This is a genomic window from Acidobacteriota bacterium (assembly GCA_040754075.1).
Taxonomy (GTDB): Bacteria; Acidobacteriota; Blastocatellia; order UBA7656; family UBA7656; genus JBFMDH01.
Window position 1 is genome coordinate 1 of sequence record JBFMDH010000007.1, and the last position, 196,100, is coordinate 196,100.

General features: G+C 48.4%; 141 protein-coding genes, 1 tRNA gene and 1 pseudogene. 47 read left to right on the forward strand and 96 right to left on the reverse strand.

The genetic code is table 11. From position 1 onward, the window contains the following. From AB1757_09535 to AB1757_09550, 4 genes are all read right to left on the reverse strand, one after another. The coding region (locus AB1757_09535; GenBank protein MEW6127269.1) for a PKD domain-containing protein at positions 1–13,561 on the reverse strand (13,561 nt) is incomplete at its 3' end. A 905-nt stretch (positions 13,562–14,466) separates the two neighbouring features. Continuing rightward, positions 14,467–16,263 (reverse strand): serine/threonine-protein kinase, encoded by a 1,797-nt coding sequence (locus AB1757_09540; protein MEW6127270.1) that lies wholly within the window; start codon positions 16,261–16,263, stop codon positions 14,467–14,469. 133 nt (positions 16,264–16,396) lie between these two features. Then, positions 16,397–17,542, reverse strand: coding sequence for a hypothetical protein (locus AB1757_09545; GenBank protein MEW6127271.1), 1,146 nt, complete (start codon positions 17,540–17,542; stop codon positions 16,397–16,399). 31 nt (positions 17,543–17,573) lie between these two features. Beyond that, on the reverse strand, positions 17,574–19,064 hold the full coding sequence (locus AB1757_09550) for a serine/threonine-protein kinase (GenBank protein MEW6127272.1): 1,491 nt from the start codon (positions 19,062–19,064) through the stop codon (positions 17,574–17,576). Positions 19,065–19,382: 318 nt separating this feature from the next. Between AB1757_09550 and AB1757_09555 the strand changes: the two genes are divergently transcribed. The 3 genes from AB1757_09555 (at position 19,383) to AB1757_09565 (ending at position 23,558) form a co-directional block, all read left to right on the forward strand. Then, positions 19,383–22,400 (forward strand): two-component regulator propeller domain-containing protein, encoded by a 3,018-nt coding sequence (locus AB1757_09555; protein MEW6127273.1) that lies wholly within the window; start codon positions 19,383–19,385, stop codon positions 22,398–22,400. After that, complete coding sequence (locus AB1757_09560; protein MEW6127274.1) at positions 22,397–23,056, forward strand: response regulator transcription factor; 660 nt, start codon at positions 22,397–22,399, stop codon at positions 23,054–23,056. Before AB1757_09555 ends, AB1757_09560 begins: the two co-directional genes overlap by 4 nt. Before the next feature lie 136 nt (positions 23,057–23,192). Then, complete coding sequence (locus AB1757_09565) at positions 23,193–23,558, forward strand: response regulator transcription factor (protein ID MEW6127275.1); 366 nt, start codon at positions 23,193–23,195, stop codon at positions 23,556–23,558. Between the two features lie 605 nt (positions 23,559–24,163). Here the strand turns inward: AB1757_09565 and AB1757_09570 are convergent. The 5 genes from AB1757_09570 to AB1757_09590 all read right to left on the reverse strand — a co-directional run bounded on the left by AB1757_09570 (position 24,164) and on the right by AB1757_09590 (position 31,674). Next, positions 24,164–25,591 (reverse strand): sigma-54 dependent transcriptional regulator, encoded by a 1,428-nt coding sequence (locus AB1757_09570; protein MEW6127276.1) that lies wholly within the window; start codon positions 25,589–25,591, stop codon positions 24,164–24,166. Positions 25,592–25,803: 212 nt separating this feature from the next. Next, on the reverse strand, positions 25,804–27,498 hold the full coding sequence (locus tag AB1757_09575) for an ATP-binding protein (protein MEW6127277.1): 1,695 nt from the start codon (positions 27,496–27,498) through the stop codon (positions 25,804–25,806). A gap of 373 nt (positions 27,499–27,871) precedes the next feature. Then, a complete protein-coding gene (locus AB1757_09580) occupies positions 27,872–29,401 on the reverse strand; it encodes a sigma-54 dependent transcriptional regulator (GenBank protein ID MEW6127278.1) in 1,530 nt (509 codons plus the stop codon). 51 nt (positions 29,402–29,452) lie between these two features. Beyond that, positions 29,453–29,896 (reverse strand): response regulator, encoded by a 444-nt coding sequence (locus AB1757_09585; protein MEW6127279.1) that lies wholly within the window; start codon positions 29,894–29,896, stop codon positions 29,453–29,455. After that, the gene (locus AB1757_09590) at positions 29,887–31,674 is read right to left on the reverse strand and encodes a HAMP domain-containing sensor histidine kinase (protein MEW6127280.1); all 1,788 of its coding nucleotides are present in this window, start codon (positions 31,672–31,674) and stop codon (positions 29,887–29,889) included. Before AB1757_09590 ends, AB1757_09585 begins: the two co-directional genes overlap by 10 nt. Before the next feature lie 601 nt (positions 31,675–32,275). Here AB1757_09590 and AB1757_09595 point away from each other — a divergent pair. The 3 genes from AB1757_09595 to AB1757_09605 all read left to right on the forward strand — a co-directional run bounded on the left by AB1757_09595 (position 32,276) and on the right by AB1757_09605 (position 33,385). Beyond that, positions 32,276–32,425 carry a lmo0937 family membrane protein gene (locus AB1757_09595; protein MEW6127281.1) on the forward strand — a complete coding sequence of 50 codons (150 nt, stop codon included), beginning with the start codon at positions 32,276–32,278 and terminating at the stop codon, positions 32,423–32,425. A gap of 129 nt (positions 32,426–32,554) precedes the next feature. Beyond that, positions 32,555–32,833, forward strand: coding sequence for a GlsB/YeaQ/YmgE family stress response membrane protein (locus tag AB1757_09600; GenBank protein MEW6127282.1), 279 nt, complete (start codon positions 32,555–32,557; stop codon positions 32,831–32,833). A gap of 30 nt (positions 32,834–32,863) precedes the next feature. Then, positions 32,864–33,385: a YggT family protein gene (locus AB1757_09605; GenBank protein MEW6127283.1), complete on the forward strand. Its 522-nt coding sequence runs from the start codon at positions 32,864–32,866 to the stop codon at positions 33,383–33,385. Between the two features lie 72 nt (positions 33,386–33,457). Here the strand turns inward: AB1757_09605 and AB1757_09610 are convergent, their stop codons facing one another. The 3 genes from AB1757_09610 to AB1757_09620 all read right to left on the reverse strand — a co-directional run bounded on the left by AB1757_09610 (position 33,458) and on the right by AB1757_09620 (position 34,922). Continuing rightward, on the reverse strand, positions 33,458–34,096 hold the full coding sequence (locus AB1757_09610) for a Fe-Mn family superoxide dismutase (GenBank protein MEW6127284.1): 639 nt from the start codon (positions 34,094–34,096) through the stop codon (positions 33,458–33,460). 145 nt (positions 34,097–34,241) lie between these two features. Next, on the reverse strand, positions 34,242–34,436 hold the full coding sequence (locus tag AB1757_09615; GenBank protein ID MEW6127285.1) for a hypothetical protein: 195 nt from the start codon (positions 34,434–34,436) through the stop codon (positions 34,242–34,244). Positions 34,437–34,733: 297 nt separating this feature from the next. Further along, positions 34,734–34,922, reverse strand: a complete 189-nt coding sequence (locus tag AB1757_09620; GenBank protein MEW6127286.1) for a hypothetical protein — start codon at positions 34,920–34,922, stop codon at positions 34,734–34,736. 697 nt (positions 34,923–35,619) lie between these two features. Here AB1757_09620 and AB1757_09625 point away from each other — a divergent pair. The 4 genes from AB1757_09625 (at position 35,620) to AB1757_09640 (ending at position 40,442) form a co-directional block, all read left to right on the forward strand. Further along, entirely contained in the window at positions 35,620–37,170 is a 1,551-nt protein-coding gene (locus AB1757_09625) for a hypothetical protein (protein ID MEW6127287.1), read from the forward strand. A gap of 217 nt (positions 37,171–37,387) precedes the next feature. Beyond that, on the forward strand, positions 37,388–38,809 hold the full coding sequence (locus AB1757_09630; GenBank protein MEW6127288.1) for a CHASE3 domain-containing protein: 1,422 nt from the start codon (positions 37,388–37,390) through the stop codon (positions 38,807–38,809). Positions 38,810–38,823: 14 nt separating this feature from the next. After that, positions 38,824–39,291, forward strand: coding sequence for a response regulator (locus tag AB1757_09635; protein ID MEW6127289.1), 468 nt, complete (start codon positions 38,824–38,826; stop codon positions 39,289–39,291). Positions 39,292–39,305: 14 nt separating this feature from the next. Beyond that, positions 39,306–40,442: a hybrid sensor histidine kinase/response regulator gene (locus AB1757_09640; GenBank protein ID MEW6127290.1), complete on the forward strand. Its 1,137-nt coding sequence runs from the start codon at positions 39,306–39,308 to the stop codon at positions 40,440–40,442. Positions 40,443–40,444: 2 nt separating this feature from the next. Here AB1757_09640 and AB1757_09645 read toward each other — a convergent pair whose 3' ends face one another. From AB1757_09645 to pilB, 4 genes are all read right to left on the reverse strand, one after another. After that, positions 40,445–40,894, reverse strand: a complete 450-nt coding sequence (locus tag AB1757_09645; protein ID MEW6127291.1) for a hypothetical protein — start codon at positions 40,892–40,894, stop codon at positions 40,445–40,447. A gap of 329 nt (positions 40,895–41,223) precedes the next feature. Further along, on the reverse strand, positions 41,224–42,447 hold the full coding sequence (locus AB1757_09650) for a type II secretion system F family protein (GenBank protein ID MEW6127292.1): 1,224 nt from the start codon (positions 42,445–42,447) through the stop codon (positions 41,224–41,226). A gap of 83 nt (positions 42,448–42,530) precedes the next feature. Beyond that, positions 42,531–43,712, reverse strand: a complete 1,182-nt coding sequence (locus AB1757_09655) for a type IV pilus twitching motility protein PilT (protein MEW6127293.1) — start codon at positions 43,710–43,712, stop codon at positions 42,531–42,533. Positions 43,713–43,825: 113 nt separating this feature from the next. Beyond that, positions 43,826–45,577, reverse strand: coding sequence for a type IV-A pilus assembly ATPase PilB (gene pilB, locus AB1757_09660; GenBank protein MEW6127294.1), 1,752 nt, complete (start codon positions 45,575–45,577; stop codon positions 43,826–43,828). Between the two features lie 806 nt (positions 45,578–46,383). Here pilB and AB1757_09665 point away from each other — a divergent pair. Beyond that, positions 46,384–48,438, forward strand: a complete 2,055-nt coding sequence (locus AB1757_09665; GenBank protein ID MEW6127295.1) for a hypothetical protein — start codon at positions 46,384–46,386, stop codon at positions 48,436–48,438. Positions 48,439–48,522: 84 nt separating this feature from the next. After that, complete coding sequence (locus AB1757_09670) at positions 48,523–48,657, forward strand: hypothetical protein (protein ID MEW6127296.1); 135 nt, start codon at positions 48,523–48,525, stop codon at positions 48,655–48,657. Positions 48,658–48,663: 6 nt separating this feature from the next. On the opposite strand, the gene AB1757_09675 is transcribed toward AB1757_09670, so the two are convergent. Beyond that, positions 48,664–52,101 carry a CHAT domain-containing protein gene (locus AB1757_09675; GenBank protein ID MEW6127297.1) on the reverse strand — a complete coding sequence of 1,146 codons (3,438 nt, stop codon included), beginning with the start codon at positions 52,099–52,101 and terminating at the stop codon, positions 48,664–48,666. Positions 52,102–52,345: 244 nt separating this feature from the next. Between AB1757_09675 and AB1757_09680 the strand changes: the two genes are divergently transcribed. The 6 genes from AB1757_09680 to AB1757_09705 are packed head-to-tail and all read left to right on the forward strand — an operon-like array spanning position 52,346 to position 57,720. Next, positions 52,346–52,876 (forward strand): (2Fe-2S)-binding protein, encoded by a 531-nt coding sequence (locus AB1757_09680; GenBank protein MEW6127298.1) that lies wholly within the window; start codon positions 52,346–52,348, stop codon positions 52,874–52,876. Between the two features lie 9 nt (positions 52,877–52,885). After that, a complete protein-coding gene (locus AB1757_09685; protein ID MEW6127299.1) occupies positions 52,886–53,212 on the forward strand; it encodes a hypothetical protein in 327 nt (108 codons plus the stop codon). A 54-nt stretch (positions 53,213–53,266) separates the two neighbouring features. After that, positions 53,267–55,699, forward strand: a complete 2,433-nt coding sequence (locus tag AB1757_09690) for a molybdopterin cofactor-binding domain-containing protein (protein MEW6127300.1) — start codon at positions 53,267–53,269, stop codon at positions 55,697–55,699. Between the two features lie 5 nt (positions 55,700–55,704). Further along, the gene (locus AB1757_09695; GenBank protein ID MEW6127301.1) at positions 55,705–56,091 is read left to right on the forward strand and encodes a hypothetical protein; all 387 of its coding nucleotides are present in this window, start codon (positions 55,705–55,707) and stop codon (positions 56,089–56,091) included. A 10-nt stretch (positions 56,092–56,101) separates the two neighbouring features. Then, positions 56,102–56,680 carry a Uma2 family endonuclease gene (locus AB1757_09700; GenBank protein ID MEW6127302.1) on the forward strand — a complete coding sequence of 193 codons (579 nt, stop codon included), beginning with the start codon at positions 56,102–56,104 and terminating at the stop codon, positions 56,678–56,680. A 50-nt stretch (positions 56,681–56,730) separates the two neighbouring features. Then, the gene (locus AB1757_09705; GenBank protein MEW6127303.1) at positions 56,731–57,720 is read left to right on the forward strand and encodes an FAD binding domain-containing protein; all 990 of its coding nucleotides are present in this window, start codon (positions 56,731–56,733) and stop codon (positions 57,718–57,720) included. Between the two features lie 207 nt (positions 57,721–57,927). On the opposite strand, the gene AB1757_09710 is transcribed toward AB1757_09705, so the two are convergent. After that, positions 57,928–60,591 (reverse strand): SBBP repeat-containing protein, encoded by a 2,664-nt coding sequence (locus AB1757_09710; protein ID MEW6127304.1) that lies wholly within the window; start codon positions 60,589–60,591, stop codon positions 57,928–57,930. Positions 60,592–60,604: 13 nt separating this feature from the next. Further along, positions 60,605–60,934 (reverse strand): hypothetical protein, encoded by a 330-nt coding sequence (locus AB1757_09715; GenBank protein MEW6127305.1) that lies wholly within the window; start codon positions 60,932–60,934, stop codon positions 60,605–60,607. Positions 60,935–61,137: 203 nt separating this feature from the next. Between AB1757_09715 and AB1757_09720 the strand changes: the two genes are divergently transcribed. Further along, a complete protein-coding gene (locus AB1757_09720) occupies positions 61,138–63,102 on the forward strand; it encodes a winged helix-turn-helix domain-containing protein (GenBank protein ID MEW6127306.1) in 1,965 nt (654 codons plus the stop codon). Positions 63,103–63,224: 122 nt separating this feature from the next. Here the strand turns inward: AB1757_09720 and AB1757_09725 are convergent, their stop codons facing one another. The 3 genes from AB1757_09725 to AB1757_09735 all read right to left on the reverse strand — a co-directional run bounded on the left by AB1757_09725 (position 63,225) and on the right by AB1757_09735 (position 66,901). Next, the gene (locus AB1757_09725; GenBank protein MEW6127307.1) at positions 63,225–64,478 is read right to left on the reverse strand and encodes an ABC transporter permease; all 1,254 of its coding nucleotides are present in this window, start codon (positions 64,476–64,478) and stop codon (positions 63,225–63,227) included. A 156-nt stretch (positions 64,479–64,634) separates the two neighbouring features. Continuing rightward, positions 64,635–65,861: an ABC transporter permease gene (locus AB1757_09730; GenBank protein MEW6127308.1), complete on the reverse strand. Its 1,227-nt coding sequence runs from the start codon at positions 65,859–65,861 to the stop codon at positions 64,635–64,637. 251 nt (positions 65,862–66,112) lie between these two features. After that, positions 66,113–66,901: a hypothetical protein gene (locus AB1757_09735; GenBank protein MEW6127309.1), complete on the reverse strand. Its 789-nt coding sequence runs from the start codon at positions 66,899–66,901 to the stop codon at positions 66,113–66,115. Positions 66,902–67,183: 282 nt separating this feature from the next. On the opposite strand from AB1757_09735, the gene AB1757_09740 reads away from it, so the two are divergent. The 7 genes from AB1757_09740 (at position 67,184) to AB1757_09770 (ending at position 76,587) form a co-directional block, all read left to right on the forward strand. Continuing rightward, positions 67,184–68,611 (forward strand): low temperature requirement protein A, encoded by a 1,428-nt coding sequence (locus tag AB1757_09740; protein MEW6127310.1) that lies wholly within the window; start codon positions 67,184–67,186, stop codon positions 68,609–68,611. 375 nt (positions 68,612–68,986) lie between these two features. Continuing rightward, positions 68,987–69,406, forward strand: coding sequence for a hypothetical protein (locus tag AB1757_09745; protein ID MEW6127311.1), 420 nt, complete (start codon positions 68,987–68,989; stop codon positions 69,404–69,406). Positions 69,407–69,507: 101 nt separating this feature from the next. Continuing rightward, entirely contained in the window at positions 69,508–69,942 is a 435-nt protein-coding gene (locus AB1757_09750) for a hypothetical protein (GenBank protein ID MEW6127312.1), read from the forward strand. A 170-nt stretch (positions 69,943–70,112) separates the two neighbouring features. Further along, complete coding sequence (locus AB1757_09755; GenBank protein MEW6127313.1) at positions 70,113–70,757, forward strand: hypothetical protein; 645 nt, start codon at positions 70,113–70,115, stop codon at positions 70,755–70,757. 33 nt (positions 70,758–70,790) lie between these two features. Next, entirely contained in the window at positions 70,791–73,157 is a 2,367-nt protein-coding gene (locus tag AB1757_09760; protein MEW6127314.1) for a hypothetical protein, read from the forward strand. 91 nt (positions 73,158–73,248) lie between these two features. After that, positions 73,249–74,508, forward strand: coding sequence for a hypothetical protein (locus tag AB1757_09765; GenBank protein MEW6127315.1), 1,260 nt, complete (start codon positions 73,249–73,251; stop codon positions 74,506–74,508). A 213-nt stretch (positions 74,509–74,721) separates the two neighbouring features. Next, complete coding sequence (locus AB1757_09770) at positions 74,722–76,587, forward strand: c-type cytochrome (GenBank protein ID MEW6127316.1); 1,866 nt, start codon at positions 74,722–74,724, stop codon at positions 76,585–76,587. Between the two features lie 270 nt (positions 76,588–76,857). Here the strand turns inward: AB1757_09770 and AB1757_09775 are convergent, their stop codons facing one another. The 12 genes from AB1757_09775 to AB1757_09830 form a co-directional block, all read right to left on the reverse strand. Further along, positions 76,858–77,142 (reverse strand): cytochrome C oxidase subunit IV family protein, encoded by a 285-nt coding sequence (locus tag AB1757_09775; protein MEW6127317.1) that lies wholly within the window; start codon positions 77,140–77,142, stop codon positions 76,858–76,860. Continuing rightward, positions 77,142–77,834 carry a cytochrome c oxidase subunit 3 gene (locus AB1757_09780; protein ID MEW6127318.1) on the reverse strand — a complete coding sequence of 231 codons (693 nt, stop codon included), beginning with the start codon at positions 77,832–77,834 and terminating at the stop codon, positions 77,142–77,144. The genes AB1757_09775 and AB1757_09780 overlap by 1 nt, the downstream gene beginning before the upstream one ends. 144 nt (positions 77,835–77,978) lie before the next feature. After that, a complete protein-coding gene (ctaD, locus tag AB1757_09785) occupies positions 77,979–79,631 on the reverse strand; it encodes a cytochrome c oxidase subunit I (protein MEW6127319.1) in 1,653 nt (550 codons plus the stop codon). Between the two features lie 107 nt (positions 79,632–79,738). Then, positions 79,739–80,809 carry a cytochrome c oxidase subunit II gene (gene coxB, locus AB1757_09790; GenBank protein MEW6127320.1) on the reverse strand — a complete coding sequence of 357 codons (1,071 nt, stop codon included), beginning with the start codon at positions 80,807–80,809 and terminating at the stop codon, positions 79,739–79,741. Between the two features lie 96 nt (positions 80,810–80,905). Continuing rightward, positions 80,906–81,754, reverse strand: coding sequence for an SCO family protein (locus AB1757_09795; GenBank protein ID MEW6127321.1), 849 nt, complete (start codon positions 81,752–81,754; stop codon positions 80,906–80,908). Positions 81,755–81,850: 96 nt separating this feature from the next. Beyond that, on the reverse strand, positions 81,851–82,297 hold the full coding sequence (locus AB1757_09800) for a hypothetical protein (GenBank protein MEW6127322.1): 447 nt from the start codon (positions 82,295–82,297) through the stop codon (positions 81,851–81,853). Further along, positions 82,297–83,505 (reverse strand): hypothetical protein, encoded by a 1,209-nt coding sequence (locus AB1757_09805; protein MEW6127323.1) that lies wholly within the window; start codon positions 83,503–83,505, stop codon positions 82,297–82,299. The genes AB1757_09800 and AB1757_09805 overlap by 1 nt, the downstream gene beginning before the upstream one ends. Then, positions 83,502–84,098, reverse strand: a complete 597-nt coding sequence (locus AB1757_09810) for a cytochrome c (protein ID MEW6127324.1) — start codon at positions 84,096–84,098, stop codon at positions 83,502–83,504. The genes AB1757_09805 and AB1757_09810 overlap by 4 nt, the downstream gene beginning before the upstream one ends. A 143-nt stretch (positions 84,099–84,241) precedes the next feature. Continuing rightward, the gene (locus AB1757_09815) at positions 84,242–84,793 is read right to left on the reverse strand and encodes a DUF3341 domain-containing protein (protein ID MEW6127325.1); all 552 of its coding nucleotides are present in this window, start codon (positions 84,791–84,793) and stop codon (positions 84,242–84,244) included. Further along, the gene (gene nrfD, locus AB1757_09820; protein ID MEW6127326.1) at positions 84,793–86,181 is read right to left on the reverse strand and encodes an NrfD/PsrC family molybdoenzyme membrane anchor subunit; all 1,389 of its coding nucleotides are present in this window, start codon (positions 86,179–86,181) and stop codon (positions 84,793–84,795) included. Before nrfD ends, AB1757_09815 begins: the two co-directional genes overlap by 1 nt. A gap of 27 nt (positions 86,182–86,208) precedes the next feature. After that, a complete protein-coding gene (locus tag AB1757_09825) occupies positions 86,209–89,553 on the reverse strand; it encodes a TAT-variant-translocated molybdopterin oxidoreductase (protein ID MEW6127327.1) in 3,345 nt (1,114 codons plus the stop codon). Between the two features lie 55 nt (positions 89,554–89,608). Continuing rightward, positions 89,609–90,358, reverse strand: coding sequence for a cytochrome c3 family protein (locus tag AB1757_09830; GenBank protein MEW6127328.1), 750 nt, complete (start codon positions 90,356–90,358; stop codon positions 89,609–89,611). A 742-nt stretch (positions 90,359–91,100) separates the two neighbouring features. Between AB1757_09830 and AB1757_09835 the strand changes: the two genes are divergently transcribed. After that, positions 91,101–93,599, forward strand: coding sequence for a sodium-translocating pyrophosphatase (locus AB1757_09835; GenBank protein MEW6127329.1), 2,499 nt, complete (start codon positions 91,101–91,103; stop codon positions 93,597–93,599). Between the two features lie 99 nt (positions 93,600–93,698). Then, a complete protein-coding gene (locus AB1757_09840) occupies positions 93,699–94,649 on the forward strand; it encodes a DUF1186 domain-containing protein (GenBank protein ID MEW6127330.1) in 951 nt (316 codons plus the stop codon). A 125-nt stretch (positions 94,650–94,774) separates the two neighbouring features. On the opposite strand, the gene AB1757_09845 is transcribed toward AB1757_09840, so the two are convergent. The 5 genes from AB1757_09845 to AB1757_09865 all read right to left on the reverse strand — a co-directional run bounded on the left by AB1757_09845 (position 94,775) and on the right by AB1757_09865 (position 99,033). Beyond that, positions 94,775–95,647, reverse strand: a complete 873-nt coding sequence (locus AB1757_09845) for a hypothetical protein (protein MEW6127331.1) — start codon at positions 95,645–95,647, stop codon at positions 94,775–94,777. After that, complete coding sequence (locus tag AB1757_09850) at positions 95,644–95,889, reverse strand: hypothetical protein (protein ID MEW6127332.1); 246 nt, start codon at positions 95,887–95,889, stop codon at positions 95,644–95,646. Before AB1757_09850 ends, AB1757_09845 begins: the two co-directional genes overlap by 4 nt. Positions 95,890–96,300: 411 nt before the next feature. Further along, entirely contained in the window at positions 96,301–97,086 is a 786-nt protein-coding gene (locus tag AB1757_09855) for a DUF1295 domain-containing protein (GenBank protein ID MEW6127333.1), read from the reverse strand. A gap of 12 nt (positions 97,087–97,098) precedes the next feature. Next, positions 97,099–98,142: a 1-acyl-sn-glycerol-3-phosphate acyltransferase gene (locus tag AB1757_09860; GenBank protein MEW6127334.1), complete on the reverse strand. Its 1,044-nt coding sequence runs from the start codon at positions 98,140–98,142 to the stop codon at positions 97,099–97,101. A 120-nt stretch (positions 98,143–98,262) separates the two neighbouring features. After that, positions 98,263–99,033, reverse strand: a complete 771-nt coding sequence (locus AB1757_09865) for a sulfite exporter TauE/SafE family protein (protein MEW6127335.1) — start codon at positions 99,031–99,033, stop codon at positions 98,263–98,265. Positions 99,034–99,130: 97 nt separating this feature from the next. On the opposite strand from AB1757_09865, the gene AB1757_09870 reads away from it, so the two are divergent. Both AB1757_09870 and rnhA read left to right on the forward strand, forming a co-directional pair. Continuing rightward, a complete protein-coding gene (locus tag AB1757_09870; protein MEW6127336.1) occupies positions 99,131–100,306 on the forward strand; it encodes a peptidylprolyl isomerase in 1,176 nt (391 codons plus the stop codon). Between the two features lie 138 nt (positions 100,307–100,444). Further along, positions 100,445–100,912 (forward strand): ribonuclease HI, encoded by a 468-nt coding sequence (rnhA, locus tag AB1757_09875; GenBank protein MEW6127337.1) that lies wholly within the window; start codon positions 100,445–100,447, stop codon positions 100,910–100,912. A 72-nt stretch (positions 100,913–100,984) separates the two neighbouring features. Here rnhA and AB1757_09880 read toward each other — a convergent pair whose 3' ends face one another. From AB1757_09880 to rpiB, 23 genes and pseudogenes are all read right to left on the reverse strand, one after another. Continuing rightward, entirely contained in the window at positions 100,985–102,700 is a 1,716-nt protein-coding gene (locus tag AB1757_09880; GenBank protein ID MEW6127338.1) for a S8 family serine peptidase, read from the reverse strand. A 711-nt stretch (positions 102,701–103,411) separates the two neighbouring features. Next, positions 103,412–104,812, reverse strand: a complete 1,401-nt coding sequence (locus AB1757_09885; GenBank protein MEW6127339.1) for an amidohydrolase — start codon at positions 104,810–104,812, stop codon at positions 103,412–103,414. A 19-nt stretch (positions 104,813–104,831) separates the two neighbouring features. Beyond that, a pseudogene (locus tag AB1757_09890) lies at positions 104,832–105,083 on the reverse strand (hypothetical protein). Between the two features lie 11 nt (positions 105,084–105,094). Beyond that, on the reverse strand, positions 105,095–105,172 hold the full coding sequence (locus AB1757_09895) for a DUF433 domain-containing protein (protein MEW6127340.1): 78 nt from the start codon (positions 105,170–105,172) through the stop codon (positions 105,095–105,097). An 11-nt stretch (positions 105,173–105,183) separates the two neighbouring features. Continuing rightward, entirely contained in the window at positions 105,184–105,588 is a 405-nt protein-coding gene (locus AB1757_09900; protein ID MEW6127341.1) for a cytidine deaminase, read from the reverse strand. 89 nt (positions 105,589–105,677) lie between these two features. After that, on the reverse strand, positions 105,678–106,292 hold the full coding sequence (udk, locus tag AB1757_09905) for a uridine kinase (GenBank protein ID MEW6127342.1): 615 nt from the start codon (positions 106,290–106,292) through the stop codon (positions 105,678–105,680). Positions 106,293–106,382: 90 nt separating this feature from the next. Next, positions 106,383–107,210: a purine-nucleoside phosphorylase gene (locus AB1757_09910; protein ID MEW6127343.1), complete on the reverse strand. Its 828-nt coding sequence runs from the start codon at positions 107,208–107,210 to the stop codon at positions 106,383–106,385. Positions 107,211–107,252: 42 nt separating this feature from the next. Next, positions 107,253–108,194: an ABC transporter permease gene (locus tag AB1757_09915; GenBank protein ID MEW6127344.1), complete on the reverse strand. Its 942-nt coding sequence runs from the start codon at positions 108,192–108,194 to the stop codon at positions 107,253–107,255. Between the two features lie 162 nt (positions 108,195–108,356). Further along, positions 108,357–109,469 (reverse strand): serine hydrolase domain-containing protein, encoded by a 1,113-nt coding sequence (locus AB1757_09920; protein ID MEW6127345.1) that lies wholly within the window; start codon positions 109,467–109,469, stop codon positions 108,357–108,359. Further along, the gene (locus AB1757_09925) at positions 109,462–109,680 is read right to left on the reverse strand and encodes a type II toxin-antitoxin system HicB family antitoxin (GenBank protein MEW6127346.1); all 219 of its coding nucleotides are present in this window, start codon (positions 109,678–109,680) and stop codon (positions 109,462–109,464) included. Before AB1757_09925 ends, AB1757_09920 begins: the two co-directional genes overlap by 8 nt. Before the next feature lie 4 nt (positions 109,681–109,684). Further along, positions 109,685–109,933: a type II toxin-antitoxin system HicA family toxin gene (locus tag AB1757_09930; GenBank protein MEW6127347.1), complete on the reverse strand. Its 249-nt coding sequence runs from the start codon at positions 109,931–109,933 to the stop codon at positions 109,685–109,687. 18 nt (positions 109,934–109,951) lie between these two features. Beyond that, positions 109,952–111,343, reverse strand: coding sequence for a DUF262 domain-containing protein (locus AB1757_09935; protein ID MEW6127348.1), 1,392 nt, complete (start codon positions 111,341–111,343; stop codon positions 109,952–109,954). A 202-nt stretch (positions 111,344–111,545) separates the two neighbouring features. Further along, entirely contained in the window at positions 111,546–111,809 is a 264-nt protein-coding gene (locus AB1757_09940; GenBank protein ID MEW6127349.1) for a hypothetical protein, read from the reverse strand. An 80-nt stretch (positions 111,810–111,889) separates the two neighbouring features. Then, the gene (locus AB1757_09945) at positions 111,890–112,213 is read right to left on the reverse strand and encodes a DUF5678 domain-containing protein (protein ID MEW6127350.1); all 324 of its coding nucleotides are present in this window, start codon (positions 112,211–112,213) and stop codon (positions 111,890–111,892) included. Between the two features lie 45 nt (positions 112,214–112,258). Beyond that, positions 112,259–113,371 (reverse strand): ABC transporter permease, encoded by a 1,113-nt coding sequence (locus AB1757_09950; GenBank protein MEW6127351.1) that lies wholly within the window; start codon positions 113,369–113,371, stop codon positions 112,259–112,261. Further along, positions 113,368–113,772, reverse strand: a complete 405-nt coding sequence (locus AB1757_09955; protein ID MEW6127352.1) for a four helix bundle protein — start codon at positions 113,770–113,772, stop codon at positions 113,368–113,370. Before AB1757_09955 ends, AB1757_09950 begins: the two co-directional genes overlap by 4 nt. 98 nt (positions 113,773–113,870) lie before the next feature. After that, complete coding sequence (locus tag AB1757_09960) at positions 113,871–114,377, reverse strand: DinB family protein (GenBank protein MEW6127353.1); 507 nt, start codon at positions 114,375–114,377, stop codon at positions 113,871–113,873. 122 nt (positions 114,378–114,499) lie between these two features. After that, a complete protein-coding gene (locus AB1757_09965) occupies positions 114,500–116,062 on the reverse strand; it encodes an ABC transporter ATP-binding protein (protein MEW6127354.1) in 1,563 nt (520 codons plus the stop codon). Positions 116,063–116,207: 145 nt separating this feature from the next. Further along, the gene (locus AB1757_09970) at positions 116,208–117,452 is read right to left on the reverse strand and encodes a TlpA disulfide reductase family protein (GenBank protein ID MEW6127355.1); all 1,245 of its coding nucleotides are present in this window, start codon (positions 117,450–117,452) and stop codon (positions 116,208–116,210) included. Positions 117,453–117,542: 90 nt separating this feature from the next. Further along, complete coding sequence (locus AB1757_09975) at positions 117,543–118,628, reverse strand: hypothetical protein (GenBank protein MEW6127356.1); 1,086 nt, start codon at positions 118,626–118,628, stop codon at positions 117,543–117,545. A gap of 10 nt (positions 118,629–118,638) precedes the next feature. Next, entirely contained in the window at positions 118,639–119,397 is a 759-nt protein-coding gene (locus AB1757_09980; GenBank protein ID MEW6127357.1) for a zf-HC2 domain-containing protein, read from the reverse strand. A 45-nt stretch (positions 119,398–119,442) separates the two neighbouring features. Continuing rightward, positions 119,443–120,120: a sigma-70 family RNA polymerase sigma factor gene (locus AB1757_09985; GenBank protein ID MEW6127358.1), complete on the reverse strand. Its 678-nt coding sequence runs from the start codon at positions 120,118–120,120 to the stop codon at positions 119,443–119,445. Between the two features lie 394 nt (positions 120,121–120,514). Further along, a complete protein-coding gene (gene rpiB / locus AB1757_09990; GenBank protein ID MEW6127359.1) occupies positions 120,515–121,138 on the reverse strand; it encodes a ribose 5-phosphate isomerase B in 624 nt (207 codons plus the stop codon). A 280-nt stretch (positions 121,139–121,418) separates the two neighbouring features. Here rpiB and hpt point away from each other — a divergent pair, with 280 nt between their 5' ends. Continuing rightward, complete coding sequence (hpt, locus tag AB1757_09995) at positions 121,419–121,991, forward strand: hypoxanthine phosphoribosyltransferase (protein MEW6127360.1); 573 nt, start codon at positions 121,419–121,421, stop codon at positions 121,989–121,991. 2 nt (positions 121,992–121,993) lie between these two features. Here hpt and AB1757_10000 read toward each other — a convergent pair whose 3' ends face one another. Together AB1757_10000 and AB1757_10005 are read right to left on the reverse strand one after the other, a co-directional pair. Next, positions 121,994–124,768: a tetratricopeptide repeat protein gene (locus AB1757_10000; protein ID MEW6127361.1), complete on the reverse strand. Its 2,775-nt coding sequence runs from the start codon at positions 124,766–124,768 to the stop codon at positions 121,994–121,996. Positions 124,769–124,977: 209 nt separating this feature from the next. Beyond that, positions 124,978–126,504: a DUF3142 domain-containing protein gene (locus AB1757_10005; GenBank protein MEW6127362.1), complete on the reverse strand. Its 1,527-nt coding sequence runs from the start codon at positions 126,502–126,504 to the stop codon at positions 124,978–124,980. Between the two features lie 185 nt (positions 126,505–126,689). On the opposite strand from AB1757_10005, the gene AB1757_10010 reads away from it, so the two are divergent. From AB1757_10010 to AB1757_10035, 6 genes are all read left to right on the forward strand, one after another. Next, the gene (locus AB1757_10010) at positions 126,690–127,724 is read left to right on the forward strand and encodes a hypothetical protein (protein ID MEW6127363.1); all 1,035 of its coding nucleotides are present in this window, start codon (positions 126,690–126,692) and stop codon (positions 127,722–127,724) included. A gap of 66 nt (positions 127,725–127,790) precedes the next feature. Then, positions 127,791–128,555, forward strand: a complete 765-nt coding sequence (locus tag AB1757_10015) for a response regulator transcription factor (protein MEW6127364.1) — start codon at positions 127,791–127,793, stop codon at positions 128,553–128,555. Positions 128,556–128,597: 42 nt separating this feature from the next. After that, entirely contained in the window at positions 128,598–131,687 is a 3,090-nt protein-coding gene (locus AB1757_10020; protein MEW6127365.1) for a two-component regulator propeller domain-containing protein, read from the forward strand. Between the two features lie 80 nt (positions 131,688–131,767). Next, positions 131,768–132,265, forward strand: a complete 498-nt coding sequence (gene purE / locus AB1757_10025; protein MEW6127366.1) for a 5-(carboxyamino)imidazole ribonucleotide mutase — start codon at positions 131,768–131,770, stop codon at positions 132,263–132,265. Positions 132,266–132,378: 113 nt separating this feature from the next. Beyond that, on the forward strand, positions 132,379–133,701 hold the full coding sequence (locus AB1757_10030) for a glycosyltransferase family 39 protein (protein ID MEW6127367.1): 1,323 nt from the start codon (positions 132,379–132,381) through the stop codon (positions 133,699–133,701). Positions 133,702–133,748: 47 nt separating this feature from the next. Further along, positions 133,749–133,821 (forward strand) — tRNA-Glu (locus AB1757_10035). 123 nt (positions 133,822–133,944) lie between these two features. Here AB1757_10035 and AB1757_10040 read toward each other — a convergent pair. Further along, positions 133,945–134,898, reverse strand: coding sequence for a M48 family metallopeptidase (locus AB1757_10040; protein ID MEW6127368.1), 954 nt, complete (start codon positions 134,896–134,898; stop codon positions 133,945–133,947). 315 nt (positions 134,899–135,213) lie between these two features. Between AB1757_10040 and AB1757_10045 the strand changes: the two genes are divergently transcribed. Next, complete coding sequence (locus AB1757_10045) at positions 135,214–136,989, forward strand: tetratricopeptide repeat protein (GenBank protein ID MEW6127369.1); 1,776 nt, start codon at positions 135,214–135,216, stop codon at positions 136,987–136,989. 38 nt (positions 136,990–137,027) lie between these two features. Here the strand turns inward: AB1757_10045 and AB1757_10050 are convergent, their stop codons facing one another. Then, the gene (locus tag AB1757_10050) at positions 137,028–139,367 is read right to left on the reverse strand and encodes a winged helix-turn-helix domain-containing protein (GenBank protein MEW6127370.1); all 2,340 of its coding nucleotides are present in this window, start codon (positions 139,365–139,367) and stop codon (positions 137,028–137,030) included. A 373-nt stretch (positions 139,368–139,740) separates the two neighbouring features. Here AB1757_10050 and AB1757_10055 point away from each other — a divergent pair, with 373 nt between their 5' ends. The 4 genes from AB1757_10055 to AB1757_10070 all read left to right on the forward strand — a co-directional run bounded on the left by AB1757_10055 (position 139,741) and on the right by AB1757_10070 (position 148,672). Next, positions 139,741–143,352, forward strand: coding sequence for a carboxypeptidase regulatory-like domain-containing protein (locus AB1757_10055; GenBank protein MEW6127371.1), 3,612 nt, complete (start codon positions 139,741–139,743; stop codon positions 143,350–143,352). Between the two features lie 407 nt (positions 143,353–143,759). Further along, a complete protein-coding gene (locus tag AB1757_10060; GenBank protein MEW6127372.1) occupies positions 143,760–143,918 on the forward strand; it encodes a hypothetical protein in 159 nt (52 codons plus the stop codon). A 125-nt stretch (positions 143,919–144,043) separates the two neighbouring features. Continuing rightward, positions 144,044–145,096 (forward strand): class I fructose-bisphosphate aldolase, encoded by a 1,053-nt coding sequence (locus tag AB1757_10065; protein ID MEW6127373.1) that lies wholly within the window; start codon positions 144,044–144,046, stop codon positions 145,094–145,096. A gap of 231 nt (positions 145,097–145,327) precedes the next feature. After that, positions 145,328–148,672: a S8 family serine peptidase gene (locus AB1757_10070; GenBank protein MEW6127374.1), complete on the forward strand. Its 3,345-nt coding sequence runs from the start codon at positions 145,328–145,330 to the stop codon at positions 148,670–148,672. A 161-nt stretch (positions 148,673–148,833) separates the two neighbouring features. Here the strand turns inward: AB1757_10070 and AB1757_10075 are convergent, their stop codons facing one another. From AB1757_10075 to AB1757_10105, 7 genes are all read right to left on the reverse strand, one after another. Then, positions 148,834–149,697, reverse strand: a complete 864-nt coding sequence (locus AB1757_10075) for a hypothetical protein (protein ID MEW6127375.1) — start codon at positions 149,695–149,697, stop codon at positions 148,834–148,836. Between the two features lie 45 nt (positions 149,698–149,742). Continuing rightward, positions 149,743–150,906 carry a hypothetical protein gene (locus AB1757_10080; protein MEW6127376.1) on the reverse strand — a complete coding sequence of 388 codons (1,164 nt, stop codon included), beginning with the start codon at positions 150,904–150,906 and terminating at the stop codon, positions 149,743–149,745. A 390-nt stretch (positions 150,907–151,296) separates the two neighbouring features. Beyond that, positions 151,297–151,962 (reverse strand): hypothetical protein, encoded by a 666-nt coding sequence (locus tag AB1757_10085; protein MEW6127377.1) that lies wholly within the window; start codon positions 151,960–151,962, stop codon positions 151,297–151,299. Between the two features lie 151 nt (positions 151,963–152,113). Beyond that, complete coding sequence (locus tag AB1757_10090; protein MEW6127378.1) at positions 152,114–154,885, reverse strand: choice-of-anchor D domain-containing protein; 2,772 nt, start codon at positions 154,883–154,885, stop codon at positions 152,114–152,116. Positions 154,886–155,071: 186 nt separating this feature from the next. Continuing rightward, positions 155,072–156,115, reverse strand: a complete 1,044-nt coding sequence (locus tag AB1757_10095; GenBank protein MEW6127379.1) for a polysaccharide deacetylase family protein — start codon at positions 156,113–156,115, stop codon at positions 155,072–155,074. Between the two features lie 195 nt (positions 156,116–156,310). Further along, positions 156,311–157,873 (reverse strand): DolP-mannose mannosyltransferase, encoded by a 1,563-nt coding sequence (locus AB1757_10100; protein MEW6127380.1) that lies wholly within the window; start codon positions 157,871–157,873, stop codon positions 156,311–156,313. Positions 157,874–157,997: 124 nt separating this feature from the next. Continuing rightward, the gene (locus AB1757_10105) at positions 157,998–159,560 is read right to left on the reverse strand and encodes a hypothetical protein (GenBank protein ID MEW6127381.1); all 1,563 of its coding nucleotides are present in this window, start codon (positions 159,558–159,560) and stop codon (positions 157,998–158,000) included. Positions 159,561–159,970: 410 nt separating this feature from the next. Here AB1757_10105 and AB1757_10110 point away from each other — a divergent pair, with 410 nt between their 5' ends. Continuing rightward, positions 159,971–162,274 carry a sulfatase-like hydrolase/transferase gene (locus AB1757_10110; protein ID MEW6127382.1) on the forward strand — a complete coding sequence of 768 codons (2,304 nt, stop codon included), beginning with the start codon at positions 159,971–159,973 and terminating at the stop codon, positions 162,272–162,274. A 121-nt stretch (positions 162,275–162,395) separates the two neighbouring features. Here AB1757_10110 and AB1757_10115 read toward each other — a convergent pair whose 3' ends face one another. The 4 genes from AB1757_10115 to AB1757_10130 all read right to left on the reverse strand — a co-directional run bounded on the left by AB1757_10115 (position 162,396) and on the right by AB1757_10130 (position 166,974). Beyond that, positions 162,396–163,133: a class I SAM-dependent methyltransferase gene (locus tag AB1757_10115; GenBank protein MEW6127383.1), complete on the reverse strand. Its 738-nt coding sequence runs from the start codon at positions 163,131–163,133 to the stop codon at positions 162,396–162,398. A gap of 74 nt (positions 163,134–163,207) precedes the next feature. Then, complete coding sequence (locus AB1757_10120) at positions 163,208–164,017, reverse strand: glycosyltransferase family 2 protein (protein MEW6127384.1); 810 nt, start codon at positions 164,015–164,017, stop codon at positions 163,208–163,210. Between the two features lie 58 nt (positions 164,018–164,075). Then, positions 164,076–165,272 carry a lipopolysaccharide heptosyltransferase II gene (waaF, locus tag AB1757_10125; protein MEW6127385.1) on the reverse strand — a complete coding sequence of 399 codons (1,197 nt, stop codon included), beginning with the start codon at positions 165,270–165,272 and terminating at the stop codon, positions 164,076–164,078. 34 nt (positions 165,273–165,306) lie between these two features. Then, positions 165,307–166,974, reverse strand: coding sequence for an alkaline phosphatase family protein (locus tag AB1757_10130; protein ID MEW6127386.1), 1,668 nt, complete (start codon positions 166,972–166,974; stop codon positions 165,307–165,309). A 329-nt stretch (positions 166,975–167,303) separates the two neighbouring features. Between AB1757_10130 and AB1757_10135 the strand changes: the two genes are divergently transcribed. Continuing rightward, complete coding sequence (locus AB1757_10135; protein MEW6127387.1) at positions 167,304–169,346, forward strand: patatin-like phospholipase family protein; 2,043 nt, start codon at positions 167,304–167,306, stop codon at positions 169,344–169,346. A gap of 19 nt (positions 169,347–169,365) precedes the next feature. Here the strand turns inward: AB1757_10135 and AB1757_10140 are convergent, their stop codons facing one another. The 19 genes from AB1757_10140 to cysC form a co-directional block, all read right to left on the reverse strand. Beyond that, the gene (locus AB1757_10140) at positions 169,366–170,691 is read right to left on the reverse strand and encodes a WD40 repeat domain-containing protein (protein ID MEW6127388.1); all 1,326 of its coding nucleotides are present in this window, start codon (positions 170,689–170,691) and stop codon (positions 169,366–169,368) included. A gap of 83 nt (positions 170,692–170,774) precedes the next feature. Continuing rightward, a complete protein-coding gene (locus tag AB1757_10145; GenBank protein ID MEW6127389.1) occupies positions 170,775–172,265 on the reverse strand; it encodes an oligosaccharide flippase family protein in 1,491 nt (496 codons plus the stop codon). Next, the gene (locus tag AB1757_10150; protein ID MEW6127390.1) at positions 172,219–173,490 is read right to left on the reverse strand and encodes a glycosyltransferase family 4 protein; all 1,272 of its coding nucleotides are present in this window, start codon (positions 173,488–173,490) and stop codon (positions 172,219–172,221) included. Before AB1757_10150 ends, AB1757_10145 begins: the two co-directional genes overlap by 47 nt. Beyond that, the gene (locus tag AB1757_10155; GenBank protein MEW6127391.1) at positions 173,483–174,265 is read right to left on the reverse strand and encodes a glycosyltransferase family 2 protein; all 783 of its coding nucleotides are present in this window, start codon (positions 174,263–174,265) and stop codon (positions 173,483–173,485) included. The genes AB1757_10150 and AB1757_10155 overlap by 8 nt, the downstream gene beginning before the upstream one ends. 60 nt (positions 174,266–174,325) lie before the next feature. Next, positions 174,326–176,116 carry a glycosyltransferase family 39 protein gene (locus tag AB1757_10160; GenBank protein MEW6127392.1) on the reverse strand — a complete coding sequence of 597 codons (1,791 nt, stop codon included), beginning with the start codon at positions 176,114–176,116 and terminating at the stop codon, positions 174,326–174,328. Next, positions 176,116–177,765, reverse strand: a complete 1,650-nt coding sequence (locus tag AB1757_10165; protein MEW6127393.1) for a hypothetical protein — start codon at positions 177,763–177,765, stop codon at positions 176,116–176,118. Before AB1757_10165 ends, AB1757_10160 begins: the two co-directional genes overlap by 1 nt. A 25-nt stretch (positions 177,766–177,790) precedes the next feature. Then, complete coding sequence (locus AB1757_10170) at positions 177,791–178,846, reverse strand: lysylphosphatidylglycerol synthase transmembrane domain-containing protein (GenBank protein ID MEW6127394.1); 1,056 nt, start codon at positions 178,844–178,846, stop codon at positions 177,791–177,793. A gap of 41 nt (positions 178,847–178,887) precedes the next feature. Next, a complete protein-coding gene (locus tag AB1757_10175) occupies positions 178,888–179,655 on the reverse strand; it encodes a glycosyltransferase family 2 protein (GenBank protein MEW6127395.1) in 768 nt (255 codons plus the stop codon). A 26-nt stretch (positions 179,656–179,681) separates the two neighbouring features. Further along, complete coding sequence (locus AB1757_10180) at positions 179,682–180,788, reverse strand: hypothetical protein (GenBank protein ID MEW6127396.1); 1,107 nt, start codon at positions 180,786–180,788, stop codon at positions 179,682–179,684. Positions 180,789–180,840: 52 nt separating this feature from the next. After that, positions 180,841–181,323, reverse strand: coding sequence for a DUF4365 domain-containing protein (locus AB1757_10185; GenBank protein MEW6127397.1), 483 nt, complete (start codon positions 181,321–181,323; stop codon positions 180,841–180,843). 4 nt (positions 181,324–181,327) lie between these two features. Beyond that, a complete protein-coding gene (locus AB1757_10190) occupies positions 181,328–181,813 on the reverse strand; it encodes a DUF4365 domain-containing protein (protein ID MEW6127398.1) in 486 nt (161 codons plus the stop codon). 173 nt (positions 181,814–181,986) lie between these two features. After that, positions 181,987–182,334, reverse strand: coding sequence for a DUF5615 family PIN-like protein (locus AB1757_10195; protein MEW6127399.1), 348 nt, complete (start codon positions 182,332–182,334; stop codon positions 181,987–181,989). Positions 182,335–182,384: 50 nt separating this feature from the next. Continuing rightward, positions 182,385–182,660 carry a DUF433 domain-containing protein gene (locus AB1757_10200; protein MEW6127400.1) on the reverse strand — a complete coding sequence of 92 codons (276 nt, stop codon included), beginning with the start codon at positions 182,658–182,660 and terminating at the stop codon, positions 182,385–182,387. A gap of 26 nt (positions 182,661–182,686) precedes the next feature. Next, on the reverse strand, positions 182,687–184,366 hold the full coding sequence (locus AB1757_10205) for an alkaline phosphatase family protein (protein ID MEW6127401.1): 1,680 nt from the start codon (positions 184,364–184,366) through the stop codon (positions 182,687–182,689). Positions 184,367–184,400: 34 nt separating this feature from the next. Next, positions 184,401–186,011, reverse strand: coding sequence for an oligosaccharide flippase family protein (locus AB1757_10210; protein ID MEW6127402.1), 1,611 nt, complete (start codon positions 186,009–186,011; stop codon positions 184,401–184,403). Next, positions 185,980–188,601, reverse strand: coding sequence for a YfhO family protein (locus AB1757_10215; GenBank protein MEW6127403.1), 2,622 nt, complete (start codon positions 188,599–188,601; stop codon positions 185,980–185,982). Before AB1757_10215 ends, AB1757_10210 begins: the two co-directional genes overlap by 32 nt. A 106-nt stretch (positions 188,602–188,707) precedes the next feature. Further along, positions 188,708–190,336: an alkaline phosphatase family protein gene (locus AB1757_10220; protein ID MEW6127404.1), complete on the reverse strand. Its 1,629-nt coding sequence runs from the start codon at positions 190,334–190,336 to the stop codon at positions 188,708–188,710. Positions 190,337–190,421: 85 nt separating this feature from the next. Then, positions 190,422–192,026, reverse strand: coding sequence for an alkaline phosphatase family protein (locus AB1757_10225; protein ID MEW6127405.1), 1,605 nt, complete (start codon positions 192,024–192,026; stop codon positions 190,422–190,424). A 95-nt stretch (positions 192,027–192,121) separates the two neighbouring features. After that, positions 192,122–192,685 carry an adenylyl-sulfate kinase gene (gene cysC, locus AB1757_10230; protein MEW6127406.1) on the reverse strand — a complete coding sequence of 188 codons (564 nt, stop codon included), beginning with the start codon at positions 192,683–192,685 and terminating at the stop codon, positions 192,122–192,124. Positions 192,686–193,424: 739 nt separating this feature from the next. Between cysC and AB1757_10235 the strand changes: the two genes are divergently transcribed. The 3 genes from AB1757_10235 to AB1757_10245 form a co-directional block, all read left to right on the forward strand. Then, positions 193,425–193,895, forward strand: a complete 471-nt coding sequence (locus AB1757_10235) for a chemotaxis protein CheW (GenBank protein MEW6127407.1) — start codon at positions 193,425–193,427, stop codon at positions 193,893–193,895. 20 nt (positions 193,896–193,915) lie between these two features. Then, positions 193,916–195,466, forward strand: coding sequence for a CheR family methyltransferase (locus tag AB1757_10240; GenBank protein MEW6127408.1), 1,551 nt, complete (start codon positions 193,916–193,918; stop codon positions 195,464–195,466). Position 195,467: 1 nt separating this feature from the next. Next, positions 195,468–196,100: CHASE3 domain-containing protein (locus tag AB1757_10245; protein MEW6127409.1), on the forward strand; the 633-nt coding region annotated here is incomplete at its 3' end.

Genomic DNA, 196,100 nt, shown 5'->3' on the forward strand with positions numbered 1-196,100 from the left:
GCCCGTTCTGCTCACTGACGCTCAAGCGATTGCCCGCCGCGCCAAGCGTGTAGGCATACGAAGCCAATGTCGTCGTGGCTTTCGTCACCCTCACATCGGTCAAGCGATTCAAGCTGTTGTAGGTGTAGCTGTGCGTGACTTGATTGGGCGTGGTGAATGAAGCGAGGTTGCCCACCGCGTCATAGGACAGGCTACTGGAGCCGGTTGCAGGGCGTGTGCCTTTGGCATTGTCGGTGACGCCGCTCAAGCGATTCAAGGCATCATACGAGTAATTGACGCTCGCCCCGTTCCCGTTCAACGAGCGCATGGTCAACAGATTCGAGGCGTTGTCGTAGGTGTAAGTCAGCGTCCCCTGCGGCGTCTGCTTGCCGATTAAGCGATGCCGCGTGTCGTAGCCATAGGTGGTCGTGCCACTCGCATCCGTCATCGTCAACCGCTGCCCCAAAGCGTTGTAGGTGAAGGTGACTTGCGGCTCGCTCAAACTCGCGTCGGGGGTCTTCGTGAGCAAGCGGTTCATCGTGTCATAGGCATAAGTCGTCGTCTTACCTTTGAAGTCCGTCCGACTCGTGAGATTGCCGACGCTGTTGTAGCTGTAGCTCTCCACTTGTCCCAGCGGCAGTGTCCTCTTGAGGCGGCGACCGAGTTTGTCGTACTCGAATCGCGTCACGCGACTCAAGGCGTCGGTCTGCGACACCTGATTGCCAAGCTCGTCATAAGCGTAACGGGTCACTTGATTCAACGCATCGGTCACGCTCACAAGTCTCCCCAAAGCATCGTAAGCGAACTGCGTCGTCTTCCCTGCCTGATCGGTCTTGCTGATGTTTCTGCCGAGCGCATCATAAGCCACCTGGTCGAAGGTCGAGTCGGCATAAATCGTTTTCACCCGCCGATTCAAAGCATCGTACTCAAACGTCGTCACCTGATTGCGGGCATCGGTCATCGTCGCTTGATTGCCCACCGCATCGTAAGTGAACTGCGTCATGTTGCCCAAGGCGTCGGTGATCTTCGCTCGTCTCCCCGAACAACCACAGTTCGGGTCGTACTCATAGGTCGTCGCGTGATTCAAGGCGTCGGTGTTTGAAACGACTCGCCCAATCGCATCATACGCGGTCTGCGTAAACGAGCCATCCGCGTAGGTCGTCTTGGTCAGTCTCCCCAACGCATCATAAGTGAAAGCCGTGATGCTGCCGAGCCGGTCTTTGCTGGTCAACCTTCTGCCTTCCGCATCATAAGTCGCTTCGTCAAACGTGCCATCGGCATAGGTCGTCTTCACCAGCCTGCCCATCGCGTCATACTCATAACTCGTCTGCCGGTTCAACGGGTCAAAGGTCGCCGCCTGTTGCCCTATCGAGTTGTAACTCACCCGCGTCGAAGTGCCATCCGCATAGGTCGTCTTGGTCAAGCGACTGAGTTTGTCATACTCATAGCTCGTCGTCAGCGTCTCACTCGTCCCACTTGCCAGCGTCCGCGTCGTCGTCTGGGTCAGGCGGTTGTGGTTGGCGTCATAGGTAAACGTCGTGACATGGTTGTGTGCGTCGGTCTCTTGCAAAAGATTGCCGTCGCTGCTGTAGAAATAATTCGTGACTTGCCCCGCCGCATCGGTCATCGTCTGTGGCAAGCCTTGCGCGTTATACGCATAACTGGTCGTGTGCGTGAGGGCATCCGTGGTTGACGTCAGATTGCCCTGCCCATTGTAAACATTGCTCGTGGTGTTGCCGCGCGCGTCTCTCACCGTGAGCACTTGATTGCGCGTGTTGTAGGTGTAAGTCGTGACGTTGTTCAACGGGTCGGTCACCGTCAACACATTGTCGTTGCCGTCATAGGTGTAACTCGTGGTCTTGCCGATGGCGTTGGTCTCGCTGAGTTTCCGGTCTCTCGCGTCATAAGTGTACGACGTCGCGTTGCCCAACGCATCGGTCATCCGCGTGACGTTGCCGCTCAGGTCATATTCATAAAGCGTCTGATTGCCCAGGCGGTCGCTGATCGTTTCGTGCTGCGTGGCGAGGTCGTGGCTGTAGAGTATCTCTTTGCCGAACGCATCGGTGTGTTTGATGAGCCGCCCATTGGCATCATAATCGTTGCGAATCGGTTGAATGCCACGTGGGTCAGCAATCGCGAGCAACCCGTGCGTCGCGTTGTAGGTAAACGTCGTGGTGTTATTCTCGCGGTCTGTAAACGACAGCAAATCGCCATTGGCATCATACCCATAGGTCATCGCATTGCCCAGCGGGTCAGTAATCTGCGTGATGCGTCCCTCAGCGTCTCGCGTAAAACTAATGCTCTTGCCCGATGAATGAATGATGCCGTTTGCATTAATCGTCAGCGTGTTGCCGTTGAGGTCGCTCATCGACCGCAACCCCACGCCTTGTTCGATGACCAGTTTCATCCCTTCGGCTAAGGTCAATTCAAAGACTCGCGGATTATAAAGTCCGTTCGTCGTCACCAGATTGACGCTGCCTTCCGAGGGACCGTCAACCAACACATCGCCGCCGCCGACCGCTGTGAGCGTCGCCCCGGCTGTGCCTGCCGTTCCCGGCACCGCTTGATAAGTTATCGTCGAAGCCGTGAGCGGCGCGACATTCTGGCATTGCGGCGCGGGGACAGCCGCGAATTTATACACCCGCCCGTCGCCGAAAGTGATGGTGATGAGGTGTTGCCGCGATGGCTCCAGGCAGTATTTCGGTATCAAACCCGGCGTCAACGTCTGCTGCCAGAATCGCCCGATGGGCGCGCTCTTTTCCAGGCGCACATTTTTGATGCCGAGTTGCCAACCCACCCCGAAATCGCCCGTGCGTTTATCTCTTGAGTCATACGAACGAATGATTTCCATCGGCAGTCCGGCGACCGGCACATTCAAATCCGAGAATGCCAGGGTGAAATTGCCGACCTTCATCTGCCCGCTGACAATCACGGCGATGGTCTGCGAAGCCGTCAGTCCGCTGCCATTCGTCGATGACAATCGCAAAGCGTAAATGCCATTCAACAGCAACGTCGTATCCAGTTGGGCAAGCGCGGCATTGGTAACCGCCCCGCTGCCACTCGCCAGCGTCGTCCAGCTTTGCGTCAAGGTGTCATCGCCGCCCAGCGCATATTCCAACTTCCAGTTGCCATCCGACACCGTGCAATTGATTGCCGTCGGCGCTTTGATTTCCGCGCCATCCGCAGGCGAATTGATAGCGACGGTCGGCGGCGGAATGGTTGGGTCAACGACCGTGACTTGCACATCATCGCTAGCTGACAACACGCCATCGCTTGCCGTCAGCCTCAGCACATAAACCCCTGCCGCCGTGAAACTGGCTATGGTCGCCGCTTCTGTGGCATTCGTGAATGTCACCGTGCCCGCGCCTGACACTTGACTCCATTGCACAGACACACTGCTCCCCACTGGTAAACCGTCGTCGCTCGTCGTGCCCTGTAGATTTACCGAATTGGTTGGCAAGTTGATCGTCTGGTCTTGTCCGGCATTCACCTGCGGCGCTTGATTTGCGCCTGTCACCGTAATCACCACTTCATCAAACGCTGACAATGCGCTATCCGTCGCCGTGAGCCGCAAGACATAGACACCGGCTTGCGAAAAACTCGCCGTCGTGGTCAGGCTGCCGGCGCTGCTGAATGTGACGGTGCCGATGCCGCTGGTTTTCGTCCAATTCACGGACACACTGCTGCCCGCTGGCAATCCGTCATCGGTTGCCGTTCCCGCCAGTGTCACCGTATCGGTCGGTAAACTGATCGTTTGGTCTGCGCCTGCGTTCACTTCCGGCGCTTGGTTTGCAGCGATGACCGTGACCTGTACATCATCGCTAGCTGACAACACGCCATCGCTTGCCGTCAGCCTCAGCACATAAACCCCTGCCGCCGTGAAACTGGCTATGGTCGCCGCTTCTGTGGCATTCGTGAATGTCACCGTGCCCGCGCCTGACACTTGACTCCATTGCACGGACACACTGCTCCCCACTGGTAAACCGTCATCCGTGACCGTCCCTTGCAAGGTCGCTGCATTCGGCAGATTGACCGATATATCCGCGCCCGCGTTCACTTGCGGCGCTTGATTTGGATTATTGACGGTGATTTGAATATCGTCGCTCGCTTCCAAATCGCCATCCGTTGCTGTAAGCCTCAATACGTAAATGCCTGCCGCGCTGAACGTCGCAGTCGTGTTCGCTTGCGTAGCGTCTGTGAATGTCACATCGCCCGCGCCTGATACTTTGCGCCAGCGCACAGACACACTGCTCCCCACAGGCAAGCCGTCATCCGTTGCCGCGCCCGTCAAAGTCGCTGTGTTAGTCGGCAGTTGAACCGTTTGGTCTGCGCCCGCGTTCACAATTGGCGCAACATTGGCGGCGGTCACCGTGATGCTGACCTCGCTTGTGGATGATAATTGCGAATCCGTCGCCGTGAGTCTGAGCACATAACTGCCTGCCGCGCTGAACACCGCAGTCGTCTGCGCTGCGTTCACGTTGGCAAACGTCACCGTGCCCGCGCCGCTCACCAAACTCCAGGTTGTCATAAGTCCGCCGCCCGTTGGCAATCCATCATCCGCCGCCGCGCCGTTCAAGGTCGCCGCCGCGTTGGTTACGGCTCTGAGCGATAGCCCGTCAAAATAAGCGTCGTTGGTCGCGCCGCTCTGCCGCGTGGCAATCAGGCGCACGCGAATCCAACCTGTGCCAACCGGCGCAACTCTGCGGTCTGTCACCTCTCCCCAATCGTTGGCAATCGGTTGCGGGTTGATGGTCGCTGTGAATAGCGTCGTCGTGTTGGTTGCATCACGATATTCGATAATCACGCGAGGCTCATCCGTAGGATTCTCATCGGCGTTACGCGCGAAGCCTTTGAACTCGAACTCCTGCGCGCCTGCCGCTATGCTTGCCGCAAATGGCGAGACGTTGACATCTTGTATCAGTTCTGCCGAAACCGCATTGCCCGCGTAAAAATAGGTCAAGCCATGTTGTGCTTCGGGCAAACCGTTGGTTCCGGCAGTCGCTTGCGTCCAACTGCCCGAAATCGCGTTCCAATTCGGGATTTCATTATTTACCAAAGGCGCTTCGCCGCTGGCGTTTTGCAATAGATTCACCGCAAGCGAAAGCGTTTGCGCAGCTCCCGAATCAACCGTGGGCGGTTGATTGACCGGCGCGGGGTTGACAGTGATCTCGACATCATCGCTGGTTGATAATTGCGTGTCGCTCGCCGTAAGCCTCAGCACATAAACGCCCGCCGCCGTGAAACTGGCTGTGGTAGCCGCTTGCATGGCATTGGCGAAATTGACATCGCCCGCGCCCGTGACGACGCTCCACTGATAAATCAAACTGCTGCCGATTGGCAAACCATCGTCGGTCGCAGTTCCCTGCAAATCTGCTGTCGCAGGCAAGGTAATGGTCTGGTCTTGCCCTGCCGAAACCTGTGGCGCTTGATTGGGCGGTAACCAGGTGCGACTGGCAGTTGCCGAATAGTTCTGCACCGCCGCAGTAATGAGGTCAGAGCCAGCCGTTGTTCCCGTATAACAGAACTGCGCCTGCCCTTGCGCATTGGTGGTGGCGCTGGCGCTCAGCGAATTGACGCCGCTCACCGTAAAATTAACCGTTACCCTTGAGACCGGGTTATTGCTGGCATCGCGCACCGTCGCTATCACACAGGTTTGCGTATTGACCGCTAAACTTTCGCTCGCCGGTTGCAATTCAACCGTTACCGTCGAAATCACTGAGGCGACACACATTCCCGCCGGATGTGAATAGGCATCGGTTTGCGCAAAACCATAAACTGTTGCGCCGAATTCAACCGGCGCGACAAGGCTGTGCGCCGGTTGCGACACCGTAATCGTCGCTCCTGAATAACCCGTGTTGCCGATGGCTGTGAAATTGGCTGAGGCAATCGGCGAACCATCCAGAATGATTTGCCCGACAGCCGAAGTCGGCACCACCAGGTTCACATAATTGGTTGTCGTATTGCTGCCGAGTTGTTGCCCCTTGAAGGTATAACGCTTCAACCAATGGGTCGCCGGGATCAACAGCGTCATACTCGGATCGCTGTTGATCACCAAATCAAAGGTATAACTGTTTGAATATTGCGCAACCAGTATGGGCTTGTCTGCGAAGATGCGCGCCGCGCCGTTAATTATCTGTTCATGCAATTGTCCGCTATTGAGGGTCGTCGCATAGTTGCCATTGATATAAACCCGCGTGTTGTTTTCGGCGGCAAGGAAACGGAAAGTGTCGCCGCCGGTGCGCGTAGCGAGCGGTTGCGAGAAAAATTCATTTCCCCACGCAGCCAAAGGCGGCATCTGCTCAACAATATGATTGGCAAACTGAATATTGGTCGGGATGTTCGCGCCTGTATGCCCCGAAAAAACCGCGATGGGTTGCGTAGCCGTGATGCGCGTGCCGCTCAGATCGCCGGTTGACAATGCGCTAAGCTTCAACTGATAGGTCTGCCCTTGATTGAGGGTGATGGTGTAAGGCGTGCCCACCGCGTGTGTGCCGACGGTTGCCGCAGGCGTGATGGTGACTTGCGTTTGATTGACCGTAGCCGCAATAGCAAAGAGCGAGCCGTTGAGCCCCCCGACGTTTTTATAACCCAGCGTCAAATAATTTGTCCCCAACGTCGCTGTCGGCAATGCCAGATAGCCATCGGTCGTGAATTGAGCGGGGCTGAAAGCATAAACTGAGACCGGCGCTTGCGTCGTGATATGTATCGCTTTGTTTTCGATTTGCTCGGACACATAAAGCGGCGCGGTGTTGGGCAAGGTAATTTGTGTGACGCCATTGGCAGCTACCGTGAAGTTTTGCGAAAAGCCTATCTCGGAAAGTGTAAGGGTGCCTGAGGTGGCGTTCTCTGCTGCAATGAAAATTTGTGGCGAAACTGCACCCACCGCATTTTCCGGGATAGCAATCCAGAAATCCGTGCCGCGACTATCGCCCGTACAACGTCGCGCGCCGGGTTGCGGCGGAATGACAGTGATGCCGCCGCCGCCTGCCAGGTAAAGGTCGTCGCCGCCAAAATCTACTGAGGCGACGCTGACATCAATGCCCGGCGCATATGGCAAAATTGCTTGTGCATAACCGTCTGCCGTGGATGTTGCAGTTGCGCTACTTCCACCCATGCCAAATGTAACCGATTTGCCAGCGAGCGGTTGTCCGGCAAAATCATCTGTCAATTTCGCTCGCAACACGATGCTCGTCTCATTGGTTTGGGAGGTAAAATCAACAAAGCGAGTTGGGCGTTTATTCACAATGAAATTGATGCTGGCGTTTGCCGCGCCGCCGTCTTTGTCGGTCACGGTGAGCGTCGCTGTATAAGCGCCCGGAAGCGCATAGGCGTGCGAGGCAATGCCGTTCGAGTTGGTGCAATTGCTGATTTGGGTGGTTTGTCCGTCACCGAAATCCCAACCGCAAACGAGCGATGTTCTATCCACCGGACTGGGGTCTGAAATACTCGGCGTCCGTGTCCACGCTTGTCCCCACACCAAAGTCGTGGCTCCCGTGCTCAAACTCACTGACGGGTTGAGATTGACTGCCTGAATAGGTTTAGTTGCGGTGAAATTGATATTGATCGGGTCGCCGAAGGTAAGCCTTACGGTGTATAGCCCGTTGTCATGATAGTTGTGGATGGTTTGAATGAAACTGCCGGTTTGATTGTCGCCGAAATCCCAATTGCGTAACACCTTCGTTCCCATGCGATAGGAGGAAATGTCTTGGAAATTGGCAAACATAATCTCTTCCCAGGGCTTGAGCGGCGAGATTGTAAAGTCTGCCTGCAAGGTATTGAAGGCGTAATAAGGGATTTGTGTAGAATGCGTCAGACCATTGTTATCTGTGACCGTAAGCCTCACGGTGTATGCGCCCGGCGTTGCAAACGTGTGAACCGGGTCGCGCTCGGCGCTGGTTTGCCCGTCGCCGAAATCCCAGTTGTAGGCAACAATCTGTCCGTCTGCGTCGGTTGATTGGTCGATGAAACGGGCAATCGTGCCACCGGTATTGACCGCATAAACCTGAAAATTCCTAAGCCCCATCTGCGATAAGTTGCCGTAATTGTTTTTCAACAGCAATCGAACAAACCGGGCTTGCGTTGGCGCGAAGGTGAAAAATTGCAACTCGTTGCGGTTTTGCAGGACGCCGGAAAAGATGGTGGTAAACGAGGCGTCTGCCGCATCGGTCGTTGATACCTGTATCTCGAAATCTTTCGGCGAGGTCAACAGATTCGGGTCTGCGGCGGATGAAAATCCCGGTTGCAAAGCGATTTGATTGATCGTCCACAAATCGGCGTTCGGCAAGATGAGTTTCAACCATTGATTGGTTATTTGTCCGGTCGGGGTTTCCCATGCCGTGCCGGACGTGTCTATGTCAAGCGGGTTGTCCGCTCCGAATTGGGTTGACGATTGGCTGGAAAACCCGTAAAGCCCTGCGCCTTCCAAGGGCGCTGCCAATACTTCTAAATTTTTAGTGATGATGAATGAAGGGTGATAACCGTTGCGCCAGAAAAACTGCACATATTTGGCATCAAGAAGACCAGAGAACAAAAATTCCTGGGTAACCCCGGCGCTGGTCGCTGTCCCCGTATAGACGGTGGTAAATGCCGCATCATCATCGGTCGTCGTTGAAACCCGTATCTCAAAATCTTTGACCCCGGCTCCGGTATTCGGAAGGATGCGGACGCCGTAAATTTTTCGCGCCGATTCGCTCTCCAATCGTATTTTGATCCATTGATTAGTCACTTGATTCGTGGCGGTTGTCCACTGACTATTCACTTCCGAATCAATCGCCAGTTCGGGAATATTGACTATCGAATTGAAACTCGATGCGCCAACCACTGCGGCATGGTTTCCCGTAGCGCCATCGTTTTCCGTAATCACATCGAAAAGGTCTGTGCCGATGACCGCATTTCCGCCGTGATTGTTGAGCGCGATATATTTGACATACTTTGCCTGAATCGTCCCACCGGGAAAGAGAAAGGTTTGCGGATTGGTATCGGTCGTCACACTCGCAGTCAAAACTCTGTTGAAAGCCAGTGTATCTGTCGTGGTATTGGATACCCAAACTTCAAAATCCCTCACCGCCCAGGAGGTGTTGCCATCAACCCAGGGAGCAATCTTAACGCCCTTGAGCGCGTAACTCATTGCGCCTGCCAGTTGAATGGTGACGAATTGATTGCTATTTCCGCCGCTGATCCAACCGCCATAGTTATAATCAAGCATTTGATTAACCGTGTTACTGTTGCCGTCTCTCTGGCTGCTGAAATCAAGGACGACAGCGCCGTTAGCGATTAAAGCCGGTGAGCCGTTACGCGCTGCATTCGGTTGTCCGGGTAACGAGATGATGCTATCGGCGCTTCCCAGGCTGATCATTTGGAATCTGGCAAGCTGAACGTTCGATGTCGAACCGTAGTTGTTTTTCGCAACCAACTTCACATAACGCGCCCGCACAGCCCCGCCCGGAAATACGAATTGTTGCAGGGTGACGTTGAGTTGCATTGTGCCGCTTAACACGGTTGTGAAAGCTGCGGCGTCTGTTGTGGTGGTTGAAATTTGTATATCAAAATCTTTGAGCGATAGGGTGCTGCCACCTGAACTCGAAGATTGCAGGCGCACGCGATCAATGAAATATTCACTTACTCCGGTTAGCTCGAAAAGAATGAACTGGTTGGTCACCTGTTGATTGGCAGAGCGCCAGATCGTCGTCTGTTGCTCGTCCAATAAATTTTCCGGGCGGAAACTCTCATCGGCATAGCTCGAATAGCCCACAACTGTGGCTGACAACGGCTTCCACGCGCTCGGGACCGAGAAACTCGCCGTCGGAGGAAGATTTGCGGGATTGACCGTAACCACCACATCATCACTTGCCGATAATTGTGAATCGCTTGCTGTCAGCCGCAAAACATAAATGCCGGATTGACTGAAACCGGCGGTTGTCACTAATGCGCCAGAGTTGGTAAAGGTGACCTCGCCTGCGCCCGATACTTTACTCCACTCATAAGTCAACGAACTGCCCGACGGCAAGCCATCATCGGTTGCCGTGCCATTCAAGCTCACATTACCCGGAAGCGTAATCGTCTGGTCAGCGCCGGCGCTGACCTGTGGCGGCTGGTTTGCGGGAATCACCGTGATGGTCACATCATCACTCGCTGAAAGTTCCGAATCCGTTGCCGTCAGTCTCAATACATAAACCCCTGCCGCCGTGAAACTGGCTATGGTCGCCGCTTCTGTGGCATTCGTAAAAGTGACATCGCCCGCGCCCGTGACGACGCTCCATTGCATGGACACACTGCTCCCCGCAGGCAAGCCGTCATCAGTTGCTGAACCATTTAATAAAGCGGCATTGGGCAAGGTGACGGTTTGATCCGCGCCTGCCGAAACTTGTGGCGGTTGATTCTGCGGATTGACCGTAACCGTCAGTTCATCAGTACCGACCAAATCGCCATCGCTAACGGTAAGTCTCAGCGTATAAGTTCCGGCTGCGCTGAAAGTCGCGGAGGTTGACAAGGCATTGGCGTCGGCAAAACTTACGTCGCCCGCGCCACTCACTTTGCTCCACAGGGTTGTCAAGGCGCTGCCCGGTGGCAATCCCTCATCAGAAGCTATGCCGCTGAGGTTTACGCTGGCTGTCGGCAAGGTAATCGTCTGGTCTGCGCCTGCATTCACCGTCGGCGGTTGATTGAGCGCCTGAACGATGACCGTCACCTCATCATTGGCGGTTAATTGCGAATCCGTTGCCGTCAGTCGCAAAACATAAGTACCCGCGTCCGTAAACGTCGCTTGCGTTATCGCGGCGTTCTGCGCTGTGAAGGTAACGGTGCCGGGACCACTCACCTGGCTCCACGATAAAGTCAATGAACTTCCAAATGGCAAGCCATCATCGGTGGCTGCGCCGATGAGTTTAACTACCGCCGTATTCGGAATCGCCTGCAAGGATAAACCGTCAAAGAAAGCGTCATTGCTCGTTCCGGTGTTGCGCGTTGCAATTAACCGAACCCTGATCCAACTTGTGCCTGCCGGTACAGTTTGAAGATTTGAGACCAATGCCCATTCCGTTGATGAAGTGAATTGTCCCGAATCGAATGTGGCAAGCGTTTGCTCGTTTGCGCCATCGCGATATTCGACAACGATCCGCGCGCTGTCAGGCGATGCCTCATCAAGTGAACGTACATATCCCTTGAAACTGAATTGCTGATTGCCCGATGCGATGGTTGCGGCGAAGGCGGAAATATCTACATCCTGGCGCAACTCGGCTTCCGCATCGTCACCAGCATAAAAATAGGTTGCGCCTTGAAATTGCTGAGGAAAGCCGTTGGTTCCGGCTGTCGCCTGCGTCCAGTTATTGCCAAGGGCTTTTGTCCAACCTTCAACCTCACCGTTTATTAGGGGCTTTTCATTGCCGGGGTTTTGCAACAGATTGAGGCTGATTACCTGATCTGCGCCGGCAGAGACCTGCGGTGGTTGATTCTGCGGAATGACCGTAATGGTTATTTCATCGGAACTGGTCAGTTCAGTATCGCTCACGCTCAGTCGTACTACATAAACCCCCGCCACACTGAATGACACAGTTGTTACAAGCGCATTAGGATTGGCGAAAGTGACATCTCCTGCGCCTGAGACTTTGCTCCAGGTTGTCGTCAATGTACTGCCTGATGGCAAACCGTCATCGGTTGCCGTACCGTTAAGCGTGGCTGAGTTTGGCAAGGTGATGGTTTGTGCTTGCCCGGCAGAGACTTGAGGCGCTTGGTTCTGCGGAATGACATTGATCGTTACTTCATCGCTGGTGGTTAATTCACTATCGCTTGCCGTAAGCCGTAAGACATATGTACCGGCTGCGTTGAAACTCGCAGCGGTTACCAGAGCATTGGCATTGGCGAATGTGACATCGCCAGCACCACTAACCTTGCTCCAAACTGTATTCAGGGAACTGCCTGTTGGTAAGCCATCGTCCGTCGCAATGCCGTTTAAAGTCACGCCGCTTGGCAGGGTGATGGTCTGGTCGGTTCCGGCATTGACGACCGGCGGTTGATTCTGGGGATGGACAGTGATTTGCACATCGTCACTGGTAGAGAGCGCGCCATCCGTTGCAGTGAGTCTCAAGACATAGACCCCGGCAGTCGTGAAACTGGCTGTGGTAGCCAGTTGCGTGGCATTGGCAAAGCTCACCTCACCGCTGCCGGTTAATTTGCTCCATTGGTAGGTCAACGGGCTTCCCGTTGGCAATCCGTCATCACTGGCGCTGCCGGTTAAAGAAGCTGCATTGGGCAAGGTGATAATTAAATCCGCGCCGGCATTCACCTCAGGTGCCTGATTTTGGGGAATGACGGTTACGGTTATCTCATCGTAGCTGGTCGACACCGTATCACTTGCCGTCAGCCGTAACACATATGTCCCTGCAATGCTAAAGGTCGCCGTGGTGGTTAATGCACTCGCATCGGCGAAAGTCACCTCTCCTGGACCACTCACTTTGCTCCAGGAATAGGTGAGTTGACTATTGGGCAAGCCATCATCGGTAACTGCGCCGCTGAGGTTTGCTGTGCCTCCAAATCCGATGCTCTGGTCGCTGCCCGCATCAACCGCAGGCGACTGATTCCCGACCCTCACTTTCAAGGTTCCGTTCAGGGTTAAACGATCACAGTAAAGCGCGCCGTCAAGCGTGCTGCCGCCATCGATTTTCACCAACGTCGTGGGAGCGAGAACCAATCCATGCAGTGTCGCGTTGCCGCTCAGTTTCAATCCCGGTGTGGTGCTGTTGAGTGGGGTTTGCACCGCAAGTTTTAGTAACAACCAGTCCGCATGCGTGCCTTCACCAACCAGTGATAAACCGGATAGGTTTACCCCATTTGCCACCGTCAGGATGACCGGGCCCGCAAGCCGCAAGGTGCTTGAGCCGCTGAGCGTCAGTTCCTGCAGGTTATAAACGCTCGTGGAATTGGCTACCCCTAAAACGAAACTGGTCTGTCCGCTGCCGGTAAAATTGCCATAGGTTCCCGGCGGTACGCTCACCGAACCTGCCTGTCCCGACAACGTCAAATTGCGCAAGGTTGAAAAATCTCCGACGCTTTGTCCCTGCTGGGTTAAGGAAACATCTCGCGTGCCCGCAGGCGCAGGCGGCAAGGCAATCGGTTGAAGCTCGAAAGGATTCGTCCGGGTAATCAGATTGCGCAGACTGGCATTGCCTTTGATCGTTACCGTGTAGTTGTTGGGTTGCTGATCGCCGCTGCCTTCCAGCACCCCTGCGAATGTTGGTTGCCCATTGATCTGCACATTGGGGCTGCCGGGAACCAGCAGGTCTTGGGTAATCACCGAAGAACCATCCAGAGTAACATTTTCACCTGAAAGCTGTTGGGCTGAACCTTCGATTCTTCCGCTGTTAAGATTCAACACCCGTTTGATAACTGCCGTAGGCGTATTCAACACAAAAGGAGTAAAGGCTAATCTCGGAAGCAGGGATGGCGTAGAAGCCGACTTCATCGGCAACTGGTTTGCAGTCGTAGCGTTGGTGGCGACAGTCGAACGCTTCGAGGGTAATTTAACGGCACTAACCGGAGCAGCAAAAAATACCGGAGGCGTGGCGGACAGCAATATGGTCGGTAGCAATATAATGGCAACCAATCTTTTTAACTTAGAGCTGATAGCGTAAGGATTGCTGGAAAAAAGTGTGCAGATTAGCGTCTCATATTTATGGATTGTCATTTTCAAATTTTCATCCCCATTCCCTGATGAAATGATCACGGAAGCGTTATCAATATCTTGATGGTTGCCTTCTGAAAATAGGCATTAAAAGTTATATGTGCTGTAGAATCGTGGGCGGTCTTGCAGGAAGTCCCGATTTGATTACAGGGCACACTTCACCTAAAACCAGATATTCAGAAAGCCCTACCCCCCTGATGACTAGATAAAGGTGTACCGATGACGCCTGAAACGTGTTGCTCATCGGTTTGAGTTTTTGGAACGCAGACTCAATAAAAGTTTCTTTATTTCACACACGCTATCTCAGCACGGTCGTCACTATAAACGGATAGCGGTAAATCGTGTTTTTCGGTTAAGAGAAATTTTGATTTTGATCTTTTAAGAATCAGGTATCGAAATCCCATTCAGTTTTTCTTGCAACCTATTTATTCAGTTTTTGAAACTTGATTAAGCGGACGCAGTTATAACGCTTTCATTCAACGAGTGTCAAGAAGTTTAATCCGTAATTAATGAGTAATCGCAAACAAACACCAAAAAAGACGGGGAAAATGCCCGGTTTTGAATCTGAAACCAAGCGATAGCTCAGCTAAATTTTATTTAGGTTCAACAACCTTGAAATCAAAGTGGGATTATTTTCAAGAAGCTCACTATTCGGTTAATGACACGCCTTACCGAATCAGCTTTGAAGCAAATGACCCGGTAAGGCGGCTACTCAACTTTGTTCAGGCAAAATATCCCCCGGCTCGTCCTGGGGTGAGTCTGCTATTTTCTTTTCACATCAATTAATTTCAGGCAAAAAAATGTGTGCCGGGTTAATTTTGCGGAGGCTTCTTTTCTTCTTTCTTTTTATCGCCGCCGCCGAATATTTTCTTGAAGAATCCGCCGATGCCGCCTTTCTTCTTCTCTTCCTTTTTCTCTTCTTTCTTTTCAGGCTCTTTGGCTACTGTGGTCGTGGGTTCCTGTTTGGGCTGTTGAGTTGTAGTTGCAGGCTGTTGCTGTGGTTGCGTCGTGGGCTGCGCCGGTTCCTCTGTTTTGGCTTCATCAGTTCCTTCGGCAGGCTGCTCGGTCTTATCGGCTTTTTTCTGTTTAGCCTGTTTGCTTGAATTGCTGTTGGCGTTTTCTTCGCCTTCTAATGTGCCATCGGAGTTTGTCGGCGTTTGATTTTCAACCTCAGTGTTGGTCGGGGGTTGTTCCGAATTTGCAGGTTCGCCCACGGTTTCGGTCGGCGCTTGTTCAACCGCTGGCGATTGCGGCGTTGCATTATTTCTCTTGAGAAAAAATGCTGCGGAGGCGCCAACCAGCGCCAATATAATAACGCCGACTCCGGCAAACATTTTCCAGTTCGATTTACTTCCGGTTGCCGCCGTCACATTCGCAGCGACGGCTTGCGGCTCGACCGCTTGAAATTTTTGTACCGCTTGATTCTCAAGCGGTTTTGCGGGCGGGTTAAAACTGACAACCTGAGTCGCAGGAGGCGCAAGGTTTGCCTCAACCTTTCCTCCGAAAACCTGCGTGGCAGGCAACGCCTCTTTTTCACCGGGGGCGTTGGCAACGCCGAGCACTCGCGTCGTCTCAACCTCACCGGTTGGCGGCTGGATTGCGGGGGTTTGTAACGCCCGGTCAACCCGCGTTTCCATCGAAGGGGTTCGCGAATCCGCAACTTTTTCTCCGGTGTTGGGAGGAATCGCAGCGGCGCGGTCGGCGGAAAGTTTTGCTGCCCGTTCATCAGTGGTGACGATTCTGGTTGCCGGCGCTGCGTAATTTCCGGTTGATGCGGTGCCGAACTGGCTGGTGCTGGCGACTAAAGTTCTTAATAAAACGGCGCGGAATTCGCCTGCGGTCTGATAGCGGGCATCACGCTTTTTCGCCAGCGCCCGCATAATCGCCTGTTCGATTTGCGGTGGAATATTTGCCGAATGGGTGGTCGGCGGCGGCGGCGCTTCTTCAACTTGAAAGCGCATCAGTTCATATTCGCTGGTGCTTTCAAACGGCAACCGTCCGGTGAGCATTTCATAGAGCAACATGCCCAGACTGTAAATATCGGAACGCGCATCGGTCTCCTCGCCTTTAATCTGTTCGGGCGACATATACTCGATGGTGCCAACGACATTGCCCTGCCGGGTGAGACGCGCCGAACCAAGCATTCGCGCAATCCCGAAATCCATCACCTTTACCGAACCGGTTTCCAAAACCATGACGTTTGCGGGTTTGATGTCGCGATGAACGATGCCCTGTTTATGGGCGTGGTCGATGCCTTCGAGCGCCTGACAAAAAAGCGGAATGGCGCGTTCATACGAAATCGCTCCGAAATTTCGGATGATGGCTTCAAGGGTGTTGCCGCGCACATATTCCATCACCATAAAATAATCGTCGCCGTGACGCAGAAAACTATAAAGGGTCGCAATGTTCGGATGGTTGAGTTTGGCAAGGGTAACGGCTTCCGAGCGGAAACGTTCGACAACATCGGGTTGGCGAGCCAGTTCCGGGCGCAACATTTTTATCGCGACTTCGCGTTCCAGCATTTCATCCAGCCCACGAAAAACCGCCCCCATTCCACCTTCCCCGATTTTGTCGGTAATTTTGTAATTTCCAAGAACTGTGCCAATCATTTCATTGCCTCCGAACTGAATAAAAAAATGCGCCGGTCAAATTTATTAAGCGCAAACCAATGGGTGAATCGCTCATTGAGGATTATATAACGCTCAGGCTAAACAGATAGAATCGTCTGAATAATCATACGACTCAGTAGCTTTTTATCAAATTGACAACCAACTTTGATTCATCTTTTTTGGTTGTAGCAGGTGCAAAATTGAAGGTCTTGGTCTTCTTCTTCTTATCGTCTTCAAAAACCTTGATGTGAAATGCGCCATATTCGGAGCCGACAAAATCATTCAATTCCGACTCTTTAATCACGGTGTCAAAGGCTTCAAAGGTGTGCTTGCCGTCGTCAGCTTTAAAGGTCACGCCGGCTTTGGATACAAAGAAAGTTCCCTGACAATAGGTTTTAAAAAATCCGTCGTGGTCGTGATAAACCCGAAAGGTTGCCGCGCCGCCGCGTTCCATCGCGGCGCGCATGGATTGCTCTGCCGAAGCGATGTTCTGATAGCCATAGAGCTGGGCAAATCCTAACAACTGGTAAGCGGTGGGGTTTGCCGGTTCCAGACCCACGGCTTTTTCCAGCAAGCGAATAGCTGATGCGGCGCGCTTGCTCTGCATTTCGGATATTGCCTGGTCAGTCAAATCATCATAATCCGGCTCGGTGGTTTTCGGCGTCACCCGGCTGTTATTGTTGGCAACCGGGTCGGTATTTTTAACATTTTTCGCATTGACACTGATTGCCCCAATCAGCGAACGGCTGCCCCCGGCGGCAATAATCTCTCTGGAGATTTCCGGCGTGATGGCGAAATTCACGCCTCGCGCCTCGACATATTGCTCCATGCGTTCGGATGAGGTTCCGCCATTGAGTTGCGATAATATTTCATTTTTTGAAAGCGGCGGACCGGCAGGCACCGACGAATTATTTCGATTGGCTTTGTTGGTCGGCGTCGCGCTGTTTGTCGGATTCGTGGTCGCAACCGGTTTTGCGCCGCGATAATTATTGCGCATGGTTTCAATCAATTCGGGGCGCGCGCCAGCGTCGGTAAACTCGGCTTCGATTGCCGGCGTCATTTGAAAATCCACGCCGCGTTTTTCTATCGCTTGAACAACCTCCTGGGTGGACAGCGCATTGAGTTTTACAACTTTCAACAACCGTTCTTTATCATAAGGAGTTTTGCTCTGCATCTCGGCAGAGCCGATAAATAAAAACGTTAAACTCATCGCGGCGAAAATAATTTTAATCAGGCGATTGAATTTCAAGATTCCAATAGACCTGTTTTCTCTTTTCATTTTTCAGTCCCTCTGAAAATAAATCGAATGGTTATTGATCTAATAACTTTCTGGCTTCCTTGGCTTTTCGCGCTTTTTCCCGCGCCGCTGCTGCGGCGCGCGCAGCGGCAGCATCTTTTTCAGGTTTGGTCGGTTTCTCATCTTTCGCGGTGGATTTCTCATCCGTAGAATCCGTCGTTGTTTTTTTATCGGTTCCGTCTATGGTGCCTTTTTTATCGGCATCAACCGTAGATGAAGTATTACTGTTGGGGTTGGAAGTATTGACCGGCTCATTGGTTTTTGTCGGTTTAGGTTCATCAACCTTGGGGTCGGTCTTTGGCTCTGTCGTCAGATTATTCGGTTGGGTGACGGTCGAATTTTTTAATTCGTTTTTATTGGCATTCAATAAATAAAGCGGCGCGCCAACCAGTACGGCTAATAAAAGCGCCGCCGTCAAATAATGCGGAAATTTCAAACGGCTAAAGAAGGAAGTCGTTTGCGGCGCAGTCGAATAACCCGATTGCTGACCGGTTGAATAAAAAGCGCCTGCTGAGGGAGAGACCAATTGCGTGCTGCCTGATTGACCCTGACGCGGACCGGTGGTTGGATTTACCACCATTGTGTTTCCCATTTGCGAATGAACATCAATGGGTCGCGTGGCAACGCCGTCCTGACTGACAGCCAACTGATTTAATGGAACCGATGAAGCCGTTTTTTGCGCGAGGGGATTGGTAACTGAACTGCCCTGCAAGGCGAGCCGGAACTCTCCCACACTTTGAAATCGCGCTTCCGGTCTTTTGGCAAGGGCGCGCATGATTGCCTGTTCAATATGCAGCGGGATATGCGGCGCAAGGGTTCTCGGCGGCGGCGGCGAATCATTAATCTGCATCATCATCAAGCCGTATTCCGAATCATTTTTAAACGGCACACGACCGGTGAGCATTTCATAAAGTAAAATGCCCAAACTATAAATATCGGTTCGCGCATCGGAATCTTTGCCTTGAATCTGTTCCGGCGCCATGTACTCGACCGTACCGATAATGGTTCCCTGTCTGGTCATGCGGGTTGAACCGAGCATCCGCGCGATGCCGAAATCCATGACCTTGACCGAGCCTTTTTCATTGACCATGAGGTTTGCCGGTTTGATGTCGCGATGAATAATGCCCATCGTGTGCGCGTGACCGATGCCTTCAAGCGCAAGCCCGAAAAGTTGTACGGCGCGCTCAACCGGAAAGGGACCGCTGCGTCTGATGATGCTATCGAGGGTTTCACCTCGAACGTATTCCATCACCATGAAAAAATCGTCGCCCTGCCGGAAAAAACTATGTAAGGTTGCGATGTTCGGATGATTGAGTTTGGCAAGGGTGATGGCTTCCGAGCGGAAGCGTTCGACAATTTCAGATTCGCGCGTCAGGTCTGGCCTGAGCATCTTGATGGCAACATCGCGTTCGAGCATTTCATCCAGTCCTCGGAATACTGCTCCCATCCCCCCTTCACCGATTTTGGCGGTGATTTTATAATTCCCGACGATGCTGCCTATCATCTACGCTTCCTCCAAAAACAACATTATGCCGTATGGTCTATGCTAAATGCCAACTCCCGCAAATGCAATCTTATAGTTATTTTTCGGTTCAACCGGCGAAGCCCATGAAACTGACTTTTCTAAAATTATTTACCGTCAGTTGATGCTTGAACGCTTGCCAACGCGCAAGTTAAAACCTGGAGACGATGGGGACATCTTCATATTGCGTAAACCTTCAGTCATTATTAATATTCAATCCCCAACAAAAATAGGATTATGCGCTATAAAAAACACGGTTCGAGATAACCAAAAACCGTGTCGTTTCGATTGCTTCATTCAATGAAATTTAGGTTTTTCCAACTGGCTTCCTATCGGGCGCTTTTATTTCTGCCGATTGTGCTTTTCAATTATTCCATTGCATCGGCGGAACAATATCGCTTCGATAAATGGACGACAGATAACGGACTCCCACAAAACTCGGTTCATTCAATCATCCAAAGTCGGGACGGCTATATCTGGTTTACGACTTTTGAAGGACTGGTGCGGTTTGATGGTGTGCGGTTTACGGTTTTCGATAGCACCAACAATCAGGGAATCACCAATACGCGGTTTTTCGCCGTCTATGAAGATACCAACGGCACCATCTGGGCGGGTACGGATGAAGGGGATTTATTACGTTACCGGGATGGCAGATTTACCGCCCTGACCGCGGAAGAGGGCTGGATATTCGACACCGTATTAAGTATTCAAGGCAATCAGGACGGCGAGGTTTTAGTGCATACCGAAAAGGGTTATTACCTCTGGCGCGACGGGAAATTTTCTCCTTACGATACCCCATCAACCTTACTCAACCGGGTGGTTTATCTCAGTCGGAACAATGCCATCTGGACACTTGATGAACGGGGGCTTCAGGAAAAGAAAAACGAAGAAACCAAAATTTATCCGATTCGCTTGCCACCAGTTCCTCAATATGGCTATCGGTTTGACAGAGTCATCTACGAAGACCCGAAAGGGAGTTTGTGGATTTGTTCTATTCAAAATGGAATTTACCGATTAACCAATGGCGTAGTCGAACATTTTCGCGTTCCGCTTGCGCAATTCACCGATGGGGACAGGTTCAAAATTAAAACCGCGAGCCATTATGTAACCTCCGCCTGTATGGATGATGAGGGCTATCTCTGGTTAGGCACGACCAACGGTTTAGCTCGGTTCAAGGATGGGGAGTTTCGATGGTTCACCACTAAAGACGGACTTTCCGACCAGGAAATCGCTCAGGTTTTTAAAGATTTTGAAAATAATATCTGGATAGCCACCGTTCGTGGCGGTTTGAATCGTTTACAAAAACAATTCATTACCACCTATTCGGTCTCCCACGGACTCGCTTCCAAAGAGATTTATCCGATTCTCCAAGACCGTAAAGGGGAAATCTGGATTGGCTCCACCCTTTTGAATAAATTTACCGACGGCAAGTTTTCTCTTTTCGATACCCATCAACCACCGCTCTATAGTGACCCGCAATCTCTGTTTGAAGACCGCAAGGGAACCCTCTGGATTGGTCAATATCACGGGCTGCATAAATTCAAAGATGGGCAAAGTGAATTCCTCCCGTTAGACGGAAGTTCCGTTTGGGCGATTCACGAAGACCGCAAGCAGGCGCTCTGGTTTGCTACCAACAACGGACTTTATCATTTAATCAATGGACATCTGCGGCTTTTTACGGTTGCGCATGGGTTGCCTGACAATAATGTAAGAACGATTCTGGAAACCCAGACAGGAGTCTTGTGGGTAGGGACGAATAACGGCATCGCCTACTTTGCAGATGAGCGCTTCATCTCCGAAAACCCGGAGCAACAAAGGGGTATCCGCAGTGTCAGAACGATTATTGAAGATAGCCAAGGAACTTTTTGGATAGGCACTTATGCCGATGGCATCTTCCGCTTTAAAGATGGTCAGTTCAAACGGATTACGGTTGCCAACGGTCTCTTTAATAATGGCGCATTCAGCATCCTCGAAGACTCGCAGAACAATTTTTGGATAACCTGCAATCGCGGTATTTACCGGGTCAGTAAACAACAATTGAATGATTTTGCGGATGGTAGAATTGCTTCGGTTACCTGTCGCGCATATGGCAAAGCTGAAGGCATGCTGAATGCGGAATGTAACGGCGGTCGTCAGCCTTCGGGAATTAAAACTCAAAATGGTTTGTTCTGGTTTCCGACGCAAGACGGAGTAGCCGTTCTTAACCCCGCGGAGGCGCCCTATAATCCCAAACCGCCACGCGTGTTGATTGAATCAATCAGTATTGATTCGCAATCGCTCGACAATCGTTCGGACATTCACATCAAAGCCGGCGATCATCGATTGGAAATTCTTTATACCGGTTTAAGTTTCATTCAACCCGAACAGCTCAAATTCAAATTCAAAATGATCGGCTACGATGACGAATGGGTCAATGCAGGTACGCACCGCGCGGCTTATTACACCTCCTTACCCGACGGCAATTATACCTTTCAGGTAATTGCGGCAAACAGTGACGGGGTCTGGAATGAAACCGGCGCAACGATTAACATTCGGGTTTATCCGCCTTTCTGGCGCACCTGGTGGTTTTTGTCGCTCGGCATGCTAACGGTTCTGATCATCGGTATCGCGATTTATAAAAATCAGATTAAGCGATTGCAGAAAGCTAAAAAACAACAGGAACGGTTTACTGCCCAATTGATTGAACGACAGGAAAGCGAGCGCAAGCGGTTTGCCGCAGAGATGCATGACAGCATCGGGCAAAATCTTTTAATCATTAAGAATCGCGCTTTGCTGGCGCTGACTGCGCCCGACGATGACCAGGTTGTTCAGGAACAGTTAAATTTGATTTCCGATATTTCTTCGCAATCTATCGATGAAGTGAAAGCCATCGCTTATAATCTGCGACCCTATCAAATTGACCGGCTGGGTTTAAAAAAAGCGATTGAGACGATGGTTCGCGGAATCGCGGAATCGTCCGGCATTCAATTCACGGTTCGGATTGATGATTTGCAGGGCTTCTTTTCCAAAGAGTCGGAAATCAATTTTTATCGCATTGTCCAGGAAGCCGTTAATAACATCGTCAAGCATGCCCGGGCTTCAAATTCCACAATCACCATCAATCAACAACATCATAGTTTGTATTTGACCATTGAAGATGACGGTTGCGGCTTCAACTTGAACCCCTCGGCTCCCTATCAAAGCAATGGCAAAGGGTTGGGGTTGGTTGGCATTGGCGAACGTGTGCGAATTTTAAAAGGCACCTATCAAATTCAATCTGTTGAAGGGCGTGGCACCAAAATCCAGGTCGTTATTCATTCGCAAGAGGAAAGAAAATGACTAGCCCACTGCGAATTATCATTGTCGATGACCATCCGATTTTTCGACAAGGGTTAAGACAAGTTATTGAAAAACACCCTGAATTTTCGATTATCGGTGAAGCCAATGACGGCGAGTCGGCAATTGCATTGATTGCTGAAACGCAACCGGATGTGGTTATTCTCGATATTGATATGCCTAAAATGGATGGCTTCGAGGTCGTCAAACAGCTAAAAGAAAAAGCTCTCAGCACCCACATTATTTTTCTAACCATGCATAAGTCCGAAGAGATGTTTAATGAGGCTTTGAATTTGGGAGTCAAAGGATATGTGGTAAAAGAAAGCGCGGTCATCGATATTTTGCAGGGCATTAAAACGGTTTATGCAGGAGAATTTTATTTCAGTCCGCAACTGATGGCTCATCTAATCAATCGTAAAAAGCAAATCACTGCGCTTTATAAACAAAAACCCAGCCTGAGCACCTTGACCGCCACCGAAAGAAAAATTTTACTAATGATTTCCGAACAAAAAACCAGCCGCCAAATCGCCGATGAGTTGTATATCAGTATTCGCACAGTCGAAAATCACCGCAATAACATCTGCCATAAATTGCATCTCAAGGGGACTCACTCATTGGTAAAATTTGCCCTCGATAATAAATCGGAGTTACACGATTAAGCTCCCTTTCCCCCGCGAATTGCGCACTTGCGATAGCCAGATAAGTAGAACTACTCAGTTAAAAATAAGCGGATTTCTCTATTCCATTCCGTTTTTCTCTGATTTATATTGTCTCAAGAAACCAGTGAGGGGAATCGTGAAGGCATTAATCGTAGATGACAATGTAACGATGAGAAAATTGATTCGTAGCGTCACCCAACGATATTTCAGCGAATTTCGCGAGTGCAGTGACGGTTCGGAGGTGCTGCAAATCTACAGAGAATTTTGCCCTGATTGGGTATTGATGGATGTTCAAATGCAAATGCAGGATGGAATCGCCGCCACGAAACAAATTCTCGCGGCATTCCCGGATGCTAAAATCGTCATTGTTACGGCATATGATGATGCCGATTTACGTGAGTCCGCGCGACTCGCAGGCGCTCACAGTTTTTTATTAAAAGAAAAACTCTTGGATATTAAAAACATCATCAGGCGTGATGTTGAGGCGAGCAGTCGATTTTAAACTCGGTACTCCCCGTTTAGCGTATGCTGAATTTTAAGGTCTCCTTCTGCTTGTAAGCATTCTTCTAAAAGAATTGACCAATACCTTGTCCAAGCCGAAAGATTACAGTAATGGGCAAAGGGTAGCTTTGGGAATTACAGCGGATTGCAAAACATTTGATTGAGTTGAACAAGCGGTCATAGCCCTCTCTCTCAATAGTCGATGAGTAAATTCAAGGGCAAACCGCTCTGGTTGAGTGATTGATTCAAAAAGCCACTGAATCAGTTCTTTGAATAATATCGCGGTAGGGTTTCTGTGGTCATTCCAGTTGTAACCAATAGGGGTGCAGGCAAATGGGGTTGATTCTAGCTAAGGGGCTTGCAAGCAGAGTGGAGTTTTTCAGCTTTGATTCTGTGTTGATTACAACTATCCTGGAGGAAGGGGATGACCTCCGGGGGAATGACCACAGAGATTCTTTTACCATACATTATTGAACGGCATTCGCTCTTCAAACTTAATAAAAAAAGCTACGGTTGAAACGTAGCTTTTTTTATTTCAGGCTGCGGCATTTTCCGCCAGTCGTGACCGAGCAATCATGAACAGGAGGTTCGCGTTCCGCAGTGCAATCATCTGTAAAAAGCCAGGTCACCGCCACCGCTGGCTTCGCGAAGTAAACTCGCAGTTTGTCGGATTTTGTGTTTATCCAGTAAATGCCGCAAACTTCGCACTGACATATTCAAAAGTTCCGCCGCGCGTGTTTGATTGCCACCGGTTCGTTGCAGGGCTTTGATGATGTAATCCTTTTCTAATTGCGCCAGATAAGCCTCCAGATCAAACCCTTGTTCGGGAATATCAACGTCAGTAATGGTGCGCGGTTTATATTTCAAAATGCGCTCCGGCAAGCGTTCCGGCTCGATATTACTTCCACGTTCCAGAGCAACCGCGCGTTCAATGGTGTTTTCAAGCTCGCGGACATTCCCGGGCCAATCATAGGCTTCCAGATAGTGAACCGTCTCTTCGGAAATTTCCAATTTCGCTCGCCCCGCCTGTGAACTATATTTTTCCAGAAAATGATGCACCAGGTCAGGTATATCTGCGCCGCGCGCGCGTAACGGCGGCAATTCAATCGGAATCACGCTGATACGGTAATAGAGGTCATTACGAAAGGTTCCTTCTTCGACCATGCGTCCGAGGTCGCGGTTGGTCGCCGCCACGACGCGACAGTCCACAGGGATTTCTTCGACGCCACCCACGCGACGAATGCAACGTTCCTGCAAGACGCGCAACAGTTTCACCTGCATGGCTGGCGTGGTTTCGCCGATTTCATCCAGAAAAATCGTTCCCCCCTCGGCGGCTTCAAACAACCCCTTGCGATTGGCGACCGCGCCGGTAAACGAGCCTTTCATATAACCGAATAATTCGGATTCCAACAGGGTTTCGGTAAATGCGCCGCAGTTGATGGAAACGAAGGGAGCCGATGAGCGCGGCGAGAGATTGTGAATGGCGCGGGCGGCGAGTTCTTTTCCGGTTCCCGATTCGCCGGTAATCAACACTGTCGAGGTGGTTGCCGCAACCGTTTGAATCATCTGGTAAACCGCCTGCATCAAGGGCGAGCGCCCGATGATGTTATCCAGAGAATTGCGCTGCCGCATTTCCCGTTTGAGCAACTCATTTTCCTGACGCAGGTGTTTTTTCTCCAACACCTTGCCAACCAGTATGGTCAATTCTTCAACATCAAAACCGGCATCTTTAATCAGCAAATCTTCAGCGCCGAGTTTCCAGGCGCGACGCGCCGTATCAACGGTGGCAAAAGCGGTAATCATAATGACCAGAGTTTCCGGGGAAATATCTTTGACTCGTTGCAGTAAATCAATGCCGTTGATATCGGGCATTTTGACATCCGAAATCATCAAGTCATAAACATTCTGGCGCACCAGGTCGAGCGCCCGCGTGCCGTTTTCAGCGGTGTGAACCGCATAGCCGTTACGTTTCAAGACCAGTTCCAACAACTCACGCATGCTTCGTTCATCATCAACAACTAATATCTTTTCCATCTATCCTCTCACTAATTAAAGACCTGATTTATGCTGGTTATGTTGTAAGGGCGCGAATGATGCTTAATCTCTTCTAATCTATTACTTTTTCGTGAATTTGGAAGTTAAATCTTAACTTTCAAAAATTTAATCGACCTAAACCGGTAAGCTGGTTCGCCATTAGAGTCTCATCATAATCCCAAGCTAAGCTTTGTGCAAACCACACGAAAAAGTTAATTCACCGACCCGACAGCAATCAAATTATCGCTTGCCGATTGATAGGGGGTATTTGATTCTTCCCGGATTACCAGGGCGTTGGCGGGAAGGATAATTGCTATTTTGGTTCCCTTCCCGACTTCACTTTCAACCGTAATTTTGCCATTGTGGTCGCGCACCAACTGATAAACGATTGCCATTCCCAACCCGGTCCCGCCGCTTGATGAATTGAAGGGTTCAAACAATCGGTCAATCTGCTCCCCCGTCATCCCCTGCCCGCTGTCAATGAAAGAGATGACGACGCCTTCATCTTTCATCTGTTCCAGTACAACTTTCAATTGTCCGCCTGTAGGCATGGCTTGCAGGGCATTGCGCGAAAGATTCCAGAATATCTGTTTCATTTGATTCTGGTCGCCGCAATAGAGCACCGCCTCATCCGGGTAGTCTTCAATAATCGAATGGTCATCGTGCAATTCAGGATTGTTCCTTAACAAAGCAACGGTTTCCGAAAGAATACTTGCAAGATTCATAACCGCGGGTTCGGTTTTAGGGGGTCGCGCATAGGTTAAGAAATCCGAGACAATCCGGTTCAAGCGTTCGGATTCGCGCAGGACAATATTCATGAGTTGCAATTGTTCGGGCGACAAATCCAAATCACCGGCAAGCACCTGAACCGACCCGCGCATTGATGCCAGCGGATTGCGGATTTCGTGAGCCAACCCGGCAGCCATTTTTCCTAAAGCCGCCAGCCGTTCCTGGCGTCGCACTTCGCGTTCGAGTTCCATCACTTCAGTCAAATCCTGAAAGGTCAGCACGTAACCTCTGGCGTTTTCCGATTCATCAATCAACGGAGCGACCGAAAAACCCAGATGAATCTCTTTTCCATTGGCAGTCTTGCACCCCATTTCAAACCGCGGAACCCGGGTGCGGGTGCGGATTGCCTGCAATCCCATCTCCATCTGTTTTTCAATGTCGCCGAATATCTTATAAATATTAGCGCCGCGAACTTCGTTGGATTTGTATTTGGTTATCTCTTCGGCAGCACGATTAAAAGTGGTGATGTTGCCGCGCAAATCCGTGGTAATCAATCCGCTGCGCACACTTTCAATAATGCGGTCATTGAATAACCGGTACTCCGCTAAATCTTTGGTCGCAGTCGCCAGTTCGCTCTCGTTTTTTCGCGCCCGTTCTGCCAGATGCCCGGATAAAAAAGTGACGGCGAAAATTGCCAGGAGATTGAGCGAGAACATGAATTTCGCTGACGCCAGAGAACCCGATTGATAATTTGACCAACCGGCAGCGCGTTCAAAAAGGCTATTAATCACGCCCATTCCGACCAGTCCGTAAAGGATGCCTCCTGAAATGCCAATTGCTCCCACTTCGCTTCTACCGAAAAGCGTGCTGGCGGCAAAAACAATTACCAGATAGAGCGCCAGAAACGGGGATTCAATATCGCCTGTCGAATAGACCAGCCAGGTGATGATGCCCAAATCGACCGAAAGTTGAATATAGGCGTGAATTTTATGAGGCAGCGAAGTCTTCAAGGCAATCGCATAAAAAATCGAGAGCAATAAAGTGGTGAGCGCCACGGGCACTAACACCGGGGCGAACGGTTTGGAGATTCCGCTTCGTTCAATTAAGGCAACGGCAACCAGTAACACCACCGCAATTAAAAGGCGTGAAATAAGCAGCCATTGAATCTTTTTTAACATAACCTCAATATTCGCTTTTTAATTTATGGGAAGCTGACTTTCTTCTGCTCAAGAAAGTTTTAAATATGAATGCTAATGATATTTTCCTGTGAGAAATCCGTCCAGTTCCTGGGGGGAGTTGAGAAGGTCGAGCGAATTTATGCAGGGTAAATTTTCCTCAGCAGGAGAAAAATCAGTTTTTCAAACTTACGAGCAACGCATTTTCTTAACTGAGATTTTGATTGCCTAAAGGAGCCGAATCAAACCTTTCTGCTCACGCTCAACTTACCATACGAATGACCGTTTGCCAATATATTTGCCAGCCGCCTAAAAAATTAAGGCATCAATTTTTGTCGATTGATGCCTTTCAATCGGTTGTCGAGAGGGCGACGATTTACACCTCGATTTTATGTTTTTTAATCATCCCATAGAGCCTTGGTCGATAAACTCCCAGCAAGTTGGCAGCTGCCTGTTTATTGCCTTTCGTCCGTTTGAGCGCGGCGCTGACGACGACTTTTTCAAGGTTATCGAAAATATCCTGCCTGCCCTGTCCATTGGATTTGGTAAAATCGGTGGCATTATTCAAAATCAAGGTTCCCAAATCTTCAAAACTGACCTCAGCTTCGGCAATCGGTTTCGCCGGAGCAGGGGTGTAGCTTGGCGGAATTTCAGTCTGCGCAGGCGGCATATTGTAATCATCGGTTTGCATGGCTTCAGGATAGATATTATTCGGCATGGCAACACGCGCGGCTTCTCCCTGCCCGATGGGTAACATCGACGCCTCAATCACTTCACCTTTTGCCAGGAGCACGGCGCGTTCAATCATGTTTCGCAATTCGCGAACGTTACCGGGCCACGGCGCTTCATTCATCAATTCCTGAGCTTCGGGTGAAATGGCATAAACCGGTCGATTATATTTTTCGGCAAATTCCTGCAAGAAATGGATCGCCAGATTTTGAATATCATCACCGCGCTCGCGCAATGGGGGCAGAAAAATTTCAATGGTGTTGATGCGATAATATAAATCATCGCGCAATTTCCCATCATTGATGGCATCCATCGGATTGCGATTGGTCGCGGAAATTAACCGGAAGTTTGCTTCCTGAGCCTTTTCACTTCCCAGCCTGAAATAGACCCGCTCCTGCAATACGCGCAAAAGTTTCGGCTGCAATTCGGTTGGCATCTCGCCGATTTCATCTAAAAACAGGGTGCCGCCGTTAGCCTGCCCGATCAATCCGGTTTTCTCCGTCCCGGCTCCGGTAAACGCCCCTTTGGTATGTCCGAACAACTCCGATTCGATCAACTCTTTCGGCAATGATGAACAATTGATTTTGATAAGCGGTTTTTTGGCGCGCAAACTTCTGAAATGGATGGCATTGGCAACCAGTTCTTTGCCGGTGCCGGATTCTCCGAGCAATAAAATATTGGCATCCGATTCTGCGACATTATCAATGAGGTCATAGATTTCCTGCATCTGTTTGCAACTGCCGATCAGGTTGTAATAGGAACTGCGGTTGGTCAGCCGTTTTTTGAGTTGTTGAATTTCCTGCGCCTGTTGTCGGCGTTCAAAAGCCTTTTCCAGCAAAACCGACAACTCGTCAAACTCAATGGGTTTTTCAATAAAATAGAAGGCTCCGGCTTTTGTCGCCTCAACCGCTTTTGAAACGGAACCATAGCCGGAAATCATGATAATTTCCGTTTCAGGAGAAATTTCTTTAACCTGTTTTACCAACTCGATGCCGTTGACATCAGGCAGTTGTAAATCAGTTAATATGACGGCGAATTTATCTTGATGAATATGGTCTAATGCTTGTTGACCGGTTGCCGCTGTGACAGGCTCGCAATTTAACGATTGTAAATAAGCCCTCATCATTTCCAGCGTATCAATGGCATCATCAACGACTAAAACTTTTTGGTTATTCATAAAAACTCTCCTTAAATCGCTTACATCCTATTCGGATAATGCGTCAACCGCCTAAATACGTTTTCCGGTTAGATTGGTTACTTTACAGATCAATGAAACCAATTTATCGGGTTCGACAGGCTTGGCTAGATGCGCCTGAAACCCCGATGTGAGGGTTCGCAATTTGTCAGTCGTGCTACAAAAACCTGTAAGGGCAATAGCCGGGATATTGCCGCCCTGCTCTTCATTCAATTTTCTCAACTCTTCAATAAAGTAATACCCGTCCATGTCCGGCATCCCGATATCCGAGACAATAATGTCGGGCAGGATCAACCAGTGCTGTTCCTTAAATTTTCGTAAAGCTTCTTCTGCCGATGCAGCGGTCTCGACCATTGCCCCATAGTGAGAAAGCATAATCACCATCAAATCCCTGGCATCATTTTCATCATCAACAACCAGGATGCATAGATGCTTGAGATTCCCATCATGCCCATTATGTACTTCGCCTACATCCATACGTAACGTTTCCCTCTTTGCTGAATTCCCACCGCTTCTTCCGGCAGCTGTTTCGGTAACTCGACATAAAAGGTTGCCCCTTTCCCTTCGCCGGCGCTTTCAACCTTGATTGTCCCGGCGTGGAGTTCAACCAGATGATGAACAATCGCCAACCCCAAACCCAAGCCGCCGAATTTTCGCGTATGGGAACTATCCGCCTGACGAAAGCGATCAAAAACAAACGGCAAAAAACTTTCCTGAATGCCGATTCCCGAATCAGCAACCACAATCATAATTTGGTCTCTGCTATCCAATAGTTTTATCTCAATGTGCCCGGATGCCTGTGTAAATTTAATCGCATTGGACAATAAATTGCGGACGACTTGTTGCAAACGTTCCGCATCTCCCATGATTTTTGCAGGGTTTTCCATCATCGAAATTTGTAAATCCAGTTTCTTTTCTTCAATCATCGGTCGTAAACTTTCAACGGCTTCGGTCACAATGGATTTGAGGTCAATCGCAACCGACTCCAATCGCATCTTCCCCGAAATAATTAATGAAACATCCAGCAAATCATTAATCAGTAAGCTTTGAGAGCGCGCGCTACGTTCAATAATTTCAACCGCTCGGGTTGCCGATGCCGTATCCAGTTTTCCACCTCTCAACAAGGTTGCCCAGCCCAGAATGGAATTCAAGGGCGAACGCAACTCATGAGAAATAATCGCAAGAAACTCATCTTTCAGGCGATTCACCTTTTCCTTTTGAATATTTAAATCGGCTTGCGCTTGTTGTCTTGCAGAAGTTTCTTCGGTTAACTCCTTGGTTTTTACTTCGATTTCGGCAGTCTGGCGTTTGACCCGCACAGCCAATTTTTCATAAGCCTGGTTTAATTCCTCTCTGGCTTGATTTCTCTCGGTGTCCAGTTTGTGTATCAGAATAGAGTTTCGCCAGAAAATCATTTGAAAAATAACGATCTGGGTGACCGCCAATAATGCCAGTCCTAAAATCGCATCAAAATAACCGGCTTGGATGCCAAGAAAAATCAATCCGCCAAGCAATGAAGGAATAATAATCGCCGATGGAAACAGGTGTCGCGCCATTACCCCGCCGATACTTTCACTTCTCATAATTGCCAGTATGCCTTTATTCGGACGAAGGCAAAACACCGCAATTGATAAAGCTAAAAGCGAAAAAGCGATAAACGTGATGCTGATCGTATAGGCGGCAGAATTGCCCAAAAACGTAAATTCATACCACCCACCCAGCAGAGCAAAAAATGAGAGAACCAGTACCACAAACGCCAGATATTGCGCCGGTCGTTGTCCTTCTCCCACCTCAACATCAATCGTCAATAAGGAGACCCCTAAAATGAAAAAACTCAAGGTTAGATTAATCGGTAACTTGATGCTTAAAGAGGACTCCAAACTGGTTGAAGGATTCCCCATTACTTTTACATTTCCCTGATAGCCACCCAGAAATACCAATCCGGCGGCAACCAGAGTAATTAAAGTCGCTAACCCCCTTTGAAAGGTGAACTGGAGATGCTCTGCAAGTTGACTGGACGCCAAAAACTGATTGAGCAATAAAAAGCTGCCGGACAAGAATAAACAGGTTATGGTAAAAACATCCAAATGCGCAAAGAAACCGGCAATCGGGCTAAAAAGATTGGTTCTGGCTTGAAAAATGATCTGGAGGAACCAGCCTTGAAATGCAATCAACGACAATATCATCACTAACAGTCCGATAGTAATCGAGATTGCCTTTAACCGTGTATCAATCCCTGGATTCGCGATACTCATCACAATAACTTTCAATCGCATAACGCTTGATTGGTTAAAGGAAGCTGTCGCACTAAAGCTTGATTTTTTAAAAGCTAATCTTTCCCCTTAACCAATCAAAGACTTTTCATTCTCTAATCCCTCGTGATTAGGTAACGATATTTTTTTACTTTAATCATCTAAACCATTACCTTTTTGCTATCTCGATTCAGTCGCTTTTGAAATTTTAAAAATCCAAGTTGAAAATATCTTGACCAATCAACTCAATGCTTATTTTCCTAATCACTATTTATAGAATTTTAATCAGGGTCATGCGGTTAGGGGGCTGCGCTTCCCTGAAGCCTTCATTCGCATGTTTTTCTCCAATAATCCAAAATTGAATTTCTGCAAAAGTCATTCCACTTATTTTGCTTTCTAACTTCAAGAAATACTCGCATTTTCCCTTCAAGAGTAGTTACCTGAACCGATTGCTGAACTTATTAAGTACAATTCGTACATTTTCAAGACACGCTTAATCCCAGTTGCAGTTAAGAATTAGCTTAGGCAAAGACATTCAATCGCCTAAACAACTGGCACAACGATTGCCGAGATGAAAATTGAATATTGTTAAGGAGTACAAAATATGTTGTGGACGATATTAATGGTGATTTTAATTCTCTGGCTTTTAGGGTTCATCGGCAATGTTGGTGGAAGTTTGATTCACCTGTTGCTGGTTGTAGCCTTAATTGTTTTCTTAATTCAAATTTTTTCAGGAAGAAGAACCGTGGTTTAACTTCTTTGAATAACTGCGGTCAGTCGATTAAAACGTAACCGGAATAGTGGATAAAACCAAAGGGCTTTATCCCCCGAACGATTTTACGAAAGACCGCACTCTTATTTTCAGGCTATGAAAGGAGAAGAGATGACGGTGCTTTCTTTTTTACTTCTACTATTAGTTGCCGCCATTTGCGGGGCAATTGGACAGGCAATCGTTGGGTTTAGTCGAGGTGGTCTTTTAACAACCATTGCCATCGGCTTTATTGGGGCTTTATTTGGAATGTGGTTAGGTGGGCTATTGGGACTGAAAGAACTTTTTGCTGTGAATATCGGCGGATACACCTTCCCCATTGTCTGGTCGATTGTCGGCGCTGCCCTGTTTGTTGCGATTATCAGTTTCTTCACTCGCCGACGGTACATTTAGCTGGCTTTTAACCAATAAGGAGCAACGATTATGGATAAGCTGGGCGAAAAAGTGACTGTTGATGAGAACCAGCGGTTGTTGCAACACGAAGCTGTTAAAGCCGATGTAAGAAACGAAATTAATTCTGAAATTTCACGTCATGCCGAACAGCTTTCATCAACCGATGAGGCGCGTGCCGCTCAGGTTGGCGAACAATTACGGGGCAAAGCCATGCGCGAAGTTGAATCGACAGAATCAGAAATTGAAAAAGCTCGCAGAGCCGCCAGATTTTCACAAGTTGTTGATTATGTTTTTTATTTAATATACGGATTGATCACTTTAGAAATTTTTCTCGATTTGCTGGGCGCTCGCCAGGGAAATTCATTTAGGGAATTTATTGATACGCTAAGCGCCCCGGTTCTTGCGCCATTTAAACGCTTAATTGCAGACCCCGCGAGCGGACGCTTTCAATTAAGACTTTCATTTATTTTTGCGTTGATTTTTTATATTTTACTGCACCTCGCGATTAACGGGCTTTTGCGATTGCTGGCGCATCGAAAAACTTCTGTTTAAATAACACCCAAAAACGAATAAACCAGGAAAGGGAAACTGCTGGCAGCTTCCCTTTCTTTTACCGATTTTATCTTATTGGGCGCTTTTACCTCTAATCATCACCGGCTCACCGATGCGGTCGTTGACCATTTGCCAGTTTATATTGGAAAAAAAGGCTTCAATATATTTGGGTCTTTCGGCGGGTTTGTAATCAAGTAGAAAAGCGTGTTCCCAAACATCCATGACCAGAATCGGGCGATTGCCAGCCAGGTTGCCAATTTCGTGTAAGGTAATCCACTCATTCACCAGGCTGCCATTGAGCGGGTCCTGAAAACAGATTGCCCAACCAATGCCTCGCATTTTTCCTACACGAGTGAAATCCCCTTTCCAGGCTTCAAAACTTCCGAAGGTATCAACCGCCGAATGATAGAAGCGCGAGTTTTTCTCAGGCTCTCCGGTGCCGTTTTTCATTAGATTATCAAAATAGTATTCATGCAAAACCATTCCATTAAACTCAAATCCCAACCGACGACGCACTTCAGAATAAATCACATTTTGTTCATCAGTTTTGGATTCAACCCGGTTTAACTCATCAGTAATTTCCAATAGCCGATTGGTCTCTTTTACATAACCTTCATAAAGTTTGAAATGCATTTCAAGAGTTGCATCGGAAATTCCTTTCAGTCCACTAAGATTAAATTGTTTGGCTTGGTAAAGCCGCTGCGTATTCATTACTACCTCCTTATAAATGGGAATAATTGAAAGGATAAAACAAAACGCGTGTAAGACCAAATAAACCAGTTCATTTGAGATTAAAGCGAATCGGTCAATTCTAAGGCGGAGACCGGGGAAAGCTGACAGGTTAATAATTTTGATTTCATCGCCTCAGGAAAGAAAAACGGGTTTCCCCCATCAAGAGAATCGTTCCTGATTTTGGTGTTTCAACATTGATATCAATCTCTTTTTTACGATTAAAAAGGCCACTGAAATAAAGTACAGCGACAATCAATAAAACTAAAATTACCGTAACCAGTGCCCACATTGCGCCACTTGCTGCATTACTGTCCGCCATGATTCTCCACCTCTTCAATCTAAGGGAAGGGAGGAAGATGAAATGGCTCCCCCTAATCGAAGCATCCATCCTCTTCTTCCCTGTCATTTTAAAGGCAATGATTGTGCCATTAAATAGACCTGCTTTTTCAGTTAAATATTTCCGACAATTTAGACATTAGTCCGCTTCAAATTAATTTGACCTGGAATTTTTTTTATTATGGTGTACTTAAAAAGAACTATACGACTCTGATTATCAAACACTGCTGTATTGAAAAGAACCAATCCTCAAGTTTTTCGGCGACCTCGTTTGATAAATTTAACCCGAAAACAAGGCGCTAAATTGTTTTCGCGGACTCTTGGCTTGGGTCGAACGATTTTTTTCCACCCACTCTCGAACCGTATTCATCATTAAATTAATTTTAGAATGGTCTGGTTTTCCCACCTCTTCAACGACAGGCTTCTCTTCCGGGCGTTCATCTCGTTTGATTAATCTCACTTGTTTCATAGCTCTTCCTCTTCAACACTTTTAATTTCCCTTCCTATGAGGCAAGCAAAGTGCCAGGCAAATTGTCCCCTTTTTAGCCATTCCGCTGGCATTGATGGGAGGCTTTTTAAACCCGTTAAAAAGTTGCATACAGCTTGTATTAAACCATTGCAAAGCTGTTGCATTGAATTCTGGCAGCAAATAATTTTCAACTCATTCAACTCTCTCTCATAACTGATTAAGGGTTGGGTTCACAACAGATATTAAAGCCTTTCGAGCAAGGGCACGGGGCTTGCCTTTTTCAAGTATGGTTTTGATTTCAATGAAATATATTTTGTTTGAACGAACAATTGAACCAATTCAGGTGAAGGTTAAATAAGAGGTTTGTATGTTTAAAAAAAGAGCACAACCGCCCGATTATAATGCGGCATCCACTTGACTGATTTTTCAAAATCTCGAAATTGCCCATATTTTAATGAAAGGGGATTCCGAGGTGCTGATTTATGTTGATAAATCAGGACATTTATATTTTGGGATTTTTGAAAAAAACTTGGAAGGCGTTAATGCCAAATAGGGAATGTCATTATTGAATATCATTAATTTTCAGTAGCTTGATTTGAAATGATCTTGATTCTAGCCCCGTCCATTTCATCAAGCTACTGATGGTTTTATTTATCGCCTCAGAATGATTCTATCGATACGGAAAGGAGAATCAATAATGAATAATCGTAAAAACATTTATATTTTGATGGCATTTCTTTTAATTTTAACGAGTTTTAATCATTCGTTATTCGCCCAACGCGCTTATCGTGTCAGCGATAGAGAAATGCAAAATCTTTTAAATCGAATCGAAACACGAGCGACGCAATTTCGCAGTTCACTTGATCAAGCGATTGATCGAAGCAGTTTGAACGGTACTCAACGCGAGGATGAAATCAATCAGTATGTAAGAGATTTTGATGTAGCAATCGCCAGACTGGCGGAGCGATTCAGAGATCGTCGTGATGTGGCAGCAGATGTTGAAGAGGTAATCAATCGAGGATGGTCGATTGATTACTTTATGAGGAATAATTATTTGTCAGGAGCACAAAGCGATTGGAACTTGCTGCGCATTGATTTGCGCCGGTTAGCCGGTAATTACAACGTCGCCTGGGTTTGGGATAGTCGCAATTCCCTCCCGCCTTATTATCAGGCAAATATCAATAATCGCAATCAGCGATTTATGGGAACCTACACCTTGGACACTTCGCGAAGCGATAATGTCGCTTATTTAGCCGAACAAGCTGCCAGACAATCGACGATTTCCGATACTGCGCGGATACGCAGAGTTCTCGAACGACGGTTGTCGCCGCCGGATTCGATTGCGCTTGAACAAACCGGCAGACAGTTTGTGATGGCGTCGACGACTTCCCCGCAAGTTGATTTCATTGCCGATGGAATTGCTAAAACCGAAACCCGACCTAATGGAAGAACCGTTCGCACAACTGCAACCCTAAGAGGTAATCAATTGGTGATTGCTTCGACAGGTGATCGAGGAAGCGATTTCACAGTGACTTTTGAAAGAATTGAAAACGGCAATGCTTTGCGAGTCACTCGTGAAATTTATCTCGAAAGATTGAATCGACCGGTCATCTCCAGAAGTATTTATCGGAAAACCTCCGAGATTGCGCAGCTTAACCTTTTTGACGGTAACCGCAATCGCCCCGGGATAAATGATGACAATCGCTTTGTATTTCCACGCGGAACCGTTTTCTCGGCGATTCTCAATGATGAGATAACCACCAGACAAGCACGAGTAGGAGATCGATTTACCATGCGCATCTCTTCACCTAGCCAATTTGCCGGAGCTGAAATTGAAGGACATGTGGCAAAGGTTGATCGCGCCAGCCGTCTAACCGGACGTTCGGAATTGGCGCTTGAGTTTGACCGGATTCGTTTGCAGAACGGAAGAAGCTACAACTTCGACGGTTACATCGAAGAGATTAGAACAACCAATGGTGATCGAGTGAGTTTTGATAATGAAGGAATCGTTAGAGAAGATGATTCACAAACCGGTAGAACCGTGAGAAACACCGGCATCGGAGCGGCGATTGGCGCGATCCTCGGCGGTCTCCTTGGCGGCGGTGAAGGTGCCGTTGTTGGTGCTGTGGTTGGCGGTGGCGCAGGTGTTGGCTCGGTAATTTTACAGGGACGCGATGATTTAAATTTAACCAGTGGTACGGAATTTAGAATCAGTTCGGCGATACGAACAACGGTTTCTTCGCGTTAAATCAAAGAGCCATTTCATCCAAAAGCTATGCTTCAATTGAAGCATAGCTTTTGGTGTCTTTAAAATTAAGCTGACCCATTTTAAAGTTATTTCGTAAAGCGGGTGAAATGAATGATTTTTACAGATTCATTTATACCCATCATTAATTATCAGTCGGAGTCATAGCGAAATGTATTTTTGCCTGGTTCAATCCCAACGATAAAGGCAGATTTGAACAATGCTGAAAGATCAAAAATTGATAGTGGTTATTGTGCTGGCGCTCGTTGTCCTGGGACTCAACGCCTACGTTTCCTATTATGCAACGAAAAATATTGTTGATAATGAACGAAGGGTTTCTCTTACCCTGGAAGTAATGAATTATCTGGAATCCTTACGGGCGTTATCCATTGCCAACGAGAGTAGTATGCGCGGATTTGTTTTAACCGGAGATAATTTTTTCATCAATGATTACGAGCAGGATAAAGCGCAGACCTTTGAACTCATTCAAAATATTCGCAACCGAACCTCCGATAACCCGCTTCAACAGCAGCAAATCAACAAACTCGAAACTTATATTCAGGAGAAATTTCTTTATTCCGATGAAGCCGTCAAACGGCGGTGGGAAAGCGGGTATGAAACGGCTAAAGAATTTGTCGCATCCGGTAAAGGTAAAGGCTTGATGAAGGAAATCAATAGTACCGCTGAAACGATGATCAAAGAGGAGACCAATCTATTAAATATCCGTCAGGAACAATCTGCCGATAGTATCCGCACTGCCAATTTCAGTTTTGCGGTTACGACCATTTTAGCCTCTTTGTTACTCTTCGGGGTTTACTATTTCTTCAGTCAAATTCTTAAAGAGCGACGAAACTCCGAAGATGCGTTAAGAATTGCCAATGAAAAGCTGGAAAGCACGGTTGCCGAACGAACTCTTGAACTGGAACGCAGCAACCGTGAATTGCAGGATTTCGCCTTTGTGGCTTCTCATGATTTGCAAGAACCTTTAAGAAAGATTCAAGCATTTGGAGATCGCTTAAAGCTCAAATACCGCCCGGAACTTGGTGCTCAGGGGACGGATTACTTAAATCGCATGCAGAACGCCGCTGAACGAATGAGCCGATTGATTACCGATTTATTAACCTTTTCAAGGGTTTCAACCCATACCCAGCCGTTTCAACCCATCAATCTCAATCAAACCGTTGATGAGGTGTTATCGGATTTAGAGGTGCGTATCCAACAAACGGCTGGCAAAGTTGAAGTCGGTGAGTTGCCGGAAATTGCCGCCGACCCTTTGCAGATGCGTCAACTCTTTCAAAATCTGATTGGTAATGCCCTGAAATTTCATCGCCCCGAAGAGCCGCCAATCATCCACATTATAGGTGAAATATTGAATGGCAACGCCAATGACTCGGAAGACCTTACGGCGACAGTTCCCCAATGCCAAATCATCGTTTCAGATAATGGCATTGGATTTGACGAATCTTATGTAGAGAGAATTTTCACCCCTTTTCAACGACTGCATAATAAAAATGAATATGAAGGAACCGGAATGGGGTTGGCAGTTTGCCGGAAAATCGTCGAACGTCACAACGGAACGATAATTGCCAAGAGTACCCCAGGCCAAGGCAGTCAATTTATTATTAACCTCCCGATAAATTAAAGGAGTTTGGTTTAATGGATAGTAACGCAAAACCGATTGTCATCCTGATTGCCGAAGATGACCCGGATGATCGGGTTTTAGCCAAGGATGCCTTTGAGGAGAGCCGTTTGCTCAATGACGTCCGATTTGTCGAAGACGGTGTAGAACTGATGAATTACCTTGAGAATAAAGGAAAATACAGTGATGGCAATGAGTCGCCGCGACCCAGCATTATTTTGCTCGACCTCAATATGCCCAAAAAAGATGGGCGCGAGGCACTTAAAGAAATTAAAAATAATCCCGCTCTACGCCGCATTCCCGTCGTGGTGATGACCACCTCGAAAGCCGAAGAAGATATTTTTCGCAGTTATGATTTAGGCGCCAGTTCATATATCACCAAGCCTGTGACCTTTGAAGGTCTGGTTGATGTAATTAAAACCCTGGGTAAATACTGGGTTGAAGTTGTTGAATTACCCACTCAGAGTGATACCGCGACTTCATGATAAGTCTTACAACAATGGAAAACGTAAAAGCTCTGCTTGTCGAAGACGACGAGGATGATTATTTAATTACCGATGCCCTCTTTTCCGATATTTATGAGGGCGCGTATACCTTGGATTGGGTAAGGGATTATGATGAAGCCCTGAGAAAGCTCGAAAGTAATGCCTATGATATTTGCCTGCTCGATTATCGTCTGGGCATTCACAACGGATTGGAACTGCTGCGCCAGACGACCGAAAGAAACTGCAAAATACCCATCATTTTTTTAACCGGTCAAGGTGACCGCTCGCTCGATGTTGAGGCGATGAATGCCGGAGCAGCCGATTATCTGGTCAAAGGGCAACTCAATGCGGCTCAACTGGAACGCTCGATTCGTTATGCGATTCAACAACGGCGATTTGAAGAGGAACGGATTCGTCGCTTGCTTGAAGGCGCGGCGCGCGCGCAGGCGGAAATCGCCAATCGGCAAAAGGATGAATTCTTAGCAATGGTTTCCCATGAATTACGTGGCCCGTTAAATTCCATGCTCGGGTGGATTCAGTTGCTGAAAAGCGGCAAGTTGAGACCCGAAGACATTGCCAAAGCCATTGAGACTATCGAACGCAATAGTCGTTTACAGGTTCGCATTATCGAAGATTTACTCGACACCACGCGCATCCTTAATGGCAATCTCTGTTTACAGATTGTCGATGTGAAGTTCATCGAGGTGATTGAAGAAGCCTTTAAAGCCGCTTTCCCTTCCGCACAAGCAAAATTGATTATGATGACCAAATCTTATGACCCGTCGGTGGGAACGGTTCAAGGAGATTTTGAGCGGTTGCAACAGGTGGTTTCCAATCTGCTTTCAAACGCCATTAAATTTACGCCGGAAGGCGGTCGCATCGAATTGAAACTGGAAAATCGCCAGAGCTTTGCGCATTTGATTGTTAAGGATTCGGGAATCGGCATTGATCAGGAATTTCTTCCCTATGTTTTTGAAAAATATAAACAGGCAAAAACCGAAACCGGCAAAAAAAATCATGGACTTGGTTTAGGCTTGGCTATCGTCAGGCATATCGTTGAAGCTCACAACGGAATGGTCGAAGTCGAAAGTCAGGGCGAGGGTCGCGGTTCAACTTTTAAAGTCTCCATTCCCTTACCGGGTTCTGGTTAATCTTACCCTTTCAAAAAATTTTTCGTCGCCAGATAGGCATCGAGCGGCGATAACAAAATGATCAATAAGCAGACGGGAATAAAGGTTAAAAAGGCGAGTGCCGCCTTTTCAAAACCACTTTGAAATTGCAATGAAGTAGTCTTCAAACTTTCTACGAATGAATGAATTAAATATCCCGACACGCGCAAATTTATAGCTTCTTTATTTAAGCTTACAGACGCCAGATTTGCGGGTTGATTAAGGGGCGTGGTGGTGTAAACCTCCGCCGGTTTAAATGACTCGTCGGAATCAAGTGGCGATGATACGGGCACAGATGAATCCGAAGCATTGATTTGTTCTCCACACCAGCGACAAAAAAAACTTTCCAGGGCATTCAATCCGTCACAATGACGACAAGTGAGAAACGGCATTTCGCGACTGTCATATTTTAATTTTTCCAATTGAGTTGCCACGCTTTTCACTCCTTTTTACATAATGGAAAAGGGCAATCATCGTGCCAGATTTTTTTCAACCGGGATTAATTATTTTTCTCCAATATTTCAAGATTTAAGCGATTGGTTTATTAATTTCGAGACTCGTAAGTAATATCGATACAAGAATGCCTTGCGCCAAGTATTGATTTCTTCCATAAATGTGTTCGACAGTAAAACAGCAGCGCAAACACAACAAAAAAACCGGTGCGATGATCAAACACCACACCGGCTTTTTATTTTTGAGAAGAACCAACTGCCAGCCCGTTAAGCGGCGATTGGATGCGGAAGGTTCTTCGATTTATTGCTGCCTATTTTCCGCCCGCGAGTTTGCCAATCAACGTGAAGAGCGGCAAATACATCGCGATAACGATTGTACCGATGGTCACACCCAAAAACAGAATCATTGCCGGTTCCATCATACTGAGTAAGTTGGCAATCGCCGCATCGACTTCCTGTTCATAAAAGTCGGCAATCTTCGATAACATCGCATCCATCGCGCCGGTCTGTTCACCGACGCCAATCATTTGCGAAACCATTACCGGGAAAATCTGTGTCGCTTTCAACGGTTCGACAAAAGTCTGCCCCTGTTCAATGGCGGCGCGAACTTTCAAAATCGCTTCCGAGACGATGACATTGCCCGCCGTTCGCGCGGTAATATCGAGCGATTCGAGAATCGGGACGCCGGAACTCATCAAGGTGGACAGGGTGCGGCTGAATCGCGCAATCGCAATCTTTTTCAAAATGACGCCCAGAATCGGCAACTTCAAAATCACATTGTCAATGACGTGACGACCACTGTCGGTGTTATACCAGGCTTTGCCGGCAAATACCGTGGCACCGATGACGATACCGATCAACCACCAGTAACTCGCCATAAAACTCGAAATGCTAACCACCAATTCCGTCAGCCAGGGGAGTTTTTCGCCAGGTCCAAGCAACCCTTCAAAAATGTTTTTAAATGCCGGAATAACCACAATCATAATGACTGAGATGACCACAATGGCAATGAAAATAACCGCGATGGGGTAAATCAATGCGCTTTTGACGTCGCTCTTTAACTTGACCATCTTTTCAAGGTAAGTTGATAGTCGTTGCAAAATAATATCGAGAATACCGCCGGTTTCGCCCGCTGCAACCATATTGCAATAGAGATGGTCGAAAACTCTCGGATGTCTGCCCATCGCGTCAGCCAGCGTGCTGCCGGATTCGACATCGGAACGGGTTTGAAAAATTACCTTCTGAAAAAATTTGTTATCCTGCTGCTGCCCTAAAATTTCCAGACATTGAACCAGTGGCAGTCCGGCATCGAGCATTACTGAAAATTGGCGTGTAAACAACGCTAAATCTTTCGCTTTAACCTTCTCACGACCGACTTTCGGCAAACTGATGTCGCGCCCTTTTTCTCTGGCGCTGGTCAGAATAATTTGTTCACGCCTGAGCAAACCTTCAAGCGCGCCTCGGTCTGTTGCTACACGCTCACCGACCACGACTTCATTAAATCGGTTGCGACCTTTAAATACATACGTTGGCATTTTACACCTTCACCTCTTCTGAGTTTTTGGTTTTTTTAGGAGCAACACATCACGTGGTTTTCGATAATCAAATCAGAAACCGTTTATTTACCGACACGACCAAGCGGGCTTAAGGGTCTGCCGGTTGGGCCATTCATGTTCGAGGCGTTCGGACGCACCTGTTGCTGATGTTGCGCAGGGTTTTGCAAAGTCTGTACGCCCCGATTGATCAAGTCTTGTAATTCATCGGGATTTGATGAACGCGCCAGCCCCAATTCCAGGGTGATCTGTTTTTTGAAATACAGACTCGCCAGCGATTGATTAAAAGTCTGCATGCCGAATTTATCCTGACCGGTTTGCATCATCGAATAAATCTGGTGAATTTTATCTTCGCGAATCAGGTTGCGAATAGCCGCATTGGGAACCAGAATTTCCATCGCCAGACAACGCCCCTGCCCATTGGCTCTCGGCAACAACGATTGGGTGACGATGCCTTCGAGAACCATTGAAAGCTGAGTGCGGATTTGCGCCTGCTGGTGCGCCGGGAAAATATCGATGATACGGTTAATTGACGATGACGCGGAATTGGTGTGCAAGGTCGCAAATGTCAGGTGACCGGTTTCAGCAATTCGCAGCGCGGTTTCAGTGGTTTCGAGGTCGCGCATTTCACCGATGAGCACGACATCCGGGTCTTGACGCAAAGCCGCGCGCAACGCATTTGAAAATGAATGAGTATCGGATTGCACTTCCCTTTGATTCACTAAACAATTTTTATGGGTGTGCAAAAATTCAATCGGGTCTTCAACCGTAATGATATGCTCGTGTCGCATACGATTGACTTTATCGAGCATAGAAGCGAGCGTCGTCGATTTACCGGAACCGGTTGGCCCGGTCACGAGAATGAGTCCGCGAGGTTTCTCGCAGAGTTTTTCGATGACCGGCGGCAAGCCCAATTCTTCAAAGGTTTTTATTTCATAGGGAATGGCGCGAAAGACTGCGCCAACCGCGCCGCGCTGGTTGAACAGGTTGGCGCGGAAACGCGAAAGCCCTTTAATACCGAATGAAAAATCGAGTTCGAGATTTTCTTCAAAGCGGTGCTTTTGCGCATCCGTCAAAACCGAATAAGCCACTTGTTTGGTTTCAGCCGGTGTGAGTTCGGGATAATCGAGCGGTCGTAGATGCCCGTGAACTCGAACCATGGGCGGCGAACTGGTGGTGATGTGCAGGTCTGAGCCGCCCATTTCAATCATTTTTCTGAGTAATTCGCTTAATATGATTTCAGCCATTTTTTTATAGGATTCAGGATTCAGGATTCAGGACTGAGGATTCGATTTGGTTATGCTTTTTGATAAACCAATTCGCAATCCGCAATCCGCAATCCGCAATCCGCCTCCGCCTCCTATTTCACGGTTTCTCTGACAACCTCTTCAACGGTCGTCGCGCCCATACGAATTTTTTCGATTCCGCTCATTCTAAGCGTCAACATTCCTTCATCAATCGCTTTACGACGCAATTCCAAACCCGAGGCGCCGACCAGCACCAACTCACGTAAATCTTCGGTCACTTCCATCACTTCATATAAACCGACGCGCCCTTTGTACCCGGTGCCATTGCAGGTCTGACAGCCCGCGCCTTTATAGGTTTTGATGTCGCCCGCTTCACTTGCCGGGAAACCGACATCGATCATCGCTTCAACCGGCGTATGGATTTCCATCTTGCAATCCTTGCAGATTTTTCTAACCAGGCGTTGCGCTTGAATGAGGTTCACCGAAGTCGCAACCAGAAAAGGTTCGATACCCATATTCATTAAACGACTCACCGTTGATGGCGCGTCGTTGGTGTGCAAAGTGGAAAGCACCAGGTGACCGGTGAGCGCCGCTTTAACCGCGATTTCAGCGGTTTCAAAGTCGCGGATTTCACCGACGAGAATAATGTTCGGGTCCTGGCGCAAGAATGAACGCAAAGCGGCTGCGAAATTCAAGCCGATTGACTCTTTCATCTGCACCTGATTGATGCCTTGGAGGTTGAATTCCACAGGGTCTTCGGCGGTCATAATGTTGGTTTCGGGTGTGTTTAGACTTTGCAGCGCCGAATAGAGCGTCGAGGTTTTACCCGAACCCGTGGGTCCCGTAACCAGAACCATGCCGTAAGGTTTATTAATATTGCGTTTAAATTTTTCCAGACTCTGCGGTTCAAAACCGAGTTGCGTCATATCCAGTCTGAGGTTTTCTTTATCGAGCAAACGCAGCACGAGTTTTTCCCCGAACATCGTCGGCAATGTCGAAACCCGGAAATCGAGTTCACGCGAACGGCCCTCCAATTTCACGCGGATTTTGATGCGCCCATCCTGCGGCAAACGCTTTTCGGCAATATCGAGCCGCGACATAATTTTCAATCTCGATGTCAAGGCATCGCGCATCTTCATCGGCGGATTCATAATGTTGTAAAGGATGCCGTCTATACGAAAACGCACGCGCAACTCTTTTTCATAAGGTTCAATGTGAATATCGGATGCGCCGCGACGCAGCGAATCAACCAGAATGACGTTCACCAGTTTGACCACCGGCGCGTCATCTGCCATCTTCTCTAAATTTTCAAGGTCGATTTCATCCTGGGCATCTTCGACTTCTTCAAGGGTGTCGGCAAAATCACCATACTCATCCTGCGTCATGGTGCTTTCGGCTACCAGGTCTTCCATGACACGCGCAAGTTCGAGTTCTTTTGAGGTGCCGTAATATTTGGCAATCGCCAGTTGCAGAGTGGTTTCGCTGACCACGACCGGTTCAACCGATAGCCCGGTCATAAATTTAATATCATCGATGGCGAAAACATTGGTCGGGTCGACCATCGCCAGAGTCAATGTCGAGCCAACTCTTGAAAGCGGTAAAACCATATAACGCTCGGCAGTCTCTTGTGGCACAAGATTCACGGCTGCCGGGTCGACTTCAAATAAATCGAGATTAACCGATGAGACCCCGTAATGACGGCTGAGTACGGCAGTGACTTCTTCGTCCGACAACATTCCCAATCGCACGAGGGTTGAGGCAAGGCGGCCTCCATGTACTCTTTGATAGTCGAGCGCCTCTTTCAATTGTTGAGGCGTTATGAGGTTTTCATTTAGAAGTGCTTCACCGAGTTTAGCCGACATAATTTTGAATTCAATCCCAGTTCCTGCTCCAACCGGAGCGAGTGAAATTCAACCTAACGAGGACAAGAGCTTATTCATCAAACAGCCCGGAGATTCCGTAGTGAGGAATGAATCATCTCAAGGCTGCGCGCTCTCGGAATGTATTGGGGGTGATTTCTAGCAGAATGCGACAGGTTCGGGTTTCGGTTGCAGGGGCAGCAGTTTATATCCAAGCTCTATGCGATATTGTTTGGCATCAAACAATTTTAAGGGAGATAAATAAACCGCACCTACCTTTTAACATCCGACCTATACCATGTCAATAATAAATTCCGCCGAAGTTTTGTCGGTCTAAATTGAACCGTCGCTATGCTTAAAGGCGGTAAAAAAGCCAATAAAATTCGTGGATTTCCTCAACCAAAGCGCAGCGCCTACTGTAAAAAAACAGCGAACACCGAGACCGTTCATCAGGGAGGTATAAAACCGCGTTCCCCTTTTTTCCTGCATCAACAAGAATTTTGAGAACCGCCAAACGGTTAAACATTTTTCCGAAAATGCCACGCTGGAACGCGCGGCATTCCACTATAATGCGAGCGTGATAAAAGGGGAATTATTCTGATAGGAGTGGTAAAGCCTGCCCTTGTTCTTTAACCTTATATTGCCTTCGGTGGTGCTGCTTAACGGGTGGAACTGCCATTAATTGCCTTCGGTTAAGCGGACGAGGGCACACTTTACCATTCAACCGTTTTTTTAAGCAGATGGTCTGGAGTCATTACTTTCACAGTCAAAGTAATTCAACCTTGTAGGCTGGAGAAAAAGACTAGAGCGGTATGGAAAAAACAGACCTGTTGGATGTCACCATTAACCAGGCGCTTAGTCTGGCATATTTCATTCATGGCGACAAAACCTTGGCTTTGCAAATTGTCACCAGTGCGTTGAACAAATTGGAAGTCGCGGTTCAGGCGCAAGACAAGCGATTGTATTATGAACCCCAGGGTCGAACCACCGCGCGCAAAGCCAGAAACCGAATTAATTATAATGAGAAACATCTCTTACAACGATTGATTTACCTGGAATCGGAACCTTATGAAAAGGAGAAAGAGCGCGAGGGCAAGCTCGATGAACGCCGCATGATTACGCATTTCATCAAACATCTGGTGAAAATAACCCTCAAACGCAATTCTTTCTATGTCGCGCTCGGTATCAGTCGTTTGCTGCACAACTATACAACCGCTGAAGCCATGGAAATTTATAATTTAGTGGTGCAAGACCCGGAGCGCGCCCGCGATGATTATTACTATCGCTCACGCAAGGGTCGATTGATGCAGGAGATGAAAGAGCGTTTCGGCGACCTGCTCAATCTCATCAAAGTCAATCGCGGCGAAGAACGGTTTGAACCCCGCCCTTCATCCAAACAGTTCAACGGGTTTGTTTTCGATTGCCTGGATAATTTTACGCCCTGGGCAACGGCTTGTGTTATCCCGTCAAGCTATAACCCATTTGCCACTTCCCTAAAAGAGTTGGAATTTGATAGTCAAGACCCGGATGCCGAACATCATATCGAAATCAATCGCACCCACACGATTCTGCATCCAGATTGTTTTACAAGGTTGGTAAAAGCATTGAAACTGAATCCTCCCAATGATCGCCTCGAAATCCCGAACTTTAATTTATCCACAAGCGCAACCGACAATCATCGCAACGACCCACCGACATTCGGTCGCGATGAGTTGGAAGCGATTAAATCATCGCTTGACGAACAAGCTCATCGCCGCAAGCGATTTTCAGCAGGTCTGCTTAAAGTGGTAGTTGATGGCGCATTGATGGGCGAAATTGATTTGCAACGGGTTTGCAATCTCCAGGTCGAAATCGCAGAGGGCGCGGAACTGATTGAAATTATCGGCAACTCCAAAAATGAGGAGGTGCGGCTTGCCTCTTGTTTTATTCAGGCGCACCAGCCGACAAGCAAAAATACCATCACCCTTGAAGGCGGTCAGGAAATCACCTTTTCCCAAGCCCACAAAATCGACCAATATGGAGAAGTTGAAACCTCAACTCTCAACATCGATTATCGTGAGACGCGCGCCTTCAAAGCCGCTGCACTTGCAATTAATCACCGCATCAATCGTTTGGGTGATGCCTTGCGAATCAATAATCTGGCAGGCGTAATCAAACCGGCGCTCGCCTTTATGCTGGTGGCGCTGCTTGGATTGGGCGTGTGGTTCTTTGCGATCAAAGGCGACCCAAGACCGTTGGAACAGGCAGATCACAATCAATCTTCTCCGCAACCGGAAAACCCTGAAGTTACGCCCAATCAATCACCGGATAGCAAACAGGCAGATAATCGAGATGAGCCAAATTCAGGGAAGATTCAAAATCAGGATAAACAAGAAAAGCCGCAGAAGCCTCGCAAATCCGATAATGACCGTTTAATAGCCTCTGACCGCAAACCAACTAACCCGGAAGATGCGGATGCAGTAAAGCCGGGAACCCGTTCAACGCAACCGGCGGTGAGTGGTCTGGCATTAAGCGAAATCAAACTGATTGGCATTCAAATCTCCTGCGACGATGCGCACTGTCAGGAATTGCGCACCCGTTTGATTGAAGGGTTATCTGCAAGCAATCGCTTTGCTTTTACGAACGATTTGAACAAAGCCGATGCCCTTTTAAAAATTTCTGATATTCGTGAAACTCCAAATGATTCGCAAGCTTCGGTGATTGCGCGCCTGGCAAATGCCAAAGGCTTTGTGCTCTTCCCTGCCAATCGCGGCGGTTCAGGTAATCGCTATAGAGGTCAGCCCGCAGAGGTTGCGCAAAAAATTATTAACGACCTGTTGGAAGAATCTCTAAAAGCCGCTAAACATCCAGCGGGGAATAAGCAGTAGGACTGTAGAGGTTACACGCCCATATTGGTATGGGGTTTAATTTTCCTACTGCCTATTGCCCGCTGAGCCTCGCCTTTTATTTCAATGCTCAAAATCCTGACTACAGCAATGGGCTTGATGATTATGATGATTACCCAACAGCGAAATGATTGCTTGAATTTACCCGATGTTGGTTGGGGCGCGGTCAATGACCGCTTTCTCAACCTCAATCGTTTTTAATCTTCACTATTTCGGTTCGCCCTGCAAAACAAAAGCTGCCCAGTAATAGGGTGATGACCAGCGTTTATCTTTTGCCATCGAGGCTCTCACCGCTTTCAACGCCGCTGCCGCGCTCATCCCCTCTTTGAGCATCGCTCGATAAAACCGTCCCATAAATTCTGCGGTCGCCTCATCGCTTACATCCCATAAACTCACCAGCACCCGCGCCGCGCCCGCATACATAAACCCGCGCGTCAGTCCCACCAATCCCTCGCCGCGTATTTCTTTGCCCAGTCCCGTTCGACATCCTGAGAGCACCACCAATTCCGCAGGCAATTTCAAATTGTAAATCTCATGCGCCCGCAAAAAGCCGTTTACCTCATTGCCGCCCTCATCGACCATCGACAACACAATGCCTGAGAGTTCCGGGTGCGCGGTGTTTAAAAAACCGTGAGTGGCAAAGTGAATGATGCGGTAATCGCTCAACTCGCGGCTGGTTGCCGTCTCACGATTCGCCGCGAAATCAATCGCCGCTTTCCGTTGGGTTGAGGCAACCAGAGATGCGACAACCATCGCCTCTTTGCGTGTAAAAGGAATGCGCGGCAATGACAAACCTTCATTGCTCATCTCAACATCAGCCATCGCGCGGGTCATTTCGTTATCGAGGACTGCCGGTTTATGGCTTTTTTCTTTTAGCGAATTTTCCTCTGCTAGAGTAATGCCGCGAGATTGCGCAACCATGTTTGATAACCCTTTGCGATTCGCCTGGGCTGATTTCAATCGCTCATCAGCTTTATCGAAAACCGGGTCGGCAAATATGGCGATAGTCTTTGCCGCAGGTTTTCGGTCTTTCAATTCTCGCCGCATCACTGCAAGCGTAGAAATCGACGGGAGGCTCACGATTTCATTGGTGATGCCTAAATACCCAACCGTTGGTTTATGGTTGGGATTTCTGCTTTCCGGTTTCGCTACGGGTAACGCGGCAAACGGAATATATTGCAACGCGCCATCGCCAACGACCAGCAGCTTTTTGTTTTGAATTTGTGAGGCGACGGGCGCAAGGATCATCCGGGAAAGCCCATTCGCAGCCTGTGCATATTCGGATTCGGCTTTGGCGATTCGCGCTTTACGTTCATCAACGGTTTCAAATTTCACTACTTTGTTTCGCGCCGCGAGCAAATCATAAACCTGCTTGGCTGCCGAATCGATTTCGGAACGCTTTGGCAAGTTAAAGACTTTGAGCACATTTGACGAAACCGCGAACAGATAACTGCGGTCTTTGCCAAGCGAATATTCCAGCAACAAGGTATCATCATCAATCAATTGTTGTCGGATTTCATCAAGTGTCAGTGGTTGAGTCTTGGTTATCGCCGCATAACGCGGGCTGAGGCTTTGCAACTTCGCCTGAAATTCATCGGTTTGAATTTTTGCCAATTCATAATCTTTTCGCGCTTTTTCCAACTGTTCACCGGTGTGTTTGGCGTTCAGCACTTTTTGCAGTTGTTGACTCGCCTGATATAAACGCGATTGTAAATCCTTATCTTTTTCGAGCATTCCGGCATCCAAACCGGCTCGTAAATCGATTCGCGAACGCGCCAACGTATCGAGCAAGGTTCGGGCGCGTCCCCTTTCAACAAATTGAAACGCCAATGCGTCATAACCTTTGGTCGCATCCCGTTGATGCAATTGCATGAGTAAATCAACTTTTAAATCATAAAAATCTTTCAAGGATGCAAGAAATAATGTTCGTGCCGAATCAATCTCAATCTTGCTTCTAATGGATTCGATTCGCGCGATGGCTTTATCTACATTGGTCTGCGCCGCCTCAATATTTCCCGATTCGTTTTGAATACGGGCAATAGCAAACAGTCCAATCGCTTCATCCAGTGGATTGGCGGTTGCCATAACGATGGGCAAGGCTTGGTTGTAAAACTCAAGCGCCTTCGCCGTATTGCCCGCTGCATAATTGATGGTTCCAAGATAACGCAGGATTCGCCCTTCCCCGACCCGATCACCTAAAGACCGTTTGATGGTAAGCGCCTGCTCACATTGCTCTATGGCTTTTTGCCGGTCGCCGAGCATGTGATAAGTGAGTCCGATCATTCCTTGTGTAGTGCTGGCATACCAGGGGTTTTTATTTTGTTGATATAAATCGTAAGCCTGTTGAAAAAAGTCCAGCGCCTTTTCATATTCGCCAAGTTGATAATGCGAAACCCCGATGCTGTTAAACACAGTGGATAGCTGACGAGTGTCCTTTTCCTCTTTTAAAATTGTCAGGGCTTGATGGTGAAAGACCAACGCCTTATCAAAATCCCGCATATTTTCATAGGTTCCGCCAATATTATTGAGCGCGAAGGCTTCCGATAATCGACTTTTTCTGAGGCGAAAGATTTCCAGGGTTTCATTGAATCCTTCGAGCGCCTTAAACGGTTCGCCGACGCTTTTATAGATTGCCGAAAGGTTATTGATGGTCTGCACAACCCCCGCATCATTTATTTCACGCCGTATTTTCAAAGCCTGCTGGCAATAGTCGATGGCATTGTCCTGGTCGCCTAATAGATTGTAATTGGCGCAGAGGTTATTGAGCGCCACGCCTTCATTTTGTCGGCTGCCGAGTTGTCTCGAAAACTCCAGGTATTTAAAGTTGTATTCCAGCGCTTTTCGATGGTCGCCGGTGATAAAGAAATGCTCTTGCAAACGGTAATTGGCTTGCGATTCGAGTCTGCGGTCGCCGGATTTTTGACTGAGTTCAAGCGCCTTTTGATAATAGACGAGGGCTTTTTCGGTTTCTAAAATCGCCCGGTGCAATGTTCCCAAATCAAGGTTGGCAATGGTTTCACCATACAGATCACCGACCGTCTGGAATAAGCCGATAGCTTCTTCATATTTGGGGATGCCTTTTTTCCTGACCTCATTATTATTGGTCTGTAATAAATTAATGGCTTCACCCATGACAATGCCGGCTTTGACTCTCGTCTTATCCTGCTCAGTTGCGGCGCGTAAATCCTGAACCGCCAGTTTATATTTTCCTGATTTATTCTCCTGTCGCCATGATCTCACTTCGACGAAATATTCGCCCGATTGCGGAGCAAGCAGAAAGCCTTCATCGGTTGCCAGGTTGGGCGCATAGCCTCGACTGTAACCAATCTCTTTATTATCGCCAGTAAAAAATGTCATCTTTAAGTTGAGTTGGTTTTCATAAAGAAAAACCCGCAAGAATTGCCCTGCCGCAAGGGTTACCGAATAGCGATGGATTTCACTATCTTTTTTGTCGCGCTCTACGGGTTGGGTGAGCGAAAGCGGTTGCACATCAATCGCTTCAGCTTTTTTCTGTGCCTGAGTTTGCGCCGGTAAACTGGATTGCCCCGACCACAGAAGCCAGACAACGCTTAAAAACAAACCGATTGTTTTTCGCTTATTGACGGTGAAGGGGCGAAGAAAAATTTCAACAGCTAAATTTGCCACTGATGCGACCTCCGACGAAAATTATTGCCGGTTGCAGATAACGTTGGGTTGGATTAAGTGCCTAAGAATAATTGCCCAAGTGGGAGTAATACTATCACCATTTTTTTTTGCCGCTCAAGTCAATAGCATCGGGTTGGGATTTATTTATTTTTTGGTGTAATCTTTCAATTTAGATGGCACACGATGTGTAAAAACCACCGCAATCAATTATCTCTAAACAGCAAAAGGATTGTTATCCGAACCTATGTCTGAATTGAAAAAACAGAAAGCGCATTTGCAATTCCACTTGAACGGCGAACCGGTGGAGGTCGCTTTTGCTCCCCATAAAACGTTGCTCGAAGTCTTGCGCGAAGATTTAAATCTGACCGGCACCAAACATGGTTGCGAACTCGGCGAATGCGGCGCTTGCACCGTGTTAATCGACGGGCGGGCGGTGCTCTCTTGTCTGGTACTGGGTCTGGATTGTGAAGACAAAGAAATCCTCACCATCGAAGGCATGAGCGCCAACAATCAACTTCATCCGTTGCAGGAGATGTTTGCCGATTTAGGCGCAGCGCAATGCGGCTATTGCTCTCCCGGTTTTTTACTCGTTGCCAAAGAACTTCTCGAAAAAAATCTTCACCCGACGCGGGATGAAATCAAAGATGCTTTATCGGGCAATATCTGTCGTTGCACCGGGTACATTAAAATTTACGAAGCCGTTGAACTTGCCGCCGCCCGCATGCGCGGCGAAGCGGTCACGATTCCACAAGAGGTTGTTTACGGACTGGAATAAACGAGGTGGATGATGAGTGTACGCCTGCCTGTCTATCAATCGGCAATTACCTACCCTGAAAGCGACGGCAAACCGACGGCAGAAACCGATTACCTGAGTGAGCCATTGATTGCCTATCGGCTTGAAGATGGAAAATTTGTTGAGGTCGAAATCATCAATGGTCGCTTAAGAAGCAATGCACCAGGCTTGGATATTGTTGACACTGGAAAAACTTTGCGCTTGGTCAACCCCAAGACGAAAAAGTTTTTACTGACCCCTGATGAAGCGATGGAAGCCGTTCAATCTCAACAAGCCAAATCGACAGGAAAAAAATCAACGAAATCGCCAAAGAAATAACTTGAATCATTCTGATATAGTCGGAAGGAAAACCAACCGACCGAAAAAACAATTATGAAGAACGGAAGAAACGGAAATCTAAAAGTTGTCGGCAAACCCTATCGCAAAGTGGATGCGCGAATGAAATGCACAGGGCAAACCAAATTCGCGGATGACGTCGCGTTGCCGCGCATGCTTTACGCGAAACTTTTGCGCAGTCACATTCCCCACGCGCTCATCAAACATATAGATGTTTCTAAAGCTCTTGCGCTTCCGGGGGTTGTGGCAATCCTAACCGGCAAAGATTTGCCTATTCCTTACGGCATTCTGCCCGTCAGTCAGGATGAACACACGCTTTGCATAAACAAAGTCCGTTTCATCGGCGACCCGGTTGCCGCGATTGCCGCGATTGACGAGGACACGGCGTTTGAGGCGATGGATTTAATCGAAGTTGAATATGAACGTTTGCAACCCATCGCCTCCATCGAAGACGCGCTCAACATCAATGAGCCGCGCATTCACGAATACGGCGACCACGGTAATACTCATAAAAAAGTGTCGCTTGAATTCGGCAACCTGGATGAAGGTTTTGCCGAAGCCGACCACATACGCGAAGACATTTTCTTTTACGAAGGCAACACCCATCTGCCGATTGAACAACACGCCTCGCTTGCCAATTTTGACCCGGACGGGAAACTGACGCTCTGGAGTTCAACGCAAACGCCGCATTATGTCCACCGCGCGCTCGCCAAAGTTTTAGAGATGCCCGCCGCGCACATTCGCGTCATTGCCACACCGAACGGCGGCGGCTTCGGCGGCAAAAGCGACCCGTTCAATCACGAAGTCGCGGTGTGCAAACTTTCGATGATAACCGGTCGTCCTGTGAAAATTACTCTCACCCGCGAAGAGGTTTTCTATTGTCATCGCGGGCGTCATCCGGTTTTGATGTGGGCGAAGACCGGCGTCAAAAAAGACGGATCGATTACCGCCATGCACTTTCGCAATTTCCTGGATGGCGGCGCGTATGGCAGTTATGGTGTAGCTTCAACCTTTTATACCGGCGCATTGCAAACCGTGACCTACGAAGTACCGCGTTATAAATTTGAAGGCACCAGAGTTTTCACCAACAAACCGCCTTGCGGTCCGAAACGTGGACACGGCACGCCGCAACCGCGATTTGCGCTTGAAGTTCAACTCGATAAAATCGCGAGTGACCTGGGACTCGACCCGGCAGAGATGCGCCGCCAGCATCTCGCCCCGGCAAACTCGATTACCGCAAACTGGCTGCGCATCGGTTCGATGGGGCTTGGCGCGTGCATTGATAAAATCGTTGATGCGAGTGATTGGAAAAACAAGTTCCGCAAACTTCCTTACGGTAAAGGCATCGGTATCGCTTGCAGTTCGTACCTGTGCGGCGCGGGCTTGCCGATTTACTGGAACAACCTGCCGCATTCGGGTGTGCAACTTCGCCTGGACAGACAAGGCGGCGTTTGTGTGATGTGCGGGTCAACCGACATCGGGCAAGGTTCGGATTCGGTTCTCGCTTACATAGTCGCAGAAGTCTTAGGCATTGAACCGTTCGACATTCGCATCGTGACCGCCGACACCGATTTAACCCCGGTTGATTTGGGCAGCTATTCAAGCCGCGTGACCTTGATGACCGGCAACGCCGCTGTGCAAGCCGCCGAACGCGCCCGTGAAATTTTAGCTAAAGCGGTTGCCGAAAAACTCGATGTGCCGGTTGAAGATTTATCATTTGCAGAACATCGGGTTTTCGATGTGCGAAACCCTGAACACGGCGTGAGTTTTGCTGAAGCCGTGGTTTTAGCAGAATCAAAATTCGGCACCGTGGGAACCGTCGGTTCATACACGCCGCCGCGTTCGCCCGGCAAGTTCAAAGGCGCGGGAGTGGGACCTTCGCCGGCATACAGCTATTCAGCAGCGATTGCCGAAGTTGAGGTTGATGCCGAGACTGGTATCACAACGGTTGAACGCATTTGGATTGGTCATGACATCGGGCGTTCGCTCAATCCTGCGCTGGTGATGGGGCAGGTTGAAGGCGGCGTTTACATGGGACTCGGTGAAGTCTTGATGGAAGAGATGGTCTATCGCGCGAGTCGCAACATCGTGCATAAATTCCCGTCGATGCTCGAATACAAAAGTCCGACGACGATGGAGATGTGCGAGGTCAAAACGTTTTTAATTGAAGACCCAGACCCCAACGGGCCATTTGGCGCAAAAGAGGTCGGGCAAGGACCGCTGCTGCCGGTGATGCCTGCGGTGGTGAATGCAATTTATGATGCAGTGGGCGTTTATGTTGATGAAATCCCCGCGACCCCTGAAAAAGTGTTGGCGGCGCTCAAGGCAAAAGCCCAAGGCAAGGAAGGGCGCTTTGGACCCAAAGCGGTTCCGACAGTTGACTGGGGCAATCCCTTAAAAGTTTTAACTCCGCTTGAGGGCGGCGACGGCAAAGAAATGCCCAACGCCGCAGTGCATTTGAGAGAGTGAACGCTATGGGAAAGTCGAGAAAGATCGTTGTTGATGGCATGACTTATATGTGGCGATTTGCGCCAGGCTATGAAAAGACGGGTGAGGCTGCCAATCGCTATCGCTGTCACGACATCTTCACAGCCTATATACACGAATACCGGCACAGCCCCCTGCAAGCGCATTTCATCACCTGGGAAGACCCAGTGATCGGCGGACCTCTGCATATGGGAGCGCCGATTAATCTTTATGATTCAACTTCGCCGCGCATCAACCTGCATGAGCCGAAAAACGCGGCGAAGATGATTCGACTGGCATTACAACTTGGCTGGCAACCGGCAAACGGTAAGAAACCTTTTGTGATCGAAAACGGGCAAGACATCTTAGCGGAATTGTGGAATAAGGCGGAATAGAGGAAAAGTCATGGCATCGAATCCCAAAAAACTATTTACTCCTGAAGAATATTTAGAGTCGGAACGTCAATCCGAATATAAGAGCGAATATTTAGATGGTGAGATATTCGCCATGGCAGGAGCCAGTGAGGCGCATATTCTGATTGAAGCAAATGTGATTGCTGAGTTTAACGTCCAATTCCAAAAGAAACCCTGCCAGGTTTATACGGGCAATATGAAAATAGACCTCAGCAAGCACGGTATGTATGCTTACCCTGATGCCGTTGTGGTGTGTGGCGATCCCATTTATAGCGATAAGTACAAAGATAATTTGCTCAACCCATTGCTTATCGTGGAAATTCTTTCACCTTCAACTGAAGCCTATGATCGAGGGGAAAAGTTTTTCCGTTATCGAAAGCTGGAAACTTTCAAAGAGTATTTATTGATTTCACAACATACTCCGCATATTGATCACTATTTTAAACAGGAAACTAACAAATGGATATTATCCGAAAGCGACGGGTTGCAAGACACTCTTAAGTTACCCACACTTGAAATCACACTCAGTCTTTCTCGAATATACGAAAAGGTAAAATTCGATCAGGCTTGAAAAATAGAGAATGGAAAAGGTAGTAACCCAATCAAGAGAAATAAATCCTTATGATGAGACTTCCGAAATTTGACTACCGCGTCCCCAAAACCATTGAAGACGCGGTAAAAATAAAAGCCGCTTGCGGTAGTGATGCGATGTTCGTTGCAGGCGGCACTGACCTTTACCCGAACATGAAGCGGCGACAACAAACGCCCAAGACGGTAATTTCCGTGATGCGCCTCGCTGAATTGCATTCCATCAAAGGCGACGGCGAATCGGGCTTAACCATTGGCGCGGGCATTTTGCTCAGTGAGATTTGTGCAAGTTCACTAATCAATCAGTCACACAAAGTGGTTGCCGATGCGGCGCGCACCATTTCAACGCCGTTGCTTCGCAATATGGGAACGATTGGCGGCAATCTGCTTTTAGATACGCGCTGCAATTATTACGACCAGAATTATGAATGGCGTAAAGGCATCAACTTCTGTATGAAAAAAGACGGCGATACCTGTTGGGTCGCGCCCGGCAGTTCGACGTGCTGGGCGGTGCAATCTTCGGACTTAGTCCCGGTGATGGTGGCGCTCGGCGCGCGTTTGAAATTCGTTTCAAGCGCAGGCGAAAGAGTGGTTGAAGCCCGTGAACTTTATAACAATGACGGCATCAATTACCTGCACAAACAAGCGAATGAATTGCTTACGGAAATTTATATTCCGCCGATGAAAAATAAACATGCAGTTTATAAAAAACTCAGACGACGCGGGGCATTCGATTTTCCGGTGTTAGGAGTTGCCGCCGCCGTCGAAGTCGCGAGTGATGCCACGATTGCAGCGGCGCATATCGTTTTGGGCGGTGTCGCTCCTGCACCGGTTGAAGTCAAAGATGCTGAAGCCGTTTTAATCGGACAGGCATTTACTGAAGAAACTATCGAAGCCGCAGCCGAGGCTTGTTATCTGAAAGCCCGACCTCTGGATAACACGGATTTTGTGATGGGCTGGCGTAAACAGATGGCGCGACCGTTTGCGCGACGCGCGCTGGTTGAATTGCAATCGGCGTTATAAACATTCGGTTCGCGGCATTCAACTGCGAAAGGATTATTGTGGTCGTTTTATTTTTACTATTTATCGCCGTAGTTTTCGGATTAGCCATCGCCGGGTTTGTGACCTGGGCAATTCTCAGCGAGCGAAAGAAGAATTGAGCAGCAGCGCAAATCTTTGTGCTACTGCTCACCATCAATTATAAATTTCACGCCTGTGTGATTTCCTCAACTATTGAACAATCAGAGTCAGAGTAGCGGTTCGCGTCCTACCGGAATCGTCTCTGGCTTGAAAGGTTAATAGGTGTTGGCCAAGCGCCGCGCTGCCTTTCACCTTTAATTTGAAATTTACCCGGCTTTCCGTTGTCGAAACCGAATCACCAACTAAAACGATACCTCTGGGCAGAGGGGTCGCGGCAGTGATGGTGACGTTGCCAGTGAAACCGCCCGTGCGGTTGATGTCGGCAGCGATTTTGACCTTGCCGAATGAAGTGGTGACGGTCGGCTGGCTAAACGACAGCGAGAAATCCGGTCCTGTGGGAATGGTAACGGGCGAATACTTGACCAGAAAGGCATCGTTGCTCCCTTTGAGTTCGCGTTGAAACGCGCCTGTGGTTGTCGGGAAGGTCGAACCATCAGTGACGATACCAGAGACGAAGATGTTGCCTTGCGGGTCAACGGCGATGCCTTGCGGGAGGGTAACGCCGTCGCCGCCTAGATAAGTCGCAAACAGCACATCGTAAGTATCGGGGGCAAAGACGACGACAAAGCCGTTTTCGTTTACACCGCCAGGCGTGGACTGGGTCGGGCTGACGGTCGGCAGGTCGGTTGAGTTAGTATCGCCTGTGATATAAATAGCCCCGCGTGAATCTTTTGCCGAGGCGGATGTAAATTCGTCACGGCTGCCACCAAATATGCCTTTCGCGCTACCATTGCCGTTTTGATCAACGGGCGCAACGACAACGTCGTATCCGCCGCCGGTGGCTTGAGGCGCTACAGAAGAAGGGCTAACCAGACCGCTACCACCGGGAGGATATACGGCACTGCCCGTAAGTTGACCCATAAGTGGATCAGGGGGGGAGATTCTGTCGTATAATTCCTCTAGTATTTCTACACAGGTCGGCTCTCGCCCCAATCTGTCACGTAGTTTGTTTTGAATAGCTGCGATAGCTAAAGTCGGGTGTACGCGAACATCGGTGTAGCCGGAATCTCCAATAGAATAGGCTTGTAGTATGTTTTCCAGTTCGTCACAGCTTGGATCAGTTGCCTGCAGAGCAATGCCGCCTGTGGTTAGGTTTGTCGAGTCGCTTGCGCCGACAATCACTATCTGGTTTCCGTCGGATGAGACCGAAACCGAACTCGCTTCCTCGTCGCCATTCCCGCCAGAAAAAGTAGAGAACAACAGGCTCGTTCCGGTTGCCGAAACAACCGACAAAAACATATCGCGGTCGCCGCCGCCATAGTTTGCCTGCGTCGGATTGACCGTCGGAAAGGTCACGCTCGTGGCTCCACGCCCATCAATTGTGCCGATAAGGTAAGCATTATTCTGAGCGTCGAGCTTGAGGTCTTTGGCTTCATCAATTTGGTTACCGCCGAGAAAGCTCGAATAAATTATTCCTGTCCCGTCGCTAGTGAGTTTGGCAACGAAAGCATCAAGGCTGCCTCCCTGGGTTGATTGAAAAGCATTCCTGATAGGGAAATCGGAAGCGGCGGTTGCGCCCGCGATATAGATAGCGCCTGTCGCATCAAGGGCTATCGCATTGCCGCGACTGCCGCTGTCGTTGCCGCCGAAAAAGGTTGAGAAAATCAGCGAACCATCCGGCGCAAACTTGCTGATGAACGCTTTGTTGCTGGAGTTATTGGCTTTCGTTCCGTCAATCGGATTGCGCGTCGGAAAATCGCTCGATTGAGTTGTGCCAATAATGTAAGCGTTGCCCTCAGCGTCAACCGCCACATCGTATGCGCCATCGAAGTTGCCTGCCGCGCCGCCCAGCAATGTTGAATACACAACCACCGGATCAATCACCAGAGGCTTGCTTTCATCGTATTCGCCGAGTTCAAAAGCAACCAGAGGATTTTGGATTTTGGATTTTGGATTTTGGATTGTTGAAGGCGGAGCTACAAGTTTGTACTGTCCGGCGATTTCCTGACGCTTGCCGTTGATCTCTTGATAGATGCGCGGCGCGTGTTGTCGCAACCGACCGACGGCTGTATTTAATATTAAACCACCCGATGCATGATCTAATTCGACCCTATCGGCTCCTTCAACAGACATGGCGATCAGGCCAGGATTGGCTCCCACAGCCACTTTGAAGTCATATTCCAGTTCGCCTGCTTCGTTGCAGTAATAGATCAAATCAATGCCGGGATAGAGATTTTCATATTTGACCTTGGCGTACGCTTCGACATTCGCGCGCCATTTTCGCGGGTCGTTGCCGATGAAATAATTGGACACGCCCGGCAATTTATCAATTCCGATAATACGCGGCTCGCGGTTGCTGTTGATGGGACGCAACCCAATCACGGCGCTTTCAACCGGATGGATGATCTCCTCAGGCATCGCTTTACGCCTTGCATCTTTTGTTTCCGGGGTTTCCCTTAACTTTGGCAGACGCAGCACGGCTTCGCTTGCCGTCAGAAAGAGCGTGCTGTCTGAGGTTTTGGCGATGAAGCGCACCTCGGCGTCGGTCTGCCCGCGATTCGCCTCAAACCGCAACGGCATCTTCTTGAAAGCGATTCCTTGCGCTGTTGCGTCAACCGCCAGGCTCGGCATCGGCGAATCTGCGAAGGCAATCATTTGCGGAACCTTTTCAAGGTTGGCAGGTAGGATGACGAAAATACTCAAGATGGACAATATCAACATCAAGCTAATCGGGCGACGTAGAGATTTTTTCAAGGGTCTGCTCCTTTCAACTTATCGAATAAATGTTTGGCGTCAGGTCATTTTTTTCTTCTGTCCGATGGAGGAAATCTTGATCGGCAGTTACCTCTGCATGAAGCGTACGAAATAGGGAGTGGCGACAAATACGTTGCCCGCCACCGGCAGTCTTTACCCCGTGCGCCTTGCCCGAAGCGAGCCAGCGATAAATACTTTTGGGCGTTACCTGCGTAAGGGCGCTGGCTTGCCGAGTGGTGAGAAATTCACTGCTCAGGCGACAGATCGGGCAGAGCATCTGCGCCGGTTTTTTGATGATTCGCTCGCGCTCGAAGGCAATAATTTCAACTCGTCTCTTAATCATTAGTGGTTTGCCTCAACCCCATGAATTGGTATAATCGGCCCATCTTTATTTGGCAGCACAGACTCCAGTTCGTTTAACTTTCTGAAATCTGCAAACTGAAGCCTGCGCCCCTTTAGACAATCCCGATTCTATGAAATCAAGAAGCGCGAATCTGGAAAAGAATCGGAAAATAAACGGAAAAAATAGGATTGCCGGAGGTTATTATGGTTGTTCAGATAAATAAGGTTTATCTTCTGGACAAATACCGCCTTGAACCTGGCAAACGCCTGCTCTATTTGGACGATGCGCCGGTTCATCTGACCCCGCGCCCCTTTCAAGTCCTGGTTTACCTCATCGAAAACCGCGACCGCGTAGTGACCCGGCAAGAACTCTTTGATGAGTTCTGGGAGGGGCACGACGTTTACGATGACACCTTGAGAAAATGCGTCGGCGCGATTCGCAAAGCCTTGAAGGACAACGCCAATCAAGCGCGATTTATTGAGACGCATTATGCCGGCGGCTATCGTTACATTGGCGCGGTCGAAGAGGTCATCGAAGAAAGCTCGTCCGTCGTTGAAGTCGAAAAAATGCATGGCGTGCGCCTGGTCATCGAAGAAGAGATTCACGATTCATTACCGCCGGAAGTCAATCAACAAACCGTGACGACATCGGCGACGCCCGTAAAGGAGCCAAGACTTTCACATCGCGCCGTCGCCTTCGTGAGTTTGATTGCGGTTATTGGTTTGCTGGCGCTGGCATTTTTGCGCTTCCGCAATTCTGGCAATGCCGAACCCGATACCCAGTCAACAGCGATTCGTTCCATAGCCGTTTTGCCATTGAAGAATCTCTCGAATGATGAAGCGCAGGAGTTTTTCAGCGATGGACTCACCGAAACCTTTATCACAGAGTTGTCGAAGATTGACGGTTTGAAAGTTATCTCGCGCAATTCCGTATTCACCTTAAAAGGCAAGGATATTGACCCGCGAGAGGTTGGCAAACGACTGGATGTCGCAGCGATTTTGGAAGGCAGCGTTCGCAAAAATGGCGATACGGTTCGCGTTGATGTGCGTCTGGTGAATACACGGGATGGCAGCGTCATCTGGTCGGGCAACAACTATGACCGCGCGTTGAACGATATACTCGCGGTTCAAGACGAAATCGCCTGTAGCGTGGTTGCCGGATTGCGCGTCAAATTTTGCAAAGATGCCGAGCCGTCGAAACACTACACCAGCAATGTTGATGCTTATCAAGCCTATTTGAAAGGGCGTTTTTATTGGAACAAGCGAACCTCTGAAGGCATACGGCGAAGCGTCGACTATTACGAGCAGGCAATTGCCCTTGATCCGAATTATGCTTTGGCTTATGCGGGACTGGCGGATAGTTATATTCAAGGCATTTGGCACGTACCTTTTGATCCCACAGAGGTGCTGCCGAAAGCGAAAACGGCTGCCTTGCGGGCAATCGAGATAGATGACCAGTTGGCGGAAATTCATACGGCTCTCGCCAACGTTTATCAAATGGAATGGCAGTGGGCGGATGCGGAACGAGAGATAAACCGGGCGATTGCCCTCAATCCGGGACTTGCCAGAGCCTACCACGTTCAAGCCTTCCAGATGGATATGACCGGGCGACATGAAGAAGCCGTAGCGTCAATCAAACAGGCGCAAATACTTGACCCGTTGAATCTGGTTATCAATGCCGATATGTCGTTTATTCTTTGGAACGCAAGATATGCGGATGAAGCTTTGACGCAAGCCCTGAAAGTTGTAGAGATGGATCCGAACTTTGCTTTCGGGCATGAAAGGCTCTACGAACTTTACCTGTTTCAAGGCAAAGAAGAAGCGGCTGCCGAAGAATATTTCAAAACCCTGATGCTTGGCGGCAGGAGCGATGCGCAGGTCTTGGCTTACCGAAAAGCCTTTGAGAAAAGCGGCTGGAAGGGCATTGCTCAAAAGAGGTTGGATGAACGACTGCAAGATCAAAGGCAGGGCAAGTATAGTTCGCTAATTTTCATCGCGGGGTCCTATGCCGAGCTTGGTCAGCCGGAACTTGCATTCAACTATTTGGAGAAGGCTTACAATCAACGCAGCGCCGAAATGGGCATCGTCAAAAACTCGCCGTATTTCGCTCCCCTGCATTCCGATCCGCGCTATCAATCCCTGTTGCGGCGCATCGGATTTTCTGAATGAGACAGGCAGCGCAGGATTTTCAACGCATAAAAGAAAAGGAAGTAATAGGAATTTGCAAAAAAGAGAAGGTGAAGATTCTTTCAATACTGCAATCTTCACCTTCTCTTTTTTCAGCAGAACAGCTATTCGTACCGGAGCGATTCAATAGGGTCGAGGCGCGCGGCTTTTCTGGCGGGCCATAAACCGAAAACCAAGCCGATGCCGCACGAAACCGTGATTCCGGCAATCGGCGCCCACATCGGCACATAAACCGGCAAGATTAAATTCACCAGCATCGCCAGCAACCAACCGATGGCAATACCCAATAATCCACCAGAGCCGGTAAGCGTCATGGCTTCGATTAAAAATTGCCGCATAATATCAATCTGTCGCGCGCCAATGGCTTTGCGAACCCCAATCTCTTTGGTGCGTTCGGTGACGCTCACCAGCATGATGTTCATCACCCCGATACCACCAATGAGCAAGCCGACGCTGGAAATCGCAAACATCAAAATCGCAATGCCGCCGGTGATTTGATGGAATTTTTCAGTGATCGCGTCCGGCGTGGTGATGGCAAAATTATCGTCTTTGTTATAAGCGACATTGCGACGGCGGCGCAGCAATTCGCGAATCTCATCAATGGCGGTCAACAACTTCCCGTCTTCGGATTGCGCCATCACGAAATGGTCGTCTTCCTGCGGGTACATTTTCTTCATGGTTTGATACGGCACATAGACCGCGCGGTTTTGATTGCCACCATCGTTTTCGCTCATAAAGAAAGAGTCCTGCTTTTGTAACACGCCGATAATCGTCAGCGGCTTATCATCGACATTGATTTGTTTACCCAACGCCGGTTGTCCGGGAAAAAATTTATCGGCAATGTCTGCGCCAATCACACACACCTCAACCTTGTGCTGATTTTCAATTTCGCTAAAAAATCGTCCTTCGGCAACATGAACCGAAGCGATGCGCTCATATTCCGGTAAGGTTCCCTGCACCTGATTTACAAACAACTCTTCATTTTGATAACGCACTTTCGGGGGCATATCGGGACCGAGAAAGGGGGCTACGTATTTCACTGACGGACAGAGTTCTTTAATGGCGATGGCGTCTTCATAGGAAATCGGTTTGCGCATGCGCTCTTCGGAAGAAAGGCGACCGGTGTGAAAGCTCGGATCGAATTTATAAATAAACATTGTGTTGGTGCCGAACACTTCGATGTCTTTCTGAAATTGCTTATCGAGTCCGGCAATGAACGCAGCAATCACCATCACCGTCAAAGTGCCAATCACCACGCCGAGCACAGTTAAAATCGAGCGAAATTTATGCGCTTTTAAAGTTCCAAGCGCCATCGCGATGCTTTCACGAAAATCCTGTCGTTTAATGATTCTGTCCATAACTTCCTTATAAGGATTCAGGATTCAGGATTCAGAGCAGAAGAAACGATGAAGGCGGAAGGCTGAACGGTGAACAGAATGCGTTATGTAGTTGTTCATCGTTCATCGTTCATACTTCATACTTTCTTTCCCTGAATCCTGTATCCCGTATCCTCATCAATCTGCTCTCAACGCTTCAATGGGGTCGAGACGCGCGGCTTTCATTGCCGGATAAATACCGAAGAATAATCCGATGCTGGCAGATACGGTGAGCGCTATCATTGTCCAGAAAATCGGCAACGTAGTCGGGAAGGACAACGCATAGGTTACGATTTTAGAAACTCCGTAAGCCAGGGCAACACCTGCCGCGCCGCCAACCAATGAAAGCGTCGTAGACTCGGCTAAAAATTGTTTGAGGATGTCGCCGCGTTTGGCACCGAGGGATTTACGTATACCGATTTCCCGGGTTCGTTCGGTTACGCTGACCAGCATCATATTCATAATGACGATGCCGCCGACTACCAAAGCAATCGAGGTCACGCCGACGGCGACAATGCCGATGGTTCCAAAAATTCTATCGCGAATGCCGTTCAAGGCTTCCGATGAGACGATGCCGAAATTGTCCGGGTCTTCGTATTTTAAATGGCGTTTGGCGCGCAAGATCACCCGCACTTCATCCTGCGCCCGTTCAAGCGTCTCTTTGCTGGTCGAAGCCACACGCAAAGCGATGGTGCCGCGTGAACCATAGATATTTTGATAAGTCGAAATCGGTATGATTAAGAAATTATCCTGGGGATTGCCGAATACCGAGCCTTTTTCCTGGGCTACGCCGATAATGCGAAACGGACGACCATCGACTTTGATCTCTCTGCCGATGGGATCAACCGAAAGGAAATACTGTTTGACGATTTCATAACCGACAAAACAGACTTCATCGGCATGGTCTTCTTCGGTCTGGGTAAAAAATCTTCCCTGCTCGACTTTGGTGGAATCAATATCCAGCAGGTTCGAGGTCGCGCCTTGAATCAAAACATCCTGCAATAATTTTGAATCATATTTAATGTTGCCACGACGACGGGTTTGTCCAGCAGCATCTTTAACCACTGCCGGGTTGGTCTTTTCTTTGATGGCTTTCAAATCATCGAGGCGGATATCTTTGTTTTTACGGCTCTTTTCCATCCATTCCTGCATACTGGTGATGATGCCCATCTTATCGACGATGAAGGCATTTGAGCCGAGGTCGGAGATTTTCTCTTCAAAATAATTATTAAACCCCTCGACCATCGAGACCACGACGATGACCACTGCAACGCCGAAAATAATGCCAAGCAGTGTCAGAAATGACCGCAACTTGTGAGCCTTGATAGCTGAAAGCGCCAGACCGATTGCTTCGAGAAACTTCATCTTAACGATAATTCCAATTCTATTCGCTATTATTTCAACTTTTAATTGAGAAAGCTGAGTTCCGAATCTTAAAACGAACCGCTTTTTGGTTTAGTTCACACAAAATTTTTAGACGTTTAAATCGACACGCCGAGTGGCTTGATGGTTGGAAAAATGTTGAAAAAGATCAGCAGATTGAAAAAAGTTTTTCTCAAATACAAAAGGGCGACCGTTAGGGTCGCCCGCATCAGACAATAAACATCATCACGAATTTAATTGAGTTTTACCCCGACAGCACGCGCCTGTTCGCGAAGTTCTTCGAGTTTGCGATTGAGGTCGGCGGTTCGCAAACGGACATTTTCCAATTCATCGGTTGAAGCATATTTGTCATCGCGCAAACTGTTATTGTAAAACTCATCCCCGGTGCCCGAATTAATCAGGATGCGGCGCGAAATATCATTGACCCTGAGTTGCAACACCGCTTCGCGAGCGCGTAAATCGGAAAGTTCCTGATTCAATTCGTTATATCTGTCCTGGTAATAATCGGTGTTCGGTCTGCCGGTGCGCGTAACCGGTGACAGTTTTAAAACCCGGAAGCCTCTTGCCGCACCTTCATCGAGAACGGCGTTCACCTGCGCTTCGGCGCGCACCGCTTCGGCGCGTAGCGCCCTTAAATCTACAGTCAGTTCGCTGATGCGATTGATGGTGGTTTTATGCTCGGAACTGGAACGCGGTTCGGCGCTATAGAGGAAATTTTTCAGATTGTTGATTTGCAGTTCCGCTTCATCGGCTCGACGATTCAACTCGCGCAAACGTTCCTGCGCCGCTTTCAATCGTTCATTCCAGTTGCGCTCTTCGGCATTGGCATCCCGCTGAGTTGGCTGAGCGGGTGCAGCAGGGCTGCGTTCAGGCGCGCGCTCGATAACCAGTCTTTTGGATTTGGTCTCTTTTAAAATGTAATCATCAGTGATGACTTTAGGCGGTTCCTGAGCGTAACCAATCAGGGGTATGCCGATAAGAAATGCGAAAAATAACAGACAAAATCGGGTTGAATGTTTCATGGGTGTCCCTCCAAACTTTGAGAAACCGAAAGTATTTTTATTCTTGCCCCGTTTTCAAGCGATTCACCTTTGAATCACTTTCACACCTCCAATCATAAATGAAACGGCACAATCGTTGAAGACAGAATTTGCATTCAAAGCGAGGTTTGTCATACTTAAACCATAATTTTATCGGTAGAGTGTTGATGGAAAACGCCAATTATTAATTTCGGACATCAGGAATAAGCCGATGGGATTTGTTCATTTTGCTTTTGAATAACTTTTGAAAGAAGACAAAGCCGAATGCAAGTCAGTAATTTGATCAAACGACCGAAACTCAGAAGCATTGAAAATACCCAGATCGAGCGCCATGCCAGTTGGCTCGAATTATTTTTCGATTTGATTTTCGTGCTGGCGGTCGCGCAGGTCGCCCAATCGCTCAATCAGGATTTTACGCTTACCGGTGTATTGCGTTATCTGGCGCTGTTTGCGCCGGTCTGGTGGGCATGGATTGGTTACAGTTTTTATGCAGACCGCTTTGAAAGTGATGAAGTCATTTTCAGAGTTTTGATGTTTGCCGGAATGATGGCAATGGCTGCGGTTGCCATCAATGTTCGCGGCGCATTTAACGGTCATGATGTTTCATTCGCAATTGCTTACGTTGTAGTTCGCCTGATTTTAATTGGTCTGTATGTCCGTGCCGCTTATCACGTCCCGCTGGCGCGTCAACTCTGTATTCGCTACATCATCGGCTTCGGCTTGGGAAATCTGCTTTGGATGATTTCAATTTTTGTTCCTTCACCGGCGCATTACTGGTTCTGGGGAATGGGCTTTGTCGCCGAAGTCGCCACCGCCTTTGTCAATCTGGCAGTCGCCAAACGCACCCCTTACGATGCTTCTCACATTCCCGAACGCTTCGGCTTGTTTAATCTGATTGTTATTGGTGAAGCGATTTTAACCGGCGTCACCGGAATTCATGGAACCGATTGGCATTTGCTGTCGGCGCTGATTGCCACAGGCAGCTTTGCCATCGCTGCGGCGGTCTGGTGGTTGTATTACGATTTTGTCGAAACCTATGGCATCAGAAAAGGCTGGGTACTCGCCGGACAAGTTTATATGTATGCCCATTTCACAATTTCCGCAGGCATCGCGGCAATAGGGGTGAGCACCCAACACGCCATTAATGAAGCGCACCTGTCGTTTTTATCTACGGTCACCCGCTGGGTTTTATGTGGCAGCGTAGCCCTCTTTCTTCTCTCCATTACCGCCATCCGAATTTCGGTTCACAGTCATCACCTGCTCTGGGCGAGACTTTCAGCAATCGTTATGGCTTTATCTCTGGCAGGCTTCGGTGAATGGCTTCCGCCGTTGCTGTTAATCGCCGTACTTTTAAGCACACTGATTGGCTTAATCGTTATTGAATCAGTTAAACAAGAAGCCGCTATGGAAGTTTGCGAACTCGAACACGGCTCCCCCGATGGCAAATGCTCACATATCGGGCTAGCGCAAAATCCGACGCCGAAATCCATCGGTTGTGAAGAGTGTATCGCGGGTCATTACCAATGGGTGCATTTGCGAATGTGCCTGATTTGCGGGCACGTCGGGTGTTGCGATTCTTCAAAATTCCGCCATGCGACCAAACATTTTGAAGAGACCGGACACCCCATCATGAAATCCATTGAACCGGATGAAAACTGGTCGTGGTGTTACATCGACGAAACCTATATTTAATGGAAAAAACTCCGGCACAATCCTTCAACGCAATTTGCTATTCACCTTTCGCAATATTTTTCCGAAAAAAAAATAACCGGCAATCTATTCAATAACGCCGCTACAATCCGATAGCTCAAATTAGTAAAGGTCAAATGAATTTCTGAATCTCCAATCAATCAATTCAAAGGACTGGCAATCTACGCAGGATTGATGACTATTCATCGCATCAATCGCATCATTCCCTTGTCACAGTTAAACCCCATCTTCACCTGCTGCGTGGCATTTTCGGAATTCTGAAAATGCCACGCTCAAGTAAATCAAAAATTTGTATAGTCCCACTCGTCACCAAGGATGAGACATAAAAGCAGTATAAATTTTGAAAGGGAGGCAGCAATGAAACCAGTGTGGCGCAGTCGGACGATTCAATTATTCATTGCCTCTTTGGTACTGTTTATAATGACCACCACCCCTGCCGGTTCAATCACATTCGCACCTGGCATAGAAATCATCGAGGTTAAAAATGCCGGGGTCTCGGCCTCCGATGATGCGAAATCCATCATTCAGGTGAACTGGCGGGCAGCAACCCAGCCCGGCATCACGATTAAATCCTTCGAGGTAAATGTCGAAGTCACCTATGCCGACGGAGCAGTTGAAAAAACCAGAACTACGGTAAACGGTTCGGCGCGCAGCGCCCGCTTTGAAATCCCCACTGTTCATTTTGCAGCCGGAAAGCCGGCGGCAGAGTTGCGCGGATTTAAAGCCAGCATCGCCGCCAGTATTACAGAAACCGCCACCAAACAAGGGGTTTTCTAAATCTATCATTTGCTCTGTTCCGATGAGCAGAGTGTAAATCTTATTCGGGAAGTTCAGAAATGACTTTCCCCTCAACCCAAATATTGAAAAGGAGAATCACGATGAATCGTAAAATCATGTACGCAACTTTATTACTCGTTTTAACCGCAGCCATCGCTTTGGGCAGTCTTCACAAAACCGAAGTAAAAGCCAACAGCGAAGTAACCGCCGCTGCGCCCGCTCCGGTCTTTGGCGCATGCGATTTCTCTTATGTCAAAAACGTCAAGGTCAGAGATTTGGGGAGAAGCGATTTTGAAGTCACCTGGGAATTCGCTTCACCGGAAACCTGCCTGCAACCGCAAGCTTTCGTCGTTGAAGTCCGCGCCAAACGCAATGTTGGCGGCAATCTGCTCGGCAAAGAAATCATCAATGTCGGCGGCGGCGTACGTCGCGCCATTGCCAAATTCCGCAGCCTTGCCGGATTCGATAAGGTCGAGGCGACCGTGACCGCAACCATCTCGCTCAAACCCTTCGGTCAAGCTTTCGTTAATCTATAATCGAAACCTAAATCCACCACTCCAAACTCACAGGCATCGCGCTTAGATTCCGGGTAAGTAAGCTAGCGCATTATTGCGACAGTTATGCGATGCGTCTGCCTGTGAGTTTGAGACAAATTTTGAATCTCAAACTGAATTCAGAAAAACCATAAAACTTTAAGGAATACACCATGAGAACCAGCAAAACTAACGCTTCCAATTCAACGTCAATCGCTCTTGCAATCTGCCTGATGATGGCAATGTTCACGTTGATTTCAGCCAATGCGCTGTTTGCCAAACGCGAATTTCGCGGGCGCGCGGAAATTCAATTCTGTAAAAAAACCGCCAACGGGCAATGGGAAGTTGCCGACCGATTCATCATTCCCAATTTGCAATTTACCTTGAGCGTCGCCGATGTTGCCTTCGGTAAAGAGTTCAAAACCGAAAGCATCTGGGAAGGCACTTCCGAAAAAGGGCGTCGCATTCGCGTCAGTCTCAATGGATTGGGTAAAGCCAAAGTCAATCGTTCGGGCAACACTGCCGATTTGGAAGTTGATGTGCCATTCAACGTTACCGTTGACGGTCACACCTTTAATCAAACCTTCCATGCGACAACCGGTTCGGCACAAGGTCCATCCGGCATCCTTAACGGAAAACGCGCAGAGATTAATCCGTCCGCCAATAGCATTATTGCCATATTGATTGGCGTCAGAGAGGTGCAAGTCCCCGTTGAGTTAATTTCGGATGGCACTTCAAATACCAAAAAACCCGGCAAGCCCACGGAAACGATACTGGTGGTCGGAACCCTGACGGCAAGATTAACCACCGTCAACTGAGTTTTTCAAAACCACATTTATTGGTGAATAGCTATGAGAAGGCGAACGCAGAAAACTATTCGTGTGCTCAGGCGACCGATTGCTTTGATTGCTCTCAGTCTTGCGGCACTGCTTACCTTTTTGCCATCAGCGGAGTTTCTTGCCGCATTCGCTGAAAGCCAGCAAACGAACACTGATGAATTGAACATCACCAGCAATTTAACCGACCAGCCGATCTTGCCCGATGACAAAATCGAATTGCGTTTGAGCCGTGAGCCGCAAGCAAGCGAAGGACGTCTGGCAGTTCTCATCAATCAAATCGATTTCACCAATCTGTTTACGGTTACCGAGAAAACCCGTACCTATAATCGCAAAATTTTGCCCTTGCCTTTGGGCGAATCTCAGCTCACCATTTATCTGATTTCACCGGCAGATGAGTGGCGCGAGATTGCCCGTTTTACCTTGCAGGTCACCAATCAAAAAAAGGTTGAACCGAAATCTGCCGCATCTCAACCACTGACTTCAACCGAACCGGTTACAACCCCAATTGAAAACAAAGGCAGTGCGAGCGCCACCACCACTCAACCCGAAGCCAATTCATCGGCTAATGCAACTTCATCAACTCCCGAGGCAACCGGCGCATCCACAACCAACGACGCATCCACACCGCAAACCGATGTGCCGGACAAAAAAAGCCGATTTGAAAAACTTGATTTTCTTCCGTCAATCACCATCGGCTTTAAATCGCAATCTGCCGAATCGCATTTTCCAGACTCAACACGTCCTCAGCGTCCGACCTTTGCCGATTTAACCTTGCAGGGTTCATTTAAAACCGAAATGGCGCGCGGCATTTTTAACTCGCAAACTCAATTCGATATTGCCGGTTCAAGTTTTAAACAAGAGGCATTAAGGTTTGGCACGCTGGGCAACGATGCGCCGAATATCGATTTGTCGAGTTACCTGATGCAGTTTCAAATCAGCAAAGCCAAATTTTTTGTCGGGCATACGGGATACGGCAGCAATCGCCATCTGATTAATAATTTCTCAAGTCGCGGCATCACCTTAACGATTCCCTTCACCACGCGCTTTGATTTTTCCTTTGCGGCACTAAACGGCACCAGCATCGTCGGATTCGATAATTTCATCGGTCTCGATAAACGCAAACATCAGATGGTCAGCGGCACATTGGGTACAGAGTTTTTAGCCAAACGACCGGGCGGCGCGCGTTTGGAAATCAGTTTACTGAGCGGTTATCTGTTGCCTGTCAACAATGTCAATCAGGGAAACGTTAATGATGCAGAGCGCAGTCAGGGGTTGGGTTTTCGCTTCGTTGGCAGCGATCCCAATCAACGATTCCGATTTGATGCAGGGTTTACGCGGAGCCGGTTTTTCAATCCTGCGGATGCTCTGCTTAATCAAGGCAACGAGGTCGTGCAAACGCCTAATCTGACACGCAACGCCGAGTACCTCGAAACCGGAATTGATTTGCTCAAGGATGTCGCCATAACCAAAGATAAAAAGCTGACGTTGACTTTCAACTTCCGACACGAACGGGTTGACCCGCTCTTTCGTTCGCTCGCCGCTTCGACACAATCTGACAAAATTCAAAATCAATACGAAGCCATCGCCAACCTTGGCGACATCAATATCACGGTTTCCAATTTATTGTTTAACGACAACCTGAATGACATCCCTTCGATATTGAAATCGCTGACGCGCGCCCAACGCTACGCCGTCGGAATGCCGCTGCTCTCTCTGTTTGGCGACCCGGCGAAACCCAACCCCTGGCTACCGCGCATCGCTTATTCATTTGACCGCCTGCATCAATTCGGCGATGCGATTCCTGTCAACGGCGGCTTTGAAATCGCCGTCGATTCGATTCCCAATCAATTTGCCGATGTCCATTCGTTTACTGCGGATTGGCAGTTTCAAAAATTCCGCGCGGGCTATCGCTTCAATCGTTCATTGCAAAACAACCAGCAAACGGGGCGCGAACTCGCGGATTTACTCAACACCACGAACGCTTTTTCAATCGGCGTGAGTCCCGCCACTGTGCTCGATTTAAATTTTGAATTCAGCCGCGACAGTGCCAATAACTTTGAACAAAAGCGCATTGATAATGTTTACCGACTGGCTTCAATTATCAACTGGCGCATCGGCGGGCGTGCGGCGCTTGCCACCAATTTTTCAACCACGCTCAACGGCGACGTAGCCGAAACCACGCGCAATCGCAACATTGATTTCGATATGCAGTTTTCTTATCAACTGACGGCGGGCAAAGAGAAATTCAAAAAGTTTTCCAGCAATGCATTTATTCGCTACGTAAATCGCTATGCCCGTTCGCGTGATTTTATTTTTCAGGTCAACAATCTGACCAAAGCGCAAACCTTGAACATCGGTTTGAGTTTTACTTTCTTTTAGGATTCAGGATTCAGTTAATCGGAAAAGCTCGTTCAGATTAACGATAAAAATTCTGAATCCTCAATGCTGAATCCACATTCAGGAGTTATTAATGAAAAGCGTATTTTTACTTTTTATTTTTTTCGGTTGTCTGGTTATCTCCGCATCGGCTCAACAAATCCAGGTCAGCCCTTCAAATGTGAACGCTTATTCGCAAGGCGCGACTTCAGTATTTTTGACCTTCAGCAATGTTGGCAACAAACAACCCGTCGAAGGTTGCTGGGCGGGCGAAGTGATTCCCGCAACTCCCGATTTGGGATTTAAAGCCAATCCTGCGACGCTATTTGGTTGTCTGCCCGCGCGCTACAATCAATCAACGCCAAGCGCCAATTCTTCTTATACGGATGTCATGTCGATTCCGCCATCGGTTGCCCGACGCGCTTATCTGGATGCCGCAAATGGCACAGCGGCGACCTTCTTTTATGTGCGACGCTTCGTCAATCCTGCGGGCGGTCCCGATGAATATGTGCCTGTGACCATTCGTTTGTCGGGTAATGGCGCGGCAGTGCCTTTTTCATTGACCAATGTCAAACTTTCGTTTGCGGTTGATAAACCGGTGTTATTTTTGAAAGCCGGTGAAAAAATCCCGAAAATAAAGGCGGAAATTATTTACACGGGAACCGGGCGTTTGCAAGGTCGTTGGGAAATCGTCAAACCCGGTGAAGCGTTACCAACTGAGCGCGATTTATTAGCCGAAGCCACCTTGCCAATTCAGGAGCGCCACACGCAGAGGCGATTCACCGAACTCAGTCGCTTTAATGTCTATTTGCCGCCAACCGGAAAATTTATTTTGCCGGGACCGGAAAGTTGGAAAATGCAAAACCCCGCCGAAGGCATGTATTTAATTCTGCTGCGCATTGAAGCGAGCGACGACAAAACCGGGGATTCCGATTTGAGCGCGATTGGCGCAGGCTCGGGCATCGTGCATAGCGGCGCGGTCGCAGGTTTTCCGCTGCCGGTTTTGCGTTATTACATCGGCAGCGGCGGCGATGCCGATAAAGTGCAGGCGCAACAAAGTGGACTTGCATTGATTGCGCCGGTTGAGAACGCGGTTTTGAAAAATGCCAAAGATGCGCTATTCAGTTGGACAGAGACGAACGGCGCGGCTTTTTATCGCCTCGAAATCGAAAATGAAAAAGGTGAAAACGTTTGGTCGGCATTGTTGTTGCCGGGCGTTGGCGCTTATCGCGCGCCGTCATTTTTGCAAGAGAAAACTCAAAGCGAACTCTTGCGTTGGCGAGTGGTGGCTTTAGATCAAAGTGGCAATGTGATAATCGAAACGGCGAAGCGCGTTGTAAAAATCAGCAATTAACCGCTCCGTTTGCCTTTGCGGATGGTCGCTTGTTTGAGAGCCATACATTGCGTATCAATTTTTCTTTCAAGCTTTCTTCCTGATGCCATTCCAAGCTTTAAATGGCTTAAAACACTCAACCTTTATCAAGGCATGTCAATTGCTCCTCTTTTAACTTTTGAAGAATTTTTGTATTGCTTCAATTCAAAATCTTTAAACAACGAGGGGCAAACAATGAACTGGGAAAAGGGATATTTTGATAGGCTCTGGGAATTGCTCAAACTCTCAATCGCTATCATTTTTTTTAGTGTTCTCGTATTTTCATATTCAACTACACGCGCCGATTCAAACTTGGAATCGCAAGACACCAAGTCGACAAACCTAAAAAATGTGGCGCTCGGTTTAAATCATTTCGATGCGCATTGCGCCAGTTGTCACGGCAAAGATGGCAAAGCGCAAACCGAAAAAGGCAGGTCGGTGAAGGCTGCCGATTTAACTTCACATCATGTTCAATCCGAATCCGATGCTGAGTTATTCCGCGTGATTCATGATGGTGTAAAGGGCACGGCGATGCCGGCTTTCGGAAAAACCCATAGTGCCACGGAAATCAACCATATCATTCTGTTCTTGAGAAAACTGCCAACCCTGACGAGTGAGGAGCGCAAGCAATTGGAGGCTGCTATTCCACCAGATGCCCGCCATCATCACCCGCCAGCTTCTGACCACGATACGCAGACGCAAACTCAGAAAAATCACCGTGACCATCAATCAACACCAGCGCCGGGTCAGGACACCCGGAATTCCGACAACCATTCTGCCGACCACAATGAAATGAACCACGATATGAATGCGATGATGACAACGCCGACAGGTGGGCCATTCAAATCGATGACGGCAATCGGTTCGGGCACGAGTTTATTACCGGCAAGCGCACCGGGATACATGTGGCATTGGATGGCAGGTGATTGGATGTTGATGGCGCATGGCGATTTGAAGATTGGGTTCAATCATCAAGGCGGGCGACGCGGGGTCAACAAAGCCGAATCGCAAAATTGGTTTATGTTGATGGCGGAACGTCAGGCAGGCAAAGGGCAGTTGATGTTGCGAGGGATGTTTTCCGCTGAAACCTGGACTGCGCCGCGTCGCGGTTTCCCGGAACTTTTTCAAACCGGTGAAACTTTCGACGGCAGACCGCTCATTGATGCACAACACCCGCACGACCTGTTTATGGAGCTTGCAGCGCAATACACTTTGCCATTGACCGAAAAGGTTTCTCTCAACATTTATGGCGGGCCAGTTGGTGAACCGGCGCTTGGGCCGGTTGCCTTTATGCACAGGGGTTCAGCTTCGGAAATGCCGAGCGCGCCGCTTGGTCATCACTGGCAAGATTCGACACATATCACGCATGGTGTGGTAACGCTTGGACTGACGCTCTGGCGTTTCAAAGTCGAAGGATCAGTGTTTCGCGGCAAAGAGCCTGATGAAAACCGCAAAGATATTGAATTGGGCAAACTCGATTCGTGGAGCGGACGAGTGTGGTTTACACCTACGCAAAACTGGACGATGCAGTTTTCACATGGACGATTGCACAATCCTGAAGCATTAGAGCCGGGCGATCTCAAACGCACCACGGCATCCATCAGTTATAATCGCCCCTGGTCAGACGGACATTGGGCATCGAGTTTGATCTGGGGTAGAAATGCCGAAGTGCATGGCGACTCGAATACTTACTTGGTTGAATCAACCGTCAATTTTCTTGATAAGAATTATCTCTTTACCCGGTTGGAACTCGCGGACAAAAACGGATTATTGCAGGACAACATTTTCGGGCGACCGGGATTGGTTTCAGCAAAAAACCTTGATGATATTGAACAAGGTCACTTGGATCCGCTGGATGAATTGCGCGAGCGATGGTTTCGCGTTGGCGCATTTACTTTCGGCGGCGTGCGCGATGTTTTCGCTTCATCGAAACTGCGCGTTGGTATTGGCGCAAACCTGACGCTGTATCATGTGCCGGACGGCTTGAAACCGATTTATGGTTCAAGCCCGAAAAGCTATCAGATATTTGTGCGCTTCCGACCCGGTAAGATGAGTCATTAAGATTTGGTTGGTGCAATGCTTGAGGGTTGAATTAATTTTTTCCTCTGGAGCCGTTTGCAATTGAGGGTATTCGGTCGCAGTTGAGAGAGCGTTTGACCGCGATTATTCAACGAAGCAGTCAAAGACTGCTTGTTCAACTTGAGTAAATTGTTTTGCAGATTGCTTTAAACATTGGGCTGCCGATTCTTAATCTGTAAAATTAAAAGCCGCGCGAAATATAATTCGCGCGGCACTCACATAACCAACTACTCAAATTTTACCCAACGGTTTTCATCGCATCTCGCGTGTACTGTAATCGAAAAGCGTCAGGGCAATCATAATCACTATCCAGAACAAACCGCTGGCGACCACAAGTTGCGTCAGTCGTTTACTGTATTTGATGTGCATAAACCAGAGCGCCACAAGCAAGGCTTTGGTAAAGGCGATGATGAGCGCCACGATGGTGTTGTATTTACCGAGGTCAAGGCTTGCGGCATAAACGGTAAGCCCGGTAAAGACCAGCAATAATCCGAAGATGGTAAAATAGACTCGTCTTGGAACGATTTTTTCAGACATCAGTGAGCACCTCCGTGCAGATGAAAGCCCAGCAAATAAAGCAATGGAAAAAGGAAAATCCAGACAATGTCAACAAAGTGCCAGTAGAGTCCAAACAACTCGACGGGCGCGTGCCATTCGGGTGAAAAGCGTTTCTTTGCCGCCATCCGAATAATCACCAGTAAAATTACAATACCAATAATCATGTGCAGCGCGTGCAGTCCGGTCAGCGCAAAATAGATGGTAAAAAATATCTGGGTTTTACTCTCTAAGACTCCGGCAGCGGGAAAACTATAGGTCTTGCCCGGTATATGATGATGGGTGAACTTATCGGCATACTCGAAACCTTTAATCACTAAAAAGGTCAAACCGAGGATAACCGTCAAAATCATAAAGGTGATTTGCAGGCGTTTGGAATCGGTTTCGGTTTGCGCATAGTAAACCGCCAGCGCCATCGTCAAGCTGCTGCAAATCAGCACCGCCGTATTGATTAAACCAAGCCACACATCCAGCGTATTACTTGCCAGAACAAACGCTTCGGATACTTCGGGCGTGTTGCGATACACGATGTATGCCGTGAACGCGCCGCCGAAGAACATGATTTCCGTGAGCAGGAATATCCACATTCCGAGCGAACCCGCTTCACGCTGTTGCTCCATGTTGTCGAAATGATGCGCCAGGGCGCTATGTGTTGCTACGTGACTATCAGCCAATTTCTTTTCCTCTATTTTTTATTCAAACGGTCGGAGACCATTGTCTCAACGGAATTCAAAATCGTATTCTTTAAATAACTTGATAGACTTTTTCAGTCACCATCGCGGTCAGAGACCGCTGCTCAACGAATATAATTTATTTGCTCAACTTCCCTGTTTGACCACATCGTAACGGCGCGAATTGTCTTTGGTAAATTCGTAGGCGTCCCAGGTGACGGTCGGGGTTTCTTCAAAATTTTCGGTTGGCGGCGGCGAACTGGTCTGCCATTCAAGACCGCTGCCGGGCCACGGATTGGCTTTGGCAATCGGGCCATATCGCATAGACCAGATGAAATAAATCATCGGCAACACATAGCCGACGCCGAGAATCGAAGCGCCTGCGGTTGACATGACATTGAGCACTTGAAAATGGTCGGCATATTCGTGATAACGTCGCGGCATTCCCTGATAACCCAACAGAAATTGCGGAAAGAAAGTCAGGTTGAAACCGATAAAGACCAGCAAGGCGCTCAATTTCGCCCAGCCTTCCGGGTACATTCTGCCGGTAATTTTCGGCCACCAGTAATGCATCCCACCAAGATATGCCATGACTGCGCCGCCAACCATGATGTAGTGGAAATGCGCCACTACAAAATAGGTGTCGTGGACATGAACATCCAGCCCAAGCGCCGCCAGATATAAGCCGGTCATTCCTCCGATAATAAATAAGCCGATAAACCCGAAGGCATAGAGCATCGGCGTATCCCATGAAATCGACCCTTTAAAAAGTGTCGCCGTCCAGTTAAACACTTTGACGGCTGAAGGAATGGCTACGAAATAGCTGAGGAATGAAAAGACCATCCCCGCAAAAACCGATTGGCTGGAAACGAACATATGATGTCCCCAGACCAGAAAACCATAAACCGCAATCGCCAAACTGGAAAAGGCGACAAATGAGTAGCCAAAAATTTTCTTCCTTGAAAAGGCGGCAATAAGTTCGCTGATGACGCCCATCGCCGGCAAAATCATGATGTAAACCGCCGGGTGTGAGTAAAACCAGAACAGATGTTGAAAGAGCACAGGGTCGCCGCCAAGCGAAGCATTAAAAATTCCGACGCCGAATATTCTTTCAATTCCCAGCAACACGATGGTCACGGCAAGCACAGGGGTTCCGAGAATCTGAATCAAGCTCGTCGCATAATGCGCCCACACAAAAAGCGGCAAGCGAAACCAGGTGAGTCCCGGCGCGCGCATCGTGTGAATGGTGACGATAAAATTCAACCCCGTCAGGATGGATGAAAATCCGTTGATGAAAATCCCAACCGCCATCGGCGTCACCTGACTGGTTGAATTCACACTGAGCGGTGTGTAAAACGTCCAGCCGGTATCCACCCCACCGGCAATGATGGCGTAAAGCGTAAAGATTGCGCCGAGATTATAGACGTACCAACTCAAGAGATTGATTTTCGGAAACGCCAAATCTTTAGCGCCGAGCATCAAGGGCAGTAAAAAGTTCCCCAGCACCGCCGGAATTGCCGGAATCAGGAAGAAGAAAATCATCACGATACCGTGCATGGTGAACATCTTGTTATAGGCATCCGGCGTCATGATGTCGCCTTTGGGCGTCAATAGTTCCAGACGAATCATCAAGGCAAAAGCCCCGCCCAGGAAGAAAAAGACGGTGATTGATGCCAGATACAGCAAAGCGATGCGCTTGTGATCGATGGTCAATAACCAGGATTTGATACCGTAATTCGCATTCAAATAATGGGTGCGGGGTTCAACCTGTTTCAGTTTGGCTTCTGTTGCTTCTATCATTGCTTTCGTTCCCTCAACCTTTAAAGGGCAGTTCCACATCCTGCGGATTGCCGGATGTTGTAAATAACTTTACTTCGCGTGAATGAATAACCAATAAAAATACTCATCTACTTTTTGTTCGGGACTGCCGGAGTCGGTGTACTCGGCTTTGGCTGCTCCGGTGCAGGTTTCGCGGCGCTCGGTTGTGCGGTGGTTGGCGTCGCTGTACCGCCCGGCAGTTCGCCGGGTTTCTTATCGCCAAGTGATTTGATATAAGCGATGAGTTGCAATAATTGTTCTTCGCTCACCAAACCTTGAAAAGTCGGCATCACCGGGTCATATCCCGCGACGATTTTAGCGCGTGGATTGACAATCGATTCGCGAACATAATTTTCATCAATCGTCACCGTGCCACCGGCTTGTAAGGCTTCCGATTTTCCGAATCGCCCTTCAAGCGCCGGGCCGCGTCCCGATTGATCGGTTTTATGGCAGGAATTGCAAGCCAGTTGCGAAAATAATTTTTCACCATTTGAAGCAAGCGACCCGCCACCTGCGCCACCGCTGAGCCAGGCTTGATATTCAGCCGGTTCCTGGACAATCACATAACCGATCATTCCGGAATGTTTGGTGCCGCAATATTCGGCGCAATAGAGTTCATACTTTCCGGTTTTAATCGGCTCCCACCAGATGCTGGTCAATTTTCCGGGAACCACGTCGGCTTTAACGCGAAACGCCGGAACGAAGAGGCTGTGAATCACATCTTCGGTGCCCATCGTCAATTTAATGCGGCGACCGAGCGGCACGTGAAGTTCATTGATTTCGCGCTGCCCGTCCGGGTGCTGAAATTTCCACATCCATTGTTTGCCGACGACATAAATATCGAGCGGGTCTGTCGGTTGACGAAACACCGTGAAATAGACGCTTGCGCCCCACCAGAAAATCACCATCACGATGGCGAACGGAATGCCTATCCACAGAGCTTCGAGTTTATGCGAACCTTCGATTGAATCCGGGTATTCGTCATCCGAACGCCGACGATAGCGCATCGCAAAATAGAAGATGGTTAAACTGATGGCAACGCCGAAAAAAATTGTCAGCGAAACCAAAAAGACATATAACCAATCCACCGTTTCGGCTACCGAAGAGCCTTGCTCCGGCGCGAAGGGAATCCAATTTTCCAGCAATAAAAATAAAAACATAGTCTTGAGCGTTACTGCATACCTTTGAGGTTTACCTATACTCTGTGATTACCCGCAGCAGCAATTCACCCGAAATTCGCCAGCGGATAAAATCATTTAAACGATTGCCAGGTGCCTGCGACGTCGCATAAAGAAAATCAAAACGGCAACGCCGACGAAGGTCACTCCGCCAAGCAGCCTGATGATATTCATAATCACCACGCCATATTTGCCGGTTGCCGGGTCATAGTGAAAACAGAATAGATAAAATTGATCGACCGCCGTACCGATTTTTCCTTCTGAGGCTTCGACGAGTCCCAATTTCAAATCTCTCGGTGAATATTCAATGCCGTAAAAATATTTCGACAACTTGCCCTGCGGCGTCAGCACCATAATGGCGCTCGCATGGATGTATTGTTGCGACGCTTCGTCCCAGCGATAGTTGAAACCGACGGTATCTGCCAGGGCTTTCACCGACGCTTCTTCACCGGTCAAAAAATGCCAGCCATTTTCCGTGCCTTTACGGTTATAACGTTCCAGATACGCCTGTTTTTTGGCATTGGCGGTTTCCGGTAAATCTCTGGGGTCAAAGCTCACGGCGACGACCTCGAATTCTTTCCCGGCATCAAACGACAGAGTTTTCAAACTTCCGGCAACGCCATTGAGTATCTGATTGCAAAGCATCGGACAGGTGTAATAGACCAGCGCCAGCACCACCGGACGCTTGCCGAAATAATCGCCAAGACGCACGGCTTTACCCTGTTCATCACGCAACGGCAAATCGAGCGGCACCTGGGTATCCAGCCGCTGCTCGATAGTGATGTCCTGCAACTGACCGGGCACCTGCCCATCGCGCATCGGTTGGGTTTCCGGCGGCGAAAATGGCGACCGTTGGGCAAAAGACCAAACCGGAAAGGCAAAAAGCAAAAAGCAAAAGGCAAAAGGCAAAAGGGATTTATGAATCATTTTTCCCCCTTTTGAACTGCTTAATTTGCTTGTGCCGATGAAATGCTCCTGTCTACTTCTCATATCAAATAACAACCTTCAAATAATTGTGCCCGTCTACTTTTTACCTTCTTCCCGGTGCGGGATACCTTTTTCGAGCAGCTTTTTCTGAGCTTCTTCAATGGGAATGCTCACAATGCCCTGCTCTTTGTTGACCCAATTGTAGCCTTCGAGTCTTTGGCTTTCTTTTTCACGGAAGTCCGTTAAATCAGGAACCGGGGTGGTCTGAAGTCGCGGTTCGGGAAACATCTGTTCCGGCTTCGTCTTTTCGGCGCGACCGCGATCAAGCAGCGTTGAAGGCAACTCGCGTCGTTCAATGCGCACTTCACGCCCGGTGAAATATTTAAACATGCCAAAGACGATGGCAGCCGATATGATCACCAGGGCAATCAGGTGCAGAACAAATTTCCCAATCCCCGACAAACTCAAATCCGACTCTTCGTGTGAGACCCCGACATTATGAATATAAGAAACGTCCGGGGTTTCATCGTGTTCGTGTGTCATCAATGACCTCCTTCCCCTTCACCAATCGCGCCATCAAGTTCCGGGTCATTAATCGGAAGCAACGGGCGCTTTTTCAATTCATTAATAAAATACCAGAGCCAGATGCCACCGACGCCTATGGGTAAAACGATATCCATCCAACTGAAACTGAAACTCGCGTTATGCCCGCCTTCGCCGTGGGTGACGTGCGGCCCAATGAGCCAGTACAAATCAACATAGCGCATCACAACCACCAGCAAGGCGACCGAAACCAGTATGCGCGGATTGCGATTGGCTTTTCTCGGCAGCAACAGAAAAAACGGCAGAGCGAAATGAAAGAGAATGATGGCACCCGCCAACATTTTCCAGAGACCATGCAGACGATTGATATACCAGGGGATTTCTTCGGGTAAATTGCCCGACCAGATAATCAGAAACTGAGAGAATGAAAAGTACGCCCACAACAAAACGAAGGCAAGCATCAATTTGCCGAGGTCGTTTAAATGTCTTCCGGCAATCACTTCATTCATCGGTTTGAAATTCGCCAGGAAAACAATCATGGTGATGATGAACGCCATCGCCGAAAGCGCCTGCCCGCCCATAAACAGAATACCGAAGATGGTTGAAACCCAGTGCGGGTCTAGCGACATCAACCAATCAATCGACGCGAAGGTCATGGTTGCGCCAAGCAACACCAGGCTTGGACCACTGAGGTCTTGCATCTTGCTCTTTTCGGCTTTCGGGTCGGTGGATTCGTCCTGCTGTTTCGACCATTTATTCAACAGGTACGAAATTACAAACCACACCAAAAAGTAGATGGCGGCGCGAGCTAAGAAAAACGGAATATTCAGGTAGCCTTTTTTAGCTGATAATACCGCATCGGCATTGACCACCTCGGTATGTGTCCAGGTAAACAATGAATGCAATCCGAAAATTATCGGGATGAATAAAATCAAGGTGAGCGGGAAAGTCCGGGTTGCCGATTCCAGAATGCGGCGAATGACGATGCCCCACGCGCCGCCCGATAAATGTTGAATCATTAAAATGGCGAAACAACCAAGCGAGATTCCCAGCCAGTATATGTATCCTAAAAGATAGGAGCGAAAGAACTGATCTTTATTGATAAAAAAACCGACAGCAGCCAAAGCCAGTCCGATGACGCCAACGATGAGGGCGCGTTGTTTTAAACGGTCGAGTTCAGGCGGCGCTGTATAGGCAGCATCCATCATTGATGAGAATCTCCTTTTCCTTCTTTTTGTCCGGCGGCTTCATTGCTTGGCAATTTGGTTTTCTGCTCTCCGGTGAGTTCATCCTGTTTGGTATTCTGGCTGAGTTGCAAAGCGCGAATGTAAGCCACAATCAGCCAGCGGTCACGTGGTTGAACCTGTGCCGCATAATCGGGCATCGCGCCAAACCCTTTGGTAATCACGTCGAAGATGTAACCGGCAGGCGCATTGCGCAATCGGTCGGAATGAAAAGTCGGCGGTTGTTTATAACCGCGTTTGACGACCATCCCCTGCCCTGAGCCGGTGCGGTCGTGACATACCGAACAATAAATATTGAATCGTTCTTCGCCGCGTTTTAAATCCTCTGCCTTGACCTCGAAAGGAAAGGTGTTGGAAAACCCTGTAAATTCGGCTGCGCCCTGAGGCGGGCTGGGGTTGCCGGGTTCATCGGATTTGCCTGTATAAAAAAGCCTGTCATCTTTCAAATGACCGCGCGCGACGGTGTTTGCCGGAATCGGTCGCGATGCCGACTGGTCGAATTTGAACCCGTCGAGATTGCTCTTCTCATAAATCTCGTATTTCGGCTGGTCGTGCATATCCTGCCGACAAGCCGCTGAGAAAAAGGCAAGAGGCAAAAGGCAAAAGGCAAAAGGCAAAAATCTTTTTTTAGTTAATAATATTTTCATCACCTTAATTCGTTTGTTGCGAAGCCCCGCAACCGACTGCCGGTTATTGATGCCTACCAATCGACAACCGAAACTTCCAGAGCCTTGAAACCATTTAGAAATTTCAACACTTCGTCTTTATTAAATTTCTGGTCGTAACATTCGACCAACAGAAAGAAATGATTGCGGCTGGCGCGTTCAAACCCCGGCGCATTAAAAATCGGATGATGCGGGCGCGGCAGTCCGTTTAAACCGAGCATACCGAAAACCGCCGCCAGCGAGGCTCCGAGAATCGTTGTTTCAAAAGTCACCGGCACAAACGAAGGCCAACTGTGAAAAGGACGCCCGCCAATGTTCAGCGAATAATCAATCACCTGGGTGTAGTATTGCAGCGCATAACCCGCAAGCCCGCCGATGATGCCGCCAAGCAGGACGATGAGCGGCAAGCGTCCGCGATGCGGGCTGACCGCTTCGCTGACTTCTTCAATCGGATAAGGCGTATAGGCTTCGATGCGGCGATACCCCGCTTCATAAGTGGCTTTGGTTGCCGCTAACAAATCCTGCGGATTATCGAACTCGGCAATTACCCCGTAAACTTCGGGCTTTTTTCTAGCAAAGAGCGCCATTAAGCGTGCTCCTCCTTAACCTTGGATTCCGGCAACAGGGTTCGCATTTCAAAAATGGAAATCACCGGCACAAATCGCACAAACAGGAACATCAAGGCAGCAAACAGACCGATTGTTCCGATGAACATTGAAAAATCGACATGCGTCGGTTTATAAATCGCCCACGAAGACGGCAGAAAATCTCTGTGCAAACTGGTTACGATGATGACAAAACGTTCGAGCCACATACCGGCACTGACGACCAGCGAAACCACAAACAAGATCGGCACGCTGTGACGCGCCTTGCGGAACCATAGCACCTGCGGCACCAGCGCATTGCATAAAATCAACAACCAGTATGACCAGCCATAGGGTCCCGTCATGCGATTTAAAATCATAAACCGCTCATATTCGTTGCCGCTGTAATAAGCCATAAAGGCTTCCATCATGTAGCCGTAACAAACAATCAATCCCGTAGCCAGCATGATTTTCGCCATGTTTCTCAAGTGACGCATGGTGATGAAATCTTCGAGTCCGTAATATTTTCTGAGCGGAATCGAAATCGTCAGCACCATCGCAAAGCCTGCGTAAATTGCTCCCGCAACGAAATAGGGTGGAAACACCGTCGCGTGCCAACCGGGTATGATGCCAACCGCGAAGTCGAAACTGACGATAGTGTGAACCGAAAGCACCAATGGCGTCGAAAGTCCCGCAAGCAACAGATAAGCGGTTTCATAACGATGCCAGTGACGCGCGCTGCCGCGCCATCCCATCGCCAGCGTTCCGTAAATCACCCTTGCGGTTTTGCTTTTCGCGCGATCCCGCAGAGTTGCCAGGTCAGGAATCAACCCGACAAACCAGAACAACGCAGACACCGTCGCATAAGTGGAAACCGCGAACACGTCCCAGAGCAAGGGGCTGCGGAAGTTGGGCCACATCCCCATAGTGTTCGGATAAGGAAAAAGCCAATAATCCAACCACGGGCGACCGGTGTGCAGCGCCGGATAAAGACCTGCACAGGCTACTGCAAACAGCGTCATCGCTTCCGCAAAACGGTTAATCGAAGTGCGCCACTTCTGGCGAAACAGCAGAAGGATTGCGGAAATCAACGTGCCGGCGTGACCGATACCAATCCACCAGACAAAGTTGATAATGTCGAATGCCCAACCCACAGGGTTATTGTTTCCCCAGACGCCTGTGCCTTTTAAGAAAAGTACCGCCAGCGCATAAAGCAACAACATCACCAGCGCAAAAGAAATGCCAAAACCGATGAACCAACCGATTGGCGTTTTGCGGGTCAAAGCAAGATGACTGATTTTGTCGGTGATTGACCCGAAGGTATATCCCGGTTGCAACACCGGATTCTGGGTTAGCTCTTGCGGCTTCTCTTGTTCAATGTTTGTACTCATCAACTATTCAACCTTCAATCTATGTGTTTAACCGTGTTGCTCCGTGCCCGACCCGGCTTTCTTCAATTCAGGATTCGGGTTTCGCACTTCCGCTAAGTAAGTGGTGCGCGGTCTTGTATTCAATTCGCCAAGCAGTGAAAAGTTTCTCGGTTCGGCTTGCAATTTTGCGACGCGACTCGCCGGGTCGTTCAAATCGCCAAAGATAATCGCGTCCGCCGGGCAGGTCTGCTGACAAGCGGTTTTGATTTCTCCATCAACAATCGGACGGTCGCCTTTTCCGGCTTCAATTTTCACTTCCTGAATGCGCTGAACACAGTAGCTGCATTTTTCCATCACCCCGCGCGAGCGCACGCTGACATTAGGGTTGCGTTGCATCTTTAAACTCTCGGTGACGAAATCCTGATAGAGAAAGAAATTGAAGCGCCGCACTTTGTATGGGCAGTTGTTGGCGCAATAGCGGGTTCCGACGCAGCGGTTATAAACCATGTCGTTGAGACCTTCGGCACTGTGCGTTGTCGCAGCAACCGGACAAACGACTTCACAAGGCGCTGTTTCGCAATGCTGACACGGCAATGGTTGGAAATAAAATTCCGGGTCGTTGACAAAATCTCTATCGCTTTCCTGATGCCCTTTGAAATAGCGGTCAACCCTGAGCCAGTGCATTTCGCGACCAACCAAGACCTGCTCTTTACCAACCACCGGAATATTATTTTCCGACTGACAGGCGACCACACAGGCATTGCAACCGACACAATTATTCAGGTCAATCGCCATGCCCCATTTGTGCCCGGGGTATTCGTAATTCGGATAAAGCGTCATATCCGCCGGAGGATTTTCGACGCGCTCTTTGGCATATTCGGGATGTTTGAGGTATTCATCAAGCGTCGCATCGCGCACCAACTCGCGACCTTCCATCGCCCAGTGGTCTTGGGTGGTCGCCATTTTTTCGCTGCGTCCGGTCACCTGGTATTCGACCCCGACGGCGAACCACTGCGCGTTGCTTGAACGAATTATATATGCATTGAAGCCGACGCCTTCGCCTACTTTACCAATGCGCGTGCGTCCATAACCGAGATGCACGGTGATGGAATTGTGCGCGTGCCCCGGCATAATCCACACCGGCGCATCAACCGTTCGCCCATCCAATTTCAAGGTGATGATTTCGCCGTTTGCCAAGCCTCGATTCTTAGCGGTTTCAGGACTGAGGTGCGCGGCATTGCCCCAGGTCAATTTGGTTAAAGGTTTGGGAAGTTCCTGCAACCAGCCGTTGTTTGCGAAACGCCCGTCATAAACGCTGGCATCCGGGCGGAAGACAATTTCCAAAGCGTCTTTCGGCGGCAGCGGTTGCGGATTGAGCGACACCCATCCGGTTTTTGCGGTAACGGTCTTTGCGGTTGCCGCGCTACCGGCAATGAAGCCATCGTGCAACGCTTTGCGCCAGGCTTGTTCGGCGGCTTGCGAAGGGGTAGCGTCGGCGGTTGTCGAAGGCTGACCGACAGTTGAACCGGTCGCCGGTTGCGCAGCGGTTGCCGGTTGAGGCGCAGGTGGCGGCGGCGGCGTTTGAGAGGTATTCGCCGTAGCAGGTTTAGTTGATGCTGCCGCTGCCACTGCGGTTTTTTGAGTGGTCTGCGCGGCAGCGGATTTCGCTGTTGCAGTTTGCCCAGCGACGGGCGCGGCTTGTCCCTTGCTTAAACCTGCGATGCGCGAAAGCCAGTATTCACGGACGATTTCATAACTCGACCGTTCCGGTCTATCGGTGAATGCGGCGAGCATTTCATGAAATGATTTGCTTTTATAAAGCGGTTCAATCAACGGCTGAACGATGCTCGCCGTTCCATCAACGGTGCGCGCATCGCTCCACGCTTCCAGATAATGCGATTCGGAAATATGCCAGCGCGAATAGCCCGAGGTTTCGTTGTCATCAAGGTTGATATGGGCGGTGAAATTTACTTTTTTGAGCAACTCAACGAAATTCAAATCCGCCGGCGCATCATAAGCGGGATTGCCGCCAAGCATAATGAGCGCATCAACTTTTCCGCCATTCACATCATTAGCAAGGTCTCTGATGGATTCAATGTGATCAAGGGTATTGAATTCGATGGGTTCAACAAATGTCAGAGTCGTCCCGATATTGCCAAGCAAGTTATTGATGGCGTAAGCCAGGGCGTGAACCATCGGCGGCTGTTCTTTTCCGGCAATCACCAGACTCTTGCCGTGCCGCTCTTTCAAATCCTTGACCATCGCGTTGATGAATTCACCGTGTCCGCTATCGCTTCCCCCTGTCACCCCTTCAACACCCAGTTTAGTTGCGACTTCGCGTGTGAAGGCTTCCATTTCGCAGGCTCTTACCGCCAAACGATGATCGGCTTTTGCGCCGGTATTGGTCGGACAGGTTTCAACCGCATAAAATCGGCTCATCGCTTTTTTGCCGTTTTGCAAGCGGCGGGTGTTGATGTAATCGCGAATGGATTTGAGGTTTGCCGGATGGCTAAAGAGAAAATCAGCGTCAAGCGATACCACCACTTCGGCTTTATCGAAATGGTAAACCGGATCGACGGCTTCGCCGAAAACCATTTTCGCTCCGTTAATCGCATTGCTGTTATTGACCGGTTCCCAGGTATGAACCTTCATTTTCGGGAAAGCGATTTGCAAATCTTTCAATTGCTGGGCAAGCGTTGGCGAGGCAATCTGTCCGGTGAGGATTCTCAGTCCTTCGCCCTGTTTGGCTTTTTGCGCTTCAACGATGGGTCTTAACGCGCCAAGGTAAGCCGACCAGGTTAAAATTTCTCCGACATTGGAAACAATCTGTGAGCGATCCGGGTCATAGAGATTTAAGACCGATGCCTGTTCAAAAATGCCCGCTGAACCCATATTGTGCGGGTGAATATCGTTGCCTTCGATTTTGGTCGGACGACCTTCGTGAGATTCGACGAGCAGACCACTGCCAACGCCTGAAAGCGACATGGCGGTGGCAAAGAATAGCGGTTTACCGGGAATCAAATCTTCCGGCAGGCTGATATAAGGAACAATTTTTTCCGTCGGTTGAACCGTACAGGCGGCAGATAGCCCTGCAAGAGCGAGCGATGCGCCCATCAATTTCATAAATTTTCGCCGACCGACGGGGTCGTGCCATTCGGAAGCATTCTCAGGAAATTCGCGATGGAGATATTGTTGGAATTCGGGAGTTTCGGCGAGTTCTTCCAGACTGCGCCAGTATTCTTTTCCTGTTTTTAAAGCTTGTGCGTTGCGAACTGAGGTGATTGCAGTGACACCTTCACCGCTGCGGTTCGTCAGTTTGATTTCATTTTCCGGTGAAGAGTTTTCGGGGTTCGGGTTAGTTGTAATGTTCAGAACTTTCAGCTCTCGCTTCATGGTCATTCCTAAAATAGCTCCTTAACTTTTACCTCAACTCTCAAATCTTGTTGAATTATCTATGGCAGGTCGAACAACTGGTAAGCGTTCGGGAATCGAGAATTTTATATTCCTGAACCAGCCGTTTGCCATCCTTATCCTGTTGCCAACCATCGCCATCTATATCCCAATCCTTTTTGGGCTTCGCTTCGTTTGCGGCAGGTGCGGCACCGGTTTCATTATGCGATTTGGGCGCTTCCAGCGGCGGCCATTCCATCGTGTAAATTTCGCTCTTAGGTCGAATGAATTTTTCAGGATTGCGATGACATTCCAAACACCACTCCATTTGCAAAGAAGCGGCCTGGTACATCAACGGCATCTGGTCAACCCGACCGTGACAGGTCGAACAACCGACGCCTTTGTTGACGTGTATGCTGTGATTGAAGTAGGCAAAATCGGGGAGATCATGAATGCGCGTCCATTGAAAAGGCTTTTGGGTTCGCCAACTCTCACGCACCGGCTCAAGGTATGGGCTACCCAGCCAGATTTGCGAATGGCAATTCATGCAGGTTTTAACCGGGGGAATGCCTGCGGTTGCCGAAGTTTCAACGGAAGTGTGGCAATAGCGACAATCGATGCCGATACCGCCGACGTGATGTTGATGAGAGAACTGCACGGGCTGTTCTTTGGCATTGAAGGCTTGTGTGACATAGGGGGAACGTTGAATACCCGCCATCACAAAAAGCAATCCGACAACGGCAAACGCCCCACCAAAAATACTCAATTTAGCAAATGTATTCGTGCTCGGATGAAAAATTTGCGCCATTGTTTCCTCAAATAAATTTGCGCTTCTTTTGTGAAAACGCCCCGACGATTTAAATGCACAACCGGACGATTAAATTTGGGATATACAAATCCCTGGCATTTATCGTTGAGTTTCCTATGATTACTGCGAATATGATTGCAAGCTTTTATAGACTTTGCAGGAACAAGGTGTCTTTTAAATATTAAGCTAGCCTTTTTCTCAACTTATGTTTTAACCGCTGACGTAGGGTCATGCAAATTTTCAACTTCAATACCCGCATTGAAGAGTGAACCTATAATTACCATCCCAACTCAAAAAGGGCAACGTGAAATTGACATTCTTGAGGCTGAAAAAACTTTTTTTATGAGGAGTGGCGATAATGAATCAAACCATTGATTAGGAAATTTCCAGGAAACTTGCTCATTATCCAGGCAATATGCTATAAGCCTTGCTTTGCTGTGAATTTGTATTAGCTCTCAGTGTCAGCACCAACAAGAATTAATTGCTGACCCCACCACAGCTAAAATACCCAAAGGGCAATCATAGATTTTACGGGTGAATGCAAAATTCAATGAATGCTTGTGTGTGGGATACAGCTAACACAATGGCGAATGAACAAGAAAATAATAATGAGGCTTGGCTGAAAGACGGCGCTTTCAAATACAGTGGTTAAACAATAATTGAAAGTCGCTGATCAAGCGTCTGATTCACGGACACCGATTGCCAGGCTTTTGAATATCAAGGAGCAATAAACAAAACCGCTATGAGAGATTGTCATCAAAAATATTATTTAGAGAAAGCCCGACGCTTTCTTTCAACCATTTTCTCACTCATTGCTTTGCTCGCCTTCGGTTCAACCGCTGTATTGGCGCAAGCCCACCCGGACAGCGCCCCTCACCAACCGGGCGGTGAAGCAAATTTAAAATTACCTGACCTCTCGCAAGTCAAATTTTTCGGCGGACTCGACGGTCATACGCTGTTGCTTATCGGCATCGTGGTTTCCGTCCTCGGTCTCTTATTCGGCTTGGCGATTTATGCCAATCTGAAAAAGATGCCGGTTCATCAGGTGATGCGCGAGGTTTCCGAGTTGATTTACGAAACCTGCAAAACCTATCTCATCACCCAAGGCAAGTTTATTTTAATTCTCGAAATCTTCATCGCCGTCATCATCATTTTGTATTTCGGCGTCTTGCTGAAATTTGAATTCGCGCGGGTTGCCATCATTCTGTTATTCAGCTTAGTCGGTATTGCCGGAAGCTATGGGGTCGCGTGGTTCGGCATCCGCGTCAACACCTTCGCCAATTCCCGCACCGCTTTCGCCTCGCTCGAAGGTCGCCCCTATCCGATTTATGCGATTCCGCTGAAAGCCGGTATGAGCATCGGCATGATGCTCATCTCGGTTGAGCTTTTAATCATGCTCTGCATTCTGCTCTTTATTCCCGGCTCCTACGCCGGACCCTGTTTCATCGGCTTTGCCATCGGCGAATCGCTGGGCGCGGCGGCGCTGAGAATCGCCGGGGGTATCTTCACCAAAATCGCCGACATCGGTTCCGACCTCATGAAAATCGTCTTCAAGATTAAAGAGGACGATGCGCGAAACCCCGGCGTGATTGCCGATTGTACGGGTGATAACGCGGGCGATTCGGTTGGCCCATCAGCAGACGGTTTTGAAACTTACGGGGTAACCGGTGTGGCGCTCATTTCATTTATTCTGCTGGCGGTCAATGGCAAAACCGCTGGGGCAAATTTTGAAACCATTCAGGTGCAATTACTGGTCTGGATTTTCGTCATGCGCGTGATGATGGTTATTGCCTCGGCAGGTTCTTACTTCATCAACGAAGCGATTACCAAAAGTAAATATAGCAACGCTGAGAAGATGAATTTTGAAAGACCGCTTACCAACCTGGTCATCATCACTTCGGTGGTTTCAATCGTTTTAACTTTTGGGGTTTCGTATTTGATGATTCCGACGCTCGGCAGTGATAGTTCCCTGTGGTGGAAACTCTCCATCATCATTTCGTGCGGCACGGCAGCGGGCGCAATTATTCCCGAACTGGTCAAAGTCTTCACCTCAACCGAATCTTCGCACGTTAAAGAGGTTGTCGCCTCATCAGAAGAAGGTGGCGCATCACTCAACATCTTATCGGGTTTAGTTGCCGGAAACTTTTCGGGCTACTGGCTCGGCATGAGCATCGTTGCGTTGATGGCAATCGCTTATGCTGTCAGCTTATCCGGTCTTGGCGCGTTGATGGCGGCTCCGGCAGTTTTCGCCTTTGGTCTTGTGGCTTTCGGATTTTTGGGAATGGGTCCGGTGACCATCGCGGTTGACTCATATGGGCCAGTGACGGATAACGCGCAATCGGTTTATGAACTCTCGCTCATCGAACAGGTGCCCAATGTCGAAGCCCTGGTTAAGAAAGATTACAACCTGACGGTCAATTTCGATAAAGCCAAACACCTGCTTGAAGAAAATGACGGCGCGGGCAACACCTTTAAAGCGACGGCAAAACCCGTGCTCATCGGCACTGCTGTCGTCGGCGCGACCACCATGATTTTCTCTATCATTATGGCACTCACCAACGGACTCACGGCAAACACCGATAAGCTTTCGTTGTTGCATGCGCCGTTCGTATTGGGATTGATTACCGGCGGCGCAGTGATTTACTGGTTCACCGGCGCATCAATACAGGCAGTTACTACCGGCGCTTATCGCGCAGTCGAATTCATCAAAGCCAATATCAAACTTGAAGGCGTCGAAAAAGCCTCGGTCGAAGACAGCAAGAAAGTCGTTGCTATCTGCACACAGTACGCGCAAAAAGGCATGTTCAATATTTTCCTGACGGTCTTTTTCTCGTCGCTCGCCTTTGCCTTCGTTGAACCCTTTTTCTTCATCGGTTATTTGATTTCAATTGCGGTGTTCGGATTGTATCAAGCCATCTTTATGGCAAATGCCGGGGGCGCGTGGGACAACGCCAAGAAGGTTGTCGAAGTTGAACTCAAAGCCAAAGGCACCCCGCTTCATGATGCCACAGTGGTCGGCGATACCGTGGGCGACCCGTTCAAAGATACCTCGTCGGTGGCGATGAACCCGGTGATTAAATTCACCACGTTGTTTGGATTGCTGGCGGTCGAACTGGCGGTGAGTTTATCTGTGCAATACGGCTCGAATGTCAGTCACATTCTTGCGGCGGTATTCTTTCTGATTTCGCTGGTATTCGTCTGGCGGTCGTTTTACGGCATGCGAATCAAGAGCGGGAACTAAAACCCGGTCGATGGATATTCGACCTTTGCATCACGATAATTTCCAGGCACCAAGTTGATTGAAATCAAACTGGTGCCTGGATTGCTTTGGAGAATAATCATGGAAATCCAAGCGATAATAGACGCTTTAGCGCATACTGACAGCGAGTTTCCTCGACAAGCATTACAAGCGGCAATTGCGCAGCAACCGGAAATCACCCCACATCTGCTTGAGATGCTGGAACGGGCGATCACCAATCCTGAGGCTGCCATTGCCAGCGGCTCATGGGATTACGGATATGCAATATTTTTGCTGGCACAGTTTCGCGAAACTCGCGCCTGTCCATTGATTGTCAAGCTGGCATCGTTTCCAAGTGATACCTTAAATAGAATGCTTGGAGATTCGATTACCGAAGATTTACATAACATTCTGGCTTCGGTCAGTGGTGGCGATACCCGTTTGATTAAATCGCTAATTGAAAATCCAAACGCCGATGAATTTGCCCGAAGTGCAGCCATTGAATCACTGCTTGCTCTGGTTGTCGAAAAGCTCATCTCGCGTGATGAAGTTATTGACTATTTCAGAACCCTTTTTAATGGCGGATTAGAAAAAAAGGAGTCGTTCGTCTGGGACGGACTGATTGCTTCGGCAACCGATTTATACCCGGAAGAACTCTATGAAGACATCAAAAAAGCCTTGCTGAAAGGCTTCGCTAATGAGCGCATTCAAGACCTCGACTACGTTGACCAAAAAATACGCGAAGGAAAAGAGGCGGTTCTTGCCCAGTTGCCTGAGCGGTTCCACTTTATCGAAAACTTCATTGAAGATATGGAAAGCTGGGCATGGTATCAGGATGAAGACATCTATCAACCTGTGACCGAGGATTCGATGGCTTCTGCCTGGGGTGCAACGCTCCTCAATTTAAAAGAAGCGGTTCCCGATTTGTTTAATCGAAGAAGAGAAGGTAGCAAAGCGGATATGCCTTATATCGCGCCGAAAAAAGTCGGACGCAATGAACCTTGCCCTTGCGGGAGCGGTAAGAAATACAAAAAATGTTGTGGCGCAGCTTGAGCCGCGATTACTTACTCCCTTATTGAAGGAACCTTCAACGCCTGAACATTTTATTATCAGAAAATCATTCAATAACATCGCTAACTCAAACCGCAGAAGCAGGTGCCAGCGTTTCTGCGGTTATTTCAAGTTGCGCTTTCTGCAACATAAACCGGATGGGTTTTGGTTGCCCGCGTGAAAACCGCGTTTTGATACATTCCGGCAAGTAACCAGCAACCCGCGAAAATCCATAACAGATATTGCTCAAGGAAACTGGCAGCCGGTTTCGACCAGGTAGAAATCAACGCCAACACCAGAAAGGAACCATCGCGCGCCACCCCTGCAATAACCACCATATTCCAAACTTTGGCAACTGCTCCACCACCCATTTGCAAAGCATAACGGCGAATCATAATGCAAACCGTGGCAATAACTGCGCCGACCGATACGGCAATTAATCTGTAGGTCGCAAGGTAACCGTCATTGCCGATTACTCCCGAATGAATCAGATTGGCGCGGAAGGCATAAGTGATGACCGGTAATGTCCAAACCGCCAGCATATAGAAATAATCTTTCACTAAAAGATTAAACGGCAATCCGGTGCTCTTGTATGAACGAATGGTGGTAAACAGCGCGGCGATGAACAACAGGTCGCTTATCGTATAAAGATAACGTAAAACGATAATGTAAAAATAAAGCGCCGCCGATGCGCCCTCCTGATAGTTGGGCACCAGATTTACCGTAAGAGTTAAAAGCCGCGCTTCGGCAATCAGGCGAATGATCATAAACCCGGTAATCAGCGTCCAGGTCAAATAGCCGGGGTCGTTTTTAGAAAACGATTTTCGCGCCCGAACAAATTGCATCAACGCCCATACTTCGACAGAGATGGTAGCTAAAAATAACATCAAGGTCAGGGTATCGGTTGAAAAACTCGAATTCATCCCCCGCATCACCGCATAAATAATTGGAAGAATGATTACCGAACCGATAAATGGTTTAACGAAACGGTGCGCGTTCATCTTATGATTGCTCCTTTACCTAACTTGATAATTTCCTGCGAAGCCCGCAAGGCTCCCTCAGACCCCAACCAGACTGCCATCATCGGACGCATGGCATCGGCAATCTCCGGCAAGATATTTGCCGAAATATCCTCGGTAGAGATTTTCATTTTGATGCAGTAATGCTTCAGCAGATTTTTCGAGGTTGCCTCACCCAAAAGCGGCGATAGGTAACTGACAATTTGTTCATACATGCTATTCATCAATTTTTATCCGCGCCTCCATTGTGCCTGTAAAAATTCAAGAAGCATTTCTCAGGTTCAAACTTTGCTGCAATGATAAAAGGATTTCGATTGAGGCTTTTTAATAGGAACGGAATAAACAGAAACACCCTAAAATTTTCGGTTGCAGGAGCAAGGCTGATAATTCAGTGGGCATTATAAATTTGCCTGCGTATCAGTCAACACTTTTCCTAATCGTTTAATGAAGCGTGCAATGGCTATCAACAAAGGTAGTGGGTCAAGGTGGAGAGATCAGCAGTAGCCCAAGCGTGAGCGCGGGCTTGTCTGACAACCCTCCCTAACGGTCGGGCTACGGTTCATCTCCCTAGATTGCCCCACTACCTCAACAAAATCTCTACACAGTCTGCAAAATCAATTTCACATAATGGATGATTAAGCTTTTTTCGGCGGCAGGGGAAAAAATGAACTGGTGCGCGCGACGTACTCAAGATAACCCGGTTTGCTTTTCTTCAAAGATTTTTCCAGTAACGCGACGCCCGAAACTTTCATCAGGAAAAAAGTCATCAACAGTGGGCTAAAGAAAGTTAAATATCCCATCGGCACTGCGCAGGCGATTAAAAAATATCCCCACCACAAGGTCGCATCACCGAAATAATTCGGATGGCGCGTGTAACGCCAGAGTCCCACATCCATCACCTTGCCTTTATTCGCGGGGTTGCCTTTGAATTGCCGCAATTGAAAATCGCCCACCGCTTCAAAGAAAAAGCCGATGAGCCAAACCCCAATTCCCAGATAATCGAACAGGATAAAATTGGCGGGCGTAGCGGAGGTCTGCGCGATTTGCACAGGCATCGAGATAAACCACATCAATAACCCCTGCAATCCAAAAACCGTAATCAAGCTGACCAGCGGAAATTTATCGCCCCACTGTTTGCGCATGGCTCGGTAACGATAATCTTCGCCTTTGCCATGATTGCGACTGAAAATATGCAAACCGAGTCTCAGTCCCCAGATGGTCACCAGCGAAGTGATTAAAAATTTTCGCGGGGCTGCGCCATCGGTTAAAAAGAAACTCACCCAACCAATCGCCGCAAAACCCACCCCCCAGAAACTATCAACAATACTGGCATCTTTGACCATCAGGCTCACCAGCCATAAAACCAGCATCATTCCCAGTACCAACGCCAAGGTTACGCCAAGCAAGGTGATAAAGGTCATTTGTGATTCTCCCTATCTTTGAACCCGGACAACAGATTTTTCTTTCATCAATTGTTGCCCAATCCATTCATCAATGGCTTTCCAGTTATTCATCAGCCAGTTAATTTGCGCCTCGCGGGTTGTGGGAATTTCGGCAAACGGCACGCGATAAAATTTAATCTTTACGGTGCGACTAATGAGCGAACCGTTTAGAAAATCGCGCAAATCGACGACTCCATCAAAGCCCGCATGGGCGCAAAAAATCACATCAGCGTTTTCATTCATCGCCAGTAAATTCAATGCGCCGCCCAGTCGCGGCGGCAGTGTGTGTTTGAGTTGCGAAGCCTGTTCATAAAGCCGCCATTCCCCTTTCGCTTTGATTTTTTCGAGAATGATTTGTTGTTTGATTCGGCTAAAACGGGTGCCTTCGGGATAAATCATTACTCCGTCGCGAGGGGTTAAATCATGCATCAGGCGATTGACGACATAAGCTTCACCGGCATCGCGTCTCACGAAAACATTGGGCAGCCGGTTGCCGACAATATCGAGACACGGGTCCCAGAGCAGTTGCTTTTTGAGAACATAACGCAAGCGAACGCCATTGGGGTTGGCGATAAAAAAAGCCGGAAGCAGAGCATCGGCAACGCTCACATGGCGCGCAAAAACAATCACTGGCCCGCGTGTGAGTTCGTCGGTTCCTTCGACATCAACCTGAAAGTTGAACAATTTTTTCGCCCCTTGCGCCAGGGCATTCACCCACCAGCGTTGCAAGGCAAAATTCCAGTCAAGAAATTTCTCAGCGTCTCTTATGAAGAGATAGGCTATCCACAAAACCAGACCAACAATGATGCCGAGAACTTCACAGGCAAAATAGTAAGGAAAGAAAATTACTGCGCGGGTCAATATCCACGATTTTTTGCGAATCAGGTCGGTGATAACCGCTAAGGGGAAAAGCCCGGGAAAGAGGACAAGCAATAAACCAAAACAGCAGACATAAAGCGAGATACTGAGCGCGCGCCGCACCCAGACTTTTATGAACTCAATCAATCGATTGGGGGAATCTTTGAGGTCATTCACGGGCGAAGCTTATCAACCGCAACCGTCAAAATGCAAAAGCGAATCACTCTTACAAATCAGGAGGTTTTAATCAATCACCGTTGATTTAAATGAATAAAGCCAAGCCCGCCGGGATAGTTCTCACTTCCCAAAAATCAATTTGAAACCCGCGATGACCAGCACGATGGCGAGCAATTGCCGGAGTCTTACGTTTGGTAAACGCTTGCTGCCGAATTCCGCGCCGATGTAACCGCCGATGGCAACGGCAATCAACCATAAAAAAATAGATGACGGCAGGGATTCGATGCTTGAAATATTTTTCGTCAGATTGCCTATCAACCCTGCAATCGAATTGATGAGAATAAACCCGGCAGACATGCCCGACGCATCTTTTACTTCAGCCCATCCGAGTAACAATAAGAGTGGCGATAAGAAGATTCCCCCTCCGGTTCCCGTGAGTCCCGCCAGGAAACCAATGCCTGCGCCGCACAACAAAGCCGCCCAGATGGGTGTTGCCTGAGTGGGAACCGGTTCAACGGGCTTCAATGAGGTTTGCACCATGCGGATTGCCGAAAAGATTAAAATTACTCCGACGATCTGTTTATAAAGCGTGCCCGGTAAATTGATCGCCCCACCGAAAAAAGAAAACGGCGCAGAGGTTATCACAAAGGGCAACAACCGCGACCATTGCAAATGACCGGCGCGATAAAATTTCACCGACCCGATTGACGCAACCAGAATATTTAAAACCAGGGCACTCGGTTTCATCACTTCAGGCGCGACGCCAAAAAGCGCCATCATTGCTAAATATCCCGAGGCGCCCGCATGACCGACGGATGAATATAGAAGTGCTGCTAGAAAAATCAGTAGTATCAGCAGAAGGGTTTTCATAGATAAAATTTGCCGAAGCATTCTACACGTTGGCTCAAAGGAAAGGAAAACGGGTTGGCTGTTTAAATGACTGTTGGTAATCTAACTGCTCGCAAAATCTCTTCAGGAGACTAAAAAAATGAGACGCGAGACTTCGTTGACCAAATCATCGTCACGCATTCCATCCGTTCGTGTGATGGCAATTATTTTTTTAACTTTCATCATCTCGCAAACGGCTTTCACGCAGCAGAAAAAACGCGACACCCCGGCAGCCAAAGCTGAAGCCGAAAATATCACTGCCGAAGAAGCGGCAAAACTTGAAGCCGTCGTGACTACCGAACAGGGCACCTTTCGTTTTGAGTTTTATCCCGACAAAGCGCCAAAACATGTGTTGAATTTTATCAAGCTCGCCAGACAAGGCTATTACGACGGTTCGGCATTTCACCGGGTCATCGAACGCGCTTTCATACAAGGCGGCGACCCGTTACTCAAAAATCCTGCGACCCCGAAAGACCGCTGGGGCACCGGCGGATTGAACTTATTACCCGATGAATTTTCCGACCTCAAACATGTTCGCGGCACTGTTTCAGCGGCGCGCATTCCGGGAAAACCCAACAGTGGCGGCGCGCAATTTTTCATTACCCTTTACCCCATCGACCAATTCAACGGGCAGTACACGGCTTTCGGTTTGGTCAATGAAGGCATCGAGGTAGTTGAAAAAATTTCCCTCGCTGAATCCAACAAACAAACCAATGTGGTCAATACGCCGATAAAAATTCTCAGCATCAAAATCGAAGCGAAAAAGACCGAGCCATTCAAAGATGCCACAGTTGATCAACTCCGTCGCGAAGTCTTGCTGAGAACTTCGCTCGGCGACATCACTTTGGAGATGGACCCGACGACTGCCCCCGAACACGTCCGCAATTTTTTAAAGTTGGTGCAAACCGGCTGGTATAACGGAACCGAATTTCATCGGGTGATTCCGGGCTTTGTCATTCAAGGCGGCTCCGGTTACACGCGCGCCGGCAGTAAAACCCACGCGGCTGACCGTTGGGTACATAATCTGAAACCCGAATTCAGCAAACTCCCGCACATTCGCGGGGTGCTGTCGATGGCGCGTGGCGATGCCGAAGATTCCGCTTCAACCTCTTTTTTCATCGTGCTCGGAACCGCTTCGCATCTCGACAATCGTTACACGATATTCGGCAAAGTGGTCAGCGGCTTTGATACGATTGAAAAAATCGAAACCGCTCCACGCACCGGCGAAAAACCGAATGAACGAATCGAATTAATCGAAGCGGTCATCAAGCCGTAATCGAACCGAGGGAAGGGATGAAATTTTTAAGGACACTCACGATCTGCGCTCTCAGCCTTTTTATCTTAATGCCCCAGCAACTTTCGGTTATTCACGCTGCCGATGAAAACCTCGATGGCACCTTCGGCAAAGGATTAAATGGATAAAGTAACAATTTATACGGACGGCGGTTGTATAGGAAATCCCGGTCCCGGCGGTTATGGTGTGGTGTTGCTGTTTAACGGCTCACGCAAAGAATTATCCGGCGGTTTTCGTTTGACGACCAATAATCGCATGGAATTGATGGCGGCAATTGTCGCTCTCGAAGCCTTAAAACGCCCCTGTCAAATCAGGCTGCATTCGGATTCCAAATATCTCGTAGATGCAATGGAACTCGGATGGGCAAAGCGCTGGCGGGCGAACAACTGGAAACGCAATAAAAAAGAGAAAGCTTTGAATCCCGATTTATGGGAGCGGTTATTGGTTTTATGTGAAAACCATGAGGTCGAATTTGTCTGGGTGAAAGCGCATGCCGGAAATCGTGAAAACGAAAGATGCGACTATTTGGCGAAACAAGCGGCTTATGGTAATGATTTGCCGGAAGACGATAATTACTTGCCCGAATAATTTTTGGAAGACCAGGGGGTGCCGGATAATCACATCCCACTTGTGATTATCCGCCGTCTCTTTTGGGGCAGATTATTGCGGTAACATACAGATCGTGTTATCGCCTAAAACCATTGCGCTAACACGTATCGTCCCATCGCTAAGCAAGGTGCCGTCACAAAGCATTGTCCCATCGGCAATCAATGTCCCGTCGGCAATCAATGTCCCGTCGGCAATCAATGTTCCGTCAGCTAACATCGTGCCCTGGGTAACCAGCGACCCGCTCGCAAGTTGTGAAACGCTGTTGTGCGCTAAAACACCTGCGCTTTTGCTGACGGTGCCATAGACATAAAAGGTATCGAGGTAGATAAAACTGCCGGATGCATAGGTGCCATAAAAAAGCGGCGTCCAGGTATCATATATCCAGTGATACTTTTTCATTAAATCGTCGCCATAGAGGAACACATAATTGGTGATGACCCCTTTACCCCAGTAACAGGTTTGCCCGTAAATCGTGCTGGTTTGCGTAGGCATCGCAGCAGTCAACATGTTGTCACCGAGATTGGCGATGTTTATCGTATTGGTGTTTATCAGTTTGGCAATTTTAACTGCCCCGTCGATATTGATTCTTCCGGCTCCCTGTTCAAGGGTATTGACTCCCGAAAGCGGTTGCGCGGTGTACATTAAAAGGGCTTTAACCAGGCTGACGGAAAGACCGGGTTTGGCTTGAAAAAGCAAAGCGGCAGCGCCTGTGGCGACAGGCGCTGCCATCGAAGAGCCACTCATATACATCACCTTATCAGCAACATTGATATGTGACCCGATTGCTAATGAGGTTGCGGTTTTCAGAATTTTATTGCTGCCCCCGGTATCGTTATTGGATCGCGCGGCGATGATTTTATTCCCCGGCGCGACCAAATCGGGTTTTATAAAGTTGTCATAATATTTAACGCCCCACGATTCGTAATAACCACGGGTTGGGCCCTTGGAACTATAACTGGCAACGGCATCATCGGAACGCGCATCGGTTCCGAACGTATTGAGCGCGCCAACGGTCAAGGCAAACGGTGAAATGCCCGGCGAATTAATCGTGCCATATACTTTTCTTCCGCTGGTGTCTTTACCGGCATTGCCCGCAGAAGTCACCACCATAATACCGGCATAAAAAGCATTTTCGACGGCATAACAAATCGGGTCATCCCAGTAACTGTCTTTGGCGACGGTTCCGATGCTCATATTAATCACGCGAAGGTTATAGGTCGCCTGATTTGCTATGCACCAGTCAATTGCCGCAATCACATTGCTGGCGTTTCCACGACCGGTCGAGTCAATGACTTTCAGATTGATTAGTTTGGCTCCCGGCGCGACGCCGCGATAAGCGCCGTTAGAAACCAGGTTGCTTCCGGCAATAATCGAAGCCACATGCGTGCCATGCCCATAAGCGTCCAGCACACTTCCTTCACCGGTGAAATCCTGTGAGTAGACGATGCCGGGATGACCGGTCGAAGCTTTCAGAAGGTTATGATTGACATCCATGCCGCTATCGAGAACGGCGACGCCTATGCCTGTGCCATCAAGCGTCATTCCGGTTACCGCTGTTCGCACCTGCGCGGCAGCCGTTGTCGTTTCGACATGCCCGGTGGTTTCGATTTCACGGTCGGGGGAGACGTAAGCGATTTCCGGGTCATTTGCGAGTTGTTCGATTTTTGAAAAAGGAACCTCGGCGACCAGCACCCCAACCGCGTTGAACGATTTATGCAGTTTACCGCCAAGTCCCGCAAGGTCACTGGCAACCGCGTTGGCGCGCATCGAATTCAGGGATTTAAGGTTATTTAAATTCTTTTGGGGAGATAAACTGGAAATCTTTTTACTATCTCTTTGGGAAGCTTCTTGGATTGGATTATTTTGAAGGTTTTGTAATTTGATGATTACTTTTTCAGGTTTAGCTTCTGTCGATGCGGCTTTTGCGAGACCCGTCAATCGCTCTTTGAATTCAGGAGCAATTTTTCTTTCAACCTCATCGCCGGATTGGTTTCGGGTTATCCCTCTTCCTTGAACTGTTGGTTGAAAGGCTTTGGTTCCCCCCCCAGGTAAAAAGATCGATGGTAAACATAAGCAAGCGATTAAAATTAAAATTATGGCTTCAATCTTCAGTCGCTGCTTACGATTTGTCATTATTCTGCCCATCAAAATCTGCTCCTATTTTGATTAAACCTGCTTTGGTGGATTAAACCTTCTTTGCAACAAACCTTTGGGAGGTGAATGTCATTAATCAATCGCTATGCCAGAGACCAAAACCGAGAGAACGCCAATGGTTATGACCAGAACAGGGAGTAAGAAGATGTTTCCACCGGTTTGATTCGCGCACTTTGACTGAATGAGTAAAGGCAATTTGCTCGTTAATCTATGCCGGATGGATGAATGAATGAGCGCGACGGATTCGGTTTTTAGCGATACACCAATAAAAAACGCGCGGCAATTGAACCGCGCGTTGATCAGCTTTCACGAGTTGACTTTCAGTTATTGAGCGAGGCTACGGCGAATTTTATCCCGGTAAAAATTCGCTTTTAATTTCACCCTTGGTTCATCAATGGTCAGCACTCGTCGGTTGGTCATCACCGGTTTGCCGTTAATCATTACGGTTTCAACATCACTCGCTTTGGTCGCATAAACCAGATTTGAATAGATGTTGTACATCGGCGTCTGGTGGTCGCTGTTTATATCAACGATGATGAGGTCGGCGCGTTTGCCGGCTTCAAGTGAACCAATCTCTTTTTCGAGATGAATCGCCCGCGCGCCGCGAATGGTAGCCATTTCCAAAGCTTCTTTGGCATTCACCACTGTCGGGTCGTTCCAGTGAAGTTTATGGAGTTTTGCTGCCGAGTCCATCTCTTCCCATATACTCACATCATTATTCGATGCTGCTCCGTCGGAACCTAAGCCCACATTGACTCCGGCTTTCAACATTTCGGGAACACGCGCCACCCCTGAAGCCAGTTTCATATTCGATTGCGGGCAATGACCGACGCCGACTTCGCGCGCGGCAAAGGTTTTAATGTCTTCATCGCTGAGCCACACGGAATGCGCCGCGATGGTGCGATTCGATAGCAAGCCGATGCTTTCCAGATAGGCGGCAGGCGTGGCATTGTAGCGTTTTTTAATGTCTTCGGTTTCCGTAGGCGCTTCGGCAACATGAATGACCAGCGGCACACCATATTTTTCCGAAAGCGCATTGGTTTGTTTGAGGTGTTCGGTCGAAACCGTGTACGGCGCGTGCGGGGCAATTGCCGGAGTGATGAGCGTATGCCCTTTCCATTTTTTAATGAACCGTTCAGTGTAACGCATCGCCGCGTCCCAGGTTTTGTTATCGGGAACCGGAAAATCAATCACCGTTTCACCCAGAACACCGCGCATTCCGGCTTTCACGGTCTCATCGGCAATCGCATCTTCAAAGTAATACATATCGACATAAGTGGTGGTGCCGCCTTTAATCATTTCGAGACAACCGAGCCGCGTCCCCCAACGGACAAATTCTTCATCGACATTTTTGGCTTCGGCAGGAAAGATAAATTTAGTGAGCCACTCCGATAAAATCAGGTCATCGGCGATGCCGCGAAACAGTCCCATCGGCACATGAGTATGCGTGTTGATGAGTCCGGGCATAACGGCTTTGCCACTGGCGTTGATAATTCTCGCTGCGGTGAATTGTCTGGCAATTTCCGCGCTTGTGCCCACCGCAACGATGCGTTCCCCACGAATTGCCACCGCGCCGTTTTCAATCACCCGCGAATTGCCGTCCATTGTGACAACTGTGCCGCCGCGAATGATGAAATCAACACGTTCAATAGCGAGGGCGTTTAAAGGGGAAAATAAAATGACCAATGAGGAACTTAATAGATACAGAGCAATAATTTTTCTCAAGATTTTTCTCCTTCTCGATTCATCGACGTATATGAATCCTATGCGCTTCAACTAAAAAGAGTTTCCCTTTGTAATAAGCCATATCAGGGTTTGCAGACCAAAATAATTTTAGCCGCTCGATCATAACCGGAATGACTTCCGGGTGATTTTTTATTTGGAGCGCAATAATCCCTTTAAATTTAGCCGGTGGGTAATTGACAATGTCAGAAAAATCCCCATTAAAAGACAATAAAATCGCATCCAACTGCTGAGCCTTTTGAATCACATCGGTATCAGGTGAATCTAGATGCGTGTGCCTTTAATTCTCGGTTTGCCACGAAGCACATCAGGCGTGCTGACAATATAATCTCGCCAATCCAATTTTCCCCTCCTTACCCAACACCTTCGAGGAAACTCGCGTCAAAGGCTTTCGGCAATAAATCTTTGATTTCGCATTTTTCAACATCGCCGTCGAGATTGGCGAGAATCACCGTAGTGACATCGGCGGCAAACTCCCAGATGATTTGTCGGCAAGCGCCACAAGGCGGCGTGAGATTCCCGGTATCGGCAACCACGGCGATTTTGGCAATCTCTTTTGAGCCTTCGCTCACGGCTTTGAAAATCGCCACACGTTCGGCGCAGGTGGTCAATCCATAGGTCGAATTTTCGATATTGCAACCCGTATAGACTTTCCCATCGGTAGTCACGAGCGCCGCCCCCACTTCAAATTTTGAATAAGGCGCGTGCGCGTGTTCCCTTGCCTGTTTCGCCAACTCAATCAACTCTTGATCGCTAATCATAAAACCTGCTCTATACGTTTCATTCAACCGGCAGTCTGTGACGATAAATTTTCGCAAGATTGAATGAACCGTTTCCCGCCAATTGGTTATCGCTGATAGTTGAGAATCGCTTTGACCTTTTCGGTTATCAAATCAATGCCGACATAATTATCGCCGCCTTCGGGAATGATTATATCAGCATAGCGTTTGGATGGCTCAACGAATTGCAGATGCATGGGGCGCACGGTGGTTTGATACTGATCGATTACCGAAATCGTCGTGCGTCCGCGTTGTTCAATGTCGCGTTGCAAACGGCGTATGAACCGAATGTCGGCATCCGCATCAACGAAGACTTTCATATCCATGAGGCTGCGAAGTTCGGGGCTGACGAAAACCAGTATGCCTTCGATGATGATGACCGGACGCGGGTCGATGTGGCGTTTTTCTGCGGTGCGTGAGTGAATCGCATAATCATAAATCGGTTGGTCAATCGCTTCACCGGCTTTCAAGGCGCGCAGGTGATTGAGCAACAAATCATTATCAAAAGCGTCGGGGTGATCAAAATTGATGTGATGTTTGACTTCAAGCGGCATATCGCCGAGGTCGCGATAATAAGCGTCCTGTTGCAGAAAAACCACGTTTTCCGCGCCGACCGCTTCAACGATTTTATGTGCGACGGTGGTTTTACCCGAACCGGTTCCGCCGCTGATGCCAATTACCATAGCTTCCTTTTTTCTGAGAAAAGATGAGAGGTGGAGAATAAATCGGAGAAGCCAATATCGCCTCTCTCCCCTTCTCCTTGTCTCCCCTGCTTACGCAGCAATGCGCGGAATAATGCGCATCACCAGTTCCGCCAGTTGCTTCCCTGCTCGTTCACCGACATCCATCACTTCCAGGTGATTAATTTCTTCGCCGCTCATACCGGCAGCGTAATTGGTGATACAGGAGATGGCAAGAATTTTCATTCCGGCATGACGCGCCACAATCGCTTCGGGAACCGTTGACATACCCAAAGCATCGCCGCCGAGACTGCGCATCATTCGCACTTCGGCAGGCGTTTCATACGTCGGCCCGCGAAGCCCAAGGTAAACTCCTTCGGCTAAATCAATGTCGAGTTCTCGGGCAACGGCTTTGGCAATTTCGCGATAAGCAGGCGTATAGATTTCCGTCATATCGGGAAAGCGCAAACCGAATTGATCTTCATTGTGCCCGCGCAATGGATTATCGCCCATTAAATTGATGTGGTCGTTGATTAACATCAATTTGCCGGGTCCCAAATGCTCGGCGGTTCCACCCGCCGCATTCGTCAACACCAATGAATGCACGCCAAGCAAGGAAAACACCCGCACCGGCAAAGTGATTTCCTGCATGTTGTAGCCTTCATAAAAATGAAAGCGACCTTTCATCAATAACACATCAACGCCGCCAAGCGACCCGATAATCAATTTGCCCGCATGTCCTTCGACAGTTGAAACCGGAAAGTTGGGAATGTCGCCGTAATGAATTTCAACCGCATCAATAACCGCATCGGCAACACCACCAAGTCCCGAACCGAGAACCACAGCAACGCGCGGCTCGCGATGGTTCAATTTCGCACGGATGAATTCAGCAGCCTCTTTTGCTTTTTCATATATGGTCATGGTTTTAATTTCTGCTCCAAAAATTTAGCAACCTGGATAACGCTATTTCTCTTTCGCATAGGGAATGCCTAAAGCCCGCGGCGGCGTTGCGCGACCAATGAACCCGGCAAGCACAATCAAAGTTAAAACATAGGGAATGATTTGAATGAACTGCACGGGAATTTGCACAACCCCCTGCATACGAATTGAAACCGCTTCGGCAACCCCGAACAACAGACACGCGAGGAATGCGCCGACCGGCTGCCATTTGCCGAAAATCAATGCCGCAAGCGCAATGAACCCGCGCCCCGCCGTCATATTGCGTGTAAACAATGAATTCTGCCCGATGGATAAATACGCGCCACCGATTGCCGCCAGCAACCCGCTTAGCATCACTCCTGCGTAACGAATTTTCGGAACGCTTACGCCCGCCGTATCCGCGGCTTCGGGATTTTCACCAACCGCGCGAAGCCTTAATCCAAACCGCGTTTTAAATAAAACGTAATAAGTGACCGGCACCATCAAAAAGGCAAAATAAACAATCGGTTTATGCCCCGATAAAACTTCGTTGACTTTGGGAATCAAATCAATCAGCGGAATATGCCAATCCGGCAGCGTTTGCTCGCGCGGCAATTGCGGCGTCGCGCCGGTTGAATCGAACATCGCGCCGGACAATAGCGCCGGTATTCCTAAAAACAAAATATTGATTGCAGTTCCGACGACCACCTGATCGGCTTTGTATTTGATGCAAGCCACCGCATGAATCAATGACACGATCAGTCCGGCAAGGCAGGCACAAAGCAATCCCATCCAGGGGCTTTGCGTTTTCGCGGTGATGGCTGCGGCAGTGAACGCGCCGGATAGCATCATGCCCTCAAGCGCAATATTAATCACCCCGCTTCGTTCGGAAAACAATCCACCCAGCGCCGCCAGGATCAATGGCGTCGAAAGCCGAATCATCGAAGCCAGCAGCGAGATATTGATGATTTGTTGAATTTCTTCCATAGATTTAAATAAGGATACAGGATTAGGGATTCAGGATTCAGGGTTGGGATAAAACAACTTTGAAATCCAGAGCTGCGGACTTGTCGAGAAATTTTTATCTCACCCCTCAACACTATTACTCGTTCCTTTATGCTCTGAATCCTGAATCCCGAATCCTGTATCCTACTGCAAAATTACATCAGCAATTTGTCTGGCGAGTTCCACGCGACTGCCGACGCCTTCGAGGTTCATCATTAAAACCACAGCCATGCCGCGTTCGGGAATCATGTACAAATAGGTCGTCACCCGCGCTTGATTGCCGCCGTGCGAAACCTCTTGCAGTCCGTTGCGTTCAGCGAGTTGCCAACCTAAGCCATAGTTTGATTCTTTGCCATCTTTCAATTTCTGTTTCGCCCACGCCTGATTGAGGGTGTCGGTTTTTAACAGTTTGTTTGATTGAATGGCGATGGCAAATCGCGCTAAATCTTCGACGGTTGAAATGAACCCGCCGCCGGGAATTTTATAACTGGTATCGGCAAGGTCGGAGTTCTGCAACTGACCGCTGCGGGTTTTCTGATAGCCTTGCGCGCGATTCGCGACAATTGCGAATACATTGTCTTCGCGGATGCGTTCCATCGCTGCGGGTTTAAAAACATTCTCGCGCACATAATCGAGATAGGTCATCCCCGATGCGCCTTCGATGACACAACCAAGCAAATTGTATCCATAACTCGAATACAAATATTTGCTGCCGGGTTCGTGAAGCAGCGGGTCATCTTTGAAAAACACCAGACTGTCATTGATGGAGTTGTAATGTTTGGTATTTTCCCCTGCCCCTTGAAAAAACTTGCCGTCTTGAGGTCCATAATGGCGAACGCCGCCGAGATGCGCAAGAACCTGGCGAGTGGTCACTGTCCATTGTTTTTGCGGATAGGCAGAACAATATTTTTGCACCGGAGCATCCAAATCGAGTTTGCCGCGTTCCGCGAGTTGCAACACCGCCGTTGAAGTGATGGTCTTGGAAATCGAAGCCAGCCGATACATCGTCGAAGCTTTTGCCGGAATATAATTTTCCAAATCAGCAAGCCCATACCCATTCATCCACGCGAGTTTTTTATCAACGACAACGGCTACAGACATTCCCGGAATATTCTCTTTCGCCATCGTCGAAGAAATTGCCGCTTCGATTTTTTTGATTTTTTCGCCGGGAAGATTTGAAATATTTTGCGCGGCTACCGAAATAGAAACGCTTAGCAAAAGCGATAAAATAACAGCAAAGCCAAGAGGTTTACGCATACATTAATCTGCCTTTAGGAATTGGAATTGCTCTGCCTAGTTCTTTTGCTGTTGCAATCCATTCATCAATGATGACTTCAACATTAGCGACAGCCTCTGCATAAGTAGCGCCATCAGCAGCGCACCCAGGTAATTCGGGAACTTCTGCGATAAAGGATTTATCTTCTGCACTCCAATAAATGACTAACTCATATTTGTACTTCTTGCTCATTGATTCAATCTCCAAGTTTATATCGCACAATCACCTTGCGAACTTGTTGCACTTGATAGGGTTTGGCTTTCGCGCCGATTGCTTGTAAATTCAAAATTTCTTCAACCCCATCTTTAGTAAAGATATGATGACCGCCGCGAATGCGCTCATCAAAACCTAAACATGTCAGTAACTGACAAAGTTCTGTAAACTGAATATTCGCATCCGACTTCCCAAGCAGAACTTTAGCCAGTAACTTATCGTGTTTCCCCATCGCAAAACCTAAGGCTTTTTACTTGGCACCTTTGCTAGAATTACAACTACGGCACATCACCGTAGCGTTTGATAGAATTGTGCGACCGCCTTTTGAGTGTGCTTTAAGGTGGTCGATAGTGAAATTATTCCAATCCAATTGCTCATTACAATTTGAACATTTTTTCTTTTCATCCGAATGCCAAATAAGGCGACGTTGTTCGATTGTAAATTTTCGCTGGCTATCTTTCTTGTCGAACAATCCACCCAAAATACCCCGCAAGATATCTGCTCGCCTTTTTCGAGTAGCTTGGCTGTCCGTATCACCTTGCACAGTTAATAAATAATCAGCGAACAAGCGTTGTTCAGGTTTTGCCCCTTCGGTTTTGCGAACTTGTTGTCGAACTTCATCAACTCCGTTAGATAACCATACAAGTAATTTTTGGGATTGTCTGTTACGTTTAACATCGGTTAAGACGCATTGGTTTTTATCCAACTCCCAAACAAGAAGGAAAACAGAGTAAAAATCAACCGCATTGGCAAAACGGGTTGCGCGTATTTCAGGAAACATTTTTTTAATAATATTGATAACCCGTATAAAATCATTTCTGCATTTTTGCAAAACGCTTCCTTTTATAGATTGTCCGCCAATTATATTGTCTAACTCTTTCTTTTTATTGATAGGTCCGCGAGTGTTGATTGAAGCTAATAACTCTGAAGTTAATTCGACGTGCTTCATCCGGCTGATTTGTCCTCGGGATAATATTTTATTTTGAATAAAAAAGCTCTCGTATTGCTTCGCAAGTTTACCAGCTTGTTTCAAAAATTCACTTCGATAATATTTCGCGTGCCTTTTCTCTGCGCCCGTGAGTTTTTTCCCGGTAGAATTGATACGAACGAAAAGGTCTATAATGTCGGATAGCTCACCTGCTATTTCAACCGTTTGAATTTTGTAACTCATAAATTGATGCTCAAGTCCTCTAACTTTTATCCGTCGCCAATCCCACTCTTCCTTATTTTCGAGTAACTTGACTGAAAAACGATTCCCACGAATTAACCCTTGAAACATCAACATAGATTCAATTCGTTGTTTACCATCGATTACATCATAAACTAATTTTCCATTGTCATTTCTTTTATACAAAAAGACAGAGGGAATAGGGTAATTTTGTAGAATTGTCTTTATTAGACTCTTTCTATCGCTATCCGTCCATACAGAATCTCGCTGAAATCCAGGCTCAAGTTTTAGTTGACCATTCTTGAAAAGCAGGACTAATTCTTGAATCGTTTTATCTCCATACTCATATCTAAGCACATCCATAAAATCAATCCTCCAGCAATTCTCAGTTTGGAAAATGGCGCTGCCGGTCAGCCCATTGATTGGACTGCAATTGTTGAAAATAGGCTCAAGAAGCGAGGGCGCTTGCGCCAAACTCACTCTGATTCTGATGCGATCAGGTCAAACTGAGAATTGCTGTCAATCCTCCGAATTCTGATTTATATTGTTGAAGCGAATAAAGCTTAGCCACTGGTTCAATGTTACAATCTCCAATGTTGAGACTTTTTATTCAAGATTTTGCGGACAACTGCATTGAATATCATTCAAAATGCTGGTATCGAGTAAATACAATAGCCTATGACCTCAGTCGTTTTTCAACTTCTTCACGTATTGTCCGCGCCTGTTTTTGACTATCAGTGATGTCAGAGCGCGTTCCAATCAATCCTTCTAACCGCCAATAATTAACCAATGCCGCATCGGTCTTCACACTAGGCTTTGCGATGCGCCTCGCCTGTAGTTTTTGAACAATAAATTCGGATAATGACAAGCCAATTTTTGCCACTTCCTCTGCCATTTCCTTTTCAATATCTGCGGGTAAATTTATCGTGATACTGTTCACTGGTTGACTTCTTACCGCGAATATACATTGCGTCCAAAACATCACACATTGCTTCTATGATTGAGTTGATGGGTCAAGAATTACCACCCTCCGAAGGGTATCTCATTAGGGGCTTCGATTCTTACAACCAATGGCAAATGAATGCCCGAAGCCTCAGCCGCTGCGAATACCTCTTTAGCGTTTGTACTGTGACTGATTAACTGGTCGCCATCTAAGGCTACCCACTGCCCCGCATACTCGATTCGGTGTTGTTTTATCCACTGCATTTCGCGTTCAAACCGATCATCATTCCTGGCAGTTACCAAAGTTCCCTCTTCAAGAATCTTTTCAAGTACCTGACGCTGCTCTTCAAGCGGCAACGCGCGGTAGGCTTTTAATACTTCATCAGGTGTTAGGTTTTCCATAAGACGGCTCCTGTTTGAGAAGGATAAAATTTAAATGCTTCGCCCTCAAGCATTGCTGCGGGCAAAGCGTTTAAAACTGCCTCTGAAGAACGCTTCACAGGCGACGAATAGAATAATAATCGCCTGCAAAATCACCACCCAATCTTTCGATACTTTATCGGTGAAAATGTCTATGAACAGACTGGAACGAATCAACGCGCCAAACAGCAAGGCTGAAAACAACACACCTACGGGGTGATTGCGTCCGAGCAAAGCAACGGCGATGCCTGTAAACCCATAGTTTGCGGAAAACCCGTCATAATAACGATAGCGGTATCCGAGTACATCATTGATGCCGACCATCCCGGCAAGCGCCCCGGATATCGCCATCGCCAGAATGATATTTCGCGAAATCGAAATGCCGCCGTATTCCGCAGCCGTCGGACTGGTTCCCACAGCGCGAAGTTCGTATCCCCATTTGGTTTTCCACAAAAAAATGTAAACCAATACGCACGCCGCGAGCGCAAAAAAGAAAGCAATGTTGAGCGGCAGACGTTCAGGGATAAATGAAAACAACGCGCCCATTCGCGCGATGTGCGGGCCGACCAGCGCGCCATCTTGCAATTCGGCAATCGGCAGCGTCTCAAGAATCGGGTCGCCCTGCTTCTTGTAATGATACTGCGTGAAATAGGTCACAATGCCGACGGCAATGAAATTCATCATGATAGTGGTGATGACTTCGTGTGCGCCGAATTTCGCTTTTAAAACGCCGGGAACCCCTGCCCATACGCCCCCAACCACCACCGCCGCAATCATCGCCAGTAACGTCACCACTAACCAATTCGTGTTCGGCAGTATCAAGCCAACCCAGGCGGTGGCAAATGCCGCAATCGTCAACTGCCCTTCCGCGCCAATGTTCAACAGTCCGCATTTGAAGGCTACCGCCACCGCAAGCCCGGTAAAGATGAGCGGCGTCGCATAGAATAACGTGTAGCCGATGCCATCAATCGAACCGAAAACACTGGTAAAAAAGAGTTCATAAACCAACAACGGGTTATCGCCAACCATCCAGACGATAACCCCGCCAACCAGAAACGCCGCGACAACAGCGATGATGGGAAATAACAATGAAGAGGTGAAGAGGTGAAGAGGTGAAGAGGTGAAGGATGTATCTTTCATTTATTATTCCCTTTCTGTCCGGTAGGCAAAACCCAGGTTGATGAATGGCTGATCATTCCCACAAAGGTTGAAATAACTTCATCATAGGTTTGAAATAGCGCCTTGCCTGTTTCTCTTTCCAGATATTGACAGCGTACAGCAAATTCAAGCCAGGTTTGAGTTTCTGCTGCTTCTGCTTCGGCATCATTCAATTTACTAATAAAAGCCGCTTCATAGCGACGCTTTCGCCAGGCTTCGGCGAGGTTTGCGCAAATAGAACGCGACGATCTGCGGATTTGGTCAGTGAATGAATAGATTTCCTCTTTGGGAAAAAGCTTACTCAAATCGAAAATCAGCATAGATGCTTCACATGCTTTTTTATAAACCTCCAAATCCTGATGCCGGATAATTTTTTTACTCATCGCTCGAACCCCATCAATCAAGAAACTTCTTTGCTATCGCACAAATCAACGTAAGCTATTCTGGCAATATCACCACTTCACCTCTTCCCCCTTCATCTTTAAAACGGCGACTCATCAGCCGATGGCCCGTAAATCGAAGGCACCGGAATATCATTCATTCTTAAATAGACGCTCAATTGTCCGCGATGGTGTATGCAGTGGTTCATCACAAAGCTGCGTAACACTGCGACTTTCGGGATTGAAAGAAGCGTCTGCCCGTTTTGTTTAAGCGACCAGCTTTTCATCAACTGTTCATCGCTGGCGCTTTCGATTGCCGCGCGCGCCGCCGCGATATTTTTATCAAGGGTTTCCAGCAACTCGGCATTACTTTTTGCCGCTTCGTTTTTCATTGGCACACCTCCGGGCGCAAGGTCGAATTCATCCGCAGAAATCGTCACATTCACCCAGCCAATCATATTGGCGATATGTGATGACAAATCGCCCATCGTCATTGATCTATCATGCGGTTTCCAGCCAAATTTATCATCAGTCACACGCTCAAGCGTCTTGCGCATGGTTGCCATCTCCGTATCAAATTCCGTTAATAATGCTGCACTAATTGCCATAATTTCCTCCTTAAAATTGTCTGTAGTCTGTTGTCCGATGTCCGGTGTTAATGCCACAATTAGCTTTTAAAGCTAAATTCTGAATGCCTGAATTAAGGTATGCAACGAAGAGAAAGACTTCTTCAGATTGTCTCCCCTTCTCCCGTTCTCCCCGTCTCCCCTTCTTTCTTCCTCCCGCCCGTCATCATCAAGCCAATCTCTTCCTCGCTGACGGTTTTGGGATTGACTTCGCCGACGAGGTGACCGTCGTACATCACGATGACCCGGTCACTCAGGCTCAATACTTCTTCGAGTTCGGCAGAGACCAGCAACACGGCTGCGCCACCATCGCGATACTCGATAATTTTTTTGTGAATGAATTCGATTGCCCCGATATCAACGCCGCGCGTCGGTTGGGAAATCAAAATCAATTTCGGATTGATGTCGAGTTCTCTGGCGACGATGAGTTTTTGTTGATTGCCGCCCGAAAGCGATTTAGCCGAAAGCCCAATGTTGGGCGGACGCACATCGTATTCCTTGACCAGCCGCTCGGCGCGGTCATCAATGTAATCTTGATTGAGTAAGACCGTACCGCAAACCGGGGCTGCCGCGTGAATGCCTAAAATCGAATTGCTCGCCAGATCAAACGGCAATAATAATCCGCGACGATGGCGGTCTTCGGGAATGTGCGCGATGCCGCGTTTTTTACGGGTTTTGGTACTGAGTTTATTGAGGTCTTGTCCCTGAAATAAAATTTCTCCCGATGTCGGATTCTTCAAACCGGAAATCACTTCGATCAATTCGGTCTGCCCGTTGCCTTCGACACCGGCAATGCCAAGTATTTCGCCGCTACGCACCGAAAACGTCAACTTATCCAAAGCCGGGGTTCCGTCTTTATTGACCAGTGAAAGATTTTTCGCATCCAGCACAATTCCGTTTGGTCTGGCATCCGCTTTTTCAACGCGCAGCAAAACATCGCGCCCGACCATTAGACTTGCGAGTTTTTCTGCCGTCGCATCTTTAGTAGGTAATTCGCCAACCACCTTGCCTTGACGCATGACGGTGACGTTATCGGAAAGCGCCAGAACTTCGGCGAGTTTGTGGGTAATGATGATGATAGTTTTGCCTTGCGCTTTCAGTCCGCGCAAAATGGCAAACATTTCATTGACTTCCTGTGGCGTCAAGACAGCGGTCGGTTCATCAAGAATTAAAATCTGTGCTCCGCGATACAAAGTCTTTAATATTTCGACGCGCTGTTGCTGCCCGACACTCAACTCTTCGATGCGCGCATCGGGATTGATTTTCAAACCGTATTGTTCGGAAATTTCGCGAACCCGCTCGCAAGCTCGCTTGTAATCGATGGCGATGCCGGATGTCGGTTCCGCGCCGAGAATAATATTTTCCGTCACCGTCAACGGGTCAACCAGCATGAAGTGCTGATGCACCATTCCGAGTCCGAGGGCGATGGCATCATGCGGATGGCGGATTTTCTGTGGCGTTCCATCGACCAGAATTTCCCCTTCGTCTGCGGTATAAAATCCGTAAAGAATATTCATGATGGTCGATTTTCCCGCGCCGTTTTCGCCGATGATGGCGTGAATCGACTCAGCAGGAATTTTCAGACTCACATCGTTATTCGCAACCACGGTAGCAAAACGTTTGCTGATGCCACGCATTTCGACTGCGTACTTTGTAGATTCGTTCATAGCGTGCTTTGTAAAAAGAGATTGAGCCGCAAGGCTCTAAAAAAGCGGCGTAATGATAATGGATTGATGGTGAGATGTGAAGTTGGCGATAGACAAAAAGACCGGACGACTGAACCAATACTGTCGTCCGGTCTTTGACGCCGTATTACTGAGCGATCTTTTGCTGGGTGGGCAGCAGTTTTTCTAACGTTTCAAGTAATTCTTTACCGCGCAAAGGCAATTGATTTTTTCTGCCCAGGCTGACAATTTTCCCTTGTGGGTCAAGCAGAATGGTGGTCGGGAAAGCGGTGATACGAAATCGCTTGGCTGTCAAATCCTTGATGCTGGGGGTTGTGGCGTTCGTCCAGGTAATCTCTTTTTCGGTTAAAAACTTTTTCACCTTCTCAACGCTTTCGTCTTCGTCCATCCCCAGTATTTCAAAACCGCGCGCTTTATACTTCGCATATGCCTCTTTGAAATTTGGGATTTCACCGACACATGGCCCACACCAGGTTCCCCAGAATTCGAGCAACAGATATTTGCCGCGAAACTCCGACAATCGGCGTTCGTTGCCGTCAAAATCGGTGAACTGAAAGTCATTGAGTTCGCTGCCGATCTCCAGTTCTATGCGCTGATAATCGGCAACCGGATGCGATTTTAAGACAATTTTCCCGCTCGCGCCATCAACCGATTTCGTCGAGACATACGCCGATCCGGCGCGAAAGACCACGGTTTCATCTTTGGCATAAGCTAATTCGTAAGACACGAAATTGTTATCTATCCTGGCATCGCCATTGGTATCTACGCCAATGTACCCTTTGGTTGCGTTCAGTTCCCCGCTCGGATAGTTGACCTGATATTGAACCAGGGTTTTGCGACCTTGAATATCGACCACCCCCTGCGCATAGCCGAGAAAGGTATGATTCACGTATCGCGTATCGTCTTTTTCCGGCTTCTTTTTCGGATGAAAGAATCTGACCGGAAAAAATTTAAAATCGCCCTTTTTAAGCGGAAGCTTTACCAACACCTGCCCGTCTTCATCCTGCGGATTTTCGATAGGTGAAAACGCGAAACGCTCAGAATCCGTCAGTTTCCCGTTTTCATCCAAGTCAACAAAGAGCACCGGCAACGTGTTGGGTCTTTCAATCAGGAATACGCTCAACCCGGCAATCTCTTTTCTCGGATTATTGAATAATCGCCCTCCAAATACCTGCTCACTTTTCGCGACCGGTACAGGCAAGGTAGCTATCTGATCAGGCAGTGCCTTTTTCAACTCGATTGAAGTGACCGGGCGTTCTGCGACCAATTCAGAGTTGAGTTTGCCGAGATATTCGACATTCTGTGTGAAGCTCAAGGTATTCGCATTCAGTCCTCCGAAAATCATCAGCGATAAAATAAACCTCTTCATCATCTCCTCCTCATTGTGCCAGCAATGCAAGAAGACCGGAGGAACCAAATTCTATCCGGTCTCTTTACGGACATTTGTGATTCAATTTAAGAACTATTTTTTAACCTTGGCGGAAAGGACGACAATCAAACCTTTGTCGCCCATCGTGGTGGTTCCGACAACTACTTTTTCGCCTTCGCGCAAACTTACAGGAGAGCGGAATCCAACGTTTTGATATTGAACTTTGGCATCGCTGCCGCCAATTACCAGAGGGATGCGCAGGTTGAATTGAAACATACCGATTTGCACAGTGGCTCCTGCCGTCGTGGATGAATCCAAGGTGATTTGCGAAATTGAATAATCAGAAAAAATCTGATTGCCCTGTGGAACCGCAACATTGAACAATTTCGGCTCTACGACACCATTATTGGAAATGCCTGACCCTCCTTCTTTAGTCGTGTGTATAGCCGAAAACATCAACGCATAGTTGGTGTATTTAAGCGTTGACATCAATTGGTCAAGCACCCCTTTGAGGTCTGAGGGAAATGCCGAGATGCCATCACCTTGCAAAGTGGTGTTTGAAGCAATCAACACTTGAATGGTGAAATTAATGTCCGGGCGCGGCGCTTGCGGGGTATCCAGTCGCTTTAAGGCTTCTTCTATTGCTGCAATATTTTCAGGAAAATCCCGAACCGTAATGGTTTTGAACTCTTCGCTAGTGGAAATGGTTGCGCCTTTGAACCCGCTTCCTAATGGAGATAATGCACGAAGCAACGACCATAATTCACGATACTTTACTTCAAGCACCTTGCCTTTGAAGCCTTTTTCCGAAACATAATCCGGCTCTTTCGCAGCAGGCGCTTGTGTCGTCGCGACGGTCGGTTTCGGGGTGGGTTGCGATTGAGGTGATGGCTGCGCAGGCTGTACGGTCACTGCGATTGGCGCAATCGCCGGTCTGGCATTTACGGTTGCGGTCAATGCCGGTGCGGGTGTTGCCGCCACCGTCGGCTGCGGTGTTTGTACGGGCGCAATCGTCACCGCAGCCGGTTGCGTGGTTGTGACCGGTGCGACTTTCGGCTGAACCACTTTTGCCGGTTTGGCAGGTTGCGGTTGCGGGGTTGCCTGTTGTCCAAAGCTGGTGAACGTCAGGCTGAAAATTAACAGTAGCGTGGTGATGGTTTCAATCATTAATGAAAACATAGCGTTTCTCCTAATCGGTAATCGTTTTGGGTGACTCGGTCGGTTTCGGCGCAAACCAGATGATGCGAACATTCGGGTCGCCGGTCTGGATTTCAATGCGCGTCGTCTCTATCGGTTTAAAATCGGTTTCAAACCAATGGGGTTCCTCAGAAAAAATATCGTCCGGGTTTTGCAGGCTGATTTCTGTAGTCACAATCGGTTCAAGAATATTTTGCGGCTCCCAGACATCAGGTAACTTGATGCGCTCCTGGGGCTTCACGCGCGGTTTGCGAACGCCAGCGATTCCAGTACCACGCGGTTTATCGTTAGGGTTGTCATTCGGCATCACGAGTGGCTCAGGCGGTTTATCAGGCGGAGTTTGTTGCGGTGTTTCGTCGTCTTTCCCCCTATTCACTATTTCAGGATTTTCTTTAACCACCGATTTGCCCGAAAAAACATAAAACGTAAATGCGCCAAATAGAATCAACAACAAAAATGCCAGGGCGTAAACAGGTTTCCAACGCCATCCAAGCGCCTGTAAAAATGTCTGACGCGCGGCGCTCGCCTGAATCTCCTGCATAACCGACTGTTGCAAATCTCTGAAAAACGCTTCATTGAACTCCGGCGGCGTAAGCGTCTGCATCCAGGCTTGGCTGGCATTGAATTGATTTGCCAGCCGCGCGCAAGCGTGACATTCACTAACGTGGATGGCGACTTGTTTCATTTCCCGCTCATCAAGGTCGCCTTCGATATAAAGCGGAATCAATTTTTCAAAATGGTGGCAATTCATCTTGCGGCTCCTATGGAGAGAAGAAATTTCTTGAGGCAAATCGTTTCAGAATTCTCCCTTGCTCCCTTTCTCTCCTGCTCCCTTTCTTAGACTCACGAGCATACGGCTATGAAACTCACGAATCTTGGCGCGTGCCGAACTGATTTGTGAACGCACGGTGGTTTGTGTCGAACCTAAAATCTTTGCGACTTCATTGGTCGAATACCCTTCCAAATCCCTGAGCACAATGGCGGCGCGCTCTTTTTCACTGAGCGATTTCAAGGCGCGATTAATCAAGGCGCGTTCCTGTGTTTTGATGGCTTGGGCTTCGAGATTATCGCGACCCACGAGGTCAGAAAAATTTCCGGCTGCGTGTTCGGCTTCAAATGAAGTGAATTGACCGACGCTGCCGCGTCTTCGCGCGATGTCATTGCACGAATTTACAGCGATGCGATAAAGCCAGCCGGAAAAATCCTGTCGCGTGTCATAACTTTTCAAATATTTAAATGCCTTTAAAAAAGTGTCCTGAGCGGCATCGCGCGCATCTTCCTGATTGCCAAGCATGCGCCAGGCAACCAACACGATTTTGCGTTGATAACAATGAATGATTTGTTCAAAGGCAGTGTTATCGCCGGCTTTCACACGTTCAATGACCAGCGCCATCGCGCGCTCGCGCGCGGCGCTCTCTTCAAGTTCAAAGCTGTTGGTCATCAATGCGATTTCGCAGCCCTCAACAATCATCATTCAGCCTTTCTCGTGTTTTCATAAACTACTACTTGGCAAACCGGAAAAGCGTTGAGAAATTTTTTACAAAAAATTGTGAGAAGGCAATGTGAGGATGAAGAGGTGTGGAGGTGTGGAAGTGAAGAGGTGAAGAGGTGAGGGCACGAAAGCCCTATTTTGATTTCAAATTTTGTTGCTTCATAAATTCACCTAAAGTCTCTTGTCTACCTTGCCTTTAGACCGCTAGTTCAACCGAGCGGCAATTCATTTTTAACCGCCTATCCCAAGAGCGTGACCATTCTTGAAGTAAGTTGCCTGAAGCGTTTTCAATGAATGACTTCCAACTCTGGCTGGAGGACGGGATAAATGGGACAAATGAAATGTCACCGCTTCACCGCTTCACCGCTTCACCGCTTCATCTGCAATACTCTTCGCCGATGGCATCGATTTTCGCGACGCGGCGGCGGTGACGGTCTTCCGTGAGGTCAGTCGAAAGCCAGGCGGTGACGATTTTTTTCATCTGTTCGTTGGAAATCATCTTGCCGCCCAGCGTCAACACATTTGCGCCGTTATGTTCGCGGCTATTTTTAGCGGTCGCTTCGTCGTAACACATCGCCGCGCGCACCCCCGGCACTTTATTGGCAGCCATGCAGGAACCGATGCCTGCGCCATCAATCATTATTCCAAGTTGGCAAACCTGATTGGCAACCGCGCGGGCGACGGCGTGCGCGAAGTCCGGGTAATCGACCGCTTGGGTCGAATAACAACCGAGGTCTTGAAATTCGTGCCCAAGTTCGGTGAGCACCCGTTTGAGTTCTTCTTTCATTGCATAGCCGCCGTGGTCTGCGCCAAGCGCGATGCGACGACGACTGGCGGCAATGCGGCGACGGGCGCGTTCGATTGTAATTTCGCGTTCGCGCACTAAATCCTCGGCAAGCGGCGTGAGTTTCGCGTTTTCGTCAATCCTCAGCGTATCGCCCGCTTTCAGGTTGCGTATATCGACTTCCGTAATGACCGCTTTGCCTCTTTCATCAATCAAACTCATAGCGTCAGGATTGTAGATTTTGAATGGTTGAATGTCTAACTTAAAAACGCCCGTATGTTGACAATTCGCAACTCGGTTTCTTATATTGCCCGCTCATTCAGAGAGTAAAACGAAAAAAGGAAAAGTTGCGTGAGGGGTTTCATACCACAGAGCTTTGGTTCAGTCAGTCGGTTTCGACAGCAACCATCCATACAGGTCGCAAAATTTGATGTTGAACAAGCGGTCTTCGACCGCGATTCCCCTCGTGCTACATTTTAATTTTCAGGAGACTGTGATGACAGCCAATCAACCCGCGAATTTTATCAATCACCCCAACTTAAAAGTGTTGCTCAGCCAAGCGCAGATTCAAAACCGGGTGCGCGAACTCGGCGCGCAAATCACCCGCGATTATGCCGATAAAAATCTCGAACTCATCGGCGTACTCAAAGGCGCTTGTGTGTTCCTGTCGGATTTGATTCGTCACATCGATTTGCCACTGTCGATTGATTTCATTGGCATTTCAAGTTACGGCGCTTCGACCAAGTCTTCGGGCGAAGTGAAAATCACCAAAGATTTGGATAAGAGTCTCGCGGGCAAAGATGTAATTCTGGTTGAAGACATCATTGATACGGGTTTGACCTTGAATTATATGATGCACAATTTCCAATCGCGCGAAGTCGCCTCCATAGAAATCGCCGCGCTTTTGGATAAACCGGAACGCCACCAAATCGAAATCCCCGCGAAATACGTGGGCTTCACCATCCCCAATCATTTCGTCGTCGGTTATGGGTTGGATTTTTCCGAGAAATATCGCAACCTGCCTTACATCGGCGTCCCCGAAAATCCTGACGAATTGTTTAAGGAGTAAGTTTATTTATAAGCTCCTAAGAGTTGAATCAATAAAATGCCGAGAAGCAAGTGGGTCGCGGCGCTCAATGCAAGAAGGGATTTTCCGCGCTCATATTGTTTCAGTTGTTTGATTTTGTAATAAATATCCTGGGCATAAACCTTCCATTCATCGCGTAAATCTTTATTGAGATACGCATCCAGTCGCGATAATAACGGTTCGATTTCCCCTTTTTTTGTGAGATTGGTTGAAAGCAAAATGGCGTCGCCAGCGGTTTCCTTTTCCTCGGCTGTTTTGCGAGGACGCGATTCGCAACGCGCCAGTTCATCACGCAATAACCAGCGCGCTTCGCTTGCCCATTTGTACAACAAACAGGTAAAGACAAACGCACAGCCGAACCACAGGCATTTATAGACGCCATAAGTAAATGCCCAAAGCATTTTTAACGAAGTTAGTAGCAGATTCACTCCGAACCAAAAGGTTTTGCGAATTTTCTTTCGCGCGAGTTTGGCTGTGGCTTTGGCATAACGCAAAGCCCTTTCTTTGAGAGTCGGTTTCGGCTTAGGTTTTGGTAAGTCCGCCCATCCGGGTCCGCCATTTACAGTGCGCGTCGCCGGTTCCCAGCCCAAGGTTCCAAGTGGAAAACGATAATCGGGATAGCTGCGTTTTACCTCTTTATAAGTCACCATCCGCTCACCTGCATGACCGCCTTCGGCATAAATCTCGCGCCAGTAATTGTTATATTCGCGCAATCGTTCGTGACAAACCGCCGCCGTGTAAAGCGCATCCCGCGCCGCCCGCGTGTTGGGATATTTCTTTACGACTTCCAAGTAGATTTCCAACGCCCGCGCCGCCATATCATGCTTTTGCATATAATCAAACAACAGTTGTGATTCATTCGCTTGACGAAAAGCGCCATATTCAAAAAATTCATAAAGCATATAGTGGCGATTATTTCTCCAGACCGGGTTATAAAACAGCAAGCTGCTTTGATAGATAAAGCTGGCAAATTGATAGAGCGCTTCAGCCCTGCTCTCATCATCGGTTGCCAGCCGATAATTATTATCAAGTCGCTGTAATTCGTCGGTAGTTCGTAAATCCTGTTCCAGCCATTGCGGTCGAATTCCTCTGATGTGAGGATCAAAAAGTCTGAGTTTTACTTCGCTCTCCTGCTCACCATAGTTGTAATAATTCGTGTCGTTTAAATAACTCCCATCAACGCTTCTGCCGGTCGGACGAATGCCTGAGAAAATTTTCCTGGCATCCTCCCAGCGAAAATCCCGCAGGTAACGCAAACCCAAAACATAAAGCAATTCGTCACGGTTTTTCAGATTCTGGCGGCTATCAATAAATTTAGCCAACTGCTCTGTCTTCATCAAAACTTCACAGAAGTAAGCGGCGTCATGGCGATAATCGAGCGCGAGGTATTGCTCAAGTGCGGCTTCAAGATTGCCCGCATCCTCTTCGAGCATCGCCAGATTTCGGCGCGCCCCTTCAGTGTAGCGGTTGTTCGGATTTTCTTTAATGAGCGTAGCCAAGGCAACACGAGCGGTCGGGTATTGCTTTAAATGATATTCAGCCACTCCAGCTACCCATAAGGCTTCTGCACGAAGCTCTTTATTGATGCCTAAACGCAAAGCCTGCCGCGCATATTGTGCCGCTTCCGAGAATTTTTCCAACTCAAAATTCCCTTCCGCAAGCCTCACCATGAAGGCACCGCCGGTTGAATTTTTGGGATGGCGATTTACCATTCGATTGGCGAATTCAACGATGCGCCGATACTCGCGAGATATTTTGATTTTTCTTTGCTCTTCGTCATCTTCCCAATCAATGGCGCGAAACGGCGCATAGTTGTAGAGATTGTGATAAGCATACGCCAACGCAGCTTTCGGCTCATCTTCTATTTCAGACTCTACCTGTCGCAACTCGTCATCGTTCGCATGATTGCGAACAAAATTCAATGAGAACAAGGCTTCAACTTTGGCTGATTCATTTTGACTGCCTAACATTCGATAATAATTGGCAAGCGCACGAACCTTGTTCCCGGTTTTGAAGGAAAGATACGCCAACCAACCCAGCGCATCCCCCCAGTAGCGACCCTGTGGAAATTCGCTTAAAAACCGTTGAAATGCGCTTTGGGCTTTGAGCAGATAATCATCAGGGCAATCCTGACAAAGACTTTCCCGTTTATCTCCTGTAAACACCTTGCTGCGTTTCATCGTCACCACCGCATACATAAAAAGAGCCGCTTCACGTTTTTCACTCTTGAAAAAATTTACTGCGATTTTGGCGAAGGCATCAGCGGCTTTCTCATCCTGAAGCCGGTAAAGCGTCGCGGCTTCAAGATACGCGACGTTGTCTTTTAAGTTCTTATCCGTTCTCAATTCACTTAAAGATTCCAGGATGCCTACAGAGGGAATCTGTGTATCGTAAAGCGAACGCGCATTCAGATATTTTTGTATTAATGAAGCGGGAGAACCTTGTTCAAGTGCGGTGAGCGCATCCAGTTTGTCGAACGCAGCATTTCGCCTCCACTGCAAATCAGTAAGCGAAATTTGGCGGGATAAATTTTCCGCAGAGGTGAGGGTTAAAAATTCGCTCAACGTCTGGCGCAATGAAAACAGGTTGCCTGATTGTTCTTCCTGCTCTGCTTCCCTCCATAAATTATTGATAGTTTCTACAATATTTTTCTCTTCTCGCTCCCTAAGTTCCCATTCAAATTCGGTCAACTCTCCCCAACTGGAAAACACTTTTGCATCATTCGCGCTCTCGTTTTTTGCGCGCCAATACTTTTCCATATGCGGTAATCTGCCGAAGTCGCTTGGAGTTCGGTAAGGGTTGAATCTCACGGAGTGTTCCGTACCCGCAGCCCAACTACAAGCCATCAGGGTTGCAGTGGTCACAATTGCAATTATGATTACACCCACTAAAAAACCAATGGGTCGGGGTTGTCTAAAGACTTGATTGAAGCGGGCTTTGAAGGTGTTAAGGGTTATCATGCATTCACCTATTTGACGGTTATGAGTTGCTTATTCCGGCGCATCTGGTCTTCACTGATTCGCAAGGAAACTGAAGCTTGAAAAGTTTCGGGCGCTTCGCCTTCAATTTTTATGACTGCTCGCGTTTGCCTGCCGACCGGTAAATAGCGCGATTTCAAGCGCAGCCGGTTAGCTCGGTATTGGCTGCACACTTGATTGTTAAATAACGTTTCATAAGCCAGCGTGTCATCAGTGATTACATCAATCAGGCACGGTTTCGGAATGAATAACTCAACCGTTAAAAAGTCTTCGCCCGGTGGCGGGGTCAAGGTGCCACGATTGATGATCGTTATCATCAACTGTGCCTGCTCATCCGAGACTGGGTTCTGCCTTTCCATTTCGATAGCAATCTGCGGGGAAGGCGTTTCATCCCTGAATGCACAGGCAATCTCTTTTAAGCTTAAATTGGTTTGATCCTGATCAGACGGCAGCCGAAACACACAAACGCCAAGGAGAAATCGCCCGCCTTCTTCGCGAACGCTTCTTACGGACTGACGAAGCGATTCAACGCTGGGTATATCCAGCATCACATATTCACCTGCGCGCAATGCCAATCCATCAATTAACGCATCGCCACGCGCTTGATAGACCACGCGCCATTCGCCTGCGTCTTTTCGGTCATTAAACCGGTGACCTTCGACCACTGCCATTTGTGAATGGCTGGCAATCAACGCCGGGTCTAAATCGCCACGCACTTCAATCAATTGTCCGCCGCGCGAGTAATGAATGGCATAACCATAAGCCGAAATTCCCGCATAAAACGGGCGTTTAAGCTCTGCGGCTCTTGCAACCCAACCGGCTACGCTTTCAGGTGAAGAAATTGGCGCGATCACATCTAACCGTTGCGGGATCATCGCCCCATAACATTGAGGAATCCAAAAAGAGACCTGCTCAAGCGCATCGGATAAATCAGCCGAACCCATCCACGTCGGCAGCCCTGTAAGGCTAACCTGCGCATTGGATTTCAGGCGTTTTCTCAGCTTATGAATGAGTTTGGCATAACGCGGAAGCAACCTCGTCGGCACATCGAAATCAAGTTGCAATCCGACAACCACTGCGCCTTCACGTAATGCCCGCTGACAATCATCGTGAAAAGTGACGCAAAGAACTTCAGCCAGTTCTCCTACCTGCAAAGTCTCAAATGCTGCCAGCGTGGTTCTGGTTGCGTTATAGACCAGATGCAGGTCAAGGTTTCGCGGCAAACGCCCTTGCGTTTCTCTAATCCGCCGCAGCTTTGAATTTTCATAGTCTATCTGTCCGGCTCGCACAAACAAGGCTCTCGCGTTCAACGCATCAATCGCAGCCTGAATGTCGCTTTGATTTGGTAACTGGTTTCGCCACGACCAGAACACCAGTGGTAATTCGTCAGTTCGCCATGCGTGGGGTTTTCTATATTGGGTAATGAGAAGGGTGATGACCGCCAAGCCTGTCACAACCGCTACCAATCCGGTGAACCGTTGCGAGCTGAATCGTTTTGATGAAAAGGCTTTGAACATTGCGAGGATTATCTGCAAGAGCGGAAAGTGAGGTTACGTGTTCTTCAACATCCATTGAATTGGCAGACCGCAGAATTTACTCAGGGGATATACGCCTCTCTGAACTGTGGATTACCACATTGATTCTTGCCCATTAAAAAGATAAAAATCTTGCAACAGCTTTTTGGGTGAATCGAGGACAAGGGATGAAAACATCTTTAAAATTAATTCTGATTGCTTGTTCTTATGTTTTTTACTTTGTCGGAAATCTATTCGCACAACATCTTGACTATCTGCCGCTTACCAAAGCCGAAAGGGGAAAGCCTTTTCCGATTCGTTATCTTGCGACTTTCGATACCTCGAAGTTGAATGAATTGCCGAAACAATTTCCCATTGGCATGAATGGCGCGGAATTCAACTTCGACACCGAGAGTGAACTGGGCATCACGCTTTCCGGTAAAGATAAATTTGGAAAGCCCTGGGTGGTTTATATCGGCAACAAAGGCGGACTCGGCGGCGATTTCTTTGCGGCTGACCTCGATAAAAACCGCATTGGCGATTTTATTTTTCTGTTTTACACGGGCGGCAATGGGCTTGCGCCAACCGCCCACATTTATACGCTATTATTCGATGCAACCGGTCGCCCGGTTCCGTTTGAAGCCGAGGGCTATTTTGACTGGGAGAAAAAAACGCTTGCCGATTTGGTTGATATGAACGGCGACGGTAAAGCCGAACTGGTTTTCATGAATTTCGATGACGGCTATTGGATAACCAATATTTACAAGGCGAGTGGTGCGCGCTGGCAACGGGTCAATGGCAAATTCGGCAAGCATTCATTTCCGCTCTACACGCGCTTTACCAATCGCCCGAATCACGCAGCCGTAAAACCCCAGCCCGGGCGTCACCCGTTCGCGCCAGACCTGGCAAACCATACGCCATTCACAACCGGACGAATGACCGGTTTCACCTGGGCGAAAGACGCGAGCGATGAGGAAGAATTTTCCTGTACGATTCAGGAGACAAGCGGCAAAGAAATCACCTGCACACCTGATCGCTGGTATGGCTCTGCACAATTGGTGATGGATTCCACCGAAGGTCGCAAAATTCTGGCTCTTTGGTCGGATAAAGAAACGGTTAAAACCTGGCTCGAAGAAATCATCAAACAACGGTACACGGTTTCACTGTTCGGCAAACGTTTTGCTGATAACCTCAGCCCCGAACTCATCTGGGTTTCAAAGTGACAAGTGATGAGTGATGAGCAAGGGCTTTTAACTCATCACTCATCACTTGTCACTGATTACTAAAATATGGCGATTTTGATTGCAGAAGATAACGTCGCACAGCGCACTTATTTGCGCGAAACTTTGGAACGCGAATTCATCGCTCATCTGCCGGTGATTGAAGCGGGCGATGGCGAAGAGACTATTGAACTGGCGCTCAAACATCGCCCGGCGCTCTGCGTGATGGATATTCAGATGCCCAAACTGTCGGGCGTAAAAGCGGCGCGCGCCATCTGGAAAAATTATCCTGCGGCGCGCATCATTTTCTGGACACAATTTCCCCACGAAATTTATATCAATGAAATTCGCAAACTGGTGAAATCCGTCAAACCGGCTCCGGCTTATGGTTTCATCGATAAGAACAATCCCGAAACCCGTTTCCTGAGATTCATCGCGGCGGTTTTAGAAGACGGCGCGGATATGATTGACCCGGCGTTCAAAGATTCATTCAAGCGTCCGCTGCTTACTGAGTTTGAAGCCGAAGCTTTGTACTACCTGGCGATGGGGCTGTCGAACTGGGCGATTGCTCGTAAATGCAGTTTGAGTTTACGCGGGGTTGAAAGCCGTTTGGCGACGCTTTACGAAAAACTGTTTATCTCATCGCCGGTCGGAACCGTGAATGAAAATTATGACCGCCTGGCTTACAACGTCCGCACCCGGGCGTTTTTTGAAGCGCTCAGGCGCGGACTCATCAACAGCGATGAACTCGAAAAAGCCGCCACGGAATTGGAGAGTTGGATTGAACGCGACCGCAAACGTTACGACGAAGAAACCAAAAAGCGAAAGCTATAGCGGCAAATCAATGAAGAGGTGAACCGGTGAAGAGGTGAAGTGGTGAATCTGACAAACCAAGTATTAACGTTTCGTCGAGTGCTTTATCTCCTCTTGTTGATTGCCGTGATTCCGGTTCTCTATCCTCTCCATACAACTGCTCAGAATGCCAATCCACAACCCCCTGCCAATCTTCACCAATGGGGCGCAGTAACACTTTTTCATGGGTTGCCATCTGACCATGTGCAGGCTATCGCTCAGGATCAGGATGGGACATTGTGGTTTGGCACAGATGGCGGACTGGCGAAGTTTGACGGACGGCGAATCGAAAAAATCGTTATTGAAGAATTGACCAATACCCGGGTTCGTGTGCTGACCTTTGATTTGCTGCAACGCTTATGGATTGGCACTGACAAAGGCGCAGGCATCTGGTCAAACAATCAATTTCAATTGCTTGCGGAAACCAGAGAAAAAAGTATTAACGCGATTGCTGTTGGTCGAAATATCGCGATGGTCAGTGAAGAAGGTTTCATTTTCAGCTATTCAATATCGACATTCCCAACTCATCTGTTCACCATTTCGCCTCAAGACAATCCCTTACTCAACATCGAAGCGAACAACTCGCCGCTGCCGCTGACCAGCGTTGAATTCGTGAGTGAAAATTCCCTGATTATCGGAACACGCGGGCGGGGATTGTTACAGATCGAAGGCAAAGAAATAAAGGAACTCACCATCAACCCGCGTCCGTTTTTTATTGAAGCGATTGCTCGTGATCCGCATCAGCAATTCTGGATTGGCGCGCAAGCCAAGGATTCCCACAACGGTTTATATCAGCTTGATGCCCTGTCGCGCTCCAAAAAAATCAATGCCGATACCAATACGGTCACGGCGCTGAAATTCGCTAACATAGAAACCTTCTGGGTGGGGACCCAAAAAGATGGAGTGTTTGTTTTTAAAGGCACGGAAGCTATCGAACATCTGACCTTTGAAAATACTGCCGGGGGACTAAGGTCAAATAATATCTATACCATCTTTTTTGACCGTGAAGGCGTGGTCTGGATAGGCACCGACAGAGGCGTTTGCCGCTTTGACCCGCAAGGCATGCGCGTTGAAACCATTTCACCGTTTGCCGAAAGTAATTTCATTCGCGCGCTGTTTCAATCAGCGGACGGGCTTATCTGGTGCGGCACCAATCGCGGGTTGTTCGTGCGTTTAAAAACCTCACCCATCTGGCAGGAGGTCGCTGAACTTTCAGGAAAAAGCATCTATGCGATGATTGAAACCGCAGAAAATCACTTACTGGTGGGAACCCATTCGGGCTTGTATTCAGGGAAAAAAGACCTGCGTTTTACATCACGATATTTTACCGGCAGCCGCGCCTTCGAGCGCGCGGAATCAGAAACTTCGCCGAACAATCAAACCGAAAGCATCCGGGCGTTTTGTAAATTTCAAAACACCATTTTTTTAGCGAGCTTTGAAAACGGCGTCGATAAATTTGACGGTGAAAATCGCACAACCATTTTTCCGGTTGAAAATAATGAGTTGGGAAAACGTCTGGTGGTTAGTCTTTTTGCGGATAAAAATGGGCGATTGCTGATTGGCACAGCCGAGGGCGGCTTATTTGTTTTTGACGGGAGACAGGCAATCAGAGAGCCAGATTTCGACAGCTTAAAAAATCAAACCATTTGGGCAATCACCCAAACCGCAGACGGCGCGCTGTGGTTTGCCACCAACGAAGGGTTATCGGTTTTCGCAAATGGAAAATTGCAGCATTTGATTGAAAGCGTCGAAGCCCGCGCGGTTATTCCAGCGAGCAATTCTGCGCCCTTCGTGTGGTGCGCAACCTCGGGGAGCGGATTTTTTAAAGTTCTGCTTGATGAACGCGGCGAGCCGATTATTTCGCGGTTCGACAGCGAACAAGGCTTGCCTTCGCAAAAAGTTTTTGCGGTTTTACCAACGGCTGAAAACGAATTATGGATTGGCACCAATAGCGGGGTGGTTCGCTATGAAACCAACAATATGGCTCCGGTTCTAAAAATTTCCCGCGTCATCGGCAACCGGGCTTATCAACCGCGGGAGATTGCCTCGCAAATCAATCTTGAATACCCGCAAAACAGTTTACTGGTTGAAGCAGCGGCAATCGGCAGCCGAACCTTCCCCGAACAATTTCAATATGCTTTTGTTCTCTTTGACAGCACCGGCCGTTTAATCACTCAAAAAATTTCCAGAGATTCGCAAATGGTGGTACAAAATTTAAGAAACGGCGAATACCGACTCACGGTTCGCGCCTACACCAACGACCTAATCGCTTCCGAACCGCTGACCGTAAATTTCGCCGTGCAACGCGCGCCATTTCCCTGGACAACCACCGCACTTGCGGTTTTGCTTTTATTAGCCATTCTCGCCATGTTCTGGGGTTACCGGCAAAATCAGAAAATCGCCCGCAGCCATGAAGCGTTAGCCATCACCAATCAACAACTCGCTGAAACCCGTATGCAACTGGCGAATGAAACCGAAACCGAACGCCGCCGGATTTCCCGTGATTTGCACGACCAGACGCTTGCCGATTTAAGGAAACTGATGATGCTTTCCGACCAGCTTTCAATAACTGAAAAAACCAATGGTCATCAATCGATTGACCCGAAACTGTTTCGCGCGGAAATCGAATCCATCTCTTCGGAAATCCGCCGCATCTGCGAAGATTTAAGCCCGTCGGTTTTAGAAAATGTCGGGTTTGCAGCGGCGCTCGAATGGGCGCTTACAGAAGCCGTCGCCCATCTTCCCGCAGAAAACCGTTTCGCTTACGAATTTGCGTGCGAAGAGTTTATTGAAGAAAAATTGAATCTTCCGACCGTGATGCAGATTCACATCTATCGTATCGCCCAGGAAGCCATCAGCAATATTTCACGTCACGCCCAGGCTTCGCAGGTTCGATTGCGCGCCCGCGTTGATGCCGACAACAATTTCATCCTTGAAATCGAAGATGATGGTTGCGGATTTGATTTATCAACCGAAGAGAAAAAAGGGCGCGGCATTGCCAACATTCGCACCCGCGCCAGTTTGATTGATGCAGAGGTCAATTGGATTCGCCAATCCACCGGCGGCACGCTTTTCATTTTTCGCAAATTAGCCCAATCTCCAATCTCCATTTAACCGGGCATCAGGCATTTCACCAATCGCGGCAATCCCCGTTATAATCGCTTGCTCAAAAATCAACAAGGAAACCAAACATTATGCAACCACTGGTCGGAATCATTATGGGTTCAAAATCGGATTGGGAGACCATGGCGAATGCTGCTGAAACCTTAACCGCGCTTAATGTACCCTTTGAAGTGCGCGTCGTATCGGCACATCGCACACCGGATTTACTTTTTGAATACGCCTCGACTGCCGAAACTCGCGGTCTTGAAGTAATTATTGCAGGCGCAGGTGGCGCGGCGCATCTGCCGGGAATGACGGCGGCGAAAACTTCGCTTCCGGTGGTCGGGGTTCCGGTTGAATCAAAAATGTTGAAAGGGATAGATTCATTGCTTTCGATTGTCCAGATGCCCGCAGGCATTCCGGTCGGCACCGTGGCAATCGGTAAAGCCGGCGCGATAAATGCGGCACTTTATGCCGCAGCGATGCTGGCAAACAAATACCCGGAGATTAAAAATGCGCTTAAACGCTTTCGCGAATCGCAGACCCAAAATGTGTTGGATAACCCAGACCCGCGTGACCCAACCTGTTGAAGCAACCGCTTAGGTCTACAGCAATAAATATGCACGCATCAAGGAATTTTTGAGCCAATGATTATTTTCTCCATTATCCTATGAAAATTTTTGCGGAGCTGTTGCGGGGGAGAGTGTCCAAGAACAACCTTCTGCTCAGTCTTTCATTCATTTTCCTATTAGCCTTTGCGCTGCGCCTCACTGCCAGTGGTTTGTTTGAAGGCATCCATTCGGGCCCCTCGCCGGAAGGTTTCGGCGTCGATGGCGTTGAATTCAATCAGATTGCTGAAAACCTTGCGCTTCATCACCAATTTTCAATTGTAGAAGGCAGCCCGACAACCTTTCGCGCGCCGGGGTTTCCATTGCTGCTTGCAGGTATCTACGAAATTTTTGGCGTGGATAATTTTTTCGCGGCGCGCGTCTGTTTTGCGTTGATCGGCACATTGTTGGTCTTTCCGGTTTTTTTTCTCACACGCGAAATTACCAATGATTTTACGGCTATGATTGCCGCTTTGCTTGCTGCCATCTATCCGAATTTAATTTATTACAACATCCATTTTGCCAGTGAACCGCTCTACACATTATTGCTAACCACTTCGATTTTTCTTTTTTTAAGAGCCAGTAAAGCCCTGTCCTCAAGGGATTTTTTTATGAGCGGGCTGCTGCTTGGTATGGCGGCACTCACACGTCCTGTAGCCGTACTGTTTATTCCGTTTTTTGCCATCGCCATCCTATTTTTATATCGCCGTAATTTTTTAAAACTCATTTTTCCGATTGCAGTTTTCGCTTTTGCAGCGGGATTGGTCATCGCGCCCTGGACATTGCGAAATTATTTGGCACAGCAGCAATTCGTGATGATTACCACCAATGGTGGCTCAACCTTCTGGGGCAGCAATAATCAATTGGTTTTGGATGACCCGCAACTTCATGGTGACTGGGTAACCACGGAAACCTTTGAAGAACAAAAAAATCTCCTCAGAGATTTATCCGAAGCTGAGCGCGACCGACACGAATGGCAATACGGCAAAAGTTTTTTAAAGAATCACCCACAGGTAATTCCGCGATTACTCTGGTACAAATTTTATGCGTTCTGGACGCCGATATTAAAAACTCCGAACCATAAATTTAATTTGTTGGTTGGATTGTCATATGGCCTGCTGTTGCCCTTTATACTGGCGGGCAGTTGGCTCTTTTTTAAACGACGAAAATTACTTCGCAGAGAATTGTTGATTTTAATTGCACCGATATTCGCGACGTTGATGAGCGTTTTGGTGTTTTACGGCTCTTCAAGATTTCGTTGTACTATCGAACCCTTGCTTCTGGTTTTCGCCGCCACTGCTATAAGTGGGTTGGTGGCAATGGTCTTTAAACAACCGGCAGTTTTTCCTTTTGAAAAAGTCACATCGAATTTGAAAAATGGAAAAAATAAATCCAGAGAGAAAAGTTTTTCATACTAACCTTGCGCGAGCGGGCGTCTTCCGCTAGTATCTCAATTTCGTTCTTTGACCCGTTCGTCTAGGGGCCTAGGACACCGCCCTTTCACGGCGGCAACACGGGTTCAAATCCCGTACGGGTCATTCATCATATGCTTTACTTGCTGCCGCATCGAAGATTAACCGCTTGGGTGCGGCAGATTCTTTTTTAAACCATACTGAAACTACCCGCCAAGTAAGTAATCGTCATATTCGAGCGGCTCAACCTCAATGGGTTTTGATGGGCGTGCCGCAGTGGTTACAAAACCGGTCATTCGGCTGAGCCGTTTGTTTACAGGTCGGGCAGGTTTTGCCCGCCGGCAGCAAGACTGGTTTACGCGGATAATTTCCGGCAAGAATCGCCTGATACTCTGCACTGTTTACCCATTCATCCAAGGCTCTGGCGCGCTCCACGGGAAACGGATGAGTGATGCCCATGCTGCCGATGAAGCGATAAAAGCGGTCGAGCATCTTTTCATCCATGCCTTCCCGATAAGCTCTTGCCTGATTGAGAAACTGTTCAACACTCAATTGCTCAGGCATTCGTCGCGTTCCGCCTGCCAGTTTCATCAGCATCGAAAGACAAGGCGTGGCGTCCTGCAAAACCAACAATGCGGCGCGGTCGGAACTGAGTTCCGAGCGTTGATCCCAGGCACCCAGTGCCGCTTCGATTCCTGCGCCGACCAGTTTGCCTGCGCCCAGAGTAGCCGAACCCAGCATTTCAAAGAATGGTTTGATGGCACGCGCCATGGTTTTGTACAGCACATGACCGCACTTAATGTGCCCAAGTTCATGAGCGATGACGCCCATCACTTCGGTATCGGTCATCAAGTCAATCAATCCGGTTTGCAAAACGATGAACGGATGGTCGTGACCGGAAGTGTAAGCGTTGACCGGGCCGTTGCTGACATAAAGTTCAGGCTCATCGACATCCAGAATCGCACAGCATTCGCGCAGCATTTCATAAATCAAGGGCATCTGTCGCGGGGCAACCCGCACAGAACCGCCGATATTTTGCACGTACTCAATACGCTCAATGCCATATTCGACAAATTTGCGACACAGCCAGTCAAAGCCTTTTACCCGTTTGAGGTTTTCCGTTGCGATGCGGTCTAAAGGATGTTGAAAAGCATCCGGCGTCATCCCTGTAAAACGAACTCGTTCAAAAACACTACTCGACATATACTACCTCCTTACAGATTAGACTGGTGAAAGCCGCAAATTCATTTCAAACTTTTTTTGAGCAAATCTAACATCATCCGAAATTCGATTTTCCCTGGTTATGTCAAGCCATCATTTATCAAAAAATTTTCATTGGCGAATTGACCACAGACGGTTTGTTGGCTTTGTTGACAGAAGCAGCATTCTAACTTCACAATGATGGTTTGTGAATCGACCGGGAAAGGACGCTGTGCAACCCGAAAGTTGATTATCTGCTTAACCCAAAATGCATAGTGAATCTAAAATTACTAATCGAACTTTTCAGGCAGTAACACGTTGAAAAACGCAGGTCAGCCCGATTCGTTTTTTTGTATGTTTAAACATCATTTTAAAATTCTCTTATTTATCCTCACGCTCTCGACTCAGTTTTTTGCGCTTGAACACAAAACCGCAGCCCGTAACCTCGTCGGCAGCGATACGATTGTCATTATGCCGTTTGAAAATGTATCGGGTCGCACTGAATACAACTGGATTGGCGAAAGTTTCGCTTCGACGTTATCGGAATTGCTCGATAAACCCGGTTTAATCGCCATCCGCCCGGATGAGCGCAATGTCGCGTACAAGCAGGAAGGCTTGCCGCCAACTGCTATCTTGACGCGCGCCACCATGATTAAAATTGCCGAACGCGCCGGCGCAACGCTGGTCGTCATTGGCACCTATCGAATTTCCGATGACCGCGATAAAGATAAGACCGAACAACCGAAACCTAAAACCGACACCACCCAGGAAAAACCGGTTGAGCGAACTGTTGCGATTACTGCGCGATTGATTGATATTCGCGAAGGTCGTTTGATTGGCGAATTCAACCTCGGTGGCGATTTATACAAACTTCAGGAATTTCAAGGGACGCTGGCTTACGAAATCCTCTACAAACGCAATCCCGCGCTGCCTTATTCACAAGTCGAATTAACCACCCAGGCGACGCTTGCGCCGATTGGCGCATTTGAGAACTACATCAAAGGCACGCTGACCCGTGAACGCCAGGCGCAAATCGAATTTCTCGAAAAAGCCATTAACGAGTTTAACGACAAGGTTCGCGGTTATTACATCTCTGCGATGTTTGAACTCGGTCGTATTCGCTATGAATCGGGCGAATATAAAGAAGCGATTGACTTACTGGCAAAACTCTCAGACCGCGACCCGCGTTATGATGAAGCGCAATTTTATATCGGCGTCGCGCAAAACGCTTTGGGACTCACCGATGCCGCGATTGAAGGGCAACAGAAACTCGCAGCCGCCTTGCCGCTTTATGAGGTTTATAACAACATCGGCGTGTTGCTTATCAAACAAAAGCAGATTGCCGAAGCTCTGCAACATTTGAAACCGGCGGTCGATGTCGCCCCGCGTGATACCGATGCGCTGTTTAATCTCGGTTATGCCTACTATCTGGCGAAAGATTATGCCAACGCTGCGGGGATGCTCCGACGCGAACTCGAACGCCGAACCGATGACGGCGAGGCTTATTATATTCTAAGCAAGGCGCTCACCGGACTGGGCGACCAGGCGGGCGCAAGCGAGGCGGCGAATCAGGCGAAGCGGTTACTGCCCAATTTCGCGCAGTGGGAAGTCAAGGGTGCGCCGGTTCTGGCGCGCATGAAAAAGACTTTCAGCAAACCCAATTATTACCGGTTCAAACGCGACAAGGATGAACGCGCCAACGCCATCAATGCCACTAGCGCCACGCCAACTCAGGCTGATGCGATGCTCGAAAAAGCCCGCACCGCGTTTTTTGGTGGACGCGATGAAGAGGCGCTCACCACCAGTCAGAACCTCTTACAGGTTGCGCCGCAAAATTACGAAGCCCATCTGTTAATCGCCAGAGTTTATGAACGACGCGGCGATTTTGACCGCGCCATCAATGCCCTGAAAGCCGCTTTATTCTGGAATCCGCAACTCGCGGCAGCACACATTCTTTCGGGTCGTATTTATGTTTTGAAAAATGATTGCGTGAATGCCCGAGCCGCTTTGACGAAAGCCTTGCAAATCGCGCCAACCGATCAGGACGCTCAAGCCTTGAAGCGTTTGGTCGAACAGAAATGCACAACGCAATAAAGTGAATTCGCATTAAAGCGAATTCGCTGACCCCAGGTCTATTGCTCGACATTTTCCAGAATCCAGATGTTTCCGGTGACCTCCATCATAGGCAAAATCAGACGGTCAGCGGCTAAAGCCAGTTCCATATTTCGCACATCTTCCAGAATGATTTGACTGGGACTGTCAAAGGTTGTGACGCGAAAAGGTTCGCCCACCGGCTGCCCTTTTAATGGATTGAAGCGAACTCCCCAGACATTGAAGAAGCCGGTTCGATTGGAAATGAAGTAGAGGATTTTCCCATCCGGCGACCATCGTGGTTTGTCATCGAAACTGCGGCTTTCGGTGATGCGCGTCCAATCACCCCCTGCGGCAGAAACCACATAAATCGTAGAGATTCCCGCCTGATTCATCCTGGCTGTACAAAAACTGATCCACCGGTCATCGGGAGAAAACCGTGCCTGATAGAGATTCTCGTCCGGGTGAGCGGTTACCACCTGCATTTGGGCTTCGGCATGGGGTACGGCGGACAAGGGAATCTTGCCAATCAACCGGCGTACAGGTGTGCCGCGCATAAATCCCGCCAGTATCCAAGAGCCATCGATAGACCAATCCCAGGTCGGTTCGACCAACGCGCTCGCCGTCGTAAGTACCTGTTCGTCGCCGCCCTCAACCGACATAAACGCCAAGTCCCAACGATTCTGCGCGCCTACCGATTTGGCAGTATTTTCACGGCTGTATGCCAATCGTTTACCATCACGCGACCAACGAGGCGACGAGCGCGATAAATCATCGGTGATTAAAATCGCTTCCCGTCCATCAGACAGTGATTTAATTCGCAATTCCCGTTTTCCTGCCCGGCTGGTGACAAACACCAGGCTGCGACCATCAGCAGTCAGGTCTGGGAAAAACGCCTCCATTCCTACCGGAGTGATGGGCTGTCCAGCAGCGTTGGCAATTCCCGTAGTCGCGTTGAAAGGAAATGACCAGATGCGGGTTTGCTCAATGCGCGAAGTGAACGCCAGATTCTTGCCGTTTCGAGAGACCACGACATCCGTATCCAATCCAGCGCCTGCGGTTAATCGTTCCGGTCCTGCCAGCCAGCGCAAACTTTTGGCATCGATGCTAACTTTCCATAAGCTTTTTACGCTTGATGAAACGCCTTCAAAAAAGAGCGCATCACCGGCAGATGACCATTGAAATCCTTGAAAGTTTACCGCAGCTTCCTTGAATTGTTCGGTAACCGTCGCGGCGTATTCTGACTTGACGGGCTTACCACCTGCCAGCGGCACCGTCCAAAATCCCTGCCCTTGTTCAAAATGATTTCCCCACACCGAAACCCGCTGCCCGTCAGGATGCCAGGATGCACAGAAAGAGATGAAATCGGCGAGAAAATCGGTCAGCACCTCACGCGGCGGTTTGCCATCCAGCCCTACCACATAGAGTTTGGGAATTTCGGCAGTATTGGTGCGCAAAATGGAAGTGTAAAAAAGAATTTCCGTGCCGTCCGGCGACCAGCGCGGACGGTAGCCGAAGGAGGCAACCTTGTGTTCGTTCCCGCCAAGTACCGGAACAACGTATAGCCCGCCTCCTTCACGCTCGGAGCGGAAGACGAGACGATTGCCCTCCGGTGCCCAATCCGGCTGCCAGTCATGCGCCGCCGAGGTCGTAATCCGAACCGGATTGCCTTCACCAACCGGCTGTACCCAGATGTCAAAATTGCCGGAACGATCCGAAGTGTAAGCGATCAGTCGCCCGTCTGGCGACCAGGTCGGCTCACTCTCCAGACCCGCATCAAAAGTCAATTGCCAGAGTTTGCGTGGCAACTGCACTTGCGGCTTTTGGCGCAGTTGCACAACTACCAGGGCGATAATCCCCCCGACAATCACCATGACCAGAAGAGCAATCAACCCCTTCTGGTAATATCGCAGTGGGCTAACCAGGCGTGTCTCCGGCAGCGCCGCTCGACCCGAGTCAATAGGCGTTTCTCTTTTCTGACTAGCCCGGTGTCCATTCGACCTTTTGGTCGCCAGTTCATTAAGCGCCTCGCTTTCCTGCTTGATCTCTTTTACGCCAGCCACAAACCGGTAGCCCCGCCCCGGAACCGTCGCAATATATTGTGGCGCACCCAGGTGATCGTCGAGCGCCTTTCTCAATGCCGAAATGGTTCGCGCCAGGTTGTTTTCTTCAACGACCGTATCCTGCCAGACTTCCTTGAGCAACTCATCTTTCTTCAGCACCTCTCCCTGCTGCTGAATCAATGCCAGCAACACCTCAAAAGCTTTCAAACCAATCGGCACCAGTTCTCCGTTGCGTAGCAGAATGGATTTTGCCACATCCACAACAAACGGACCGAACTCGTAATACCTGACCACTCCTTTTTGCTTAACACCTTCCATTTCTTACATATCCAAAACTTTTCAGAAATTTTTCATTCGAGCGATGAATTTTTCACGATTTTTACAGGGGATAGCCAAAGACATTTCAGGCTACTAAGAGTATTTTCCTTTTGAGATTGGAAATTATAAATCAGAATCAATAAACAAGCGAGCACCTGGCGAGGCAAATCCGCTCGGCGGAGAGTGATGTCCTCTAGTCTATCAAGACTCGCATTTCAAATCTCAAAGAAGCTCGTTACTTCAATCTGAGCGGTCGGCTTTGCATAACGCTCAGAAGCGCGGGAATGCGCGGTCAAAAAAATCAGAAAATTCATAGCGTGCATTTGGTTACATCGTTGAGGCACGGATTTCACTCACTAACGGGAGGTAGGTCATGCGTCTAAAAATACTATCAATATTTACTATGCTCTGCGTGCTTTGCACAGCACCGGGGTTGGCTCAAACCACCAGCGGTTCAATCACCGGAACCATCGTTGATCAGCAACAGTCTGCCATTGCCAACGCCACGGTGACAGCCACCGAAGAAAGCAAAGGCTTTTCCCTGACAGCAATCACCGATAACGAGGGGCGGTTTGTGCTTCCACAGGTTCCGCCAGGAACCTATACCTTGAGAATTGAAGCATCGGGCTTCAAAAGCCAGGAACGTAAAGCCATCACGCTCATTGCCAACGACCGACTGACACTCGGCAATCTGAGTTTGGAAGTGGGAGCCGTTACCGAAACCGTGAGCGTAACCAGCGAAGCCACTCCCATACAGGCTGAAAGCGGCGAGCGTTCCTTTGCGATTCAAGGCGAAGTGATTCGCAACACCGGCGTAAAAACCCGAAGTTATATCAATCTTGCTACCTTAGCGCCGGGCGTCGTAACCACCGGGGCAGGCGACGGCAATACCGAAAACAGCACCAACCTGAGCGTTAATGGCGTAAGGACCAACTCCAATAATGTCCAGATTGATGGCATCACCAGCGTTGACGTCGGCAACAATTCCCAACTATCCAGAATCCCGCTGGATTCGGTCGGCGAATTCAAACTCTTAACCTCCACTTATCAACCGGAGTATGGACGCTCTTCCGGCGCACAGATTCTTGCCGTCACCCGCAGCGGCTCACATGATTTTCACGGGTCTTTCTATTACTATCGCCGACATACGGGAATCAATGCCAATTCCTTTGATAATAACCGCAACAAACGACCGAGAGATATTACAGACCAGGAAGACCCCGGTTATACCATCGGCGGGCCGGTTTACATTCCCGGCGTCTTCAACAAAAACAGGAATAAGCTTTTCTTTTTCTGGAATCAAGAGTGGAATCCCAGAACCACTCCCAATTCGGTAAGAAACGTTCGCGTTCCGACGGCGCTTGAGCGACAAGGTGACTTTTCTCAATCGCGTGATGGAAACGGCAATCTGTTTCCATTCATTCGTGACTGGACTTTGGGTTTGCCTTGTAACGCCTCCAACACCGCAGGCTGTTTTAAAGATGGCGGCGTCTTGGGAAAAATCCCGCAGAATCGCCTTTATGCGCCGGGCATCAAAATTCTCTCTCTGTATCCTTTGCCAAACTACACCCCGGTGGGCAGTGAAAATTTCAACTACAAGGAACAAATACCCAATACCACCAAAGAGCGCAATGACACTTTGCGAATGGATTACACCCTCAATAAAGATTGGCTGGTCTATGGTCGGCTACTCAATAATGAATCGGATGGCGTCAGTCCCTACAATTTTTTGGGTTTTATCCTTTTTGGCAACCTCGGGCAATTTGGCATCAAGCAAACCCTGCCAAGGGTTAGTTATGCCACGACCTTAAATGGAACGCTCAATCCAACCACGGTTGTCGAATTCACTTACGGCTTCAGCAAAAATACGGTTGATGGCAGACCCAACACCGATGCCTACACACGAACCGCAAGCGGATTGCAAGACTTGCCTTTGATCTATCCAAGCGCCGTGGTGGACGACATCTTGACGCAGTTTGGCTTTGGCGGACGACTTGGCAACACGCCAAGCTATCAAGCCGGAGCCGCGCCGCAATCCTATATCAGCCGAACCGATGATATTGTCGGGAGCATGTCAAAAATTTGGGGGCAGCATTTTGCCAAATTTGGATCGACCTACCATTGGAGTACCAAGAATCAAACCAATCGAATTTTGAAAAACGGCGGCATCAGTTTTTCTGACAGCGCCAATAATCCCTTTGACACCCAGCAAGGTTTTTCCAACGCCATCACCGGCGTCTATTCAAACTATACGCAAGCTTCGTCAGGCACGACCGGGCGTTACAAGTATTTCAACCTTGAATGGTATGCCCAGGACAACTGGAAAATATCGCGACGGCTGACGCTGGATTATGGAATGCGGTTTTCCTGGTTGCCACCGGCGCGCGATGCGAATCTATTGGCTTCCAATTTTGTGCCGAGCAAATACGACCCTGCGGCTGCCCCCAGACTGTATGTGCCGGTGTGTATCAATGGCGCGCGAACCTGTTCAGGTGGTTCGCAAACCTCTGCCCGTCGCGCCGTTGATCCGGCGGTGCTGGCTTCGGGTGTCCCTTTAACCTTAGCCAATACTTTACTCGACACGCTTTTTGTAGGACGGGTTGTTCCGGGGTCTGGAAATATTGCCAACGGACTTTTTCTTGCCGGAACCGGCGGGGTTGAAGAAGGCTTGACAGCCGACCAGGGCATTCAATTCGCTCCGAGGTTCGGCTTTGCTTTTGATGTACTGGGAAATCACAATTTAATCCTGCGCGGCGGTTTTGGGATATTCTATGACCGGGCGCAAGGCAACCTCATTTATGACTATAACGAAAATCCGCCGACTACCATCTCCTCGGTTTTCGATTTCGGTTTGCTCCAGAATATCACCAGCGCCAACGCCGTTTCGACCATCAGTCCGCCGAACATCAAAGCCATCGAACTGGATGCGAAAATTCCATCCACTTATTCATTCAATTTCGGCGTCCAATACAAACTACCGTTTGATACTGTTTTAGACGTCTCTTACGTTGGCTCGATGGGACACCATTTGCCACACTATCGGTCAATCAACTCAACGCCTTTTGGCTCGGCATTTTTGCCGGAAAATCAGGACCCAACTAAGGCGGCGAATCCCACGATACCCGGTTCCAATGCCCTTCCGGCTAATTTGTATCGTCCCTATAAAGGGTTTGGCGACATCCGGTATTTGGAATTTAATGAAAACTCCAATTACCATTCAATGCAAATGACCGCTACCCGTCGCTTTGCCAAAGGCTTGCTGTTGAATGCCAATTACACCCTGAGCAGAGCGCGTGGCATTACCAGCGGCGATCAGGATGGCGGGGTTCGGATTGATGGAAACGACCAAATCAATTATGGTCGTCTGGGATTTGACCGCACCCATAACTTTAACTTTAACTGGGTGTATGAATTTCCCAATCCAACCAGGAATCGTTTTCTCGGACTGCTGACCAACAATTGGCAACTCTCCGGTATTTATCGGTTCCAAAGCGGGGAACCTGAACTGGTTACATGTGGCATTACCGGATACGGCACCATCAATCTGACCGGTTCATCGAGCGATAATGCTCCCCGTTGTGTGCTGATTGGCGACCCCAAAGCCGTAGCCAACAAGGATGATTTTCATCTGTTCAATATTGCCGCTTTCCAAGCTCCGCAAGTAGGCAGCAAAGGGCTGGAGACCAATCGCGACGACCTGCTGATAAACGCGCCGCCAATTAACAATTGGGATATGTCGCTTTCCAAGAGATTCTTCTTTTGGGAAAGCCTGAGAATCGAAGCTCGTCTTGATGCCTTCAATGCGCTGAACCATACGCAGGTCGCCTTTACGAACTTTTTTGGTGCCAGTTTTACGGCTCCGGGAAGCAGCACCCTGGTTACGGGTAATGCAGCCAATCCGCTAACCAATCGCACCGGGTTTGGCGCAGCTTTCGGCTACCGACCGAACCGCACCATGCAATGGATGTTGCGTTTTGAGTTTTAAATTTGCCTGACCGCAATCAGGTAATTAAAAAACCGGGTCATTCAACCGGTTAGTCTGGAATAGAGCGATGGTTAGCATCTGACGGGCAATGCCCGTCAGATGCTAACCATCGCTCTACCAGGCTGATGATTTAAGCCTGATTTTAGACAACGCAAATTGCTGTTGTGCGGCGCTCTACACGCATCGTTTCACCCTGAACGGTCTCCACTGATAAAGCCCTGTGGATGGCGATTCCTATTAAAAAATCAACCTCACTAAAACGCAAATCCTTGACCGCAGACCTGATTCAACAGGCTGCGAGATAACCTTTATCTTGCATTGCAGCTTTCATATTATGGGCAGAACACCTGAGAGTTCGTAACTGAGCGGAGTTAGCTTTCACCCCAAAAGCGGCAATCAAATTCTAAATGCCGGAAATTTTTGCAGGCTTGATTTATGAAGTGATAAAAGGTTTTGTTATCACCACTCTTTCAATGTTGTGCTATATTCTGCTTTTATTGAAAGCCGGTTACCTGGTTGTGACCACCGGATGGTTCCGCAAATCGGGCGATAATCGCATCATTTGAACGAGGGTTCTGGCGACTTCCAGTTTGACCGGATAAATTAGCAAGGAATAAAATTGCCTATCGTTGTCATCAGCAATTCCAGAGGCTAAACGAAACGATTTTCATAACCGAAAAAGGAGGATGTCATGATAAAGGAAATAGAAAAAATTTTAGGTGATGAGGCTGAGACATTATTAACCTATCAATCGAAAACCATTCCAAAAGAAAATCTCCATCTACCGGGTCCCGATTTTCTCGACCGTGTATTCATCAACACCGACCGCACACCGAACGTGTTGCGCAATCTCGGTTCGCTATTCAATCACGGAAGACTCGCGGGAACCGGTTATGTTTCAATTCTGCCGGTCGATCAGGGCATAGAGCATTCAGCGGGCGCATCGTTTGCCCCCAACCCCGAATACTTTGACCCGGAAAATATCATACGGCTTGCCATCGAAGGCGGCTGCAACGGCGTCGCGACGACGCTTGGCGTGCTTGGCAGTGTATCGCGAAAGTATGCCCACAAAATCCCCTTCATTTTGAAGGTCAATCACAATGAATTTATCTCTTATCCGAATGCTTTCGATCAGATTATGTTTGCGTCGATTGATCAGGCATTCGATCAGGGTTGTGTTGGTGTCGGCGCGACGATTTATTTCGGTTCCGATGAATCAAGACGCCAGATTCAAGAGGTCACCGCCGCCTTCGCCCACGCCCACGAACTGGGAATGTTCACCGTCCTGTGGTGCTACCTTCGCAACTCGGCATTCAATAAAGATGGCGTCGATTATCACACGGCGGCGGATTTAACCGGGCAAGCCAATCACCTGGGGGTTACCATCGAAGCCGACATCATCAAGCAGAAGTTGCCGGAAACCAATGGCGGCTACAACGCCTTGAAATTCGGCAAGACCCACAAAAAAGTTTATTCGGAACTCACCTCTGACCACCCGATTGATTTGACGCGCTATCAGGTGGCGAACTGTTATATGGGCAGAATGGGATTGATTAATTCGGGCGGCGCGTCGGGCGAAAACGACATACAACAAGCCGTTAAAACCGCTGTGATTAACAAACGCGCCGGGGGCACGGGGTTGATTTCAGGACGCAAAGCATTTCAAAAACCGATGCCCGAAGGCGTGAAGATATTAAACGCCATTCAAAACGTTTACCTCGCGCCGGAAATCACCATCGCTTAATTTTTCAAAAGAGTGGTGAGCCGTGACTCATCACTCTTTTCCCTTCCTTCCACCGACAAAAGTATTGACTCCGAAAGGGTCGCAGCTTACCATCCGAACATCACTGAAATGTCTGCCCCTGCGCTTTAAAACGTTTGCCGCGAGCAGCGATTCGCCCTCCTCGGAGCCTTTAGTCTCCCTCACCAAAATTTTTCCGAGTAATCGTTTGCATCACTTCATCAGGTAATGCACATGACCCAGTTTCTCGTTCGTCTTTCAGCTATCATCCTGTTTATTTTCGCAATCATTCTCGCAAATTTTTCACTTGTCCAATCGGATACTGCAAAAACCGCTTCGACAAAAATCGTCGCGACTGACCACACTTATCGCAGCCGCGCGCCGTTTCATAAAATCCTCATCAATAAATCGCAGGAAGCCTTAAAACAATCGGCGCTGGCAAGCGGCGGCGAACTGGTTGCCGATTATGGCGAGTTCATGTTGATGAAAGCGCCGACCGAAGCGACGGAAAATATGGCGATTGAATCCGAAACCCCGGTGGTTCGCGATGACTTGAATTTAATCACCCTTCGTGCCGCGACCTTTGACACCACCCAAAACCCGCAACAGGCTTTACGCATTCAATCCGAAGCCGAAGTTGCCGAAGACGGATTGTTCCTCGTGCAAATGGTTGGTCCCGTCAAAGCCGATTGGTTTGATTTGCTCGATTCAACGACGGAGGTGATTTCCTATGTGCCCAATAATGCCTACTTGATTCGCGCCAATAGCGAACAGATGGCGCAGGTCAAAACTCTGGCAACGGCAACCAACAGTTTCATTCAATGGATTGGCGATTATAAACCGGGATATAAAGTCGCGCCGGAACTGGCGCTTGATTCCGAACAGGAAGTTTACGCGACGGTGCAACTCGTCAACAGCAACAAACTCGAAAAACAAATTCGCAAACTCGCTGCGCTTGCCAATATCGAACAGGAAGTCGAAGGCGCGAAAAATCTCGCAAACCTTCGCGTCAAAATTCGCGCCAGTAAAATCGCCGAAGTTGCAAGGTTGAGCGATGTCACCTGGATTGAACCCTACAACAAACCGGAACTCTTTGACGAACGCCAGGGGTTGATCGTTTCCGGCAATTTGCTCACCACCAGTCAACTCGCAAATCCCGGCTATCTCAACTGGCTCAGGTCAAAAAATCTCGCGTCAACGCCCGACTTTCTCGTCGATATTGTCGATTCGGGATTCGATAAAGGAATCCTCGACCCCGATGCAATGCATCAAGACTTTCTCAATCAAGCAGGCGCTTCCCGCGTGCTCTATTCGCGCTTGATGGGCTATGTAGGTTTGGAAGGAACTTCGCAGGACGGCACAGGACACGGCACCATCAACGCATCAATTGTCGGCGGTTACAATGTCGGAACCGGCGCGCAATACACCGACGCGAACGGCTACGCTTACGGACTCGGCATTCATCCGTTTATTCGACTCGGCGCAACCAAAATTTTTGACCCGGATTTCACCAATCCCAATTATGTAGAAATCACCGATGCGATGTATCGCGACAACGCGCGCATTTCTTCAAACAGTTGGGGAGCCTATGGCAATGCTTATTCGGTTGATTGTCAGACCTACGATTCACTGGTGCGAGATGCGCGGCGAACTATAGATGGTAATCAGGAATTGACCATCGTTTTTGCAGCGGGAAATCGCGGACCTGATGGCCCGCTTTCTACACCCGGCATCGCGAAAAACGTCATCACGGTTGGCGCAAGCGAAAATCTTCGCGAAGGCACAGACGGTTGCCGCATTGAAACCGATGGCGCGGACGATGCGCTTTCATTGATTGATTTTTCATCGGGTGGGCGAACCTTTGAAGGGCGCGTGAAACCGGATATCACCGCGCCCGGCACACACATTCAAGGAGCCGCTTCGCAATATCGCGGCTACCTCGGTGGCGGCGTTTGCAATCGCTATTATCCGAACAGTCAGACGCTATACACCTGGTCATCGGGCACCAGTCACGCCTGCCCTGCGGTATCGGGCGGCGCGGCATTGCTTCGCCAATTCTTTCAGCAATCCACAGGCAAAGCTCCGAGTCCCGCGATGATTAAAGCCTATCTGACGAATTCAACAACTTACATGACCGGCGAAATGGCGAACGACAGTTTGCCGGGGTTTCATCAAGGTTGGGGGCTGATGAATTTGGGACGCGCGCTCGATGAAACCCAACGCATATTGATTGACCAGAGCGAAACCTTCGCAGATACCGGCAATGTCAAAGTGGTGAGAGGCCGCGTGGCAAATCCCGGCAAAGCGTTCAGAGTGACACTGGCGTGGACAGATGCGCCGGGAAATCCGGCGGCTAATCCCGTAGTCAATAATCTCGATTTGCAGGTTATCATCAACGGTCAAACTTATTATGGCAATCATTTCAACGGCGCAGTTTCAACGACCGGCGGCGCTGCCGATTTAGTGAACAACCTCGAATCCGTATGGCTGCCGGAAGGCACCACCGGCGAATTTGAAGTTCGCGTCATCGCGACCAATATCGCAGGTGACGGGGTGACGGGAAATGGCGACGGCACCGATCAGGATTTCGCGCTAGTGATTTACAATGTCCAAACTCAGAGCGGTGGCGGTGGTGGTTCGGTTGATGCGCCGCCGTTCGTCAATTTATTGACGCCGGTTGGCGGCGAAACATTTCAAGCCGGTAATGTGGTGCAGATTTCGTGGGACGCTTCGGATGATAAAGCGATTAAAAATCAGTTCGTCGAATTTTCATCGAACAACGGCTCGACCTATGATGTGATTGCCGCTTTGGATGGCAACACGCGGTCATTCAATTGGAAAGTTCCGGCGCTGCCGACAGACAATGGCAAGATTCGCGTGACCGCGCTTGATGGTGTGAATTTGCCCGCAACCACCGTCAATTTCGTGAGTTTCAAAATCGTTCCGGGACCGCCCGATTTAACTGCGCCGGATTTGGTTGTGCTTTCGCCAACCGGGAGTTCAGTGATTGGCGGTGGCACTAAAGCGATTATCAAATGGCGCGAATCGGATAATGTCGGCGTCGTGAGGCGCGTGTTGGAATATTCGCTCGATAACGGCAACGCTTTCCAGGCGATTGCCGATATTGCAGCGCCCAGTAGCGGCGACCTTCATTTTTATGAATGGCAAGTGCCGGTGTCGCTCAATACCGAACGCGGGCGCATACGCATATCGGTTTTTGATGGCGCGGGCAATATGACGGCGAAAATGTCCGAAGGTAAATTCAGTTCGTGGCCCCAGCCGATTATTACTGAGGTGGAATTCATCACTCCGGCGGAAGGCAAAAGCACGATGGAAGTAAATGGCAGGGCATTTCGCAAAGATGACACGTTGATATTTGCAGATGACCTCAAGCTCAAGAAAATCAGTTTCGACAAATGCGATGCCGCAGACGGGTCGTGTAAAAAAATCATCATCGCCGATCCGAAACTGTTGAAGCGTTTCCCGGAAGGCAAATTCGTCAACCTCTCGGCGCGCATCGGCACCACCGGACAGGTTTCACCCTTATTTGAATTCAAACGCAAACGCCCGAAAAGTTAAAGGTGTCGAGGCGCTTGCAAACAGTGTTCGTCTATTTGATTGAGAGTGCGGTAAACAAGTACCGCACTCCATTCAGCCTTAAATGACATTAAATTGCATTGCTTGCCAAAGAGGTTCAAGCAAGTTGTAACCTTCAAATCATTATTCATAACCTGCGCGACTTAGATTTTTCGCAGGGCAATTTGCGGCTTGCCTATCTCAGCTTTTACAAAATCCACAACAAATCTATCGCCTTTACTTCTTCTCATTAATTGAAGCCGATTAGCATAGGATTTTTTCTCTAATTGTTTCCAAAACGAGTAGCGTGTGTTATCACTTGATGACGGTTGCTGACTCTCCATTGTTACCTTCGTATATTTTTCCAAGTGATTTAGTAGCGCATCAGGGTTTACCACTTTGTCTGCTAACCGGGCAATTTCGGTATTCAACTCACTTTTGGCATCAACCTCACCCTTTAATGCTTCAAAGTAATTGCTACTATCGGTTCCGACAAACGTACCATCAGCAAATAAAATCCCATCGATGGATACTGTAATTTTTACGCTTTCTGCCGCTTGCCGATTAATGTCTGCTCCTCCGCCTCCCATTCTGATTTTTCTTCCTCCGCCGGGGTCAGCGTCAGTTAATGAAAAAAGCAATTTGCCATTTGGAGGAATGGCATCACTAAAATGTGATACTTGTCCTTCGGCAATAATTTCCAGGCTTCCCTTCCGGGCGCGAGTATGAGTAATCACGTTTCCGTCTGGCATTGCCAGTTCCCATTTCAATAGACAGGCGGCTACCGATCTGGCTCCTTGATTCACGACATAAACTGCATAAGAATCAACCGCGCCTTTATCGGTTTTTTCGGCAATGAATTTATCAAACGTTGAATCATTCGGGCTAACCAGCCTCACCCCATCTACAGAAAAACTCATTGTTTCTATTTTAGAAGGCTGAGTTGTCGTTCCTTTGGTTCTTGGAATGACGGCAATTACGATTACCGCGATCACGATTATTGTACCGACCAATATTAATTTGAACATTTGCAGACTCCCTTCTTCCCTCATTTGGAATGAGATTACCGATGGTCACTTGGGCGGTATTGAATCAACAGGAACCCATCGACGCGGATTTGCGGGGTCTTGTCGCATAAACTCCCCGGTACTCCAACCAAGTCCATCAGCAAATCCAATAAAACCGATGGACACCTTTACTCGGTTTATCGTGGATATGGATTGTCTCGTTTCGATAAATTTAATCAGGTTAAGATAACGTGCCTCATCAAGCACAAAGGTTATTTCTTCGCCGGGTTTTAGGGATAATGGTGGCACATTTTTAATATATTCCCCCTGCGTACTTGGGTGACGACCTTGGTTAATGGTAAATAGCATTCCAATACCTGTAGCAAGCGTTTCAGGAAAAGATAGGTAGAGATTGAGGTAAACAATCTCCCTATCAAAATTATTTTTCAATCTGAAAGTTGCACCTTTTAACCAATCATCGTCTGCGGCAAATTTTTCGCCAAACGAAACAGATTTGTCCGCCGATTTCATCTCAATAACCTCTACTGGCTCGGGGCGAAAAGTTCTATATCGTTCAAAAACTTTCTCCGGTTGTTTAGCTGGCGGATATAGACTAACAGTTTTCCATCGCATTGAATCAGATGGGTCTTGCCGGAGAAAATCCCCTGAACGCCAACCCATGTTATCTGTAAAAACTACGAACCGGATTTCTATCAACACTTTGTTTATGCTTGAGACGGGTTGTTTGTTTTCCACAACCTTAACCAAACTTCGATACTGAGATTCATCAACCGTAAAGGTTATTTCTTCGCCGGGTTTTACTGATATAGGTTGAACACGTTGATTATGGACTTCATCCCAATAGGGATTTTTTCCCTGATGCATCGGAAATGCTACCCCGATTCCAGTGGTTGGAATTTCAGGGAATATCAGCCCAATCTGGATATAGGTAATCTCTCTATCAAAATTATTTTTCAATTTAAAACTGATGCCCTTTAACCATTCCCTATCCGCATTGAATGGTTCACCAAGCGAAACAATTCTGTCAGCCGTTTTTACTTCCACCACATCAATCGGTACATAACTAAAACCCTTGAGCCTTTCAACCACTTTTTCCTGTTGCCCGTACACAGGCGAAATAAACGCCATAATTGGTACTGTGAAACTCAGGGTAACTACGAAAAACGAAATTGACCGATAGCGATTTAACCAGGTTGGTTTTTTTGTCATCCTCTTTTCTCCTTCTACTCAGTTGGGCTGATTCGCTTGCGCATATCAGCAAAGGAAGAACACCCCGGCTTCAAATCAGGAATAAATTGCCCAAAGCATATGCCACTATTTACGCGAAAGCAATTCCACTTTTTACAAACAATGGTTCGGACACTTTTTGACGGATAGAATGCCGTAAGTTGTTGATTTTTCGTGAGCGGCTGAATTAATTGCAAGTCAGGGGTAACCCTAACTTGCAATTAATTCATTTTAGCCCCAAACAGCGGTTGATTCTAAACGACTTCTCGACCGAAAAAATGTCCGAAGTATTGACAAAAACAAATTATTAAAAAAGAAAAAGCCCGTTTAAAATTAAACAGGCTTTCTCGCAGAAAATTTGCTTGAGTTAATTTATCTTCGCGTCACGCGGATTAACATTTCCGTACCGCTTTCGATTTTCAATTCTTTGCTGCCTTCGATGTACAAAGAACCCGCGCCGCCTGCGCCGCCAAGAATCAACCCTATTGCCGCGCCTTTGCCGCCGCCGATGATGCCGCCAAGCACTGCGCCTGCGGCTGCGCCGATGCCGCTGCGTTTAATGGTCTGTTTGCCGCGACTTTCGGATTGCACCTGACCTTCTTCGTCAACCTTATCGGATTCGCCGCCGTAAACCCGAATCAATTGCGCGCGCATCACGCCGCTTCGACCATCGGTAAGTTTAATCCTATCGAATGCCAGCGACATGGTCGTGCGCCCTTTCACTTTGCCGGATTTCGCGATTGAACCGACGTGACCATAAACCGTCGCCTCTTCGTAACGCGACGGATTTAAAACTTTCGCGGTGAATTTATCACCGACCCGCGACGTCTTGCTCGATAGTTCATCATTGATGCGAATCTTGAGTTCGGTTCCCGATGCGACAAGCGCGGTGGCGGTTCCGGCGCTTTTACTTTTCAGCGCCGGCTTTTTCGTCGTGGTTTTGGATTTGCTTTGAGAAGTGGCTTGCACCGTTAAGCTGCCGATAAGGAAAGTTAAGACCAATAATACCGATGCGAATTTTACAAACTGTTTTTTCATAGCTGACCTCCAATTCTTTGCGCCGAAAAAAGCATAATCCGCGCCCGATGGTTTCACAACTACCGAGCGCGGATTATCGTTAATCAACTACACATCAAACGCGGTCAAAGACCGCTTTCTCAACTTAACCGATACATCATTGGTTATAGATTTACGGCACGGTGAAGGTTGCCGAGGTTGCGCCATTCGGGTTGCGAATTTGCACGGTCGTGCCCGCATCCACGAATCCTTTCAGCAAACGATTGCCCGGTGTCGAGCGCGCCGTTCTCTCAACGATAATTAAATCGCCGCTTCTCACCAGCGGGAAGCTTTCCGTACCTTTGACAATCGCTACTGCGCCGACAGCGATGTTGGAACCCGCCGCGTTGAATAGCAACTGTTTCTTCTTGTAGCGACCGTTGATGATTCGCGGCGCAGTAGTCGCTTCTTCCGATGCCGCGCTCTCTGTGCTCGAAACATACAACGCCGTCAATCTGTAATAGAAGACTTTCGACGAGGTTGATGGATAAGGCACACGGTCAATGAAAGAGGTTTGACCGGATGCAATCACCCCAACCAGATTGGCAGTCGAAGCGGACACATTCGGACTTTCCGCGCGATAAACCAGATAGCCTGCGAGTCCCGCAGCAACTTGCGGTTGAACGGTTATCGCTTCGCTTTGCGCAATGCCAAGCGGGGTAAGTGATTGGTCTAAGGCGAAAACCCCGGTTGGCGGATTGGATGCGGTTTCCGGCGGCGTCAGTGTAACCGAAACCGTGTGGGTGTCTGCGGCTGCCAGAACGGTTACTACGGTTTGCGCGGTCTTCACACGATTCGCGCTATCGGTAGCTCTGAAATTCAAAATGAACCGACCGGTTGAATCAGTCGGAACATTGATTGACAAAGTTCCTTTGCCACTGCCGCTATCAGTAAACGTGCCGCCCTGGGTTGCGCCAACTGTGGACAAGTGAATATCGGTGTTCGTGCCATTCACTGCCAGGACATTGATGTTCACGCTGCCACCGGCAACCGCAGTTACAAATGACGGAACCCGAAGTTTCATCTGTTCGAGCGTCGCTGTACTGGTGCCGCGAACATGAATCGTGCTGAGCAATGAATCCGGGTCGTTGGTAATCAGGGTCATCTGCGTCTGAAATACGCCAACGGCGGTCGGCGAAAACGCAACGGTTAAGAAGAAGCCTTCGCCGGGTTTGAAGGTCGCGGGCAATGCCGGTTCCCCACTTATGAAAAACGGTGCCGTCGGGCGGAAAATACTGGCAATGACCAAATCGGCATCACCGGTGTTTTTAATTTCCAATAAGAAGGTTGAACTGCCGCCCGGAAAATCAATCACCCCTGATGTCAACTCAAGATTAGGAACTGGTGTTACCGAACCTTGACCACGCAGATTAACCGTCACGGTTGGGGTGACCGGGTCGTTGCTTGAAATGGTGAACGAACTCGCGGACATCGCCGATGAAACCGGCGCAAAACGAACCGTGAGCTGGGTGCTTTGTCCCGGCGCAATCGTCAATGGCAATCCCGGTTTATCAACGATTGAGAAAGGCGCTGCCGGATCGGTAATTTGGGTGATTTGCAAATCCGCGCCGCCCAAATTTGAAATGGTTACGGTTTGCGTGATGGGCGAACGCACAGTTCCGAAATCAATGGAAATGGGACTTACTGAAATCACCCCTTGCGGTGGCGGCGGCGGTGCGGGCGTCGTCGCATCAGCAATGTTCGTGGGGTCGGAATTGCCAAAATTGTTGAACGCAAAAACCCTGTAAAAATAGAGGGTATTCGGTGACACGGTGGTATCGCTATAGCTCGTCACATTCGGCCCGACCGTGGCGATTTCCGTCCATACCTGCGCATCAAAACTGCGTTCAATGCGAAAGCCGAGTTCGTTGTTGGAATTATCAACCCAGTTTAAATCCACTTTTAATTGCCCGCCGACATTGCTGGCAACGGCGGTCAAATTGGTTGGCGCAGCCGGTGCCTGGGGAATGGATGGTGAAACGGTAATATTGAAATCACCGGCTTCAAATCCGAATCCGTCAACCACGATGTAATAAGTGGAACCTTCAACAAGCGTTCTTCGCACCTCTTCGGCATCACCTGCGCCGCCAATATCGCTGCTGGTGCAATTGGCAAGGCTCGCGCAGTTGGTGACGACATAAAGCGTCACGTCAAAATTGCCAACCGGCGTAACCGTGATGATGTAGTTTTGCGAATCGACAGAGGTATATTGATAGATGACTTCAGCGCCGCTGCCCGATTGACGGGAACGCAAACACGGAGTTTGCGGATTTAAATCATTGGTCGCGCCAACCGTCGAACCGTTGGCAACAAACGGCAAGCGATTCCCTTCGATGATGGTTGGTGATGCGCAGCTATCATTGGCGGGAGCATTTTTTCGTAAAGAGAAATGGAAGGGACCGCCGCTGCCTGCTGCTGATGCCGTATCAACCACAACATAATAAGTTGTCCCGGATGATAAACTCACACCTAAGGCTTCACCTCTTCCCGGGCCGTTGGCATTTGCGCCACCAACACAGGTGGTTGTCGGGTTCGCGCAATCGGTAACCACATAAAGGCTGGCATCGAAATCCGTACTGAAAGGCGTGACACCGATTGAATAGACGGAGGTTTGATTGGGGGTGAAAGCATAAACCACATCCGAACCACCGCCGGGCACGCAACCGATTGCTGTTGGGTCTACGTCATTGGCTGCGCCTGCCGAGTTGCTATCTTCGGTAAATGGTAAAGCGGATGGCGCAATGACGGTTGCCGTCGCGCAATTATCTCCGGCAAAAACCGGCTTCGCGGCGCTAGCTGCCTCGGAAGTCGTATACCACCTGCTTACCGACACTATTGCAATGAGGGCGAGAAATAGAACCAATGGGCGTGCAAACATACCCTTGTTGTTGGCACTTATTTTCATTTTTATTACTCCATTTAGAAAATATTCACACACAGGGGGGAAGACACACGTATCGGGAAGTTGTCTGGGTGCTTATTCATTTTTCCTGCCGATTCCCCTCAACGATGAGCCTTAGAGGCTAGGATTATAAACGAGGAATAAATCGAACGTAAAGCAATCAACAGAAAAAACTCAATAAAATCAAGCTTATTTCGCGTTCATGGATTCAACTTGCATCCGCCGGGTTTCGCGCAGGATGGCTCTGGCAATCGGTCGACCTTTTTCATCCAGAGTTGAATAGAGCGGGTCTCGCAACGCTTCATCAAGGGTGATGAATTTGACGCCGAGGCTTTTATACCAGTTGAGAATCTCTCCCATAAAATCACAGGTCAGTTGACTCATGGCAAACGTCACAATCAACTTCACTTCATAACCGGTGCGTTGCCTTGCGGCTTTGCGGGTCTTCAAGGTCTTATCGAGTAAAAGCATCTTGTAGTTTTCTTTTACCAGTCGCGCGCAGGTTTCATCGCCGCGCGCCTTTGCCGCACAATAGATATTGCTGAATTGATTGTCCGGCATATCGATGGTCGCCATCGCTTCGATATAGCCTTTGCTTTTCAGATATTCCTGAATCTGTCCTCGCGCCTGTTGGTCGCGGCTCACTTTCAATCGCGGGTAGCGAAAATATTTTTGTCCGCTCGGATGCTTATCGAGAAACGGTTGCAAGGTCTGGTCATTCAAATTCACATCGGCGATAAATTCCTGCGGGTCGCGGTTTTTCGCTTTGAGTCGGCTGTAGGTCATGTTGCCGATGAGATTGCCGCTTTGCAGCCAGTGTTCAACCATGCTGCCATCAAGCGATTGCCCGACCACGAAATCCACCGTTGGCGGTATCTGGTTTTCGTTGAGCGCGCGAATCAGATGGTCGAGATTTTCGACTCGGTCTTCGTCCGCGCACCAGTAATCAATATCATCTTCGAGACTTTTACTGCGAATCATGCCATTGAAGGTCAACGCCAGTTCTACGCCTTGCAGCGGCTGAGAGTCGACGGCTTCTTCCCTTGCCTGCGACTTCATCAAGCCACCGATTTCGGGAATGTGCGCCATTTCATCCAAACAGACAGCCATCGGCGAAAGCGGCGGCGTAGTCTTTTTCAATCGCATATAAAGCGTAATCGATGCCGCAATCGTAATGACAATCGCGAGAACAATCTGCATCTCTTTACTGATAATAGATTGATTGCTGGTCATTGTTACCTCTTTATCAATTCAACCTCAACCAAACGCCTGCATTTGCTATTCACTTAATTGCCCTTCTATTTTTTTCTTATGGTGAAGGAAAATAATTTTTCAGATATTACTGCAAATGACCCATAAAAGAAATCTTTCAACAGGCTAAAAGCCGAATAAATACAATTTCAAGTTTAAGAGCGACGGAATGAAAAGCTAATCGGGTTTGCGAAGATAGACGCCCTTATTAATTCTGAGCGGCAGTTCATCATAATGGGCGCGTACCCAGTTTTCAAATTTTTCACTGTGCGTAACCGCCCGCAACCGCGAAATGCCGACAAGCTTAGGTTTTTGCGCCTCCATCTCTTCAATCACCGCAGCGAACGAACCGCCATATTTTCGTTTGGCAATGAAGCTATCCATATTCCAATCCAAAAAGACATAGGCATTCATATTCGGGCGGTTCATCAATACCAGCATGCCTATCGTGCCATGCGTATAAACTTTGTCCTCCGGTTGCAAATGCGCAGCAATCTCATTCACTTCTTCAATCTGTTTCGCAAGCGTTACCTCACCCAGGCGATAACCTAGACCGGGTAGCAACACCAAAACGATTATCCCTGCCAACGCACTGATTGGCATCCATCGTTCAACTTGTGAAGGTAATGACGCCCACTTGACCGGCACAAGGAATGAAAGCCATTCTGCGGCTTTGATTACCAACCACGCCCCAAATAAGCCGATAAACGGCAAAAAAGGAATTAAATCGGGAACGGCTTGAAAATTGATAAAAGCAAATGCCAGATAAACTGCTGCGGGAAAAATAATCGCATCGCGGAAGAGTTCAAATGACCAGCCTTTTTGATATTTCACATACAGGCGTTCGGCAATGTAAATGACCAATCCGCCGAACGCCATGAGTATAAAAATCATTTTTTTTCCGTAAATTCGGCTGGTGATTTTCCAAAGATGTGAACCGGCATCCGCTAACGGCTTTTTGGCTTCGGGTCCAAACACACTGTAGTTGTAAACGAATGCGTAATCCCAGAAATCGCTCAGTATGCCAACCGCATAAAAGTAAACCACCACCACAGCCACCGGAAGTAAAGCTCCGGCAATTAATTTGAGCGCCCGCCAATCGCGCCAACTGGTCAGATATTTTGAAAAAATCAGAAACGCCGTGCCGACATACATCAACCCCGGTTGCCAGCAAAGACAGGCGAGCATGCCAAAAACTCCGGACAGGAAAGGACGGTCTCGCTCAATCAGTAACAACGTAAGCAGCCCGAAAATAATCATCGGCAACTTGGGCTGAGTGCCGCCGATTAACACTTCGGGAATTGCCGGCGTGATAAACGGCAAAATGGCAGCCATCACGCCGACTATTCTACGGCGCAAATAGACCACGGCTACGCGATAGATCAATGCCGCACAAAGACCGGTCATTAACACATGAAACAGGCGAATTGAAATCACATCGTGAAGCCCGAACAAGCGCCCAATGACCAATGAAATCGCGCTCAGATAGACACTCATTGGACCTTTAATATCGACCACATCCCGATACGGCAGTTGCCCGCGTAAAATGGCTTGCGCGATGTAATCATAGATAGCCGAATCGCCGCCTTCGAGTTGACTGAACGGGCGGTAAAACAACATGAGGAGCGCAACAAAAATAAAAATGCCGAACAGCACCACCCTATCGTTTGCCGCTATTTTATTGAGATAAATCGGAAAATTTGTTTTAGATGTGGTGGTATCGGTGATTTGAGTTGCCATGAATCTTGTTGCTGAATCCTGATTGTGCAATTTCTAAATACTGATGCAGTTGAATCGTTTCCCATTTTAGAAGTCCGGTGAAACATTGGGCAAGCCCATTCACCAAACCTGACAGAATTTAATCTCAGGGTTTTCGGATATAGATGCCATCATAGCCGGGAACTTTCAAAGGGGTGTAATGTTCCTCGACCCATTGCAAAAAATCATCGCGGTGACGAACCACCTTTAAACGCGATAAGGCGACGATTTTCGGAGTCGCCCTCTCCATTTCAGCAATCAGTTCACTGAATGGTTTGCCCTGTCGGAAGGCAGCAAATTCGTCCGCTCCCCAATCCAAAAACAGATAAGCATTTAAATTGGGACGGTTCAATAACACCAGCAGTTCCGTCGTTCCGTGTACATAGATTTTGTCACCGGAGTTGAGATTTTCGGCAACCGTTGCAAAGGCTTTATCCTGGTCGCCAATGGTGCCGGTTTGCATTCTGTACCTTGCACTGGTCAGTAGCGCAAGCAATACCATCAACCCTACAGCGCCCGCCGCTACGCGGTTTGGTAATTGATCTTTCCCAAGGGTCGCAATTTTAAAGTTGCTGAATTTGCGAATCAGTAAAACGATCACATAGCCGCTGAATATACAGATGAAAGGCAAAAATGGCAGCAAATCTGCGCCCGCCTGAAAATTAATCAAACTGAATGCAAAATAAATCAATGGCGGCATCAATAACGCATCCCGGTAAAGTTCGGGGGATTGCAGTGATTGCCGGAATGGACGTTTATTTCTGAGGACTTCAAACCCATAGACCCCCAACCCGATAATACTCAGGGGCACAAAAGCAATGCGATTTTGAAATACCCGTTCGACAATTTTCCAGATATGCGCCAGCGCATCCGGGATCGTGCGTTTGGCATCGGGGCCAAACACGCTGTAATTATAAGTCATCGTCCATGCCCATAAATCGCCGAGCGCCCCCTTCGCCCCAAAATACAAGACCACCACCGCAAGCGGCATCAGCGCTCCAAGCATTACTTTGACGCCGTTTCCATCACGCCAGGCAGTTAAGTATTTGGTGAATATCAAAAAGGCTACGCCGACAAACATGAGTCCCGGTTGCCAGAACAGACAGGCAACCGTCCCGCAAAAACCCGCCCAAAAGGGACGCCGCTTTGCAATCATCAAAAGTGTGAGTAATCCGCCAATCATGAGCGGCAGTTTCGGTTCGGTTCCCGTAGCTATCCATTCGCCAAAGCGCGTCAACGTAAGCGGCATCAATGCCGCGAGAATTCCGGCTATGCGACTCGACAGGTAAACCCGCCCGACTAAAAAAATCAGCGCACAAAAGATGCCTGCCAGCAAAAGATATAAAACCCGCACCGCCAGCACATCACGAAGCCCGAAGAGTTTTCCAATGAGCATGGCAAAGGCGCTCAAATACGCGCCCCCGGGAAATTTAATATCAACGGTGTCGCGGTAAGGAAGTTGCCCGCGCAAAATGGATTGCGCGATGTAGTCATAAAACGCCGTATCTCCGATGACGATTTGACTGAATGGTCTGTAGGCTAAAAATAAGACAATCGCGAATAAAAATAGCGCAATAAACAGCAATCGGTCACTGAGTAAGTAATCGGGTAGCTGCCAGATGGATTTTGATTCTGTCGTATCAGGCGATTGAGTTACAGATAATGACATTTATTCAGTACGATTCTTTAAACTTCATTGCTCAATGGTTCTTCAATGACGATTCATTCTAGGTGACACCTGTGAACACAGCAAGCTGACAGAAAATTTATTCATCAAAGGTGCCCGATGGATATTTTTCTGAAAGCAATTCTACTGCTTAACCGAAAACCGCGTTTCGGATGATGCGAGCGGGTTTTAAATTTAATCCGCCGAATCCCGTCTATCTGTCCTATCCGAGAACAAGTTTTAACCGTCCGTTTGTGTACCATTGATTTCAGAGCGAAACCCGAACGACCCTCTTTGCCCTGCTTGTGAAGCAATCTCTCAGTCTGTTAGCTTAATTGCTTAATTTTGGTCGCGTCTCGACATCAAGGTCGGACATTCAATATAAAAGGAGCATTGCATCGCAGAGGAATTCGATGTCTATATCACCCCCCCCAACGACGGTTGAAAATCAAATTACACCGCCATCATTAACATCATCTTCCCTTCGCCCGGTTGCCAATCTTTCCGGCTTTATCTCAGCGGGATTCGGCGCGGCTGGTTTATTAAGCCTCATTGAGTGGGTTGATATGAACGGGCAATTAACTCCGGTCTTTGCCTCAATGACCGAACGGCTCATCTTCACCGTCTATTTCAGTTTGAATTTATTGAGCGGCGCGCTCATCGGATTCATCGTCGGATTGGCTTTTCATCTTGGCAACATTATTCAAGCTACCATCGCGGAGAAAATTTCGCGCGGACTCCCTCGCCGCTGGCATCATCTGTTGACAACCGTCATCGTCTGCGGGTTGTTTGCATTCTTACTCAATCAGCAATGGCATGCCCATCGGTTGGCGCTCTCCTTGATTCGTGAAGCCGAAAAAATCGGCGCGCTGAATAGCCTTTTACTCAACCACGAACGCTCAACCTCTTACTTGTTTCTATTAAGTTTCATTCTGACTGCGGTCATTTTGCGCTGGGTTGTGGTGTCGTTGAAAAGCGCATCCCGGTGGTTAAAACTATCCGTCATTGCCCTGCTCGCTCTGGCGGTTGCAGGGTTTTATTATGCCGATTCGCGCATTGAACCGCTGCTTTACGAACATTCATTTCACTATTTGATGTTCGTGTTGGCGAATTTTTCAGCGTTTGCGCTGGTTGCGTCGGTTTACGGGTTACTCCCTCAAATTCAAAAATTTCAAAATCGTTTACAACCCGCAAAGCAACGAACGCTTATCTTCACTGCGGTTTTCATACTTGGCATCGCTATCCTTTTCACCCTGGTTTATTTCAATCACCATCAAAACCTCAAAGTGCAACTGTTTTCACGAACCACACAAGCGAAAAAACATTTTCAGATGGTTCAATGGGCGGTTGATTTTGATCGTGATGGTTATTCACCCATTCTCGGCGGCGGCGACTTAAACGACAGCAACCCGGACATCAATCCCGGTCGCCATGAAATCCTCAGTGATGGCGCAGACAATAACTGCATCGGCGGTGATCTCACATACAAATCGCTCAAACGCTGGCATCAGGAACGCGAATCTTTTTATCTCGCGCCCCATGCCAATGCCCGAAAATTGAATGTCATTTATATTTTCATCGATGCGTTGCGACCAGACCGGCTCGGCGCTTATGGCTATCATAAAAACACCAGTCCGAATATCGATAAACTCGCCTCTTACGGAACGGTTTTTGAAAATGCTTTTACGCCCGCGCCGAATACTTTTGAAGCCCTGCCAAAATTCATGCAATCGGCTTACTGGGACGCGCAATTGCCCGATTGGTCTGTAACCCTGTCACAAAACGGTTATGAATGCTGGCTGTTTCCGCGCCGTATCGTAACCTTGCTGCGCCACGTCAAGGGCATGAAAGTTGCGCCACGCGCGCCCGATGGTCGGTTTTCCGGTTCGATAGACACGGCAATCGACGTGCTCGGAAAAATACCCAACGCGCAACCCTTTGCCGCTTACCTTTATGCGACAGACCCGCATCGCCCTTACCGGCAACACCAGGGATTTGAATTTGGCAAAACCGACAGTGACCACTACGACAGTGAAATCGCTTATGATGATTTCCATCTCGGTCGTTTGTTTGATTGGCTGGAACAAAGCGGACGGCTGAAAGACACCATGATTTTAATTATGGCTGACCACGGCGAATCGCTCGGTGAACGCGGGGTGCTGAAACATTCCTCGCAACTTTACAACGAACAGGCGCGCATCCCGATGATTATTTATCACCCGGACATCCAGCCGCGCCGGGTTGCGGATTATGTGAGTTCGATTGATTTGGGAACCACCATATTAAACGCCGTTGGCTTGCATTATCCCAAAGAAGCAGCCGGTGTCAGTCTTATTCCTTTGATGCGCGGCGAACCGTTCGTGCATCCGCCCATTTTCGGCGAACAGACAACCGAAGAGGATTCGCCTTATTTACCACCGGAAAAAAATCTCGTACAGAACGGCAAAAAATATATGGTCATCACGCAGGATGGCTTCAAGTTGATTTTCAACCGCGACTATTATGCGTTTGAGCTGTTCAATTTGAAAACTGACCCGCGTGAAGAGCACAACCTGTATCAATCACACCCTGAAAAAGCCGCAGAATTACAGGAGATTTTGGGTCGGTTTATTGATGTGGTGTTGGTCAGCCGTCCGGCGGATGCGGACGAAAAACAATATCGCTTTGGCCCCACACGCGGACGCGAAGACGGTGAAAGCGAAAATGACAATGAATGAAACGAATCAAACGGCGCTTACTCATCCAGGCGAATTGAGAACCAGTCTTTGACCTCGACCACCAGCAATCAAGCGTTTTTCAATTCGCTCCGGGAAGCCAATGCACTTTCAAGAAAACCTTTCATTTTTGCGCCAGGACGATAACCGAAAGCCCAAAAGGAAAAGAAAGATGTTTCAACAAACGCGATTCGATTTTAAGCGCCGAGGCAAACGTCCGGTTCATTAATGGATGCACCGCCTTCACGTCCGATTCCTCGCTTCCCGTAAGCCTTGATAAAAACCTGTGCGGCACGGCAATCGGAAACAACAGGGTGTTGGCATAAGATGCTTTGTTAATTTTGAACCCCTGTTCACTGAGCAGCTTTTTCAATCGCGATTGGGTAAAGCGATGTTTCGTCGCAACCACGATGTCGTGACTGCCGCGCATCCATTCATATGCGGGTTCGCGAATGTATAACATGCCGCCGTCCTTGAGCACCCGGTGCATCTCACGAACAGCTTTTTCTTGATGGGCTTTCGAGAGTTGATAAATCACATCGAAACAGGTGAGCAAATCGAAATGATTTTGTGGAAACGGCAACGCCTCGGCAGAAGCAATCGACGCGGTATGAATATCATTGTCTTCCCATAATTCGGCAGCTTGATAAAACAGGTCGACCCCGTACACCTCATCGGTGGCAAACCGTTCGCGCATCCATTTCATGGAAAAACCGGTTCCGCAACCGATGTCCAAAATTCGCAGATTTTTATGCCCGTTTAAATTTTTATCCAATATCGCTGCGGTAATTTCGCGCATTCCCTGATACCACCAGAGCGTGCGTTCCAATTCAAACATTCCGCGATATTCGTCATCACGCATAGGATAATAGGATTCAGGATTCAGGATTCAGGGTTAAATTCCTAAAGGTTGTTCGTACAAATTTAAATCACCAATTATTGATTGCCGCTCACCGCTTCTTTGCTTTTGATTTCGGATTGATGGCTTTTAAATTCAAGTTCACGCTTTTCGGCTTCAGCCGGATGGACGATTTGCACATCGCGCATGACGACCAGTTTCCACCACAGTTTGCTCAAATCTCTGAAGGTTTTGAACAATCGTTTGAAATTGAAAAATTGCGATTTGCCGTAAGCGCGATGGTAATGATGCACAGGGCATTCGGTAAATCGCGCTCCGGCGTCCTGCAAACTTTTCACCATCTCGACGCAGATGGTTCCGCTGTTGGAATAGAGGCGAATGCGGTTATACACCGAACGCCGTATCAAGCGAAAATCGCAATCCACATCGCTGATTTGCAAACCGAACGCGGTGCGCATCGCCAGCCGATAAATGTTGCCGATAAGGATGCGATGAAAAGGGTCTGAACGGCTGATTTTATAACCGTTCACCACATCGACATCGCCAGTCATTTTCGGCACCAACAAAGCCAATTCGCGCACATCATATTGCGCGTCGCCATCGGTGTAAAAAATCAAATCTTTGGTTGAACTCGAAAAGCCGGTTCTGAGCGCGCCGCCATAACCTTTATTCTTTTCGTGAGTGATGACGCGAAGGTTGGGATATTTGGGTTCGAGTTCGGCAAGCACCGCGCCGGTGTGGTCTTGGCTGCCATCGTTGACCACGATGACTTCGTAATCGTCTGTGAATTCGCGCAAAGTTTTATCAGCTAAGACGACCAGAGAGGCGATGGTTCCTGCATCGTTATACGCGGGAAAAAAAACGCTAATGCTCGGTTTGTTGTTCATTTCAATTTTAAGCTTAGAAAAATGGAGTCCGAATTGTACAGGCACAAAAAGCCCGCTTTCAAGCCGATTGCACTTCGGATTCAACCTTTCGCTTCACCGCGATTTTACTTTCCACTTGATAATAAACTTCGTCGGCAGCAATTGAATTCAAACAATCGTGATGCGGGCAGGCTTTCACTGTGGCATCGCCTGAGAGTTTAAAACACGGGCTGCAACTCATTTTGTGACGAATAATCGAATGCTCACTGCCAAGCGGGGCGGTGCGATTGAAATCCGTTGGCCCATAAATCGCCACCACCGGAGTTTGTACGGCAACCGCAACGTGCATCAAGCCGCTGTCGTTGCAAACCAATAAATTGCACCGTTCAATCAACGCGGCAACCTGTTTAACCGTGGTTTTACCGGCGGCAATCACGATGTTGCCGTTGATACCCTCAGCGAGTTCCTGAATCATCGCGGCTTCATTTGGCGCACCGAATAAAACAATCTGCGCGTCAGGTTGTTCTTTCACCAACCGTTCAATGAGTTCACGGTATTTTTCCAGAGACCACTGTTTCCAGCGCATGGTAGGCGAGGTTCCGGGTTGTATGCCTAAGATCAAATTCCGATTGCCGTTTGCCTGCAAAAACGTTTGGGCAAACCGGCGGTCAGCTTCCGTCAGATACATGAATGGTTTGGTTGGCTCGGTTGGAGTTCGCTCGACGCCAAGCGCAGTTATCAAATCGAGGTAACGTTCGATCTCGTGTTCATCTTCGCGCATGGCGACCGGCACATTGAAAACGAAGCTATAACGGCTGAATTCCGGCAACCATCCGGGACTGGTGACATGACCGACGCGAAACGCCGCGCCGGAAAACACCAGGGTTAAGGCGAGTTGCCATGAGTGGCTGTGAAATTCATTGATGGTGATGTCATACGCGGTCTGGCGAATTTCCCGAAGTCGTTTCAACCAGCCGCGAAAGCCCGCTGAATAAGGCACATTATAGATATTGTCGAACAGCTTTGCGCCCGCCAGCACCTCTTCACAACCGGTGTTATTGCCAACCTGTAAATCGATTCGCGCATTGGGGAAACGCTCGCGCAATAATTTCAAGGCAGGCGTATACATGATGAAATTGCCGAGACCGTGATAAGCGAAGACTAAAATGCCTTCGATTTTCTGCGGCTCGTAAGCTTTACGGGGCAGGCTCGCGAGATAAACCTTGAGTAACCGCTCAACCAGATTTCTTAATGTGTTTTTTAATAAGCCGCTCACAATAATGTCATATGAAATACAAACAAATTTCAACTCAGCCCATGTAGCCGAGCATTTTCAAGCGTTCGATAATCTCTTCGTTCTCTTCGGCGGTAAATTCCAACTCTTTATCTTCCGGCAATTTTTCCTGAGATGAATAACTCAACGGATGAGCGTTAATAAAATCTTGGCGAATTACCTGAGTCAGAACTTTGCCATCCATGTCTTCGGGAACCGCCTGTCCGAGCAAATACAATATCGTCGGCGTCACATCATAAATGCTGGTTTGTACGGCATCAAATCCCTGTTTAATCGCTTCGCCGTTTGCAATCATCACGCCTTCCATTCTGTGACAACCGGAAATTCCAAAGGCTTCGACGATAAATTTATTCGAGGTGAAATCGGCGTTGCCAAGCGGCAGATAACGCATATCACGCGGCAGAAAAGAAATATCCGGCGCATCGGGAACCCGCGCGCCCGTATAAATTTCTTCGCGGCGATGAATGCGCCCAACCCAAGCTTCGCCGGTTGCCGGGTCGCGCAATTCTTTTAACTTAGTGACAACCTCATCGCACACCTTGTCATAATCGCTCGCATTCACGGAACCGTTCGGTTCGCGCCCTTTGAGGTTCACATAAATCTGCCCGTAATTCCCTTTTGAAAAAGCCCGGGTTTGCGTCCAGTCTACATCGTTGAATGAAAGGAAAAATGTTGAGAGCGCTTTGGAAGCCCCGGCGTTGTTGCTCACCCCACGCGCCGGGCGTAATTTTCCAAGCGGAATTTTTTTCACCACTTTAAAAGCGTTTTCAGGCGTGATGCCCAAATCAAACATCACCTTCTTCAGTCGCGTCCTGGCATCGCGTTTCAATTGCAGAAAACCCTGTTGTAAAAGCCAGATGTTAAATGAGCAATATTTATGCGCCGCGCCAAACCCATGATCGGATGCCACCCAGATGAGCGCATCTTTCCCCGCAAGTTCGATTAACCGTCCGACGATTTCATCGACGCGGCGAAAATATTGATATACCGCTTCGCGATATTTGGCGGCTTCGGCTTTGTCGTGACGTGGATGCGTCTCATCAAAAATATGCCAGAGTTCGTGTTGAATGCGGTCAGTGCCCCAGAAATATTGAAAGAACGCATCCCATTCATACTCGGTCATCAGATACTCTGTAACTTTGGCTTTGTATTCCAACTCATCATTGAGTTCATCAAGCACACCCTGGGCATTACCGTTGCCGTAAGTCTGCGACAGGTGCAAACGATAGGTTCCCAATTTGGTTTCCAACTCTTCAAGCAATCCCAGCGGATAGGTAAAATCTCTGCGACCTTTAGGGGTCATAAAATCGGCAATCAATAAACCATTCACCGCGCGCGGCGGATAGGTGCAGGGGAAATTGTGAACGATGACGCGCTTGCCTGCGGCACTCAAAATATCCCAGATGGCTCGCCCGTGTCTGAGGCTTGCGTTTACCGCCAGTTGCCGGTTCGATTTCTGTTCGCGCATCACAAATTCAAAAATCCCGTGTTTACCGGGGTTTTTCCCGGTCATAAATGAAGACCAGGCGACAGCAGTAATCGGCGGGAAAGTGGTTTCCAGATTGGCGCGCGCGCCGTTTTGAATCAAGCGGGCAAGGTTCGGTAAATAGTCCTTTTCAATCAGCGCATCCAAAACATTGAACGATGCGCCATCCAGTCCAATGACCAATAATTTACTTCGCATAAATTTGACCTTCGTGCAAAACAGAAATAATACGTTGCCGGATAAGCTTTATTCAAACGGCTTCGTTATACCTTCAGGGCTGTAACAAAGTCTGGGGTAAATCCAAAAGTGCTTCTCTATGAGGAATCAGAAAACTTTTTAACTGGGAACGCGGACGTCCACGTCCGCCGACTTCACGGCTGCGGACGTGGACGTCCGCGTTCCCAATATCACGGCTTCCGACTTTGTTACAGCCTGGTTATACCCTTCAGTCATCGGGTAATCGAAACTCTCCTTGAAAGCCCGCTCTAAACCATGAATAATGCACCAACAAAAACCGGAGGCAGAACGTGCAACCAACCTTTTTTGCATTGCAAACTACCGGGCAAACTATTTTGCAAACCGTACTGGATATTTTGCCCTATTTATATCTGATGCGAATGCCCATCGTGACTGCTTTGCTGCTGGTTGCGATTCCCTATCTGGCTTATAAAACCAATGCTTCGGCATTGCTCAAGGGATTGTTCGATGTCCGTGGGTTCGGATTATCGGTGGTTGCCTTGCTTTCATTTTTAACTGCCTGGACAATTTTATTTACCTCGAAGTTAGTTTTGTTTCAGGGTCCAAAACGATTCAGCACGTTGACTCCGTTGCCGCTCAACCCGGATTTCCCGTGGTACGATTATCTGGTTGGACTACTGGCTGTGCCGATGATTATCGGCGCGTTTATGAATTTTAAAAGCAGCTTTTCTAAAATTCTTCAAGGCATCGGGCTTGCCATTCTCGGAGGCGCACTTTCGATTGTCGCTTTACAAATCGCGATTCACCCGAAAACCGCCCAACTATTTGAAGACTATTTTTCCTTAAAAACCATTTTCGACTTTTTGGGTAAAGGGTATGAAAGCGGTCATCACAGCGTTGCCGCAGCATTATTTGCCATCTCGATGTTGGTATACGCCAGCATCGGCATCGTGAAATATTTCCGGTTGAATTCACGGCGCTTTTCCGAACTGGTGCCAACCCTTTCTTATGTCATTCTCTTGATAATGATTTTGTGCTGGTTGATTTCCGGTATGACTTTCTTTCTGGATTTTTATCGCGTGCCGGTGTTTATGGTTATCGCTATCTTGCTGCTGATCACCGCACAGTTCAAACAAACCGATTATTACTACAACATTTTCCCTGCGAAAACTCTGCAACAAGAAACACCGAAATCCGCCCCCGATGAAATCATGCGAAAGGAAGCGCCTGAATATGCCATTGTCGTAGCTGCAAACGGCGGCGGCATTCAGGCATCGGCGTGGGCAGCGCAGGTCTTGACCGGATTGCAAGAGACATTCGGCAACCAGTTTGGCAGCCACATCAAAGTCATCAGTTCGGTTTCAGGAGGCAGCGTCGGTTCGATGTATTTCGTCAACGGTTATACGGCAGATGGCCCACCCAACGGGGAGACCTTGAATCAAATTGTCGAAAGCGCCATGCGTTCAAGTCTCAACGATGTTTCCTGGGGATTGGTTTATCCGGATTTCTGGCGCGTGATCTTGCCATTTTTCGGAGATTCGGCAATCAGCCGTGGGTGGGCGCTTGAACAGGCTTGGAAAAAAAATTGCGACACCGCAAAATGCGATTTATCAAAGTGCCTTTCCGAGTGGCGCGAAGGCGTCAACGCCGGATGGCGACCGGCTAATATTTTCAACGCCACGGTTGCCGATACCGGACAGCGATTTTTAATGGCAACAACTAAAGTCCCTTCTAAAACCTACAGACCGCAACACGATGCATTCCTGTCACAGGGGAGTTTGAGTTTTGAAAAAGCCTATCCCGATAAAGACCTGGCGGTAGTGACCGCGGCGAGACTGTCTGCCACTTTTCCATATGTAACGCCGGCAGCGCGCGCCGATGTCGAAGGGGTGACGTTCCATGTCGTCGATGGCGGCTATTATGACAATTATGGGATTGCCAGCCTGGTTGAATGGCTCGATTACGCTTTACAAAAAACCAGCAATCAAATTAAACGCATTATGGTTTTGCAAATTCGTGGCGCTGCGCCCTCAACCCTGCAAGCGGAAAACAATCGCGGCTGGTTTTATCAAGCCTTCGCGCCGATTGCCACGCTCTTGCATGTTCGCGATACCGGGCAGATTTCGCATAACGATATTGAATTGGATTTACTGCAAAAGTTCTGGCAGGGAAAAAACGAAGCGGAACGTGTGATAATCGATACCGCGATATTTGAATATCAATCGCCTGATAAAAATGAAAGCCCGCCGTTATCGTGGCACCTTACCGAGCAGGACAAGGAAAATATTCGTCAAGCCTGGCGCGACGTTCTCGCCGGTAAAGATGATTACAAAGGTCTGGAAAAGATGAGAGATTTTCTCAATCAAAAATAGTGTTCCATTCAAGAATTAATTAAAACAACACACGACGAATGGCTTCGCCGACGCTTACCTGCATTGATGCGAGTTCGTGTTGATTAGCCACCTCTAAAATTTTAATGATTTCATCATATTTGCCGACAACTAGCGCCTGCCGGTTATCAGCAGACCAACCGGCAATTCGCACATCATTACTTCGATCAAAAACTTGAACCTGTTGCATCGTCCAATTCGCGGTTTCCCAGATTCGCAAAACTCCCCAGCCACCCGACGCTAAATATTTTCCGTCCGGCGACCACATCATATTCTGGTTGTACCCCCCATTGTCTAAAACCTGAACGGCTTTGCCGGTCACCGCATCCCAGATGCGCACCGTATCATCCTGCGCGAGCGACGCAATCCATTTTCCATCCGGTGACCACGATACCATGCGAATGGAATTTTTATGTCCTTCGAGTTTGAACACCTCTGTGGCCTTCGCGACATCAATAATATGAACCATATTTCCGAGTCCACCCGCCGCCAGATATTTACTGTCGGCTGTCCACGCCACGCTGTTTAAATAACTCTTATCTTTGAACTCCATCAGCATTTGACCTGTGGCAGCATCGACAACACGAATCAACCCATCCCAGCCGCCGGTTGCAATGTATTTGCCATCGGGCGACCAAGCCAGAATTTCCAGTCTATCGGTATGCACTCCTTGTGAATATAACTTCCTGCCATTCGCTACATCCCACACCCATAAAGTTCCATTGGCATCGCCTTCGGCAATTTGTTTACTATCGGGCGACCAGACCAGGTTATCAACGAAACTGCCGCCTGCCTGAAATCGTTGAACCGGTTCCAGGTTTTGCGCATCCCAGATTTCAATCGCGCCATCGTGTTCTCCGGTTGCCAGATATTTGCCATCCGGTGAAAAAATCACTTGCCACATCAACACATTTTTATTGGTGATGACCTTTAACGACTTACCGTTGGTGGCGTCCCAAACCCTCAGTGTTCCTCCACCTATCCCGAAACCTTGTCCATGCACAGAGACAATACGTTGACCATCGGGCGACCAGGCAACGCTGTTAATCACTCGGTGCCAGTTGTAGCGGTTATAAATGTACGCCATCAAAATCCCTGCGATAACGATGAACAAGATACCGGCGACGATTGTTCGCTTTTTCGCCTTGCTCATCGGTGGGCGAAGCGGTTTGGCGGTTTCGACGTTGGGGTTGATTACCGGGAACAATTGCCCTGTATCTTTTTTGAGGCGCAACTGGCTGCCGCAATGTTCGCATTTCACAGATTCCGAAGTTGAACCGGGCAGAGGCGCAGCGCAAGCCGGACAAATCTGTCGTTGAATTTGCAAGGGTCTTCTCCTCGATTTAAGTAATAATGTTGCCGAATAATGAAGGATTTATTGGGCGCTTTTCAAGATTGAATCACCCACATTCATTTTTTTAAGACCTGTTTGATGAGGACAACCTCTTCGCGTCCGACTTCACGACTTAGCAATAATGCAGCAAGATAAATCAGTCCCAAAATGGCGAGCTTAACCAGGATTAAAATTTTTGATGCCGGTGAATAAACCATTGAGAGCGCATAGACCGCTGCGGCGCAACCCGTCAGGCGTATGATAGATGTAATTGGCATCAAGGTTTTAAATTTCGTAAACAGATAAATCGACCCGGCAATCACCCCGCTTAACATCGCGATGGTTGTCGCTACCCCTGCTGCGGTCAGTCCATAAGCCGGGATTAAAAAATAGTTGAGAACGGCGCTGATACCGAGAGCCAGTATGCCGATTGCCAGCGAGATTTTCGGATTGCCGCTGGCTGAAATGATGGTCGTCAAAATATAAAGCAAGCCGAAAAACAACATCCCGAACGCAACCACCATCAACGCTCCCGCGCCCGGTTGATATTCACTCGGATAGAGCACGAATAGTACCTCGCGGGCGTTCGCCGAGAACAAAGTCGCGGTCAATAACATGATCATTAACGAATAGCGCAAAGTATTGCCGATATACTTGCGGGTCTTTTCCCGGTCATCAACAAACGACGCTGCGGAAATCAGCGGAAAAATGACAAAGGTTACCGAGATGATAATCTGATAGGTGATATTGGCGATGTTGATTGCTGCGCCATAATCCGCGGCGTTGCGACTGGCAATCGTCACATCATCTGAAGACAAGGCTTTGACGAGCATCAAATCAACTTTCTGCAACAGATTTAAAACCAGGGTGAATAACAACAGATAAGTTTGAAATTTGAATAATTCGCTGGTTTGAACTTCGCCAAATCGTGTGCCGCGTCCGGCAACTACCGCAGACAGCGCCAACACACTTGCCGCAGCCAATGCAAATCCTCCGACGCCACCGGCAACACCCAAACCGAATATGACAAGTAAAACGATAAAGGCAAATTTAAAAGTTGAATACGCCATATCGAGCGCGGCTTGGGTTAAAAATTTTTTCTGACCGTTAAAATAACCAATAAACACGGCATAAAAAGCATACGAAAGGGTAATCAATGAAGCGATGCGCAAATAGTCGGTCAACCGTTCATCATTCAAATAATCGGCAATAAGCGGCGACAAAAGAAAAAACCCCAGTGCAGCAACTCCGCCAACCAGTAGTTGTAATTTGAGAGCCTGGAATTTGACTGAATCGGCTTTTGATTCGTCCTGGGAAATATATTTTGAAACGGTTTGCTGAGTGCCGGTGACAATAACCGCATTGATGATGGAGATCGCGCCGATGACGACTTTATAGAGTCCGAAATTTTCTTTCGTCAGCAATCGCGGCAAGGTGAATTCGATGCCGTAACCGCTGATGATAAACCAGAGTTTGGCGAGCGTAATATAAATCGTTCCGCGACCGGCGGTTTTCGCAACATCAGGCGTTTGGTTTGCGGGCGGGTGTGTAACTTGCGACTGAGCCATTCATCCTCAAAATATGATTAATCATTTCAGTGAACCGCGAACCGACGATTTGCCAATCATAAGCTTCAACCAATTGTCGTGCATTGACGCTCAACCGTCGTTGCAATTCGCGATGGGCAATTAAATGGTTGATTTTCTCAGCTAACCTCTCAGAATTGCCAGCCTCAAACAGTAATCCGCTTTCAGCATCAACAATAATTTCCGCAAGCCCACCGACATTTGAAGCAATAACCGGAACCCCTGCCGCCATCGCTTCAAGCATAACCACAGGCACGCCTTCCGTTCGTCCACCGGGTAAAACCATTGAAGGAATCACCACCGCATCGCACGCGGCAAGCAACTGACGTTTTTCATTTCTACCAACCTGTCCCAAAAACTCGGCATTGAGGTTGAGTTGTCCGGCGAGCGATTTGTAGTTATTTTTTTGCTCGCCTTCGCCGGCAATTAATAATTGAATGTGGGGCAGGTCGGCTAATGCCTTGAGCAAAACCGTCAAGCCTTTGATTTCAACCAATCGACCGATGAATAAAATTTTGCCAGGTACAGAAGGTCGAATCTTCGCCGATTGATTTAAAGCTAAATTTTTTGCGAATGCCGGAACCGAAATCCCCATTGGAATAAGTTCGATTTTCCCCTTTGCCTGCGGGTAGAGCGCAAGCAGTTTTTCCTGCAAATCGCGGCTGACGACAACCACGCGGCTGCTTGCATCAACCATAAATTTCGCCAACCAGCGACCGATGGATTGACCCCGCAACCAATGCAAAGCCCCCGAATGCTCGATTAATAAATGCGGTTTATTCAGCGCCCTCGCGATGACGGCTCCAATCATTCCCGAAGGCAAAAGCCAATGTGAACAAATCACATCGGCGCGAAGCGCCAGAACGAAAGCGCGAAGGAAAAATCCAGTTAGCGAAACAAGCAACAGAATTTTGTTAAAGAGATTTTGCGAAACCAGTTCATTCAAATCCCGACTGGCTTGCATTGGCTCAAATCTTGACGGGATAAAATTATTCGGACGTACCAATTGAAACTCATCATATGAATCATTCACGGCTCGCGCATCGTTTGGCGCAAACACCGTAACCGCAAATTCAGCAGCGAGGCGCTCAGCGAATTCACGAATATAAGCGCAGGTTTCATCTGTCTTTGAATTCGGAAATGAACTGGTTAAAATCAACAACCTTTTTTTATTGGTGGAATTCATCAATGCCTCTGCATCATTCATTGATTGGCTCTGCTTTTAAAAATCTCCTGAGCGGGCGCTTTGCCGATGCAGCCCAACCGGTTGTCAGAATTGACCATTTTCTTCTCAAGTAATTGCGAGCGATTAACCAACCGATAATCGGTACGACTTTAAACGGGTTGATGCCGGAAACCTCGTCGCCGTAGATGGTTTGCACCGGCACATTGGCAATTTTTAAGCCCTGGCGATGCGCCTCAAAAAACATCTCGTTGGGAAAGCCATAACGATTAAACAACCCTTCAATATTCAAGCAATCAAGCGCCCGGCGACGAATCACCGTAAAGCCGCATTGCGCATCAATTTTTTCTGAGAATGAAACCGCATGGCGAGTTAAAAAACTGAATGAACAATTGCCAATCCATCGCCCTAAAGGCATGCGCTTGATTGTTTGCGATAGAAAACGATTGCCTTTTACAAAATCAGCGCCCTCGATTGCCGCATCGAGCAAGACAGATAAATCCTCTCCCGCCATTTGCCCATCGCCATCCATCACCGCAACGAAATCTGCATCACTTTTTAACGCCTGACGATAACCGGTTTTGGTTGCCGCGCCGACTCCCAGATTTTTTTCATGGCGCAATCGCTGCAAACGCGGGTCACCGATTGAATAAAGTTTTTGCCAGGTTGCATCGCTGCTGCCATCATCAACGGCAAAGATATAGTCAACGAAATCCGGTATACGCGCGATTGCCCGTTCAATCTGTTGCGCTTCGTTATGAATTGGCATGACAACCGCAACGAGAAAATTTTTATACATTCACACTCCCAGAATTCAATAATTCAATTTTCAAGGTTAGCTACTTGAATCACCGTCTGATTATGTATTGCGATCATAAATCGCAATGCCGCTCACCCAGCCAACCTGATGGTAATTTGCGGCGACGGCTTCGCGCACCCGCGCATCTTTTAAACTGTCTTGCAAAAGAATCAGTTTCGCCCGTTTTTCATTAAGCATCTGAATGACCGCTTCTCTGTCGGCTTTGGAAATGCCGACATTGCGCCACCAGACAAATTTGGTAGGGTTCGGTCGTCCTGCAAGAAAATAAAAGCCCGCGCCGCGTTGCCCAAACGAAAAAATATAATCGTCGGGTGAAGAGTTGGACTGAATCGCCTGCGTGAGTTGTTCAATGAATTCAGCCTGTTTGGGTGGCACGAGAATCCCTTGCGCGCGTTCGATATTAACCGCTGCGCGGTCAATAAAACGAAATTTAGCATCGAAGTTCGGAAGCCAGGAATTTTGCACGCCAACAAAACCAAACAGCATAACCACTGCGCCTATGACCCGATAGATTGCGGGTTTTAATAATGGCGATTGGGCGCTAAACATTTCCTGTAAAATTGGCACAGCTTTTACCAGCAACAGCGTCATCAACAAAAATGTTGGCGGCAGCGCGCGAATGACATGGTAGTAATCGGCTCGCGGGTAAATTTCCAGATAAGCGCCAAGCGCAAATAAACCGACGATGATCACCTGGCGATTGTATGTCCACCACTCGCGTTTATTGGTTAATGATTTTGCCTTGCCCGTACTCAGTGAATTGCGGATTAAAAACCAGTAACTAATCAGCAGCCCGATGGCGATGGCGAAAAACAAAAAGAGCGGCAGGTAAGCGACGGTTGCCATCGCCGAATTTTTAATAATGAAAGCGCGGTTGGGATAAAACAGCACTGCCCCGGCAACCAGAACGACCATCCCAACAAAAGCATTAAAATATTTCAGAGTTTTGCGAGCGACAACAACCCCAACCCCGCTCACCACCATCAACCCGGCAATAACCGGGATTAACCATTTCAAGCCGGGAAGCGCAACCGCGCGTTCTCCGCTATATGCCGAGGCATGATGCAGGAAGTGGTTAATCATTGCCTGGAGCGCCTGATGCTTCACCAGGTAATAAATCAACGGAGCCAGCGCCATCGCAAAACCCAGCCAGAAAATCGCGGCGATTTTAAAAGTATGAATCAAGCGTTGACCAAGTGATTTATTTGAAATTGTGAGTTGCTTGATAAAGACAATCAAGGTTGCTGCGCCAAATAGCAAAATCCCGACATTGTATTTAAAGAGAAAGACCGCGCCGACGCTTAACCCGCAAGCGAGTAACCAAATTGTTTTTTCGCGTTCATCAAACCTGAGCATGGAGTAAATACCGAACAGCACAAAAAGCATCGAATACTGCGTCGGAAAAACCCCGAATATATATTTGTAACCGATCCAACTCAGCGTCAGCGCAACCGGAATTAACCCGAACCACTGCCCGACAAGTTTTCGCGCGACCAGGTAGAGAACGAGCAAGGTCGCCAGTTTAAAAGCGAATAATCCGAGATGAACGGTCAGCAAATTCGTGCCCAAGATTTTCATCAGGAAGGCATTGAGCCAGAGGATGCCCGGCGTGTAGTTGTAAAGAAAATCGCGATACGGCACTTCGCCTTGAAGCACACGTTCGGCGGGCGAGATGCTGTAACCGATTACCGAAAGCCACACGCTGCGATTGTAAAAAAGTCCGTAACAGATGAGTCCGGCAACAAGGGTGATGACCCAAGGCAGACTGCGCATCACCAGGGTTTGCGGGGTTTTGGTTTCGGACTCAATTTGTTCGGTATAAACGCTCATCAATGCTTTTCGAGAATCTGCACGTCGCCGAATTGTCTGGTCAATTTAAAATTCTGATTAATAAATTCGCGCATTGGCGGATATTTTTCGGCTTCCAAATCTCTTGAGTTGGTGACAATCACTTGCACATCTTCGCGTTTCAATGCCTCAAGTGTTTCAATGCGTTCGCGCTCTTTCACACCGACCCCACCCCAGAATTGCGCGCCCGACGGATTATTGCGGTCAGCGAGAAAGAGAAATGATGACCCGGCATAGGATTCGGCAAAAAAATAACCGCCTTCCGGCACACGTTCGCGAAGGTAACTCGTCACCTGATCGATTTCAGCGGCTTTTTCAGCGGGAAAATAGACGCCGCGACCGCGAGCGATTGCGAGTTCAGTTGTGCTCTTGAAACGCAATGCCCGATCAAAAAAGGTCTGTGCAAAAAGTCTTGCGCCCATCACAAACAGTAAAAGCGGAAGTATCGCCAATGTCATTTTGAGGTTCAAATTCGCGCCGATGAATTTTTCAATCAACGGTCTGAAATTAAACAGCAGAAATAGCAGCAACAGGGCGACGAATGGCATGGCGGCGATTGCCTGTTCACGCGCAAATCGCGGGAAGGCTTCCATCAAGGCAGCAGCGGTAAATAAGGTAACCAGCAAGCCTGCCCGTTGATTGGCGAATTCAAAACGGCTCGCGTAAACCACAAAAAGCAACCCGGCAATAATCGTGAAAACCGGCAGATAGAATATCAACGCATCAACCCAACTTTGCTTACCAACCAAACTGCAACCCGCGATTAACAAAACCGCAATCAGTGAAATCGCAGTTGAAATAACCGGTTGCGCTTTAACTTTATTCATCATTAACAAAAAGATCCCAAGCAAAACGGCAAAACCGAGGGGAATGAAAGGCATTGGCGCAGCCGCGAGTCTATTCAATAAAAATTCACCGGGTCCGAAAAGTAAGGCAGCAATCATCTGTCGCAATGCGCCTTTCGACCAGATGAAAAAAAGCGTCGGCAAGACCGGCAAAGCTACGCCAATGAGCAGCCACGTGATGGGTTTTAAACTGGTGAAAAAATATCTGATAGAAAATTTCTTTGAGGTTTCATCGACCAGAAAACTTGCCAATGTCGCCAGCACGGCATACGCGCCGATGTTGTGTTTGAACAATGTAAGGACGCCGAGCGCAATTCCGGCAGATAAAATCAATGAACCATTCAACCGTTTGCTCAAAAGAAAAAACAATGCCAGCGCCAGAAATAATGCTCCATAGTGCATCGGTACAGCTTTAAATGGGCCATTAGGTCTCAGCCAGATTAATGAAAATGCCGCTACAACCAGCGACCAACTGATCGGCAACATTCGTCTGGCGCATAAATAAATCACCAGCGTTGTACCTACTTTAAAAAGCATGACCGTAAACAAGGCATTGAGCAGGGTGATGCCGAATAATTTAAAAATCGCTGCGTTGAGATAGACAATCGCCGGTGGATAGAGGGTGTGAAAATCTCTGTAAGGGATTTCGCCATCAAGCACACGCTCAGCGCCGTACAGGTTATAGCCGATTGAATAGGAGAGCGAGTTTTCCCGATTATAAAGCTCAGAAAAGATGGCGACGGTCAAAAGCGCCAGCAGTAAAAAGCAGAAAATGTTCCTTTTCAATTGGTGGTTATCGCTCATCTTCGCTTTAGACTTCGACCTGTTTGGTGGGCACTGTCCCGCCCTGCAATTCTTTTTTCAAGATACCGGCGCTTGAAGTGTAGATGATGCCGCCAACGAACGCATTCAACATCACCGGCGCGAACGCCAGAAATGAAAACATCAACGCCTGTTCGCGGGCAATGCCGAGATTGGCAAAGAGCGCAACCAGCGCCCACTCGCGAACCCCAATGCCGCCGCCCCACGTCGGCAACATTCGCACAATATCAATCAACGAGATAAATGAAAATAAAATCGGGAAACTCACCGGCAAATTCATCGCCTGCGCGACGATGAAACAACCCAAGCCCCAAGCTACGCGAATGAGAATGGAAAGCAGAACGGTCATTAACAACATCTTTTTATGTTTTCTAAGTTCCGATGCGGCTTCAAGGGTTCGCGCGACGGCAAGCCCCAGGCGTTCCAGACCAACCTTTCTGCCAATCCATTGCGCCAATTTGGCGAGCCTTGATGATAAGAACTCGCTCATCAAACTTGCTGAGGCTAAAAACGCGACGGCAAGTACGGCTTCACCGAGATAGAATGCCCGACCTTCGGGCAAATCATTGCGGCTCGCCAGGGTCGCAAAAAAACCCAGTGACAACAGGACAAACAGCGCGACCAACCGTTCATAAATGAGCGTTGATAAGACAAACGGTTTATCGCGAACCTCACGGTCGGCATAAATGAGTCGCGCCACATCACCGCTGATGCCGCCACCCGGCACAAAATTGGTGAAGAAAATGCCGATGAGATAGTATAAAAACAACCGGTGAGTTTTTATTTTTTGCCCACGCACATTCAAAATCACGCCCCAGCGATAAGCCATCAACCAGTTCACCAGAATCGTCATCAGAACCGCAAACGGCAAGTATGAAATGCGTGTGGTTTTGATAGCTTCCAAAAGCGCGTGAGTATCGGATTTGTAAATCAACAGGGCAAGCGCGCCGATCCCGATACAGACCTGAATCACGCCGCGCCAATTCAAGCCGCGTTTTTTTTCCAATGTTTGATTGTCGTCTTGCGCTTCACTCATTCGATTCATTGAATCAACAGGAAAAATAGAAAATTTTGAGAGTAAATTTCCTAGCTCTCCCTTTCTCCCTTTCTCCCTTTCTCTCCTTCGCCCGTTCTCCCCTTCTCGGAATGACGCGGTTTTGAATGGATATTCATCCACATCTGAGCAATTTCTCTGAGGGTTGAAAAGATATGACTGGCGCGAACTGTAGACCTGCCCGCCTGACGCGGATAATGGCGCACGCCGATTTCAACCAATTTCATTCCGTAGTAACGGGCTTTCGCGAGTATCTCGGCATCGACAAAAAATTTCTTCGATTCGATGGTCACGCGGTCAAAGACTTCACGGCGAAATAATTTAAACGCGCAATCAACATCTTTCACATTGATACGAAATATCATGCGCACCAGCAGATTATAGCCCCAGGCTAATACCAGGCGGGTGAGCGGGTCAAAGCGATAGATGCGAAAACCGCAAACGATGTCGGCGTTTTCAATAAGCGGCAACAGGTTTTTGATTTCCCGCACATCGAATTGATTATCTGAATCGGTATAAAAAACCAGTTGGTGACGGGCGCTGGTAAAGCCGCTCTTTAATGCCTGCGCATAGCCTTTGTTGGGCTGATGATGAATGACGCGAATGTGTTCGGGATTGGCAACCGCAAGTCTATCGACAATTTCCGGCGTCTGATCAACCGAACCGTCATCCACAATGATGACTTCCCAATCCGTAAGATTTAATGAGTCTAAAACCTCGACCATTCGCGTTGTCGCGATTTCAATATTTTCCTCTTCGTTGTATGCAGGCAATACTGCGGAGATGGTGTTAAATGGCATCGAATATTTTTTGGATTCTTTCGTTGTTAATTTTCTTCGGCTTTGGTAATGCCTGATAAATCCGGCAAGGGAATTTTTTTAACGGCTCGCCTGTCATAAATTTTAATTGCCAGATTGAGTTTACCGGCTTCAAATTCATCCTCGGTCAATAAGCCTTTTTCCATTAAGCGATATTTTAAATTTGAGAAATCCGTTTCCACATTTTTTCTAATTGCCTCAATATCGGTCTTGTATTTCTCTTTGCCTTTCCAAATCAGCTTTTGAAAATCTCTGGCAACTAAATTCAAATCGTCCTGTGTGGTATCGAGCAAAGCGGCGAGATATTCAAGCGCCGCTTCATCTTTATCCTGCAAATAAAAAGCGCGGTCGACGCTCACACGGCTAGTGGTTCCCGGCTCAAGAATCTGGCGCAGGTAAAAGACCGGGCGTTTTCCCGGCGCAATCACCGTCGCGCCACGTTCCGCATTACCGGTCAAAGCGTAAATCGCGGTTGGCGGAAAGCCTTCGGGAATTTTTTTGAAATTATGGTGGTTGCCGCTGCCGATGCTGCCGCCAAATCCATAACCTGGACTTTCATCATCCTGCACAGAAACAGAAGTTTCCAGGTGCAAATCCCGGAGTATTAACGCGGCAAATCCTTTTGCTTTACTTTCGCTGAGCAGATTGTGAGTCATCAGCCAGAAGATATCCGGGACAGCTTGGGTTTTGGCAATATCAAGTAAGACTTTTTGATTTTCCGCCGGAGACAGTGCCAGAAGAATCAAGACTTGATGCGGATAGTGCGTATAGATTGGAACCAAGGCTTCTGCGGGTACGGTTGCATTCAATTGAACCAACGCATCAAGCGCCACGTTTGAGAAAGCAAATTCTTCATAATGATTCCGGTTCTCTCGGTCTGCGAGTAATTCAAGAAGCAACGGCGCTATCTCTTTCAAATTATGTTTGCCAATCAGATATGCTGCCCAGGCGCGTTCACTTATTGAAGATGAATTTGCCAACCGATAAATTTCATTCTTAATTTGTTCGGTTTGGGTATGGGGTTGGAATTCGTTGCTGATTTGCTCCGGTCTATCCTGACCGAATGCAGTTCCCGTCAAAAGCACAAAAACCAAAAGCGCAAAGCAACTTTTCATCGCTTTACCTCCAATCTCATCTTTTGCACGGGTGAAATCATGAATCGAAATATCAGGCTGGAATCTTTAACTGATTGTCATACCAATTATTCACGGCAGCAATAATTTCATCCAAAGATTTATTATCAAGAAATTTGAATTTACTCTTTTGATTTAATTTTAAAAGAGGCTGATTATCCGCCCCAAACGCAGGTTCTTTAATCCACCGATAATAGCCTTCGTCCGTTTGCATATTAAAAATAAAGAGACACAACGGAAAAGGAATGTCTTTGGGAAAGGTAATTGGTTTCAAGTTAATCCTGAATTCATCCTGAGATGGCTTTAAGAGTTGAACTTTTTGGTGACCGGGTAATCTTTTTACTTCCACACCGAAAAATCTGCCGGTTGCTACTTGCCCATTTTTAATTTCAACTAATAAGTCGAATCCATAATTATTGCTTTGCTCATGAATTTTCAAATCGTCCCTTCTCGTCAGATACACAGTCGCAAGCGCTTCGGCTCTTTTGGCTAGTAAAAAAGAGTTACTTTTCTCCATTGAATTATCTCCGTCCAAGGTCATAAAATTTTGATCGCCCTTTATGCATTTTAGACTTTTTCCAATAATCTCTCACCTCCTCCCAAAGGAACTTTTGATTATCTTCATTGATTGGGAAATGCGTGGGCAAACTGGTCAAGCCTTTTTTCCACCGTTTCTTTGCAGAAAGAATAAAACCTTTTTCTCCGACTTCATCTATGCCTACAACGTAAGTTGGCGCACAATATGAAGCTAAATTATTAAGTTCGTCCTTGCTGACTTTGATTTTAAGGCGATTGCCTTTTCTTGTATAACCGAGTCTTGTGGTTTTCACCTGAACGAAAAAGTATGCCGTCGTAATGCCACTACCTATTAATTCAATGATAAAGTCTATACCCGGCCATTTATCTCCTAAAAATTGAGGACGAAATAAATGATACTTCCTACCATAAGCTTTGGTAAGTAATACGATAAATAAGGATTCGCCTCTGGCTCCAATTTCATTTGACATATCAAACTTTAGCCAAAATAGATTCTATTTCAGGAAAGCTACCTCTGTAAGTCCTGCCGATTACTATTCCCAAATTCACAATTCACCTCTACTTCCAAATCATTCTAACCGAGATAACCGAGCGCGCGCAGACGTTCGCGGATTTCTTCACTGTCTTCGTCGCCCATCAATACTTATAAAAACTCAAGGTGATTTCGCATTTCATCGGCGGTTTTCCTATCTACTAAACTCAATAAACGTTTCAACTGTTCTCCAACTGAGTATCGCTGACGATAAACTACAATAATTCCGCCGTGTTCTCTTCCTTGACTCAGATAACTCTCATGAAGCCTGCAAAAATCTCCTACATTAAAAGTATAAAGTGTGCGCCCTTGAGCAGTGGCATACTCAAGTTGAGATTCATCGGATTCGCCTACCATTCCTGCATCAAACACTGTTATAACATCAAGCCCGCGTGCACGAAGCCCTTGAACCAAGGCGTGCGACATTGCATCTTCGTCAATGTATAACTTGATTCTCATAACCCCTACTACCTGGCTCTACTTCGTAAGATACATCCAACCTGAAACGGCTATGGTTTCTTAAATTTTGTTTCTAACCCTTCAGCTTCTGCTCTTTCCGACTCTAAATCACTTTCGATTTCATCACGGTTGCTATGATAGTAAGCCAGGGCAGTATAAACCTGTGCCAGATTTAATTGGGGGTATTCGTCCGCGATTTCCTCAGCGTTCATGCCTCGCTTGTAAAGAGAGACAATTTGATTAACCGTGATGCGAGTGCCTTCAACCCTTAACCGTCCCCCACATATATCTGCTGTTCTGACTAAGTTGGCTAATCCTACACTCATAATTTGTCACCTACTTCCAAATCATTCTAACCGAGATAACCGAGCGCGCGCAGACGTTCGCGGATTTCTTCACTGTCTTCGTCGCTCATCACATCGACATCGCCTGAGCCAACATACACCGAAGCATCCGACCGTCGCACAGGGGTTTGTCGCATATACTCTTCGGTAAAAATTTCTTCCAACACGCGACCGTCCATATCTGCGGGAACCTCTATGCCGAGGGTGTGCAAGATGGTCGGCGCATAATCGATGATGCGCGCTCCGGTGTATTGCACCCCTTGTCGCAAATTCGCGCCGCGTCCAATCATAATGCCGTGCATCCGATGGTCGCCGGAATTGCCATAGACCGGAGTGATGAATTTGTTCGAGGTCAAATCCAACGTGCCGAGCGGTTTGTTGGTCATATCGGTCGGCAGAAATTGAATGTCAGGCGCTTCTTCGGTATGCGCGCCGCTGTATAAATCTTCGGGTCGCCAGATGGGACCGATTAGCGGTTGTTGGGTTTGCGGGTCGATGAGGTTTCTTAGACGCGAAACGACATCCTGCAACACCTGTTCGTATTCCGCGCCGGGTTCAACGATGCCGTGTTTTTCGCGCCCTTTCAGATTGATAAAAATTTGCCCGTAATTGCCTTTTGAAAAAGCTTTGGTGCGTGTCCAATCGACATCTTCAAGCGATAGCATTAAAGCATTCGCCAGCTTCATCAACTTTGAACGATTGGTAACGCCTACGGACAGCCGCAAATGCGCCAAGCCAAGTTTCATCGCCGCGCGATATCCCAAATCGGGCGTCAGTCCCAATTTGAACAAGGCTTTTTTCAAGCGCGTCATGGCATCGCGTTTTAAAACCAGCAGCCCTTCATCTATCAACCAGACGTTGAAGCAGAGAAATTTATGAATCGGGCCAAAGCCGTGATCCGACCCCATAAAAATCGTGGTGTCTGAATCAACCGCATCGAACAACGTTCCTAGTGTCGCGTCAACTGTGCGCCAGTATTCGCGTATGCGATCAATATGGGTGTCGTGCTCTTTTTGATTGAAGAATGGATGCGTTTTATCCAACACATGCCACAATTCATGTTGAAAGCGGTCGGTGCTCCAATAATGGGTGACAAAAACTTCCCAAGGGTAGTTTTGCATCAGATAAAGGTTGACTTTGGTCTTATACTCCAACTCTGTAAAAAACTGGTCGAGCATCTTATCGACATTGCCGGGCGCGTAAACTTCTGTGATGTAGAGTTGATAATCACCAAATTTCGATTCGATTTCCTGACGAAGGCTTGCGGGATAAGTGAAATCCTGGCGTCCGCGTGGGGTTAAAAAATCTGCGACCATCACGCCGTTGACCATATTCGGCGGATAAGTGACCGGCATATTGGTCACAATACCGGATTTGCCGAGATTGCCGAGCACGTCCCAAAACGGCAAGCCATCGCGTGTACGTGAACTGATGGGAGTATCGGGGAGTTCGCCTGAACCTTTGCGGCGCAGTAAGAATTCCAGTACGCCATGCTTTCCGGGATTGGTGCCGGTGGCAAACGACACCCAGGCGGTCGGGGTGATTGGCGGAATGGTGGTTTCAAGCGGTGAGCGTACCCCTTCACCAATGAATTTTTGCAGACGTGGCATCAAGCCTTGCTGCATTAACGGGTCGAGAACGTCAAATGTCGAGCCATCCAGCCCGATGAATAAAACCTTATTACTCATAAACGAAAAACTATAGTAGACGAATTATTGAATATCAACTGCGCGAATCTCTCAGCAATACCGCTTCTCGTTTGCCGTTTTTTATCAAGGCAACAAGCTGCTGCCATTTTTCCGAAATGCGGTTTAATTCGCGTTGGTCATAAAATCGCAAAGCCAGTAGCGCAAAGGGAAACATCAACGCGATACAGGCTTTGATGAGTCCGGTCAGCACCAGTAAGGTTTTGCGTGGCGAAGACGCAATCGTAAAATCAATAGCATAAAACGACGCAATGATGATGCTGCCGATACCGAGGATCATAAAAACCCGTCGCCATTCATAGTGGACAGGAAAAAACAGATTGGACACTGTGTAACGAATGATGCAGAAAAAGGCATAAGAAAGCAGAGTGGAAATGCTTGCGCCGATGCTGCCATAACGCGGAATTAACCAAAAATTGAGCGCGATATTGAACAAGAGCGCGGCAATGGTCAATAGTGGACCATACAGCGTCCGTTTGCGTAAGGTGATGCCGACGTTCAGCACCCGCGACGCGCTATCGAGCACCACCGACAATGCCAGCAACGGCAGAATCGTCGGAAACAGGTAATAACTTCTATGAGCAAATAATAACAATCCATTGCCTGCCAGCGCCGCGACACCCAGTGCCAGAAACATACTGACGAAGACGATATAGGTCAGCACCCGCGAATAGTATTCATCGGCACCTTCTTCATTCATGACCTTAAAGCGCATCACTGTCCAGACCTGTGAAAAAGGCATAATCGCCAGCGCCGTGACCGCGCCGGTAACATTGTTTGCCAGCGAATAAACCCCGACTTCGGTTTCGCCCGAATAGCGCTCCAGAAAAAACCGGTCAATCATAATGAAGAGCGTCGAAGCGATGGCGCTGAAAATAAACGGCGAACCGAATGCCAGCAGGTCGCGTACTTCCTGAAATGAAAATTTCAGACTGAGATCGCGCCAGACCGCCACATAAAATATCGCTGTTTCAAACGCCACGCCGATTAATCGCCCGATTAAAACCATCTTCACAGAGGCTTCAACAAAATAGACCAGATAGCAGATCAAAGCGATTTGTACGATAAACGCGGTGATGTTCAACCCCGAATACCGTGCCGAATAAAATTTGGCGCGCAATATCGAATCGGGAATGATATTGATGACTTCAAAAAAACCGATGAGAAAAATCAATCGTAACAGGTCTGGACGTTGAGATTCGCCTGTGAATGCCCGCATAGCGATGTGCGGAGCCAACCAGTAGAGCACGGCGGTGAATAAGATTGTTGAGCACAGCAAAAAGATGAAGGTTGACCCGACGATGCGGTGGCGATGCTCAGGGTCTTCGGTATCGTAATAATGGCGAAAAAATGCCTGGTTTAATCCGAATTTTAAAACCACAGAGACCAGCGTGAGCGTCACCATCATCAACGCCAGAACGCCATACTCGCTGGCTCGCAGTTTGCGCGTATAGAGCGGAATCAGCAGCACGCCAAAGGCGCTGCTCACAAAACTGCCGATGCTGTAAATTATCGTGTGTTTAACCGTATTTTTTATCTTGTCGTAAATCGTGGCGGCATCTCCTTTAATTGCGGATTGCAGGGCAGGCTCAAGCCTACTGCGGATTGCGGATTTTTTTCTGTTGATTGATTTGCATAAATATCAAGATTGCCAGCACCATAAACAAAGTTGTCAGACTCAAATAAATGGATGTAGTGAATGGTTTCGGCGCGAACGAAAATGATACCACATGACGCCCGGCAGGCACGCGCACCGCGCGCATCGCGTGATTGGCTCGAAAAATCTCAACCGCGTTGCCATCAATCGTTGCCTGCCAGCCGGGATAATAGGTATCGCTCAATATCAGTATCCCTTCGCCTGCGTTTTCAGTTTCAATGACTACACGGTTGCGCCGGTCTTCGATGATTTGCGCTTCACCGACACTGAAATTCTGCGGTAATGCATTCCCTTCGCCAATTACCGCTTCGCTCTTTATATCGAAATCGGATTGTCGCAAGCGCTCCGGCAAAACCGCTTTCAAACCATTTTGAGAAGTGACGCTTTTAACAAAATAAGCTCGCGCAAGAGCATTCAAATTTTCATATAGCGCGACACCCTCGGCTTTCATAATCAATTGATGATTCAAAGGCGGCGTTGCCGATTCATAAGTTATGACATAACGCACATTCAAGGCATCAAAAAAAGGCGACGTCGTTTCATCGAACACCACATGGCTCAGACGGTCTTGCGGCTCAATCAATGAACAGAATTCTCTATAGGCTTTCGGAAAGAGTTGGTCTTTGCCGGTCACGCTTGGAATCTGGTAAGCCAGCAAGGTATTTGGCGGAGCGATGACTTTTTCTTCGCTCAAATGAGCGCGCCGGTTCGATTCGATACCGGAAGGCGTGATGAGCACCCGTCCGGGCGGCAAGGTTTTCAATTTTTCGGTAATCGCGGTTTTCGGAAAAACCCGTGCGGCATCGTGCGCTTTATCATATTGCCAACTGTTAATCGCCAGTTCGACAACCAAAAAAATCATCAACGACCAGTAAAAATAATTCCGGTTGAGTTGCCCTTGAATCCAAAGGCGCGAGAGCAGGTAGACCAGCAACAGAAAACCGAGCGGCAATAAAATATTCAGATTGGGCGGCGCAAATTGCGAACTCATCGCGGCAATTACGCTTTTCATATACGCCAGTTTACCGGAACCGGCGCTGTATTCGGCACTGGTGTTCCCTAACCAACCGGTGAGTTTGAACAGATAGAAAACCGAAATTGCCAACCCCGCAAAGCCATAAACCGCGATTACAAATTTCCCGGCAAGTCGAAAAAATCCGGTAAATGTTTCGCGGGGCGTATTCAGTAATCGGTCAAACCCGAAAGCCACCAAAACCGCAGCCGCAAAGATAAACAACACGCCGGCGCGAACGATGACACGAATTGTTTGTAATACCGGAATAAATCGCGTGAGGTGGACATAGAGCGGCGCGACCATCATGACAAAAATGGCAAATATAATGAGAAAGATAAAAAATGCGATGCGCTGTTGATGAAGATAATCATCAACAGGTACTTGCGAATCAACTGCCTCAACCGCGTCCAGGTTTTTTGACCGTTGCTCTTTAAAACTTAAATTTGTGGCTTCCTGATTTTGCCCTTTTGCGTCCCGGCGTTTTTTCCAGGTTGAATAAAACAGAAAACCGAGTGGCAACAATGCGGCAATGCTCAGATACAAGCTGTGGTCGTGTGAAACATTGAGCGCGGTAAACAGATTCACAAATTGCGGGTCGTAAGCCGTGCCAAACAGGTTGGGAAAAATCAGAGTCAACAGATACCAGGGCGGCAAATAAATAAAACTGGTTTGCACAGGAACAATGCGGCGATTCGATGCCTGCAACAATTCCATCACCGGTATCCATTGTGAAGCCGACAATAGAAAGCCAACAGCGAGGGTGACCGCAAGCATCAATGCCAGGCGTTTAGTCGTTAATGAGGCAACAAAATCTGTATGAGTGCGACGTTTTACTTTCCTACCGAAAACCAGATAATAAAGCGTCACCGCGCCAAGGTAATAAATCTGATTCGGCATATACGCCGAATAAAATTGCAACGCCACAAACACCCCGGCAAGAATGGCATACTTGAAATTATTTCGAGTGATGGCGCGATCAACAAAAAGAAAAATCAACGGCAACCACATCAAACCGCCCCACCAACCCAAGCCCGTCAAATGAAACAGCGAATGCGCAGAGAGTTCAAAGACCAATGCCCCGGCAAGCGCCCCGCGCGCGCTCACCCCAATGGCGATTAAAAAGAGATACATAAAAATCGCGCCCAAGATGAGTTCCAAAAGCCGCGCTACGGAATAACCGACAGGCAAATCCAAAAAAGTGTAGACCAGCAGCGTCGGTGAAAAGATGCGCGTCACACCGTCTGCGTAAATCGGATGCCCGGCGAATGTGTAAGGGTTCCACAAAGGCAGTTCGCCATTGCGATACGCCCCGACGATAAAATATTCTCTCGTCAAATACATATCGGTCGGGTCGCGGCGATTGTATGGATGATTGACCTTCTCATTTGCCGCATACCCCCAGGGCAATTGATTGTTCAGCGTATCAACATCAATGATGGTTTTGCCGAGAAAGAACACCTGCCAATACAACGCAACGACAACCAGAACGATGAAGGCGATATTCATTAAGTGGACTCGCCGGTTGGTTGTCGCCGTTTTATTCATTCGCTATCAGATTTTAATTTCGGAAAAAATTTAACAGGGAAAAACCGAATAGGCAGGATTAGCAACCGGTTCATCCCTGCTCTGATTTTCAGCCAAAGAGACGCCCTTACATATATCCGAGCGCCCGGAGTTTTTCTTCGATTAAACGCTCTTCTTCTTCACTCAGCGCGCTGCTCTGATGTTCGGAATTTTGCGCTGTTGAAGAAAATTTTACGGGTTCGCGATTTTCACTCATCTCGTTAATTACCCGACCATCAAGCGACGCGGGAACCGCGAGTCCCGCGTTATGTAAAATCGTCGGCACCAGGTCATAGACTTGTGGGGCGCTCGAAGTTTTTAATTCCCGAACCGCGCGAATGCCTTTGCCTCTGGCAATCAAAATACCTTCGGGGCGATGGTCGCCGCTCCACCAGTAGCCTTTGGCTTTTACCGATTTCGGCGGCTCGCCCACCTGCGCTTGCGGGTTCCAGTAAATATAGAGGTCGCTTGCGCGACTCACATATTCACCTTGATAAACCTCATCACGGCGAACCACCCGCTCAACGACTTTTATGCCTCGCGCATCGCGCCATTCATTTAATGCTTCGATAAGCTCATCACAAACCTTTTGATAATCTTCCGCTTGAACGATGCCATCGCGATTTCGCCCTGCAAGGTTGAGATTAATCACATGGCGTCCGGCTTCTGTATATGCACGAGTCCGAGACCAATCAATCGAAGCGTAAAACGAATCTTTTTCGGATACCTGCAGGGCTTTGACACGCGCTTCACCGATGCCGGATTTAATCTTTTCTTTGACCGCAGCCGGGAGAATTTTTTTAGCAAGGCTGCGACTTTTACTGATGAGTGAGGCATTTGAAGCGGCTTGGTTAGCTCTGACCATAAAGCCCTTTGCTTCGAGCCACGCCGCCAACTGATAGGACGCGCCCGTGTGTTTTCCCATGCCGTGATCGGAAATCACATAGACCTGAGTATCGTCAGTCGTCAATTGCAAAAGCCGCGCCACTGCCCTATCAAGCGCGCGATAGATGTTGAGCAGGCTGTCACGATGCGGCGAGTTTGGTTGATATTCGGGATGCGATTCGTCGAAATATTTCCACAGATTATGCCCGCCCCAATCGCTTGCCGTATGCACCGTCATGAAAAAATCGGTCGGGTATTTTTCTATCAGATATTCCGCCGCCGAGGTTTGGATTTCAATCATCTCAAGCCACGCCTGCACGGCATCTGCAATGCGACCTGCGCTCATCAAATCGCCAATGTTTTTCGGGGTAAAATAATAATCGGGAAATCGTTGGAAAAGTTCTTCGCGAAGCGATGGCGGACAAAAGGCGCTGTCACCGAGCGACGGCGCATCCAGACCGCTAATCATATAGCCGCCATCAAAACATTCCGCCGGATAGGTCATCGGCACATTCAAAAATCCGCAGGTTAAACGGTGTTTTTCGAGATGCGCGGAAATCAATTCGCCCTGGCGGTCGCCGCCTTTAAAAAAGACCTGTTTGCCGGTGGCAAAATCGCGGTCGTTGAATACATATAATCCGTGTCGTCCGGGATTCAGTCCCGTGAGTATCGCTGTCCACGCCGAGGCGCTATGCATATTCGGGGTTGAACACATCACCGAATACGCGCCTTCATGCATCAATCGCGCAAGCGTAGGAAGGAAGCCTGCCGCCGCCCAGGGCTTCACCAAATCAAACGTTGCGGCATCAAGTCCAATAATTAAAATTTTCATCTTAACAGTCTGGAGTCTGGAGTCTGGAGTCTGAAGTCCGCTTACCAAATCTTTGACACAGGACTCCAGACTCCAGACTCCAGACTCATTCAATATAACCGAGCGCCCGCAGGCGCTCTCGCAGTTCCGCTTCTTCATCGGCTTTATAAACCGATTCATTGATTGATGACATTTCTGTTTCAGCGCGGTATGAACTGCCCTGACGAGTTATCGCGAGCGGTTCTTGAAAAATTTCATCAATCGCGCGTCCATCCATATCTTCGGTCAATGGACATTCAAGTGAAGCAAGCGCCGTCGAACCCATATCCCGCAAATTCGGTTGCTGGCGAAACGTCGTATGGCTTTGGATTCCCTGCCCCCACGCGATGAAGATACCGTCTTTCGCATGGGTTCCGGTGGTTGAATCGGCGGCAACAATCGCCTCATTGTAACTTGGTCGCTCGTTGTAAACGTATTCATCGCGCAATGGAACCATTACCAAATCGGGCAACAGCTCTCTATTTGCGCCATTGAATGCCGCCTCGCGTCGCATCACGCTTTCAAAAATGCGCTCGCCATCAACCGGCGAGGTCAAATTCATCAAAGCCGCGCGCGCTTCTTCGACAACCGAATCGAAATCACTTTCCGAAACCATGCCCTGCGGTTCGCGCCCCCTGAGGTTCACCCAGACGCCTTTGTCCTGCGCGAAAAAAGCCCGCGTGCCAGTGAAATCTATCTCATCCAAAAAGGCGCTGCCGTATTGCACTTTGCGTTCCAGCGAGTTGCCGCTTAGTCGTTTACCAAATAAGCGGCGCGACACTTTTTCTTTCAGGGTTTTAATTTGCGCCTGACTCTTACGGTTCGTCTTAAATGTCAAAAGCCCTGCCTGAGCGAGCACTTCATTGACGCGAACTTCGTAAAGTTCCGAACAAAAGCCGTGGTCGGAAACAATAAAGACACGGCAAGCGGCGGGTAACTTTTCAAGCAATCGTCCGATAGCTCCGTCCAGTTGCGCGTAAGTTTCGTGAATAAAAGTTTGAAATTCGCGTGGTGTATTGGGATTGTGGCGCGGATGGCGGACGTCCATATCCGCCCAGAAATCATGTTGCGCGCGGTCTAAAACCGAAAACACCACCATGAAAAAATCCCACTCATTACTCTGCATTAAATGCAGCGCGAGTTGTTCGTGCAACTGGCTGGCGCGTCGAAATTCCATTGCGCGCGCGTGTTTATCGGGGTGGCGTCCCGGTTCAATAATGTAATCAGGAAGGCGATTTAAAATTTCAGCTTTCAGCGAATGCGGATAAGTCCATTCGACCTGTTGATTGGGCGTGAGCATCCCTGTGACCATCAACCCATTCAAGGGTTCGGGCGGGTAGGTGGTCGGCACATTGATAATCATCGAACGCCCGCCTCGTTCGGTTAGTAAATCCCAGACGTGGCGGGTTTGAATATCGCGCCCGCTCATGGCGCGCACCGTATAAGCATTGCGGTTTTTAATGAACGGCGAAAAAACCCCATGCATGCCTTCGCTGGTTCCGGTCGTGCAACTCGACCAACCGGGAAAACTGTTGGGCAGGATGGTTGAACGAAGCGGCGCGTGCGAACCTTCGCGCATCAGGCGAGACAAATTCGCGAGTCGTCCTGCTTGAATCATCGGATTGATGATGTCGAAGGTCGCGCCGTCTAATCCTATGACTACGGTTTTCATTGATTCAATCTAAACACGAAAGCAGCGAAAAACGCGAAGAATTATATTTGGATTTCAGGTTCTTCGCGTTTTTGGTGATTCCATTCACCCATCAATCAATCGGCATTTGCCTGTCCGATTTTAACGACAGGTTCAATGAAATTCAGCGCTTCAAGTTTCGCTAAAATGTTGGCGAGGCTTTCTTCGGGCGCTTCGGTATCCGAACGCACAATGACTTCGGGACTGACGGGCGGTTCATAAGGGTCATCAATCCCTGTGAAATTTTTAATCTCACCGGCGAGGGCTTTTTTGTACAACCCCTTCACATCGCGTTCGGCGAGTACAGGAATCGGGCATTCGACATAGATTTCAACGAAACGCTGTAAATCGTCGCGCACTTCGTCGCGTACTTCTTTGTAAGGCGAGATGGCTGCGGCAATGGCTATCACATCATTGCGCGCCAGCAGGTTGCAAACGAATCCGATGCGACGAATATTGGTGTCGCGGTCTTCTTTGGAAAAACCCAGCCCCTTTGAAAGGTTGGTGCGCACGATGTCGCCATCTAACACTTCAACTTTGTATCCACGATTTTGCAGTTCGGGTTCAAGCAAGCGAGCGAGCGTCGTTTTGCCCGCCCCTGAAAGTCCCGTAAACCAAATTGTAAAACCTTTTTGTTTCATTACCTCTCCGATGAAAATGTTATCGGCTCTGTCAACTACATTCACACAGCCGTTAGTGTATAAAGTTTTTGACTATACACGAGCCGCAGCTATTCGGAAAGGTCAGCGCAAGAGGGCATTAGATGTCAGGAGCCGGTTAAGGTGGGGCGGCTTTGAAATTCAAATCTGTTTACATCTGCGCGAACTCCAGGCTACAGCTACCGGCAATGATTAATCGGCAAGCAGATTTGCTGTAAACCAATTTGTATCTATTGCAATGGCTGGTTCATTGATTCATAATACGGAGGTCAAACACGGAAACATCGCTACGGGCAGGTTCAATAACTAATCTCTCGGATGGCTGACCATAAGGCGCATCCGAGCTACAACCCAACGTAGCCAAACAAACGCTACGTTTAATTCAAAGCACGCAATCGCTGCAAGATAAAAATAAGACCGCTTCGCTAATCAGCATTAGCGGCATTCAGTTCTCTAATTCAATTAAACCTTGATGCATCAAGGTGCAGGTGGTTGCTTAAAATTCCCCTAACTGTTTGAACGGCTTTTTATTGGTTAGCAGAAAGCTGTTGAAACAGATGCATGGAAGTAATTCTTCATCATCCCCATTACGCCAAAGCGTGTGGGGGGGGTGAGATTCTGGAAATACAGCAACAGTAAAGATAAAAGACATTCAATCGAATCACCTTTTGTTTCTCCTGAACTTATTGGAGGCAAGAGGTAGCGTTCACGGCGGCGCATTATGAATATATCGACTAACCTTAATACGCTGACTCACCTTGTCGTTTTCAAACTGGACGAGTCTGATTTTGGTATAGACCTGGCGGTTGTCGAGGGCGCGATTCGCGCCGTCAGCGTCACCCCGTTGCCGAAAGCGCCGGAGATTGTTTCCGGCGTGATCAATGCGCGAGGCCGAATCATTCCCGTCGTCAACCTCCGTAAGCGGTTTCGCCTGCCGGAGCGGGAACCAGAAATCGAAGACCGTCTCCTGATTGTACACACGGCAACCCGCGCCTTCGCCTTCGTGGTTGACGCGGTCAGCGGCGTTCTCGAAATCACCGAGCCACCGCTTATCACAGCAGACACTATTCTGCCCGACCTGGAATATTTACAGGGCGTGCTGAAACTCAAAGACGGGCTAATTCTCATTCATGACCTCAATCGGTTCCTGTCTCTTGAAGAAGAGCAGGTCTTGAATGAAGTGCTGCATTAACAACAAACAGCAGTAAGCAAATGGCAAACGCTATCTCAGACTCTCTACTTTCTCAGCTCAGTCGGCGCATAGCTGACCTGACCGGCATGCACTTCCCACAAGCCAAGTGGCGCGACTTGGCGCGCGCCGTCGAGACTGCTGCTGCCGAGCTTGGATTTCAAAACGCGGAGGCCGTCCTCAAATGGCTGGAGACATCAACTCCGACAAAGGAACAAATCGGTATTCTGGCAAGTCACCTGACCGTAGGGGAAACCTATTTCTTCAGAGACCAAAAAAGCTTTGAGATTTTGGAGCAATACATTCTGCCTGCCTTGCTTGAAAGCCGTCGCGCCAGTGGTCAAAAACGCCTGAGAATCTGGAGCGCCGCCTGCGCCTCGGGCGAAGAGCCTTATTCCCTTGCCATACTACTCAAGAGGATGCTCCCAGACCTTCAGGATTGGCACATCACCATACTGGCAACCGACATCAATCAACGCGCCTTGCAAAAAGCAATGGACGGTAATTACAGCGAATGGTCGTTTCGAGACGCGCCGCCCTGGTTGAAAGAGCGCTATTTCAACCAGCGCGGGAGCAACCGTTATGAAATCCTCAAAGAGATTCAGCAGATGGTGACGTTTGATTATCTCAATCTGACGGAAGATTTTTACCCCGCGCTTTTGAATCAAACCAACGCTATGGATGTAATCTTTTGCCGCAATGTGCTGATCTATTTTGTCGCCGACCAGGCCGGGAGCGTGATTCATAAATTTTACCGCGCGCTCACGGACGGAGGATGGCTGATAACCAGCCCTATGGAGAGCGCCCACCTGCTCAACTCGGAATTCAAAGCAGTCAGTTTCGAGGGCGCAACCTTTTATCAGAAAGCGAGCGGCTCGCCTAAACCTTCTCAAGCGGAGGAACCTTTCACGACAACATCCACCCCGTTCCCCCCACAGACGCCTGCTGAAATGAGCGAATCGTTATGGTCATACGATTCACTGTCGGGTTTGGAGCCGCCGCGCGCCGACGAGACAACAGAAGTTCCGGCTGTTCAAGTTGAAGAATCCTTATCGGGTGAAGCGGAGCAAGACCGCTACGGCGCGGCTCGCTCATTGTATGAACAGGGGCGTTATGCGGAGGTTAAAGCGAATCTCTTGAACGCATCTTCGCCCGACGATTGTACGGTTCAGGAATTGGCGCTGCTGGCGCGTTCAGCAGCCAACGAGGGCAATCTGGCGGAAGCGCTCGAATGGTGCGAACAAGCAATTGTTGCCGATAAATTCGACGCGGGATTGCGTTACCTGCGCGCCACCATACTACAGGAGCAAGAGAGAGTTGACGATGCTATTGCCTCGCTCAAACGCGCCCTCTATCTCAATCAGCATTTCGCGCTCGCGCACTTTGCGCTGGGCGGCATTGCGCGGCGGCTTGGTAGAACCAAAGAAGCGGCAAAGTATTTTCACAACGCGCTGGGACTTTTGCGCGACTACCATGCCGACGACCCAGTGCCGGAGGCCGAAGGATTGACTGCCGCAGGACTCATCCAACTCATCCAGACAATGAGCCAGACCGCAACCCATAGAGGAGGGTAATATGAGAGTATCTGTTGGAGCCAAGATAGGCGCAGGGTTCGCCCTGGCATTGCTGATCATGATCATCATTGGCGCGGTCTCCTATCAGAGCGCTTCCCGAATGCGCGCTGATGCCGAAGAAGTGGAGCGCACCAACAAGGTCTTTGCAAGGCTGGAGAAATTGTACTCAACCCTGCCGGATGCCGAGAGCGGCGCGCGTGGCTACGTCATCACCGGAGAGGACAGCTATCTGGATTCCTATCGCCTGGGCATCGCCACCTTGGAGCAGGTCTTGCCCGAACTCCGGCAATTGATCGCCGACCCCAATCAGGCGCGCCGCCTCAACGATCTGGAGCCGCTGATCAAAGAAAAGTTCGCCTTCATGAAAGAGATCGTTGATACGCGCAAAGAAAAGGGCTTCACCCCCGCCGTGCAATTGGTAGCTACAGGCAAAGGCAAGCATCTGATGGATGAAGTACGCAACCGCATTGCTGAAATATCAAACGAAGAGAATACACTAATGACACGCCGCAGCAGTGAATCCAAAGCCAGCGCCGACCGCACCAAGTCAATCATCCTCTACGGCGTGCTGGCGGCGTTCATCCTCCTTGGCGTGACAGCGTTTCTGGTGACGCGCAACATCGCCGTGCCACTC

What these genes read in the sequence shown, in the direction of transcription:
- AB1757_10170 (MEW6127394.1), bottom strand. Translation starts at nt 178,846, where the DNA reads ATGAATCGAATGAGTGAAGCGCAAGACGACAATCAAACATTGGAAAAA.
- AB1757_09815 (MEW6127325.1), bottom strand. Translation starts at nt 84,793, where the DNA reads ATGGCGCTCTTTGCTAGAAAAAAGCCCGAAGTTTACGGGGTAATTGCC.
- AB1757_10215 (MEW6127403.1), bottom strand. Translation starts at nt 188,601, where the DNA reads ATGAATAAAACGGCGACAACCAACCGGCGAGTCCACTTAATGAATATC.
- AB1757_10055 (MEW6127371.1), top strand. Translation starts at nt 139,741, where the DNA reads ATGCGTCTAAAAATACTATCAATATTTACTATGCTCTGCGTGCTTTGC.
- AB1757_09625 (MEW6127287.1), top strand. Translation starts at nt 35,620, where the DNA reads ATGAATAATCGTAAAAACATTTATATTTTGATGGCATTTCTTTTAATT.
- AB1757_09670 (MEW6127296.1), top strand. Translation starts at nt 48,523, where the DNA reads ATGCTCAAAATCCTGACTACAGCAATGGGCTTGATGATTATGATGATT.
- AB1757_09950 (MEW6127351.1), bottom strand. Translation starts at nt 113,371, where the DNA reads ATGAAAGATACATCCTTCACCTCTTCACCTCTTCACCTCTTCACCTCT.
- AB1757_09655 (MEW6127293.1), bottom strand. Translation starts at nt 43,712, where the DNA reads ATGGCTGAAATCATATTAAGCGAATTACTCAGAAAAATGATTGAAATG.
- AB1757_09830 (MEW6127328.1), bottom strand. Translation starts at nt 90,358, where the DNA reads ATGGCGCAAATTTTTCATCCGAGCACGAATACATTTGCTAAATTGAGT.
- AB1757_09640 (MEW6127290.1), top strand. Translation starts at nt 39,306, where the DNA reads ATGGAAAACGTAAAAGCTCTGCTTGTCGAAGACGACGAGGATGATTAT.
- AB1757_10200 (MEW6127400.1), bottom strand. Translation starts at nt 182,660, where the DNA reads ATGAGTGTAGGATTAGCCAACTTAGTCAGAACAGCAGATATATGTGGG.
- AB1757_10160 (MEW6127392.1), bottom strand. Translation starts at nt 176,116, where the DNA reads ATGAGCGTTTATACCGAACAAATTGAGTCCGAAACCAAAACCCCGCAA.
- AB1757_09745 (MEW6127311.1), top strand. Translation starts at nt 68,987, where the DNA reads ATGAAACCAGTGTGGCGCAGTCGGACGATTCAATTATTCATTGCCTCT.
- AB1757_09740 (MEW6127310.1), top strand. Translation starts at nt 67,184, where the DNA reads ATGCAAGTCAGTAATTTGATCAAACGACCGAAACTCAGAAGCATTGAA.
- AB1757_09680 (MEW6127298.1), top strand. Translation starts at nt 52,346, where the DNA reads ATGTCTGAATTGAAAAAACAGAAAGCGCATTTGCAATTCCACTTGAAC.
- AB1757_09585 (MEW6127279.1), bottom strand. Translation starts at nt 29,896, where the DNA reads ATGGATGTAGGCGAAGTACATAATGGGCATGATGGGAATCTCAAGCAT.
- AB1757_10225 (MEW6127405.1), bottom strand. Translation starts at nt 192,026, where the DNA reads ATGAAAACCGTAGTCATAGGATTAGACGGCGCGACCTTCGACATCATC.
- AB1757_10080 (MEW6127376.1), bottom strand. Translation starts at nt 150,906, where the DNA reads ATGACAAAAAAACCAACCTGGTTAAATCGCTATCGGTCAATTTCGTTT.
- AB1757_09630 (MEW6127288.1), top strand. Translation starts at nt 37,388, where the DNA reads ATGCTGAAAGATCAAAAATTGATAGTGGTTATTGTGCTGGCGCTCGTT.
- AB1757_09800 (MEW6127322.1), bottom strand. Translation starts at nt 82,297, where the DNA reads ATGACACACGAACACGATGAAACCCCGGACGTTTCTTATATTCATAAT.
- AB1757_09755 (MEW6127313.1), top strand. Translation starts at nt 70,113, where the DNA reads ATGAGAACCAGCAAAACTAACGCTTCCAATTCAACGTCAATCGCTCTT.
- AB1757_09620 (MEW6127286.1), bottom strand. Translation starts at nt 34,922, where the DNA reads ATGAAACAAGTGAGATTAATCAAACGAGATGAACGCCCGGAAGAGAAG.
- AB1757_10120 (MEW6127384.1), bottom strand. Translation starts at nt 164,017, where the DNA reads ATGAACAACAAACCGAGCATTAGCGTTTTTTTTCCCGCGTATAACGAT.
- AB1757_09925 (MEW6127346.1), bottom strand. Translation starts at nt 109,680, where the DNA reads ATGAGCAAGAAGTACAAATATGAGTTAGTCATTTATTGGAGTGCAGAA.
- AB1757_09715 (MEW6127305.1), bottom strand. Translation starts at nt 60,934, where the DNA reads ATGATTAAGAGACGAGTTGAAATTATTGCCTTCGAGCGCGAGCGAATC.
- AB1757_09690 (MEW6127300.1), top strand. Translation starts at nt 53,267, where the DNA reads ATGAAGAACGGAAGAAACGGAAATCTAAAAGTTGTCGGCAAACCCTAT.
- AB1757_10145 (MEW6127389.1), bottom strand. Translation starts at nt 172,265, where the DNA reads ATGGCTCAGTCGCAAGTTACACACCCGCCCGCAAACCAAACGCCTGAT.
- AB1757_09540 (MEW6127270.1), bottom strand. Translation starts at nt 16,263, where the DNA reads ATGATTGGCACAGTTCTTGGAAATTACAAAATTACCGACAAAATCGGG.
- AB1757_09810 (MEW6127324.1), bottom strand. Translation starts at nt 84,098, where the DNA reads ATGCACGACCAGCCGAAATACGAGATTTATGAGAAGAGCAATCTCGAC.
- AB1757_10085 (MEW6127377.1), bottom strand. Translation starts at nt 151,962, where the DNA reads ATGAAAAAACAGTTTGTAAAATTCGCATCGGTATTATTGGTCTTAACT.
- coxB (MEW6127320.1), bottom strand. Translation starts at nt 80,809, where the DNA reads ATGTTTTTATTTTTATTGCTGGAAAATTGGATTCCCTTCGCGCCGGAG.
- AB1757_09545 (MEW6127271.1), bottom strand. Translation starts at nt 17,542, where the DNA reads ATGAAAAGAGAAAACAGGTCTATTGGAATCTTGAAATTCAATCGCCTG.
- AB1757_10075 (MEW6127375.1), bottom strand. Translation starts at nt 149,697, where the DNA reads ATGTTCAAATTAATATTGGTCGGTACAATAATCGTGATCGCGGTAATC.
- AB1757_10235 (MEW6127407.1), top strand. Translation starts at nt 193,425, where the DNA reads ATGAATATATCGACTAACCTTAATACGCTGACTCACCTTGTCGTTTTC.
- AB1757_10195 (MEW6127399.1), bottom strand. Translation starts at nt 182,334, where the DNA reads ATGAGAATCAAGTTATACATTGACGAAGATGCAATGTCGCACGCCTTG.
- AB1757_09825 (MEW6127327.1), bottom strand. Translation starts at nt 89,553, where the DNA reads ATGAAGCGAGAGCTGAAAGTTCTGAACATTACAACTAACCCGAACCCC.
- nrfD (MEW6127326.1), bottom strand. Translation starts at nt 86,181, where the DNA reads ATGAGTACAAACATTGAACAAGAGAAGCCGCAAGAGCTAACCCAGAAT.
- AB1757_09840 (MEW6127330.1), top strand. Translation starts at nt 93,699, where the DNA reads ATGGAAATCCAAGCGATAATAGACGCTTTAGCGCATACTGACAGCGAG.
- AB1757_09600 (MEW6127282.1), top strand. Translation starts at nt 32,555, where the DNA reads ATGACGGTGCTTTCTTTTTTACTTCTACTATTAGTTGCCGCCATTTGC.
- AB1757_10180 (MEW6127396.1), bottom strand. Translation starts at nt 180,788, where the DNA reads ATGAAAAGTTGCTTTGCGCTTTTGGTTTTTGTGCTTTTGACGGGAACT.
- AB1757_09845 (MEW6127331.1), bottom strand. Translation starts at nt 95,647, where the DNA reads ATGAACGCGCACCGTTTCGTTAAACCATTTATCGGTTCGGTAATCATT.
- rnhA (MEW6127337.1), top strand. Translation starts at nt 100,445, where the DNA reads ATGGATAAAGTAACAATTTATACGGACGGCGGTTGTATAGGAAATCCC.
- AB1757_09805 (MEW6127323.1), bottom strand. Translation starts at nt 83,505, where the DNA reads ATGATGGATGCTGCCTATACAGCGCCGCCTGAACTCGACCGTTTAAAA.
- AB1757_09650 (MEW6127292.1), bottom strand. Translation starts at nt 42,447, where the DNA reads ATGCCAACGTATGTATTTAAAGGTCGCAACCGATTTAATGAAGTCGTG.
- AB1757_09945 (MEW6127350.1), bottom strand. Translation starts at nt 112,213, where the DNA reads ATGGAAAACCTAACACCTGATGAAGTATTAAAAGCCTACCGCGCGTTG.
- AB1757_10130 (MEW6127386.1), bottom strand. Translation starts at nt 166,974, where the DNA reads ATGCGAAGTAAATTATTGGTCATTGGACTGGATGGCGCATCGTTCAAT.
- AB1757_09595 (MEW6127281.1), top strand. Translation starts at nt 32,276, where the DNA reads ATGTTGTGGACGATATTAATGGTGATTTTAATTCTCTGGCTTTTAGGG.
- AB1757_09705 (MEW6127303.1), top strand. Translation starts at nt 56,731, where the DNA reads ATGATGAGACTTCCGAAATTTGACTACCGCGTCCCCAAAACCATTGAA.
- AB1757_09770 (MEW6127316.1), top strand. Translation starts at nt 74,722, where the DNA reads ATGAACTGGGAAAAGGGATATTTTGATAGGCTCTGGGAATTGCTCAAA.
- hpt (MEW6127360.1), top strand. Translation starts at nt 121,419, where the DNA reads ATGACAGCCAATCAACCCGCGAATTTTATCAATCACCCCAACTTAAAA.
- AB1757_09970 (MEW6127355.1), bottom strand. Translation starts at nt 117,452, where the DNA reads ATGATGAAGAGGTTTATTTTATCGCTGATGATTTTCGGAGGACTGAAT.
- AB1757_09850 (MEW6127332.1), bottom strand. Translation starts at nt 95,889, where the DNA reads ATGAATAGCATGTATGAACAAATTGTCAGTTACCTATCGCCGCTTTTG.
- AB1757_10050 (MEW6127370.1), bottom strand. Translation starts at nt 139,367, where the DNA reads ATGGAAGGTGTTAAGCAAAAAGGAGTGGTCAGGTATTACGAGTTCGGT.
- AB1757_09665 (MEW6127295.1), top strand. Translation starts at nt 46,384, where the DNA reads ATGGAAAAAACAGACCTGTTGGATGTCACCATTAACCAGGCGCTTAGT.
- AB1757_09865 (MEW6127335.1), bottom strand. Translation starts at nt 99,033, where the DNA reads ATGCTTCGGCAAATTTTATCTATGAAAACCCTTCTGCTGATACTACTG.
- AB1757_10010 (MEW6127363.1), top strand. Translation starts at nt 126,690, where the DNA reads ATGAAAACATCTTTAAAATTAATTCTGATTGCTTGTTCTTATGTTTTT.
- AB1757_09910 (MEW6127343.1), bottom strand. Translation starts at nt 107,210, where the DNA reads ATGACCATATATGAAAAAGCAAAAGAGGCTGCTGAATTCATCCGTGCG.
- AB1757_09795 (MEW6127321.1), bottom strand. Translation starts at nt 81,754, where the DNA reads ATGATTCATAAATCCCTTTTGCCTTTTGCCTTTTGCTTTTTGCTTTTT.
- AB1757_09560 (MEW6127274.1), top strand. Translation starts at nt 22,397, where the DNA reads ATGACTAGCCCACTGCGAATTATCATTGTCGATGACCATCCGATTTTT.
- ctaD (MEW6127319.1), bottom strand. Translation starts at nt 79,631, where the DNA reads ATGATAGAAGCAACAGAAGCCAAACTGAAACAGGTTGAACCCCGCACC.
- AB1757_10185 (MEW6127397.1), bottom strand. Translation starts at nt 181,323, where the DNA reads ATGGAGAAAAGTAACTCTTTTTTACTAGCCAAAAGAGCCGAAGCGCTT.
- AB1757_10205 (MEW6127401.1), bottom strand. Translation starts at nt 184,366, where the DNA reads ATGAGTAATAAGGTTTTATTCATCGGGCTGGATGGCTCGACATTTGAC.
- AB1757_10100 (MEW6127380.1), bottom strand. Translation starts at nt 157,873, where the DNA reads ATGGCAACTCAAATCACCGATACCACCACATCTAAAACAAATTTTCCG.
- AB1757_09550 (MEW6127272.1), bottom strand. Translation starts at nt 19,064, where the DNA reads ATGATAGGCAGCATCGTCGGGAATTATAAAATCACCGCCAAAATCGGT.
- AB1757_10060 (MEW6127372.1), top strand. Translation starts at nt 143,760, where the DNA reads ATGCCGGAAATTTTTGCAGGCTTGATTTATGAAGTGATAAAAGGTTTT.
- AB1757_09575 (MEW6127277.1), bottom strand. Translation starts at nt 27,498, where the DNA reads ATGTTAAAAAAGATTCAATGGCTGCTTATTTCACGCCTTTTAATTGCG.
- AB1757_09775 (MEW6127317.1), bottom strand. Translation starts at nt 77,142, where the DNA reads ATGTCTGAAAAAATCGTTCCAAGACGAGTCTATTTTACCATCTTCGGA.
- AB1757_10190 (MEW6127398.1), bottom strand. Translation starts at nt 181,813, where the DNA reads ATGTCAAATGAAATTGGAGCCAGAGGCGAATCCTTATTTATCGTATTA.
- AB1757_09760 (MEW6127314.1), top strand. Translation starts at nt 70,791, where the DNA reads ATGAGAAGGCGAACGCAGAAAACTATTCGTGTGCTCAGGCGACCGATT.
- AB1757_10070 (MEW6127374.1), top strand. Translation starts at nt 145,328, where the DNA reads ATGACCCAGTTTCTCGTTCGTCTTTCAGCTATCATCCTGTTTATTTTC.
- AB1757_09915 (MEW6127344.1), bottom strand. Translation starts at nt 108,194, where the DNA reads ATGGAAGAAATTCAACAAATCATCAATATCTCGCTGCTGGCTTCGATG.
- AB1757_09635 (MEW6127289.1), top strand. Translation starts at nt 38,824, where the DNA reads ATGGATAGTAACGCAAAACCGATTGTCATCCTGATTGCCGAAGATGAC.
- AB1757_09615 (MEW6127285.1), bottom strand. Translation starts at nt 34,436, where the DNA reads ATGGCGGACAGTAATGCAGCAAGTGGCGCAATGTGGGCACTGGTTACG.
- AB1757_09855 (MEW6127333.1), bottom strand. Translation starts at nt 97,086, where the DNA reads ATGACCTTTATCACCTTGCTTGGCGTAACCTTGGCGTTGGTACTGGGA.
- AB1757_09750 (MEW6127312.1), top strand. Translation starts at nt 69,508, where the DNA reads ATGAATCGTAAAATCATGTACGCAACTTTATTACTCGTTTTAACCGCA.
- AB1757_10090 (MEW6127378.1), bottom strand. Translation starts at nt 154,885, where the DNA reads ATGAAAATAAGTGCCAACAACAAGGGTATGTTTGCACGCCCATTGGTT.
- purE (MEW6127366.1), top strand. Translation starts at nt 131,768, where the DNA reads ATGCAACCACTGGTCGGAATCATTATGGGTTCAAAATCGGATTGGGAG.
- AB1757_09835 (MEW6127329.1), top strand. Translation starts at nt 91,101, where the DNA reads ATGAGAGATTGTCATCAAAAATATTATTTAGAGAAAGCCCGACGCTTT.
- AB1757_09920 (MEW6127345.1), bottom strand. Translation starts at nt 109,469, where the DNA reads ATGCGTAAACCTCTTGGCTTTGCTGTTATTTTATCGCTTTTGCTAAGC.
- AB1757_10040 (MEW6127368.1), bottom strand. Translation starts at nt 134,898, where the DNA reads ATGTCGAGTAGTGTTTTTGAACGAGTTCGTTTTACAGGGATGACGCCG.
- AB1757_09930 (MEW6127347.1), bottom strand. Translation starts at nt 109,933, where the DNA reads ATGGGGAAACACGATAAGTTACTGGCTAAAGTTCTGCTTGGGAAGTCG.
- AB1757_10015 (MEW6127364.1), top strand. Translation starts at nt 127,791, where the DNA reads ATGGCGATTTTGATTGCAGAAGATAACGTCGCACAGCGCACTTATTTG.
- AB1757_09975 (MEW6127356.1), bottom strand. Translation starts at nt 118,628, where the DNA reads ATGTTTTCATTAATGATTGAAACCATCACCACGCTACTGTTAATTTTC.
- AB1757_09730 (MEW6127308.1), bottom strand. Translation starts at nt 65,861, where the DNA reads ATGAAGTTTCTCGAAGCAATCGGTCTGGCGCTTTCAGCTATCAAGGCT.
- AB1757_10005 (MEW6127362.1), bottom strand. Translation starts at nt 126,504, where the DNA reads ATGTTCAAAGCCTTTTCATCAAAACGATTCAGCTCGCAACGGTTCACC.
- AB1757_09700 (MEW6127302.1), top strand. Translation starts at nt 56,102, where the DNA reads ATGGCATCGAATCCCAAAAAACTATTTACTCCTGAAGAATATTTAGAG.
- AB1757_09960 (MEW6127353.1), bottom strand. Translation starts at nt 114,377, where the DNA reads ATGGCAATTAGTGCAGCATTATTAACGGAATTTGATACGGAGATGGCA.
- AB1757_09735 (MEW6127309.1), bottom strand. Translation starts at nt 66,901, where the DNA reads ATGAAACATTCAACCCGATTTTGTCTGTTATTTTTCGCATTTCTTATC.
- AB1757_10000 (MEW6127361.1), bottom strand. Translation starts at nt 124,768, where the DNA reads ATGGAAAAGTATTGGCGCGCAAAAAACGAGAGCGCGAATGATGCAAAA.
- AB1757_10220 (MEW6127404.1), bottom strand. Translation starts at nt 190,336, where the DNA reads ATGAAAATTTTAATTATTGGACTTGATGCCGCAACGTTTGATTTGGTG.
- AB1757_09965 (MEW6127354.1), bottom strand. Translation starts at nt 116,062, where the DNA reads ATGAACGAATCTACAAAGTACGCAGTCGAAATGCGTGGCATCAGCAAA.
- AB1757_09985 (MEW6127358.1), bottom strand. Translation starts at nt 120,120, where the DNA reads ATGATGATTGTTGAGGGCTGCGAAATCGCATTGATGACCAACAGCTTT.
- AB1757_10095 (MEW6127379.1), bottom strand. Translation starts at nt 156,115, where the DNA reads ATGACCAGCAATCAATCTATTATCAGTAAAGAGATGCAGATTGTTCTC.
- AB1757_09580 (MEW6127278.1), bottom strand. Translation starts at nt 29,401, where the DNA reads ATGAATAACCAAAAAGTTTTAGTCGTTGATGATGCCATTGATACGCTG.
- AB1757_09870 (MEW6127336.1), top strand. Translation starts at nt 99,131, where the DNA reads ATGAGACGCGAGACTTCGTTGACCAAATCATCGTCACGCATTCCATCC.
- udk (MEW6127342.1), bottom strand. Translation starts at nt 106,292, where the DNA reads ATGGTAATTGGCATCAGCGGCGGAACCGGTTCGGGTAAAACCACCGTC.
- AB1757_09955 (MEW6127352.1), bottom strand. Translation starts at nt 113,772, where the DNA reads ATGAGTAAAAAAATTATCCGGCATCAGGATTTGGAGGTTTATAAAAAA.
- AB1757_09880 (MEW6127338.1), bottom strand. Translation starts at nt 102,700, where the DNA reads ATGCGCGCCAACGCGGTTGCCAGTGACCTTGCGGGACTTGGCGGTAAA.
- AB1757_09725 (MEW6127307.1), bottom strand. Translation starts at nt 64,478, where the DNA reads ATGGACAGAATCATTAAACGACAGGATTTTCGTGAAAGCATCGCGATG.
- AB1757_10155 (MEW6127391.1), bottom strand. Translation starts at nt 174,265, where the DNA reads ATGTATAAAAATTTTCTCGTTGCGGTTGTCATGCCAATTCATAACGAA.
- AB1757_10065 (MEW6127373.1), top strand. Translation starts at nt 144,044, where the DNA reads ATGATAAAGGAAATAGAAAAAATTTTAGGTGATGAGGCTGAGACATTA.
- AB1757_09570 (MEW6127276.1), bottom strand. Translation starts at nt 25,591, where the DNA reads ATGGAAAAGATATTAGTTGTTGATGATGAACGAAGCATGCGTGAGTTG.
- AB1757_09590 (MEW6127280.1), bottom strand. Translation starts at nt 31,674, where the DNA reads ATGAGTATCGCGAATCCAGGGATTGATACACGGTTAAAGGCAATCTCG.
- AB1757_09605 (MEW6127283.1), top strand. Translation starts at nt 32,864, where the DNA reads ATGGATAAGCTGGGCGAAAAAGTGACTGTTGATGAGAACCAGCGGTTG.
- AB1757_09685 (MEW6127299.1), top strand. Translation starts at nt 52,886, where the DNA reads ATGATGAGTGTACGCCTGCCTGTCTATCAATCGGCAATTACCTACCCT.
- AB1757_10150 (MEW6127390.1), bottom strand. Translation starts at nt 173,490, where the DNA reads ATGAATGATGCAGAGGCATTGATGAATTCCACCAATAAAAAAAGGTTG.
- AB1757_10105 (MEW6127381.1), bottom strand. Translation starts at nt 159,560, where the DNA reads ATGTCATTATCTGTAACTCAATCGCCTGATACGACAGAATCAAAATCC.
- AB1757_09720 (MEW6127306.1), top strand. Translation starts at nt 61,138, where the DNA reads ATGGTTGTTCAGATAAATAAGGTTTATCTTCTGGACAAATACCGCCTT.
- AB1757_09610 (MEW6127284.1), bottom strand. Translation starts at nt 34,096, where the DNA reads ATGAATACGCAGCGGCTTTACCAAGCCAAACAATTTAATCTTAGTGGA.
- AB1757_10240 (MEW6127408.1), top strand. Translation starts at nt 193,916, where the DNA reads ATGGCAAACGCTATCTCAGACTCTCTACTTTCTCAGCTCAGTCGGCGC.
- AB1757_10115 (MEW6127383.1), bottom strand. Translation starts at nt 163,133, where the DNA reads ATGCGTGATGACGAATATCGCGGAATGTTTGAATTGGAACGCACGCTC.
- AB1757_10175 (MEW6127395.1), bottom strand. Translation starts at nt 179,655, where the DNA reads ATGCCATTTAACACCATCTCCGCAGTATTGCCTGCATACAACGAAGAG.
- AB1757_09765 (MEW6127315.1), top strand. Translation starts at nt 73,249, where the DNA reads ATGAAAAGCGTATTTTTACTTTTTATTTTTTTCGGTTGTCTGGTTATC.
- AB1757_09980 (MEW6127357.1), bottom strand. Translation starts at nt 119,397, where the DNA reads ATGAATTGCCACCATTTTGAAAAATTGATTCCGCTTTATATCGAAGGC.
- AB1757_09555 (MEW6127273.1), top strand. Translation starts at nt 19,383, where the DNA reads ATGAAATTTAGGTTTTTCCAACTGGCTTCCTATCGGGCGCTTTTATTT.
- cysC (MEW6127406.1), bottom strand. Translation starts at nt 192,685, where the DNA reads ATGAAACAAAAAGGTTTTACAATTTGGTTTACGGGACTTTCAGGGGCG.
- AB1757_09695 (MEW6127301.1), top strand. Translation starts at nt 55,705, where the DNA reads ATGGGAAAGTCGAGAAAGATCGTTGTTGATGGCATGACTTATATGTGG.
- AB1757_10110 (MEW6127382.1), top strand. Translation starts at nt 159,971, where the DNA reads ATGTCTATATCACCCCCCCCAACGACGGTTGAAAATCAAATTACACCG.